Origin of the sequence: Streptomyces filipinensis (genome assembly GCF_014649495.1) — a bacterium.
Taxonomy (GTDB): domain Bacteria; phylum Actinomycetota; class Actinomycetes; order Streptomycetales; family Streptomycetaceae; genus Streptomyces; species Streptomyces filipinensis.
Window position 1 is genome coordinate 57,672 of sequence record NZ_BMTD01000009.1, and the last position, 230,686, is coordinate 288,357.

At 71.3% G+C, this 230,686-nt stretch carries 204 protein-coding genes, 12 tRNA genes, 1 other RNA gene and 1 pseudogene (1 of these 218 running past the window's edge); 122 read left to right on the forward strand and 96 right to left on the reverse strand.

Annotated features, from left to right (window positions below; translation table 11 throughout):
* The first annotated feature begins 2 nt into the window (after positions 1–2).
* The 8 genes from IE244_RS20730 (at position 3) to IE244_RS20765 (ending at position 4,726) form a co-directional block, all read left to right on the forward strand.
* The gene (locus IE244_RS20730; RefSeq protein ID WP_031164632.1) at positions 3–320 is read left to right on the forward strand and encodes a histone-like nucleoid-structuring protein Lsr2; all 318 of its coding nucleotides are present in this window, start codon (positions 3–5) and stop codon (positions 318–320) included.
* Between the two features lie 169 nt (positions 321–489).
* Positions 490–561 (forward strand) — tRNA-Gly (locus IE244_RS20735).
* A gap of 78 nt (positions 562–639) precedes the next feature.
* A tRNA-Gly gene (locus tag IE244_RS20740) sits at positions 640–715 on the forward strand.
* Between the two features lie 130 nt (positions 716–845).
* Positions 846–1,790, forward strand: a complete 945-nt coding sequence (locus tag IE244_RS20745; RefSeq protein WP_191875061.1) for an ABC transporter ATP-binding protein — start codon at positions 846–848, stop codon at positions 1,788–1,790.
* 146 nt (positions 1,791–1,936) lie between these two features.
* The gene (locus tag IE244_RS20750) at positions 1,937–2,752 is read left to right on the forward strand and encodes an ABC transporter permease (protein WP_373305758.1); all 816 of its coding nucleotides are present in this window, start codon (positions 1,937–1,939) and stop codon (positions 2,750–2,752) included.
* A gap of 19 nt (positions 2,753–2,771) precedes the next feature.
* On the forward strand, positions 2,772–4,016 hold the full coding sequence (locus IE244_RS20755) for a sensor histidine kinase (protein WP_191875063.1): 1,245 nt from the start codon (positions 2,772–2,774) through the stop codon (positions 4,014–4,016).
* Positions 4,013–4,627: a response regulator transcription factor gene (locus IE244_RS20760; RefSeq protein WP_031164624.1), complete on the forward strand. Its 615-nt coding sequence runs from the start codon at positions 4,013–4,015 to the stop codon at positions 4,625–4,627. The genes IE244_RS20755 and IE244_RS20760 overlap by 4 nt, the downstream gene beginning before the upstream one ends.
* Positions 4,628–4,650: 23 nt before the next feature.
* A tRNA-Gly gene (locus IE244_RS20765) sits at positions 4,651–4,726 on the forward strand.
* A gap of 47 nt (positions 4,727–4,773) precedes the next feature.
* Here IE244_RS20765 and IE244_RS20770 read toward each other — a convergent pair.
* The 6 genes from IE244_RS20770 to ffs all read right to left on the reverse strand — a co-directional run bounded on the left by IE244_RS20770 (position 4,774) and on the right by ffs (position 13,487).
* Positions 4,774–5,673: a phosphoribosylaminoimidazolesuccinocarboxamide synthase gene (locus IE244_RS20770; protein WP_191875064.1), complete on the reverse strand. Its 900-nt coding sequence runs from the start codon at positions 5,671–5,673 to the stop codon at positions 4,774–4,776.
* A 72-nt stretch (positions 5,674–5,745) separates the two neighbouring features.
* On the reverse strand, positions 5,746–7,242 hold the full coding sequence (locus IE244_RS20775; protein WP_191875065.1) for a N,N-dimethylformamidase beta subunit family domain-containing protein: 1,497 nt from the start codon (positions 7,240–7,242) through the stop codon (positions 5,746–5,748).
* A 215-nt stretch (positions 7,243–7,457) separates the two neighbouring features.
* A complete protein-coding gene (locus tag IE244_RS20780) occupies positions 7,458–9,305 on the reverse strand; it encodes a hypothetical protein (protein WP_191875066.1) in 1,848 nt (615 codons plus the stop codon).
* Between the two features lie 274 nt (positions 9,306–9,579).
* Positions 9,580–10,836 (reverse strand): phosphoribosylamine--glycine ligase, encoded by a 1,257-nt coding sequence (gene purD, locus IE244_RS20785; RefSeq protein WP_191875067.1) that lies wholly within the window; start codon positions 10,834–10,836, stop codon positions 9,580–9,582.
* Positions 10,837–10,967: 131 nt separating this feature from the next.
* On the reverse strand, positions 10,968–13,337 hold the full coding sequence (locus IE244_RS20790; protein ID WP_191875068.1) for a DNA polymerase III subunit gamma and tau: 2,370 nt from the start codon (positions 13,335–13,337) through the stop codon (positions 10,968–10,970).
* 55 nt (positions 13,338–13,392) lie between these two features.
* Positions 13,393–13,487: signal recognition particle sRNA small type (gene ffs, locus IE244_RS20795), an RNA gene on the reverse strand.
* A 97-nt stretch (positions 13,488–13,584) separates the two neighbouring features.
* Between ffs and IE244_RS20800 the strand changes: the two genes are divergently transcribed.
* Positions 13,585–13,672: transfer RNA gene (locus tag IE244_RS20800), tRNA-Ser, on the forward strand.
* A 115-nt stretch (positions 13,673–13,787) separates the two neighbouring features.
* Here IE244_RS20800 and IE244_RS20805 read toward each other — a convergent pair.
* Genes IE244_RS20805 through IE244_RS20825 form a run of 5 tightly spaced genes read right to left on the reverse strand, consistent with a single transcriptional unit; the run spans position 13,788 to position 19,823 of the window.
* Positions 13,788–15,566 carry a copper resistance CopC/CopD family protein gene (locus tag IE244_RS20805; RefSeq protein WP_229854249.1) on the reverse strand — a complete coding sequence of 593 codons (1,779 nt, stop codon included), beginning with the start codon at positions 15,564–15,566 and terminating at the stop codon, positions 13,788–13,790.
* Positions 15,567–15,624: 58 nt separating this feature from the next.
* Positions 15,625–16,386: an SDR family NAD(P)-dependent oxidoreductase gene (locus IE244_RS20810; protein WP_191875069.1), complete on the reverse strand. Its 762-nt coding sequence runs from the start codon at positions 16,384–16,386 to the stop codon at positions 15,625–15,627.
* Positions 16,383–16,862: a cupin domain-containing protein gene (locus IE244_RS20815; RefSeq protein WP_191875070.1), complete on the reverse strand. Its 480-nt coding sequence runs from the start codon at positions 16,860–16,862 to the stop codon at positions 16,383–16,385. Before IE244_RS20815 ends, IE244_RS20810 begins: the two co-directional genes overlap by 4 nt.
* Positions 16,859–17,491: a GNAT family N-acetyltransferase gene (locus IE244_RS20820; protein WP_191875071.1), complete on the reverse strand. Its 633-nt coding sequence runs from the start codon at positions 17,489–17,491 to the stop codon at positions 16,859–16,861. Before IE244_RS20820 ends, IE244_RS20815 begins: the two co-directional genes overlap by 4 nt.
* A complete protein-coding gene (locus IE244_RS20825) occupies positions 17,484–19,823 on the reverse strand; it encodes a penicillin acylase family protein (protein ID WP_191875072.1) in 2,340 nt (779 codons plus the stop codon). Before IE244_RS20825 ends, IE244_RS20820 begins: the two co-directional genes overlap by 8 nt.
* 166 nt (positions 19,824–19,989) lie before the next feature.
* Here IE244_RS20825 and IE244_RS20830 point away from each other — a divergent pair, with 166 nt between their 5' ends.
* The 7 genes from IE244_RS20830 (at position 19,990) to IE244_RS20855 (ending at position 24,902) form a co-directional block, all read left to right on the forward strand.
* The gene (locus IE244_RS20830) at positions 19,990–21,423 is read left to right on the forward strand and encodes an FG-GAP-like repeat-containing protein (protein ID WP_191875073.1); all 1,434 of its coding nucleotides are present in this window, start codon (positions 19,990–19,992) and stop codon (positions 21,421–21,423) included.
* Positions 21,424–21,581: 158 nt separating this feature from the next.
* Positions 21,582–22,184 carry an HhH-GPD-type base excision DNA repair protein gene (locus tag IE244_RS20835; protein WP_191875074.1) on the forward strand — a complete coding sequence of 201 codons (603 nt, stop codon included), beginning with the start codon at positions 21,582–21,584 and terminating at the stop codon, positions 22,182–22,184.
* Between the two features lie 87 nt (positions 22,185–22,271).
* Positions 22,272–22,949 (forward strand): HdeD family acid-resistance protein, encoded by a 678-nt coding sequence (locus IE244_RS20840; protein WP_191875075.1) that lies wholly within the window; start codon positions 22,272–22,274, stop codon positions 22,947–22,949.
* 97 nt (positions 22,950–23,046) lie between these two features.
* On the forward strand, positions 23,047–23,367 hold the full coding sequence (locus tag IE244_RS20845) for a hypothetical protein (protein WP_229854250.1): 321 nt from the start codon (positions 23,047–23,049) through the stop codon (positions 23,365–23,367).
* A 53-nt stretch (positions 23,368–23,420) separates the two neighbouring features.
* On the forward strand, positions 23,421–23,543 hold the full coding sequence (locus IE244_RS42820) for a hypothetical protein (protein ID WP_268252899.1): 123 nt from the start codon (positions 23,421–23,423) through the stop codon (positions 23,541–23,543).
* A gap of 326 nt (positions 23,544–23,869) precedes the next feature.
* Positions 23,870–24,166, forward strand: coding sequence for a type II toxin-antitoxin system VapB family antitoxin (locus tag IE244_RS20850; RefSeq protein ID WP_004943146.1), 297 nt, complete (start codon positions 23,870–23,872; stop codon positions 24,164–24,166).
* A 103-nt stretch (positions 24,167–24,269) separates the two neighbouring features.
* The gene (locus tag IE244_RS20855; protein WP_229854251.1) at positions 24,270–24,902 is read left to right on the forward strand and encodes a LytR C-terminal domain-containing protein; all 633 of its coding nucleotides are present in this window, start codon (positions 24,270–24,272) and stop codon (positions 24,900–24,902) included.
* Positions 24,903–25,020: 118 nt separating this feature from the next.
* Here IE244_RS20855 and upp read toward each other — a convergent pair whose 3' ends face one another.
* A complete protein-coding gene (gene upp, locus IE244_RS20860; RefSeq protein WP_031164597.1) occupies positions 25,021–25,656 on the reverse strand; it encodes a uracil phosphoribosyltransferase in 636 nt (211 codons plus the stop codon).
* Between the two features lie 112 nt (positions 25,657–25,768).
* Between upp and IE244_RS20865 the strand changes: the two genes are divergently transcribed.
* The 9 genes from IE244_RS20865 to IE244_RS20905 all read left to right on the forward strand — a co-directional run bounded on the left by IE244_RS20865 (position 25,769) and on the right by IE244_RS20905 (position 31,337).
* The gene (locus IE244_RS20865) at positions 25,769–25,966 is read left to right on the forward strand and encodes a hypothetical protein (RefSeq protein ID WP_373305766.1); all 198 of its coding nucleotides are present in this window, start codon (positions 25,769–25,771) and stop codon (positions 25,964–25,966) included.
* 299 nt (positions 25,967–26,265) lie between these two features.
* Complete coding sequence (locus IE244_RS20870; RefSeq protein ID WP_191875285.1) at positions 26,266–26,799, forward strand: tRNA adenosine deaminase-associated protein; 534 nt, start codon at positions 26,266–26,268, stop codon at positions 26,797–26,799.
* A gap of 59 nt (positions 26,800–26,858) precedes the next feature.
* Complete coding sequence (gene tadA, locus IE244_RS20875; RefSeq protein ID WP_229854264.1) at positions 26,859–27,290, forward strand: tRNA adenosine(34) deaminase TadA; 432 nt, start codon at positions 26,859–26,861, stop codon at positions 27,288–27,290.
* A 45-nt stretch (positions 27,291–27,335) separates the two neighbouring features.
* Positions 27,336–27,420, forward strand: a tRNA-Ser gene (locus IE244_RS20880).
* Between the two features lie 316 nt (positions 27,421–27,736).
* Positions 27,737–27,916, forward strand: coding sequence for a hypothetical protein (locus tag IE244_RS20885; RefSeq protein ID WP_031164587.1), 180 nt, complete (start codon positions 27,737–27,739; stop codon positions 27,914–27,916).
* Between the two features lie 10 nt (positions 27,917–27,926).
* Positions 27,927–28,220 carry a Dabb family protein gene (locus IE244_RS20890; protein WP_191875076.1) on the forward strand — a complete coding sequence of 98 codons (294 nt, stop codon included), beginning with the start codon at positions 27,927–27,929 and terminating at the stop codon, positions 28,218–28,220.
* A 132-nt stretch (positions 28,221–28,352) separates the two neighbouring features.
* Positions 28,353–29,231, forward strand: coding sequence for an RNA polymerase sigma factor SigF (locus tag IE244_RS20895; RefSeq protein WP_191875077.1), 879 nt, complete (start codon positions 28,353–28,355; stop codon positions 29,229–29,231).
* 325 nt (positions 29,232–29,556) lie between these two features.
* Positions 29,557–30,495 (forward strand): RNA polymerase sigma factor SigF, encoded by a 939-nt coding sequence (locus IE244_RS20900; protein ID WP_031164581.1) that lies wholly within the window; start codon positions 29,557–29,559, stop codon positions 30,493–30,495.
* Positions 30,496–30,599: 104 nt separating this feature from the next.
* Positions 30,600–31,337: a hypothetical protein gene (locus tag IE244_RS20905; RefSeq protein ID WP_229854252.1), complete on the forward strand. Its 738-nt coding sequence runs from the start codon at positions 30,600–30,602 to the stop codon at positions 31,335–31,337.
* 16 nt (positions 31,338–31,353) lie between these two features.
* On the opposite strand, the gene IE244_RS20910 is transcribed toward IE244_RS20905, so the two are convergent.
* A complete protein-coding gene (locus IE244_RS20910) occupies positions 31,354–31,551 on the reverse strand; it encodes a hypothetical protein (RefSeq protein WP_031164577.1) in 198 nt (65 codons plus the stop codon).
* A gap of 205 nt (positions 31,552–31,756) precedes the next feature.
* Here IE244_RS20910 and IE244_RS20915 point away from each other — a divergent pair, with 205 nt between their 5' ends.
* The 4 genes from IE244_RS20915 (at position 31,757) to IE244_RS20930 (ending at position 36,275) form a co-directional block, all read left to right on the forward strand.
* Positions 31,757–32,263 (forward strand): MarR family winged helix-turn-helix transcriptional regulator, encoded by a 507-nt coding sequence (locus IE244_RS20915; RefSeq protein ID WP_191875079.1) that lies wholly within the window; start codon positions 31,757–31,759, stop codon positions 32,261–32,263.
* An 85-nt stretch (positions 32,264–32,348) separates the two neighbouring features.
* Positions 32,349–34,832: an MFS transporter gene (locus tag IE244_RS20920; RefSeq protein ID WP_506005169.1), complete on the forward strand. Its 2,484-nt coding sequence runs from the start codon at positions 32,349–32,351 to the stop codon at positions 34,830–34,832.
* A gap of 101 nt (positions 34,833–34,933) precedes the next feature.
* Positions 34,934–35,755 carry a YceI family protein gene (locus tag IE244_RS20925; protein WP_191875081.1) on the forward strand — a complete coding sequence of 274 codons (822 nt, stop codon included), beginning with the start codon at positions 34,934–34,936 and terminating at the stop codon, positions 35,753–35,755.
* A gap of 49 nt (positions 35,756–35,804) precedes the next feature.
* A complete protein-coding gene (locus tag IE244_RS20930; RefSeq protein ID WP_191875082.1) occupies positions 35,805–36,275 on the forward strand; it encodes a PPOX class F420-dependent oxidoreductase in 471 nt (156 codons plus the stop codon).
* Positions 36,276–36,295: 20 nt separating this feature from the next.
* Here the strand turns inward: IE244_RS20930 and IE244_RS20935 are convergent, their stop codons facing one another.
* The 8 genes from IE244_RS20935 to IE244_RS20970 form a co-directional block, all read right to left on the reverse strand.
* A complete protein-coding gene (locus IE244_RS20935; RefSeq protein ID WP_191875083.1) occupies positions 36,296–37,057 on the reverse strand; it encodes a TetR/AcrR family transcriptional regulator in 762 nt (253 codons plus the stop codon).
* Between the two features lie 118 nt (positions 37,058–37,175).
* Positions 37,176–38,567 carry an MFS transporter gene (locus IE244_RS20940; RefSeq protein ID WP_191875084.1) on the reverse strand — a complete coding sequence of 464 codons (1,392 nt, stop codon included), beginning with the start codon at positions 38,565–38,567 and terminating at the stop codon, positions 37,176–37,178.
* Positions 38,568–38,616: 49 nt separating this feature from the next.
* Positions 38,617–40,797, reverse strand: a complete 2,181-nt coding sequence (locus tag IE244_RS20945) for a glycosyltransferase family 39 protein (RefSeq protein ID WP_191875085.1) — start codon at positions 40,795–40,797, stop codon at positions 38,617–38,619.
* Positions 40,794–42,230, reverse strand: a complete 1,437-nt coding sequence (locus IE244_RS20950; RefSeq protein ID WP_191875086.1) for a bifunctional glycosyltransferase family 2/GtrA family protein — start codon at positions 42,228–42,230, stop codon at positions 40,794–40,796. The genes IE244_RS20945 and IE244_RS20950 overlap by 4 nt, the downstream gene beginning before the upstream one ends.
* A 14-nt stretch (positions 42,231–42,244) precedes the next feature.
* Positions 42,245–43,843, reverse strand: coding sequence for a sensor histidine kinase (locus tag IE244_RS20955; RefSeq protein WP_191875087.1), 1,599 nt, complete (start codon positions 43,841–43,843; stop codon positions 42,245–42,247).
* Complete coding sequence (locus IE244_RS20960; protein ID WP_191875088.1) at positions 43,840–44,580, reverse strand: response regulator transcription factor; 741 nt, start codon at positions 44,578–44,580, stop codon at positions 43,840–43,842. The genes IE244_RS20955 and IE244_RS20960 overlap by 4 nt, the downstream gene beginning before the upstream one ends.
* Positions 44,581–44,734: 154 nt before the next feature.
* Positions 44,735–45,610, reverse strand: coding sequence for a DUF2797 domain-containing protein (locus IE244_RS20965; RefSeq protein ID WP_191875089.1), 876 nt, complete (start codon positions 45,608–45,610; stop codon positions 44,735–44,737).
* A gap of 160 nt (positions 45,611–45,770) precedes the next feature.
* Positions 45,771–46,133, reverse strand: coding sequence for an HGxxPAAW family protein (locus tag IE244_RS20970; RefSeq protein WP_191875090.1), 363 nt, complete (start codon positions 46,131–46,133; stop codon positions 45,771–45,773).
* A gap of 81 nt (positions 46,134–46,214) precedes the next feature.
* On the opposite strand from IE244_RS20970, the gene IE244_RS20975 reads away from it, so the two are divergent.
* Positions 46,215–46,706: a MarR family transcriptional regulator gene (locus IE244_RS20975; RefSeq protein WP_191875091.1), complete on the forward strand. Its 492-nt coding sequence runs from the start codon at positions 46,215–46,217 to the stop codon at positions 46,704–46,706.
* Between the two features lie 149 nt (positions 46,707–46,855).
* Positions 46,856–47,638, forward strand: coding sequence for a calcium-binding protein (locus IE244_RS20980; protein ID WP_191875092.1), 783 nt, complete (start codon positions 46,856–46,858; stop codon positions 47,636–47,638).
* Between the two features lie 98 nt (positions 47,639–47,736).
* Here IE244_RS20980 and IE244_RS20985 read toward each other — a convergent pair whose 3' ends face one another.
* On the reverse strand, positions 47,737–49,158 hold the full coding sequence (locus tag IE244_RS20985) for a hypothetical protein (protein ID WP_191875093.1): 1,422 nt from the start codon (positions 49,156–49,158) through the stop codon (positions 47,737–47,739).
* Positions 49,159–49,506: 348 nt separating this feature from the next.
* Here IE244_RS20985 and IE244_RS20990 point away from each other — a divergent pair, with 348 nt between their 5' ends.
* The gene (locus IE244_RS20990) at positions 49,507–49,701 is read left to right on the forward strand and encodes a DUF1918 domain-containing protein (RefSeq protein ID WP_191875094.1); all 195 of its coding nucleotides are present in this window, start codon (positions 49,507–49,509) and stop codon (positions 49,699–49,701) included.
* Positions 49,702–49,791: 90 nt separating this feature from the next.
* Here IE244_RS20990 and IE244_RS20995 read toward each other — a convergent pair.
* Positions 49,792–49,864: transfer RNA gene (locus IE244_RS20995), tRNA-Arg, on the reverse strand.
* Positions 49,865–50,079: 215 nt separating this feature from the next.
* Positions 50,080–50,170, reverse strand: a tRNA-Ser gene (locus tag IE244_RS21000).
* Positions 50,171–50,341: 171 nt separating this feature from the next.
* Between IE244_RS21000 and IE244_RS21005 the strand changes: the two genes are divergently transcribed.
* Both IE244_RS21005 and IE244_RS21010 read left to right on the forward strand, forming a co-directional pair.
* Positions 50,342–50,821: an SSI family serine proteinase inhibitor gene (locus IE244_RS21005; protein ID WP_191875095.1), complete on the forward strand. Its 480-nt coding sequence runs from the start codon at positions 50,342–50,344 to the stop codon at positions 50,819–50,821.
* A gap of 398 nt (positions 50,822–51,219) precedes the next feature.
* Positions 51,220–56,016: a PAS domain-containing protein gene (locus IE244_RS21010; RefSeq protein WP_191875096.1), complete on the forward strand. Its 4,797-nt coding sequence runs from the start codon at positions 51,220–51,222 to the stop codon at positions 56,014–56,016.
* Positions 56,017–56,146: 130 nt separating this feature from the next.
* Here IE244_RS21010 and IE244_RS21015 read toward each other — a convergent pair whose 3' ends face one another.
* A complete protein-coding gene (locus IE244_RS21015; RefSeq protein WP_191875097.1) occupies positions 56,147–56,728 on the reverse strand; it encodes a TetR/AcrR family transcriptional regulator in 582 nt (193 codons plus the stop codon).
* Positions 56,729–56,862: 134 nt separating this feature from the next.
* On the opposite strand from IE244_RS21015, the gene IE244_RS21020 reads away from it, so the two are divergent.
* Positions 56,863–58,125, forward strand: a complete 1,263-nt coding sequence (locus IE244_RS21020; RefSeq protein ID WP_191875098.1) for an MFS transporter — start codon at positions 56,863–56,865, stop codon at positions 58,123–58,125.
* 132 nt (positions 58,126–58,257) lie between these two features.
* Here IE244_RS21020 and IE244_RS21025 read toward each other — a convergent pair whose 3' ends face one another.
* From IE244_RS21025 to IE244_RS21050, 6 genes are all read right to left on the reverse strand, one after another.
* Positions 58,258–59,913, reverse strand: coding sequence for a long-chain fatty acid--CoA ligase (locus IE244_RS21025; protein WP_191875099.1), 1,656 nt, complete (start codon positions 59,911–59,913; stop codon positions 58,258–58,260).
* A 122-nt stretch (positions 59,914–60,035) separates the two neighbouring features.
* Positions 60,036–60,629 (reverse strand): SigE family RNA polymerase sigma factor, encoded by a 594-nt coding sequence (locus IE244_RS21030; protein WP_191875100.1) that lies wholly within the window; start codon positions 60,627–60,629, stop codon positions 60,036–60,038.
* A 230-nt stretch (positions 60,630–60,859) separates the two neighbouring features.
* Positions 60,860–62,026, reverse strand: a complete 1,167-nt coding sequence (locus IE244_RS21035; protein WP_191875101.1) for a lipid-transfer protein — start codon at positions 62,024–62,026, stop codon at positions 60,860–60,862.
* Positions 62,023–62,499, reverse strand: a complete 477-nt coding sequence (locus IE244_RS21040; protein WP_373305759.1) for a MaoC/PaaZ C-terminal domain-containing protein — start codon at positions 62,497–62,499, stop codon at positions 62,023–62,025. Before IE244_RS21040 ends, IE244_RS21035 begins: the two co-directional genes overlap by 4 nt.
* 3 nt (positions 62,500–62,502) lie before the next feature.
* Positions 62,503–63,453, reverse strand: coding sequence for a bifunctional MaoC family dehydratase N-terminal/OB-fold nucleic acid binding domain-containing protein (locus IE244_RS21045; RefSeq protein WP_229854253.1), 951 nt, complete (start codon positions 63,451–63,453; stop codon positions 62,503–62,505).
* 245 nt (positions 63,454–63,698) lie between these two features.
* Complete coding sequence (locus tag IE244_RS21050) at positions 63,699–64,010, reverse strand: hypothetical protein (protein ID WP_191875102.1); 312 nt, start codon at positions 64,008–64,010, stop codon at positions 63,699–63,701.
* A 369-nt stretch (positions 64,011–64,379) separates the two neighbouring features.
* On the opposite strand from IE244_RS21050, the gene IE244_RS21055 reads away from it, so the two are divergent.
* The gene (locus tag IE244_RS21055; RefSeq protein WP_191875103.1) at positions 64,380–65,252 is read left to right on the forward strand and encodes a bifunctional DNA primase/polymerase; all 873 of its coding nucleotides are present in this window, start codon (positions 64,380–64,382) and stop codon (positions 65,250–65,252) included.
* Between the two features lie 148 nt (positions 65,253–65,400).
* On the opposite strand, the gene IE244_RS21060 is transcribed toward IE244_RS21055, so the two are convergent.
* Positions 65,401–65,487: transfer RNA gene (locus IE244_RS21060), tRNA-Ser, on the reverse strand.
* 63 nt (positions 65,488–65,550) lie between these two features.
* Positions 65,551–67,068, reverse strand: coding sequence for a S1C family serine protease (locus IE244_RS21065; protein ID WP_191875104.1), 1,518 nt, complete (start codon positions 67,066–67,068; stop codon positions 65,551–65,553).
* A 220-nt stretch (positions 67,069–67,288) separates the two neighbouring features.
* Between IE244_RS21065 and IE244_RS21070 the strand changes: the two genes are divergently transcribed.
* The 3 genes from IE244_RS21070 (at position 67,289) to IE244_RS21080 (ending at position 70,155) form a co-directional block, all read left to right on the forward strand.
* Positions 67,289–68,119, forward strand: a complete 831-nt coding sequence (locus IE244_RS21070) for a glycerophosphodiester phosphodiesterase (RefSeq protein WP_191875105.1) — start codon at positions 67,289–67,291, stop codon at positions 68,117–68,119.
* A 257-nt stretch (positions 68,120–68,376) separates the two neighbouring features.
* Complete coding sequence (locus IE244_RS21075; protein ID WP_229854254.1) at positions 68,377–68,928, forward strand: ATP-binding protein; 552 nt, start codon at positions 68,377–68,379, stop codon at positions 68,926–68,928.
* Between the two features lie 237 nt (positions 68,929–69,165).
* Complete coding sequence (locus tag IE244_RS21080) at positions 69,166–70,155, forward strand: DUF5926 family protein (protein ID WP_191875106.1); 990 nt, start codon at positions 69,166–69,168, stop codon at positions 70,153–70,155.
* A 241-nt stretch (positions 70,156–70,396) separates the two neighbouring features.
* On the opposite strand, the gene IE244_RS21085 is transcribed toward IE244_RS21080, so the two are convergent.
* Both IE244_RS21085 and IE244_RS21090 read right to left on the reverse strand, forming a co-directional pair.
* Positions 70,397–71,014 carry a hypothetical protein gene (locus IE244_RS21085; protein WP_229854255.1) on the reverse strand — a complete coding sequence of 206 codons (618 nt, stop codon included), beginning with the start codon at positions 71,012–71,014 and terminating at the stop codon, positions 70,397–70,399.
* Positions 71,015–71,185: 171 nt separating this feature from the next.
* Positions 71,186–71,872: a bifunctional DNA primase/polymerase gene (locus IE244_RS21090; protein ID WP_191875108.1), complete on the reverse strand. Its 687-nt coding sequence runs from the start codon at positions 71,870–71,872 to the stop codon at positions 71,186–71,188.
* Positions 71,873–72,477: 605 nt separating this feature from the next.
* Here IE244_RS21090 and IE244_RS21095 point away from each other — a divergent pair.
* From IE244_RS21095 to pdxR, 3 genes are all read left to right on the forward strand, one after another.
* Positions 72,478–73,878, forward strand: coding sequence for a PP2C family protein-serine/threonine phosphatase (locus IE244_RS21095; RefSeq protein ID WP_191875109.1), 1,401 nt, complete (start codon positions 72,478–72,480; stop codon positions 73,876–73,878).
* Positions 73,879–74,025: 147 nt separating this feature from the next.
* On the forward strand, positions 74,026–75,510 hold the full coding sequence (locus IE244_RS21100; protein ID WP_191875110.1) for an aminopeptidase P family protein: 1,485 nt from the start codon (positions 74,026–74,028) through the stop codon (positions 75,508–75,510).
* Between the two features lie 122 nt (positions 75,511–75,632).
* Positions 75,633–77,000 carry a MocR-like pyridoxine biosynthesis transcription factor PdxR gene (gene pdxR, locus IE244_RS21105; RefSeq protein ID WP_031164487.1) on the forward strand — a complete coding sequence of 456 codons (1,368 nt, stop codon included), beginning with the start codon at positions 75,633–75,635 and terminating at the stop codon, positions 76,998–77,000.
* 8 nt (positions 77,001–77,008) lie between these two features.
* On the opposite strand, the gene IE244_RS21110 is transcribed toward pdxR, so the two are convergent.
* Positions 77,009–77,572: a GNAT family N-acetyltransferase gene (locus IE244_RS21110; RefSeq protein ID WP_191875111.1), complete on the reverse strand. Its 564-nt coding sequence runs from the start codon at positions 77,570–77,572 to the stop codon at positions 77,009–77,011.
* Positions 77,573–77,579: 7 nt separating this feature from the next.
* Positions 77,580–78,026 (reverse strand): ATP-binding protein, encoded by a 447-nt coding sequence (locus tag IE244_RS21115; protein WP_191875112.1) that lies wholly within the window; start codon positions 78,024–78,026, stop codon positions 77,580–77,582.
* A gap of 187 nt (positions 78,027–78,213) precedes the next feature.
* Between IE244_RS21115 and IE244_RS21120 the strand changes: the two genes are divergently transcribed.
* The 9 genes from IE244_RS21120 (at position 78,214) to IE244_RS21160 (ending at position 88,086) form a co-directional block, all read left to right on the forward strand.
* On the forward strand, positions 78,214–79,059 hold the full coding sequence (locus IE244_RS21120; RefSeq protein WP_191875113.1) for a hypothetical protein: 846 nt from the start codon (positions 78,214–78,216) through the stop codon (positions 79,057–79,059).
* Between the two features lie 144 nt (positions 79,060–79,203).
* Positions 79,204–79,968, forward strand: coding sequence for a YcnI family copper-binding membrane protein (locus IE244_RS21125; protein ID WP_191875114.1), 765 nt, complete (start codon positions 79,204–79,206; stop codon positions 79,966–79,968).
* A gap of 109 nt (positions 79,969–80,077) precedes the next feature.
* Positions 80,078–80,731, forward strand: coding sequence for an SCO family protein (locus tag IE244_RS21130; protein WP_191875115.1), 654 nt, complete (start codon positions 80,078–80,080; stop codon positions 80,729–80,731).
* Complete coding sequence (locus tag IE244_RS21135) at positions 80,728–81,213, forward strand: copper chaperone PCu(A)C (RefSeq protein ID WP_191875116.1); 486 nt, start codon at positions 80,728–80,730, stop codon at positions 81,211–81,213. The genes IE244_RS21130 and IE244_RS21135 overlap by 4 nt, the downstream gene beginning before the upstream one ends.
* A 17-nt stretch (positions 81,214–81,230) precedes the next feature.
* The gene (locus tag IE244_RS21140) at positions 81,231–83,159 is read left to right on the forward strand and encodes a copper resistance CopC/CopD family protein (RefSeq protein WP_191875117.1); all 1,929 of its coding nucleotides are present in this window, start codon (positions 81,231–81,233) and stop codon (positions 83,157–83,159) included.
* Between the two features lie 8 nt (positions 83,160–83,167).
* Positions 83,168–84,451 (forward strand): iron uptake transporter deferrochelatase/peroxidase subunit, encoded by a 1,284-nt coding sequence (efeB, locus tag IE244_RS21145; protein WP_191875118.1) that lies wholly within the window; start codon positions 83,168–83,170, stop codon positions 84,449–84,451.
* Positions 84,452–84,533: 82 nt separating this feature from the next.
* Complete coding sequence (gene pheA, locus IE244_RS21150) at positions 84,534–85,466, forward strand: prephenate dehydratase (protein ID WP_191875119.1); 933 nt, start codon at positions 84,534–84,536, stop codon at positions 85,464–85,466.
* Between the two features lie 530 nt (positions 85,467–85,996).
* Complete coding sequence (serS, locus tag IE244_RS21155; RefSeq protein ID WP_191875120.1) at positions 85,997–87,274, forward strand: serine--tRNA ligase; 1,278 nt, start codon at positions 85,997–85,999, stop codon at positions 87,272–87,274.
* Positions 87,271–88,086, forward strand: a complete 816-nt coding sequence (locus tag IE244_RS21160) for an HAD family hydrolase (protein WP_191875121.1) — start codon at positions 87,271–87,273, stop codon at positions 88,084–88,086. The genes serS and IE244_RS21160 overlap by 4 nt, the downstream gene beginning before the upstream one ends.
* Positions 88,087–88,254: 168 nt before the next feature.
* On the opposite strand, the gene IE244_RS21165 is transcribed toward IE244_RS21160, so the two are convergent.
* The 6 genes and pseudogenes from IE244_RS21165 to IE244_RS21190 form a co-directional block, all read right to left on the reverse strand.
* Positions 88,255–88,339, reverse strand: a tRNA-Ser gene (locus IE244_RS21165).
* Positions 88,340–88,577: 238 nt separating this feature from the next.
* Positions 88,578–88,787 (reverse strand): annotated as a pseudogene (locus IE244_RS21170) (SGM_3592 family protein); the annotation flags it as partial.
* Between the two features lie 28 nt (positions 88,788–88,815).
* The gene (locus IE244_RS21175; RefSeq protein ID WP_191875123.1) at positions 88,816–89,535 is read right to left on the reverse strand and encodes an ABC transporter permease subunit; all 720 of its coding nucleotides are present in this window, start codon (positions 89,533–89,535) and stop codon (positions 88,816–88,818) included.
* A gap of 10 nt (positions 89,536–89,545) precedes the next feature.
* Complete coding sequence (locus tag IE244_RS21180) at positions 89,546–90,457, reverse strand: ABC transporter ATP-binding protein (protein ID WP_191875124.1); 912 nt, start codon at positions 90,455–90,457, stop codon at positions 89,546–89,548.
* Positions 90,454–91,362 carry an ABC transporter permease subunit gene (locus tag IE244_RS21185; RefSeq protein WP_191875125.1) on the reverse strand — a complete coding sequence of 303 codons (909 nt, stop codon included), beginning with the start codon at positions 91,360–91,362 and terminating at the stop codon, positions 90,454–90,456. The genes IE244_RS21180 and IE244_RS21185 overlap by 4 nt, the downstream gene beginning before the upstream one ends.
* Positions 91,352–92,335, reverse strand: a complete 984-nt coding sequence (locus IE244_RS21190) for an ABC transporter ATP-binding protein (protein ID WP_191875290.1) — start codon at positions 92,333–92,335, stop codon at positions 91,352–91,354. The genes IE244_RS21185 and IE244_RS21190 overlap by 11 nt, the downstream gene beginning before the upstream one ends.
* Positions 92,336–92,606: 271 nt before the next feature.
* On the opposite strand from IE244_RS21190, the gene IE244_RS21195 reads away from it, so the two are divergent.
* From IE244_RS21195 to IE244_RS21225, 7 genes are all read left to right on the forward strand, one after another.
* Positions 92,607–93,449: a M24 family metallopeptidase gene (locus IE244_RS21195; RefSeq protein ID WP_191875126.1), complete on the forward strand. Its 843-nt coding sequence runs from the start codon at positions 92,607–92,609 to the stop codon at positions 93,447–93,449.
* Between the two features lie 32 nt (positions 93,450–93,481).
* A complete protein-coding gene (locus IE244_RS21200; RefSeq protein WP_191875291.1) occupies positions 93,482–95,236 on the forward strand; it encodes an SDR family oxidoreductase in 1,755 nt (584 codons plus the stop codon).
* A 1-nt stretch (position 95,237) separates the two neighbouring features.
* Positions 95,238–96,185 (forward strand): MerR family transcriptional regulator, encoded by a 948-nt coding sequence (locus IE244_RS21205; protein WP_191875127.1) that lies wholly within the window; start codon positions 95,238–95,240, stop codon positions 96,183–96,185.
* A 121-nt stretch (positions 96,186–96,306) separates the two neighbouring features.
* Entirely contained in the window at positions 96,307–96,891 is a 585-nt protein-coding gene (locus IE244_RS21210) for an RNA 2'-phosphotransferase (RefSeq protein WP_191875128.1), read from the forward strand.
* A gap of 23 nt (positions 96,892–96,914) precedes the next feature.
* Entirely contained in the window at positions 96,915–97,385 is a 471-nt protein-coding gene (locus IE244_RS21215) for a hypothetical protein (protein ID WP_191875129.1), read from the forward strand.
* 42 nt (positions 97,386–97,427) lie between these two features.
* On the forward strand, positions 97,428–98,339 hold the full coding sequence (locus IE244_RS21220) for an LLM class flavin-dependent oxidoreductase (RefSeq protein WP_191875130.1): 912 nt from the start codon (positions 97,428–97,430) through the stop codon (positions 98,337–98,339).
* Between the two features lie 139 nt (positions 98,340–98,478).
* Entirely contained in the window at positions 98,479–99,366 is an 888-nt protein-coding gene (locus tag IE244_RS21225) for a Cof-type HAD-IIB family hydrolase (protein ID WP_191875131.1), read from the forward strand.
* A 111-nt stretch (positions 99,367–99,477) separates the two neighbouring features.
* Here the strand turns inward: IE244_RS21225 and cydD are convergent, their stop codons facing one another.
* Genes cydD through IE244_RS21240 form a run of 3 tightly spaced genes read right to left on the reverse strand, consistent with a single transcriptional unit; the run spans position 99,478 to position 105,764 of the window.
* A complete protein-coding gene (gene cydD / locus IE244_RS21230) occupies positions 99,478–103,161 on the reverse strand; it encodes a thiol reductant ABC exporter subunit CydD (RefSeq protein ID WP_191875132.1) in 3,684 nt (1,227 codons plus the stop codon).
* A gap of 59 nt (positions 103,162–103,220) precedes the next feature.
* Entirely contained in the window at positions 103,221–104,240 is a 1,020-nt protein-coding gene (gene cydB / locus IE244_RS21235; RefSeq protein WP_191875133.1) for a cytochrome d ubiquinol oxidase subunit II, read from the reverse strand.
* A 15-nt stretch (positions 104,241–104,255) separates the two neighbouring features.
* Positions 104,256–105,764, reverse strand: coding sequence for a cytochrome ubiquinol oxidase subunit I (locus tag IE244_RS21240; RefSeq protein ID WP_191875134.1), 1,509 nt, complete (start codon positions 105,762–105,764; stop codon positions 104,256–104,258).
* Positions 105,765–105,971: 207 nt separating this feature from the next.
* On the opposite strand from IE244_RS21240, the gene IE244_RS21245 reads away from it, so the two are divergent.
* Positions 105,972–106,349, forward strand: coding sequence for a cyclophilin-like fold protein (locus IE244_RS21245; protein ID WP_191875135.1), 378 nt, complete (start codon positions 105,972–105,974; stop codon positions 106,347–106,349).
* 12 nt (positions 106,350–106,361) lie between these two features.
* On the opposite strand, the gene hisC is transcribed toward IE244_RS21245, so the two are convergent.
* Positions 106,362–107,441: a histidinol-phosphate transaminase gene (hisC, locus tag IE244_RS21250; RefSeq protein ID WP_191875136.1), complete on the reverse strand. Its 1,080-nt coding sequence runs from the start codon at positions 107,439–107,441 to the stop codon at positions 106,362–106,364.
* A gap of 429 nt (positions 107,442–107,870) precedes the next feature.
* Here hisC and IE244_RS21255 point away from each other — a divergent pair, with 429 nt between their 5' ends.
* From IE244_RS21255 to IE244_RS21265, 3 genes are all read left to right on the forward strand, one after another.
* Positions 107,871–108,983 carry a LacI family DNA-binding transcriptional regulator gene (locus IE244_RS21255; protein WP_191875137.1) on the forward strand — a complete coding sequence of 371 codons (1,113 nt, stop codon included), beginning with the start codon at positions 107,871–107,873 and terminating at the stop codon, positions 108,981–108,983.
* A gap of 281 nt (positions 108,984–109,264) precedes the next feature.
* Positions 109,265–110,344: a metallophosphoesterase gene (locus IE244_RS21260; protein ID WP_191875138.1), complete on the forward strand. Its 1,080-nt coding sequence runs from the start codon at positions 109,265–109,267 to the stop codon at positions 110,342–110,344.
* A gap of 178 nt (positions 110,345–110,522) precedes the next feature.
* Positions 110,523–111,383, forward strand: a complete 861-nt coding sequence (locus IE244_RS21265; protein ID WP_191875139.1) for a hypothetical protein — start codon at positions 110,523–110,525, stop codon at positions 111,381–111,383.
* A gap of 175 nt (positions 111,384–111,558) precedes the next feature.
* Here the strand turns inward: IE244_RS21265 and thiC are convergent, their stop codons facing one another.
* Positions 111,559–113,343 carry a phosphomethylpyrimidine synthase ThiC gene (gene thiC, locus IE244_RS21270; RefSeq protein ID WP_229854256.1) on the reverse strand — a complete coding sequence of 595 codons (1,785 nt, stop codon included), beginning with the start codon at positions 113,341–113,343 and terminating at the stop codon, positions 111,559–111,561.
* A gap of 241 nt (positions 113,344–113,584) precedes the next feature.
* Here thiC and IE244_RS21275 point away from each other — a divergent pair, with 241 nt between their 5' ends.
* Entirely contained in the window at positions 113,585–115,006 is a 1,422-nt protein-coding gene (locus IE244_RS21275) for a YibE/F family protein (protein ID WP_373305760.1), read from the forward strand.
* 145 nt (positions 115,007–115,151) lie between these two features.
* Here IE244_RS21275 and IE244_RS21280 read toward each other — a convergent pair whose 3' ends face one another.
* The 4 genes from IE244_RS21280 to IE244_RS21295 all read right to left on the reverse strand — a co-directional run bounded on the left by IE244_RS21280 (position 115,152) and on the right by IE244_RS21295 (position 117,529).
* Positions 115,152–115,589, reverse strand: coding sequence for an SsgA family sporulation/cell division regulator (locus IE244_RS21280; protein WP_191875140.1), 438 nt, complete (start codon positions 115,587–115,589; stop codon positions 115,152–115,154).
* 99 nt (positions 115,590–115,688) lie between these two features.
* Entirely contained in the window at positions 115,689–116,630 is a 942-nt protein-coding gene (locus IE244_RS21285) for an IclR family transcriptional regulator (RefSeq protein ID WP_373305761.1), read from the reverse strand.
* Positions 116,631–116,848: 218 nt separating this feature from the next.
* On the reverse strand, positions 116,849–117,061 hold the full coding sequence (locus IE244_RS21290; protein ID WP_031164411.1) for a DUF5326 family protein: 213 nt from the start codon (positions 117,059–117,061) through the stop codon (positions 116,849–116,851).
* Positions 117,062–117,211: 150 nt separating this feature from the next.
* Positions 117,212–117,529 carry a cupin domain-containing protein gene (locus IE244_RS21295; RefSeq protein WP_031164408.1) on the reverse strand — a complete coding sequence of 106 codons (318 nt, stop codon included), beginning with the start codon at positions 117,527–117,529 and terminating at the stop codon, positions 117,212–117,214.
* Positions 117,530–117,588: 59 nt separating this feature from the next.
* Between IE244_RS21295 and IE244_RS21300 the strand changes: the two genes are divergently transcribed.
* The 5 genes from IE244_RS21300 to IE244_RS21320 all read left to right on the forward strand — a co-directional run bounded on the left by IE244_RS21300 (position 117,589) and on the right by IE244_RS21320 (position 121,303).
* A complete protein-coding gene (locus IE244_RS21300; RefSeq protein WP_191875141.1) occupies positions 117,589–117,966 on the forward strand; it encodes a phage holin family protein in 378 nt (125 codons plus the stop codon).
* 7 nt (positions 117,967–117,973) lie between these two features.
* Positions 117,974–118,465 (forward strand): low molecular weight protein-tyrosine-phosphatase, encoded by a 492-nt coding sequence (locus IE244_RS21305; protein ID WP_191875142.1) that lies wholly within the window; start codon positions 117,974–117,976, stop codon positions 118,463–118,465.
* Complete coding sequence (locus IE244_RS21310; protein ID WP_191875143.1) at positions 118,462–119,610, forward strand: cystathionine gamma-lyase; 1,149 nt, start codon at positions 118,462–118,464, stop codon at positions 119,608–119,610. Before IE244_RS21305 ends, IE244_RS21310 begins: the two co-directional genes overlap by 4 nt.
* A 216-nt stretch (positions 119,611–119,826) precedes the next feature.
* Positions 119,827–120,732 (forward strand): LysR family transcriptional regulator, encoded by a 906-nt coding sequence (locus IE244_RS21315; protein WP_191875144.1) that lies wholly within the window; start codon positions 119,827–119,829, stop codon positions 120,730–120,732.
* 88 nt (positions 120,733–120,820) lie between these two features.
* A complete protein-coding gene (locus IE244_RS21320; protein ID WP_031164397.1) occupies positions 120,821–121,303 on the forward strand; it encodes an NUDIX domain-containing protein in 483 nt (160 codons plus the stop codon).
* 29 nt (positions 121,304–121,332) lie between these two features.
* Here the strand turns inward: IE244_RS21320 and IE244_RS21325 are convergent, their stop codons facing one another.
* The gene (locus IE244_RS21325; protein WP_191875145.1) at positions 121,333–121,968 is read right to left on the reverse strand and encodes an HAD family hydrolase; all 636 of its coding nucleotides are present in this window, start codon (positions 121,966–121,968) and stop codon (positions 121,333–121,335) included.
* Between the two features lie 151 nt (positions 121,969–122,119).
* Here IE244_RS21325 and IE244_RS21330 point away from each other — a divergent pair, with 151 nt between their 5' ends.
* Entirely contained in the window at positions 122,120–122,986 is an 867-nt protein-coding gene (locus IE244_RS21330; RefSeq protein ID WP_191875146.1) for a GNAT family N-acetyltransferase, read from the forward strand.
* 73 nt (positions 122,987–123,059) lie between these two features.
* Here the strand turns inward: IE244_RS21330 and IE244_RS21335 are convergent, their stop codons facing one another.
* Positions 123,060–123,479 (reverse strand): GlcG/HbpS family heme-binding protein, encoded by a 420-nt coding sequence (locus tag IE244_RS21335; protein WP_191875147.1) that lies wholly within the window; start codon positions 123,477–123,479, stop codon positions 123,060–123,062.
* 112 nt (positions 123,480–123,591) lie between these two features.
* A complete protein-coding gene (locus IE244_RS21340) occupies positions 123,592–124,800 on the reverse strand; it encodes an MFS transporter (RefSeq protein WP_191875148.1) in 1,209 nt (402 codons plus the stop codon).
* 143 nt (positions 124,801–124,943) lie between these two features.
* On the opposite strand from IE244_RS21340, the gene IE244_RS21345 reads away from it, so the two are divergent.
* Together IE244_RS21345 and IE244_RS21350 are read left to right on the forward strand one after the other, a co-directional pair.
* Positions 124,944–125,402, forward strand: coding sequence for a MarR family winged helix-turn-helix transcriptional regulator (locus tag IE244_RS21345; RefSeq protein WP_191875149.1), 459 nt, complete (start codon positions 124,944–124,946; stop codon positions 125,400–125,402).
* A gap of 10 nt (positions 125,403–125,412) precedes the next feature.
* Positions 125,413–125,865, forward strand: coding sequence for a GNAT family N-acetyltransferase (locus IE244_RS21350; RefSeq protein ID WP_191875150.1), 453 nt, complete (start codon positions 125,413–125,415; stop codon positions 125,863–125,865).
* A 61-nt stretch (positions 125,866–125,926) separates the two neighbouring features.
* Here IE244_RS21350 and IE244_RS21355 read toward each other — a convergent pair whose 3' ends face one another.
* Together IE244_RS21355 and dnaB are read right to left on the reverse strand one after the other, a co-directional pair.
* Entirely contained in the window at positions 125,927–127,312 is a 1,386-nt protein-coding gene (locus IE244_RS21355) for a serine hydrolase domain-containing protein (protein WP_191875151.1), read from the reverse strand.
* Between the two features lie 121 nt (positions 127,313–127,433).
* Positions 127,434–128,912 (reverse strand): replicative DNA helicase, encoded by a 1,479-nt coding sequence (gene dnaB / locus IE244_RS21360; RefSeq protein ID WP_031164385.1) that lies wholly within the window; start codon positions 128,910–128,912, stop codon positions 127,434–127,436.
* Positions 128,913–129,393: 481 nt separating this feature from the next.
* On the opposite strand from dnaB, the gene IE244_RS21365 reads away from it, so the two are divergent.
* The gene (locus IE244_RS21365; protein ID WP_191875152.1) at positions 129,394–130,731 is read left to right on the forward strand and encodes an MATE family efflux transporter; all 1,338 of its coding nucleotides are present in this window, start codon (positions 129,394–129,396) and stop codon (positions 130,729–130,731) included.
* 190 nt (positions 130,732–130,921) lie between these two features.
* Here the strand turns inward: IE244_RS21365 and rplI are convergent, their stop codons facing one another.
* From rplI to rpsF, 4 genes are all read right to left on the reverse strand, one after another.
* Positions 130,922–131,368, reverse strand: coding sequence for a 50S ribosomal protein L9 (rplI, locus tag IE244_RS21370; RefSeq protein WP_031164383.1), 447 nt, complete (start codon positions 131,366–131,368; stop codon positions 130,922–130,924).
* 18 nt (positions 131,369–131,386) lie between these two features.
* Positions 131,387–131,623: a 30S ribosomal protein S18 gene (rpsR, locus tag IE244_RS21375; protein WP_003949403.1), complete on the reverse strand. Its 237-nt coding sequence runs from the start codon at positions 131,621–131,623 to the stop codon at positions 131,387–131,389.
* A 57-nt stretch (positions 131,624–131,680) separates the two neighbouring features.
* Positions 131,681–132,259 (reverse strand): single-stranded DNA-binding protein, encoded by a 579-nt coding sequence (locus IE244_RS21380; RefSeq protein ID WP_191875153.1) that lies wholly within the window; start codon positions 132,257–132,259, stop codon positions 131,681–131,683.
* Between the two features lie 77 nt (positions 132,260–132,336).
* Positions 132,337–132,627: a 30S ribosomal protein S6 gene (gene rpsF / locus IE244_RS21385; RefSeq protein WP_014673750.1), complete on the reverse strand. Its 291-nt coding sequence runs from the start codon at positions 132,625–132,627 to the stop codon at positions 132,337–132,339.
* Positions 132,628–132,899: 272 nt separating this feature from the next.
* Between rpsF and IE244_RS21390 the strand changes: the two genes are divergently transcribed.
* The 3 genes from IE244_RS21390 (at position 132,900) to IE244_RS21400 (ending at position 135,633) form a co-directional block, all read left to right on the forward strand.
* A complete protein-coding gene (locus tag IE244_RS21390) occupies positions 132,900–133,217 on the forward strand; it encodes a hypothetical protein (RefSeq protein ID WP_191875154.1) in 318 nt (105 codons plus the stop codon).
* 179 nt (positions 133,218–133,396) lie between these two features.
* Positions 133,397–134,518, forward strand: coding sequence for a peptidoglycan bridge formation glycyltransferase FemX (gene femX, locus IE244_RS21395; RefSeq protein ID WP_031164375.1), 1,122 nt, complete (start codon positions 133,397–133,399; stop codon positions 134,516–134,518).
* A gap of 83 nt (positions 134,519–134,601) precedes the next feature.
* Entirely contained in the window at positions 134,602–135,633 is a 1,032-nt protein-coding gene (locus IE244_RS21400) for an alanine racemase (protein ID WP_191875155.1), read from the forward strand.
* A gap of 79 nt (positions 135,634–135,712) precedes the next feature.
* On the opposite strand, the gene IE244_RS21405 is transcribed toward IE244_RS21400, so the two are convergent.
* Entirely contained in the window at positions 135,713–137,248 is a 1,536-nt protein-coding gene (locus IE244_RS21405; RefSeq protein ID WP_191875156.1) for a glycosyltransferase family 87 protein, read from the reverse strand.
* Positions 137,249–137,377: 129 nt separating this feature from the next.
* On the reverse strand, positions 137,378–140,050 hold the full coding sequence (locus tag IE244_RS21410; RefSeq protein ID WP_373305762.1) for a transglycosylase domain-containing protein: 2,673 nt from the start codon (positions 140,048–140,050) through the stop codon (positions 137,378–137,380).
* 398 nt (positions 140,051–140,448) lie between these two features.
* On the opposite strand from IE244_RS21410, the gene IE244_RS21415 reads away from it, so the two are divergent.
* The 3 genes from IE244_RS21415 to IE244_RS21425 all read left to right on the forward strand — a co-directional run bounded on the left by IE244_RS21415 (position 140,449) and on the right by IE244_RS21425 (position 143,625).
* Positions 140,449–141,132: a PadR family transcriptional regulator gene (locus IE244_RS21415; protein WP_191875157.1), complete on the forward strand. Its 684-nt coding sequence runs from the start codon at positions 140,449–140,451 to the stop codon at positions 141,130–141,132.
* Between the two features lie 43 nt (positions 141,133–141,175).
* Positions 141,176–142,258 (forward strand): inositol-3-phosphate synthase, encoded by a 1,083-nt coding sequence (locus tag IE244_RS21420; RefSeq protein ID WP_031164364.1) that lies wholly within the window; start codon positions 141,176–141,178, stop codon positions 142,256–142,258.
* Between the two features lie 104 nt (positions 142,259–142,362).
* Positions 142,363–143,625: an MFS transporter gene (locus tag IE244_RS21425; protein ID WP_191875158.1), complete on the forward strand. Its 1,263-nt coding sequence runs from the start codon at positions 142,363–142,365 to the stop codon at positions 143,623–143,625.
* Between the two features lie 121 nt (positions 143,626–143,746).
* Here the strand turns inward: IE244_RS21425 and IE244_RS21430 are convergent, their stop codons facing one another.
* Positions 143,747–145,189, reverse strand: a complete 1,443-nt coding sequence (locus IE244_RS21430; protein WP_191875159.1) for a CCA tRNA nucleotidyltransferase — start codon at positions 145,187–145,189, stop codon at positions 143,747–143,749.
* 278 nt (positions 145,190–145,467) lie between these two features.
* On the opposite strand from IE244_RS21430, the gene IE244_RS21435 reads away from it, so the two are divergent.
* The 7 genes from IE244_RS21435 (at position 145,468) to trxA (ending at position 155,316) form a co-directional block, all read left to right on the forward strand.
* The gene (locus tag IE244_RS21435) at positions 145,468–147,849 is read left to right on the forward strand and encodes a DUF6049 family protein (RefSeq protein ID WP_191875160.1); all 2,382 of its coding nucleotides are present in this window, start codon (positions 145,468–145,470) and stop codon (positions 147,847–147,849) included.
* A gap of 45 nt (positions 147,850–147,894) precedes the next feature.
* The gene (gene murJ / locus IE244_RS21440; RefSeq protein WP_191875161.1) at positions 147,895–150,285 is read left to right on the forward strand and encodes a murein biosynthesis integral membrane protein MurJ; all 2,391 of its coding nucleotides are present in this window, start codon (positions 147,895–147,897) and stop codon (positions 150,283–150,285) included.
* A 118-nt stretch (positions 150,286–150,403) separates the two neighbouring features.
* Positions 150,404–152,122, forward strand: a complete 1,719-nt coding sequence (locus IE244_RS21445) for a protein kinase family protein (RefSeq protein ID WP_191875162.1) — start codon at positions 150,404–150,406, stop codon at positions 152,120–152,122.
* A gap of 26 nt (positions 152,123–152,148) precedes the next feature.
* A complete protein-coding gene (gene sigM, locus IE244_RS21450) occupies positions 152,149–152,874 on the forward strand; it encodes an RNA polymerase sigma factor SigM (RefSeq protein WP_191875163.1) in 726 nt (241 codons plus the stop codon).
* Positions 152,871–153,812 (forward strand): RsmA family anti-sigma factor, encoded by a 942-nt coding sequence (locus IE244_RS21455; RefSeq protein WP_191875164.1) that lies wholly within the window; start codon positions 152,871–152,873, stop codon positions 153,810–153,812. Before sigM ends, IE244_RS21455 begins: the two co-directional genes overlap by 4 nt.
* A 153-nt stretch (positions 153,813–153,965) precedes the next feature.
* Positions 153,966–154,937, forward strand: coding sequence for a thioredoxin-disulfide reductase (trxB, locus tag IE244_RS21460; RefSeq protein ID WP_031164347.1), 972 nt, complete (start codon positions 153,966–153,968; stop codon positions 154,935–154,937).
* Between the two features lie 49 nt (positions 154,938–154,986).
* Positions 154,987–155,316, forward strand: coding sequence for a thioredoxin (trxA, locus tag IE244_RS21465; protein WP_191875165.1), 330 nt, complete (start codon positions 154,987–154,989; stop codon positions 155,314–155,316).
* A gap of 52 nt (positions 155,317–155,368) precedes the next feature.
* Here the strand turns inward: trxA and IE244_RS21470 are convergent, their stop codons facing one another.
* The 9 genes from IE244_RS21470 to rpmH form a co-directional block, all read right to left on the reverse strand.
* The gene (locus tag IE244_RS21470) at positions 155,369–155,986 is read right to left on the reverse strand and encodes a GNAT family N-acetyltransferase (protein ID WP_191875166.1); all 618 of its coding nucleotides are present in this window, start codon (positions 155,984–155,986) and stop codon (positions 155,369–155,371) included.
* A 333-nt stretch (positions 155,987–156,319) separates the two neighbouring features.
* Positions 156,320–157,420: a ParB/RepB/Spo0J family partition protein gene (locus IE244_RS21475; protein ID WP_191875167.1), complete on the reverse strand. Its 1,101-nt coding sequence runs from the start codon at positions 157,418–157,420 to the stop codon at positions 156,320–156,322.
* A complete protein-coding gene (locus IE244_RS21480; protein WP_191875296.1) occupies positions 157,417–158,490 on the reverse strand; it encodes a ParA family protein in 1,074 nt (357 codons plus the stop codon). Before IE244_RS21480 ends, IE244_RS21475 begins: the two co-directional genes overlap by 4 nt.
* A gap of 340 nt (positions 158,491–158,830) precedes the next feature.
* Positions 158,831–159,547, reverse strand: coding sequence for a 16S rRNA (guanine(527)-N(7))-methyltransferase RsmG (gene rsmG / locus IE244_RS21485; RefSeq protein WP_031164338.1), 717 nt, complete (start codon positions 159,545–159,547; stop codon positions 158,831–158,833).
* A 117-nt stretch (positions 159,548–159,664) separates the two neighbouring features.
* Positions 159,665–160,177, reverse strand: a complete 513-nt coding sequence (locus IE244_RS21490) for a Jag family protein (RefSeq protein WP_031164336.1) — start codon at positions 160,175–160,177, stop codon at positions 159,665–159,667.
* Positions 160,178–160,192: 15 nt separating this feature from the next.
* On the reverse strand, positions 160,193–161,488 hold the full coding sequence (gene yidC, locus IE244_RS21495; protein ID WP_191875168.1) for a membrane protein insertase YidC: 1,296 nt from the start codon (positions 161,486–161,488) through the stop codon (positions 160,193–160,195).
* 3 nt (positions 161,489–161,491) lie between these two features.
* Positions 161,492–161,866, reverse strand: coding sequence for a membrane protein insertion efficiency factor YidD (gene yidD / locus IE244_RS21500; protein ID WP_191875169.1), 375 nt, complete (start codon positions 161,864–161,866; stop codon positions 161,492–161,494).
* Positions 161,863–162,234, reverse strand: a complete 372-nt coding sequence (rnpA, locus tag IE244_RS21505; protein WP_191875170.1) for a ribonuclease P protein component — start codon at positions 162,232–162,234, stop codon at positions 161,863–161,865. The genes yidD and rnpA overlap by 4 nt, the downstream gene beginning before the upstream one ends.
* A gap of 21 nt (positions 162,235–162,255) precedes the next feature.
* Entirely contained in the window at positions 162,256–162,393 is a 138-nt protein-coding gene (gene rpmH, locus IE244_RS21510; RefSeq protein ID WP_003956500.1) for a 50S ribosomal protein L34, read from the reverse strand.
* Between the two features lie 395 nt (positions 162,394–162,788).
* On the opposite strand from rpmH, the gene dnaA reads away from it, so the two are divergent.
* From dnaA to IE244_RS21555, 9 genes are all read left to right on the forward strand, one after another.
* The gene (dnaA, locus tag IE244_RS21515) at positions 162,789–164,738 is read left to right on the forward strand and encodes a chromosomal replication initiator protein DnaA (RefSeq protein ID WP_191875171.1); all 1,950 of its coding nucleotides are present in this window, start codon (positions 162,789–162,791) and stop codon (positions 164,736–164,738) included.
* A 1,063-nt stretch (positions 164,739–165,801) separates the two neighbouring features.
* Positions 165,802–166,932: a DNA polymerase III subunit beta gene (gene dnaN / locus IE244_RS21520; RefSeq protein ID WP_031164326.1), complete on the forward strand. Its 1,131-nt coding sequence runs from the start codon at positions 165,802–165,804 to the stop codon at positions 166,930–166,932.
* 266 nt (positions 166,933–167,198) lie between these two features.
* Entirely contained in the window at positions 167,199–168,080 is an 882-nt protein-coding gene (gnd, locus tag IE244_RS21525) for a phosphogluconate dehydrogenase (NAD(+)-dependent, decarboxylating) (protein WP_191875172.1), read from the forward strand.
* 101 nt (positions 168,081–168,181) lie between these two features.
* Positions 168,182–169,303: a DNA replication/repair protein RecF gene (gene recF / locus IE244_RS21530; protein ID WP_191875173.1), complete on the forward strand. Its 1,122-nt coding sequence runs from the start codon at positions 168,182–168,184 to the stop codon at positions 169,301–169,303.
* Complete coding sequence (locus tag IE244_RS21535) at positions 169,300–169,875, forward strand: DciA family protein (protein WP_191875174.1); 576 nt, start codon at positions 169,300–169,302, stop codon at positions 169,873–169,875. Before recF ends, IE244_RS21535 begins: the two co-directional genes overlap by 4 nt.
* Before the next feature lie 375 nt (positions 169,876–170,250).
* Entirely contained in the window at positions 170,251–172,359 is a 2,109-nt protein-coding gene (gene gyrB, locus IE244_RS21540; RefSeq protein WP_191875297.1) for a DNA topoisomerase (ATP-hydrolyzing) subunit B, read from the forward strand.
* A gap of 42 nt (positions 172,360–172,401) precedes the next feature.
* On the forward strand, positions 172,402–174,999 hold the full coding sequence (gene gyrA, locus IE244_RS21545) for a DNA gyrase subunit A (RefSeq protein WP_191875175.1): 2,598 nt from the start codon (positions 172,402–172,404) through the stop codon (positions 174,997–174,999).
* A gap of 19 nt (positions 175,000–175,018) precedes the next feature.
* Positions 175,019–175,756 (forward strand): DUF3566 domain-containing protein, encoded by a 738-nt coding sequence (locus tag IE244_RS21550; RefSeq protein WP_191875176.1) that lies wholly within the window; start codon positions 175,019–175,021, stop codon positions 175,754–175,756.
* Positions 175,757–175,866: 110 nt separating this feature from the next.
* A tRNA-Ile gene (locus IE244_RS21555) sits at positions 175,867–175,943 on the forward strand.
* Between the two features lie 206 nt (positions 175,944–176,149).
* Here the strand turns inward: IE244_RS21555 and IE244_RS21560 are convergent.
* On the reverse strand, positions 176,150–180,214 hold the full coding sequence (locus tag IE244_RS21560) for a WD40 repeat domain-containing protein (RefSeq protein WP_191875177.1): 4,065 nt from the start codon (positions 180,212–180,214) through the stop codon (positions 176,150–176,152).
* Positions 180,215–180,613: 399 nt separating this feature from the next.
* Complete coding sequence (locus IE244_RS21565; RefSeq protein WP_191875178.1) at positions 180,614–181,189, reverse strand: hypothetical protein; 576 nt, start codon at positions 181,187–181,189, stop codon at positions 180,614–180,616.
* A 175-nt stretch (positions 181,190–181,364) separates the two neighbouring features.
* On the opposite strand from IE244_RS21565, the gene IE244_RS21570 reads away from it, so the two are divergent.
* Both IE244_RS21570 and IE244_RS21575 read left to right on the forward strand, forming a co-directional pair.
* The gene (locus IE244_RS21570; protein ID WP_191875308.1) at positions 181,365–181,847 is read left to right on the forward strand and encodes a hypothetical protein; all 483 of its coding nucleotides are present in this window, start codon (positions 181,365–181,367) and stop codon (positions 181,845–181,847) included.
* Between the two features lie 128 nt (positions 181,848–181,975).
* On the forward strand, positions 181,976–182,164 hold the full coding sequence (locus tag IE244_RS21575) for a ferredoxin (RefSeq protein WP_191875179.1): 189 nt from the start codon (positions 181,976–181,978) through the stop codon (positions 182,162–182,164).
* A 21-nt stretch (positions 182,165–182,185) separates the two neighbouring features.
* Here IE244_RS21575 and IE244_RS21580 read toward each other — a convergent pair whose 3' ends face one another.
* The gene (locus IE244_RS21580) at positions 182,186–182,965 is read right to left on the reverse strand and encodes a glycosyltransferase family 2 protein (RefSeq protein ID WP_191875298.1); all 780 of its coding nucleotides are present in this window, start codon (positions 182,963–182,965) and stop codon (positions 182,186–182,188) included.
* A gap of 188 nt (positions 182,966–183,153) precedes the next feature.
* Positions 183,154–183,510, reverse strand: coding sequence for a DUF6344 domain-containing protein (locus tag IE244_RS21585; RefSeq protein ID WP_191875180.1), 357 nt, complete (start codon positions 183,508–183,510; stop codon positions 183,154–183,156).
* Positions 183,511–183,859: 349 nt separating this feature from the next.
* On the opposite strand from IE244_RS21585, the gene IE244_RS42095 reads away from it, so the two are divergent.
* Both IE244_RS42095 and IE244_RS21595 read left to right on the forward strand, forming a co-directional pair.
* Positions 183,860–183,988: a DLW-39 family protein gene (locus tag IE244_RS42095; protein ID WP_003999697.1), complete on the forward strand. Its 129-nt coding sequence runs from the start codon at positions 183,860–183,862 to the stop codon at positions 183,986–183,988.
* Between the two features lie 328 nt (positions 183,989–184,316).
* A complete protein-coding gene (locus IE244_RS21595) occupies positions 184,317–185,606 on the forward strand; it encodes a hypothetical protein (RefSeq protein ID WP_229854259.1) in 1,290 nt (429 codons plus the stop codon).
* Here the strand turns inward: IE244_RS21595 and IE244_RS21600 are convergent.
* Together IE244_RS21600 and IE244_RS21605 are read right to left on the reverse strand one after the other, a co-directional pair.
* Entirely contained in the window at positions 185,570–187,060 is a 1,491-nt protein-coding gene (locus tag IE244_RS21600; protein WP_191875181.1) for a serine/threonine-protein kinase, read from the reverse strand. The two genes, IE244_RS21595 and IE244_RS21600, sit on opposite strands and share 37 nt — an antisense overlap.
* A gap of 196 nt (positions 187,061–187,256) precedes the next feature.
* Positions 187,257–187,805, reverse strand: coding sequence for a helix-turn-helix domain-containing protein (locus tag IE244_RS21605; RefSeq protein ID WP_191875182.1), 549 nt, complete (start codon positions 187,803–187,805; stop codon positions 187,257–187,259).
* 182 nt (positions 187,806–187,987) lie between these two features.
* Between IE244_RS21605 and IE244_RS21610 the strand changes: the two genes are divergently transcribed.
* Positions 187,988–188,060 (forward strand) — tRNA-Ala (locus IE244_RS21610).
* A gap of 53 nt (positions 188,061–188,113) precedes the next feature.
* Here IE244_RS21610 and IE244_RS21615 read toward each other — a convergent pair.
* Together IE244_RS21615 and IE244_RS21620 are read right to left on the reverse strand one after the other, a co-directional pair.
* The gene (locus IE244_RS21615) at positions 188,114–189,739 is read right to left on the reverse strand and encodes an ABC-F family ATP-binding cassette domain-containing protein (RefSeq protein WP_191875183.1); all 1,626 of its coding nucleotides are present in this window, start codon (positions 189,737–189,739) and stop codon (positions 188,114–188,116) included.
* Positions 189,740–189,785: 46 nt separating this feature from the next.
* Positions 189,786–192,914: a class I adenylate-forming enzyme family protein gene (locus IE244_RS21620; RefSeq protein ID WP_191875184.1), complete on the reverse strand. Its 3,129-nt coding sequence runs from the start codon at positions 192,912–192,914 to the stop codon at positions 189,786–189,788.
* Positions 192,915–193,372: 458 nt separating this feature from the next.
* On the opposite strand from IE244_RS21620, the gene blsE reads away from it, so the two are divergent.
* The 8 genes from blsE to IE244_RS21660 all read left to right on the forward strand — a co-directional run bounded on the left by blsE (position 193,373) and on the right by IE244_RS21660 (position 202,234).
* Positions 193,373–194,359 (forward strand): cytosylglucuronate decarboxylase, encoded by a 987-nt coding sequence (gene blsE / locus IE244_RS21625; protein WP_191875185.1) that lies wholly within the window; start codon positions 193,373–193,375, stop codon positions 194,357–194,359.
* Between the two features lie 70 nt (positions 194,360–194,429).
* Positions 194,430–196,475, forward strand: coding sequence for a hypothetical protein (locus IE244_RS21630; RefSeq protein WP_191875186.1), 2,046 nt, complete (start codon positions 194,430–194,432; stop codon positions 196,473–196,475).
* Positions 196,466–197,707, forward strand: coding sequence for an aminotransferase class I/II-fold pyridoxal phosphate-dependent enzyme (locus IE244_RS21635; protein ID WP_191875187.1), 1,242 nt, complete (start codon positions 196,466–196,468; stop codon positions 197,705–197,707). Before IE244_RS21630 ends, IE244_RS21635 begins: the two co-directional genes overlap by 10 nt.
* A complete protein-coding gene (locus IE244_RS21640) occupies positions 197,704–198,753 on the forward strand; it encodes a GNAT family N-acetyltransferase (protein ID WP_191875188.1) in 1,050 nt (349 codons plus the stop codon). Before IE244_RS21635 ends, IE244_RS21640 begins: the two co-directional genes overlap by 4 nt.
* Positions 198,750–199,307 (forward strand): non-canonical purine NTP pyrophosphatase, encoded by a 558-nt coding sequence (locus IE244_RS21645; protein ID WP_191875189.1) that lies wholly within the window; start codon positions 198,750–198,752, stop codon positions 199,305–199,307. Before IE244_RS21640 ends, IE244_RS21645 begins: the two co-directional genes overlap by 4 nt.
* Positions 199,304–200,587 carry an MFS transporter gene (locus IE244_RS21650; RefSeq protein WP_191875190.1) on the forward strand — a complete coding sequence of 428 codons (1,284 nt, stop codon included), beginning with the start codon at positions 199,304–199,306 and terminating at the stop codon, positions 200,585–200,587. Before IE244_RS21645 ends, IE244_RS21650 begins: the two co-directional genes overlap by 4 nt.
* A gap of 1 nt (position 200,588) precedes the next feature.
* Positions 200,589–201,116, forward strand: coding sequence for a nucleoside 2-deoxyribosyltransferase (locus tag IE244_RS21655; protein WP_191875191.1), 528 nt, complete (start codon positions 200,589–200,591; stop codon positions 201,114–201,116).
* Positions 201,113–202,234 (forward strand): hypothetical protein, encoded by a 1,122-nt coding sequence (locus IE244_RS21660; protein WP_191875192.1) that lies wholly within the window; start codon positions 201,113–201,115, stop codon positions 202,232–202,234. The genes IE244_RS21655 and IE244_RS21660 overlap by 4 nt, the downstream gene beginning before the upstream one ends.
* Before the next feature lie 6 nt (positions 202,235–202,240).
* Here IE244_RS21660 and IE244_RS21665 read toward each other — a convergent pair whose 3' ends face one another.
* On the reverse strand, positions 202,241–203,284 hold the full coding sequence (locus IE244_RS21665) for a helix-turn-helix transcriptional regulator (RefSeq protein WP_191875193.1): 1,044 nt from the start codon (positions 203,282–203,284) through the stop codon (positions 202,241–202,243).
* Between the two features lie 158 nt (positions 203,285–203,442).
* Between IE244_RS21665 and IE244_RS21670 the strand changes: the two genes are divergently transcribed.
* Positions 203,443–203,601: a hypothetical protein gene (locus IE244_RS21670; protein WP_191875194.1), complete on the forward strand. Its 159-nt coding sequence runs from the start codon at positions 203,443–203,445 to the stop codon at positions 203,599–203,601.
* A gap of 110 nt (positions 203,602–203,711) precedes the next feature.
* Here IE244_RS21670 and IE244_RS21675 read toward each other — a convergent pair whose 3' ends face one another.
* Positions 203,712–204,413 carry a DUF5324 family protein gene (locus tag IE244_RS21675; RefSeq protein WP_191875195.1) on the reverse strand — a complete coding sequence of 234 codons (702 nt, stop codon included), beginning with the start codon at positions 204,411–204,413 and terminating at the stop codon, positions 203,712–203,714.
* Between the two features lie 280 nt (positions 204,414–204,693).
* Between IE244_RS21675 and IE244_RS21680 the strand changes: the two genes are divergently transcribed.
* Together IE244_RS21680 and IE244_RS21685 are read left to right on the forward strand one after the other, a co-directional pair.
* Complete coding sequence (locus IE244_RS21680) at positions 204,694–205,224, forward strand: peptidylprolyl isomerase (protein WP_191875196.1); 531 nt, start codon at positions 204,694–204,696, stop codon at positions 205,222–205,224.
* Between the two features lie 121 nt (positions 205,225–205,345).
* Positions 205,346–206,236: a rhomboid family intramembrane serine protease gene (locus IE244_RS21685; protein WP_191875197.1), complete on the forward strand. Its 891-nt coding sequence runs from the start codon at positions 205,346–205,348 to the stop codon at positions 206,234–206,236.
* 292 nt (positions 206,237–206,528) lie between these two features.
* Here the strand turns inward: IE244_RS21685 and crgA are convergent, their stop codons facing one another.
* Complete coding sequence (gene crgA / locus IE244_RS21690) at positions 206,529–206,783, reverse strand: cell division protein CrgA (protein ID WP_031164269.1); 255 nt, start codon at positions 206,781–206,783, stop codon at positions 206,529–206,531.
* 153 nt (positions 206,784–206,936) lie between these two features.
* Here crgA and IE244_RS21695 point away from each other — a divergent pair, with 153 nt between their 5' ends.
* The 6 genes from IE244_RS21695 to IE244_RS21720 are packed head-to-tail and all read left to right on the forward strand — an operon-like array spanning position 206,937 to position 211,185.
* The gene (locus IE244_RS21695; RefSeq protein WP_191875198.1) at positions 206,937–207,725 is read left to right on the forward strand and encodes a DUF881 domain-containing protein; all 789 of its coding nucleotides are present in this window, start codon (positions 206,937–206,939) and stop codon (positions 207,723–207,725) included.
* A gap of 21 nt (positions 207,726–207,746) precedes the next feature.
* A complete protein-coding gene (locus IE244_RS21700; protein WP_191875199.1) occupies positions 207,747–208,427 on the forward strand; it encodes a class E sortase in 681 nt (226 codons plus the stop codon).
* Between the two features lie 52 nt (positions 208,428–208,479).
* A complete protein-coding gene (locus tag IE244_RS21705; protein WP_191875200.1) occupies positions 208,480–208,641 on the forward strand; it encodes a hypothetical protein in 162 nt (53 codons plus the stop codon).
* Positions 208,638–209,276: an aminodeoxychorismate/anthranilate synthase component II gene (locus IE244_RS21710; protein WP_191875201.1), complete on the forward strand. Its 639-nt coding sequence runs from the start codon at positions 208,638–208,640 to the stop codon at positions 209,274–209,276. The genes IE244_RS21705 and IE244_RS21710 overlap by 4 nt, the downstream gene beginning before the upstream one ends.
* Positions 209,273–210,385 carry a class E sortase gene (locus IE244_RS21715; RefSeq protein WP_191875202.1) on the forward strand — a complete coding sequence of 371 codons (1,113 nt, stop codon included), beginning with the start codon at positions 209,273–209,275 and terminating at the stop codon, positions 210,383–210,385. The genes IE244_RS21710 and IE244_RS21715 overlap by 4 nt, the downstream gene beginning before the upstream one ends.
* 47 nt (positions 210,386–210,432) lie before the next feature.
* Complete coding sequence (locus IE244_RS21720; protein WP_191875203.1) at positions 210,433–211,185, forward strand: class E sortase; 753 nt, start codon at positions 210,433–210,435, stop codon at positions 211,183–211,185.
* A gap of 69 nt (positions 211,186–211,254) precedes the next feature.
* On the opposite strand, the gene pknB is transcribed toward IE244_RS21720, so the two are convergent.
* The 6 genes from pknB to IE244_RS21750 form a co-directional block, all read right to left on the reverse strand.
* A complete protein-coding gene (pknB, locus tag IE244_RS21725) occupies positions 211,255–213,246 on the reverse strand; it encodes a Stk1 family PASTA domain-containing Ser/Thr kinase (protein WP_191875204.1) in 1,992 nt (663 codons plus the stop codon).
* A 170-nt stretch (positions 213,247–213,416) separates the two neighbouring features.
* Entirely contained in the window at positions 213,417–214,892 is a 1,476-nt protein-coding gene (locus IE244_RS21730) for a peptidoglycan D,D-transpeptidase FtsI family protein (protein ID WP_191875205.1), read from the reverse strand.
* Positions 214,889–216,340, reverse strand: coding sequence for an FtsW/RodA/SpoVE family cell cycle protein (locus tag IE244_RS21735; RefSeq protein WP_191875206.1), 1,452 nt, complete (start codon positions 216,338–216,340; stop codon positions 214,889–214,891). The genes IE244_RS21730 and IE244_RS21735 overlap by 4 nt, the downstream gene beginning before the upstream one ends.
* Before the next feature lie 27 nt (positions 216,341–216,367).
* A complete protein-coding gene (locus IE244_RS21740; RefSeq protein ID WP_191875207.1) occupies positions 216,368–217,921 on the reverse strand; it encodes a Stp1/IreP family PP2C-type Ser/Thr phosphatase in 1,554 nt (517 codons plus the stop codon).
* Between the two features lie 140 nt (positions 217,922–218,061).
* Positions 218,062–218,592, reverse strand: a complete 531-nt coding sequence (locus IE244_RS21745) for an FHA domain-containing protein FhaB/FipA (protein ID WP_191875208.1) — start codon at positions 218,590–218,592, stop codon at positions 218,062–218,064.
* Positions 218,593–218,602: 10 nt separating this feature from the next.
* Entirely contained in the window at positions 218,603–219,484 is an 882-nt protein-coding gene (locus IE244_RS21750) for an FHA domain-containing protein (RefSeq protein WP_191875209.1), read from the reverse strand.
* A gap of 448 nt (positions 219,485–219,932) precedes the next feature.
* On the opposite strand from IE244_RS21750, the gene IE244_RS21755 reads away from it, so the two are divergent.
* From IE244_RS21755 to IE244_RS21770, 4 genes are all read left to right on the forward strand, one after another.
* Positions 219,933–220,016: transfer RNA gene (locus tag IE244_RS21755), tRNA-Leu, on the forward strand.
* A 524-nt stretch (positions 220,017–220,540) separates the two neighbouring features.
* Entirely contained in the window at positions 220,541–222,034 is a 1,494-nt protein-coding gene (locus IE244_RS21760) for a DUF2252 domain-containing protein (RefSeq protein WP_191875210.1), read from the forward strand.
* A 469-nt stretch (positions 222,035–222,503) separates the two neighbouring features.
* Positions 222,504–223,310 carry a hypothetical protein gene (locus IE244_RS21765; RefSeq protein WP_191875301.1) on the forward strand — a complete coding sequence of 269 codons (807 nt, stop codon included), beginning with the start codon at positions 222,504–222,506 and terminating at the stop codon, positions 223,308–223,310.
* 69 nt (positions 223,311–223,379) lie between these two features.
* Positions 223,380–223,709: a rhodanese-like domain-containing protein gene (locus tag IE244_RS21770; RefSeq protein WP_191875300.1), complete on the forward strand. Its 330-nt coding sequence runs from the start codon at positions 223,380–223,382 to the stop codon at positions 223,707–223,709.
* Positions 223,710–223,736: 27 nt separating this feature from the next.
* Here IE244_RS21770 and IE244_RS21775 read toward each other — a convergent pair whose 3' ends face one another.
* The 6 genes from IE244_RS21775 to paaA form a co-directional block, all read right to left on the reverse strand.
* Positions 223,737–224,879 carry an acyl-CoA dehydrogenase family protein gene (locus tag IE244_RS21775; RefSeq protein ID WP_191875302.1) on the reverse strand — a complete coding sequence of 381 codons (1,143 nt, stop codon included), beginning with the start codon at positions 224,877–224,879 and terminating at the stop codon, positions 223,737–223,739.
* A 168-nt stretch (positions 224,880–225,047) separates the two neighbouring features.
* Positions 225,048–226,112 carry a 2Fe-2S iron-sulfur cluster-binding protein gene (locus tag IE244_RS21780; RefSeq protein ID WP_191875211.1) on the reverse strand — a complete coding sequence of 355 codons (1,065 nt, stop codon included), beginning with the start codon at positions 226,110–226,112 and terminating at the stop codon, positions 225,048–225,050.
* Complete coding sequence (gene paaD / locus IE244_RS21785) at positions 226,112–226,645, reverse strand: 1,2-phenylacetyl-CoA epoxidase subunit PaaD (RefSeq protein ID WP_191875212.1); 534 nt, start codon at positions 226,643–226,645, stop codon at positions 226,112–226,114. Before paaD ends, IE244_RS21780 begins: the two co-directional genes overlap by 1 nt.
* On the reverse strand, positions 226,639–227,370 hold the full coding sequence (gene paaC / locus IE244_RS21790) for a 1,2-phenylacetyl-CoA epoxidase subunit PaaC (RefSeq protein ID WP_191875213.1): 732 nt from the start codon (positions 227,368–227,370) through the stop codon (positions 226,639–226,641). Before paaC ends, paaD begins: the two co-directional genes overlap by 7 nt.
* Positions 227,367–227,654, reverse strand: a complete 288-nt coding sequence (gene paaB, locus IE244_RS21795) for a 1,2-phenylacetyl-CoA epoxidase subunit PaaB (protein ID WP_014673816.1) — start codon at positions 227,652–227,654, stop codon at positions 227,367–227,369. The genes paaC and paaB overlap by 4 nt, the downstream gene beginning before the upstream one ends.
* Entirely contained in the window at positions 227,651–228,685 is a 1,035-nt protein-coding gene (gene paaA, locus IE244_RS21800) for a 1,2-phenylacetyl-CoA epoxidase subunit PaaA (protein ID WP_191875214.1), read from the reverse strand. The genes paaB and paaA overlap by 4 nt, the downstream gene beginning before the upstream one ends.
* A 642-nt stretch (positions 228,686–229,327) precedes the next feature.
* Between paaA and IE244_RS21805 the strand changes: the two genes are divergently transcribed.
* Entirely contained in the window at positions 229,328–230,080 is a 753-nt protein-coding gene (locus IE244_RS21805) for a DUF5819 family protein (RefSeq protein ID WP_308436276.1), read from the forward strand.
* Positions 230,077–230,686, forward strand: partial view of an HTTM domain-containing protein gene (locus tag IE244_RS21810; RefSeq protein WP_191875216.1) — the start only. 647 nt of this gene lie beyond the right edge of the window; only the first 610 of its 1,257 coding nucleotides appear in the window; it begins with the start codon at positions 230,077–230,079; the stop codon falls past the right edge of the window. Before IE244_RS21805 ends, IE244_RS21810 begins: the two co-directional genes overlap by 4 nt.

The following is a 230,686-nucleotide window of genomic DNA, read 5'->3' on the forward strand; positions in this document are numbered from 1 at the left end:
TCGTGGCGCAAAAGGTCGTGGTCACTCTCTTTGACGACATCGACGGCTCGGAAGCGGCGGAAACGATCGCCTTCGGACTCGACGGCAAGTCGTACGAGATCGACCTGAACGAAACCAACGCCAAGAAACTGCGCAAGGCGCTCGCGCCCTACGTGGAGGCCGGCCGCAAGCGCTCGCGGTCCGGCAAGGCGTACAAGCAGACGGAGGTCGCCCCCGACCCGGCGGCCGTCCGCGCCTGGGCCCAGGCCAACAAGATGGACGTACCGGCCCGCGGACGCATCCCCAAGAAGGTCTACGAGGCCTTCAGTGCCGCGCAGTGAAGCCCGCGAAGGGGCGGCCCTCAGGGTCCGTCAGCGGACCCTGAGGGCCGTGCACTTGGGCATAACGGGCAGCAGGGGGGAGCCGACTTGCGCGACCCCCCTGCTGATCAGCTAATGTCTGGAGCACGCCGAGGGGCGAGGCCGAAAGGCCGACAGCCCCGAGGACCGTGCGGGTGTAGTTCAGTAGCAGAACATCCCCCTTCCAGGGGGAAGGCACAGTGTGCGATTCCTGTCACCCGCTCCGACACCGGTCATGACCACCTTGTGGATCAGGTAGGCTGGTGTTCGCACCGATCGGTGGGAGCCGGTCGGGAGCAGTGCGGACGTAGCTCAGTTGGTAGAGCGCAACCTTGCCAAGGTTGAGGTCGCGAGTTCGAGCCTCGTCGTCCGCTCCAGGGAAAGCCCCGGTCATCACGACCGGGGTTTTTTCGTTCCCTCGACGCCCCCGCGCCTCTGACATTTGTCATGCCGGGCGATGACAGCGCGCACTGCCGACCCGGCCCGGGCGCCGGGACGCTGGGTCTCATGCACTACGACGAACACGAACACGTGATTGAGGTCACCGATCTCAGGCGCGTCTACGGGGGCGGGTTCGAGGCCGTACGCGGAATCAGCTTCTCCGTGGCCCGCGGGGAGATCTTCGCCCTGCTCGGCACCAACGGCGCGGGCAAGACGTCGACGGTCGAACTCCTGGAAGGGCTCGCCGCCCCCGCCGGGGGCCGGGTGCGGGTCCTCGGCCACGATCCCTGCCGGGAGCGCGCGGCCGTACGCCCCCGCACCGGTGTGATGCTCCAGGAGGGCGGATTCCCGGCCGAGCTGACCGTCGCCGAGACCGCCCGGATGTGGGCGGGCTGCATGAGCGGGGCACGGCCGGAGGCCGAAGTGCTGGAGCTGGTCGGGCTCGCGCAGCGGCACGGGGTACGGGTCAAGCAGTTGTCCGGCGGCGAACGGCGGCGGCTCGACCTGGCGCTCGCCCTGCTCGGCGATCCCGAAGTGCTGTTCCTGGACGAACCGACGACCGGGCTCGACGCGGAAGGCCGCCGGGACACCTGGGAGTTGGTGCGCAGCCTGCGCGACGCGGGCACGACCGTGCTGCTCACCACGCACTACCTGGAGGAGGCCGAGGGCCTCGCCGACCGGCTCGCCATCCTGCACGAGGGCCGGATCGCCGCCGCCGGGACCCCGGCCGAGGTCACCGCCGGCCGCCCCTCCCGGATGGCCTTCGAACTGCCCGACGGCTACTTCCTCGGCGATCTGCCCCCGCTGGCCGACCTCGGTGTCTGCGCCCACGAGAGCGACGGGAGGGTCGTACGGCTGCAGACCACCCAGCTGCAGCGGACCGCGACCGGCGTGCTGACCTGGGCCGCGCGGACCGGCGTCGAGCTGCGCGGGCTGGACGTGCGGTCGGCGTCGCTGGAGGAGGCGTTCCTGGGGATCGCACGCGAACAGGCACAGGGGGTGGCGGCATGAGCGGGGCCGGAGCGGGCGCGAGGGGACGCGGTGTGAGCGCAGTCGGACCGGGTGCCGGAGGCGGCAACGGCAGCGCGGCGCGCGGTGGAGGCGGAGTGCGTGCCGGGGACGGTGGCGAGGACGGGATCGCAGGGGAGGGGTGTGGCGTGAGCGGCGTCGAGACAGCGGGCCGGGACGGCGGCGTGCGGAGCGGCGACCGGGCGGCGGCGGGCCGGCGGCTGCGGGCGCTGGCCCGCGCCGAACTCACCCTGCTCGGACGCAACCGCGGGGTCGTGTTCACCGCGCTGGCCGTGCCGCTGCTGCTGCCGTTCAGCGTGCGGCCCGCCATCGACCAGCTGGACCTGAAGAAGCAGGGGCTGACCATCGGCACCACCCTGCTGACGGCCGCGGTCGGCTTCTCCTTCCTCTTCGCCGTCTACACCTCCCTGGTCAACGCCTACGTCGCCCGCCGTGAGGAACTCGTCCTCAAGCGGCTGCGCACCGGCGAACTCTCCGACGCCGAGATCCTCACCGGCACCGCCCTGCCCGCCCTCGGCATCGGCCTCGCCCAGGCGCTGGTGCTGTGTGCCGGGTGCGCGGCCCTGCTGCACACCGGCACACCCAGGGCGCCGTACCTGATCCTGCCCGGGCTGCTGGCCGGTTACCTGGTCAGTGCCGCGCTCGCCGCGTTCACCGCGTCCTTCACCCGCACCGTGGAGAGCAGCCAGGTCACCGCGATGCCGCTGATGATCCTGTCGATGCTCGGCTCCGGAATCACCGTCCCGACCGAGTTCCTCCCGGACAAGCTGGCCACCGTGTGCGAACTGCTGCCGCTGTCCCCGGCGGTCCGGCTCTTCCGCGGCGGCTGGACGGGCCAGTTGAGCACGGGCGAGACCCTGACCGCCCTGGTGACCGCGCTGGCCTGGTCGATCCTCGCGGTGTTTGCTGTACGACGGTGGTTCCGATGGGAGCCGCGGCGCTGAGGAACGGGGGGACGCGCGGATGCTGGGACGGGTACGCCGATGGCGGCAACGGCACTGGGGGGAGCTGAGCAAGGCCGAGCGGGTCGAACTGTTCAGCGTCCTCACCTGGTACGGCACGGTCTGGTTCATCATGGCCTGCTGGGTGCTGCTGCCCCTGCCCACCGGTCTCGCCCACCGGCCCGCGGCGATCGTCCTCGGCGCTCTCCTCGCCCTCGTGGCGATCGTGCAGTGCGTGCTCGCCAACCGGCTCACCAGGCCCGCGCTCGACCACTATCTGGGGCGCACGGACCTGCCGGCCGGCGCGCACCGCGCCCCTGCCGTCGTGCTGGCGCTGGCGCTGGCGCTGATCGTGGCCCTCACCGGGCTGGACGCGGCGACCCCCATGACGGTCCCCTTCCTGATCGCCGGCTATGTGCTGCCGTTCGCGCTGCTGTACGGACTCACGGTCCCGGTCCCGGTGTTCCTGCGCCGGTCGGCGGTGTGCGCGGCCCTGCTCACGACAGCCGTCGGGCTCGCCGATCACGACGGCGCCGCCCTGGCGGCGACCGCGATGATGACCGCCTTCCAGACGGTCTTCGCGCTGCTCGCCGGCCGCTGCGGCGCCTGGACCCTGGCCGTGCTGTGGGAGGCGGAACGGGCCCGCGAGGTGGAGAGCCGGCTCGCCGTGGCCGAGGAGCGGCTGCGGTTCGGGCGGGACCTGCACGACGTGCTGGGGCGCAACCTCTCCGTCATCTCGCTCAAGAGCGAGCTGGCCGTCCAACTCGCCCGGCGCGGGCGGCCGGAGGCCGTGGAGCAGATGATCGAGGTGCAGCGCATCGCCCAGGAGTCGCAGCGGGAGGTACGGGACGTCGTACGCGGCTACCGGGAGGCCGATCTCGGTGTGGAACTCGCGGGCGCCCAGGGCGTGTTGACGGCCGCCGGGATCGACTGCGAGGTCAGCGCGGAGACGGCGGGGCTGCCCGCCGACGTGCAGTCCGCGCTCGGCTGGGTGGTGCGCGAGGCGACCACCAATGTGCTGCGGCACGGGGACGCGGGCCGCTGCACGCTGCGCCTGCGGATACAGGAGGGGCGTGTGGTGCTGGCGGTGGAGAACGACGGACTGCCCGGAACCCCCGACGGGGGTGGGGGTTCCGGGCTCGCCGGGCTGCGGGAGCGGCTCGCGGCCGTCGGCGGAACCCTGGAGGCCGGCGCGGCCGCCGGGGGCCGGTTCCGGGTGGTGGCCGAGGTGCCCTTGGGAGAGAAAGTGAGTGAAGTCACGTCATGAGCACTCCGGTACGCCTGTTGCTCGCCGACGACGAGCATCTGATCCGGGGCGCGCTGGCCGCGCTGCTGTCGCTGGAGGAGGACCTTCTCGTCGTCGCGGAGGCTGCCAGCGGACCCGAGGCGCTGGCCATGGCGCGGGCCCATGAACCCGATGTCGCCGTGCTCGATCTCCAGATGCCGGGCGCCGACGGTGTGAAGGTCGCCACATCCCTGCGCACCGAACTGCCCGCCTGCCAGGTGCTGATCGTCACCGGACACGGGCGGCCCGGGCATCTGAAACGGGCGCTCGCGGCCGGTGTGCGCGGGTTCGTCCCGAAGACGGTCAGCGCCCAGCGGCTCGCCGAGATCATCCGGACCGTGCACGCCGGAAGCCGTTACGTCGACCCGGAGTTGGCCGCCGACGCGATCTCCGCCGGGGACTCCCCGCTGACCACGCGGGAGGCCGAGGTGCTGGAGCTGGCGGCCGAGGGAGCGCCGGTCGCGGAGATCGCCGAGCGTGCCGCGCTGTCCCCGGGGACCGTGCGGAACTACCTCTCCTCGGCCGTCACGAAGCTCGGCGCCGAGAACCGACATGCGGCAGTGCGTCTCGCACGGGAGCGAGGTTGGGTATAGTTGCTCTCGCGCCACGGCGCACTGCGGACGTAGCTCAGTTGGTAGAGCGCAACCTTGCCAAGGTTGAGGTCGCGAGTTCGAGCCTCGTCGTCCGCTCCAGTAAGGCCCCCGGTCCCCCGGGGGCCTTTTGCGTCACCGCTCGGGCGTCATGACCAGCTCATGCCCGTGAGGCGCTCGTACGCCTCCACGTATTTCTGCCGGGTCGCGGCCACGACCTGCTGCGGCAGCGGCGGCGGGGGCTGCTCGCTCCTGCGGTCCCAGCCGGACTCCGCCGAGGTCAGCCAGTTCCGCACGAACTGCTTGTCGTACGACGGCTGCGCACGGCCCGGCTGCCACTGGTCGGCCGGCCAGAACCGGGAGGAGTCCGGGGTGAGGACCTCGTCGGCGAGCACGAGGGTGTCCCCGTCGAAGCCGAACTCGAACTTGGTGTCGGCCAGGATGATCCCCCGCTCGCGGGCGATGTCCCGGGCGCGGGCGTACACGGCGAGCGTGGCCTGACGCAGCTGGGCGGCGGTATCGGCGCCGACCTGGCGGGCCACCTCCTCGTAGGAGACGTTCTCGTCGTGCTCGCCGACCTCGGCCTTGGTGGCCGGGGTGAAGATCGGGGCGGGCAGTTCGGAGCCGTCGACGAGGCCTTCGGGGAGGGCGAGGCCGCAGACCGTACGGGACTCGTCGTACTCCAGCAGGCCCGAGCCGGTGAGATAGCCGCGGGCCACGCACTCGACCGGGACCATCTTCAGGGACTTGCAGACCAGTGTGCGGCCCGCCCAGTCGGCCGGCGCGCCCTCGGGCAGCTCCGTGCTGATCACGTGGTGGGGTGCCAGGTCGCGCAACTGGTCGAACCACCACAGGGAGAGCTGGGTGAGGACGCGGCCCTTGTCGGGGATCTCCGTGGGCAGCACCCAGTCATAGGCGGACATGCGGTCGCTGGCGACCATCACGAGGTCGCCCGCCTCGTTCTGGTACAGCTCGCGCACCTTTCCGGTGTGGAGGTGCACCAGGCCCGGAACCTGGATCGGCTCGGGCTTTTCTACGAATCCGGACACGGTTCCTCCCCGTGGTTCTGTCCAAGTGCCTCGATTCTCCCGTATCCGCTGGTCCACTGCGCCGGGGGGTCGTCAGTCGCGTTTGCAGATGCGGTCCAGCAGGTTCGCCGTGGCGCGCTGGATGCGGGGCTCGACATGGCCGGGGCGGTCCAGGGCCGGGGACCAGGCGAAGGTGCCGGAGGCGAAGACCCAGGCGCCGGAGGGGGCGCGGTAGAGGGAGGTCTCCTGGTGGCGCAGGGCGCCCTCGCTGTCGCTGTACGGGGAGTGGGCGAGCAGGATGCGCTCGTCGTGCTCGGGCAGCGGGGTGCGCGGGAAGTACCGGTCGGCCTCGCCGGCGACCAGGCCCTTGATCTCGTCGCCCTCCTGCGCACCGGTCGCCTCCCACAGCCAGTGGCCGGCGTTGCGGACGATCAGCGGATGCGGCTCGGGGACCCGGCCCGCGTACTGGATGCCGACCAGCTGCTGCTCGGGCCGGTCGATCTCGCGCCACAGCACGGGCTTTCCGGGGCCCTTGCGCTTGCGGCAGGTCAGCAGCCGGTCCGGGACGCCGGACGGGGACGGGCCCAGCTCGATCTGCCAGTACATGGTGTTGGCGGAGAGGAACACCAGCGACGTGCCCCGGTCCCGGGCGTCCTCGACGGCCCGGCGCATCGGCACCGACCAGTACTCGTCGTGGCCGGGGAAGACCAGGCCCCGGTAGCGGGTGGGGTCGACGCGGCCGGCGTGCAGGTCGCGGGCGTCGGCGTAGGCGAGGTCGTAGCCGTAGCGCTCGGCCCAGCGGATGAAGTCGTAGGCGTGCCCGACGTGCAGGGGCAGGCCCGCGCCCGCGTAGGGGCGGTCGAAGGAGACGGTGGTCGCCGCGTCCGCCTCGCCGAGCAGCCGGCCCTTCTCGTCCCAGGCGTGGTAGAGGCTGGCGCCGGTGCGGCCGTCCTCGGGATACAGGTTGTACGCCTGCCAGGTGATGTCCGGCAGCAGCAGGAGCAGATCGGCTGGGTGGTCGTCGCGGACCGTGAACGGCACGTGGGAGCGGTAGCCGTCGGCGGTGGTCAGGACGGCCACGTAGGCGCCGATCCGCCAGTGGGAGGGCACCTGGAGGCGCCAGGACAGCCACCAGTGGTGGCAGGAGACCGTGCGGTCGGCGGCCAGTGGCGGGGGCTGGACGATGCCGGACAGCCGCGGGCTGGTGGTGATCTTGGAGGCTCCGTCGCCGCCGTAGTGGCCGATCCGGTAGACGTCGACGCTGAACTCCTGGGGCGGATCGACCGTGATGTGGAAGTCGATCGCCTCCCCGGGCGTGACCGCGCCGGTGGAGGTGAAGCCCTTGATCTGGCGGTGCACGTCGTCGGCCGAGCGGGGGCCGCTTCCGGCCGCGCGGGGCGCGGGCACCCGGCGCCTGCCGTCGGTGAGCTGCTGCGGGGCCGGGTCGACGTACCACGGCACGACATGACCGGTGTCGTCGAAGTACGTCTCGCTGCCGCGCAGCCAGGGCACGGGGCCCTGGCCGAAGGGATCCGTGACGGCGTGCGCGAGCGCTCCGGACTCCCAGCGGCGAATGTGATCCGAGGCCATGGTCGTCCCCTCCCTCATGCCCCCGTGTCGTCCTGTCTCGGTGGTGCTCGCTGTACTCGGTGCCACGCGCCCGGCTCGGCCGTGCTGTCGTATGTCGCACGCCTTTGCCAGGTGCGTGGTCGCTCCCAGCACATCACATAACGCACGGGCTCGGTCACTAGTCGTTGCGAATTGACCTGAAGTGGAAGACATGACTCCCGTTGAACGGGCTTCCGTCACACCAGCCGTACGGGCTTCTCGGGGCGTATCCCGGACGCGGCCAGCCAGTCGCGCAGCGGGCCCGGGTCTCCCTCCTCGATCAGGCTGAGCACCCTGGGCGCGAGGTCGGCGGCACGCTCGCCGTCCAGCAGCAGCGCGGGGCCGTCCAGCCAGTCCAGGGCGGGGACCGCGCCGGCGGTGTCGACGGCCGCACAGCACACCATCGCCGTGACGTGGTCGGTGAGCAGGTCACGGGCGGTGCGCGGGGGCTGCAGCGGGAACAGGGGCAGTCCGCCGTCGTCCCACAGCCCGTTCTCGGGGCTCTGGCCGGAAGCGCTCGCTCCCCTGGGCGCGGCCGACTCCTCACGGGCCAGCTGGGCGCTCAGGCCGGCGGCGAGGGTGGCGCTGCGCTCCGTGCCGGGGTGTTCGGCCGCATGGTCCGCCTCGGCTTCGCCTCCGGCGGGGATCTCGCTCCCGCCCGCGGCATCCGTGCGGCTCGCGTCGTCGGGTGCGGGCTCCTGGGGGGCGTCCGCTCCGTCGTTGGCCCGCGGGTGGGTCGTCGGCGGTTGCGGAGCCGCCTGTCCCGCGCCCGCCTCGGTCAGGTGGTCCAGGACCCGGGCCAGGGTGGGGCCGCCCGGGTCGGGGGCCGCGGGGTCGAGGCAGGCGCGGACGCCCAGGGCGTCCAGGACCCGGTGCAGGCGGGCCGCGTCGGCGCGCCAGGTGCGGTCCACGACCTCCTCCGGATACGCCTGCCAGTCCACCGGCGCCCAGTCCGGGCCCGGCTCCGCGGGGCCGCCGTGGAAGAGACGCGCGGCGAGCAGCGAGGCGGCCTCGTCCATCGCGCCGGGCTCCTCCAGCAGGTCGCAGGCCGGGCGCTCGCCGAGCCGGGAGGTGAAGCCCTCGGCCAGGCGGTCGCGCCGGGACAGCTCGGTGAGCGCCGCCACCACGCCCGCGTCCAGCCCGGAGGGCCAGCGGCCCATCCGCCAGGCGGGCAGCGCGACCCGGGTCAGCAGCCGGTCCCAGCCCGCGTAGGCGAGGCCGACCTGCTCCTGGGCGACGATCCTGAGGCCGTAGTCGACGGCCTGGGCCCGCTCGGACGCCGCCGCGGCGACCCCGCGCTCCATCTGCGTCGCGTGCTCCCGGCAGCCGCGCAGCAGCAGCCGGGCCACCCAGCCGAGGGCGGCGCACACACCGCGGGTGAGGGGACAGCGGCCCGGTGTCGAGGCGACCGCGACCGCCGCGTCCAGGCCGCGCACGAAGCGCCGGGCGGCCGCTATGTCCGGGTGCGCCGAAGGGCCCGTACCGGCGATCACCGGGGCGAGGACCGCGCGCAGCTCGCCGACGCGCATCCACCACAGGAACGGGGAGCCGATGACGAGCACCGGCGCGACGGGGACCCGGCGGCGGCCCGGGCCCGCTATCTCGTCGGGTCCGGGGCGCGGGGGCGGGCCGTGGGCCGTGTGCGTGCGGTCCTCCAGCCAGCTGTCGCAGTCCGGAGTGAGCGCTATGGCCGAGGGGACCGGCACGTCCAGGCGCTCGGCGAGGTCGCGCACCATGCGGTACAGATCCGGGGCGGACTTCTCCGGGATCGGGACCGTCGGGCTGACGGCGGGCCGGGCCCGGGCCACGACCAGGGCGATGCCGGCGGCGGCCAGCAGCACCAGCACGGCGAGCACGCCGAAGACCCAGCGTGCGGCGTCCCAGCCCCGGCCGACGAAGTGGCCGGCGGACGCGCCGGTCAGCAGGATCACCGCGACAGCCGCGGGCAGCAGGGCCACGGCCAGCGCCCGGCCCCGGACCCGCAGTACGGCGAGGGCCCGGGAACGCGCGGCCTGCGCGCCCGCCTCCGCACCGATTCCGGTCACGTGCCGACCTCACCCCCTCGCTGCCGTTGCCGTGCCGACCTGGTGGTGCTCACTCCCCCACTGTGGCATCCGCCACTGACATCGCAATGCCGGTGGGCCAAGTGCCGGAACGCTTGCGCGGCACCCTAGTTGGGGCCCCGGCCCTCGTCAGCCGTATGGGCGATTGCTCACTCGATGGAATGGCTTTGGTCAGAGCTGGGTGACAGACAGCAAAGATCAGGCCCCGGATTGGGAGTCCGGGGCCTGGGTGCCGTCCTGGCGGCGGGAGAACAGGTCAGGCGCCCGCCCGCGCCGCCTTCTCGGCGATGTCGGTGCGGTGCTGGGAGCCGTCCAGACGGATCCGGCCCACCGCCCGGTACGCCCGCTCGCGCGCCTCGGTCAGGTCCGTGCCGGTGGCGGTGACGGACAGCACGCGCCCGCCCGCGCTGACGACCGCGTCACCGTCCCGCTTCGTCCCGGCGTGCAGGACGTACGCGTGCGGGGCGTCCTGCGCGGCCACCTCGTCCAGACCGGTGATCGGGTCGCCGGTACGGGGGGTGTCCGGGTAGTTGTGCGAGGCGACGACGACGGTCACGGCCGCGTCCTCGCTCCAGCGCAGCGGCGGCAGATCAGCGAGGTTGCCGGTGGCGGAGGCCATCAGGAGCCCGGCCAGCGGGGTCCGCAGGCGGGCCAGCACCACCTGCGTCTCGGGGTCGCCGAAGCGGGCGTTGAACTCGATCACGCGCACGCCGCGGCTGGTGATCGCCAGGCCCGCGTAGAGCAGGCCGGAGAACGGGGTGCCGCGGCGGCGCAGCTCGTCCACGGTCGGCTGCAGGACCGTCTCCAGCACCTCCTCGACCAGCTTCGGCTCGGCCCAGGGCAGCGGCGAGTAGGCGCCCATGCCGCCGGTGTTCGGGCCCTCGTCGCCGTCCAGGGCGCGCTTGAAGTCCTGGGCGGGCTGGAGCGGTACGACGGTCTCGCCGTCGGTGACGGCGAAGAGGGACACCTCGGGACCGTCGAGGAACTCCTCGACGACCACGCGCTCACAGGCGGCGGCGTGGGCCTTGGCGGCGTCCAGGTCGTCGGTGACGACCACGCCCTTGCCCGCGGCGAGGCCGTCGTCCTTGACGACGTACGGGGCGCCGAAGGCGTCGAGTGCCTCGGCGGCCTCCTCGGCCGTCGTGCACACGTAGGAGCGGGCGGTCGGCACCCCGGCCGCCGCCATGACGTCCTTGGCGAAGGCCTTGGAGCCCTCCAGCCGCGCGGCCTCCGCGGACGGGCCGAACACCGGGGTGCCCGCGGCGCGGACGGCGTCGGCCACACCGGCGACCAGCGGGGCCTCCGGGCCGACGACGACCAGGTCGGCACCGAGGCGGGCCGCCAGCTCGGCGACCGCACGGCCGTCGAGCGCGTCGACCTGGTGCAGCTCGGCCACCTCGGCGATGCCGGCGTTGCCGGGGGCGCAGTGCAGCGCGGTGACGTCGGGGTCGAGGGACAGGGAGCGGCACAGGGCGTGTTCGCGGGCGCCGCTGCCGATGACGAGGACCTTCACGGGGTCAGCCTACTGGCAAGGTCACCGAAGACCGGGGGGCGGGTTTGTTGGGGTTTCCTACAAGCCTCCCCCCGATGGGCTCCGCCCGCCCGTCCGCGGCCGGCCACAGGTGACCACCGCGGCCCGGGCGGCTATTCGTTGGAGAACTCCTCGACCACCGTCGCCCCCAGTTCCCGGACGATCAGCTCGTGGCCGGAGAGGGCCGACTCGTCCAGGTCCGGGTCGTCGTCCTCGGGGATGTCGTCCTCGATGGAGACGGGCGGCGGTTCGGGCGCGGCCATGGGCTGCGGGGCGGGGGCGGCAGGCGCCGCCGCCCGGCCGGACGGCGCGGGCGCGGACGGCGGCGGGGCCGCCGGGGGAGCCGCCGGACGGGGTGCGGCGGGCGCGCCGTACCCACCGCCCGCGCCGCCGGTGGGAGCGCCGCCGTAACCGCCCCCGCCGCCGAAGCCCCCGGCGGGCGGGGGTACGGATCCCCCGCCGGACGGGTCGACGACCGCGTCGATCTTCCACTGCACGTTGAACTGCTCGGCCAGCGCCGCCCGCAGCACGTCCTCGCTGCCGCTGCTCGCGAAGTTGTCCCGGGCACCGGCGTTGACGAAGCCGACCTGCAGGGTCGTGCCGTCGAAGCCGGTCACCTGGGCGTTCTGGCTGAGCAGGATCCAGGTGAAGCGGCGGCGGTTCTTGACCGCCTCCAGGATGTTGTCCCACAGGGCCCGTGGGTCGACACCGCCGGCGGGGGCGGCCGCGAGCGGGGCCGGGGCCGCGGGGGCCGTCGGCGCGGGGCCGCCCGTCTGGTGCTGCGGCGGGGCGGAGGCCCGGCCGGGTGCCTGGCTCTGCTGGCCGCCCGCCGGCGCCGCGGCCGTGGGCCAGCCACCGGGCCGCCGGCCGCTTCCGGCGACAGCGGCGGTGGGCCAGGCGCCGGGAGCGGCGGAGGCACCGGAGGGGGCGCCGGGAGACGTGGCAGCCGGTGCCGGGGCCGGGGCCTCGGCGGTGGGGGCGATGGACGCGGCCGGGGTGGCCGCTGCCGGAGCAGGCGCGGGTGCCGTCGGGGAGGTGGGTGCGGGGACGGCCGGAGCCGGACCGCTGACGCCAGGGCCTCCGGCACCGGGACCCCCGACACCCGGATCACCCGCACCGGGGCCGCCGGCGCCCGGCCCACCCGCGCCCGGACCACCGGCACCGCCGGCGCCCGGAGCACCCGAGCCCGGGCCGCCGTTGGGGGCGCGCACGGCCGCGCGGGCCGCGGCCGGGCCGCCGCCGGCCGGCACGGGGGCGCCGCCGGTGTGGGCATCGGGTCCGGGGACGTACCCCATGGCGGGCGCGCCGGCCCCGCCCGAGAAGCTGACGCCGCGCTCCAGCCGGTCGAGACGGGCCATGACCGACCGCTCGTCCCCGTAGGCGGCGGGGAGCAGCACGCGCGCGCAGATCAGTTCCAGCTGCAGGCGGGGCGAGGTGGCGCCGCGCATCTCCGTCAGGCCGTCGTTGACGAGGTCGGCGGCGCGGCTCAGCTCGGCGGCGCCGAACGTGGCGGCCTGGGCCTGCATGCGCTCCAGGACGTCGGCCGGGGCGTCGAGGAGCCCCTTGTCCACGGCGTCCGGCACGGCCGCCAGGATCACCAGGTCCCGCAGCCTCTCCAGCAGGTCGGCGACGAACCGCCGCGGGTCGTTGCCGCCCTCGATGACATGGTCCACGACCTCGAAGGCGGCGGCGCCGTCACCGGTGGCGAAGGCCTCGACGACCGAGTCGAGGAGGGAGCCGTCGGTGTAGCCGAGGAGGGAGGTGGCCATGGCATACGTCACACCCTCCGCTCCGGCACCGGCGAGGAGCTGGTCCATCACGGACATGGAGTCACGCACCGAGCCCGCACCGGCGCGCACGACCAGGGGCAGCACGCCGTCCTCGACCGGGATGGTCTCCTTCTGGCACACCTCGGCGAGGTAGTCCCGCAGGGTGCCGGGCGGCACGAGCCGGAAGGGGTAGTGATGGGTCCGGGACCGGATGGTGCCGATGACCTTCTCGGGCTCGGTGGTGGCGAAGATGAACTTCAGATGCTCCGGCGGCTCCTCGACGACCTTCAGCAGCGCGTTGAAGCCGGCCGACGTGACCATGTGGGCCTCGTCGATGATGTAGATCTTGTACCGGCTGCCGGCGGGGCCGAAGAAGGCCTTCTCGCGCAGCTCACGGGCGTCGTCCACGCCACCGTGCGAGGCCGCGTCGATCTCGATGACATCGATCGAGCCCGGGCCGTTGCGCGCCAGGTCCCGGCACGACTGGCACTCCCCGCAGGGGGTCGGCGTGGGGCCCTGCTCGCAGTTCAGGCAGCGGGCGAGGATCCGCGCGCTGGTCGTCTTGCCGCAGCCGCGCGGACCGCTGAACAGGTACGCGTGATTGACCCGGTTGTTCCGCAGCGCCTGCTGCAGCGGGTCGGTGACATGCTCCTGCCCGATGACCTCGGCAAAGGTCTCCGGGCGATAGCGGCGGTACAGCGCGAGAGACGACACGTATACGAGGTTATAGGCGCCCACTGACATCCGGCCCCGGCCGCGGAGCGGGAACGCAAGGGCCCCCCACGCACCCGCCAGAGCCGACCTACCCTTGCTGCCTTCCGGCCCTGGGGGAGTTCAGTCAGATAGCGCCGCGTGAGGGGCTGCGCCCACAGTACCCGATCGCGGCCCGCGGGCCGTAACGGATGCGGGCCTGCGAGAACGGGTTCGCGAGCACTCCCCTCGGTCATGTAATGTTTCCGGCGGAGGATTCGCCTAGAGGCCTAGGGCGCACGCTTGGAAAGCGTGTTGGGGGCAACCCCTCACGAGTTCGAATCTCGTATCCTCCGCCAGCCCAGAGGGCCGGACCACGAAAGTGGTCCGGCCCTCTGGCGTTTACCCGCCCCGGCTTCCGTCCCGGCCCGCCGCGGAGCGTGACTCCCGTCACACACAGGGGCCTCGCGGCGCCTACCGCGTCACCCGCACCGGTGCCGACACCGTCACCTGGTCCACGTCCGACGCCCGTACGGTCACCTTCATCGTCCAGGTCCCCGGCAGGGGGAGGTCGAAGGCGTCGGCCGCCCAGTAGCCGCCCCGGTCGGTGACCCGGGTGTCCAGGGGGCCGATCCGCCGGGCGGACAGGGTGAAGGTGACCCGCAGTTCGGGGACCGTGGACAGGCCTCCGTCGGGGCCGTAGACCACCGCCTGGACGGAGCTGCGGCCCACCCGCCCCGGGTCCAGGGTGATCTGGACCTCGCCGTGGCCGCCGGGGGTGCCGAGGTCGAAGGGCACCGTGGTGACGGAGGCCGTCGGGATGCCGCTCGCCGGTGCCGCGGTCCGGGCCGCCTCGGTGGCCGTCCGGCCGGGCACCGTGCTCGTCAGGAGGGTCGTCAGGGCCAGGACCACCACGCCGACGGCCGCCTCCGCCAGCACCGAACGGCGCAGGAGGTGGAAGGAGAGCTGCGGGGGCGGGGCGGGCGGTTCCGGCGGCAGCGGGGGTCCCGCGGCCGGTTCGGGGACGCGGGCGCCAGGCGTCGGCTGCGTCGCCCGGGCCCGCGTCAGGCGGGTCGTCCAGGTGCGGGAGCAGGCCGCCGCCAGCAGGAGCGCGATGACCGCCGCCAGTTTGGCCAGCAGGGTGCGGCCGTACGTCGTGTCCGTGAGCGCCTGCCAGGAACCGAGGCCCCGCCAGGACTGGTAGACACCGGTCAGGACGAGCACCGTCACCGAGGCGGAGGCCAGCCGGGAGAAGCGGGCCGGGACCGACGCCGGCAGGGCGGGCGTGCGGCGCAGGACCCTCAGCAGCGCGGCCAGTCCGCCGAGCCAGGCCGCCATGGCCAGCAGATGGAGGGTGGCGGAGGTGATCGCCAGCGGGACCTGGAGGCCCGCCGAGGCGTGTTCGGCCGCCGACCAGGTCAGGGCGAGGGGCAGGGAGACGGCCGCTGCCACGGCGAGGGCGGCACGGCGCGGGAGCCTTCTGCGGCGGGCGCGCAGCAGCGCCACCGCGGCTGCCGCGAGGAGCAGCAGCGCCAGCCGGGTGAGCAGGAGGGCGCCGGGGCGGCTCTCCGCGGCGTGGGCGAGGGCGTGCGGGGAGAGCGCCCGCACGGGGGAGGTGCCCTCCTCGTAGGGGGTGCGCAGGACGAACAGGGCGGTCGTCGAGGCGAGCAGGGTCCAGGCGGCGGCGAGGGCCGGGGTACGCAGCGGGGCCGCGGCCGGCGGGCGGCAGTACGCCACGAACGCGGCGGTGCCGAGGAGCAGGGCCAGGCAGAGGTAGGCGAGCCAGCGGGCGATGTTGTACAGGGCCGCCGTGGCCGGGTTCTCCGTGGCGTCGGACACCGGGCGCACGGTCGTCGCCGTGCGCTTGCCGACCGAGAAGGTGAGCGCGCCGGACACCGGGTGGCTGTCCGCCGACACCACCCGCCAGGCGACCGTGTAAGTGCCGGTGGCGAGCTTGGCGGGCAGGGCGACGCGGGCCGTGTCCGAGCGGCCCGGGGCGTGGTCGGCGGGACCGGTGCGCAGCTGGTGGTTGCGGGGGTCGTAGACCCGGAAGGAGTCGGTGAGCAGGCCGACCGACTCGGTGAAGGTCAGGGTGACGTGCCGGGGAGCCGTGCGCACGACGCTGCCGTCGCCGGGGTCGGTCGTACGCAGGGCCGCGTGTGCCGACGCGGGGGCCGCCGCGCCGAGCAGCGCGGCCAGGAGGCCCGCGCAGAGCAGGGTCAGCCTGTGCCACCACCGGTGTTCCTCGCGCACCTCGCCCCTCCCTCGCCGCCTGCCCCGCGTAGGAGTACGCAGAGATCGCCCGGAGTGCTCACCACGTCGGGCGGGCCGAGACGCCGCCGTCCACGGTCAGGTCGTGGCCGGTGATCCAGCGAGCGAGCGGCGAGGCCAGGAACACGCACGCGTCGGCCACGTCCTCGGGCCGGCCGAGCCGGCCGGTGGGGGCGGCGGCCAGCCAGCGGCGCACGCCCTCCGGCCAGGCCTGCGCCAGGCCCTCCCGGTCGATCAGGCCGGGCGAGACGGTGTTGACGCGGATGCCGTCGGGCCCGTACTCCAGGGCCGCGGCGCGGGCGTGCACGACCACCGCCGCCTTGGCCGCGCTGTAGTGGGCGTGGCCGGGGGCGGGGCGGGCGGCCTCGATGGAGGCGATGTGGGTCACGGTGCCGCCGCCATGGGCGCGCATGTGCGCGGCGGCGGCCTGGGTGCAGGCGAAGACGCTGGTGAGGTCGGTGTCGACGACCGTGCGCCACTCGGCCGCCGTCATCCCGGGCAGCGGCTGCACGGGCTGGACGGCCGCGTTGTTGACGAGGGCGGTGAGCCGGCCGCCGGACCAGTGCGTGGTCTCCCGGACCAGCCGGTGGCAGGCGTCCTCGTCCGTCAGATCGGCCTGGAGCACGACGGCCGAGCCGCCCGACGCCCGGATCCGGGCGGCCACGTCCGCGGCCGCGTCCACCGCCGTACGGCAGTGCAGGGCCACCGCCGCGCCCTGCTGGGCGAAGCGCAGGGCGATGGCGCGGCCGATACCGCCGCCCGCGCCGGTCACCAGGGCGGTCTGTCCGTCGAGCAGGCTCATGGGCGGCACAGTTCCGCGATCCGGGCGGCCTCGGCCGGGTAACGCGCCGTGAGGCCGGCCGCGTCCCCGTGTTCGTAGTCCGCGTAGGTGAACCCGGGGGCCATCGTGCAGCCGAAGAACGACCACGCGCCGCCCGGCGCCACCCGCGCGCCCATCCAGGTGCGGGCCGGCACGGTCAGCTGGACGTGCTGGCCGGACAGCGGGGCGGGGCCGAGGACTTCGGTGCGGGTGGTGCCGTCGGGGGCGAGCAGCAGGAGCCGGAGCGGGTCACCGAGGTAGAAGTGCCAGATCTCGGCGGTGGGCAGGCGGTGCAGGGCGCAGTAGTCGTCCGCGGTGAGCAGGGCGACGATGGCCGACCCCTCGGGGCGGCCGTCGGCCCGTTCCGGCCCCTGCCAGGTGGGGCGGAACAGACCGCCCTCGCGGGGGATGGGTTCGAGGCCGTAGTGGGCGATCAGCTCTTCGGGCGTCGTCGTCACCCGGGGAAGGTTAGTCCTCCGCGAGGCTGGTCCTCCGGGAAGGCCACCGCCCTTTCCAGGAAGGCGAGTTGGGCGTGCTTCTCGGGCAGGTACACGTCGGGGACGTCCACCTCGGGCAGGACGACGGCGGGGCCGCGCACGAAGCCCTGGCGTTCGAAGCGGGCGATCGCCTTGGTGTTGCGTACGTCCGGGTCGACCACGAGCCGGCGCCGGTCCAGGCCGCGCAGCGCGTAGCACGTCATCGCTCCCAGCAGCGCGGAGGTCCAGCCGGGACGGCGGCCGTCGGGGCCCGCGGGGCCGAGGAGGACGTGGACGCCGAGGTCGCCCGGGAGGACGTCGTAGCACTCGCCGACCCGGTCCGCGGCCGGCTCGTACGTCTGCAGCAGGGCCACCGGTGTGCCGTCCCTGGTGACGAGGTGGGCGTGGTGGGTGTCGAGGCCGGCCATGTGGGCGTAGACGTCGGCGACCTGGTCCCGGGTCAGGCCGTTCATGCCCCAGAAGGCGGCGCGTTCCCCGCTCACCCAGCCGTGGACCACGTCCGCGTCGGACGCCGGGTCGAGGGGGCGGATGCGGACGGTGCCGAAGCCGTCGACGTGCTGTGCGAAGGCTTCCTCGTGGCGGTCAGTCATGGGTTTCCTCGGTGGGTTCCAGGGTGCGTTCCTGCAGGGTCAGCAGGGTCCAGTCGGTGACGACGGGGACGAGTTCCCCCGTGAGCCACAAGGGGAGTTGGTCACGGTGGTGGGCGGCGCCGGGGACGCCGTCGGCGCCGAGGGGGACCACCCAGCGGCTGTTCGCGCGGTCGGCCAGGTCCCAGACGTACCGGGCGGCCGGGCCGCGGGCGGCGCGGTCGGTGAGGCCGGGGACGGCGGAGGTGCACAGCACGCAGTCGTGGTCACCGGCGAGTCCGGGTTCCGGGGCCCCGGGGTCGTCCGGGAGGGCCCGCCAGGGGGCGAGGCGGTGGGTGTCGGACCAGGTGCCGGCCGGCCGCCCGGCGGCCACCTCCTCCAGGGCCGCGCGGACGGCGGCCGGGCGGTCGACGCCGTACGACTCCTCGGCGCGCAGCAGGTGTTCGAGGGCGTAGCCGACGCGCGGGACGAGGGCCAGCCAGGGGAGCAGGACCTCCGGGTAGGCCGGGGGTTCGGCGAGCGGCGCGAACACCGGGTGGGCGGCGAGCCGCCGTACGACCGCGGAGCGTACGGCCGCGTAGTCGGCCGCGTCGGCGCTGTCGGCGTCCATACGGCGGTTCCAGGCGAGCAGGCGGCTCCGCAGCCGGGCCGCTTCGGGGCTGAGGCCGTCGAGGGCGGCGAGATGGTCGAGGAGGGGCGCGGCGGAGGCGAGGTGGGTGTCGGTGTGGATGGCGGGCATGCCGTCGGCGGTCCAGGCGCGGCGCGTGTCGAGGAGGGCGCGGATGCGGTCGGCGCGGTGCGGCGGGGCGAACTCGACGCCGAGGGGTGCGGCGGGGCCGCGCTGGTTGGCCATCACCGCGATGCCGTCGGTCACGGGGGCGTACGGCGTCGGGTGCCAGCCGTGCCAGTCGTGGCCGGGGTGCCAGGCGGGGACCGGGTGGAGGCGGTTGGCCCGGGCGCGTACGGGGACGCGGCCGGCCACGCGGTGGAGGGTGCCGCCCCGGGTGTCGGCGGCCTGCACGACGTTGACGGGCTCGGCCCAGGCGTCCAGGGCGCGGTCGACGTCCTGGACCGTGCGGGCCCTCAGGAGGGGGAGGAGGGCGCTGAAGCCGAGGTCTTCCGTGACGCGGGGCGGGTAGCGCAGGGCGAGCGCCCCGGCTTCGCCGCCGCCGGCGATTCCGTTCCCACCCGCGCCCCCCGTACCGCTTTCGCCGTCGGCCGCGAGTGGCCCCCGTGGGCCGTCCCCGCCGTCGGCGGCCCGCGGGTCGTACGGCACTGCCGAGGTACCCCCCGCCCCTGAGCCGTCCGGCTCCCCGGCGCTCACCGGGCCCTGCTCCCCGCCGACGCCCCCCGCCTCCGGCCCCCCGGCCGCCACCGGTCCCCGGGACCCGCCGACAACCCCCGACGCCAGCCCCTCCGGCCCCCCGGCGATCACCGGGCCCCGGGGGGTCTCGATCAGTTCGATCTCGATGGGGGGCTCGCCGGCGATCTCCACCGTTTCCGTGTGCCGTGCGGCCCGGTGCCAGTGGCCGTCCGGGCCGAGGGCCTCGACCCCCGCGCCCGTGCGGCGCAGGCGTTCGCGGTACAGGTCCTGGTAGTCGGCCATGGCGTTGGTGATGGCCCAGGCGACCGTGCCGGTGTGGCCGAAGTGGGCGATGCCGGGGACGCCGGGCACGGCCAGGCCGATGACGTCGAACTCGGGGCAGGAGAGGTGGATCTGCTGGTAGACGCCGGGGTCCTCGATGAAGCGGTGCGGGTCGCCGGCGATCAGGGCGTGCCCGGACTCGGTGCGGGCGCCGGAGACGAGCCAGCCGTTGCTGCCGGCGGTGCCGGGACCGTCGGTGGCGAACAGGCCCACGGCGTCGGGGCCGAGGTGCCGTATCGCCTGCTCGCGCCAGAGCTTGGCCGGGAAGCCGGCGAAGAGGAGGTGGGTGGCGAGCCAGACGCCGAGCGGGGTCCAGGGCCGCCAGCGTCCGGGGCCGAGGCCGGTGCGGGTGAACTCGGGTGCGCGGCGGGCGCCTTCCGGCAGGCCCTCGTTGACGCCGTCCACGTACGCGCGGACCCATTCGGCCGTCTCGGCGTCGCGGTGTTCCAGCGCGGCGAAGCAGCGGCGGGCGGTGTCGTCGAGGCGGGCCCGGCGGGCGAGGACGTCCCACGAGAGGGCGTCCGCGCCCAGGAAGGAGGCCGAGGTGCCCTGGGAGCGGTGGCGTTCGACCTCCAGTTGCCAGGCGCGGTCGAGCGCGGTCACCCGGCCCTGGGCCCGGGCCAGTTCGCGGGCGCCGGAGGCGCGCAGGTGGGGGATGCCCCAGGTGTCGCGGTAGGTCTCGGTGGTCACCCGGGAACCCCTCAATTTTAGGTAAGCCTTGCCTAAGTATCCAGCGGTGGGGGAATCGTACGCGAGCCGTGCGGCCCACCGGGCCGGGGGCCGTACCGGCAGACGTACAACCATTCGAGTACGTCGTGGGTCGAGTGGGGCGTCCGTCACACGTGGGGGAGATTCCGTGCGCAGAGTTCTGACCGCGGGCGCCGTGCTCGCCGCCGTCGCCGCCGTTCCACTGGCGCCGCCGGCATCCGCCGCCGCGCCCTACAAGGGGGCCAACACCGCCACCGTCCAGGACGACTTCAACGGGGACGGGTACCGGGACGTCGTGATCGGCGCCCCGGACGCCAAGTACGGCAGCGTGACGAAGGCCGGCGCCGTCGTCGTGCTGTACGGCTCGGCCTCGGGCGTGAGCACGGCCCACCGCCAGGTCATCACCCAGGCCACGACCGGGATTCCGGGAACCCCGGGGAAGAACGACCGCTTCGGCCAGACCGTCACCACCGCCGACCTGGACCGCGACGGATACGCGGACCTGGTCGTCGGCACGCCGCGCAAGTACTTCGGTCTGCAGCAGGGCCTTCGCGGCAGCGTCACGGTGATCTGGGGCGGCCCCGGCGGCCTCAAGGGCGGCGCCGACATCGCACCGCCCGCCGGATACGGCCAGGGCAGCTTGTACTGCCTCTTCGGGCAGTCGCTCGCCACCGGCGACATGAACGGCGACGGCGCCCCCGAGCTGGCCGTCGGCAGCACCTGCCAGAGCGCCACCTACACCGGCCCCTTCACCCGCAGCGGGAAGCCGGCCTCCCAGTACCTCGGCACGGGCCGCAAGCGCAGTGTGGTCATGGGTGACGTGGACGGCGACGGCAAGGCCGAGCTGTTCTCGCTGCCCGGTCCCGTCTTGGCCGACAGCGGGCCCCTGAGCGTCGTCCAGGACGATCCGGCCGCGACCCCGGCCGCGCTCCCGCTCGCCCACGGCTGGTACGGGCAGGTCGGCGACGTCAACGGCGACGGCTACGGCGACCTCGTCACGGGCGTCCCGAGCGGCGGCCACAGCGGCGGCGAGATCCAGGTCCTGTACGGCGGCGCGCACGGCATCGCCACCGACCAGCAGCCCATGGCCATCCACCAGGACACGCCGGGCGTACCCGGTGCCGGCAAGGACGGCGGCCAGTTCGGCTCGTCGCTCAGCGTCGGCGACGTCGACGGCGACAAGTACGCCGACGTGCTCGTCGGCGTGCCGTACAAGACCGTCGGCTCGGCCAAGTGGGCCGGTGAGGCCGTGCTGCTGCGCGGTTCCGCCGCGGGGCTGACCGGCGCCAAGACCACCGCCTACACCCAGAACACGGCGGGCGTTGCCGGCACCGCCGAGTCGGAGGACTACTTCGGCTGGGCCGTCCACCTCGCCGACGTCGACAAGGACGGGAAGGCCGACGCCGTCGTCGGCGCGCCCGGCGAGAACACGGACGGCCTGGTGTGGGCCGCCCGCGGTTCGGCCGGCGGACCGGTGACGAACGGCTCGGCCGCCATCTCCGGCCAGAGCGCCGGCATCACCCCCGGCTCGGCCGCGCTCAGCTTCGGCGCCGCGCTGCCCAGCACCGCGGTGACCCGGTGACGCACCCGCGCCGCGGTGACCCAAGGAGCGGTCCTGCACGGCGGTGACCCGGTGGCGGACCCGCACCGCGGTGACCCAAGGAGCGGTCCTGCACGGCGGCGGGCGGACCCGGGTCCGGCCGGGCGGCGAGCGGGTCCCGGGCGAGGCATGATCGACGCATGGACGTCACCCTGCACCTCGCCCAGGACCCCGAGGCCGACGCGCTGCTCGGGCGCAGTCCGCTCGCCGCGCTGACCGGGATGCTGCTGGATCAGCAGGTCCCGATGGAGTGGGCGTTCAAGGGACCCCGGACCATCGCCGACCGGCTCGGCGTCGCGGCCGGCGGAGACCTCGACGCCCACGACATCGCCGCGCTGGACCCGGAGGCCTTCGCCGCGCTGCTCTCCGAGAAGCCGGCCGTCCACCGCTATCCGGGCTCGATGGCCAAGCGCATCCAGCAGCTGTGCCAGTACCTCGTCGAGCACTACGAAGGGGACGCGGAGGCGGTCTGGCGGGGCGTCGACAGCGGCGCCGAGCTGCTGAAGCGGCTGGAGGAACTGCCCGGGTTCGGCAAACAGAAGGCGCAGATCTTCCTCGCGCTGCTCGGCAAGCAGCTCGGCGTCACCCCCACGGGCTGGCGGGAGGCGGCGGGCGCGTACGGCGAGGCGACGTCCTTCCGGTCCGTCGCCGACATCACGGGGCCCGAGTCGCTGGCGAAGGTCCGCGCCCACAAGCAGGAGCTGAAGGCGGCGGCGAAGGCGGCGAAGGCCTCCCGCGCGTGAGGGCTCGGGGCGCGCGAACGCCCCGGGCGTCACCCGATCGGCCCCTTTCTGCTGGCCGCCCCCGCTCCGCCGGTCCAAGCATGGACCATGACCGAGGCACCGAACAGCGGTCCGGACTGGGGCCGTGAGTACGACGACCAACGCGCCCACGCGACACAGCCACCCGGCGCGGGGCACGCCCACCACGAGCCCGAGCCACCGCTCGAAGGCCCCCTGCACGCCCTGTCCCGGGCCGCCTGGCAGGCGGTCCTGGGCACCGGGATCGCCTCACTGATCCTCGGCGTCCTGGTCCTGGTGTGGCCCGGCCCCTCCCTGCTCGCCGCCGGCGTCCTCTTCGGCGTCTACCTCCTGGTCAGCGGCGTCTTCCAGCTGGTCTCCGCGTTCGGCACGCACAAGACGACCTCGCTGCGCGTGCTGGCTTTCATCAGCGGCGCCGTGTCCGTCCTGCTCGGCCTGTTCTGCTTCCGCGGGCCCATGCAGTCGATCCTGCTGCTCGCCCTGTGGATCGGCATCGGCTGGCTGATCCGCGGCATCACCCAGACCCTGGCCGCCCTGCACGATCGCCGGATGCCCGCCCGCGGCTGGCAGATCTTCCTCGGGATCGTCACCTTCGTCGCCGGGATCGTGCTGATCGACTCACCGTTCCGGTCCGTCGCCGTGCTGACCGTCGTCGCCGGCATCTGGCTGGTCGTGGTGGGGATCACCGAGATCGTCACCTCGTTCGGCATCCGCCGCCGGGCCAAGGCCGTCCCGCAGACCGTGTGACCCCGGGCGTCAACCGCGCGCCCCACTCCTCCGCCGAGCGGGCGAATCTCGCGCCCGGGATGCGGCATTCCACCTCCGCCCCGGGGAGACACCCGCTGTGAGCAGGACCCCGAGCCGTCCCCGCAGCCGAACCTGGCTGCGGGTGCTCGTGCTGCTCCTCGCCCTGTGGGTGCCCGGCGTCCACGCGCAGGCCCAGGCGGCCCCCGCGCTGGGCGTGTCCGACGAGGCCTTCGAACACGACACCTTCGACGCGCTCGTACGGCCGCCCGCCCGCGTCGTCCACCGGGCCGACGCGCCCGAGCGGCCGGCGCCCCTTCCCGACCCGGGACCCGCCCGGCCGGCGGTCCGGACGTGCCACACCACGCCACGGGTGCCCTACTCCCCTCCTCTGCTGCGCACGGTGGTCCTGCGCTGCTGACAGACCCGCGTCCCCCGCGACAGGTCGGTCGGCTCGACGCAAGGAGCACAGCCATGCCCATGGACCCCTACGCCGTCCTGCGCGCCCTGCTGCGCGCGGAGGCCAGACGTGCGACGGCACCCAGGCCGGAGCAGAAGGAGGAACCGCCGCGGCCGCCCGGACAACAGGGCCGCTGAACCGGTGCCGGCGGGGGCGGACCACCGCCTCCGCCGGCGGCTCCTGCCCGGCTCACGGTCCACAGCCTGTGCACAACGGCCGTGCACCCGAAACCACGGACCGCCCCGTCCGGTTCGGCCGGCAGCAGCGGCTCGCCCTCGGCCGAACGGAGGAATCCGAGGCCGCCGACGCCCTGAACGGCGGGGGACGGGGCGGTCCCGCCGTCGCTCACGCCCGGCGCCTCCTCCCGATAGCGGCACCTATGCCTGGTTTGCGGCATCTTTTCAAGCACCGCACTCCGCCGCCATGGCTGCGCCCGGAACGTCTTGACCGGTAGGCTTTCCGTGTGATCTTCAAGCGCATCGGAAACGGCCGGCCGTACCCCGACCACGGCCGGGAAAGCACCCGGCAGTGGGCGGACGTCGCGCCGCGCCCGGTCCGCCTCGATCAGCTCGTGACCACCAAGCAGCAGCTCGACCTGGAGACCCTGCTGGCGGAGGACTCGACGTTCTACGGCGACCTCTTCGCGCACGTCGTGAAGTGGCAGGGCGACCTCTACCTGGAGGACGGGCTGCACCGCGCCGTCCGCGCCGCCCTCCAGCAGCGCCAGGTACTGCACGCCCGCGTGCTCGAACTGGACTGACCGGCGCGACACGGCCGACACCCTTGACCCTTTCGGGTTCCGCTGAGCGGCATCGACTGATCATCTAATAGGCATCGCCGTCCAGGCGCACTACGCTGCGCCCATGAGCATGCTGACTCCCCCGGGCATGGGCGGCCAGTACCGGATCACGGGGGACAAATACCCTCGGATGCGTCCGCCGCGCCGACGCGGCAGGCTCGTGGCCGCGGTGGTGGCGTCCGTCGCCGTGCTCGGCCTGCTCGGCTGGGGCACCCTGCAGCTCATCGACGTCTTCACCGGCGGCAAGAAGGGCGCGGTGGCCTCCGCCAGGACCGGCTGCCGGACCAAGGCCGCACCGGCGGCCCAGGTCAGGACCCTGCCCAGGCCCGGCGACATCACCGTGAACGTCTACAACGCCACCCAGCGCACCGGGCTCGCCAAGGAGACCGCGGACGCGCTGAGGAAACGAGGCTTCAAGATCGGCGACGTGGGCAACGCGAGCGGGGAGTTCGACAAGAAGGTCAAGGGCACCGGGATACTCCTCGGCCCGCCCGACGCCCGGGACACCTCCCTGGCGGTGCTCGCGACGGAGGTCTCCGGCGCCGGACAGCGCACCGCCGCCGGCCGCAAGGGCGCCGCCGTGGACCTGATCATCGGCGACGCCTTCAAGGGCCTGACCCAGCCGGCGGCCGCTCAGCAGGCACTGACGGCGTTGAGCGCACCGACGCCGACAGCGTCTCCCAAGAAGAGCTGCTGACGACCTCCCCCGAGGGGGCGCGGGGCTGCATCGATGTACGGCTCCGCCGCGTGGGCGCGACAAGCCACGACGCACCCGCACCCGCGAACGGCGATCCGGCGGCACCCCGCCGGACGGACTACTCGGCCGCGCCGTACAGGCGGTCCCCCGCGTCCCCCAGCCCCGGCACGATGTACCCGTGCTCGTTGAGGTGGTCGTCCACCGCCGCCGTCACGACCGTCACCGGCGTCCCCGCCAGCTCCCGCTCCATGACCTCGACGCCCTCCGGAGCCGCCAGCAGGACGACCGCGGTCACATCGTCGGCACCCCGCTTGATCAGCTCCTGGATCGCCGCGACCAGCGTGCCCCCCGTGGCCAGCATCGGGTCCAGGACGTACACCTGGCGGCCCGAGAGGTCCTCCGGCATGCGCGAGGCGTACGTGGAGGCCTGCAGCGTCTCCTCGTTGCGGATCATGCCCAGGAAACCCACCTCCGCGGTCGGCAGCAGCCGGACCATGCCGTCGAGCATGCCGAGGCCGGCACGCAGGATCGGCACGACCAGCGGGCGCGGGCGGGCGAGCTTGACGCCGGTGGTCTGCGCGACCGGCGTCCGGATGTCGACGGCCTCGGTGCGCACGTCCCGTGTGGCCTCGTAGGCGAGCAGGGTGACCAGCTCGTCGGCCAGCCGGCGGAAGGTCGCGGAGTCGGTGCGCTGGTCGCGCAGCGTGGTGAGCTTGTGGGCGACCAGGGGGTGGTCGACGACGTGGAGACGCATGCCCCTAACGGTACCCGCGCCCGACACCCCGCCGACCCTGGCGTCGGACCCGCCGTCCGAGGGAAAGTGGGAGGGAGGACTGGGGTGGTGTGACGTGCCTGAACTGCCTGAGCTGCCCGACGACACGGGCGGCGATCCCGAGATAGCCGAACCCCCGGCACCGGAGACGGACGCCGAGCGGCGGCGCCGCCGGGCCCGGTTCCTGCGCGACCTCGCCGAGGCCCGCGCGCTGCGCGCCCGGGTCCAGCCGCGACGCGCCAAGGCCGCACGGCTGCGCCACGCGATGCGCATGCGGACGTTCCGCTGGTAGGGAGGAACCCCTGTGAGCCTTGTGAGCACGACACTGTAGGGAAGTTCTCGGTGAGGAAGTTCCGCGCGCGTCCCGTCGTTTGCGAGGTGGGCGTGCGTGAGTGCGCGGAAAAGCCGCGTACGATCCGCAGGTGGCGGCAACGAACGCTCAACACACAGGGAGCCGAAGACGTCCCCTGAAAGCCATGTTTCTGCCACGATTCCGAGTGGGTGGGGCTCGGAGCCCAGGCTCTCTCCGCCCAAGTACCTCCGCCGGGGGGACCCCCAACCGGCACGCCTATGACCAGTGGGAGAGTCACGGTGTACTTCGCCGCACTGCTCGCGCGCACCGAAGACGGGTGGGAAGCGAGCGACACAGAGCTCGACGATGTGGAGACCCTGTCGGATCTGGCCGACCTGGCCCGGGAAGCCTCTCCCGACGACGACACGGTGCTCGTCCTGATCGAGCAGGAGGACGCCTGGTTCGGCGTCGTCCGCGTGGACGGCGAGGACGACCCTCGCATCTACGTCTCGGACGCCGCCGCCGCCCAGCGCAGCGCGTACGGCGAGCTGCTGCTCACCGACGAGCTGCTCGGCCGGGAGCCGGGTGCCGACGACGGCCCCGACCTGGACTCCCTGGACCTCGACGGCACGGAGGACGGCGAGTCCGAGTCCGACGAGGACGACGAGGAGGGCGGCGCCGACGCGGTCCCGCACAGCCCCGTGGGCGACAGCCAGATCCTCGACGACCTGGGCATCAGCGAGAAGGAACTGCGCGCCCTGGACGCCGAGGACGCGCTCAGCTCGATCGCCGAGGCCCTGGGCGCCTCGGAGGTGCTGGAGACCGTCCGCTGACCGCACCACAGGACACGCAGGGCCCCGTGGACCCGGTACGCGACCGCTGGCGGGCCGCGATGCGGCTCGCCCTGGACGAGGCCGAACGGGCCGTCCAGGGCGGGGACGTCCCCGTCGGCGCCGTCGTACTGTCCCCGGACGGCACGACGGTGCTGGCCACCGGGCACAACGAGCGCGAGGCCACCGGTGATCCCACGGCCCACGCGGAGGTCCTCGCGATCCGGCGGGCCGCCGCCCGGCTCGGGGAGTGGCGGCTGGCCGGCTGCACCCTCGTGGTCACCCTGGAGCCGTGCACGATGTGCGCCGGCGCGATCGTCCAGTCCCGGATCGACCGCGTCGTCTACGGCGCACGGGACGACAAGGCGGGCGCGGCGGGCTCGCTCTGGGACGTGATCCGCGACCGGCGGCTCAATCACCGTCCGGAAGTCGTGGAGGGCGTTCTCGCGCCGGAGTGCGCACGGCTTCTCACCGGGTTTTTCCGGGACCGCTGAATTCCGATTTCAAACCACGCCCCACCGTGCTGTAAGGTCTCCCTCGGTAGCGTGTCCGAGCGGCCGAAGGAGCTCGCCTCGAAAGCGAGTGTGGCGCAAGTCACCGAGGGTTCAAATCCCTCCGCTACCGCTCTGAGAAGGGCCCCGTCGAAAGACGGGGCCCTTCGTGCGTCTTGAGGAGGCGACGCGGAGGCAGCGGGTCCTCAAGTGCGCGTCGCCGTCGGGGGGATGCGGCGGCCCGCGCCCCCGCGGTTCGGGCCCGCCCCGCCCCGCGGACTCCTGCCGGACCCGCCGGGTGCCGGCTCAGCCCCGCCCGGCGCCGCCACCGTGGGGGCCCGGCAAAAGACCTTCCGGCGGCGGGCCGTTGGTTCCCAAAAGGGGCGTGAAGGTTACACTCGCCGCCGGCAGCAGGGGGCCCACAGGGCACAAGTACAGGGGAGGCCGCGGTGGCGGTGAACGCCAAGAAGATCGCCGTGTACGTGCTCGTGGTCTTCGCGCTGTACGTGATCATCACGGACCCGGCCAAGGCGGCCGACTACGTCCAGATAGGCTTCGAGGGCATATCGGACGCGGCCAAGGCCATCGGCGACTTCATGACCTGGGTCGCCAACGGAGGAAAGAGCTGAGGTACACCCCATGATCCGCCACCTGGTCCTCTTCAAGCTCAACGAGGGCGTCGAGCGCGACGATCCGCGAGTCGTGGCGGGTGTGGAGGCCTTCCGGGCGCTCGGCGGCCAGATCGAGGAGCTGCGCTTCTGGGAGTGCGGCTGGAACACCAGCGACCGGCCGATCGCCTACGACTTCGCGATCAACTCGGCGGTCGAGGACACCGCCGCCCTCCAGCGCTACCTGGAGCACCCGGCCCATCAGGCGGGCGTCGCGCTGTGGCGCGAGTTCGCCACGTGGGTGATCGCCGACTACGAATTCTGAGTCCCCCGCGCTCCCAGCCCTCCGCCGGTACGGCGGGGGGCTTTCCTGTGTTTTATGCCCCAACTTGGCATTGTTTGAGCACAACACGGCGTTATGCGGTGCTTGCACACAGTGCACATCTCTTGTGATGCTATGACCACTTTTGACGGATGCTTGATCGATGAAGAGGTGGCGTTGACCGTGTCGGCCAGTACTGCGCCGCCCCAGGAGGAGGCGGCCGCCCCCGCCCCCGCGGCCCCCGAGAAGCGGCGCGGCGCCGACACCCGAGCCCTGACCCAGGTGCTCTTCGCGGAGCTGAAGGAGCTCACGCCGGGCACGCCGGAGCACAACCGGGTACGGGGGACGCTGATCGAGGCCAACCTCCCGCTGGTGCGCTACGCGGCCGCCCGCTTCCGCTCCCGCAACGAACCGATGGAGGACGTGATCCAGGTCGGCACCATCGGCCTGATCAACGCCATCGACCGCTTCGACCCGGACCGGGGCGTGCAGTTCCCCACCTTCGCGATGCCGACCGTGGTCGGCGAGATCAAGCGTTACTTCCGGGACAACGTCCGCACGGTCCACGTGCCCCGCCGGCTGCACGAGCTGTGGGTGCAGGTCAACAGCGCCACCGAGGACCTCACCACGCTCTTCGGCCGCTCGCCGAGCACGGCCGAGATCGCCGAGCGGCTGCGGATCAGCGAGGAGGAGGTGCTGGGCTGCATCGAGGCGGGGCGCTCCTACCACGCCACCTCGCTGGAGGCCGCGCAGGAGGGCGACGGGCTGCCCGGCCTGCTGGACCGGATCGGCTACGAGGACCCGGCCCTGGACGGCGTGGAACACCGCGACCTGGTCCGGCACCTGCTCGTACAACTCCCCGAACGCGAACAGAGAATCCTTCTCCTGCGCTACTACAGCAATCTCACCCAGTCACAGATCAGCGCCGAACTCGGCGTGTCCCAGATGCATGTCTCCCGGCTCCTCGCCCGAAGCTTCCAGCGGTTGCGCTCCGCGAATCGCATCGACGCATAGAAGGACGCAGGGGAAGCACAGCAGGCGCACGGGAGCACAGTCGGGAACACCCCCTGCATCGCAAACCCGCTCGATCCATCACCGCCACGAGCGAATCGCTCACCTGCGCAGATGCCGACAGTTGAGCCCCGAAAAAGCGTCAGACCCCTTCTTTCCAGGGCGGATTCGCAACTTGCATGTCGACATGTCACTACAGCGTGTTGCCGACATGTGACATTCTGCCGGAGACGCGTTTGCCGGGCCTTCGGCTCCGGTATTCAGGTGAAGGCTGCGTTGCTCGAAAGACGACGCCGCCCCGACCGTCCCGCGACCCAAAGGGGGTGGCATGTCCGCAGACCAGGGCAGCTCGAAGGTGCTGACGCCCGCGAAGAGCGAGGCTGCACCCAAGGAGCTCGACGCTTTCGACGTCCTCGACGGCATCGAGGGCGTCACGGCCCTCGATGCCGTGCCGGCCCCGCCCGCCCAGGCGGCCGCCGACGCTCCGGCCCCGCCGGCCTCGGGGGACATCGACACCCGCACCCTGTCCCGCTCCCTGTTCCTGCGGCTCGCCGCACTCGACGAGGACAGCCCCGAGCGGGCCTATGTGCGGGACACACTGATCGAGCTGAACCTGCCGCTGGTCCGCTACGCGGCCGCGCGCTTCCGCTCCCGCAACGAACCGATGGAGGACATCGTCCAGGTCGGCACCATCGGCCTGATCAAGGCGATCGACCGCTTCGACTGCGAACGGGGCGTGGAGTTCCCGACGTTCGCGATGCCGACGGTGGTCGGCGAGATCAAGCGCTTCTTCCGCGACACCTCCTGGTCGGTCCGCGTCCCGCGCCGCCTGCAGGAGCTGCGCCTGGCCCTGACCAAGGCCAGTGACGAGCTGTCCCAGAAGCTGGACCGCTCCCCGACGGTGACGGAGCTGGCCGCCGTGCTCGGCGTCTCCGAGGAGGACGTGGTCGACGGCCTCGCGGTCGGCAACGCCTACACCGCCTCCTCGCTGGACTCCCCCGCGCCCGAGGACGACGGAGGCGAGGGCTCCCTGGCCGACCGGCTCGGCTACGAGGACACGGCCCTGGAGGGCGTGGAGTACCGCGAGTCCCTGAAGCCCCTGCTGGCCAAGCTCCCGCCCCGGGAGCGCCGGATCATCATGCTGCGGTTCTTCGCCAACATGACCCAGTCGCAGATCGGCGAGGAGGTCGGCATCTCCCAGATGCACGTCTCCCGGCTGCTGACCCGGACCCTGGCCCAGCTGCGGGAGGGCCTGATCTCCGACTGACCCTTCATTTCTGATGACCCGTCAGCCACACTGGCCCGATGCTGCGAGCGACAGGGTCGGGCGGGGCGGCGGGCACGACATGGACACGTGGCCGCCGAGGCGCCGTGACGGCAGCGTCGGCGGCCGTCGTCGTCCTGGGCGGGGTACTGGCCGCGTGCGCGGGCCACGGCCCGGGAGGCGGTTATGTCGCGGTCGGCTCGGCGGGCGGTCCCCAGAAGCAGGGTGCGGCGAGCGCGCCGACGGGCTCGGTGTCGCTGGTGCCGCTCGACGGCGGACACGCAAAGGGCGCCGGCGGAGCCGGCAACTCACCGGCACGCGCGCCCGGTTCCACACCCTGGCCGAGCGGCGGGCCACCCACCGCCGACGGCTCGGAGCGGTCCACACCGTCACCGGACACGCCGACCCCGCCCACGCCGAATCCGTCCATGCCGGACCCCTCCGGCCACACCGGCGGCGAGCGCGGCGGCGCGGGCGGCCGTACGACGTCTCCCGGCCCCTCGCCCGCCCCAACTCCCGGCCGCAGCACGGCTCCCGCGCCCGGCGACCTCTCCTGGGGCAGGCCGGTGACCGAGGCCACGGATCAGCGCTGGTGCCAGAAGGTGACCGTCGCCTTCCACAACGTGGGCGGCGTGGCGGTGCGTTCGGGCTCGGTGAGTTTCGGGACGCACATCATCGGTGCGCTCGGTATCGACTGGGGGACGGTCACCTCGACGGTGGGCCTCCCGGCGCCGATCGCCCCGGGCGCGCGCGAGCACCCCGCCTGGACGGTGTGCGTCGACGCCTGGCGCGTGCCGCTCGGCATGCACATCGAGACGCGGGACGTGTCCGTCCGGTGGAGCTGAGCGCCGCGGGCGCGCGCTACTTCAGCGCCAGCCAGGCGACGCCGGCCACCACGGCCAGGGCCACGATGACGCCGATGATCACGCCGATGCGGGGACCGGAGGGAGCGGCCGCCTGCGGCTGGCGTCCCTGCGGAGCCTCGTCGACGAACGCGCGGAACATCTGGGTGCTGCCGGCGGGGTCGTAATTGCCCTGGGGGCCCTGGGTGTTAGCCATGGCCCGAGACACTAGCGAATCCACGTGACCGACCCAAGTGCGGGGCCACCGGGACAGACGGGGGCAGCTCACACGCACCCGCCTGCGTATTTACGGTAGCAACACTTGCCTTTGCCAAGTTTTTGCGTCTCGGGACCCCGATTTGTTTGCCTGCAGCAACCAAACGTCGTTATGGTTGCCCCAAGCAACGAATACGGGAGGTGTGATGGCCGAGCAGACGCAGTTCGAAGAGCTGGCGCGTCAGCTCAGTGCCGTCGGGGCCGTGAAACGGGACATGGGGCGGATCCTGCCGCCCGACTGCCCGGCCGGCTCGGCCGCCGTGCTGACCCTGCTCGGCCGCCACGGAGACATGCGCATGAGCAAGCTCGCCGAGCTGCTGGCCGTGGACATGTCGGTCACCAGCCGGCATGTGGCGCACGTCGCCGCGCGCGGCTGGATCGAGCGGCACCCGGACCCGGCGGACAAGCGCTCGCGCATCCTGCGCCTGACGCCGGCCGGCCTGGAGCAGCTCGACGAGCTGTCCCGGCGGACCACGCATCTGCTCGCCGAGCGGCTCGCCGACTGGACCGACGACGAGGTGGCCCAGCTGATCCGGCTGATGACCCGCCTGCGCGAGTCCTTCGGCGACTGCCGGTCCACCGCGTTCCGGCTCCCGGTCCCCGTGACCGCTCCCGTAGTCGAAGAGACCACCCGTACACCCGCAAGCACGTAGGAAAAGGAAGCCCATGGCAACGACCACACCAGCCGGTGTGCGGGCTCACGCCAAGCACGGGGGAGGCTCCGCGGAGCACGCCCCCATGACGCACCGGCAGATCATGGAGGCGCTGTCCGGCCTGCTGCTGGGCCTGTTCGCCGCCATCCTCTCCTCGACGATCGTCACCAACGCACTGCCGACGATCATCAAGGACCTGGGGGGCGGCCAGTCCGCCTACACCTGGGTCGTCACCGCGGCGCTGCTCGCCATGACGGCCTCCGTGCCGCTGTGGGGCAAGCTCGCCGACCTGGTCAGCAAGAAGGCGCTCGTCCAGATATCCCTGGTCATCTATGTCGCGGGCTCGGTCATCGCCGGCCTCGCGCAGAGCCCGGCGATGCTGATCAGCGCCCGTGTGGTGCAGGGCCTCGGCGCCGGCGGTCTGTCCGCCCTGGTGCAGGTCATCATGGCCGCGATGATCTCCCCGCGCGAGCGCGGCCGTTACTCCGGCTACACCGGTGCCACCTTCGCCGTGGCCACCGTCGGCGGTCCGCTGCTCGGCGGTGTCATCACCGACACCGACTGGCTCGGCTGGCGCTACTGCCTGTTCGTCGGAATCCCCTTCGCGCTGATCGCGCTCGTCGTGCTGCAGAAGACCCTGCACCTGCCGGTCGCCAAGCGTCAGGTCAAGGTGGACTGGCTCGGCGCGTTCTTCATCACCGCCGCCGCCTCGCTGCTGCTGATCTGGGTGACCTTCGCCAACGACAAGTACGACTGGCTGTCCTGGCAGACGTACACGATGGTGGGCGGCACGCTCGTGCTGACGCTGCTGTTCGTGTTCACCGAGACCAAGGCCTCCGAGCCGATCATCCCGCTGCGCCTGTTCCGCAACCGCACCATCTCGCTGGCCTCGCTGGCCTCGCTGTTCGTCGGTGTCGGCATGTACTCGGGCACCGTCTTCTTCTCGCAGTACTTCCAGCTGGCCCGCGACAAGTCGCCGACGATGTCCGGCGTCATGACCATTCCGATGATCGGCGGTCTGTTCGTCGCGTCCATGGTCTCCGGCCGGTTCATCACCAGCACCGGACGCTGGAAGGGCTGGCTCGTCGCCGGCGGTGTCTCCCTCACGGCGGGCCTGGCTCTGCTCGGCCTGATGCGCTACGACACCCCGTACTGGGAGTTGTCCGTCTACATGGCGCTGCTGGGCATCGGCGTCGGCATGATGATGCAGAACCTGGTGCTGTCCACGCAGAACCAGGTCGCCCCGGCGGACCTGGGCGCCGCCTCCTCCGTGGTGAGCTTCTTCCGCTCCCTCGGCGGTGCGGTCGGCGTCGGCGTGCTCGGCTCGGTGATGTCGGAGCGCATCACGCACTACGCCAAGGACTCCATCACGGACCTGAGCCCGAAGGCGCGGATGGCCGCGGCGAAGGCCGTGGGCGGCGGCGACCTGCCCGACATGAACGCGCTGCCCAAGCCGGTCCGCACCTGGCTGGAGGGCGCCTACGGCCACGGCATCGCGGACGTCTTCCTCTACGCCGCCCCCTTCGCCCTGATCGCGTTCTTCACGGTGCTGTTCATCAAGGAGGTCCCGCTGCGGACGACCGGCGCGCTGGCCCAGGCCGCGCAGGAGAAGGCCGGAGCCGTCGCGGAAGCCGCCACCCCCGTCGAGACCATGCCGGAGACCACCGTGCAGGAGCCCGTCCAGGAGAACGTGCCCAGCTGGGCCGAGCCCGTCGTCGCGGCGGACCGCTTCCAGGAGACGCCGGCCACCGCTACCGCCACCCGGCAGCTGACCGCCCTCGCCACGCTCGCCGAGCCCGGCACCGGCGGCGGCACCCCGGTGCACGGCTTCGTCCGCGGCGCCGAGAGCGCCCCGGTCCCGCGGGCCGCGGTCACCCTGATCTCGCTGTCCGGCCGCCAGCTGGGCCGCGCGGTCGCCCAGGCCGACGGCGCCTACCTCGTCGACGCCCCGGGCACCGGCAGTTACGTCCTGATCGCCTCCGCCGACGGCTACCAGCCACAGGCCTCCACCATCGTGGTCGGCGAGGAGCCGCTGCCGTACGACATCCTGCTCAGCGGCACCAGCGGGCTGACCGGTGTGGTCCGGGCCGCCGGGAGCGCGCTGCCGGTGAAGGACGCCATGGTGATCGTCACCGACGTCCGCGGTGATCTGCTGGCCACCGCCGCCACCGGCGAGCAGGGCGACTTCGCCTTCGGCGACCTGGTGCCGGGCGCGGTGACCGTAGCCGTCAACGCGAACGGGTTCCGGCCGCGTGCGCTGCCGGTCGAGGTCCGTGCCACCGGGGTCACCCGGATCGAGGTCGACCTGGACGCCGGCGCCCGTCTCCAGGGTGTCGTCAAGGCCCCGCACGGTCCGCTGGCCGACGCCCGCGTGACCCTCGTCGACCAGGCGGGCAACGTGGTCGGCACCGCCACCACCGGCGCGGACGGCGCGTACGCCTTCACCGACCTGGACGGCGGCGAGTACACCGTCATCGCGACCGGCTACCCGCCGGTGGCGACGGCCCTGACGGTCGTGGGCGCCGGAGCCGACGGCCACGACATCCAGCTCGCCCACCCCGGCGAGTAGTTCCACCCGGCCCGTGGCGGGGCACGCTCCGAGCGGAGGTGCCCTGGCCGCGGGCCGGTCTCATACGACCATTTTGTAAGGCTTTGCAGGGAGAAAACGGGATGGGACTGACCGCGAAGATCCGTACGCGGGACGGGTGGGCCGTGTCGCACGCGGTCGTCACGGTGACCGACATGACCGGTACGCAGGTGCTGCGGGCCGAGGCGGACACCGAGGGAGCCGTACGGGATGCCACCGAGCTGGCGCCGGGCGCCTACACGGTGATCGTGACGGCCGTCGGTTACGCGCCCGCCGCCTCCAGCGCCATCGTCACCGCGAGCGGCCGGGCCGAGGTCGGCGCGGTCACGCTGGCCCGGCAGGGCGGCACCGAACTGCCGCCGCCCGGGCCCTGGACCATCGACCCGGTGCACTCCTCCGTCGCCGCGGTCGCCCAGCACCTGGGGATCTCCAGCGTGCACGGCCGGTTCGCGGAGTTCGGCGGCACGATCGAGATCGCGCCCGACGACGTCACCAAGTCCCGTGTGGAAGCGGTGATCAGGGCCGCGTCCATCGACACGGGCAACGGCATGCGCGACGGGCATCTGAAGTCCGCGGACTTCCTCGATGTCGAGCAGCACCCGGAGATCACCTACCGCTCGACGGGCCTGACCCAGGCGGGCTCCGACCGCTGGACGGTCCACGGGGAGCTGTCCATGCACGGGGTCGTACGGCCGGTGGACCTGGACCTGGCCTACCTCGGCACAGGCGCCGACCCGTGGGGCGGCACGCGCGCCGCGTTCCGGGCCACGGCCGAACTGCACCGCGAGGACTTCGCGATGAACTACAACCAGGTCCTGCAGGCGGGTATCGCGGCGATCGGTACGACGCTGAAGGTCGAGCTGGACATCCAGGCGGTGCAGGGCGACGCGCTGCCCCAGGCGTAGGCACGGCAGGGTCAGCCACCGGGGCAGGCGCTGCCCCTAGGCTGCCCCCATGGCACCGAACATCGCGACCAACACACGCGTATCGCTGGACGAGTTGCTGGACTTCGTACGCCCCCGCCACCGTGCCCTGCTGATCACCCGCCGGGCCGACGGTGGCCCCCAGGCGTCCCCGCTGACCTGCGGCGTCGACGACTCGGGCCGGATCGTCGTGTCGACCTACCCCGAGCGCGCCAAGACCCGCAACGCCAAGCGCGACCCCCGGGTCAGCCTGGTCGTCCTGAGCGACGACTGGAACGGCCCCTGGGTCCAGATCGACGGCACCGCCGAGGTCGTCGACACCCCCGACGCGGTGGAACCGCTGGTCGAGTACTACCGCAACATCGCCGGCGAACACCCCGACTGGGACGAGTACCGCCAGGCGATGGCCAGGCAGGGCAAGTCGATCATCCGGGTGACCCCGCAGCGGTGGGGGCCGGTGGCCACCGGGGGATTCCCGGCCCGGCCGGCCCCGCAGGACTGACCCGGGCCGTCGGAAAGCGGTCAGCCGCGTTCGACCATCGCCTCGATACCGGCGATCAGCAGGTCCAGGGCGTAGGTGAAGTCCCGGTCCAGCATCTCGTCGACCGTGTCCCCGCCGCGGGCCGCCAGGAGGTCCTTCGACTCCTCGATGACCTCGGCGGTCCCCGGTGCCTCGGCCACCTGGGCCATGGCCTGTCGGTGGTACTCGTCGGCGCTCAGTCCGGTGTCCGCTATCCGGGCGGTGAAGTGGGCCTCGATCGTGCCGAAGCCGTACACGAACTGGAAGACGGCCGAGATCGCCCCCGTCACCCCGCGCGCGGGCAGCCCGGCCCGGCGGACGACCTGCTGGACGGCGCGGGAGAAGGCCAGCGAGTTCGGGCCGATGTTGAGATAGCGCCCGGCCAGCGGCGACAGCCAGGGGTGGCGCACGAGCAGCGCCCGGTACTCGGTGGCCAGCCCGCGCAGTTGCCGGCGCCAGTCCTCGCCGTCGGCATCCGGATCGGGCAGCCGCAGCTCGCCGAACGCCACGTCCAGAGCGAGTTCCAGCAGGTCGTCCTTGGTGTCGACGTACCAGTACAGGGACATCGCGGTGACGTTCAGCTCGCCGGCCAGCCGCCGCATGGAGAACTTGGCGAGCCCTTCGGCGTCCAGCAGCCGTACGGACACGGAGGTGATCCGCTCACGGTCGAGCCCGGAGGGCTGACCGCCGCTGCGGCCGCCCCGGCGGGTCTTCTCCTCCAGCCACACACTGGTCCGCGGAGACCGACCTGCTTCCTTCACCACCGGCCCACCTTTCTGATGTCCGCCCACGGGTCCAACTTAAGGGGCACGGGGCGGTATCCCTACGCGGCCACCGCCGTCCGGGCGCGACCAGCCGCGCCCTGCCCATCCCCCCGGACACTCAGGCGGCCACCCGCTCCGCCCGGCGCAGCAACACCGCCGCCAGGAGCCCCCCGAGCAGCACGGCGACGGCCCCCACCAACTGACCCGCGCCCAGCCCGGCGGACAGCGACCGCCCCGACGCGACGGAAGAGCTGAGCACAGCGCCCAGCACGGCGACACCGAGACCGTTGCCGAACTCGGCCAGCGTTCCGTTGAGCCCGGCCCCCACGCCCGCCCTCTCCGGAGGGATCGCGCTCATGATGGCGTGGGCCATCGCCGGGTTGGCGACGGCGCACCCCGCGCCGATCAGCAGCAGCCCCAGCAGGGTCCCCGCATAGCCCCCGGAGTCCACCTCGGCGATCGCCACCAGCCCCGCCGACATCAGCACCATCCCGAGTGCGATGGAAGCCGGTGCACCCAGCCGGCCGGAGCACTTCGCCGACAGGCCGGTGAAGTTCAGCAGCACCACCGTCAGGGCCAGCGGAGCGGTCCGCAGGCCCGCCTCCAGCGGCCCGTACCCGAGCACGGACTGCAGGTGCTGGGTCAGCAGGAACAGCGCCCCGCCCATGCCGAACATGAGGAGCACGACCCCGGCGACCGAACCGGTGGACCGCCGGTCCCGGAAGAAGTGCAGGTCGAGCATCGGCTCGGCGACCCTGCCCTCCCACCAGGCGAACAGGGACAGCACCACGACCGCCACGGCCGCCAGAGCGAGCACGCGCGGTGAGGTCCAGCCGTGGACGGGGCCGGAGATGATCGCGTACACGAGCGAGGCCATGCCGAGGGTGGACAGCAGCGCGCCGAGCAGGTCGGGCCGGTCGCCGCGCGGGTTCTTCGACTCCGGGACCAGGGCCACCACCGCGACGGTGCCCAGCACCGCCACCGGGATGTTGATCAGGAAGATCGCACCCCACCAGAAGTGGTTGAGCACGAATCCGCCGATCAGGGGGCCGCCCGCGAAGCCGAGGGCGTTGACCGCGCTCCAGATGGCGATCGACTTCGGCTGCTCCTCGGGCGTGAAGATCTGCATCGCCACGGCGAGCGTGGTGGTCATCAGCAGCGCGCCGCCGATGCCCATGCCCGCCCGCGCGGCGATCAACTGGCCGGTGGATCCGGCGAGTCCGGCCACCAGGGAGCCGGTGCCGAACAGGGCGAGGCCCGCGACCAGCATCTTCTTCCGGCCGTAGCGGTCGGCCGCGCTGCCCGCGGTGAGCAGCAGACCGGACTGCACCAGGGAGTAGGCGTTGATCATCCACTGGATGTCGGACGTGGCCGCGTGCAGCTCGCGGGTGAGCGAGGGGATGGCCACGTTCAGGACGGTGTTGTCGAGCAGCACGGTGAGCTGGGCGAGGCAGATGACGCCGAGGATCAGCCAGCGCTGGGGATGGCCTGAGGACGTGGACGCAGACATGTTGTACACCGTATAGGCCTAGCTATACGGTGTACAACACGGTTTCCCGTCAGCTCTTCTTCCGCGTGAGGTCGTAGAAGGTGGCCGAACCGGCCGTCACCTTCTCGAAGGTGTTCCGGACCCACGAGGTGATCTGCGAGGCCGTACCGCTGTCGCCTCCGCCCGCCCCGCCGAAGCCGCCGCCCGCGATGAAGTAGTGGATCCTGCCCTCGGCCACGTACTTCTTGAACCGCGCCAGGGTCGGGGACGGGTCGGTGCCGTTGAAGCCGCCGATCGCCATCACCGGGTCACCGGTGGCGAGCTGGTAGCTGGCCGCGTTCTGGGAGCCGATGGACGCGGCGACCCAGGTGTACTGCGAGGCGTCCTTCTCCAGCAGCTTCCCGGCGGCCGACGACACGTTCGCGCCGTTCAGCAGACCGCCGGCGCCACCGCCCATGCCGCCCCCGCCCATCCGGCCGCCGCCGGGGAAGCCGTTGCCGTTCTGCGGGTTGCGGCCCGGCAGGCCACCGCCGAAGCCGCCGCCCGGGAAGCCGTTGCCGTTCCGCCCGCCCGGCCTCCCCGGCCCGCCGTTCTGCCCCGGCCGGCCCTGGCCGTTCTGGCCCTGCCGGCCGGGCATGCCGCCGCCGAAGCCGCCGCGGGTACCGCCACCGCCGGGCCCCCCGGCGCCGAAGCCCCTCACGCTCGCGCCCGCCGGACCCGCCGTCGGGAGGGAGCCGGTGTGCGCGGAGCCGACCGTGCTGAGGGTGTACGCCGTCGGCCCGGCGAGCGCGGCCACCAGGCCCACGGCCGCCGCCCCGAGGGCCGGCCGGCGGGGGATCCGGCCGGCGAAGACCAGGCCCAGCGCGGCCGCCAGACCGCCGACCAGCACCAGCCACCTCAGCCAGGGGAGATAGCCGGAGGTGCGGTCGAGCAGGACGTACCCCCAGGCCGCCGCGGCCACGACGGACGCGGCGAGGGTGATCGACGCCCAGGTCTGCCCGCGCTTTTCCCACAGCAGCCCGGAGCCCATGCCGACGACGGCCGCCACGTAGGGCGCGAGGGCCACCGTGTAGTACTGGTGGAAGATGCCCGCCATGTAGCTGAAGACCACCATGGTGATCAGCAGCGAGCCGCCCCACACCAGGAACGAGGCCCGGGTGACCGACGTCCGCCTCAGCTTCCGGGTGGCCACCAGGCCCGCGACCAGCAGGATCAGCGCGGCCGGCAGCAGCCAGGAGATCTGGCTGCCGATCTCGGAGTTGAACATCCTGTCCCAGCCGGTCGCGCCCCAGCGCCCCGACCCGTTGCCCCCGCCCCCACCCCCGCCCCCGACGCTGCCGGTCTCGTCGCCGCTGATGCGGCCGAGGCCGTTGTAGCCGAAGGTCAGCTCAAGGAAGCTGTTGTTCTGCGAACCGCCGATGTAGGGGCGGGAGGAGGCCGGCCACAGCTCGACGACCACCACCCACCAGCCGCCGGAGACGACCAGCACGACGGTCGCCAGCCCCAGCTGGACCAGCCGCCTGCGCAGCCTCACCGGACCGCAGACGGCGTAGACGAGCGCCAGCGGTGGCAGGATCAGAAACGCCTGCAAGGTCTTGGCGAGGAACGCGAAACCGATCGCGGCCCCGGCCCACACGAGCCACCCGGTCCGGCCGTCCTCCACGGCCCGTATGACGAAGTAGCAGGCCAGCGCCATCAGCAGGGCCAGCATCGCGTCCGGGTTGTTGAACCGGAACATCAGCGCCGCGACCGGGGTGAGCGCGAGCACCGCACCCGCGACCAGCCCCGCCACCGGACCGAACCGGCGCCGGACGGCCGCGTAGACGACCGCCACCGTGCCGACGCCCATGAGGACTTCGGGCGCGAGGATCGCCCAGGAGTTCAGGCCGAAGATCCGGACCGACAGCTCCATCGGCCACAGGAAGGCCGAGGGCTTGTCGACGGTGATGGCGTTGCCCGCGTCCAGCGAACCGAAGAAGAACGCCTTCCAGGACCTGCTGCCCGCCTGTACGGCCGCCGAGTAGAAGGAGTTGGCGTAACCGGAGGCGCTGAGGTCGTACAGGTAGAGCAGGAGGGTGGCGGCCAGCTGGCCGAGGAGGGCCGGGCGCGCCCAGCGCGGGTCCTCGGGCCGGCCGCGCCACAGTCTGCGCGGGAACGGCCCCCCGGGCTCGCCGGCCCCTCTGGAGGGCGGGGGCGGTCCCCACACCGTGGGGTTGTCCTGCTGCGCCGGCGGGTCGTAGTGGGTGGTCATCGGGGATCCCCCGGGTCCGTGTCGTGAGGGCGTACCGGCTGCAGTCGCACGGTGGCGTCCCTCCAGCTGCCGTCCGCGGCTTCACCGGCGCGGACCTGGGTGGTCGGGTGCGGCTGGTACGGCCGCTGGTACGGCACCGGCCGCTGCGGCAGCGGTACGTGCGGAGCCGTCGTGCGGTGCGCGGCGGCGGTCTCCTCCCGGTCCGGGAAGACCCAGGCGCGGAAGAGCAGGAACCGCAGCACGGTCGCGGCGAGGTTGGCGGCGATGAGCACCGCCAGCTCGGTGGAGTGCGCCGGGTTGTCGCTGGCCGCGTTGAGGGCGGCCAGCGAGCCGCTGGTCAGCGCGAGACCGATACCGAAGACGACCAGGCCCTGCGCCTGGTGCCGTACGGCCCCGCCCCGTCCGCGCACCCCGAAGGTGAGCCGGCGGTTGGCGGCCGTGTTGGCGACCGCGGAGACCAGCAGCGCGAGGGCGTTGGCGACCTGGGAGCCGGAGAACTGCCGGAAGACGCCGTAGAGCAGGAGATAGAACAGGGTCGACAGACCGCCCACGACACAGAACCCGACGAGCTGCCGGGCCAGTCCCTTGGGGACGTTGGTCAGATCGCGGTCGCGCGGGTCGTCACCGAAGGGCCGGGTGAGCCGGTCCAGCGGCAGCGAACCGGTGGCCAGTGCCCTGCCGACCCGCCAGACGCCCCTGAGGTCGTCGGTCGCGGTCTTCACGATGTGCACGGTCGAGTCGGGGTCGTCGACCCAGTCGACCGGCACCTCGTGGATCCTGAGCCCCGCCCGCTCGGCGAGCACCAGCATCTCGGTGTCGAAGAACCAGCCGGTGTCCTCCACCAGCGGCAGCAGCACCTGCGCCACGTCCCGCCGGATGGCCTTGAAGCCGCACTGCGCGTCGGAGAAGCGGGCCTGCAGGGAGCCGCGCAGGATGAGGTTGTAGGCCCGGCTGATGAACTCCCGCTTGGGGCCGCGGACGACCCGGGAACTGCGGGTGAGCCGGGAGCCGATCGCGAGGTCCGAGTGGCCGGAGATCAGCGGTGCCACCAGCGGCAGCAGGGCGTTGAGGTCGGTGGACAGGTCGACGTCCATGTAGGCGAGGATCGGCGCCTCGGACGCGGACCACACGGTCCGCAGCGCCCGCCCCCGCCCCTTCTGTTCCAGGCGGAAGTTGACGACCTCGGGGATCTCCGCCTCCAGCCGCGCCGCCACCAGCGCGGTGGTGTCCGTGGACGCGTTGTCCGCGATCGTGATGCGGAAGGCGTACGGGAAGGTGCGCGTCAGGTGTGCGTGCAGTCTGCGGACGCACGGCTGGAGGTCCTTCTCCTCGTTGTAGACGGGGATCACTACGTCCAGGACAGGCGTACCGGCGTCTCCGGCCGGGAGGTGCTCCCGCGCCGGCAGGGTGCCGGGAGAAGAGTCGGTTCGCATGGACCCGACTCTCGTCAGACCCCCTGTCGCACCGATGTGGTGGCACTGTGCTGTGCCTGTGAGTACGACCGCCGGCCAGCCTGGGGCGCCGGGTACGGGACGGCCGGGGCGAGGGCGGGCAGATGCACGGTGAACACCGTCCGCCCCGGGACGCTGTCGACGGTCACGGCACCGCCGTGCGCGGTCGCGACGGCCTGCACGATGGCGAGCCCGAGGCCCGTGGACCCCGTCGCCCTGGACCGCGCGGAGTCGCCCCGGGCGAACCGCTCGAAGACGTGCGGCAGCAGCTGTGGCGGGATGCCCTGCCCGCTGTCCTCGACGTCGACGCACATCCACGGTCCGCGCCGCCGCACGCGCGCGGTGACGGTCGTCCCGGGCGGGGTGTGCTTGCGCGCGTTGCCCAGCAGATTGACGAGCACCTGCTGGAGGCGCGCGGCGTCCGCCGAGACCAGGGCGGGCTCGTCGGGCAGCTCCAGCCGCCAGTTGTGGTCCATGCCGGCCGCGCGGGAGTCGCTGACGGTGTCCACGACGAGCGGGACGAGGTCGGTCTGCTCGAACTGCAGCGGCCGGCCGGCGTCCAGCCGGGCGAGCAGCAGCAGATCCTCGACCAGCAGGGTCATCCGCCCGGCCTCGGACTCGATCCGCCCGAGCGCGTGCCGGGTGTCGGGCCCGACCTGCTCGCGCCCGCGCCGGGTCAGCTCGGCGTACCCCCGGATGGAGGCGAGGGGGGTGCGCAGCTCGTGGCTGGCGTCCGCGACGAACTGCCGTACCCGCGTCTCGCTCCGCTGCCGGGCGTGCAGCGCGCCGTGCACGTGGTCGAGCATCCGGTTGAGCGCGGCGCCGACCTGGCCGACCTCGGTGTGCGGATCGCACTCGGACTCCGGGACCCGCTCGCTGAGGTTCACCTCGCCGGTGTGCAGAGGGAGTTCGGAGACACGGGTGGCGGTCGCGGCCACCCTGCGCAGGGGGCGGGTGGCGACGCCGACGAGTACGTAGCCGGCGATACCGGCGGCGACGAGACCGGCTGCGGTGACGCTCACCTCGACCAGGATCAGGGTGTTGATCGTGTTGTCGACCGTATCGGTCGGCAGGGCGACGTAGTAGGTGCCGTCGGCCCCGGGGACGTACCGCACGAGGTACGTGCCGAGCCCCGGGATGTCGACGGTGTGCGTGCCCGTGGTGGGCACCTTGCCCAGGGCGGCCTTCTGCTCGTCGTCGAGGGGGACGGCATGGTTGCGCTGGAAGGGACCGTTGTCGCTGGAGGAGCGCCGGGCGATGACCGCCCGGGTGACCGTGCCGCCGGTGCCGACCTCGGCGGCGATGGTCTCCGGCTGCGTCGGCCCCTCGACGAAGCCTGTGAGCCTGTCCGTCAGCCTGGAGTCGTTCATGCGCCCGCCGGGCTTCATGGGCCCCGACAGGCGTTTGCCCACCTCCGCCAGCTGCCCGTCCAGCTGCTCGTACAGATGCGACCGCAGCGCCACGGTCGTCACCGTCCCGATCACCGCGCACACGACGGCGATCAGCACCACGGAAGCGACGACGAGCCGCGCCCGCAGGGTCCGCGGCTGTCCCACCCGGCGTGTACGCGGACCCGGCCGTCGTCGCCTGCTCATGACACGGCGGGCTTGATCAGGTAACCCGCCCCACGCCGGGTGTGGATCATCGGCTCACGGCCCGCGTCTATCTTCCGGCGCAGGTAGGAGATGTAGAGCTCGACGACATTGGCCTGGCCGCCGAAGTCGTACGACCAGACCCGGTCCAGGATCTGTGCCTTGCTCAGCACACGCCGCGGGTTGCGCATGAGAAAGCGCAGCAGCTCGAACTCGGTGGCCGTCAGATGGATGGACTCCCCGGCCCGCGCGACCTCGTGGCTGTCCTCGTCGAGCGTGAGGTCCCCGACGACGAGCACGGAGTCCGACCGCCGGTCGGCGGCCCCGGACCGCCGGATGAGCCCGCGCAGCCGCGCCACGACCTCCTCGAGGCTGAACGGCTTGGTGACGTAGTCGTCGCCGCCGGCGGTGAGCCCGGCGATACGGTCCTCGACGGCGTCCTTCGCGGTCAGGAACAGCACGGGCACGTCCGGCAGCTCGCGCCGCAGCCGCCCCAGCACGGTGAGCCCGTCCATGTCGGGCAGCATCATGTCCAGTACGACGGCGTCGGGCCGGAACTCCCGGGCGGTCTGGACGGCTCCCTGCCCGTCCCCCGCACTCCTGATCTGCCAGCCCTCGTAACGAAGAGCCATGCTCAGCAGTTCGGTGATCGACAGCTCGTCGTCCACCACAAGCACCCGGACGGGGCTCCCGTCCGGCCTCAGCAGTTCGGTGCGCCCCCGGGGCGAGGTCGTGGTCATGGCGCACACCCTGTCGGTGCCCTCTGAGAAGACGCTTTCCCCAGTCTGTGATTTCCCTGAGAAACGCACAGGCACCTCTCAGGAAGCTCCTGGGAAGCACACCGGGATCAGACCGTGCGGCCGGGGGCGGGGGATCCGGCTCCTTGCCCTCGCCTCAGAACAACCCCTCCGGCTCCTGTCTGAACTCCCGGAAGGGGAAGGTGAGTCCGGCCGCTCCCGTGGCGGCCGGCGACACCAGCTCCCAGCCCCTCATCAGCCGGGTGTCGAGCACGACGACTCCGCGCCCGCCCACCGCCAGATGCAGGTCGGGCCCGGCAGCCGCGACCAACTCCCCGCCCACACCGCCGCCCGGCACGAGCTCCGCCACCTCGCCGAGCGCCACCGGAACACCGGCGAGCCCGAACACGCCGACGTGGTCGGTCACTTCACACGGCGCCGGGCTCAGCGACTCCGGCCAGCCGCTGAGCGCCACGGCCCGCGCGTGCAGCTCCCGCACCTCCGCGGCGCGCTCCGCCGGTGTCCCCGGCAGCGCCGACCGGACCGCCCGCTTGTCGGCGTACGGAATCCGGTCCGGCACCTGGAGCGCGGCCCGCAGCAGCTCCTCGGTGCGCCGGGCGGCCATCAGCGGACCGGTGCCGAGCCAGCTGAAACAGACGGCCCCCTGCTCCAGCAGCCGGACCGGGCCTCGTTCGGCCGCGGTGATCCCCACCTTGACCATCCCGGGCCCGAACCACGCCAGATACACCCGGTACGGGCGCGGATCATCGGCGATCGTGTCGGCGGCCACGGAGTGCGCCCGGTCCAGCCGCGCGCACTCCTCGCACCGGGCCCCCGTACTCCGCCCCGGCACCACGGCCCGCACCGGACAGGCGTGCCCCCGCGCCCCCACACACGTCCGCACGCCCCCTTCCGGCACCGCGAACCCGATCCGCTTCCCCCGGGGCAGCGCACTGCGCCGCCCGCCGTCCCACTCCCACACGGGACCACCGGGCGCCCAGCGCAGCCCCGAGCACTTCCATCCGTGTTCCATCACCGGTGAGCGTAGGGGGCGGGTCCGACAACGGGCGGCGGACAGCGGGCGGCGGACAGCGGGCGGGGCCCGGCGCGCGGGGCCCGGCGCGCGGCGGCCCGAAGCCGCCCCCGTCGATCGCGGCTTCGGGCCTGTCCGGGGGGATCAGGTCACCGCACGTTCACTCGGCGGGCGACAGGTCCGCCGCCCCGGCGGCCGTCGCCTCGGCGGCCACCGCCGCCCCGCGCGCCCGCCCCCGCCCCGCCAGCCGGCAGCCGACGCACCCGGTGTGCCCCTCCCGGGCCTGTGTGTCCCGGACCCGCATCCCCCACTGCCCACGCGGCCGCACCCCCGGCGGCTTGCCCCAGCCCGCCAGGTGCAGGAACCAGGTCACCAGGACACTCGCGCCCGTGACGGCGAGCCCGGCCGCGACCACCGGCAGCGAGGCCGTGCACACCCCCACCCCGACCACCCCGCCTCCCACCGTCGCGACACCGAAGCCGGTCCAGCCGGCGATGGTGTGACCCTCGTCGTACAGACTCATAGCCGCCTCCGGGACGAGTTTCTCTCACGAGCTAAGAAGTTCGTTACTCCGAATATCTCACGAGCTAAGGGATTCCGAAAGATGCACGGCACGCCGCGACCGTCCGCCACTCCGGCCCAGGCGCTGTCGGCGATGGACCACCTCATCGCCGCCCACCTGATCGGACAGCAGGAGCTGGCCCGGCGGCTGGGGCTGAACGTCACCGACCTGACCTGCTTCGCCTTCGTCCTGGAGGCCGGCGACGAGCTGCTGACGGCGGGCGACCTCGCCGCCCGCGCCCACGTCACGACCGGCGCGGTGACCGGCATCCTCAACCGCCTCGAACGCGCCGGATACGTCACCCGCCGCCCCGATCCCGCGGACCGCCGCCGCGTCCGCGTGGCCGCCGTACCCGCCGCCGTCACCCGCGTCGAGGCCGTGTACGCGGGGCACTACCAGCGCCTGACGGCCCTGTTCTGCGACTACTCCCCCGAGCAACTGGCCGTCATCACGGACTGGTTCACCCGAGCCACGGCCCTGGCGCACGAATACCTGGAGAAACTGAACCGGAACGACCCCGCCGAGGAGTGCTGACCCGCGGCAGCCGGCCCCGCCCCGCCGGCCGCCAGGACGCGCCGCCCGGCGCCGAAGCCCCCTCCGGCACGCCGATCACCGCTACGTACACTGCCTGCACTTGTTCGGCGGCCTGCCCACCCGGGCGGGCCCGACCCTTCGGGGACTGCATGCGAAGAATCACCATCGGCTCCGCCCTGCTCGGCTCCGCGGCCATAGCCGCCCTGCTCGCTCCCGGCGCGCAGGCGAACGAGGTGGTGGGCGACGCCGATGTCGGCGGTTTCCGGATCACCGGCGGGGGCGGCGCGGGCAACGACGTCGTGCTGGGCACCACCGACGCGAGGACGATCACCGTGAAGGTGACGGCCAGCGACGACTCCGGCATCAGGTCCGCGGACTTCACGCTCTTCCACGGAAAGACCCTCAGCAGGGCGGACGCGATCCTGAAGGCGAAGGAAACGGCGGCGGTGTGCACGGCCGCCGGAACCACGTCCGTCTGCACCAAGCACTACACGATCGACCCGCGGCGCGATCTGCGGAACGCGCTGGCCGGCCTCTGGACGGTCTACGCGGAGGCACACGCCCACGACGGGGACTACGTGAAGGTGGAGGGTCTCACCGCCTTCGCCCTGAAGCGCTACGGCAAGCTGACCACCAACGCCTCTCCCGAGCCCGTCGCCAAGGGCGGCACCCTCACCGTCACGGGCAAACTCAGCCGGGCCAACTGGGACACCCACGACTACCACGGCTACACGAACCAGCGCGCCTACCTTGAGTTCCGCCGGCCGGGCGACGACTACTACGAGTCCTTGGGCTACACCCCCACCGACTCCACCGGGGTCGCCACCGCGAAGGTCACCGCGACCGCCGACCGCTACTGGCGCTACGAGTTCCGCGGCACCCTGACCACGAGCGCCGTCAAGGCGACGGGTGACTTCGTGGACGCCCGCTGACCCCACCGGGCCCGGCCGGCCGCCGGGCCCGCGAGAAGTCTCAACCCCGCCGTGCCACCCGCCTTCTCACGAATCGGCAAGCGCCGGCCGGACGGGCCTCAGTTCTTCAGGTCAAGGACGATCAGGTGCATGCTGTCCGTGCCGGCGTACGTGACGAACACGCCCGCGCCCCGGGTGAGGGCGTCCGGGGTGACGGTCGCTTCCGGCAGGGGCTTGGCGGCGCCCGTGGCGACGGACACGGAGACCGGGGTCCTCGGCGTGTCCTCGCCGGCCAGGCCGTAGGCGGTGCCGTCGTCGCCGACGGCCGCGAGGGTGATCTTCCTGGCGTCCTCCCCGCTGTCGGTGCACCTGCCCTTGCCCGTCTTCAGGTCGAAGACGCTGCCGCCCTTGACCAGATAGCGGCCGTCGGGGGACAGGGCCGGCCGCACGTCCGCGAGGTTCTTCGGGTCCGGGACGTCCGCGCCGTACTCGGTCTCCTTGGTCCGGCACGGGGCGGTGGCCTGGACGGCGCCGGTCGCCAGGTCGTGGACGGCGGAGACGTCGTCCGGCCCCTTGAGCCAGTTGGCGATCACGTGGTCGCCGACGGCACCGACGATGCGGCCGTTCGGCGTCTCGTCCGTACCGAAGCCCACGTTCTCCTCCTTGCGGACGGCTTCGACGCCGGGCGGGGCCACCTTCGTACTCCGCCAGCCTCCGTCGGCGCCGAAACCGCCGTCACCCCCGGCGCCCTCTTCGCCGTTGGTCACGAGCCCCGCCGGGCCCTGGAACGACATCAGGTAGTCGGGGTCGGCCGCCTTCCCGTTGAGCGTCACCTTCGCGTCGCTGGTGTCGGTGACCTTGCCGTCGGGAGCCACCAGGATGCTGTCGCCGCCGTAGGAGGTGACGACCAGGCCCCCGGGTCCGGGGAACACGCTGGGCCGGTCGAACTCGCCGTCCGGCGCCTCGGCGTTGCCCGCGCCGACCGGGGAGACGTCTTTGCCGGAGGCGTCGGCCGGGTAGAAGGCCACGGCGACGACCTCCTTGTACTCGTGGAGCTCGTCCTTGCGGGCCTCGCCACGCGCCCACACCGCGAAGTAGTCGCGCTGCGCCCCGGGGATCAGGGCGATCTGCGGGACCGCCAGCGCGCCGGACTGCTCGTCGCTCTGCTCCTTGGTGAGCTTGGGGCCCTGCCACGGCTTGCTCGTGGACAGCAGCCTGCCGGACGACGCGTCCCGGACGTCGAGGACATAACCCCGCGCGGTCTTGTCGAGGTACGCGACCGCATCGCCCTTCCCCGAGACCGCGTACGGCAAGGGCTGCCCCTGAGGAAGCCAGCCGGCCTCGACCTCCCAGCCCTTGGCGCTGTCGAAGGCGGCCGGTGCGGTGATCCTGCTCTTCAGCGGGACGCCGCCGGCACCCCCGGCACCGCCCCCGTGCGCACTCTGGCCGCCGGTGGCGCCGCCGCCGGATTCGCAGCCCGACACCATGCCCGCGAGCGCACCCGCCAGCAGCACGGACGCCGCCCCCTTGCCGATCCTCATCCTCGGTACCTCTGACGTCATGGGGCGATGAGGCGAAGTGCCATCTCCCCCGGTGGATGGTCTTCGAACGATCAAGCAGAGACGGAGGCTAGCAGCCGTGTGCGGGGCGGGCCGATCCACAGGTCGACCCCACCGACCGGACGAAACCTGCTCTCAGCGGGGGAACGGCCCGGACGGCCGCGCGCAAAGCTCCTGGGCCACAGCTCTGTCCGAGGAGCGGCCGGCGTCCACGTAGCCGTTTGATCGAACCCGCCCTCACCGGTTAGGTCGAACTGACTGCGCCCCGCGTTCCGACCCAGCGATGCGTGGGAAAGGCAGTGGAGGACAGCGCGACAGAAGGGTGGCAGCGTGCGGGCCAGCATTGGAGACAGGATTCTTGTCCATGGTCGGATCGTGGGGCAGCACGATCGCAGCGCAGAGATCATCGAGGTGCTCGGAGCGGATGGGGGCCCTCCCTACCGGGTCCGTTTCGAGGACGGCCACGAGACGCTGATGAGTCCAGGCCCGGACACCGTGGTCCGTCCCTTCGGATCCGACGACTAGGCAGCGCGACCCGGCGGTTGTTGTCAGAGCTGCCGTCAAGGCAAAAGCCAGAGGCCCTGTGGATCACTCCACAGGGCCTCTGAACTGTTGTGCACTCGGCAGGATTCGAACCTGCAACCTTCTGATCCGTAGTCAGATGCTCTATCCGTTAAGCTACGAGTGCTTGTTCTTTTGTTTTGCCCCCGCTCTCGGCCCTTTCGGCCCGCTCCCGGCGACAGGAAGAACATTACATGACTGCCGCCGTCATGTGAAATCCGATTCGCACACCCCTTGTGACCTGCGAAAACGTCGACTCAGGCCGATGAGAGGGTCCGGAGGGACAGCCGGGGCGGGAACGCCGAAGCCCCGGTCCTGGGGACCGGGGCTTCGGGATCGGTGCGGAGGCGGAGGGATTTGAACCCTCGATGGGCTTTAAGGCCCAAACCGCATTAGCAGTGCGGCGCCATAGACCGGACTAGGCGACGCCTCCAGCACAACCGCTCACGCGAGCGCGCGAGTGGTGCGTGCAGATGATGACACAGCCAAGCGGCTTGTCACCAATCGCCCCCCACGGTACTAGGCACTCGGGCCACAGAGCAAAGGGCGTCGGTCCGGCGAGGCGCGGCGCAACGTCCGGGGCGGCGGATCCGTTGGGCTGGGCATGGTCTTTCTTCTTCAGCGGGGCCGGGTGCGCGGTGGCGTCGGGCCGGTCCTCGCCGCCGTTTCCGGTCTCCTCGCCGTGTCCGCCGTACCCGCCGTCGCCGCGTCCGCCGTGCCGCCGCCCGTGCGGCCCGAGGACCGGGCCGGTGATCACCTCACCGTCGTCGTGCGGCAGGCCGGGTCCGGGCGGGACGGGACGTACGAGCTGTCCTGCCATCCGGCCGGCGGGAGTCACCCGGACGCGGCGGAGGCCTGCCGGGTGCTGGACGAGCACACGCGCTGGGGGAAGGACCTCTTCGCCCCGGTGGCGCCCGGGACGACCTGCACCATGCTCTACGGCGGGCCGGCCACCGCCCGGGTGACCGGCACCTGGGCCGGCCGCAGGGTCGCCGCGGGCTACGACCGCAGCAACGGGTGCGAGATCGGGCGGTGGGACGGGCTGGTGCCGCTGCTGCCGAGGCTGGGCTCGCTGGCGGCCTAGGGGGACCGCCCCGGGCGGCGCGCGCCCACGGGCGACTCACGTGGTCGGAGAAGCGGGACAGAGACGTGGGACAGAGACGTGGGACGGGCGCCCGGGGCGGAGGGGGCAGGGTGGGCGCGCGGGGCGGAGGGGGCGGGACGGAGGGGGTCAGGTGGTTCACGGGGGCTCTCGGCGGAATCACCTCTCCGGTAAAGGTCCCGCGAAGGTCTCGCGCAGCCGGAGGCCGTGGTCGGCGTGCGAGCACGCGTTCGGTGTCACTTCGTCGTGGGACCTCCCTCTCATCCGGCGTCGCGAGCGCAACGTGTGCGCTTAGACTCCCTCGCGTGACACGTCGCGGGCCGGTTGGCAAGATGGCCCGAGCGGTCGGCAAGGTGCGGTAACAGGGAGGAAGGCGTCTCGTGAGCAGCAGGCCATCCCGAGGCGCTGCTCGCCTCGCAGCCATACTCGACGCGCTGCCGGACGCGTTGGTCCTGGTCAACGCCAACGGAACCGTCGTCAACGCGAACACCATCGCGCTGGAGGCCTTCGAGGCGCCGGGCACGGCTCTCGTCGGGCGCGGGTTGCTCGATCTGCTGCCCGAGTTCGACTCGCGGCTGATCCCCGGCTCGATGCGCCGGCCCGACCACATGGATCCGCGGGGGCGCACCAAGCCGACGCGGATGATCGCGCGGCGGACCGACGGGACCGAGTTCCCGGTCGAGGTCACGAGCGCGAATCTGGAGAACGGCCAGCAGGCGTACGACGGTTACGGCTACACCGGCGACGAGCTGCTGATGGTCGTCGTACGGGACCTGTCCGGGACCGTCGACACCGAGGCCGAGCTGGCGCGCTCGCAGCGGCAGACCGAGATGATCCTGCGGGCCGCGTCCGAAGGCGTCGTGGGCACCGACACCGAGGGCCGGATCGTCCTCGTCAATCCGGCCGCCGCCCAGATACTGGGCTACCGGGCCGGAGAGCTGGGCGGCAAGGAGCTGCACACGCTCGTGCTGCACTCGCGCGCCGACGGCTCCCCCTTCCCGTACGACGAGTCCCCGCTCGCCGACACCCTGCGCTCCGGGCGCAAGCACCGGGTGCGCGGGCAGGTGCTGTGGTCCAAGGGCGACGAGAGGGTCTCCGTCGACCTCACCACCGCGCCGGTGCGCGACGGGGACCAGCTCGTCGGCGCCGTGATGACCTTCACCGACCGGCGGCCGCTCGAATCCATGGCCGAGGAGAAGGCGGCGCTGGAGAAGGCGCACGCGGAGGAGGTCGAACGGCTCTCCGAGGAGCACGCCTCCGACCTGACCGCACTGCGCCAGCAGCATGTCACCGAGCTCGAGGAGCTGCGCGAGAAGCACGCGGAGGAGCAGGCGGCCGGCGAGGAGCGGTACGCCGCGCTCGCCGAGCGGGAGAAGGACCGGTACGAGGCGCTGGCCGGGCGCCACGAGCAGCTGCTGACCCTGCTGGGGCAGTCGCTGCGCGGGCCCCTGGAGGAGCTGCGGCGCGAGCTGGCCGCGCTGGCCGCGGACGACGCCGGGCAGCTGTGGCCCGAGGCCAATCAGGTGCTCCATCACCTTTCCGCCGGGTACGCGCGGATCACGACGCTCATCGACAACGTCCTCGGGTACCAGCGGCTGGACGCCGGCGCCGAGGACATCACCCGCACGAAGGTGATGCTGGACGCCGTCGTCGCCGCCGGTGTGGACGGGGCCGTCGAGCTGATCGGACCCGGGCGGGTGCAGTTCGCCGTGCACGCGCCGCCCATCGAGGCCGAGGTCGACCCGCAGCGGCTCGCCACCGCGCTCGCGCACCTCGTGGCAGACGTGGCCGGCGTCGACGCGACCGGCAACTCGCCCGTCTCCGCGGGCGGTTACCTGGACAACACCGTCGTGGTCGCCGCCGCGCAGCGCGGTGAGGTCGCGCGGATCGAGGTGCGCGGGCCGTACACCGGGGGAGACGCGGTGCACGAGCCGATCGTGCGCGGGATCGTGCGGGCCCACGGCGGGGTGCTCCAGACGCACGAGGTGCCGGGCATGAGCGGCAGCGCGTATGTGCTGGAGGTGCCGCTCGGGGGTGGCGCGGGGACGGTCGACGGACGGCCGTCGGCCGTGGCGCTCCCGGCGGGGCAGGGTCCCGTCGGGCAGGGCCCGGTGGGGCAGGAGCCGGGCGGACTGGTGCTCGCCGGACAGGAGCCGGGCGGGCAGGAGCCGAGTGGGCTGGTGCCGGGCGGGCCGGCCACGCCGGTCTCGGGCGAGCAGGTCTCGGGCGAGCAGGCCTCCGGCCTCGGTGAAGGGGCCGCTGAGGAAGCGGCCGGTGGCGGACGGCGGCGGGCCCGGCGTGCCTCCACGGACGCCTTCCTGGAGAGTGATGTGCCGGGCGCGGGCCAGGCCGGTGAGGCGGAGGCGCCCGCACCGACCGGTCGGCGCCGCAGGCGGGCGGGTGCGCCCGCCGAGGAGCCGGCCGTGGTTCCGGCCGCGGGCCCGGAAGCCGCGTCCGGCGGTACCGGGCGACGCCGTGCCCGGCCCGCCGAGAACAACGCCGGTGACGGCGACGCCGGCGGGGCCGTGAGCGAGGGGGCGGTGGTGACGGCCGCCGAGCACGCCGCCGGGGCCGCCGCCTCGGGTACGGGACTCGGCGCCGCCGTTCCGCCCCAGGGCGTGCCCGTGCCCACGGGCCGGCGCGCTCCCCACGACTCCGGTGCCCCGCAGGCCGCCCTGCCGCCCGCCCTGCCCGCCGTGGGCAGCCGGCCGGCACCAGGCGGGCAGGCCGTTCCGGATGCGCAGGCTGCGCCGGGGGTTCCGGCCGCGGAGGTCGTCCCGGCCGAGGGTGGGCAGCCGACCGGGCGGCGCCGGCGTGCGCTGGCCGCCGCGGCGGAGCGTGCCGCCGCCCAGGAGGCGGGTGCGCGTACGGTCTTCGCCCTGCCGCCGGCCGAGGCCGACCGCTCACCGCAGTCCGCGGGCGGGCCGGACGGCACGGGTACGGTTCCGGCGCCCGGCCGCGTTCCGGGCGCGGGCACGCCTGTGGGTCCCGGGGGCGCCGTACCGGTGGGGCCGGGGGCGGTCGCGCCTGCCGGTCCTGGGACGGGTGCGCCTGCCGGATCGGGTACGGACGCCGGGGCGGGTGCCGTTCCGGGTGCCGCCGGCCAGCCGCAGGCGCCGGGGCAGGAACCGGCTCAGCTGCCGCTGTCCGTCGCGGGGGTGCCCGCTGACGACGGCCGGCACGACGCCGTACCGCTCGACCAGGCCTCGGACCACACCCCGCCGCAGCCGCATCCGACCAGCGCGCCGACCGGCCGCCGCCGCCGTGCCGTGACCCAGTCGGCGGAGCCCGCCCAGTCGATGGCACCTCAGGCTCCGGAGGGCGCTCACCCGGCCTCCGTACCGATGCCTCCCGCTCCGATGCCTCCCGTCCAGGCCGTTCCCGGCCAGGCGGTCCCGGCGCAGGTGACTCCCCCGCACGGCGTGCCGGTCGCGCCCGGGCAGGCCGGACCGCAGCCCGCGGGGGCGCCGACTCCCGGTCAGGGCACGCCGGTTCACGGCGTTCCGGCGCAGGGTACGGCCGGGCAGGGCATCCCCGTCCAGGCCGGTCCCGTACCGGCCGCGGGGCAGACGTCCGCTCCCGCGCAGGGGCTGCCGGGTCAGCAACCCGGCGTACCGCACCCCGCCGCGCCCAGGCACGACGCCGCCGGCCGGCCCGTACCGACGGCTCCCGGCTCCCCCGCGGCTGCGGGTCCGACGCCGCCGGGTGGTGCCCCGAACGGCCTGCCGCTGCCCGCGGAGGCCGGTGCCGGGCAGATGCCGACGGCCGGCCAGGCGCCTGGCGTGCCCCAGCAGTGGCCCGGCGCCGATGACACCTCCGGCGCGGGTGGCACGCCCGTACCGCAGACCGGCACGCCGGCCCCGGGCACCCCGCTCCCCGCGGAGCGGGCCGGTGTCCAGGCGCCGCGGGCCGCACAGCCGTTGCCCGCCGAGGAGGGCGACGTCGACCCGAACTCGACGCAGGGGCGGGCGATCAGCGTCCGTACGCTCGGACAGGGCGTGCCGTTCTCGCGGCAGGCCGCGCAGGTGCAGCAGCCCACGGCGACCCCGCCGCCGCACACGCCGGGCGGGTCCGGCCGGCGGCGCAAGCTGGGCACGCCGCCCGACCCGGCCCAGCGCGCGGACCAGCAGCCGGAGCAGACGGCCCGGCCGCGCCCGCCGGCCGAACCGGCGCCCGCGCAGCCCTCGCTCGGCGGACAGCCGTCCCTCGGTGGACAACCGTCGCCCGGTGGACAGCCGTCCCTCGGCGGTCAGCCGGTCCCCGCGCAGGCGCAGCCGTCGCTCGCCGGGCAGCCCCGGCTCGCCCCGGGCACCGAGGGCGCCGGACGCTCGTACGCCATAGGCGCGCCGGACGCCGATGCCGCCGAGGGGCCCGAGCCGCTGGACGGTCCCGGTGGGGCGGTCGAGGTCGCGGACGCGCCGCTGCCGCAGCCGCTCGACGACGAACTGCCTCCGGAGCCGCTGGACAACCCGCGCCGGCTGCTGGTGTGGCCCGCGCCGGACGCGACGACCCAGCAGGCGCTGAGCGACCGTGGCTACCGGCCGGTGATCGTGCACTCCCGTGAGGAGGTCGACGCGCAGATCGCGGCGTTCCCGGCCGCGCTGTTCGTGGATCCGCTGACCGGGCCCATCACGCGTACGGCCCTGCAGTCGCTGCGGCAGGCCGCGGTCGCCGCCGAGGTGCCGGTGCTGGTGACGGCCGGACTCGGTCAGGCGACGCGCGAGGCGGCGTACGGCGCCGATCCCGCCGTGCTGCTCAAGGCGCTGGCGCCGCGCGACAGCGAGCAGCATCCGCCGCGGGTGCTGCTCATCGAGGAGCACGCGGAGATCGCGCTGGCGCTGACCTCGACCCTGGAGCGGCGCGGGATGCAGGTGGCGCGGGCCGCGAACGACAACGACGCGGTGACGCTCGCCGGGCAGTTCCGGCCGAACCTCGTGGTGATGGACCTGATGCAGGTGCAGCGGCGCCAGGCCGGCTTCATCGGGATCATCGACTGGCTCCGTGCGAACGGGCAGCTCAACCGCACCCCGCTGGTCGTCTACACGGCGGCCGTCGACCAGGCCGACCTGCCCCGGCTGGCGTCGGGCGAGACGGTGCTGTTCCTCGCGGAGCGCTCCACCAGCGCCGAGGTGCAGAGCCGGATCGTGGACCTGCTGGCCAGCATCGGCACGAACTAGGGCTTCCGGAGCCGCCGGTCCTGCCTTCGGGGCCGCCGGTCTGCTTTCGGAGCCGCCGGCCTTGCCTTCGGGGCCGCCGGTCCCGTGGAGCTCGGGGAGCGGCTGTGCCGTCGGCCGCGCAGTGCTGCGGCTAGCGCGCGACCAGGCGGCGGGCCGCCTCCTTCACGGAGGCTCGCAGCCGGTCGCGGTCGGTGTCCTCCGCCCCGGTGAGGATGCGCCGCATCTGGGGGACCACGGCCATCCAGTTGGCCAGCGCGGTCAGCAGCAACAGGAGGTCGCCGGGCGGGAACGCGTCGGTGATCACCCCTCGGGCCTGGCCGTCGGCGAGGGCCGCCACCTTCCGGGCGTAGTGGTCCTGGCGGGTCGGTTCGTCGGGCAGCTCGGCCGTGCCGTACTCGATGCCCTCCCAGAACAGCAGGCGCAGCAGCTCGGGGTGGGCGGCGTGGTAGTCGAGCAGGCGGTCGACCCAGCCCTCGATGTCGTCGGGGTCGACGGGGACGGCGGCGGCCAGGTCGACCATGCAGGTGCCGAGCACCTGGGTGAACAGCTCCGCCTTGTTGCCGAAGTAGGCGTAGATGAGCTGCTTGTTGGCCTTGGCCTCGGTGGCGATGCGGTCGATGCGGGCGCCCGCGATGCCGTGCCGGGCGAACTCGGCGACCGCCGCCTCGAAGATGCGGGCCTTGGTGGCCTCGGGGTCCCTGACTGCTGCCATGGGGACAGGGTAGGGGTCGGACAGGCAAGTAACCAACTATTTGGTTGACGGGAATGCGATCACCCTGCACCCTGTTGAGTGCTACCAACCAACGAGTTAGTTACTAGAGTCGGCTCCAAGGAGTGTCCCCGCTCATGCCGTCAGCCACCAGCACCCGCCCGGCCCACCGGACCCGGACCCGGACCCGCGACCGTGTCCCCGCGCCCGACCGGTCCGCGGCGTCCACCGCGCCCGGCGAGTCCGCGGCCCCCGGAGCATCCGGCAATCTGTTCCTCCTGCTCATCGCCGTCTGCACGGCCGTCACCGCCGCCAACATCTACCTCGCGGCCCCGCTGCTCCCCCTGATCGCCCACGACTTCGGCACGGTCCCCTCGGCGGTGACCTGGATCGCGTCCGTCGCCCAGTTCGGCTACGCGGCCGGCCTGCTCTTCTTCGCCCCGCTCGGCGACCGCGTCAACCGCCGCCCGCTCGTCGCCGGCCTGTCCCTGGCCACCACGGGGGCGCTGGTCGCCGCCGCCGCGGCCCCGGGCACCGCCGCGCTCGCCGCCGCCGTGTTCCTCGCCGCCGCCGCGACCGTCATACCGCAGCTGCTGGTCCCGCTGGTCGCCGAGCGCGCCCCCGCGAACCGGCGTGCCCGGCATGTCGCGGCCGTCATCGCCGGGCTGTTCACCGGCATCGTGGCCGCCCGTGTCGTCGGCGGTCTGGCCGGGCAGGTCTTCGGCTGGCGCTGGGTGTTCGCCGGATCCGCCGTACTGACCCTGGCACTGGGCCTGGCCACCGCCGTGGCCCTGCCGTCGGAGCGCCGGGCACGGCAGGGCGGCCTGTTCTCGGGCCTGGCCGAGCTGCCGGGACTGCTGCGCCGCTCGCCCGACCTGTGCCGGGCGTGCCTCCGGCAGGCGGGCATGTTCGGCGCCTGGAGCGCGCTGTGGACCTCCCTGACGCTGCTGCTGACCGGCCCCTCCTACGGGCTGTCGACCGCGACCGCCGGGCTCTTCGGCCTCTTCGGACTGACCTCCAGCGCGGTGGCGCCGCTGGCCGGAGGCCTGGTGGACCGTTTCGGCGCGGCACGGGTCGTCGGTACCGCGTATCTGCTCGCGGCCGTGGCCGTACCGCTGTTCTGGCTGGGCGGGCATGTCCTGGTGGCGCTGTTCGCCGCCGCGATCGCCGTCCATGCCGCGCTCGTCGCCTCGCACGTCGCCAACCAGACCGTCGCCCTGACCACGACGTCCACCCCGGCCACCGCCAACACCGCCTACGTCGTCTCCGGCTTCGCCGGCGGCGCCCTCGCCTCAGCCGCCGCAGGCCCGGCCTTCGGCCACTGGGGCTGGGCCGGGGTGTGCGCGGTGGCGGCGGTAGGGCTGCTGCTGGGCTGGACGAGCACGCTGCGGCGGGGGTGAACGGGGGCGTGAGCAGCGCGGACCGGCGCCCTGGGCGAGCGGCCCGGGGCGGCGGGCCGGGCCGGCCGCCCCGGTGAGCAGCGCGGGGCAGCGGCCCGGGTCAGCAGCGCACCACAGGCCGCCCCGGGGCGGTCAGAGCCGTGTGACGTCCAGGTGGCCGTCCGCGTACTGCCTGCGCAGCACCTTCTTGTCGAACTTGCCCACACTCGTCTTCGGCACCGACGCGACGACCGTCCAGCGCTCGGGCAGCTGCCACCTGGCGATGCGGCCCTCCTCGGCGAGGAACGTGCGCAGGGTCTCGAAGTCGGCGGTGGCGCCCTCCCTGAGGACCACCGTGGCCAGCGGGCGCTCGCCCCACTTCTCGTCGGGCACGGCGACCACCGCGGCCTCGGCCACGTCCGGATGGGACATCAGCGCGTTCTCCAGCTCCACCGAGGAGATCCACTCGCCGCCTGACTTGATGACGTCCTTGGCGCGGTCGGTGAGGGTGAGGAAGCCGTCGGGGGAGATGGTTCCGACGTCGCCGGTCTTCAGCCAGCCGTCGTCGCTGAACTTGTCGGCGGGGCGGAGGGGTTCGGCGTCGGGGCCGTTGTAGTACGCGCCCGCGATCCACGGGCCGCGCACCTCCAGCTCGCCCGCCGACTCGCCGTCCCAGGGGAGGCGTACGCCGCCCGGGCCGGTGAGGCGGGCCTCGACGCCGGCCGGGAAGCGGCCCTGGGTGAGGCGGTAGGCGAACTCCTCCTCGGTGCCGGCCGCGTGGGCCGGCGGGCGGGCCACCGTGCCCAGCGGCGAGGTCTCCGTCATGCCCCAGGCGTGGCAGACGCGCATGCCGAGCGTGTCGAAGGCCTCCATGAGGGAGGGCGGACAGGCGGAGCCGCCGATGGTGACCTGGGTGAGGGACCGCACGTCCCGGGGGCGGGCGGTGAGTTCGGCGAGCAGACCCTGCCAGATGGTCGGGACGGCCGCCGCGTGGGTGGGCTTCTCGCGTTCGATCATCTCGGCGAGCGGCGCGGGCTGCAGGAAACGGTCCGGCATCAGCATGTTCACGCCGGTCATGAAGGTGGCGTGCGGCAGGCCCCAGGCGTTGACGTGGAACTGGGGCACCACGACCAGTGAGGTGTCCTGGTCGGTCAGGCCCATCGACTGGGTCATGTTGACCTGCATGGAGTGCAGGTAGATCGAACGGTGGCTGTACACCACGCCCTTGGGGTCCCCGGTCGTGCCGGAGGTGTAGCACATGGCGGCGGCCTGGCGTTCGTCGATCTCCGGCCAGTCGTACCGGGTCGGCCGGCCCGCGATCAGCTCCTCGTACTCGTGCACCCGCGCCGTGGCACCCGCGAGCGGCGTACGGTCGCCGGGGCCGGACACGACGATGTGCTCCACGGTCGGCAGCTTGGGCAGCAGCGGGGCGAGCAGCGGGATCAGCGAGCCGTTGACGATGATGACCTTGTCGGCCGCGTGGTTGACGATCCACACCAGCTGCTCGGCCGGCAGCCGCAGATTGAGCGTGTGCAGCACGGCACCCATGGACGGGATCGCGAAGTACGCCTCGACGTGCTCGGCGTTGTTCCACATCAGGGTCGCCACCCGGTCGTCGCCCCGGACGCCGAGTTCGTCGCGCAGGGCGTTCGCCAGCTGTACGGCCCGCAGGCCCGCGTCGGCGAAACTGCGCCGCTGCGGCTCGGCCTCGCCGGTCCAGGTGATGATCTGGGACCGTCCGTGCACCAGCGCCCCGTGCACGAGGATGCGGGTGACGGTCAGTGGTACGTCCTGCATGGTGCTCAGCACGGGGTCCTCCCGGGGCGGCGTTGCCTACGCGGTGGTAGAGGTCGCGCTGATTCTGCTCACATACCGCGCGGTATGTCACTAGGGGCGGGACACCGGGGGAGGAAATCTGGGGGAATTCCCGACTAGCGGACCAGTCCCAGCTCAGGGTCCTCACGCAGCTTGCCGAGCGCACGGGACACCGCCGACTTCACCGTCCCCACCGACACGCCCAGCACCTCGGCGGTCTGGGCCTCGCTGAGGTCCTCGTAGTAGCGCAGGACGACCATCGCCCGCTGGCGCGCCGGCAGCTTCATGACCGCCTGCCACATGGCGTCGTGCAGCGCCTGCCGCTCGGCCGGGTCGTCGCCGCCGGGGACCGGCTCGGGCTCGGGCAGCTCGTCGCAGCTGAACTCGTCCACCCTGCGCTTGCGCCACTGCGAGGTCCGGGTGTTCAGCAGCGCCCGGCGCACATAGCCGTCGAGCGCCCGCTGGTCCTCGATCCGCTCCCAGGCCACGTAGGTCTTGGCGAGCGCGGTCTGCAGCAGGTCCTCGGCGTCGCTCAGGTTCGCGGTCAGCGAGCGCGCGGTGCGCAGCAGGACCGGCTGGCGGGCGCGCACGTACGACGCGAACGACGGGTAGGCGGGTGCCTCTCCGCCTGGCCTGTGCCGTGCGTGGGGGAGGGTCTGCCGCCTTGGTGCGGCGGCGGCCGAGGCGCTGGTGCAGACGGGTGTGGTCATGGCTCCACGCTAGGAGCGGGCCCCCTGCCGGCGGATCGCCCGCAGGTCCCGAAGCGGGGTCCCCCTCAGGTTGTACGGGTGGGGCCGGCTCCACCTCCTGAAGGTGGACGGCGCGTGCGGTCCCTCTGCGGGTACGACCCTGACGCCCGCCCGTCCGCCCCGGCACCGCCGGCCGCCCCGCCCCCGGCTCCGGGGCCGGTCGAGGCGCCGGAGCGGGTGCGGCCCCCGGATCACCCGGGCGCCGTCAGGACCAGCCCCGACGTCGGTACCCCCGTGCCGGCCGTCACCAGGGTCCGGGCCGCTCCCGGTATCTGGTTCACCGCCGTGCCCCGCAGCTGGCGCACCGCCTCCGCTATGCCGTTCATCCCGTGCAGATACGCCTCCCCGAGCTGGCCCCCGTGGGTGTTCAGCGGCAGCCGCTCCTCGGCCACGAAGCCCGCCCCCTCCCCCTTCCCGCAGAACCCGAACTCCTCCAGCTGCATCAGCACGAACGGCGTGAAGTGGTCGTACAGGATCCCCACGTCGATGTCGCCCGGGCGCAGGCCGGAGTCGCGCCACAGCCGCCGCGCCACCACGCCCATCTCCGGCAGGCCGGTCAGGTCGTCCCGGTAGAAGCTGGTCATCTGCTCCTGCGCCCGCCCCGCGCCCTGGGCCGCGGCCGCGATCACGGCGGGGGGACGCGGCAGATCCCGGGCGCGCTCCAGGGACGTGACGACGATCGCCTGCCCGCCGTCGGTCTCCTGGCAGCAGTCCAGCAGCCGCAGCGGCTCCACGATCCAGCGGGACGCCGCGTGTTCGGCGAGGGTGATCGGGCGGCCGTGGAAGTACGCCGCCGGGTTCGTCGCCGCGTACCTGCGGTCCACCACGGCCACGTGCCCGAACACCTCCGGCGCCAGCCCGTACGCGTGCAGATACCGCTGGGCCGCCATCGCCACCCAGGAGGCCGGGGTGAGCAGCCCGAACGGCAGCACCCAGCCGAGCGCCACCCCCTCCGCCGAGGGCTCCCGGTGCTGCACGCCCGCGCCGAACCGGCGGCCCGACCGCTCGTTGAAGGCGCGGTAGCAGACCACCACCTCCGCCACGCCCGTCGCCACCGCGAGCGCCGCCTGCAGGACCGTCGCACAGGCCGCGCCGCCGCCGTAGTGGACCCGCGAGAAGAAGGACAGCTCGCCCATCCCACAGGCCTGGGCCACCGTGATCTCCGGGTTGGTGTCCATCGTGAACGTCACCATGCCGTCCACGTCCGCCGGTGCCAGCCCCGCGTCGTCCAGCGCGGCGCGTACCGCCTCCACGGCCAGCCGCAGCTCACTGCGCCCGGAGTCCTTGGAGAACTCGGTGGCCCCGATGCCGACGATCGCGGCCCGTCCGGCCAGGGTGTCGCGGGTGCGCACGCTCATGAGCGGTCCTTCGGGTCCGGGGCCGCCGCGACGGTCTCCCGCGTCCGGGCCGGGGCCGGCGGAGCCGGATCCGTCGGGACCGTGACCGTCACCGTGCCCGTCACATGACGGCCGAGCGCGTTGGCGCCGACGACCCGTACGGTGGCGGTGTCACCGTCGACCGCCTCGATCCTGCCGGTCAGCACCATGGTGTCGCCGGGGCGGTTGGGCGCCCCGAGCCGGATGGCGACCTTGCGGAGCACGGCCGTCGGGCCGAAGTGGTCCGTGACGTACCTGCCGACCAGGCCGTTCGTCGTCAGGATGTTCATGAAGACGTCCGGTGAGCCCTTCTGCCGGGCCAGTTCGGCGTCGTGGTGGACGTCCTGGTAGTCCCGTGAGGCGATCGCCCCCGCCACGATCAGCGTCCGCGTGACCGGGATCTCCAGCGGGGGCAGCTGGACACCCGCCGCCAGTACCCTCGTCGGTGCCGTCATCACTCACTCCCCGCCCTCGACGCCCCGGAAGACCGGCAGGACCAGCGCGCCCTCCGCGTCCTCGTAGGTGCGGAACTCCGCCCGGACCGGCAGACCGATGCGCACCTTGTCGTACGGCACCCCGACCACGTTGCTCACCATCCGCACACCCTCGGCGAGTTCGACGAGCGCGACCGCGTAGGGACCGGCCGCGTCAGTGGCGTGCCCGGACTCGGTGAAGGCGGGGAAGGGCGGGTGGTGCATCACCACGTACGAGTAGACGGTCCCCGCGCCGCTCGCCTCGACCGTGTCCCAGTCGAGGCAGCCGCACGCGTTGCAGCCCGGCAGCCAGGGGTGGCGCACCGTGCCGCAGTCCGCGCAGCGCTGGATGAGGAGCCGGTGCTCGGACACGCCCTGCCAGAAGCCGGCGTTGTCCCGGTCGACCACCGGGCGCGGACGTGCGGCCCTGGGTGGGCGGCGGGCCGGGGCGTACTTGAGGATGCGGAAGCGGTGCGTGCCCACGAGCTCGCCCTCGACCCGGACGTCCGTGCGGGTCGTGACGAAGTACCCGGTACCCAGCTTGGTCGTCTTGCGGCCGGAGACCGACTCGATCACGGAGTCGAACGTGACCCGGTCGCCCGGGCGCAGGGGCCGCAGGTACTCCTGCTCGCAGTCGGTGGCCACCACCGCCGTGCAGCCCGAGGTGTCGAGGAGGGACAGCAGCTCGTCGTAGGCGCCGGTGCGGCCCTCGTGTCCGGACAGGCCGCCCATCGTCCAGGCCTGGAGCATGGTGGGCGGGGCGATGGCGTCCGGGCCGGAGTAGGCCGGGTTGGTGTCGCCCATGGCCTCGCACCAGTGCCGGATCATCGGGGCGTTCACCGGGTCCTTGCCCACCCCGGCGACAGCGGCCGGCGCACCCTCGTACGCCTTGAGCCGCGCGCCGAGGGGGTCGGACACCACGTCTGCCGTGCTCACCGCAGCTCCCTCGTCATCCCGAGCCACCCGGACAATTTCTGACTGTCCGTCAGATACGGTCGGCTGTCAAGGACGGTCGCCCGCATCCCGGTTCGGACACCACGGCGGAGACCACGGCCGGAGGCCGCGCACGGCGCCGCCGGAAAACGCCTGCGCGGCGGCACCGAAGTACCGCCGCGCAGACGTGTCACGACCCCGAAGCACACCCCACGAGGACCCTCACCGGGAGGGACCTCGCCCGAGGCTCACCACAGCTGGGTGAAGTGGACGGTGACGTTCTCGTTGCCCTGCCGGATGGCTGTGAACGGGGAATGATCGACCTGGGCGGTATTGCTCTGGTTCGACGCGCCGGTACCAACCGCGTTCTGCAGCGTGGTGGACGAGTTGCCGTTGTTGTTGTGACCGACTCCGCTGCCGATGATGGACGACACACCCGCGTTCGATCCGTTGTCCGCGAAGGCACCGTTGTCCGCTGCCGCCACGCCGCCGAAGAGAGCGGCTGCGAGCGGGAGCGCGGCGACGGTGGCGAGAACGCGGGCGGTACGGATGCTTGCCATGTTGTTCCTCCAGAACCAAGCACTCGGCGGCCCTAGGGCCGGCAGTACGTGAACTACGGCTTGTGTCAGTGCGGTTGGCCGACCGCTCTGACGTTCGTGGACGACGTCGCGAGACCAGAGTTGCCCACCGAATCCCCGGCGAACCACCCCGGAAGCCGCTATTCGCACGCAAGCGTGATGACAAGTCGATAAACCCCTCACGTCACCTTTCGCCCCCCACCCTCCCCAGGAGGGCTCAGAAGACATCACCCGCCCTCAAGCGACACAAGGAGCGAATCGTTCCTTCGAACATCCGGCCAATTTCTCCTCATCCGGCGCGCCGCGGCGATCCCCCTTCCCTTTTTCGAACGTACGTACGAACATAGAAGTATGGCCACCACCGACCGGCAGGCCACGACGCTGGCCCTCGCACACGCCCTGTCAGCCGCCGAACGCGGCCTGGCCGTCCTCCCCCTGTCCCGGACGAAGCTCCCGGCCCTGCGCTCCCCCCACCGCGACGACCCCGCCCCGGCCGGAGCGCGCTGCCACGGCGCGTGCGGGCGCTTCGGCCACGGTGTGTACGACGCCTCGACCGACCCGGTCCGCATCCGCGAGCTGTTCGCCGCCGCGCCCTGGGCCACCGGCTACGGCATCGCCTGCGGGCTGCCGCCGTACCGCCTGATCGGCGTCGACCTGGACACCAAGACCGGCACCGACTCCTCGGCGGCCCTGCGCGAACTGGCCCTGCGCCACCTGTTCACGATCCCCGAGACGGTCGTCGTCCTCACCCCGAGCGGCGGCCGCCACCTGTGGCTGACCGGCCCGCCGGACACCGTCGTACCCAACTCGGCCGGACGCCTCGCCCCCGGCATCGACATCCGCGGGGCCGGCGGCTACCTCGTCGGCCCCGGCTCCCGTACCGACCACGGCCTCTACACCGCCGCCCCCGGCACCGCCCACCTGACCCCCGCCCCCTGCCCGCCGGCCCTGCTCCGGCTCCTCCTGCCGCCGCCCCGCACGGCCCATCCGGGGCCCGCGCCCGCCGGCGACCACGGCCGCGGCCTGGTCCACTTCGTCCTGACCGCCCACGAGGGCCAGCGCAACACCCGCCTCTTCTGGGCGGCCTGCCGCGCCTACGAGAACGGCATCGGCCCCGCCCTGCTCGCCCCGCTGATCGAGGCGGCCCTCGGCACCGGCCTGACCGAACACGAGGCCCGCGCGACGATCGCGTCGGCGGCCCGGATGACGGGCCACCGGCCTTGAGGGCCACCGGCCGTGAGGGCCACCTCCGCACACCGAACGGCCCTGAGCGCGGGGCGAGTACGGTCCGGCCGGAGACCCACTTTTCCGGACACGGCAACGGCCCCTGACCAAGTACCCAGGTCAGGGGCCGTTCTCAGCGCTGTCAGCGCGGAGGCGGTGGGATTTGAACCCACGGTGACATCGCTGCCACGACGGTTTTCAAGACCGTTCCCTTAGGCCGCTCGGGCACACCTCCCCGCGCCGGCCGAGATCGGCGGCGCGGGGACAAGGGTAACGGGTCGGCGCGCGCGAGTGCCGGTCAGTTGTCGCCGACGCGGGAGCCCAGGGTGAGTTCGGCGGTGTGTTCCTTGCCGGAGCGCTCGTAGGTGAGGGTGACCTTGTCGCCGGGCTTGTGGGTCCAGATCTCGCCGATCAGGGTGGGACCGCTGTCGATCACCATGTCGTCCAGCTTGGTGATCACGTCGCCGGGCTTGAGGCCCGCCTTGTCGGCCGGGCCGCCCGACTCGACCGGGGCGGAACCGCCCGTGCCCTGGTCGGTGATCTTCGCGCCGTCGGAGGAGTCCTCCAGCGAGACGGACGCACCGATCTTGGCGTACACCGGCTTGCCGTTCTTGATCAGCTGCTGGGCCACGTACTTGGCCTGGTTGATCGGGATGGCGAAGCCCAGGCCGATCGAGCCGGACTGGCCGGAGCCGCCGAATCCACCGCTGCTGCTGGACTGGATCGCGGAGTTGATGCCGATCACCGCGCCCGAGGCGTCCAGCAGCGGGCCACCGGAGTTGCCCGGGTTGATGGACGCGTCGGTCTGCAGGGCGCTCATGTAGGACGCCTTGCTGGTGGAGCTGCCGTCGCTGGAGGCCACCGGGCGGTCCTTGGCGCTGATGATGCCCGTGGTGACCGTGTTGGACAGGCCGAAGGGGGCGCCGATGGCGATCGTCTCGTCGCCGACGGCCACCTTGTCGGAGTCGCCGAGCGCGAGCGGGTTGAGGTCCGACGGGGCGTTCTTGAGCTTGATGACGGCGACGTCGTAGCCCTGCGCGTGGCCGACGATCTCCGCGTCGTACTTCTTGCCGTTCGGGAAGGTGGCCGTGAGCTTGCCGCCGTCCACCGCGTCCGCCACCACGTGGTTGTTGGTGACGATGTGACCCTGCTTGTCGAAGACGAAGCCGGTGCCGGTGCCGCCCTCGCCGCTGGTGCTCTCCGCCTCGATGGTGACCGTGCTGGGCAGCGCCCGGGCCGCCACGTTGGCGATCGTGCCGGGGGCACGCTTGACCTGCGCCGCGCTGCTGTCGGAGGCGGAGACGGTGGTGGAGCCGGTGCTGTCGTTGTCCTTGGCCAGGGTGTAGCCGAGACCACCGCCCAGGCCGCCCGCGACCAGCGCGGCCACCAGGACCGCGGCGACCAGGCCGCCGCGCCCGCTGCGCGGCCTGGGGGCGGGCTGCTGGTACGACGCTCCCCAGCCACCCCCACCGCCGGCGCCACCGAAGCCCCCCGCGCCGCCGAAGCCGCCCGCGCCACCCGCGCCGCCGAAGCCGCCCGCGCCGCCGTCGCCGTAGGCCGGGCCGTCGCCGTACGGCGGGGTGGCCGGCGGCGGGGGCGGCCAGGAGCCGTCGGGGGCCGGGCCCGAGGCGTGCGGTGCGCCGGCCGGGCCGGCCTGCGCGGCCGAGGCCGGAGCGCCCTGGGGCACCGGCGGGAGGGGAGCCGTCGGCGCGTTCCCCTCGGGCGCGGGGCCCTGTGGGGAGGGGGGAGAGGCCACCGGCACGGGAGGTGCGGACGGGGCCGGGGGTACCTCGTTGCCCTCGTTCTCGGTGCTCACAGCTCTTCTCCTCGATCCACGGCTGTTGTCCCGTTGTATGCAGTCAGCTTTTCCCACGGGCCGTCAGAGCACGATAAGCGGTGGCTGTGGGTCCGGGGGTTCTCTTTATATAAGACTTTTCAGGCAAAAGTTATATAAATGAACAGCGCGCACGCTGCCGTTCGCCGCACGGACGCCTCCACGCCGCCACGCCCGCCCGCGACGGTGGCACCATGACGCGGTGACCCACGCACCACAGCGCTCCATCCAGGTCGTAGCCCACCGAGGCGCATCCGAGGACGCACCCGAGCACACGCTGGCCGCCTACAAGAAGGCGATCGAGGACGGCGCCGACGCCCTTGAGTGCGACGTACGGCTGACCGCCGACGGCCATCTGGTCTGCGTCCACGACCGGCGGGTGAACCGTACATCCAACGGCCGCGGCGCCGTCTCCGCGCTGGAACTGGCCGATCTCGCCGCCCTCGACTTCGGCTCCTGGAAGACGCGCGACGCCTGGCGCGGACGGGACGAGGAGCCCGACTGGGTGCACCGTCCGGAGGACCCCGCGGACACCGCGGTGCTCACCCTGGAGCGGCTGCTGGAGCTGGTCGCGGACGCCGGGCGGCGGGTGGAACTGGCCATCGAGACCAAGCACCCCACGCGCTGGGCGGGCCAGGTCGAGGAGCGGCTGCTGACGCTGCTGAAGCGCTTCGGCCTGGACGCACCGGCCTCCGCCGCCGAGTCCCCGGTCCGGATCATGAGCTTCTCGGCGCGTTCGCTGCACCGCGTGCGTGCCGCCGCGCCCACGCTGCCGACGGTCTACCTGGTGCAGTTCCTCACCCCGCGGCTGCGCGACGGACGCCTGCCCGCGGGCGTGCGCATCGCGGGGCCCTCGATCCGCATCCTGCGCAACCACCCCGGCTATGTGGAACGGCTGAAAGCCGCCGGCCACCAGGTGCACGTGTGGACCGTGAACGAGCCCGAGGACGTCGATCTCTGCGTGGACCTGGGCATCGACGCCATCATCACCAACCGGCCGCGCGCCGTCCTGCGACAGCTGGGGCGCGTGTGACCTCAAGAGACCGGTAAAGAGCTGTGCGCATCCCTTGACCCGGCTGTACGGCTGCTGAATCCTCCCTTCTCGGCCACACCATTGAAATCCAGCCATGCGACGACCACAGGAACAGCGCCTTCGTCACAGGGAGTGCTCCGGCGCGTTCGCTCCGTACAGACCCGTTGCGAACGCGTCAGCGGAAGGGGATTGGCCGGTTTCCGGTACAGGCCAATGGGGCATCCACACCGTGGCGTGGGGCAAAGGAGGTCTCGGGGGTGGCGTTGGTGGTGGCACAGGAGGTGCCCACGTCGTCGAGCATGGCCGTACCCCATGGCCCTGCGGGCGTGGGGAAGGCAAGGCACCGGATGCGTTCACAGTTGCGCAGCGGGGGCGTGGCCGAATCGGTCGTCGACGATGCCGTACTGATCCTTTCCGAATTGTTGAGCAACGCCTGCAAACACGGGCGGCCCTTGGGCGACGCGCTGTCGGGCGACGGGGACGTGCGCGCCGCGTGGCGGGTCGACCTGCGCGGCCGGCTCATCGTCGAGGTGACGGACGGCGGCGGTCCGACCCGCCCGGCGCCGGCCACCCCGTCGGTGACCGCGCACGGCGGCCGTGGGCTGAACATCATCACGGCCCTCGCCGACGACTGGGGTGTCCGGGACGGGGTCCACGGCGAGGTGACGGTCTGGGTGGTGGTCCACGAGGACGTCCACGATCCCGATGCCGGGGCACGCCCGGACGGTTTCGCTACGCGCGTCACCTCCCCCGCGCTGGCGGACATGGCCCACCTGGACTTCGCGGACGCCTTCGAGGACCTGGACTGAACGGCCCGGTCCCGGCCGCGCGTCCGGCGGGGCCCGGACCGACAGGCCCAGGGGCCGACCGACAGGCCCGAGGGCCGGGAGGCCCGGAGCGGGCCGCGGTGGCACCCCGGGGTTGTCCACAGGTTCACTCCCCTGGCGTCCAACAGGCCTGCGTTGTCCACAGGTTCCCGCCGGTGATGGCCCGAACGGCTAGGCTCGCGACCGTACGAGAAGAGCCGCAACCGGGAGACACCCACGATGGCCAAGAAGCGACCCCAGACGAAGGCCGGGCGGTCACAGCAGAGCGGCGGCGCCCCCGCCGCAGGCGCTGATGGACAGATTCCGGTGGTCGGCGCCCGCGAGCCCTGCCCCTGCGGCAGCGGCCGGCGCTACAAGGCGTGCCACGGCCGGGCCGCGGCACATGCGGCGACGGAGCTGGTGCAGCGCCCGTTCGAGGGGCTGCCCGGCGAGTGCGACTGGGTGGCGCTGCGCGAGCTGGTGCCGGCCGCGACGGTCGAGCTGACCCTCAAGGACGGCCTGCCCGAGGACGTTCCGTCCGTCACGCTCGCCACCGTGCTGCCGATGGCCTGGCCCGCGCTGCGGCGCGACGACGGCTCGGTCCTGCTCGGCCTGCAGAACGACACGGCGTCCGGTGATCTCAGCCGCGACCTCGCCGACACCCTCCAGCGCGCGCTCCGGACCGACCCCGGCACCCCGGTACAGGGCCGTCGCGCCCCGGCCGGCGGTCCGCGGCTGCAGGACCTGCTCGCCCCCGAGGCGCCGTTCGCTCCGGTCGTGCACAGCGGCTTCGAGTTCTGGGTGCCGGACGCGGAGAACGCCGCGCCGGAGGTGACCGCCTCCCTGGAGCGGGCCAACGCCGCCGCCATCCCGACGGCGAAGCTCACCGGCGTGGACGCCGCGTACTGGTGCCAGACCCCGGAGAAGAACCACCTGCGCTGGGTGATGCCGCATCCCGAGGAGCAGCTTCTGGACGCTCTCGCGCGGCTGCACGCGGCGGGCCGCTCCAGCCTGGGCGAGGGCACCCGGCTCGTGGGCTCCTTCCGTGCTCACGGCCTCACCGTGCCGGTCTGGGACCTGCCGAGCGGGGTCACCGCGGACGACGTGGAGAAGCCTGCCGCCGAGTTCGCCGAGCGTCTGGCCGCGGCCCTGGCCGCCACCGGGCCGCTCACGGCGGACGAGCGCCGGGCGCGCGGCGGACTGACCAACCGGCAGGTCACGCTCAGCTGACGGCACGCGCGCGGGTCGCAACTGAACGGTCGGTAAGGCGTGGTCGCGGCCCGCGCAGCAGGTGACTCCTGTCACAACTCCCCGTGGTGACAGGGAAATCGGTGGCTGAATGACCGAGGCGGAATTTGCGAACCGCCGATCTCTTGTTACCGTTCCAGTAGCCCGGTTGCTGGTGCATCCCCCGTCGCCAGCAACCGGGTCTTTCCGTCTTCGCGTGCGGTGCACAGCGCGCCGCGGGCCGTCAACTGCCCTTCTGCGTGACGGAGTTGCCGTCGAAGTGCGTCGAGTCGCTGCCCGAGCGCAGCAGCAGGGTGCCGTCGGCTCCGCGTGAGGCGAACTCGGTGACGGCCGTGTAGGCGTCCGGTCCGCCCTTGGTGTGCTCGCGCGGTGTCTCGCAGGTGGCGGGCTCGTCGTCGGTGCTCGTGACACAGCGCATCTGCAACGTGTGGCCGCCCGGACCCATCAGGCTCAGCACGGAGTCCAGCGGCTTGCCGGTGGCGTTGCGGTAGTAGGTGCGGGCCCAGGTGTCCTTGCCCTGGGTCAGCACACAGGTCTGCGCCTCGATGCCGTCCGGGGAGGTGAGCTGGGGACCGCACCGCGCGGCCGTCGCCAGGCCGAGCCCGAGCAGCCGGTGCGCCTCGCCGGGCAGGGGGAGCTTGCCGTCCGCGGACCCGGCGCCGTCCCCCCGGGAGCCGGGGCCGTCCCCGTGGGGACCGGGCTCGTCGTGGCGAGAGCCGGCGCCGTCCTTGCTCCCCGCGGTCGGGGTGCCGTGCGGCTTGCCGGCCATCGCGTGCCGGGCCGCCTCGCCCACCTGCCCCGCGGACGCCACGGCCAGCGGCAGCACGACCGCGGCCGTCACGACACCGAGGAGCGCGAGCAGCCGCAACCTTGGGGATTCCGGTCCGCCGCGCTGTGGCGATCTACGGCCGTGCCGCCCGGAGTGTCGACGGGCATGTCCCCCAGAAATTCGCAGCATGTGCGGAAGATAACGATCCAGGGGGGTTTGCTCCCTTGGCCGCGCCCGACACTCCTACAACTCGGGCGCGCTCACACCCGTACGAGTGAGGGCGTCGATCACTGCGTCGACGACGGCCTCCACATCGGGCACCCAGGGCGCCGCCGAACCGGCCAGCGGAGCGCGCTCCCAGCGGACGGCGCCCTGGCCCGTCTCGGACGGGGGCAGGGCGAGATAGCCGCCCTCCCCGTGGAAGCGCAGGGAGCCGGGGACGAAGTCCTTGGCGTAGAGCAGTTCGCCCAACTGCTCCATGGAGTACGGCTTGACGAGCAGCGACCAGCGGTTCGGCGCGGCGACCACCGGGCCGAGGCGCATGCCCCGCCGGTCGAGCAGGGCGAGGGCGCGCGCGGCGGCGAGCGCCGGCAGGCTGACCGCGCAGGGCGCCCTGCCGCCGGTGGCCAGGACGATCGGCGCGTTCGGCCGATTGGTCCACCACCAGCGCACCATCCGCGCGTCGGTCGTGGCCGCGAGCAGGCCGGGATCGAAGGGGTGCGCACCGGGCACCGTGCACTCCGGGTCGGGGCAGGCGCAGCGGGTCCGTCCCTGCGGGTCCGGGGCCACCCCCGGGAGGACGGGCCAGTGCCACTCGGTCGCGAAGGTCAGGGCCGAGCCGATCAGCTCAGGCCTTTTGTCGTCCCGCCTGCGCCTCCCGTCGTTCCACCTGGACAGGAGCCTGCGTCGCCTTCCGAGGATCTCGCGCATGAGCGCTCGTTCCTTTCCGTTGCACCGCTGGCAACACCGTGGTCCACATCACGTCATGTGTCGATCACTTCACTGTGCGTACCTGTTGGCGCATCACGCCCCTGCTCACGGCAGGGGGAACCCCAGGGGGTCGAGCACGGGCCGCGTCCCTAGTGCGTCTGTCACTAGCACGGTTGCGGCGTGGGGGTGGCGAAGTATGGCGTTTTGCCGTCGCGCGTGGTTCTCTCCGCCTCCGCCAGGGAGGATGGGGCTCGGCCGTCGGTGGCTATGACGCCCGGGTCCGTCGCCAGGTTCCGGGTGGCCCCCAACCACCCCTGGCCTTCTCCGAGTACGTACCCATCACGACCGCTGTGACGCTCCGTGGAGCAAGGCCAGTCGACCGCAATGAACCATTACCCGAGGCAGTTTTCAGCCAACTTGGCAGTAAGGCAAGGGGTTCGGAAGAAACCCTCACCAACCCCATGGACACCAGGAATCCCAGCAGGACAATGCTGGACATCCCCTCACGAGTGCGTGTACATGTGGAGACACTGCTAGCGGCGCAGAATGACATGGGGGTTTGCGATGCTTTTCAGCAATACGCACCGGTCTGAAGGCCGGACGCCATGAGCGCCCCGCACCCTCCGAAAGTGGCCGGAATCGATTCAGCGGTTCCCACGCCCGCACACACTGTCGCGCCCACGCCTCCCGCCCCCGGCGTCGGCCCGTCCCCGGACGCGCCCGCCGTCCCCGCGCCGCACGGCCCCGCCCCCAGTGCCCTGCTCCAGGACCGGCTGGCCGGCTGGGTCTCGGACCTCACCACCCTCCACGAACTCACCGAGCGCCTGTCCCGCACCAACGCCCTGGAGCCCGCCCTCCACGAGCTGCTGCGCGCCGGAGCCGCCCTCGTCGGCGCCCGCCGCGGCCTCGTCGCCCTGGAGCCCGGCGACGGACTCGGGCCCCCCACCACGCTCGGCCTCGGCCTCGGCCGCGCCGACCTCGGCCACATCGAGACCGTCCCGCGCGGCGCGCTGCCGTACGACACCGGCACGGCCACCGAGATCGTCCACCCCGACCTCCTCGCCGAGGACGGCCTCGATCCCCGGCACCGCGAGGTCGCCGCCCGCCTCGGCTACGCCGCCAGTTACGCCCTGCTCCTGGCCACCGAATCCGCCGGCCGCCTCGGCGCCGTGGTCTGGCTCTACGACGAACCGGCCGAGCCCGACGAGCGCCGGCGCCACCTCGCCGGCCTCTACGTCCGCCATGCCACCGAACACCTGGCCCGGCTGCTGGAAGTGGCACGCGCACGCGCGCGCGTGGCGACCATCACCGAGGAGCTGCTGCCCACCCGGCTGCCCCGCCTCCCCGGTGTCCAGCTGGCCGCCCGGCACCGCACCGGCCCGCGCGGCGGAGGCGACTGGTACGACGCGCTGCCGCTGCCGGACGCCGCGCTCGGCCTCTCCGTCGGCTCGGTCACCGGCTCGGGGCCGAGCGCCGTGGCCGCCATGGGCCGGCTGCGCGCCTCGCTGCGCGCCTACGCCGTGATGGAGGGCGAGGATCCGGTCGCGGTCCTGTCCGACCTGGAACTGCTGCTGCGGCTGACCGAGCCCGCCCGCTCGGCCACCGCCCTGTTCGCCTACTGCGAGCCCGCCCTGCGCAAGATCACCCTGGCCGGCGCCGGCCACAGCCCGCCGCTGCTGATCGGCGAGCGGCGCACCGAGTTCGCCGAGACCTCCGTCTCCGCGCCGCTCGGCATGCTCGCCTGCTGGGAGGCGCCCAGCGTGGAGATCCAGGCCGAGGCCGGGGAGACGGTTCTGCTGTACACCGACGGGCTGCTGCACCGTACCGGCGACTCGATGGACCGTGCCTTCGCCCGGCTGCACGCGGCCGCCGCGAGCATCCCGCGCACGGTGCGCCACGACCCCGGTGCCATCGCCGACCACGTCCTGCGCGTGGTCCTGCCGGACGGCGTGGACGCGGCCGACAGCGAGGAGGACGTGGTGCTGCTGGCGGCCCGCTTCGACTGAGCCCACCTGTAATGACCGGGCATAACAGGGCATCCGCCCCTGACCCGCCCACGGTACGACCGTACGATGATGGAGGTCCCCGCTCGGCCACAAGCAGGAGCGTCGCGGGCCCCGGGGGAGATCACAAGGCGTATCGAGGAGGATCACGTGTCCGACGAGCTCAACCCGGCTGTGCCCGACTCCGCTACCGCGGAGGGCCCCGAGACCGAGTCCGAGGAGCCCATCAAGCAGCGGAAGAACGGCCTGTACCCGGGCGTCTCCGACGAGCTGGCCGAGAACATGAAGTCCGGCTGGGCCGACACGGAACTGCGTGACCTGAAGCCCGTCCCGCAGGCCGCCGAGACCGCGCGCCGCCGTGCCGCGCTCTCCGCCCGCTTCCCGGGTGAGCGGCTGGTGGTCCCCGCGGGCAACCTGAAGACCCGCTCGAACGACACCGAGTACCCCTTCCGGTCCTCCGTCGAGTACGCGTACCTCACCGGCGACCAGACCGAGGACGGCGTCCTGGTCCTGGAGCCCACGGGCGACGGCCACCAGGAGACGATCTACCTCCTGCCCCGCTCCGACCGTGAGAACGGCGAGTTCTGGCTCTCCGGTCAGGGCGAGCTGTGGGTCGGCCGCCGCCACTCGCTCACCGAGTCCGAGGCGCTGTACGGCATCCCGGCCGCCGACGTGCGCGAGCTGGCGGACAAGCTGCGCGAGGCCACCGGCCCGGTGCGCGTGGTCCGCGGCTACGACGCCGGCATCGAGGCCGCCCTGACCGACAAGGTCACCGCCGAGCGCGACGAGGAGCTGCGTGTCTTCCTCTCCGAGGCCCGGCTGGTCAAGGACGCGTTCGAGATCGGCGAGCTGCAGAAGGCCGTCGACTCCACGGTCCGCGGTTTCGAGGACGTCGTGAAGGTCCTCGACAGGGCCGAGGCGACCAGCGAGCGCTACATCGAGGGCACCTTCTTCCTCCGCGCGCGCGTGGAGGGCAACGACGTCGGCTACGGCTCCATCTGCGCGGCCGGCCCGCACGCCTGCACGCTGCACTGGGTGCGCAACGACGGCCCGGTCCGCTCCGGCGACCTGCTCCTGCTCGACGCCGGGGTGGAGACCCACACCCTCTACACCGCCGACGTCACGCGCACGCTGCCGGTCAACGGCACGTACAGCGAGCTGCAGAAGAAGATCTACGACGCCGTGTACGAGGCCCAGGAGGCCGGCATCGCGGCGGTCAAGCCGGGCGCCAAGTACCGCGACTTCCACGACGCCGCCCAGCGCGTGCTCACCGAGAAGCTCGTCGAGTGGGGCCTGGTCGAGGGTCCGGTCGAGCGCGTCCTGGAACTGGGCCTGCAGCGCCGCTGGACCCTGCACGGCACCGGCCACATGCTCGGCATGGACGTCCACGACTGCGCCGCCGCGCGGACCGAGACGTACGTGGAGGGGGTCCTGGAGCCCGGGATGGTGCTGACCGTCGAGCCGGGGCTGTACTTCCAGGCCGACGACCTGACCGTGCCCGAGGAGTACCGGGGCATCGGCGTCCGCATCGAGGACGACATCCTCGTCACGGAGGACGGCAACCGGAACCTGTCGGCCGCTCTGCCGCGTCGTTCCGACGAGGTCGAGACCTGGATGGCGTCGCTGAAGGGCTGATCTGAGATTCAATGGCCGGGTACCGAGGGAGGTGCCCGGCCGTTGTCGTCCGCGGGTCTGTCCGTGGCTGGTCGCGCAGTTCCCCGCGCCCCTGGCGGCGCTGCACTCACGGGGGTGGACACATGGACGAATTCTGGGCCGGGTTCGGTGTGGACCTGCATCTTGAACCCGATGCGGCGGACGGGCGCCGGATCGGGCTGGAGCGGGCTCTGCGGGACGCCGTGCGGGACGGGCGGCTCGTGCCCGGGACCCGGCTGCCGGCCACCCGGCGGCTCGCCGCCGAACTCGGCATCTCACGCGGCACCGCCAAGGCCGCCTACGACCAGCTCGTCGCCGAGGGGTACCTGACCGCACGCCAGGGCTCGGGTACCCGGGTCGCCGCGCTGCCGACCGTCGAGTCCGCCGAACCCGGCACGGCGACACGCACGCGTGCCCCGCGTTTCGATCTGCGCCCCGGCAGCCCGGACGTCGGCGCGTTCCCGGCGGCCGCCTGGCTGCGCGCACTGCGCCGGGCCATAGCGACGGCACCCTCACTGGCGTACGACTACGGTGACCCGCGCGGCCGGATCGAGCTGCGCACGGCGCTCTCCGGCTATCTGGGGCGGGCGCGGGGAGTGCTCGCGCCGCCGGAGCGGATCGTCGTCACCTCCGGGTACGTCCAGGGCCTCGCGCTCCTCACGCGCGTGCTGGACGGCGCCGTCGTCGCCATGGAGGACCCCGGGCTGCCGTTCCACCGGGAGGTCGTGCGGCGCAACGGAGGAACGGTCCTGCCGGTGCCGGTCGACGCGCGCGGGGTGCGCCCCGAGGAGCTGGGCCAGGCGGCGGCGGTGGTGGTCACCCCGGCGCACCAGTACCCGACCGGGGTGACGCTGCATCCCGAGCGGCGGCGGGCGCTCGGCGACTGGGCACGCGCGCGGGGCGGGCTGATCGTCGAGGACGACTACGACGGGGAGTTCCGCTACGACCGCCAGCCGGTGGGCGCGCTGCAGGGCATGGCGCCCGGCCAGGTGGTGTACCTCGGCACGGCCTCCAAGACGCTCGGCCCGGCACTGCGGCTCGGCTGGATGGTGCTGCCGCCGCAGCTGGTCGACGCGGTCGCCGACGCCAAGCTGCACAGCGACCACCACACCGAGACCATCGGCCAGCTGGCCCTCGCCGAGCTGATCGACAGCCACGCCTACGACCGGCACGTCCGCGCGTGCCGGCTGCGCTACCGGCGCCGCCGCGACCAGCTGCTGGACCGCCTGGGCGCGGGCCGCAGCGTGCACGGCATCGCCGCCGGCCTGCACGCGCTGATCGACGTGCCCGACGAGGCCGGGGTGCTGGCCCGCGCGGAGGCGGAGGGTCTCGCCCTCGGCGCCCTCGGCGACCACTGGCACACCCCCGGCCCCGGCCGCCCCCAGGGCCTGGTCGTCGGCTACGGCACGCCCCGCGAGCGGGCGTACGGCGAGGCGCTGGAGGTGCTGGCGAAGGTGCTGGAGAGGGGCTGAGCGTGCCCTCACACGGCCGGATCGCGGTCGTGCAGGATCCGCTGGAAGAGCCGGCAGTCCCGCCACTGCCCGTCGATGTGCAGGTATTTCGGGGCCAGTCCGATCGCCTCGAAGCCGCTCTTCGTCAGCACCCGCTGTGAGCCGGTGTTCGCGAGCAGCGTGGACGCCTCGATCCGGTGCAGCCCCACCGTGTCCCGCGCGATCCGGCAGACCCGCTCCACCGCGGCCGTGGCCAGGCCGCGGTTCTGCTGGTCGGCGGCCACCCAGTAGCCGAGGGAGGAGCTGTGGAAGGGCCCTCGGACGATCCCGGTCAGGGTGACGGCCCCGGCGATCCGCCCGTCCGCGGCCTGGAACACCAGGGGCACCGCGGCGCCCTCGGAGTACAGCCGCAGCAGCCCGGTGATCCGCTCGCGCTGTCCCGCCACGGTGAAGAACGACTCCGGCCGGCGCGGCTCCCACGGCCGCAGATGCTCGCGGTTGTCCAGGTAGGCCGCGCACAGCGCGTCCGCGTCGGCGGGCGTCAGAAGCCGCAGGGTCACACCGGGCGCTATGTCGCCGCTCTCGATCTCCATGGCCTCACTATGCCGTCAGCAGTGAGGGATCCTTCTTCCACTTGAGGATCTTGTCGAAACTGACCACCGTGCCGCCCCGGCCGGGCTTGGGGCCGATGTGGACGTGGTCGGCGAGTTCGCGGATGAGACAGAGCCCGCGGCCGTGCTCGGCGTCCGGGCGGGCGGGCCGGATCTCCTGGGTGCGGGGCAGTCCCGGTCCGGAATCGGCCACTTCGATGCGGCACTTCTCTCCGTCGAGGTACGCCGTCACCCGGTACGCCTCCGAGGAGCCGCCGTTCGGGGTCTCCCCGCCGTGCTCGACGGCGTTCGCGCAGGCCTCGCTCAGGGCGACGGAGAGGTCGTAGGAGATCTCGGGGTCGACCCCCGCCGTCTCCATGGTGCCGATCAGGAGCCGCCGGGCGAGCGGCACGCTCGCGGCCTCGCGGCGCAAATGGAGTGACCACCAGATGCTCATGCTCCAGCCTCCTGGCCGCGGCTCGACATACCGTTACGTATTGCCGCCCGTAGGGGGCCGTAAGCACACAGTTGACGTGACTCCGCCCATACAGCCGATGCGCCGCGGGAGGAATCGGTGTATGAGGGGCGTTCCCCGCGGCCCTGCGGTAGGACGGCGACAAGCGCAGTGCGATGATGAGGCCGCCATGACTGCCCCCCACCCGCGCACGGCGCGTCCCGGAGCGGGCCTCCGGATCCTGCGGGCCGCGGTGTTCGCCGCGGTCTGCGTCGCGCTGGCCGCGTGCGGGCACACCCTCGCCTCCTGCGCGGGCGTGCCGCTGTGGGCGCTGGGGGCGGGCTTTCTCGGCTGTCTGCTGCTCGTGGTGCCGCTCGCCGGGCGGGCCCGCTCGCTGCCGGGCATCGCCGTGCTCCTCGCCCTCGGCCAGACCGCCCTGCACACGCTGTTCGGGCTGGGCCAGCACGGGGCCGCCATGGCCGCGGGCGGGATGGCGACGGGAGCACCGGGCGGGCGCGGCTCCGCCCTGAACGACACCGCGCTGGTCGAGCAGGCCACGCGCTTCCTGTGCGGGGCGAGCCCCACCGCCCTGACCCCCGGGCGCGCCTTCCACGTCCTGCTCGCCGCGCACCTCATCGACCGCTCGGGCCGGCCCGCGACCGTCATGGGCGACATGCACCCCGCGCAGGACGCCACCGGTGCCTCGGCGGGTCTGCTGCCCTCGCTGCCGATGCTGCTGGGGCACGTCCTCGCCGCCGTCGCCGCCGGCTGGCTGCTGCGCCGCGGCGATCTGGCCCTGCTGCGGCTGATCGAGCTGTCGGCGCATGGAGTCGCGGAGGGGGCGCTCGTACGGTCCCTGCGCTCGGCGCTCGCACTGGCGGGCGTCCTGTGCGCCGGTCCGCTGCCCGCCTCCGCGCCCGGCCCGCGCGGCCGTCGTACCGACCGGGACGGCGCGCCCGGCCCGCACACCACCGCACTCCAGCACACGGTGATCCGGCGCGGCCCGCCCGCCGCCGGTTTCCTCCTCGCCGCCTGACGCGACGCGCGCGCCACTCCACGGGAGAGGCTGCCGCCGTCGCGCGGCACGCGCGCGTGCGCACCCTGCCCCACCAAGGGGCACGGCCGAGCACCCGCGTACCTCTCTTCGCCACCGGAACTCTCAGAGTGGAGTGCTCCTGCCATGCAGGTTTCTCGTACCGCGACCCGTCGCGCCGTCTCCCGCCGTATCGCCGCGCGTGTCGCCGCCGCCGGCGCCGCCACGGGCACGGCCGTACTGGCCCTGTCCGTCCCCGCCTTCGCGCACGTCACCGTGCAGCCGGAGACCCCCGCGGCCAAGGGCGGCTACGCGGTCGTCGACTTCAAGGTCCCCAACGAGCGCGACAACGCCTCGACCACCAAGGTCGAGGTCAGCCTCCCGGCCGACCACCCCATCGCCTCGGTCATGGCCCAGCCCGTGCCCGGCTGGAACGTCCAGGTCACCAAGTCCAAGCTGGCCAAGCCGCTGACCGTGCACGACGAGAAGATCGACGAGGCCGTCACCAAGGTCACCTGGACCGCAGCCGACGGCAAGGGCATCCAGCCCGGCTACTTCCAGAAGTTCCCGCTCTCCCTCGGCGCCCTGCCCGAGAACACCGACGAACTCGCGTTCAAGGCGATCCAGACGTACTCCGACAAGGAGGTCGTGCGCTGGATCGAGATCCCGAAGGCGGGCCAGGACGAGCCGGAGAACCCGGCGCCGGTGCTGGAACTGTCCGCCGCGACCGACGACCACCACGGCGCCGCGAGCGCCAAGGACGCCTCCGGCCAGAACGAGAACGCGGCCGCCGCCACCGACTCCGGCTCCCACACCGACACCACCGCCCGCGTGCTCGGCGTGGTCGGCATCGTCGTCGGCGTCGCGGGCGTCGCCTACGGCGTCCTCGCCGGCCGCCGCCGCACCGCCTGAGCCGCACCCCTTCCGGACCGCGCAGGGGTCGTACGGCGCATGCGACGCTGTCATGGCTGTCGTACGACCCCGGTGCGCACCGGAGCACTCACATCTGGGACATTTTTCTATGCGCAAGAAGACGTTCGCCGCGGCCGCGCTGCTCGCCGCCGCCACCCTGACCCTCTCCGCCTGCGGCAGCGGGAACGACGGCAAGTCGCCGATCGCCGTGGTCTCGGAGGAGTCCGACTCGGGCAAGGCCGCCACCGTCCTCGACAAGCCCTTCGAGAAGCCGGACCTGGTCCTCACCGACACGCACGGCAAGAAGTACGACCTCCGCGAACAGACCAAGGGCCATCCGACCCTGGTCTACTTCGGCTACACCCACTGCCCCGACATCTGCCCGACGACGATGAGCAACATCGCCGTCGCCAAGAAGGCGCTGCCCAAGGCCGAGCAGAACGACCTGCGGGTCGTCTTCGTCACCACCGACCCCGGCCGTGACACCCCCGCCGGGCTGGGCAAGTGGCTCAAGGGCATCGACCCGCAGTTCATCGGCCTGACCGGGGACTTCGCCACCATCCAGGCCGGCGCCCGTTCCCTCGGCATCTCCGTGGAGCCGACCACGAAGGACAAGAGCGGCAAGCTCGTCTCCGTCCACGGCACCCAGGTCATGGCCTTCTCGCCGAAGACGGACGGCGGTTACGTCCTCTACGGCGAGACCGCCACGGTCGACGACTACACCAGGGACCTGCCCAAGCTCGTCAAGGGGGAGAACCCGTGAGGCGCCGCCCCGCCGTCCTGACCACCGCCGCCGCACTCGCCGGCGCGCTGACCCTCGCCGGCTGCTCGGGCCCGGACTCCGGGTCGGGCTCCGGCTCGGGCTCCACGCGGGCCGAGCTGTCGGTGAACGGGCCGTACATGCCGCAGCCGGTCTCCTCCGACATGGCCGCCGGCTTTCTGACGATCACCAACAAGGGCGGCGCCGAGGACGAGCTGACCGCGGTGAGCAGCGACGTCGCCGGCCAGGTCACCATGCACAGCACCATGGGCGGCGCCATGCGGGAGAAGACCTCCTTCGCGATACCCGCCCACGGTCAACTCGTGTTCAAAAGCGGCGGCAGCCATCTGATGTTCGAGAAGCTGAGGCGCACGCCGAAGCAGGGCCAGACGGTCACCGTGAAGCTCACCTTCGCCAAGTCCGGGCCCCTCACCGTCGAGATGCCGGTGAAGTCCGCCACGTACAACCCGTCGACCGGCCACTGAGGGAGGGACCCACCACCGTGACACGGACCATCACCCCCCAGGCACGAAGGGGCGGCCTGCGCACCCTGGTGCTGCTGCTTCTCGCCGTCACCGGCGCACTGCTCGCGGGTGCCGGACCGGCCTCCGCCCACGCGGCGCTGACCGGCAGCGACCCCGCGCAGGGGGTGGTGGTCAAGCAGGCACCCAGCCAGGTGGCACTCACCTTCTCCGAGAAGGTGGCGATGAACGACGACTCCCTGCGCGTCCTCGACCCCAAGGGCAAGCCGGTCCAGACCGGCAAACCCGCCAACCTGAGCGGCACGACATACGCCGTACGGCTCAAGGACGGCCTGGCCAAGGGCACCTACACGGTCACCTACCAGGTCGTCTCGGCCGACAGCCATCCCGTCTCCGGCGCCTACACCTTCTCCATCGGAGCGCCCTCGCTGACCGTGGTCTCCGGCACCGGACCGGCCGCGGGCGGCGGAGTCGTCGGCGGCCTCTACGCGTTCGGACGGTACGCGTCGTACGCCGGCTTCATCGTGCTTGCCGGCGGTGCGGCCTTCGTGCTCGCCTGCTGGCAGCGCGGCGCGGGCGTACGGGCCCTGCAGCGGCTGGTCGTCGGCGGCTGGCTCACGCTCACCGCGGCCACCCTGTGGCTGCTGCTCCTGCGCGGCGCGTACACCACCTCCGGGAAGGTCGCCGACATCTTCGACCTCGGCCTGCTCGGCCAGGTGCTGCAGACCAAGACCGGTGCGGCGCTCGTCTCCCGGCTGCTGCTGCTCGCCGCCGCCGCGCTGTTCATCGCCGTCCTCTTCGGCGCCTACACCAAGCGCGAGGAGGGGGAGGACAAACGCGATCTGACGTTCGGGCTCGCGGTCGGCGGTGTGGTCGTCGCGGCGGGGCTCGCGACCAGCTGGGCCATGGCCGAGCACGCCTCGGTCGGGCTCCAGCCGGCCATCGCCATGCCCGTCGACGTCGTCCATCTGCTCGCGGTCGCCGCCTGGCTGGGCGGGCTCACCGCCCTGCTGGTCGCCCTCTACCGGGCGCCCGCCGAGACACCGGTGGAGGCCGCCGCGGTCCGCCGGTTCTCCCGTGTGGCCTTCGGCTCCGTCATCGCGCTCGTCGCGACCGGCACCTACCAGGCCTGGCGCCAGCTCGGCTCCTGGACGGCGTTCACCGACACCCGGTACGGACAGCTGCTGCTGGTCAAGATCGCTCTGGTGGCGCTGCTGGTCGGCGTCGCCTCGGTGTCGCGGCGGTGGACGGGGCGGCTGGCCGGCGGCGCCGGCACGGTCGCCGTCTCGGCCGAGAACCCCGAGCGGGAGCGGGTCGCCTCCGGTGCGGCCAAGCAGTCCGGCAAGGGCAGGACCAGCGGAGATCCCCGGCGCGCCGAGCAGCTCGCCCGGCAGCGGGCCGCCATGGACGCCGCCCGGCAGAAGCGGCTGCGGGACGGCGACCCGAACCGCTTCGGACTGCGCCGCTCGGTGCTGGCCGAGGCGGGCGTCGCGGTCGTCCTGCTCGCCGTCACCACCTGGCTGACCCAGACCGAGCCGGGCCGCACCGAGCTGGACGCGAAGGCCGCCTCCTCGTCCTCCTCCGGTACGGCCACCGCGCCCTCGAACGGCGCGCTGACCCTGGACATGCCCTTCGACACCGGCGGCACCGACGGCAAGGGCGTCGTCAGCATCGACCTCGACCCCGCGCGGGTGGGCGGCAACGAGATGCATGTCTACGTCCAGCGGCCCAACGGGCGCGCCTTCGACATCCCGGAGGTGAAGGTCTCCTTCACCCTTGAGGCGAAGAAGATCGGCCCCCTTCCCGTGACCCCCGACCACATCACCACCGGCCACTGGTCGGCGAGCGGAGTGCAGATCCCCCTGGCCGGCGACTGGAAGATCGCCGTCACCGTGCGGACCTCCGACATCGACCAGGCGACCGTCTCCAAGAACGCGCAGATCGGCTGAACGACACCATGCCCGACCAGTCCATCCCCGAGGCCCGTACGCCCGAGTCCGCGGTACCGGAGCCCGCGGCCGGCAGCGGCGCGGGCATCTCCCGACGCGTGCTGCTCGGCACCGCGGGCGCCACCGGTCTCGTGCTCGGCGCGGCCGGCGGGGCCGTGGGGTACGCCGCCGCCCCCGCCCAGACCACCCCGCTGGCCTCGGTGGGCTCCGACCGGGCGATGTTTCACGGGAAACATCAGCCCGGCATCACCGAGGGGCTCCAGGCGCGCGGCCACCTCGCCGCCTTCGACCTCGTGCCGGGCGCGGGCCGCAAGGAGGCGGCGGCCCTGCTGCGCCGCTGGTCGACGACGGCCGAGCGGCTGATGGCGGGCGAGCCCGCGCCGCACGACGACACCGACGTGGCCCGCGACGCCGGCCCCTCCTCACTGACGATCACCTTCGGCTTCGGGCACGGCTTCTTCGGCAGGACCGGCCTGGACAAGCAGCGGCCTGCCGCGCTGGACCCGCTGCCGGACTTCTCCTCCGACCATCTCGACAGGGCACGCAGCGACGGGGACCTGTGGGTGCAGATCGGCGCGAACGACGCCCTGGTCGCCTTCCACGCCCTGCGCGCGATCCAGAAGGAGGCGGGCGGTGCGGCCCGGCTGCGCTGGCAGATGAACGGCTTCAACCGCACCCCGGGTGCCACCGCGCATCCCCTGACGGCCCGCAACCTCATGGGCCAGCTCGACGGCACCCGCAACCCGAAGCCGGCCGACTCCGACTTCGACCGGCGGATCTTCGTGCCCGCCACGGGCGAGCCCGCCTGGATGGCGAACGGCTCCTACGCCGTCGTACGCCGCATCCGCATGCTCCTGGACGACTGGGAGAAGCTGTCGGTGCCTGCGCAGGAGGCGGTCATCGGACGCCGGAAGTCCAACGGGGCGCCGCTGTCCGGGGGCGATGAGACGACCCCGATGGACCTGGAGAAGGCCGACGCCAAGGGCGAGTACGTCGTCCCGCTCAACGCGCACGCGCGGATCACCCGGCCCGACAAGAACGGCGGCGCGGCCATGCTGCGGCGCCCCTTCTCCTACCACGACGGCTTCGACGCGGACGGCACACCGGACGCCGGTCTGCTGTTCGTCTGCTGGCAGGCGGATCCGCTGCGCGGTTTCGTACCGGTGCAGCGCAAGCTCGACCGGGGCGACGCGCTCTCGCAGTACATCCGGCACGAGGCGAGCGGGCTGTTCGCGGTGCCGGGCGGGGCGGCGAAGGGCGATTATGTGGGGCAGCAGCTGCTGGAAGGGTGAATTTCCGGTTCCAAACCCCCCGGTCGTGTGGTGTTCCTGAGATGCGCAAGCCGCTTGGCCCTGCGCCCATTAGGGTGAGGACATGCCAGCGAGCTATGCGTATCTCGGCCCCGAGGGCACCTTCACCGAGGTGGCCCTGCGCACGCTCCCGGAAGCGGCCACCCGGGAACTCGTCCCGTATGTCTCGGTGCAGTCCGCGCTGGACGCGGTACGGACCGGTGAGGCGGAGGCGGCGTTCGTGCCGATCGAGAACTCCGTCGAGGGCGGCATCACCACCACCCTGGACGAGCTGGTCGCGGGCGAACCGCTGATGATCTACCGCGAGGTGCTGCTGTCGATCACCTTCGCGCTGCTGGTCCGGCCCGGCACGAACCTCGCGGACATCAAGACGGTCTCCGCCCACCCGGCGGCCCAGCCGCAGGTGCGTAACTGGCTGCGCACACATCTCCCGGACGCGATCTGGGAGTCGGCCGCCTCCAACGCGGACGCGGCCCGTCTGGTCCAGGAGGGCCGCTACGACGCCGCCTTCGCGGGCGAGTTCGCCGCGGCCCGCTACGGCCTTGAGGCCCTGGAGACCGGGATCCACGACGCGGAGAACGCGCAGACCCGGTTCGTCCTGGTCGGCCGTCCGGCCCGGCCCGCCGCACCGACCGGCGCCGACAAGACCTCGGTGGTCCTGTGGCAGCGCGACGACCACCCCGGTGCCCTGCGCGACCTGCTGGGCGAGTTCGCCTCGCGCGGGATCAACCTGATGCTGCTGCAGTCCCGCCCGACCGGCGCCGGCATCGGCAACTACTGCTTCTGCATCGACGCCGAGGGCCATATCTCCGACCGGCGGATGGCGGAGGCGCTGATGGGGCTGAAGCGGATCTGTCTGCAGGTGCGCTTCCTCGGCTCCTATCCGCGCGCGGACATCGCGCCGGACGAGGCTCCGGCGACCCGGCCGGGAACCTCGGACGAGGAGTTCATGGCGGCTGCGGACTGGGTGACCCGCTGCCAGGACGGCCGCTTCTAGCCGGTCCTACCTGCATCTCATCGTTATCCACAGAGGTTATCCACAGGTGCCCTTCTCGACCTGGGGACAAGTCGACAAGCAAAGGCGACCAGGTCGACAAATCACCCTGTGGCCCCCAGATCGGGTCACGGTCACCTGGTTCACCCTTCGCCCACCCGTTTCCTTTGGTTCATCTTTCAGGGGGGCCGTTTTCCACCCGATAGCAGGTGTCGAGGCGGTTTGACCCGGGAATTCTTCCCTCCGTTCCTCACTTCCGGAATGATCAATTCCGAAGTCCACAGACCTTCCACACAGCCTGTGGATAACTCTTCGAGGGGTGTGGATTTCTGTGGACAACCAGTCCGCCAAGTCCCGTTCTCCACAAGGGAATCCGGTCAACACGACGCCTGGGACCTGCCCCGTCCCAGGGAGTGAGACACTTTTCCTTGACACGCTCGGCAATTACCCCATAACGGAACGTACGCCGCGAATCAGAACACGTCGGAATAGAGATTCGTGAGCGGCAACCCGGCACCGGTAGCCTTGGGCTCGTGATTGACCTTCGCCTGCTTCGTGAGGACCCCGACCGTGTGCGCGCGTCCCAGCGCGCCCGTGGAGAGGACGTCGCGCTCGTCGACGCTCTCCTGTCTGCCGACGAGCGGCGCAGGTCCTCCGGCGTCCGCTTCGACGAGCTGCGAGCCGAGCAGAAGCAGCTCGGCAAGCTGATCCCCAAGGCCTCCGGCGACGAGAAGGCCGAGCTGCTCAAGCGCGCCGAACAGCTCAAGGCCGACGTCAAGGCCGCCGACGCCGAGCGCGACGCGGCCGACGCCGAGACCCAGGAGCTGCTGCTCCGGCTCGGCAACCTCGTCCACCCCGACGTGCCGGTCGGCGGCGAGGAGGACTTCGTCACGCTGGAGACGCACGGCACGATCCGCGACTTCGGCGCCGAGGGCTTCGCGCCCAAGGACCACCTGGAGCTCGGCCAGCTGCTCGGCGCCATCGACGTCGAGCGCGGCGCGAAGGTCTCCGGCTCCCGCTTCTACTTCCTCACCGGTGTCGGCGCCCTGCTGGAGCTGGCCCTGGTGAACGCCGCGATCGCCCAGGCCACCGCGGCCGGCTTCACCCCGATGCTCACCCCGGCGCTGGTCCGTCCGCATTCCATGGGCGGCACCGGCTTCCTCGGCCAGGCGGCCCAGGACGTCTACCACCTCGACAAGGACGACCTGTACCTGGTCGGCACCTCCGAGGTCCCGCTGGCGGCCTACCACATGGACGAGATCATCGACGCCGACAAGCTGCCGCTGCGGTACGCGGGCTTCTCGCCCTGCTTCCGCCGCGAGGCCGGCTCGCACGGCAAGGACACCCGGGGCATCTTCCGTGTGCACCAGTTCGACAAGGTCGAGATGTTCTCCTACGTCGCGCCGGAGGACTCCCGGGCGGAACACCAGCGGCTGCTGGAATGGGAGAAGCAGTGGCTGACGTCGCTGGAGCTGCCGTTCCGCGTCATCGACGTCGCCAGCGCCGACCTCGGCTCCTCGGCCGCCCGTAAGTACGACTGCGAGGCGTGGATCCCGACCCAGGGCAAGTACCGCGAGCTGACCTCGACCTCGGACTGCACGGAGTTCCAGTCCCGGCGCCTGTCGATCCGCGTCCGCGACGGCAAGCAGGTCAAGCCGCTCGCCACGCTCAACGGCACGCTGTGCGCCGTCCCGCGCACCATCGTGGCGATCCTGGAGAACCACCAGCTGGCCGACGGGTCCGTCCGGGTTCCCGAGGTGCTGCGCCCGTACCTGGGCGGCCGGGAGGTCCTGGAGCCGGTCGCCAGGTGACCGGCTTCCCCTACCGACTGATCGCCACCGACCTCGACGGGACGCTCCTGCGCTCCGACGAGTCGGTGTCCGGGCGCACCCGTGACGCGCTCGCCGCGGCCACCGCGGCGGGCGCCGCCCACATCGTCGTCACCGGCCGCTCGGTCCCCTGGACCCGGCACATCCTGGACGACCTCGGCTACGACGGCCTCGCCGTCTGCGGCCAGGGCGCACAGGTCTACGACGCCGGTGCGCACCGCCTGCTGACGTCCGTGACCCTGGACCGGCAGCTGGCGGGCGTGGCCCTGGCCAAGATAGAGGCCGAGGTGGGTCCGCTGTATCTGGCGGCCAGCCGCGACGGCCTGGACGGCGAGGTGCTGGTGGGCCCCGGTTACGCGGTCACCGGCACGCTCCCGGCGACCCCCTTCACGGATGCCTCCGACCTCTGGGCGGCCCCGCTCAACAAGATCTACGTCCAGCACCCGACGATGGGCGACGACGAGTTGGCTCAGGCCGCCCGGCAGGCCGCCGGAGGCTTCGTCACGGTCGCCATGGCGGGCGCGGGCATCGTGGAACTGCTCCCGCTGGGCCTGTCCAAGGCCACGGGCCTGTCCCTCGCCGCCCGCCGTCTCGGCCTGAAGGCCGCGGACACGATCGCCTTCGGCGACATGCCCAACGACATCCCGATGTTCGCCTGGGCCGCCCACGGGGTGGCCATGGGGGACGCCCACGAGGAACTGAAGGCGGTGGCCGACGAGGTGACCTCCTCCCACGAGGAGGACGGCATCGCGGTGGTGCTGGAGCGGTTGCTGGCTCAGGGGCTGCGCCCTTAGGGGTCGCAGTACCGTCACCAACCGCCGTGGGCGGTCGTCCCGCTGGGGCTGAACGGGTGGGCACGGCCTGCGACACCGGGCGCGGTCGGTGGGGCCGCGGGTGCGCTCCGGGCCGACTGCACGCCCTGCGAGCCGACAGCCCGGCCAGGACCCGGTGACAACGTCTCGCGGAGGATGCACGAATCGAACGTGCGCGGGGTCGCCCCCGACCATGGCTTAGCAAGCCAGTGCCTTACCACTCGGCCAATCCTCCGGGTGGGCGGCCCACGCGAGAGTGACATCGCGTGCTCGAAGCGGCCGCCCCGGGCAGCTCCTGGAGCTCCTCGGTGGGGTAACTACACCGGAGCCGGCCTCGGGCTGCCCTGTCGGGAGCTGGGCGTACTGCCGTGCATGGACATCGCCCACCTCCTCTCCCAGAGCGTGGCGCCGGGACACTCCCGGCGGATGGGGTACAACCACTCTGGCCTGCCGCCGAGTCGGGTGCCACCGAATTACCGGCGGCGCCACCTGCGGCGCCTCGCCGTGCCGAAGAACCAGCCCGCCGGCGGCTCGTCGGAGCGCCACGGCCGGGGCTCGGGCTCCTCGGCGCGCCAGCGGGCGGCGAGCATACGGGCCCGCGCGGATGGTTCGGAGGTCTCGGCGCTCCGTATGAAGGCCTCGTCCAGGACCAGTTCGTCCCAGACGCCGCCCTCCAAGCGTCCGTACCCGTCGTTGAGGGGGCGGCGGGGGCTACTCCTCGCCCGCCAGCTTCAGCGTCCGCAGCTTCTGCCCGGCGTACCAGGTGGCCAGCACGGTGACCGCCACCAGCAGCACGGTGGCCGTCGTCAGGCCCACCTCCGAGGTCACCAGGTCACCGCCGGCGATCTTGTGTGCGACGGCCAGCGACCACTGCTGGACGCTCAGCGTGCGCGCACCGGGCACCAGGGAGCCGAACAGGGCCTCCCAGACGAGGGCGTAGACCAGCCCGAAGACCACCGCGTGCCGGGACACCGTGCCGAGGAGCAGGAAGAGCGCGGAGTACGCAATGGAGGACACCAGCGCGGCCACGGTGTAGGCGACGGCGATCTGCTGTCCGTTGCCGTTGAGGATCAGTCCCGCGATCAGGGTCGGCACCGCCGAGAAGACCATGGTCACGGCGATGGCGACGATCAGCTTGGTGAAGATGATCGTGGGCCGCTTCAGTGGCTTGGACAGCAGGTAGACCACGGAGCCGTCGTCGATCTCCGGGCCGATCGCGCCGGTGCCCGCGATGACACCGATGATCGGCACCATCGTGGCGATCGCGAAGCCGCCGAGCACGTCCGCGGCGGTCTGGTCGTCGGCTCCCGTCAGGCCGCGCACGGCGACGGAGAGCACGATCAGCAGCAGCGGCAGCGCGCCAAGGATGAGGGCCCGGCGACGGCCGAGCAGGGCCCGGTAGGTGAGCCGGGCGACGGTGGGGTCGTACATCTTCGGCCTCCTACGCCGCGACCAGATACGAGAAGACGGACTCCAGGGACTCGTCGGACGGCGAGACCGTGAGAAGCCGGATGCCGTGGTCCCGGGCGACCTTCGGCAGCAGGGCGGTGAACCGGCCGAAGTCGACGGCCTGGATGCGCAGCGCTCCCTCGGTCACGTCGACCTCGATGCCGGCCGTCGAGGGGTCTGCGATCAGCGCGGCCGCGAGGGCACGGTCGTCGCTGGAGCGGACCAGATAGCGGTGCGGGCGGTCGGTCATCAGCCGGCGGATCTTGCGGAAGTCGCCGCTGGCCGCGTGCCGTCCGGCGACGACGACCTCGATGTGCCGGGCGAGTTGCTCGACCTCCTCCAGGATGTGCGAGGAGAACAGCACGGTGCGGCCCTCGTCGCCCATCTTGCGCAGCAGGTCCATCAGTTGCATGCGCTGGCGCGGGTCCATGCCGTTGAACGGCTCGTCGAGCAGCAGCAGCGACGGGTCGTGCACCAGCGCGCTCGCCATCTTCACGCGCTGCCGCATGCCCTTGGAGTACGTGGAGATCTTCCGGTCCTGCGCGTACTCCATCTCGACCGTGGCGAGCGCCCGTTGGGCCGCCTTGGCGCCCAGGCCGTGCAGCTCGGCGTTGGCGAGGACGAACTCGCGGCCGGTGAGGAAGTCGTACATCGCCTCGCGTTCGGGGACGATGCCGATGTGGCGGTAGATCTGCTCGTTGCGCCACACGGGCTGTCCGTCGAGGGTGACGGTGCCGGTGGACGGGGCGAGGAAGCCGCCCATCATGTTGATCAGGGTGGACTTTCCGGCGCCGTTGGGACCGAGCAGGCCGGTGACGCCGGGGCCGATGGTCATGGTGATGTCGTTGACGGCGACCACGTTGCCGAACCAGCGGGAGACGTGGTCGATGCTGAGGGTCGTCACAGTCCCACCTTCTTGTAGCGGCGCACCAGCAGGCCGTAGCTGCCGGCGATCAGGGCGAGCACGACCAGGACGTACACCACGCCCTGCGCGGTCGACGGGTCGACCGCTCCGGGGTTGCGGGCGGTCGCGCCCAGGAAGGCGGACTGGACGCCGTCGATGAGCGTGACGGGCGAGAACAGGCCGATCCACGGGATGACGCCGGAGTGGTTCTGCACATCGGCGATGGCCTGGAGCGTACTGACCGCGCCGTAGGAGATGATCATCACGGCGATCACCGCGGCGATGCCGAAGCCCCGGCGCGGGGTGACGGCGGCGATGACCAGGCCGATGCCGGCGAAGAGCAGGGAGAGCAGGGCCACGGAGACCAGTCCCTCGGCGAATTGCTTCGTCTGGTGGGCGAAGCCCAGCTTGGACAGCAGCGCGCCCACGTACATCACCAGCAGGGGGGCGGCGGTCAGGATGAAGATCGCCGAGGCGAGCGAGGCGAACTTGGCGCGGACGTAGTCGGCGGTCTCGATGGGCCGCGAGAAGTACAGCGGCACGGTCTTGAAGCGCAGGTCGCGGGAGACGGACTGGGGTGCCTGCGCGGCGACGTACAGGCTGATCACGGCCTGCATCATGATCGCGTAGCGGGTGTAGGCCACCGGCAGTTCGTGCGCCTTGGTGGCGACCGCGACGGCCACCATGATGGCGGCGGGCACGCACATCACCGCGAACAGCAGCATCGGCAGCACCTTGGACTTGGCCGAGCGGCCCAGGCCGTAGGCGCCGCGCAGGGACTGCGAGTACAGCGAGCGGCGGGCGTAGGCGCGTCCGAGGCGGGGGCCGTCGTAGCCGCGGTAGCCGATGTCGTGGATGCGGGTCTGGTCGCCCGCGGGCGAGGTCAGGGGCTGCTCAACCGCCATGGCCGACGGCCTCCTTCCGCTGCTCGTCGTTGCTGTTCTGCTCGTCTGTCCCGGTGAACACCTCGGAGATGTGGTGCCGGCGCTGCTCCATGCGCACCAGGCCGAGCCCGAGGTCGGCGACGACGTCCCGGACCAGGTCGTAGGTCTCCTCGCCCTGGGCGGTCAGCAGCAGGATGTGTCCGGCGCCCGGCAGGCCCGCGCCCTCGGCGTGGGTGTCCACCCCGCGCGCGTGGAGCGCGTCGCGGACGGCGCGGGTGCCGTCGGGGTGGGCGTCGCTGTCGGTGACCTCGATCGCGAGCGTGGTCGTGGTCTGTGTGAAGTCGGTGGTGGAGCTGGAGCGCAGCAGCTTGCCGCCGTCGATGACGACGACGTGGTCGCAGGTCCGTTCCAGTTCGCCCAGCAGGTGGGAGGTGACCAGGACCGAGATGCCGAAGTCGGTGTGGATACGGCGGATCAGGCCCAGCATCTCGTCGCGGCCGACCGGGTCGAGGCCGTTGGTCGGCTCGTCCAGGAACACCAGCTGCGGGTCGTGCACCAGCGCCTGGGCGAGCTTCACCCGCTGCTTCATGCCGGTCGAGTAGCCGCCGATGGGGCGGTAGCGCTCCTCGTACAGGCCGACGTGGCGCAGGGTGTCCGCGGTGCGCTCACGCGCGGCGGTGGGCGGCAGGCCGGACATGCGTGCCATGTGGACGACGAACTCGGTGGCCGAGACGTCGGGCGGCAGGCAGTCGTGCTCCGGCATGTAGCCGACGCGCTCGCGGATGGCGCCGCCCTGGGTGGCGACGTCGAGGCCGAGCACCTCGGCGCGGCCCTCGCTGGCGGGGGACAGACCCAGCAGGATCTTGATCAGGGTGGACTTGCCGGCGCCGTTGGCTCCGACGAGTCCGGTCACACCGGGTCCGATGTCCACGGACAGCCGGTCGAGCGCGGTCACCCGGGGGAACCGCTTGCTCAGGCTTTCGGTCGCGATCACAGTCACGTCTACGACGGTAGTGATCCGGGCCCCGGCGGTCGTCAGACCTCAGAGCCGTCTTCGCGTCAGCCCCAGGTATTACGGGGCCCTAGGGGACACCCTGCCCAAGGGTCACCGCGCGTTGTCCACAGGCCGCGGACCCGCCTATTGACGCCGCCTCTAACAACTGTCACATTCACCAGTGTCAAGTTACGGACACGTACGGCGGTCGACGCGACCCCGCGCCGAGTGGACGCGTGGGCGAGTCGGCGGCACGACGGGACGGGGCGGCATGACGACGGCAGTGAGCGGCGAACTCTCCGTGGAGCTCGAAGGGTTCAGGCGGGTGCAGCGCCTCGCCTACGCGTGCGCGGAGGCGGTCGCGGCGCGGCTGCGGCCGGGTGTGACCGAGCGTGAGGCGGCGCGGATGCAGCGGGAGTGGCTGCGCGAGCGCGGGGTGCGGGACTGGTTCCATCTGCCCTTCGCCTGGTTCGGCGACCGCACGGCGTTCGCGGGCTTCCGCATACCCCTGCAGTTCTTCCCCACCGACCGCGCCCTGGCACCCGGGATGCCGTTCATCCTGGACATGGCCCCGGTCTACGAGGGATACACGGCGGACATCGGCTACTCGGGCTCACTCGGCGTGAACCCGGTGCAGGACCGGCTGACGGCCGACCTGGAGGCGCACCGGGAGCTGATCCTGCGGGAGGTGCGCGAGCGGCGCCCGCTGCGCGAGATCTACGAGGACGTGGACCGGCTGATGGTCCGCCAGGGCTACGCCAACCGGCATCGCGCGTATCCCTTCGGGGTGATCGCCCACAAGGTGGACCGGGTGAAGCAGCGCCGCTTCTCCCCCCGCCTCTTCGGCTTCGGCACGCAGTCCCTGAAGGGGCTGGCCGCCGACGCGCTGCACGGCCACCGCGAGGGCTGGTCCCCGCTGTGGTCGCCGTACCGCTTCTCGGACCACCCGCCGCAGCCGGGCCTGTGGGCGGTCGAACCGCACCTCGGCTTCCGGGGCACGGGCGCGAAGTTCGAGGAGATCCTCGTGGTCACCGACTCGAAGGACCCCGGGGAGAGCGCCTTCTGGCTGGACGACGATCTGCCGCACGTGCGGCGCTGGGCGGAGGAGAAGTGACGGCGGACGGGACGGGAGAGGTGACGGCGGACGTGACGCTGAAGGGGGCGCGGGAGCGCCGGGTGGCGACCGGCGGGGTGGAGCTGTGCGTGGCCGAGCTGGGTGACCCCGGGCAGCCCACGGTGGTGCTGGTGCACGGCTACCCGGACAGCAAGGAGGTCTGGTCGGAGGTCGCCGTCCGCCTGGCCGACCGCTTCCACGTGGTCCTGTACGACGTCCGGGGCCACGGCCGCTCCACGGCGCCCGAGCCGCTGCGCGGCGGCTTCACCCTCGCCAAGCTCACGGACGACTTCCTCGCCGTCGTGGACGCGGTCAGCCCGGACCGCCCGGTGCACCTGGTGGGGCACGACTGGGGCTCCGTGCAGTCCTGGGAGTTCGTGACGGTCGGCCGTACCGAGGGCCGTATCGCCTCCTTCACGTCGATGTCCGGGCCGTCCCTGGACCACTTCGGGCACTGGATCAACGCGCGCGTGAAGCGTCCGACACCCCGCCGGGTGGGCCAGCTCCTCGGCCAGGGCGCCAAGTCCTGGTACGTGTACCTGCTGCACACACCGGTCCTGCCCGAGCTGGCCTGGCGGGGCCCGCTCGGCAGGCGCTGGCCGAAGATCCTCCAGCGGGTGGAGAAGGTCCCCGCCGGCGGCTATCCGACCGCCTCGCTGCCCTCCGACGCGGCACACGGCGCCTGGCTGTACCGCGACAACGTCCGCGCCCGACTGAGGCGGCCGCGCCCCGACGCCTACGCGCACGCGCCCGTGCAGCTCATCACGCCCCAGGGCGACGCGTTCCTCTCCGAGCGCCTCTACGACGACCTGGAGCAGTGGGTGCCGCAGCTGACCCGGCGCACGCTTCCGGCCAAGCACTGGATCCCGCGCACCCGGCCCGATCAGCTGGCCTCCTGGATCGAGGAGTTCGTCATGTCCGTGGAGGGCGGCCGTCCCGGGCCGAGGGCCACCGGCCGCCACGCCGACCGGTTCGGCGGCCAGTTGGTGCTGATCACCGGCGCGGGCAGCGGCATCGGCCGGGCCACGGCGTTCGCGTTCGCGGAGGCGGGCGCGCGCGTGGTGGCCGTCGACCGCGACGCCGAGGCCGCGCTCCGCACCGCCGAGCTGTCCCGGCTCGTCGGCGCCCGAGAGGCATGGGCGGAGACGGCCGACGTCTCCGACGAGCAGGCGATGGAGAAGCTCGCCGAGAAGGTGCACCGCGCGTACGGCGTGCTGGACGTGCTGGTCAACAACGCGGGCATCGGTCTGTCGGGATCGTTCTTCGCCACCACGTCCGACGACTGGCGCAGGGTCCTCGACGTGAACCTGTGGGGCGTGATCCACGGCTGCCGGCTCTTCGGCGGGCGGATGGCCGACCGCGGCCAGGGCGGCCACATCGTCAACATCGCCTCGGCGGCGGCCTTCCAGCCTTCCCGGGCCCTGCCCGCCTACAGCACGTCCAAGGCGGCGGTGCTGATGCTCTCCGAGTGCCTGCGCGCGGAACTCGCCGGTCAGGGCATCGGTGTGACGGCGATCTGTCCCGGCATCGTCAACACCGGCATCACCTCCACGGCCCGCTTCGCCGGTGTGGACGAGGCGGAGGAGCGCCGCCGCCGGAAGAGCTCGGCCCGCCTGTACGGCATGCGCAACTACCCGCCGGAGAAGGTGGCCGAGGCGATCCTGGACGCCGTGGTCCGGAACCGGGCGGTCGTCCCGGTGACCCCCGAGGCGCGCGGCGCGCACCTCATGTCCCGTTTCCTGCCAGGGGCGTTGCGACGGATCGCGCGGGTGGAGCCGAGGCTGTGACATGACCGATCCGCCACCACCGCGGACCTACCGCATCGAGGACCTCGCCCACCACACCGCCACCACGGTCCGGACCATCCGCGCCTACCAGGACCGCGGTCTGCTGCCCCGGCCCGAGCGCCGGGGGCGGGCCAACGTCTACTCCGAGGCGCATGTCACCCGGCTCCACCAGATCGCCCTTCTCCTCGACCGCGGGTACACGCTGGCCTCGATCAAGGAGTTGCTGGACGCCTGGGACACCGGCCGTGGCCTGGGCGGGGTGCTCGGTCTGGTCACCGAGGTGGACGGGCCGTGGACGGACGAGCGCCCCGACCGCGTCACCCGCGCCGAACTGGACGCCCGCTTCGGCGGCACGTCCGACGACGACGCCGTGGGCGAGGCGGTCGAACTCGGTGTGCTGGAGCGGGTCGACGGTGACCCCGACACGTTCCTCGTACCGAGCCCCCAAGAGCTCTCCGTGGCCGTGGAGTTGCACGCCGCCGGGGTTCCGCTGTCCGCGATCTCGGACCATCTGCGGGAGTTGAGAGGACAGGTCGAGCACATCGCCGCCCGCTTCCTGGAGTTCACCACCGAGTACGTCTTCGGGCGCTACCTGGACGATCCCGGACGACGCACGGACGCGCACGCGGCGGAGGCCGCCTCGCTCGTGCGCCGGCTGCGTCCGCTGGCCCAGCAGACGGTGGACGCCGAACTGGCGCGTGCCATGCGCTCCTTGGCGACCCGGCAGCTGCGCACGCGCCTGGGGGCGGAGCGGTCCGTGGAAGCACGATCCGGCGTACGATCCGTCTCGTTGCCCGCCCGGACGATCGACGCCGTGGAAGGGCTCGTTGGGCGCGCACATGTCTCCGAGTTCGTCGCACTGGCGGCCGAACGGGAGGTCATGGCCCGCGCGTTGAACGAGCTGGCCGCAGACGCCGTACTGGGGAACGAAGTTCGTGAATCACCTTAAAGCGTGCACCACTTGTCCACAGATTCACCAATTCCCCTGTGGATAACTCTTGTTGGTTGTGGATCAAACCTACGAACAAAAACAACCTGCGTGATCCGCGTCTCTCCCTCACGCTGGGCGTATGGACGGACGATACGCCAGACGGCACGACGGACGATACGACGAAAGACGCACCGTGAAGGTGTCGAAGTACCTCTCCAAACACCTGCGTCACCAGCCGGAACGGATCGGTCTCCGCCTGGACCCGGGCGGCTGGGTGGAGATCGACACGCTGATCGCCGCGGCCGCCGCCCACGGCTTCCGGTTCACCCGCGAGGAACTCGACCACGTGGTGGCCACCAACGACAAGCAGCGCTTCGCGATCGAGGGCACCAGGATCCGGGCCAGCCAGGGCCACAGCGTCGAGGTCGACCTCGGCCTGCCCCCGGCGACCCCGCCGGCGTACCTCTACCACGGGACCGTCGCCCGGAACCTGGACGCGATCCGTGCCGGCGGCCTCAGACCCATGAGCCGGCACGACGTCCACCTCTCGGCCGACCGGGAGACAGCCGGCCGGGTCGGCGCCCGCCGCGGCCGCCCCGTGGTGCTCACCGTCGACGCCGGCGCCATGCACCGCGACGGCCATGTGTTCCACGTCAGCGCCAACGGAGTCTGGCTGACGAAAGCCGTACCACCGCGCTACCTGCGCTTTCCAGGGCCCCGCTGAGACGGGGAGCCGGTCCACGGGCCATGATCAGTGGTATGGACCACTGGGACGAGCACCTGCCGACCACCGAGGCCGCCGTCACCGCGCTGCGCGCCCTCGCCGCCCACTACGCGCGCGAGATCGAGGTGACCCATGACATCGGCGCCGACCAGACCTCCCGCCGCAGCTCCGCGGCCATCGGCGCGACCACGGACCCCGACGGCTCCCTGCCCCATGAGGCGTACGTCGAGTTCGGCGGCGTACCGCGGGTGAGCGTGCGGCTCTACCCCGAGGACGACGCGCTGATCACGGTCGAGGGCGTCGAGTGCCCCGACATCCCGCGCGACGACGTGCCCGCCTTCCTCCGCTCCGTCTTCGGGGACCTCGCCCATGTCAGGGCGCGCCGCTTCCCGCCCGGCTACCGCCTCGTCGTCCCGCTGCCCGGCGACCGCACACACAAGGAGCACCTCCCGATGATCCTGCTCAGTCCGTGGCTGAGCAGCCGCGTTCGGTGACCGTTTGCTCCGTTCCCGACGGGCCCGCTTACCCTCGAACGCATGAGTCTGCGTCTGAGCACCGTGATCCTGCCCTACCGCCGCTGGAACGAAGGCGGTCGTTCGGCCTGGGTACGGGCCGAGCAGCTCGGCTTCCACACCGCGTACACCTACGACCACCTGTCCTGGCGCAGCTTCCGTGACGGGCCCTGGTTCGGCGCGGTCCCGACGCTGACCGCCGCCGCCGGTGTCACCGAGCGGCTGCGCCTCGGCACGCTGGTGACCTCACCGAACTTCCGGCACCCGGTGACCCTCGCCAAGGAGCTGATCTCCCTCGACGACATCTCCGGCGGCCGGATCACCCTGGGCATCGGCGCCGGCGGCACCGGTTTCGACGCGACGGCCCTGTTGAACAGCAGCGAGGAGCCGTGGAGTGCACGCGAGCGCGCGGACCGGCTCGCCGAGTTCGTGCCGCTGCTGGACCGGTTGCTCACCGAGGACGCGGTGACCCAGGAGGGACGCTTCTACTCGGCGCACGAGGCGCGGAACATCCCCGGCTGTGTGCAGCGGCCCCGGCTGCCGTTCGCGGTGGCGGCCACCGGCCCGCGCGGCCTCCGGCTCGCCGCACGGCACGGGCAGGCCTGGGTGACCACCGGCGACCCCAAGCTGTACGAGTCCGGCACCCCGGAGCAGTCCGTGGCGGCCCTGCGCGGGCAGATCGCCAAGCTGTCCGACGCCTGCGCGGACGCCGGGCGGGACATGGCCGGCCTGGACAAGATCCTGCTCACGGGCTTCACCCCGGACCGTGCCCGGCCGCTTCAGTCCCTGGACGCCTTCGTGGACTTCGCCGGCCGCCACCAGGAGCTGGGTTTCACCGAGCTCGTGATCCACTGGCCCATCCCCGACTCCGACTTCGCCGCGGACGAGAAGGTCTTCGAGCAGATCGCGATGGAGGGCCTGGCCCAGCTGGGCTGACGAGCGCCCGAACTGACGGACGAGGGAGCTGCCGGGTGTCTCGGCCGAGGTTTCCTGTGCTGACCAGCGCCCGCGCCGACGGGCGTTGAGCGTCATCTGTGTCTCATCTGTGCGCAGTCCCGCACGACCGTGCTGGCATATGCGCGAGAATGGCCGGGTGACCTCAGCGACCAGACAGCCCGGGACCCCGTCCGCCGCCGTACGGCCGCGGCTGATCGCCACCGACCTCGACGGAACGCTGCTGCGGGACGACAAGTCCGTCTCACCGCGCACGGTCGCCGCGTTGGCCGCCGCGGAGGAGGCGGGCATCGAGGTCTTCTTCGTCACCGGCCGCCCCGCCCGCTGGATGAACGTCGTCAGCGACCACGTTCACGGCCACGGCCTGGCGATCTGCGGCAACGGCGCCGCCGTGGTCGACCTGCACGGCGGCCCCGGCGCCCACCGCTTCGTGAAGGTGCGTGAACTGGCCCGCGAGAACGCCCTGGACGCCGTAGGGCTGCTGCGCGAGGCGGCACCCGGCACGGTGTTCGCGGTCGAGCAGACGTACGGCTTCCACCAGGAGCCGAACTACCCCAAGCTGCACCTGGAGATACCGGACAACCTCCTGCCGGCCGAGCAACTCCTCGCCCCCGACGGCCCGGACGCCGACCAGCCCGTCCTCAAGATCCTGGCCTACCACCCGGACCTCGACCCGGACGCCTTCCTCACCCTCGCCCGGCTCGCGATCGGCGACCGTGCCAACGTCACCCGGTCCAGCCCCAGCGCCCTGCTGGAACTGAGCGGCCCCGACGTCTCCAAGGCCAGCACGCTCGCGCTGTGCTGCGCCGAGCGCGGTATCTCGCACGAGGAGGTCGTCGCCTTCGGTGACATGCCCAACGACGTCGAGATGCTGACCTGGGCCGGCCACTCCTACGCGATGGGCAACGCCCACCCGGACGTCATCGCCGCCGCGTCGGGCCGTACGGTCGCCAACAACGAGGACGGCGTCGCGATCGTCATCGAGCAACTGCTGGCGGAAGGCTCCTGACCGCAGCGGCCACCGGCACGGTGGGAGCGACGGTGCGCCCGAGCCTGAGGGCCGGGGCGAGCGGCCACGCGCCGGTACCGGGCCGGAGTGCCGGTCACCCCACCGGGCCGGTCACCTCGCCCCGACCAGCGACTCCGCCTCCTTCTCCCGCCGGGCCAGCTCCCGCAGCGGCCCCTCCGCCGCGAGGAGCTCCGCGTACGTGCCCCGCTGCACCACCCGGCCCGCGTCGAGGACGATCACCTCGTCCACCGCTTCCAGCCCGGCGAGCCGGTGCGTGATCAGCAACGTCGTACGGCCCTGTGTGGCGGCCAGCAGATCGGCGGTCAGCGCGTCGGCCGTCGGCAGGTCCAGATGCTCGGCGGGCTCGTCGAGGACCAGGAGGGGGAAGTCGGCCAGCAGGACGCGGGCCAGCGCCAGCCGCTGCCGCTGACCGCCGGACAGCCGCGCTCCGTGCTCGCCGACGAGCGTGTCCAGTCCGTCGGGCAGCCCGTCCACCCAGTCCAGCAGCCGGGCCCGGTCCAGCGCCCGGCGCAGGTCGGCCTCGGTGGCGTCCTTCCTGGCCAGCAGCAGGTTCTCGCGTACCGAGCTGTCGAAGAGATGCGCGTCCTGCGCACACAGTCCGACGAGCCGCCGTACGTCGTCTCCCGCCAGCGCGTAGGCGTCCACGCCGGCGAGCGTGTACGAACCCTCCCGCGGGTCGAGGAAGCGCAGCAGCGCCTGGGCGAGAGTCGTCTTGCCGGAACCGGACGCCCCGACCACCGCGATCCGCCGCCCCCTTTCGAGGGTGAGGTCGAAGCGGTCCAGCGCTTCTTGCCGCTGCCCCTCGTACCGCGCGACCAGTCCCTTGACGACCAGCGGGAACGGCGACGCGGGCGCCTGCCGGGGCCGCTCGGGCTCGCAGACGGGCTCGGGGGCATCGAGCACCTCGTGCACACGCTCCGCGCTCCGGCACACCCGCTGTCGGTGGCGCACGGCGAGCGGCAGCCCCAGTACGGCCTCGAAGGCGGCCAGCGGCGTCAGGACGAGCACGGCCATCGCCACGCCGTGGAGCCGGTCCGCGGCCACCGCCTGGGCGCCGAGCAGCGCGGTCGCCGTGACGGTCAGGCCGGAGACCAGCGCGGTCAGTCCGTCGCCGAGCGCCGTCACCGCGGCGGCGCGCGAGGCGATCCGGGTGAGGGTGCCGTCGGCTCGCCGGGCCGCGTCCGTACGGGCGGGCAGCGCACCGGCGACGGTCAGCTCCGCGGTGCCGGTGAGCAGGTCGGTGACGCGGGTGGCGAGGGCGCCCCGGGCGGGGGCCAGCCGCCGCTCGCTCCGCCGGGCCACGGTCGCGGTGACGAGCGGGACGCCGACACCGGCCGCCGCGAGGCCCGCCGCGAGGGCGGCGCCGGCCTCGGGCAGCAGCCAGGCCGTGAAGCCGACGGAAGCAGCGGAGACGGCCAAGGCCACCGACACGGGCAGCAGCCAGCGCAGCCAGTAGTCCTGGAGCTCGTCCACGTCCGCGACCAGCCGGGTGAGCAGATCGCCCCGCCGGGCGGTGCGCAGGCCCGCGGGTGCGAGCCGCTCCAGCCGCCGGTACACGGCGACCCGGGTGTCGGCGAGCATCCGCAGCACGGCGTCGTGCGACACCAGCCGCTCGGCGTACCGGAAGACGGCCCGCCCGATCCCGAAGGCCCGCGTGGCCGTCACGGCCACCATCAGATACAGCACCGGCGGCTGCTGCGAGGCCCGCGAGATGAGCCACCCGGAGGTCGCCATCAACCCCACGGCGCTGCCGAGCGCCAGGCTCCCCAGCACGAGGGCGAGCCCCAGCCGTCCCCGCTGGAGTCCGGCAAACCCCCGCACCCGCGCGAGCACGCGCCGGGACCGCGCCACCGAGCTGTCCGCCACCCGACCGGCCCGAGACCCGGAGAACCCACTCCCCACCCCACCGAGTCCGGAGACCGACGGCGAACTTCCCAGCCCACCGGGTCCGGAGACCGACGGCGAACTTCCCAGCCCACCGGGTCCGGAGACCGAGGGCTCACTTTCCAGCCCGCCGAGCCGCGCTCCGGCCGATTCCTCCTCTGCCAGGCTCAGCCCCGTGCGGCCACCATCAAGCTCGACGCGGGGGTCCAGGGGGCGAAGGTCCGTGAAATCCTCAGCGCCGCACGGCCGCGGCACAGCCTCCGCGCCCTCCAGCCGCACCACCCGATCCGCCACCGACAGCAACGCCGGCCGATGCACGACAAGCAGCACCGTCCGCCCAGCGGCCAGCCTCCGCACGGCCGCCACGACGTCCGCCTCGGTCCGCCCGTCCAGCGCGGCCGTCGGCTCATCCAGCAACAGCACGGGACGGTCCGCGAGAAAGGCCCGCGCAAGGGCCAACCGCTGCCGCTGCCCCGCCGAAAGCCCGGCCCCGTCCTCCCCGAGCACGGTCTCCACCCCGTCGGGCAGCGCGTCCACGAACTCGAGCGCACCCGCGTCCCGCAGCGCCCGGCGCACGGCACGGTCGTCCGCGTCGGGCCGGGCCAACCGCACGTTCTCCGCGATGCTCCCGGCATACAGATGCGGCCGCTGCGGCACCCACGCGATCCGCGACCGCCACTCCTCCAGGTCGAGGTCCGCGAGATCCGCCCGCCCGATCCGCACCCGCCCCTCGCTGGGCCGGACGAACCCGAGCAGCACATTCAGCAGCGTCGACTTGCCCGCCCCGCTCGGTCCCACCAACGCGACCGTCTCACCGGGCTCTACGGAGAACGACGCGTCCGTCACCGCGGCCACGGAACGACCTGGGTAGCGGACGGTGACCCCCTCGAAGGCCACCGCACCCGCAGGCACCGCGCCGGCACCCGACGCCGGCACCGGCGTCTCCAGCACGCTGAAGATCTCCTCCGCCGCGGCAAGTCCCTCGGCCGCCGCGTGGTACTGCGCGCCGACCTGACGCAACGGAAGGTACGCCTCGGGCGCCAGCACCAGGATCACCAGGCCGACGTACAGATCCATGTCGCCGTGCACGAGCCGCATCCCGATCGTCACCGCGACCAGCGCCACCGACAGCGTGGCGAGCAACTCCAGCGCGAAGGAGGAGAGAAAGGCGATCCGCAGCGTCCGCAGGGTGGCCTGGCGGTACTCGCCGGTGATCCGCCGGATGGACTCGGCCTGCGCCTTGGCCCGCCCGAAGACCTTCAGCGTGGGCAGCCCGGCGACCACATCCAGGAAGTGCCCGGACAGCCGCGACAGCAGCCGCCACTGGCGGTCCATCCGGGACTGGGTGGCCCAGCCGATCAACATCATGAAGAGCGGGATGAGCGGCAGGGTGCCGACGATGATGGCCGCCGACACCCAGTCCTCGGTGACGATCCGCGCCAGTACCGCCACCGGCACGACCACGGCGAGCCCCAACTGCGGCAGATAGCGAGAGAAATAGTCGTCGAGGGCGTCGACCCCACGCGTGGCCAGCGTGACCAGCGAACCGGTGCGCTGCCCGGCCAGCCACCCGGGACCGAGTGCCGCCGCCCGGTCGAGAAGCCGTCCCCGCAGTTCGGACTTCACCGCCGCGCTCGCCCGGTGGGCGGCGAGTTCGGTGAGCCACGCGACGATCGACCGCCCCACAGCCACGGCCGCCAACAGCAGCAGGGGAGTACGCAGTCCGGCGACGGACTCCCCCTGCTGGAACGCTCCGACGACGACCTCGGCGATGAGCATCGCCTGGGCGATGACCAGCCCCGCGCCCACGGCTCCCAGGCCGACGACTGCCCCCAGGAAGAGCCGGGTGGCGCGGGCGTAGCGCAGTAGACGGGGATCGATTGGTTTCACGTGAAACGTGCCCTTCGGTCCAGAGGGTGTGTTTCACGTGAAACACACCCTCGGCGGACTCAGTGTGCGGCGCCGGCCGCAGCGTCGGGAGCGAGGTGCTGCGTGCCGATGCGCTTGCGGAACACCCAGTAGGTCCATCCCTGGTAGAGCAGCACCAGGGGGGTGGCGATGGCTGCCAGCCACGTCATGATCTTCAGGGTGTACCGGCTCGACGAGGCGTTGGTGACCGTCAGACTCCAGTCCCCGTCGAGCGTGGACGGCATGACATTCGGGAAGAGCGACAGGAACAGCATCGCCACGGCAGCCACGATGGTGACGCCGGACAGCGCGAACGCCCATCCCTCACGCCCGAACTGGTTGGCCACCAGCGCGGCCATGAGCGCGGCGACGGCCACGACAAGGGCCACCATGCTCTTGCCGTTCCCGCTGTGGGCCTGTGTCCACAGCAGGAAGCCGAGTGCCACGACGGTCGTGACGAGACCGACCCACAGGGCCAGCTTCCGTGCCCGCCCGCGGATGTCCCCGACGGTCTTGAGCGCGGTGAAGACCGCTCCATGGAAGGTGAACAGCGTGAGCGTCACCAGACCGCCGAGCAGCGCGTAGGGGGTGAACAGGTCCCAGACGCTGCCGACGTACTCGAAGTGCTGGTCGATCTTCACGCCCCACACGATGTTCCCGAAGGCCACGCCCCACAGGAACGCCGGGATCAGCGAGGTCCAGAAGATCGCGGTCTCCCAGTTGCGCTGCCAGTTCTCCTCGGGGCGCTTCGCCCGGTACTCGAAGGCGACGCCCCGGACGATGAGGCAGACGAGGATGACCAGCATCGGCAGGTAGAAGCCGGAGAAGAGGGTGGCGTACCACTCCGGGAACGCCGCGAAGGTGGCACCGCCGGCCGTGAGCAGCCACACCTCGTTGCCGTCCCAGACGGGCCCGATGGTGTTGATCAGCACCCGGCGCTCGGGCCGGTTGCGGGCCAGCAGTTTGGTGAGGACGCCGACTCCGAAGTCGAAGCCCTCCAGGAAGAAGTAGCCGGTCCACAGGACGGCGATCAGGACGAACCAGACGTCGTGAAGTTCCATGACGGTTCCCTCCGCCTAGTACGAGAAGGCCATCGGCTTGTCGGCGTCACGGGTGTCGCCGCCGATCTTCGTGGGCGGGTTGAGGTCGGCCTCGGTGAGCTCGGGCGGGCCGGCCTTGACGTACTTGGCGAGCAGTTTGACCTCGACCACGGCGAGGATCGCGTACAGCGTCGTGAAGACGATCATCGAGGTGAGGACCTCGCCCTGGGAGACACCGGGGGAGACCGCGTGCCGGGTCTGCAGGACGCCGTAGACGACCCACGGTTGTCGGCCCATCTCGGTGAAGATCCAGCCCCAGGAGTTGGCGATCAGCGGGAAGGCCAGGGTCCAGGTCGCGATGCGCCAGTACCAGGGCGTCAGCTTCGGGCTGAGCGCCTGGTTCTTGAACAGCACCAGATGCGGCACCTCGTCCTCGCCGACCCGCAGATGCTGCGGCAGCATGAACTTCTTGCGGGTCAGCCACAGACCGGCCAGGCCGATCGCGAAGGACGCCATGCCGAAGCCGATCATCCAGCGGAAGCCCCAGAAGGCGACCGGGATGTTGGGCCGGTAGTCGCCGGGGCCGAACTTCTGCTGCTCGGCTTTGTTGACGTCGTTGATACCGGGGACGTACGAGGTGAAGTCGTCGTTGGCGAGGAAGGACAGCAGGCCCGGGATCTCGATCGCGACGGTGTTGTGGCTCTTCTCCACATCGCCGTAGGCGAAGATCGAGAACGGCGCCGGCTTCTGACCGTCCCACAGCGCCTCAGCGGCCGCCATCTTCATCGGCTGCTGCTTGAACATGACCTTGCCGAGGGTGTCCCCGCTGATCGCGGTGAGCAGACCGGCGATGACCACCGTGATCAGGCCCAGCCGCAGCGAGGTCTTCATCTCGCGGATGTGCTTCTTGCGGGCCAGGTGGTAGGCGGCGATACCCACCATGAAGGCGCCGCCGGTCAGGAAGGCCGCGGACAGGGTGTGGAAGGCCTGGCTGAGCGCGGTGTTCTGGGTCAGCACGGCCCAGAAGTCGGTCAGCTCGGCGCGCCCCTTCGCCTTGTCGATCTTGTAGCCGACCGGGTGCTGCATCCAGGAGTTGGCGGCGAGGATGAAGTACGCCGACAGGATCGTGCCGATCGAGACCATCCATATGCAGGCCAGATGGATCTTCTTGGGGAGCTTGTCCCAGCCGAAGATCCACAGGCCGATGAAGGTGGACTCGAAGAAGAACGCGATCAGCGCCTCGAAGGCGAGCGGCGCTCCGAAGATGTCCCCGACGAAGCGCGAGTAGTCGGACCAGTTCATGCCGAACTGGAACTCCTGCACGATGCCGGTGACCACGCCCATGGCGATGTTGATCAGGAAGAGCTTGCCCCAGAACTTCGTCGCCCTGAGGTACTTCTCCTTCTCCGTGCGCACCCAGGCCGTCTGCAGCCCGGCCGTGAGGGCGGCCAGGGAGATGGTCAGCGGGACGAACAGGAAGTGGTAGACGGTGGTGATGCCGAACTGCCAGCGCGCCAGTGTCTCCGGCGCCAGAGCCAGGTCCACGTCGTCACTCTCCTTACTACGCCGTGTAAAGCGGCGGTTTGCCCTGCTTGTCGCGCACATACAGGACAATCGGGACGCGCTTGTGAACGCGTTCACATTCACAAGCCATTATGACGCACTGATTTTCGGCAACCAACGGGGGGTCCCCCCTTCGCCTTCACGTCAAGCCCTTGGCAGCGACTTCAACATCTTGTTGAATTGCGCGCCATGCAGATACGCATTTCATGGCCCGCGGGGAACGTCACCGCGAGCCTCGACGCAGACTCACCCACCGCGCAGGCCCTCGCCAAGGCACTACCGCTCACCTCCAGCGCCTGCACATGGGGCGAGGAGGTCTATTTCGACACAGGAGTCGCTGTTTCACGTGAAACGGACGCCCGGCAGGTCGTGGAGCCGGGCACCGTGGCCTTCTGGACGGACGGCGACGCGCTCGCCCTCCCCTACGGGCCCACGCCGATCTCGCGAGGCGACGAGTGCCGCCTCGCGAGCCCGTGCAATGTCCTCGGCAGCCTGGACGGGGACGCCGGCGTTCTGGCGACCGTACGAGACGGCGACCCCGTCCGTGTGGAACTGATCGACGACTGAGCCGACGCCGGACTACAGCTCCTTGCGGAACCCCTCCGCCGCCTTCAGGAAGATGTCGTTCGCCTCGGTCTCTCCGATCGTCACCCGCACACCCTCGCCCGGGAACGGCCGGATGACCACACCGTGCTGCTCACAGGCCTGCGCGAACGCGACCGTACGCTCCCCCAGCCGCAGCCAGACGAAGTTCGCCTGCGTCTCCGGCACCGTCCAGCCCTGGGCCCGCAGCGCGTCGACCACGCGCGTGCGCTCGCACACCAGCGAGCCGACCCGGCCGAGCAACTCGTCCTCGGCCCGCAGCGAGGCGATCGCCGCCTCCTGGGCGAGCTGGCTGACACCGAAGGGCACCGCCGTCTTGCGCAGCGCCGCTGCCACCGGCTCATGGGCGATCGCGAAACCGACGCGCAGCCCGGCGAGGCCGTAGGCCTTGGAGAAGGTGCGCAGCACACAGACGTTGGGACGGTTCCGGTACAGCTCGACGCCGTCGGGCACCTCGGGGTCCCGGATGAACTCCCGGTAGGCCTCGTCCAGCACCACCAGGACATCGCTGGGCACCCGGTCGAGGAACCGCTCCAGCTCGGCCCGCCGCACCACCGTGCCGGTCGGGTTGTTGGGGTTGCAGACGAAGATCAGACGCGTCCGGTCGGTGATGGCGTCCGCCATCGCGTCCAGGTCGTGCACCTCGTCGGGCGTGAGCGGCACCCGCACCGATCGGGCACCGCTGATCTGCGTGATGATCGGGTACGCCTCGAAGGAGCGCCAGGCGTAGATCACCTCGTCGCCGGGACCGCTGGTGGCCTGGATGAGTTGCTGGGCGACGCCCACCGAACCGGTGCCGGTGGCCAGGTGGGAGAGCGGCACACCGAACCGGTCCGACAGCTCGTCCATCAGCCCCGTGCACGCCATGTCCGGATAGCGGTTGAAGTTGCAGGCGGCGGCCGTCACGCTCTCCATCACACCCGGCAGCGGCGGATAGGGGTTCTCGTTGGAGGACAGCTTGTAGGCGACCTGCCCGCCGGCCGCGGCGGGCTTGCCCGGCTTGTAGGTGGGAATCCCCTCCAGCTCGGCGCGCAGCTTGGGGCTCGTCTCGCTCACCGCAGTCCTCCTCGCGATCACCGGCGGACCGTCGACGCCGCCGGCTTCCAATACTCCTCACCTTATGAGGATTCGGCCTCGGTGCGTACAGGTGCGGGCCGCCAATACGCGAACCACATCCGCCCCGCCGCCCTCACCGGCATCACCGTACGAAGGCGTACGTTTCAGGGGGCGCGCCATACATATATCTATGCGCCGGTGGCTCGCGCCGTGGCGCGCATCCCCCGTGCAGGTGAGTTGAGACCTCTTCGAGACATCGGGCACTTGGCAGGCCCATGCGCGTCAACACGTCACGTCCTACCGCTGTATCGTTTAACTGCCTTTGTTTTCAAGGCAGTTGAGTACTGTTGACCATGCAGAAACGTGCCTGTCAATGCGTGCATATGCGTCCGCACTACCCCACCGTATGAGCCCTACTATCGGCTCGCCATGACAGCAGCAGGGAAGCACCAGGTGAGCCGCGCGGAAACCTCACGTCGAGGCAATCGGCCGGGCCGGGCGGGCATCAGAGACGTGGCCGCCGCCGCCGGGGTCTCCATCACGACCGTCTCCGACGCCCTCAACGGCAAGGGGCGGCTCCCGGATGCCACCCGGCGCCATGTCCGCGAGGTCGCAGACCGGCTGGGGTACCGGCCCTCGGCCGCCGCCCGCACCCTCCGTACCGGCAAGTCGGGTCTGATCGGCCTGACCGTGACGACGTACGGGGATGAACCTTTCACCTTCACCGAGTTCGCCTACTTCGCCGAGATGGCCCGGGCCGCCACCTCGGCCGCGCTCGCCCGCGGTTACGCCCTCGTCATCCTGCCCGCGACCTCCCGCCACGACGTGTGGTCCAACGTCGCTCTGGACGGCACGGTCGTCATCGACCCCTCCGACCAGGATCCGGTGGTCAGCGAGCTGGTCCGGCAAGGCCTGCCCGTCGTCTCCGACGGGCGCCCGGCCGGATCGCTCCCGGTCACGGCCTGGGTGGACAACGACCACGAGGCCGCCGTCCTCGGCATCCTCGACCACCTCGCCGACGCGGGCGCCCGCCGCATCGGCCTGCTCACCGGCACGACGACGGACACGTACACCCACCTGTCGACCACCGCGTACCTGCGCTGGTGCGAGCGCGTCGGCCAGGACCCGGTGTACGAGGCCTACCCGGCCCACGACCCGTGCGCGGGTGCCGTCGCCGCCGACCGGCTGCTCGCCCGCCCCGACCGGCCCGACGCGGTCTACGGACTGTTCGACCCCAACGGCACGGACCTGCTGGCCGCCGCCCGCCGCTACGGGCTCCGCGTCCCCGACGACCTGCTCCTCGTGTGCTGCAGCGAGTCCATGGGGTACGCCGGCACCGAGCCGCCCATCACCACGCTCTCCCTGAAACCCCGCCGCATCGGCACCGCGGTGGTCCAGCTCCTCATCGACGCCATCGAGGGCGTGGACTCCGACCAGCCGGTCGAGCAGGTCATACCGACCGAGCTGATCGTGCGCACCTCCTCCCAGCGGCGCCCACCGCGCACGACGGTCAGCCCGCCGCGGTCACCGGACGGCAAATAGCCCCGGAAAGCGGGGTGCTCACCCCGCACGATCCTCAGCCGGTGGAGGGGGCAGGACGGCTCGGCGACCGGCGAGCCGCGGGTTCGGTCGGCGCGGAGTCGGCCGAACACCTGCCCAAACGGGGCGAAAGCCGCAGTGAACTGGAGTCTTGTTCCGATTCACCACCCCTGGGTCATCACACGGCGCGACGCGCATTCCTATGATGGGCCCACGACACCGTGGACCGCTGCGACCAGGCAGTCCGAAGCGGTGCAGATGCGGCGCGATGGTGGAGGGGTCTGATGACTCAGGGGGCCGGTCAGGGACCCGAAGTGGAGCGGACGGCGACGCTGCGCGACTTCCGGGTGCCTGCGTACGTCCACGAGACCGGTCCGTACGTCCGCACCGCCCATCCGGGCGACACCGTGCCCCCCGCCGACGAGGCGTACCCCGACGGCTACACGCCCACGCAGCGCGATCTTCCCGTCATCAACCGGTCGGAGACACTCCAGGTCCCCGTCGAGCCGGCACCCGCGGCCCCCGCGCCGCAGCCCGCGACCGGGCCCGGACCGCTGTTCGTCGTCGGAGACGTCCACGGGTACCTCGACGAACTGGTGACCGCCCTGCAGGAGCAGGGGCTGATCGACGCCTCAGGCCAGTGGTGCGCCGGCACCGCCCGGCTGTGGTTCCTCGGCGACTTCACCGACCGCGGTCCCGACGGCATCGGCGTCATCGACCTCGTGATGCGGCTGTCCGCCGAGGCCGCGGCGGCCGGCGGCTACTGCAAGGCCCTCATGGGCAACCACGAACTGCTGCTGCTCGGCGCCAAGCGGTTCGGCGACACGCCCGTCAACTCGGGCGCGGGCACCGCCACCTTCCAGGCGGCCTGGCTGCTCAACGGTGGTCAGAAGACCGACATGGACCGCCTCCAGGACCACCATCTGCAGTGGATGGCCCGCCTCGACGCCGTCGAGGAGGTCGACGGCTATCTGCTCGTGCACTCGGACACCACCGCCTACCTCGACTACGGCGACTCCATCGAGGCGGTCAACGACACCGTCCGCGAGACCCTCACCCGTAATGACGCGGACGAGTGCTGGGACCTGTTCCGCAAGTTCACCAAGCGCTTCTCCTTCCGCGACGAGGGCGGCGCCGACGCCGTACGCTCCCTCCTCGATACGTACGGCGGCACCCGCATCGTTCACGGCCACAGTCCGATTCCCTACCTCCTCGGCGAGGTCGGCTCCGAGGACGACGACGAGGGCACCGGGCCGGCGGTGGAGGGACCGCACGTCTACGCCGACGGGCTCGCCATCGCGATGGACGGCGGCGTGACCATGGCCGGAAAGCTACTGGTCCGGCAACTGCCCCTGACTACCTGACCCTTCCACGGGAAGGCGTGCCCCGGTGGAGTACGCACCCGAAGGGCAATTTCTGGCAACCCCCTGTCACCGTGCGCCGTCACGGCTCTACCATCGGCTTATCCGTAGCAGGCTCCCCTCCGTTTCTGCCCGACGGCTCGCCGGCGTGCGAGCCCCAAGCCCTACGGAGCATCGGGGGATGCACATGAACAGCGTTCCGCAGCACCTGCAGAGCGAGGACCGCCAGGAATTCGAGCGGCTCCTCGATGAGGCGCTGCGTTCCGCACCACACCGCCCGGAACTGGCCGCAGTCGGCCAGCGCCTCAATCCCGAACAACTGCGCACCATGGCACTCAACGCCAGTGCCCTGATCACGGCCGCCGCCACGGCCGAATACCAGCACTACGTGAAGGTCCGCCAGGAACTGCGCCACCCGGCGATGACCCCGGCGGCCACCGGGGACTCCGCTCCGCTGGACCACGGTTCGGCCACGACGGGGCTCGTCACCGCCTTCGGTGAGACCGCCGAGAGCACCGGTGCGGGTGCCGTCGCGGTCATCGCCGTACTGGCTCCCGTCCTTTCCGGAACCGCCGCGGCGATCTTCCTTCTCGTCGGCTACATCCTGAAGACGCTCAGCCCCGGGCAGGCCTTCGGCCAGACCATGCTCACCGCGGGCTGGGTGTTCGGCGCGGTGACCGCGGCCGCGATCCTCGTCGCCGCCGTCGGACTGCTCCTCACCGCCCTGCGCAACGGCAGTTCGCCACAGGCCCAGGCGCTGGACGCGGCGCACCGGGAGCTGGACAGGGCCAGAGAGGCCTGGCGGGACGCCCTGCTGGAGCGCGGCATCGTGCCGTTCCTGCGCGAGGCGCTCGCCGAGCCGGGCCCTACGGCACTGCAGCGCACGACGCCGCCCGCCCCGAGCGGCCGTATGCCCCGCCTGGGGTACGACCGCCCCGGCTTCAGCAGCCCCGACGACGGCACCGAGTCCGGCCGCCCGAGCTTCAGCAGCCCGGACTACACGAGCCCGGACTTCGGCGGCCCCGAGCACCAGCCCGACTGACCCCCACCCGCACCCGAAGAACCCGGCTCGCGCCCCCGGACCACAGGGGCCGACCGGGCGGACCGAGCGGCCAACCGGCGTGGCGTCACCACCCCGGTCAGCCGCGTCCCCGGCGTCTGCCGACCGCACCGGCCGCCCCCGGGGGCATACCGGCGCGGCGAGTCACGCTCTCGTCTCAGTCGGCGATCGGCAGGTACACCCGGTTGCCGCTGGCCGCGAACTCCTTCGACTTCTGGGCCATGCCCTCCTCGACCTCGGCCCGACTGCCGCCGTGTTCCCGGCGGATGTCCTGCGAGATCTTCATGCTGCAGAACTTCGGCCCGCACATGGAGCAGAAGTGGGCCGTCTTGGCGGGCTCGGCCGGCAGGGTCTCGTCGTGGAACTCCCGTGCCGTGTCCGGATCCAGCGCGAGGTTGAACTGGTCCTCCCACCGGAACTCGAAGCGGGCGTCGGACAACGCGTCGTCCCACTCCTGGGCGCCCGGGTGCCCCTTGGCGAGATCGGCCGCGTGCGCGGCGATCTTGTAGGTGATGACGCCGGTCTTCACATCGTCCCGGTTGGGCAGGCCGAGGTGCTCCTTGGGCGTGACGTAGCAGAGCATCGCCGTGCCCCACCAGGCGATCATCGCGGCACCGATGCCGGAGGTGATGTGGTCGTACGCCGGCGCGATGTCCGTGGTCAGCGGGCCGAGCGTATAGAACGGGGCTTCCTCACAGATCTCCTGCTGAAGGTCGATGTTCTCCTTGATCTTGTGCATCGGGACATGTCCCGGGCCCTCGATCATGGTCTGAACATGGAAACGCTTGGCGATCTGGTTGAGTTCCCCAAGAGTTCGCAATTCCGCGAACTGTGCCTCGTCGTTGGCGTCCGCGATCGAACCCGGCCTGAGACCGTCGCCCAGCGAGTACGTGACGTCGTAGGCGGCGAGGATCTCGCACAGTTCCTCGAAGTTCTCGTACAGGAACGACTCCTTGTGGTGCGCCAGGCACCACGCCGCCATGATCGAGCCGCCGCGCGAGACGATTCCGGTCTTGCGGTTGGCGGTGAGCGGGACGTACGGCAGCCGCACGCCCGCGTGGACGGTCATGTAGTCCACGCCCTGCTCGGCCTGCTCGATGACGGTGTCCTTGTAGATCTCCCAGGTCAGTTCCTCGGCCTTGCCGTCGACCTTCTCCAGGGCCTGGTAGAGCGGCACGGTACCGATGGGCACGGGGGAGTTGCGCAGCACCCACTCGCGCGTCGTGTGGATGTTGCGGCCCGTGGAGAGGTCCATGACCGTGTCGGCGCCCCAGCGGGTCGCCCAGGTCATCTTCTCCACCTCCTCCTCGATGGAGGAGGTCACCGCGGAGTTGCCGATGTTGGCGTTGACCTTCACCAGGAAGCGCTTGCCGATGATCATCGGCTCGATCTCCGGGTGGTTGACGTTGGCCGGCAGCACCGCCCGGCCCGCCGCGATCTCCTCACGGACCACTTCAGGGGAAACGTTCTCCCGGACGGCCACGTACTCCATCTCGGGCGTGATCTCACCGCGGCGCGCGTAGGCGAGCTGCGTCACCGGCTGCCCGTCCCGTCCGCGGCGTGGCTGACGCGGGCGGCCGGGGAAGACCGCATCCAGGTTGCGCAGCCCGCCGCGCGGCGAGGTGTGCTTGATCCCGTCGTCCTCGGGACGGACGGGACGGCCCGCGTACTCCTCGGTGTCACCGCGAGCGATGATCCAGTTCTCCCGCAACGGCGGCAGGCCCCTGCGGACATCGGTATCGACGAGTGGATCGGTGTACGGGCCCGACGTGTCGTACAGCGTGACCGACTGCCCGTTGGTGAGGTGCACCTGGCGGACCGGCACGCGCAGGTCGGGGCGCGAACCCTCGACGTACGCCTTGTGCCAGCCGATGGACTTCCCGGCCTCCGGGGACGTGTCGTCCTGAACGGAGGCAGGCGTGCGTGCGTCCTTGTTGGTCATGAGACCTACTCCCTACGCCGGCATTACCCGGTAACAGGTTCGGCGGTCGACGCAGCGGTTTCCGTCTGCCGACATTTCCCGAGGAACATCGCCTGTTCCACGTGAAACATCGCCTGTACGGAGATCAGCGCCCTCTCAGCCCGGTGCTCCGAGCTCCCGCGTGTGCAAAGGTGCCTCCACGCTAGCGTCATATGTGGCGCGGTGAACAGTGGGCCCCCACCGTTCTTGCGATGATCCGGCGGTGACCAAGATGGAGCAGTACCCGTATCAGCCCCGCGAGCCTCGCCATCGAGAGGACTCCGGCCAGGGCCCCGAGCGGGCATCCGGCGCGGACGACGGCCATGACCACGGCCGCGGTCACCGTCACGCGCACGGTCATAGCCACAGCCACGGTCCCGCTGCTCCCGTCTCCCGGCACCTGCGCAAGGTCATCGCCGCGATCCTGGTTCCGTTCACCGCGGCGGTCGTCGTGGGCCTGCTGGTGCTCTGGCCCGGAGGAGCCCCGCCCCACAAGCGCACCGGCGTCGGCTTCGACCGGGAGACTCAACAGGCCACGGTCAGCAGGGTCGTCGAGGTGAGCTGCACGTCGGTGAACGCCTCCGGTGGCTCATCGGCCGGCAACGCCTCCACCGCCGAGGGCACGTCGACGCAGCAGGGGGCGAAGGGAACCTGCAAGAAGGCGACCGTGCGGGTCGACACCGGCAAGGACACGGGCCGCACCTTCACCGAGATCGTGCAGCCGGACCAGACGCGGCAGCTGCACCAGGGCGAGAAGGTCGTGGTCGCCTACGAGCCCTCGGCGCCCAAGGACCTGCAGTACTCGGTCGCCGACGTGAACCGGCAGTTTCCCATGGCGCTGCTCGCGGGGATCTTCGCGCTCGCCGTGGTGGTGGTCGGCAGGCTGCGCGGTGTCATGGCGCTCGTCGCACTGGCCGTGAGCTTCCTGGTGCTGACCCTGTTCATCCTGCCCGCGATCCTCCAGGGTTCGAACCCACTGCTCGTGGCAGTGGTCGGATCGAGCGCCATCATGCTGATCGCCCTGTACATGTGCCACGGCCTGTCGGCGCGGACGTCCGTGGCGGTGCTCGGCACGCTGATCTCCCTGTCGCTGATCGGTGCGCTCGGCTCCCTCTTCATCGGCTGGGCCGCCCTGACCGGCAACACGGACGACAACACCGGCCTGATCCACGGCCTGTATCCGTCGATCGACATGAGCGGTCTGCTGCTGGCCGGTGTCATCATCGGCTCGCTCGGTGTCCTCGACGATGTGACCGTGACGCAGACGTCGGCCGTCTGGGAGCTGCACGAGGCCAATCCGTCGATGGGCTGGCGCGGGCTGTACCGGGCCGGGATCCGCATCGGCCGCGACCACATCGCCTCCGTGGTCAACACCCTCGTCCTCGCCTATGCCGGTGCCGCACTGCCGTTGCTGCTGCTGTTCTCCATCGCGCAGAGCAGTGTCGGGACCGTGGCCAACAGCGAGTTGGTGGCCGAGGAGATCGTGCGCACGCTGGTGGGCTCGATCGGCCTCGTCGCCTCGGTACCGGTCACCACCGCGCTCGCCGCCCTGGTGGTCTCGGCCGACCGCACCGGCCCGGCCGTCCCGGCAGGGACACAGCCCGTCCCGGCGCGCGGCGGCCGAGGCCGGCGCCGGAAGCGGTGAGCCCGGCCGGAGCGGGCACCGTGAACGGCGAACCGGCCGGACTTCGCCTCAGGCCATGGACCGCCCCCCAACGCAGAAGCGTTCCTGCATGAGTTCACGCGGTCGAGCGGCACGGTGGAGCGCTCGGCGCCCCGTGCCGTAACGCTCAGCCCGCGCTCTGCTCCTCGGCCAGGATGCGGTCCAGGGCCTCGTCCAGATGGGCGTCGAACTCGGCCAGGGCACCCTCCTGCCCCAGGGGCACGAGCTTGTCCGTACGGTCCAGGAAGGCCACGAGCGGAGGCGCGGAGGAGCGGAACAGCGCCTGGTCACATCCGACCTGAAGCCGGATCAGCACCTCGCCCAGCACCTCCGCGTTGATGGGGGCGATATGCACATCGCCCTCCCCGCACGGCCGGCCCACGCCATCGATCAGCAGTTCGCGTCCGAACGCCCATGTCACCGGAGCATCACCGGGCAGATGAAAGGTGAGCCGCACGGCATAGGGATCGCAGGTCTCGTAGCGCAACTCCACCGGGATGCGGAAGGAGAGTTCCTCCGACACGAGAAAGCTCATCATGACCTCTGCCTGTACGGACTCGCGCATCGCCTATCCCGTCATATGACATCGACTGGCCGGGTTTGATCCCTGTAACCGTGGTCAAATCTTGCTGAACGTACACGAGAGATCACAAGGAGTAAGTTTTCAGATACTGATAGAGAGGGTGAGTGTCCCCAGGTGCCGCCCGATCTCCGCCTGCAGCTGACGGGCCGCGGGCAACAGCCGGTCGGCCTGGTCGACCGGCAGCGACATCGCCATCGTGGCCACGGTCGTGCCGACCGTGATCGGGACCGCCGCGCAGACTGTCCCGAGCGCGTACTCCTGACGCTCCACCACCGGCTCCATGCGCGGCATGCGCGCCAGCCGCCGCAACAGGGCATCGTTGTCACGCACGGTGTACGGCGTGAGGGACTGCACGGGATAGCGGGCGAGATGGTCGCGGCGGGCGTCCTCGTCCAGCTGGGAGAGCAGACACTGCCCGATGGCGTGCGCATGGCCGGTCTCGCGGAAGTCCGCCCACTCCTCGACCGCCGGCGCCCCGGGCGAGTCGGAGACGCACATGACGTCGATCTCGCCGTCCCGGTACATCGCGTAGTACACCGGCACACCGATGGAATCGCGCCAGTGCGCGAGCGTGTCGGCCACCGCGCTGCGACGTTTCTGCTGCGCTCCGCTGCTGCCCAGCCGCTCCGCCGCCTCCCCGAGGAAGAACAGCCCCTTCTCACGGCGCAGATAGCCCTCGTGCACCAGGGTGCGCAGCAGGTGGTACGTCGTCGGGAGGGCGAGGCCGGTCTCGCGGGCGAGTTGTTTGGCGGGGGCGCCGTAGGCGTGTGTGGCGACGGACTCCAGCAGGCGCATGGCGCGCTGGACGGAGCCGATGAGCGTCGCGGCGGCCGGTGGGCCGGAGGCGTCGGCGCAGCGGGGCGGGCCGGAGGCATCGGGGCGATGCGGCGGGCCCGGGGCGTCGGCAGGGTGCGGTTGTTCGGGGACCACGACGGCCGGCGGCCGCTGGGCGGGGGGTACACAGCTGTGCGGTGGGGTGGGGGGTGCGTGCGGTTCTGCCGGTGCGGTGTCAACCGTGGCCAAGGGGTCACTCCCGGAGCGCGAGGCGCAGCCCGTGCGGAGGTGGAGCACGGAGGGGATCTGCGCCGCCCGCGGGGCACGTCCCCGCGGGAGTTCCGGACTTTAACCGTCCGCCACCGCGGACAGACGGTCTCCCGGGCAAACTTCCCTCCCCCGAGGGAAACCGGTGAGCGCCTTGCCGGGAACCGGTGATCCCGTGCGGACACCAGTTCCCGCGTGCGTCACCAGTCGCTGCGGGACGAGGAGCTCGACATGAACTTGCGCACGATGTAGATGAGTCCGCCGACCAGGGCCACGAAGACCAGGGCCTTGAACAGCAGGCCGATCACGAACCCGACCACGGTCGCTATCAGACCGCCGAACACGACCAGGGCGATGATCGGCACCGCGACCCACTTCACCCACCACGGCAGTCCCGCGAAGATCTCTCGCATCGCCCTCGTCCTTTGCATCTCGTACGTCTGTGGTCTCGGTACAGCGTTGTTGTCCTGCACTCGATGCTAGGGCCGGCAAGGGGTCGCGCGGGGGCGTGGCGTCCCTTGTCCTCCCCTGACCTGTCCCCTAGGGAACCCCGAGGTCCGGGCTCACGCCTCGGGCGGAGAGAAGACGACGAGAACCCTCAGGTCCTCGCTGATGTGGTGGAACTTGTGGGCGACCCCGGCCGGCACGTACACCACGCTGCCGCGCGCGACCTCGGTCGTCTCCAGCCCGACCGTGATCGACGCCCGGCCGCTCACGACGAAGTACACCTCGTCCTGGCTGTGCGGCTTCTGCGGGTCGTGCTCGCCCGCGTTGAGGGCGTACAGGCCGACGGACATGTTCCGCTCCCGCAGGAACTGAAGGTAGGCCCCCTCGTTGGCGGCGCGCTCCGCCTCCAGTTCGTCCAGCCGGAATGCCTTCATCGCCGCTGTCGCCCTCGCCTCACTGCTCGGATCCGATCTGGTCTGCCACGATCAGACACATGAAGAATTTCGTAGTCAAGACAATCGCGAACGCGGGCGCCCTCGCCGTCGCCGTGTGGCTGCTGGACAAGATCACTCTCACCGGTCACAGCACGGCGGCGAAGGCCGGCACGCTGATCGTCGTCGCACTGATCTTCGGCCTGGTGAACTGGCTGGTCAAGCCGGTCGTGAAGGTGCTCACCTTCCCGTTGTTCATCCTGACCCTGGGCCTGATCACCCTGGTGGTCAACGCGTTGATGCTGCTGTTGACCTCCTGGGTGTGCGGCAAGCTCGACCTGAGCTTCCACGTGGAAGGCTTCTGGACGGCCGTGCTCGGCGGCCTGATCATCTCGGTCGTCTCCTGGGCCCTGCACGTGATCCTCCCCGACGAGGACTGAGCGAGCCGTGACCTACCGCGTCTGCTTCGTGTGCACCGGCAACATCTGCCGCTCCCCGATGGCCGCGTCCGTCTTCCGCGCGCGTGTGGCGGAGTCGGGCCTCGAGGACCGGGTGGAGGTCGACAGCGCCGGCACCGGCGGCTGGCACGAGGGCGAACCGGCCGACCCGCGGACCGTCTCGGTCCTGGAGGAGCACGGCTACGACAGCGCCCACACAGCCCGCCAGTTCCAGCCGTCCTGGTTCTCCCGCCTCGATCTCGTGATCGCCCTCGACGCCGGTCATCTCAAGGCCCTGCGCCGGCTCGCGCCGACCGAGGAGGACGCGCGCAAGGTCCGCCTTCTGCGCTCGTACGACGCCGCCGCGGGGGACGATCTCGACGTGCCGGATCCGTACTACGGACACCGGGACGGCTTCGAGGAGTGTCTTGAGATGGTGGAGACGGCGAGTGCCGGTCTGCTCGCCGCCGTACACGAGCAGCTGGAAGGACGGGCCGCATGAGCGACACCACCGAGGACCAGGGGCGCGCCGGCGACGGCACGCGCGCGGTGCGCGCCGGCCTGCCCGAGCCGGTCAAGCACGAGCCGACCCTGCCCGGACCGGTGTTCGCCGCACACTTCCACCTGCCCGGCGAGGTGACGGGCCCCTACGCCTACGGCCGTGACGACAACCCGACCTGGACGCTGCTGGAGCGAGCCGTCGGCGAGCTGGAGGCACCCGGGCGGGACGACGTGGAGACGCTGGTCTTCGCCTCCGGCATGGCCGCGATCTCCTCCGTGCTGTTCTCCCAGCTGCGCGCCGGCGACGCGGTCGTGCTGCCCTCCGACGGCTACCAGGTGCTGCCGTTGGTCCGTGCCCAGCTGGAGGCGTACGGCATCGAGGTGCGCACCGCCCCCACCGGCGGCGACGCCCAGCTGGAGGTCCTCGACGGAGCCCGGCTGCTGTGGATCGAGTCCCCGTCGAACCCGGGTCTCGACGTGTGCGACATCCGGCGGCTGGTGGAGGCGGCCCACGCGCAGGGCACCCTGGTGGCCGTCGACAACACCCTCGCCACCCCCCTCGGGCAGCGCCCGCTGGAGCTGGGCGCCGACTTCTCCGTGGCCAGCGGCACCAAGCAGCTCACCGGCCATGGCGACGTGCTGCTGGGCTACGTCGCCGGCCGCGACGCCGAGGCGATGGCCGCCGTACGGCGCTGGCGCAAGATCGTCGGGGCGATCTCCGGCCCCATGGAGGCCTGGCTCGCGCACCGGTCCATCGCCACGCTCCAGCTGCGCGTCGACCGGCAGAACGCCACCGCCCGCGCGGTCGCCGAGGCCCTCAGACAGCGGCCCGAGGTGGCGGACCTGCGCTATCCCGGACTGCCGGACGACCCCTCCCACAAGATCGCCTCGCAGCAGATGCGCCGCTACGGCTGCGTGGTCTCCTTCACCCTGCCCACGCGCGCGCGTGCCGAGCGGTTCCTGGAGGCCCTGCGCCTGGTGGAGGACGCGACGAGCTTCGGCGGCGTGCGCTCCACAGCCGAGCGCCGCCGCCGCTGGGGCGGGGACGCGGTCCCGGAGGGCTTCATCCGCATGTCCGTGGGCGCCGAGGACCCCGAGGACCTGATCGCCGACGTGTTGCGCGCCCTGGACGAGTCCGCTGAGTGAGCCCGCCCCGTCCGGCCCCTGATGTCGCTGGGCGGTCCGAGCCTCCCCCCTCGTGGCTCGGACCGCCATCGGTTCTGCGCGCGAAGAACCGCGCGAACAAGGCTAGTTGACTCTGTGTCAGTGTCCAATCACGCTAGCGACAGAGACCTATCGACTTATTTATAGTTGGGACCTGCCTGGGGGCCGGAGGAGGGCAGGGATAGGGGAGGGCACACCATGGACCTGGCCTTGCTGCGCACCTTCGTCACCGTGCACCGGGCCGGTTCCTTCACCCGCGCCGCCGCTCTGCTCGGCCTCTCCCAGCCCGCAGTCACTTCACAGATCCGCACGCTCGAACGACAGCTCGGCAGGCCTCTCTTCCTCCGCCAGGCGCGCGGGGTGACCCCGACGACCATCGGCGACGAACTCGCGCACAAGGCCGCTCCCCATCTCGATGCCCTGGTGGAGATAGCCGAGAGAGGCCTGGACGACGAGTCCTCGCTCAGAACCCTGCACCTCGCCGGCCCTCCCGAGTTCACCGCCGAACGCGCCCTGCCGGCCCTGACGGAGCTGACCGGCGAGGACGGCCAGGGATTCGCACTCCGCGCCTCCTTCGGCACGGCGGAGGAGACGCTGGAGGGACTGGCCTCCGGTCACCATGATCTCGCCATCAGCACGGCACGACCCCGTGGTGCTCTGCTCACCGCGACTCCGCTCTGCGACGAGGAACACGTGCTGGTCGCCGCTCCCCGCTGGGTCGAGCGGATCGATACGGAAGCGCTGCGCCTGAAGGGGGCGCCCGCGCTGGAGAACCTGCCCGTCGTCGAGATCCACGAGTCGCTGCCGTTCGTCTCGCGCTACTGGGCCTCCGTCTTCGACTCCCGCCCCGCCGCCTCGGGCGCGGTCATCGTCCCGGACCTCCGGGCCGTGCTCGCCTGTGCGGTCGCTGGTGCCGGACTCGCCGTGCTGCCCCGCTATCTGTGCGGTTCGGCCCTCAACGACGGAACGATCGCCGCCCTGCACGACCCGGTGGTGCCGCCGCTGCGCACCTACTTCCTGGTGGTGCGGACCGGAACCCTCGCCATGCCCCACGTGGCGCGGGCACACGAGTGGCTTCTGCGGGCGGCTACGGCCTGGTGTTGAGTCCCTCCGACCCCGCGTCCACGCAAAGCGGTCGTACGGTGACGCTTTGCGATGTTTCACGTGGAACCAGCCGGGCCACATTTCTCCCATGACCGTCCGACCCGTGGTCAAGCGCACCGCCCGTGCTGTCCTGCTGGACGGTGACGACCTGATCTTGATCAAGCGCACCAAGCCCGGTGTCGATCCCTACTGGGTTACTCCCGGGGGCGGGGTCGAGCCCGGAGATCCGACCGTCGTGGACGCCCTGCACCGGGAAGTGTCCGAGGAACTAGGCGCCAAGATCACCGATGTGGTTCCGTGCTTCGTGGACACCGTGGAACACATCGGCGAGGACGGCGGCGCGACCGGCGTAAAGGTGCAGCACTTCTTCGTCTGCCGACTGGAGTCCATGGACCCGGCGCTGCGGCACGGGCCCGAAGTGGAGGAACCAGCCGGCGAGTACGAGATCGTCCGCATCCCCTTCACCCGGGTCGGCATCGCCTCCGTCCACCTGGTCCCGCTGTCGCTACGCCACTATCTGGACGGCAACATCGAGGGCGTACGCGCCATGCACGCTCCCGACCTCGGTTGAGGCTCTCAGGCCGCCTCTGAAGAGGCCCGTCACCCGGCAGGCAGGGCGACCAGTTCATAGGCGTCCCACAGATCCCGGCCCGCATAGGAGTGCGTCGCGAGCCCGGTCAGGTGGGCGTCCGCATTGACCGCCACGGAAACCGGTACGGCCGCGAACAGATCCTTGTCGGACAACGAGTCGCCGTACGCCACGCAGTCCGCCCGTGCGACTCCGAACTCCACGCAGAGCCGGTCCGCGATGGTCACCTTGGCCGCAGCGCTGAGTACTCCGGACGGATCGACGGGTTCGGTGAACGGCACGGCCGGGAAACGAGATCCATGCGCCGCATGGGCACCCCAGTCGAGAAGGCGTTCCACGAAGAAGGACGGTGAGAGTGACACCACCGCGCAGTATTCGCCCGCCTTTCCGATCTCCGCCCAGACCTCGCGGATGCGGGCCAGCCAAGGAGCCGCGTCGAATGCGGCGCTGACATGCGCCTCGGTCAGATCGGCCCACAGGTCGTACACCTGTGCCGCGTACTCCGGCGGACCGATCCGTCCCTCCGCGATCGCCCGATCCAGTGCCACGGTCTCCGCTTCCAGCCCCAACTGACGGGAAATCTCCACCGGCGCCGTGCTTCCGTGCAGCAACGTGCCGTCAAGATCGAAGAGATGAAGTCTCGCCATGGCCTGGAGGCTAACCGGCCGCCCGGTGTTTCACGTGAAACACGTCCTGCTGTCCACCGTCTGCGCATATGGCCACGGCATGGCCAAAAGCACGTGTGTCTCCGCCGAAACGGGTGGACGCCGAGGGTACCGGTCGGACAGCCTGACCTGCGTGTCGACTCCTTCCCTCGCCGCTCTGCCCATCCGTCGTCTGACGCATCGCGATCTCACCGCCTGCGCCGACTTGTCCGAAGACCGGGGGTGGCCACGCGAGGAACACAAGTGGGGGTTCCTCCTCGCGGCCGGAAAGGGTTACGGCATCGACGACCCCCAGGGTGGTCTCGTCGCCGCGTGTGTCACCACGGAGTACGGCCCATGGGGGAACCCGGATCTCGGCGCCATCGGCATGGTCCTGGTGGCTGAACGCCATGCCCGTCAGGGCGTCGGACGCCGCTTGATGCGCCATGTCGTGTCGATCATGGGGACTACCCCGCTCACCCTGCACGCCACACCCAACGGCCGTCCCCTGTATGAGGAACTTGGCTTCAAGGTGACGGGCCGGGCGGAGATGCTGAGGGGCCGTTTCACCCCCGGCGGGTCGGAAACCGGCGTGCTCACCCGCGCGGCCACCGCCGAGGACCTCCCCGCCATCCTGCGACTCGACGAAGAGGTGTTCGGCGCCGACCGCACTCCCCTGATCACCCGGCTTCCCGCCTTCGCCGACCAGCTGCGGGTAGCCGAGGAGAGCGGCCGGATCATCGGCTACACGGCCGCGTGGCCCAACATGGACACCCATGTCGTCGGTCCCCTCGTGGCCCGGGACACGGCGACCGCCCAGGCCCTCATCACCTCGCTGGCCGCCCACACCGACCGTCCGCTGCGCACCGACATCGATGTACGTCATGAGGAGCTGCTGGCCTGGGCGAAGGCGCGGGGGCTCGCTTCCGTGGCCTTCAACGCGGTCATGACGTACGGCATCACGGACCTACCGGGGGACTGGACCCGACGGTTCGCTCCCCTGACCGTGGCCGCCGGCTGAGCCGTCCCACGACGAACGCCGGCCCCTCCGCGTCGTGCGGCGGGGGCGGCGTCGTCCGTCCGGGGTGGCGTGCTCAGGCGAGCGCCCGCACAGCCGCCGTGGCGAAGGCGTGATCCTGCTCCGGCGCACCGCCGCCGACACCGATCGCGCCGATCAGCTGGCCGTCCCGATGGACGGGCACGCCGCCCGCGATGAACAGCAGGGGCCGGTCGAGGGCCGTGGGCAGCGTGTGGAACGGGCCGCCGGGCTGAACGGCGTCGACCAGGTCGGCGGTCGGGGCGTTGAGCTGGAGCGCGGTGTAGGCCTTGCGGCTGCTGGTCTCACCGGAGATCAGCACGGCCCGGTCGTCGCGACGGAAGGCGAGCAGATGGCCGCCGGCGTCCAGGACGGTGACGCTGACGGTGACTCCGGCCTCCTCAGCCGCGTGGCGTGCCGTGGCGACGAGCAGTTCGGCCTCCTCGATGGACAGGGGGGCGACGGCAATGGTGCTCATGAGGTCTCTCCTCGGGTGTTGCTGAGATGGAGTGCTTGCCGCACCCGGGAACGCCCCGGGTACGGAGGTCTGTGCGCCAGGGGTCGATGAGGCGCCCTGTGGTTCCAGGGGCTCAGTGGTGGACCGGCGTCTGCTGCGCAGCGGGCGTGCCGGAGGCGACCACGGTGCTGCGGGCGCCGTGGCGCCGTTCCAGCGCCGCCGAGAGGACGGCGAGGACCAGGGCGCCCGCCGCGAGGGCGGCACCGACCCAGTTGGGGGACGTGTAGCCGAAGCCGGCCGCGATCACGATGCCACCGAGCCAGGCGGACAACGCGTTGCCCAGGTTGAAGGCACCGATGTTCACGGCCGACGCGAGCGTCGGGGCACCGTGCGCCTGGTCGAGTACGCGCTTCTGCAGCGGCGGTACGGTCGCGAAACCCAGGGCGCCGATCAGGAAGATCGTCACGGCCGCGGCGATCTTGTTGTGGGCGGTGACCGTGAAAAGGGCCAGGACGAGGGCCAGCGCGCCGAGGGAGACGTACAGCATCGGCATCAGGGCGCGGTCGGCGAACCTGCCGCCGATGAGGTTGCCGCCGACCATGCCGAGACCGAACAGAACCAGCAGCCAGGTGACCGAGCCCTCGGCGAAGCCGGCGGTGTGGGTCATCATCGGCGCGATGTAGGTGACGGCCGCGAAGACGCCGCCGAAGCCGAGGACGGTCATCGCCATGGCGAGCAGGACCTGGGCGTTCTTGAAGGCGGCGAGCTCGTGTCGCAGGTGCACCCCCTCGGACCGTGGCATCTCGGGCACCAGCTTGGCCACGCCGGCAAGACCGATGACGCCGAGGGCGGCGACGAGGCCGAAGGTGACGCGCCAGCCGACGTGCTGACCGATGAGCGTGCCCAGCGGGACGCCGACGACATTCGCGACGGTCAGACCGGTGAACATCATGGCGATGGCGCCTGCCTTCTTGTGGGGCGCCACCAGCTCGGCCGCGACGACCGAGCCGATACCGAAGAAGGCACCGTGCGCGAGCGAGGCGACCACACGTCCGATCAGCATGACGGCGAAGGCGGGGGCCACCGCGGAAAGCAGATTCCCGGCGATGAAGAGGCCCATCAGCAGCATCAGCATGCGCTTGCGCGGGACCTTGGTGCCGAGCACGGTCATCACCGGGGCTCCGATGACCACGCCGAGCGCGTAGCCCGTCACCAGCAGGCCCGCGGTGGGGATGGAGACTCCGAAGTCGCCCGCGACCTGCGGCAGCAAGCCCATGATCACGAACTCGGTCGTTCCGATTCCGAAGGCCCCGATCGCGAGGGCCAGAAGCGCGAGAGGCATGGAGGGGTACACCTTCCCAGGAGATTGCAGGAGCGCTTTACGTGCGTCCACAATAGTTGCAGACGCGGACTACTTGCAAGCGCGCACTATTGCATACTTGCTCTACCCTTGAGGCAGCCGCTCCGGGACGGAGGAAAACGCCAATGACAGCGACGGACCCCGCGCTCACCGCCCTCGCACAGGGCTGGTGCGCCCTCTCTGCGCTGCACGGAAGGATCGAGGCGCACATCGAGCGCGCCCTGCAGGCGAAACACGACCTGAGCGTGCGCGAGTACTCCCTGCTCGATGTGCTGAGCCGCCAGCACGACGGCGAGGGCGGCCATCTGCAGATGAAGCAGGTCGCCGACGCGGTCGTCCTCAGCCAGAGCGCCACCACGCGCCTGGTGACCCGGCTGGAGGACCGTGGCCTGCTGGAGCGCTACCTCTGTCCCACCGACCGGCGCGGCATCTACACCAACGTCACCGAAGCGGGCCTGCGCCTGCTGGAGGAGGCGCGGCCGACCAACGACGCCGCCCTGCGTGAAGCCCTGGACGAGGCCTCCAGGAACGCCGAACTGGCCCCGCTCGTACGGGTCGTGGAGTCTCTGAACGTACCGGCATAGGGTGCGCGCCATGGGAGATCTTGAAATACGGCGTGCGACGGCCGAGGACCTTCCGGCGATCGTCTCGATGCTCGCCGACGATCCACTGGGCGCCCAGCGCGAGTCCCCCGATGACCTATCCGTCTACCGGGCCGCACTGGAACGCCTGGACGCCGATCCGAACCAGCATCTCGTCGTCGCCGTCCGCGAAGACCGTGTGATCGGAACCCTTCAGCTCACGGTCATCCCGGGGCTCTCGCACCAGGGGGCGACCCGCGCGCTCATCGAGGCCGTACGCATCCACGCCGATGAACGGGGCAGCGGGCTCGGCAGCCTGCTGATCGAGTGGGCGATCGACACTTCTCGGCAGCTCGACTGCCGGATGGTGCAGCTGACGTCCGACAAGTCGCGCACCGACGCCCACCGCTTCTACGAACGGCTCGGCTTCAGCGCCACGCACGAGGGCTTCAAGCTGCGGCTCTGACGATCACCGGCCACAAGGGCGGGGCGTGTTTCACGTGAAACACGCCCCCATCACTCAGGGCCTAGAGGACGCCGCGCCAACCCTCCGGGTCCACTCCGCCGGGGACCGGCGCCTCGGGGTCGTACGGCTGCCGCGTGAACACGAACGAGCCGAGGTCGAGGTGACTCACGGCCCCGTCCGGCCGTCGTACCGGCCACAGCGTTTCTCCGGCGAAGTAGCCTTCCAGGCCCGTCCAGGTGCCGTCACCGTTCGAGCGGAAGCGAGCACGTCGACCGATGCCGGTCAGGGGGCCGAGCGCGAGAAGGCCGTCGGCGGTCACTCGCAGGCCGAAGGCATGGGTCCCCCAGTACCACTGCCCCGCCAGCTCCAGTACCGCCGGGTCGGCCTCGCGCAGCGGCCGCCAGGGTTCAGGGATCCGCGGCTCCGCTTCGGCGACGATCCTCACGAGGTCGGCGCTCACCGCTCCGAGCAGGGGTCCACTCGTACAGTTGGCGAGCACCACGGCCGCCACATCGTCCTCCACGCTGATGACGAGGTTCGCCAGGAAGCCCGGCAGCGAACCGGAGTGCCCGACCAGAAGCCGGCCGTCACGGCGCTGGATCTGCAGACCGAGGCCGTAGGTAGCCCCGTCCAGCACGTCCGCAGCCTCGGCGGGCGCCGCCGGCGTACGCATCTCCCGCACCGACTCCGCACCCAGTACCCGGTCGTCCCCCACGGCCAGGAACGCGGCGAACCGCGCCAGATCCCCGGTGGTCGACCACAGCTGACCGGCCGGCGCCATCCTGCCCAGGTCCTCCAGCGGCTCGGGAAGCATCGCGTCCGCCCACGGATGCACGGCCCATCCGCCGGCGTGCGGGGCCTCAGGCTGCGTGCTCGTGCGGTGCAGACCGAGCGGCTGGAGGATCTCGCTGCGCAGCACTTCCTCCCAGGACGCCCCGCGCAGCTGCTCCACCAGCGCGCCGAGCACCGTATAGCCGGGGTTGGAGTAGTGGTGCCGTCGGCCGACAGGGTGCAGGAAGGGCTGTTCCCCGAGCACGTCCCTCAGCTCCGGGCGCAGGGTGCCAGGGGTCCGCTCCCACCAGGGCCCGGGGGACTCGGCCGCCAGACCCGCGGTGTGCGCGAGCAGCTCGGCGATCGTGGCCTCGCCCGCGCCCGTACCCGGCAGATGCTTCTCCAGGGGATCTCCGAGGTCGAGCAGGCCCTCGTCGCGCAGCCGCATCACCAGGACCGCTGTGAAGGTCTTCGTGATGGACCCGATCCGGTACTGCACGTTCTCGTCCGGACCGTGGCCGTCGACCGAGGTCCGTGCCCCGTGCCACACGGTCCGACCGCCCCGCACGACGGCCGCGACCAGCGACGGCGACCGCCCTTCGGCCTGTGCGACCGCGATCCGGTGCAGCAGGGCCCGGCGAGTCGTAGGGAGCAGATCTTCCTGAGGTGTCGTCATGGGCCCAGTCCACCGGGTCGCGCAGCGGCCGTCGAGTTCATTTCACGGAACGGCGTCCGAGGGAAGGCAACACGCTCGGACAGGCTGTTCGGCCGAGCGCCCCGATCACCTGGTTGAGCGATCAGGTCTGGGCCATGTCCACGAAGCGGGAGTAGTGGCCCTGGAAGGCGACCGTGATGGTGGCGGTGGGGCCGTTTCGGTGCTTGGCCACGATCAGGTCGGCCTCGCCCGCGCGCGGGGACTCCTTCTCGTACGCGTCCTCGCGGTGCAACAGGATGACCATGTCGGCGTCCTGCTCGATGGAGCCCGACTCACGCAGGTCGGAGACCATCGGCTTCTTGTCGGTGCGCTGCTCCGGGCCACGGTTGAGCTGGGAGAGCGCGATGACCGGGATCTCCAGCTCCTTGGCCAGCAGCTTGAGGTTACGGGACATGTCCGAGACCTCCTGCTGGCGGCTCTCGGCGCGCTTGGAGCCGCCGGACTGCATCAGCTGGAGATAGTCGATGACGACCAGCTTCAGGTCGTTGCGCTGCTTCAGGCGGCGGCACTTGGCGCGGATCTCCATCATCGACAGGTTGGGAGAGTCGTCGATGTAGAGCGGCGCGGCCGAGACGTCCGGCATACGGCGGGCGAGCCTGGTCCAGTCCTCGTCGGTCATCGTGCCGGACCGCATGTGGTGCAGGGCGACCCGCGCCTCGGCGGACAGCAGACGCATCGCGATCTCGTTGCGGCCCATTTCGAGCGAGAAGATGACGCTCGGCAGGTTGTTCTTGATCGACGCGGCCCGCGCGAAGTCCAGCGCGAGCGTCGACTTACCCATGGCGGGGCGGGCCGCGATGACGATCATCTGACCCGGGTGCAGACCGTTCGTCAGCGAATCGAAGTCGGTGAAGCCGGTCGGCACACCGGTCATCTCGCCGCTGCGCGAGCCGATCGCCTCGATCTCGTCGAGGGCGCCTTCCATGATGTCGCCGAGCGGCAGATAGTCCTCGCTGGTGCGCTGCTCGGTGACGGCGTAGATCTCGGCCTGGGCGCTGTTGACGATCTCGTCGACGTCGCCGTCGGCCGCGTATCCCATCTGCGTGATGCGCGTACCGGCTTCGACCAGGCGGCGCAGCACGGCCCGCTCGTGGACGATCTCCGCGTAGTACTCGGCGTTGGCCGCCGTCGGCACGGTCTGGACGAGAGTGTGCAGATACGCCGCTCCGCCGACCTTGTTGATCTCGCCGCGCTTGGTGAGTTCAGCCGCGATGGTGATGGGGTCGGCCGGCTCGCCCTTGGCGTAGACGTCCAGGATCGCCTGGTAGATCGTCTCGTGCGCGGGCTTGTAGAAGTCGTGGCCCTTGAGGATCTCGACGACGTCGGCGATGGCGTCCTTCGACAGCAGCATGCCGCCCAGCACCGACTGTTCGGCGTCCAGGTCCTGCGGCGGCACACGCTCGAAGGAGGAGCCCCCGCCGTCCCAGGAGGCGTTCTCCCGACCTCGGTCGTGCTGTTCCTCACGACCCCGGCCGCTGTCACCGCGTCGGCGGGAGGCGGGCAGACGATCACTGGGTCCGGCGTCGGCCCACGGATCGTCCAAGGGCTCGGAAATGCTCACCGAGCCACCTCCTCCCGTCCGCAGGGCGGACCTCGCCGTGACCTCTGTTGTACGGCACGGCACTGACAAATGAGACGCCCAACTCCGGTTCCGGCGCGTCGGGTTTGTGACGATTCCAGGGCCGGAGGAAGGACGCTTCCCAGGCCTGGGGAAGGAGCGGGCGCCGGACCACGGTAGGCCTGTCGGCACCGTCAGCCAATCTGGTTATCCACAGGCCATGTGGACGACGGCCCGGATGCTGTGGAGAACTCACCGAAACCTGTGCACGACACGGTGGACAGCCCTGTGAACAAGCCCTCCATCCCGCCCCCCACGCCGAGCTGACCTGCACCTTTGCCGTCCACCGGCTGTGCAGAAGAAAAACTTTCCCAGTCGGACCAAGATCGCGTCGAACGGTGCGCGAAAGGACACGCCCACAGAACGTAAGTAAGGGTCACTCATCAGTTGCATCGCTTACCTGTGGACGATTAGATTAGTGTGCATGACACAGGCCCCCGCGCTCCCCGAGGCCACACCCCGGCGGCATGACAGAGAGATCGTCGCGCTGGCCGTCCCGGCCTTCGGCGCGCTCGTCGCCGAGCCCCTCTTCGTCATGGCGGACAGTGCGATCGTCGGCCATCTCGGGACCACCCAGCTCGCCGGTCTCGGCGTAGCCTCGGCCCTCCTCATCACCGCGGTGAGCGTTTTCGTCTTCCTCGCTTACTCGACCACCGCCGCCGTGGCCCGGCGCGTCGGCGCCGGCGATCTACCGGCGGCCATCCGCCAGGGCATGGACGGCATCTGGCTGGCACTGCTGCTCGGGATCGCCGTCATCGCCGTCGTCCTTCCGCTGGCACCCGGCATCGTGGACCTCTTCGGCGCCTCCACGACGGCGGCTCCCTACGCCACGACCTATCTGCGTATCTCCTCGCTGGGCATCCCGGCCATGCTCATCGTCCTCGCCGCCACCGGAGTGCTCCGCGGACTGCAGGACACCAGGACTCCGCTCTATGTAGCTGTCGCAGGCTTCGTCGCCAACGGCGCACTCAATGCAGGGCTCGTCTACGGCGCCGGACTCGGCATCGCCGGTTCTGCCTGGGGCACGGTCATAGCTCAGTGCGGCATGGCAGCCGTGTATCTGACCGTGGTCGTCCGCGGGGCCCGTCGGCACGGGGCCTCCCTGCGTCCCGATGCCGACGGCATCAAGGCCTCGGCCCAGGCAGGCGTTCCCCTCCTGGTCCGTACGCTGTCACTGCGGGCGATCCTGATGATCGCGACGGCGGTCGCAGCACATCTGGGCGACGCCGACATCGCCGCCCATCAGATCATCCTGTCCCTGTGGAGTCTGCTGGCCTTCGCTCTGGACGCGATAGCGATCGCGGGACAGGCCATCATCGGCCGCTACCTCGGCGCGAACGATGCCCAAGGAGCACGTGAGGCCTGCCGTCGCATGGTCCAGTGGGGCATCGCGACCGGAGTGGTTCTCGGCCTGCTCGTGGTGGCCGCCCGGCCGCTCTTCCTGCCCCTGTTCACCAGCGACTCCGTCGTCAAGGACGTGGCGCTGCCCGCGCTGCTGATGGTCGCGCTCTCGCAACCCGTCTGCGGGATGGTCTTCGTGCTGGACGGAGTGCTGATGGGCGCGGGCGACGGTCCCTATCTGGCATGGGCCATGGTCGTCACCCTCGCGGTGTTCGCTCCGGTCGCTCTGCTCGTCCCCACATTCGGCGGGGGTCTCACCGCGCTGTGGGCTGCGATGACCCTCATGATGACCATCCGCATGCTGACCCTGTGGCTGCGCACCCGTTCGGGTCGCTGGATCGTCACGGGCGCAACCCGGTGACGGACGCCAACCCCGTGGCGGGGCGCAACCCGGTGACCGTTTCACGTGGAACAGGCCAGCTGTCATGTTTCACGTGAAACACACGCTCTTCTCCGCGCCGCGCCTTGGCCCGCCCACCGGGTCGACGTAAAAGAGGCCGCACCTTCACAGGTGCGGCCCCTTTCAGAGCTGCTCAAGCAGAACGCGGCAGTCAGCCCGCGACAACCTCGATGTTGACCTTGGCGGCAACCTCGGGGTGCAGACGCACGGACGTCTCGTGGCCGCCCAGGGTCTTGATCGGGGCGGACAGCTCGATGCGGCGCTTGTCGACCTCGGGACCGCCGGAAGCCTTGATCGCGGACGCGATGTCGGCCGGGGTGACGGAACCGAAGAGACGGCCGGAGTCGCCGGAGCGGACGGCCAGACGGACCTTCACGCCCTCAAGCTGGGCCTTGACCTGGTTGGCCTGCTCGATGGTCTGGATCTCGTGGATCTTGCGAGCACGACGGATCTGCTCGACGTCCTTCTCGCCACCCTTGGTCCAGCGGATAGCGAACTTCCGCGGGATGAGGTAGTTGCGAGCGTAACCGTCCTTGACGTCGACGACATCGCCGGCGGCACCGAGGCCAGTGACCTCGTGGGTGAGGATGATCTTCATGTGTCGGTCACCCTTCCCTTAGCGCGCGGTGGACGTGTAGGGCAGCAGCGCCATCTCACGGCTGTTCTTCACGGCCGTGGCGACGTCACGCTGGTGCTGCGTGCAGTTGCCGGTCACGCGGCGGGCACGGATCTTGCCGCGGTCGGAAATGAACTTCCGCAGCATGTTCGTGTCCTTGTAGTCCACGTACGTGACCTTGTCCTTGCAGAAAGCGCAGACCTTCTTCTTCGGCTTGCGCACAGGCGGCTTCGCCATGGTGTTTCTCCTGTGTGATCAAGAAGTTGGGGTACGACCCACCCTTGGTCCGGGGACCTAGAAGGGGGGCTCGTCCGAGTAGCCGCCACCGCCGCCGGAGCCTCCGCCCCAGCCGCCGCCGCCCTGCTGGCCACCGGCAGGAGCGCCGGTCGCCCACGGGTCGTCGGCCGGGGCGCCGCCGCCCTGCTGGCCGCCGCCGGAGCCTCCGCCCCAGCCGCCGCCCTGCTGGCCGCCACCGCCGCCGTAACCACCCTGGCCACCGCGAGCGCCACCGGCGGTCTTGGTGACCTTGGCCGTGGCGTTGCGCAGGCTGGGGCCGACTTCCTCGACGTCCAGCTCGTAGACCGTGCGCTTGACGCCCTCACGGTCCTCGTAGGACCGCTGCTTCAGCCGGCCCTGCACGATGACGCGCATGCCTCGCTGGAGCGACTCGGCGACGTTCTCCGCCGCCTGACGCCAGACCGAGCAGGTCAGGAACAGGCTCTCGCCGTCCTTCCACTCGTTCGTCTGACGGTCGAAGGTGCGGGGGGTGGACGCGACGCGGAACTTCGCGACCGCCGCACCGGACGGGGTGAAGCGCAGCTCGGGGTCGTCGACAAGATTGCCGATGACCGTGATGACGGTCTCGCCTGCCATGGGGAACCTCTCGGCGGGTTTGCTGCTCTGGCTGCTTGCTGGCTACTCGAATCCCGAGATCAGCTGAGCGGGAGAGCTCAGTGGGTCTCGGGGCGGAGGACCTTGGTCCGGAGGACCGACTCGTTCAGGTTCATCTGGCGGTCGAGCTCCTTGACGACCGCAGGCTCGGCCTGCAGGTCGATGACCGAGTAGATGCCCTCGGGCTTCTTCTTGATCTCGTAGGCGAGACGACGACGGCCCCAGGTGTCGACCTTCTCAACCTTGCCGCCACCGTCACGGACGACGGACAGGAAGTTCTCGATCAGCGGGGAGACAGCACGCTCCTCGAGATCGGGGTCGAGGATGACCATCACCTCGTAGTGACGCATGTGGAACCCACCTCCTTTGGACTCAGCGGCCACGGTCGTTCCGTGGCAGGAGGGTTGTGATGCGTACGCAACGGTATCGGCCACCACTGACAATCGGGGTCCTGAGACGGATCCCGCAGTGTTACCTGGGCAGGCGTGGGCAGACACCAATGCAGACGGTACAGACTACCCGCACACCCGCTTCCGGTTGAAATCCGGGCGTGAAGCCCCTCACCCTGTACACGTCGGGTGTGTACGGCGCTACTATGCGCCGCCTTCCGCAGGAGGTGCCCATGGCACAGACATTGCATCCCAACGTCGCCGGATCCCTCTTCGCCACGGACGGCAAGGCCCGTCCGCTGCAGGACACGCTGATGGCGGTGACCTTCGTCCTCGGCGTGCTGTCCTTCATCACGTCCTTCTTCCACGGCCTCCACCTGCTCAGCTCGTGGGCGGGTCTGGTGGGTCTTGCCGTCGGCATCTACGGACAGTGGATCTCGGTGACGACTCGGGAGCGCTTCGTTCTGATCCTGGGTCTCGGCGCTGCGGGAGTCGGTTTCCTGATCAGCATGGCGAACGGCGGACTGTTCGGCGGACTCATCGGCAGCTGACCGCCGGACGGCATCGTCCACGCCGTCTTTTCGAACACCGCGGACCGTCCTGGTCGCCCGTCCGGCCGGGTTAAGGCCCGTACGCCCAGTCGGGGCGCTCGCACGGCGCAGTAGGCTTCGGCGCGAGAGCCGGAGCCCCTGAACCCATGGGGACACACCAGCCCGAGGAGCGCCCCGACATGAGCCTGACCCTGAGGACCATCAGCCGCGAGCAACATCTGGCGTACATCCAGAGCCTGCCGTCGGCGAGCCACATGCAGGTCCCGGCCTGGGCCGACGTCAAGGCGGAGTGGCGCTCCGAGAACCTGGGCTGGTTCGACGAACGCACCGGCGAGATGGTCGGCGCGGGCCTGGTCCTCTACCGCCAGCTGCCCAAGATCAAGCGCTACCTCGCGTACCTCCCCGAGGGCCCGGTCATCAACTGGTTCGCGCCGAATCTCGACGACTGGATCCAGCCGATGCTGGCGCACCTGAAGCAGCAGGGCGCCTTCTCGGTGAAGATGGGCCCGCCGGTGATCATCCGGCGCTGGAACGCCGAGACCATCAAGAAGGGCATCCAGGACCAGGACGTGAAGCGGCTGCGCGACATGGAGGCCGACTTCATCGAGCCGCGTGCCTTCGAGGTCGCCGACAAGCTGCGCCGCATGGGCTGGCAGCAGGGTGAGGACGGCGGCGCCGGCTTCGGCGACGTGCAGCCTCGCTATGTCTTCCAGGTGCCGCTGGCCAACCGCTCCCTGGAAGAGGTCCACAAGAACTTCAACCAGCTGTGGCGCCGCAACATCAAGAAGGCCGAGAAGGCCGGCGTCGAGGTCGTCCAGGGCGGTTACCAGGACCTGGCCGAGTGGCAGCGGCTGTACGAGATCACCGCGGTGCGCGACCACTTCCGGCCCCGCCCGCTGTCGTACTTCCAGCGCATGTGGACGGCCCTCAACACCGAGGACCCGAACCGGATGCGGCTGTACTTCGCCCGCCACAACGGCGTGAACCTGTCCGCGGCGACGATGCTGATCGTGGGCGGGCACGTCTGGTACTCCTACGGCGCCTCCGACAACATCGGCCGTGAGGTCCGGCCCTCGAACGCGATGCAGTGGCGGATGCTGCGCGACGCCTACGCGCTCGGCGGCACCGTCTACGACCTGCGCGGCATCTCCGACTCGCTGGACGAGACGGACCACCTCTTCGGTCTGATCCAGTTCAAGGTCGGCACCGGCGGGCAGGCTGCCGAGTACCTCGGCGAGTGGGACTTCCCGCTGAACAAGCTGCTCCACAAGGCACTCGACATCTACATGTCGCGCCGCTGAGCCGCGGACGTTTGATTCCATAGGCTTCACAGCGTTCACACCTCTGATACACCGCAGCCACGAGAAAGGGCCAGGGTCCGGCCATGGCGCTCACGCTCTACGTCGACACCGCGCGCTGGCGGGCGCACCACAAGCACGTGCACGAGCAGTTCCCGGGGCTTGTCCCGGTCTGCAAGGGCAACGGCTACGGCTTCGGGCACGAACGGCTGGCCGAGGAGGCCACGCGGCTGGGCGCGGACCTGCTCGCGGTCGGCACGACGTACGAGGCCGCGCGCATCAAGGACTTCTTCGGCGGTGATCTGCTGGTGCTGACGCCGTACCGGCGCGGCGAGGAGCCCGTGCCGCTGCCCGACCGGGTGGTGCGCTCGGTGTCGTCGGTCGACGGCGTCTACGGCCTCGTCGGCGCGCGGGTCGTCATCGAGGTGATGTCCTCGATGAAGCGCCACGGCATCAGCGAGCAGGACCTGCCGCAGCTGCACCAGGCGATCGAGAACGTCCGGCTGGAGGGCTTCGCCATCCATCTGCCGCTGGACCGCACCGACGGTTCGGACGCCGTCGAGGAGGTCATCGGCTGGATGGACCGGCTGCGCGCGGCCCGGCTGCCGCTGCACACGATGTTCGTCAGCCACCTCAAGGCCGATGAACTCGCCCGTCTCCAGCAGCAGTTCCCGCAGACCCGGTTCCGCGCCCGCATCGGCACGCGGCTGTGGCTGGGGGACCACGAGGCGACCGAGTACCACGGCGCCGTCCTGGACGTCACGCGTGTGGCCAAGGGCGACCGGTTCGGCTACCGGCAGCAGAAGGCGGCCTCCGACGGCTACCTGGTGGTCGTGGCGGGCGGTACGTCGCACGGGGTGGGCCTGGAGGCACCGAAGGCCCTGCACGGCGTCATGCCGCGCGCCAAGGGCGTCGCCCGGGCCGGCCTCGCCACGGTGAACCGGAACCTTTCTCCGTTCGTCTGGGGCGGCAAGCAGCGCTGGTTCGCCGAGCCGCCGCACATGCAGGTGTCGATCCTGTTCGTCCCCGCGGACGCCCCGGAACCGCAGGTCGGCGACGAGCTGGTGGCCCACCTTCGGCACACCACCACGCAGTTCGACCGGCTCGTGGACCGCTGAGCCAGCCGGGGACAGCGCGAAGGCCGTACACGCGGCGTGCGTGTACGGCCTCTTTTCATGCCTTCCGCCCGGCGTTCGCTCAGAGCGAACGGTCCTCGGGGGAGGGTGGGGCGACCGGCCTGCCCCAGTCCACCTGAGGGCCGTCGAAGTGGGCGGCGTGCCGCGGCGGATGGGCTGCGGCGCCGAGCACGAAGACGTCCTCCGCGCCGTCGAGCACCCCGCCCGACGGATCGTCGTCCCCCGACCGGCGCACCACGTCCCGCTCCGGCATGAGGATGTCCCGTACGACGACGGCGCACAGGTACAGCGTGCCCACCAGGTGCAGCACGATCGACCATTGATAGCCGTGCGTAGGCAGGCCCTTATGGGCGTCTCCGCTGGTCGTGTACGCGAGATACATCCAGATGCCCAGGAAGTACGCCACCTCGCAGGCCTGCCAGATGAGGAAGTCACGCCACTTGGGCCGGGCGAGGACGGCCAGCGGCACCAGCCACAGGACGTACTGCGGTGAGTAGACCTTGTTGGTGAGGATGAAGGCCGCCACCATCAGGAAGGCCAGCTGGGCGAAGCGCGGCCGGCGCGGGGCGGTGAACGCCAGCGCGGCGATGCCGAGGAAGCACAGCACCACCAGGACCAGGGCAGCGGTGTTCACAAAACCGGTGCCGGGTGGGTTGCTGGAGTTCTGCGCCCAGATCAGCCAGAACGAGCCGAAGTCGACGCCCCGTTCCTGGCTGAACGTGTAGAACTTCGACCAGCCCTGGAAGGCGAAGAGCATCACCGGCAGGTTCACCACGAGCCAGGCGATCGCCGTGGCGCCCACGGCCTGGGCGTACTCGCGCCACTTGCCGGCTCGCCAGCACAGCACGAGCAGCGGGGCGAGCAGGAACACGGGGTAGAGCTTGGCGGCCGTGGCGAGGCCCAGGAGGAGGCCGAAGGCGACGGGACGGCTGCGGGACCACATCAGCATCGCCGCGGCCGTGAGCGCCACCGCCAGCAGATCCCAGTTGATGGTCGCGGTGAGCGCCAAAGCGGGCGCCAGGGCCACCAGCAGGCCGTCCCAGGGGCGCCGGCGGTGGGTGCGGACCACGCACACGGCGATGACCGCCGCGCACACCATCAGCATCCCGGCGTTGACGAACCAGTACCACTGCTCCTGGTGCTGGAGGGTGCCGCTGTGCGGGGTCAGCCAGGACGCCACCTCCATGAACACTCCGGTGAGCACCGGGTACTCGAGGTAGTCCATGTCACCCGAGAGCTTGTCGAAGTACGGCACGAGATGATCGGCGAACCCGCGTCCCTGATAGAGGTGCGGGATGTCCGAGTAGCAGGCGTGCGTGTACTGACTGCTCGCGCCGAAGAACCAGGCGCTGTGGTAGCAGGGCGCCTTCTGCACCAGGCCGAGGGCGAACATACCGATCGCCACCAGCGCGACAACCCGTACGGGGGTCCACCAGGAGGTCGCGAGCAGGGCACGACGGCCCAGGGGTCCGCCGATCAGCTCGCTGCCGGCCCGGGCGATCTCGTCCTCACTGGTCGGTCGCACGGGTTCCGCCGTGGCGGGCCGCACGGGCTCGGGCTCGTGCCTGCTCGCGGGCGTCATCTCTGCACTGGGCATGGGGCACATCCTGCCGTACCTGCCTGGGAAAGCGCCGAGGGCCGCCGCACCTGGCGGGTGCGGCGGCCCATGTTTCACGTGAAACGGTCGCGGCGGGCGAAAGAGGCGCCAACCGGTCAGGCTCGGCGGCTAACCGTTCTGACCTCCGAAGATGCCTCCGTTGCCGTTGCCATTGCCTCGGGTGGTGCCGGCGGTGCCGGTCGTATCCGTGGGGGTGGGGGTCGGAACGGTCCCCCCGTCGGTCCCACCCGTGTCCGTGCCACCGGTGCCGTTGCTGTTGCCGTTGCCGTTGCAGTCGTTGCCCCAGCTCCACTGGCAGGTGTCGCTCGCTGACGGGGACGGAGACGTGGCCGTGACGCTGGGCGTCGGGCTCGGTGAGGTGCTCGGCGTCGGGCTCGGGGTGATGGTGACGCTCGGGGTCGGGGACGGGGCGCCCGCCTCGTCCTCCACATTGCCGATCGGGGTGGCGTCCGGGAAGGGGAGGTCGTTCTGCCCCCTCAGGGCGGCCCTCATGTACTCGGTCCACACCGACGTCGGGATGTCACCACCGTGGATCGACGGGACGCCCGCTGTGCCGTTCATGGACAGCAGCTCGTGGTCCTTCGGGTTCTCACGGAACATCGCCACCGAGGTGGACAGCTGCCGGGTGTAGCCGACGAACCAGGCTGACTTGTTGCTGTCGGTGGTACCGGTCTTGCCCGCCGCCGTGCGACCCAGCGCCTTGGCGTTCTGACCCGTACCGTTCTGGATCACGTTCTGCAGCACGTCCGTGACGTTGTTCGCCACGTTGGCCGGGATCGCCGGGGTGACCTGCGGCTTGCTGAAGCCCTGCAGGTCCACCCCGTCCTTCTTCACCTCGGTCACCGAATACGGGTCCGCGTGCTTGCCGGACGCCGCGAAGGTCGCGTACGCGTCGGCCATGCGGATCGCGCTCGGGGTCGAGGTACCGATGGCGAAGGACGGGTTGAGCGTGGAGAAGCTGTCCTTGAGGATGCCAGACCTCTGGGCGACGTCCCGCACATGCGTCAGCCCCACATCTACACCGAGCTGCACGAACGGCGTGTTGACGGACTGCTCCATCGCCTTACGCAGGCTGATATAGCCCCACTTGTAGTGGCTTTCGTTGTTCTGGAAGAAGACCGAGTTGTCCTTGTTGAGGAAGGGCGACCCATCGGGCCTGGTCACCTTGAGGTGATCGTTGCCGTTGTACTTGCTCAGCGGCGAGATGCCCTGTCCGTCGGACTTGTAGGTCCCGTACTCCATGGCCGCGGCCAGCACGAACGGCTTCCATGTCGAACCGACCGGCACGCCGGAGGTGTCGGCGTTGTTCGTGAAGTGGCCGTTCTCGTAGCCGTCACCGCCGTAGAGGGCGACGATCGCGCCGTTTTCGGGCTTCACCGACGCCGCACCGAACTGGACGTACTTGTCCAGGTCACGGCGTTTTGGATCGATCCGCTGCTTCTGGATCTTCTTCACGGCCGCGGTCAGCTCGTTGACCTTCTTCTTGTCGAAGGTCGTCTTGATCTGGTAGCCGCCCTGGTCGAACTGTGCCTCCGTGATGTCGGAGTGCGCGAGGACGTACTTCTTCGCCGTGTCGACCAGGTAGCTGATCTGTCCGGTCATGCCCTTGGTCGCCTTGCGGCCCTGGGGGACGGGGTACTTCTTGGTGGCCGTCACGTACTGGGCGTCGGTCAAGTGGTGATCGTTGTGCATCTGCTCGAGGATCCACTTCCAGCGTTCCTGTGAGCGCTGGGTGTTGGCCTTCTGCGTGGCCGTGGGGTCGAGGTCGGCGTTGCCTGCCGGGTCGAAGTACGTCGGGCCCTTGAGCAGCGCCGCGAGCACCGCGCACTGGCTCGGCGTGAGGTCCACCGCGTTCTTGCCGTAGTACGTCTGCGCGGCCGCCTGGATGCCGTACGCACCTCGTCCGAAGTACGAGGTGTTCAGATAGCCCTGGAGGATCTGCTTCTTCTTGAGCTTCGTCCCCACCTTGATGGAGATGAACATCTCCTTGAACTTACGGGTGAGGGTCTGCTGCTGGCTCAGGTAGGTGTTCTTGACGTACTGCTGGGTGATCGTCGAGCCACCCTGGGTCTGCCCACCCCGCGCCATGTTGACCACGGCTCGCGCGATGCCCATGGGGTCGACGCCCGAGTCCTGGTAGAAGCTCTTGTTCTCGGCCGAGATCACGGCCCACTGCATGGCCTCGGGAATCTGGTCGATGCTGACGTTCTGCCGGTTGACGCCCGTGCCCGTCGCCACCATCTGTTTGCCGTCGGCCCAGTAGTAGACGTTGTTCTGGGACTTGGCCGCGTCGTTCTCGTTGGGGATCGAGACCATCGCGTAGCCCACGCCCACCATGGCCACCAGGCTGCCGACGAAGCCGATGAACAGCCCGGAGGTGAGCTTCCAGGAGGGCACCCAGCGGCGCCATCCGTACTTTTCGGCCCGGGGGTAGTCGATCAACCGCTTCTTGCCGGGTGCGGTCGACGCACGGCCCCTGCCGCGTGCGGGCCCGGCCGGGCCACCGCGCCGGCCGCCCGGTCCCTCGGTGTCGGGGCCTCTGCGGCGGCCGCCTCTCTGCGCGGCCCGGCGCGCCTCGGCACGGCCGCCGTAGGCGCGCTCTTCACCTCCTGGACCATTGGGACCCGACCCATAGGAACTGGACCCATAGGAGTCGGTTGGGGACTCGGTGGCGCCCCGCGGTGCCGCACGGCGACCGGAGGGTGAGCCGGACTGACCGCGTCGGGCCGCGGCACGTCCGCCTCCCTGCGGCTGCGGCGGTTTGCGACGGTGCTCGCTCATCGAACGATTACTCCTCGGGCAGGCGCACCCGTGCGCGCCTGGAACGGCGGCTGGTTTCCGGTCCCCCCGGAGTACGGATGTGGTCGGTTCGGCATTCACCCGTACTGCACCAGGGACGACGACGCTCCCCGGGCGTCACTTGGTTCCCGGTGGTATGCATGCCGCACAGACTACGCATCGCCAAAACCCGCCGAGTCCTGATGTTCACCCCAAACCGTGCAACTTGCCTCGTATGAATCGGTGATGTGATCCCGTTCACGACCGTCCCTCTTGTCGCCCGTGGAAGGCCGTTCTATCGTCGTGATGTATCGAGTCGATACATCAGCGCGAGATAAAGAAACGCTGAGAGGCACAGCGAGACCCGCGGGAGCGATCAGCGGGACCGAGAGGAGGCGACGATGAGCCGACGTTCCGGCATCCTCGAGTTCGCTGTGCTCGGTCTGCTGCGCGAGTCCCCGATGCACGGCTATGAGCTGCGCAAACGACTCAACACGTCCCTGGGTGTGTTCCGGGCGTTCAGCTACGGGACCCTGTATCCCTGCCTCAAGACGCTGGTCACCAACGGCTGGCTGATCGAGGAACCGGGCAGCACCCACGAGGACGCCCTCGCCGCTCCGCTCGCCGGCCGCCGGGCCAAGATCGTCTACCGGCTGACGGCGGAAGGGAAGGAGCACTTCGAGGACCTGCTCTCGCAGACCGGCCCCGACGCGTATGAGGACGAACATTTCGCCGCACGTTTCGCCTTCTTCGGGCAGACGTCACGCGATGTGCGCATGCGCGTTCTGGAGGGCCGTCGCAGCCGTCTGGAGGAGCGCCTGGAGAAGATGCGCTCCTCTCTGGCGCGCACGCGGGAGCGCCTCGACGACTACACACTTGAGCTCCAGCGCCACGGAATGGAGTCCGTGGAGCGCGAAGTGCGCTGGCTGAACGAGCTCATCGAGAGCGAGCGGGCCGGGCGGGACCTGAGGGGTTCCGCGTCCGGGGGGTCCGCTCAGCAGGACACCACCACTGGATCGACGGGCGGCCTGCCCCGTCCCGGGGAGAACCCCCGGACGGATCCGCCCGGCGACACCGCCACGTGAGACCCAGTCAGGGCCTCACTCGTACACACAGGGAGCAACCGGAATGGGTTCGGTTCGCGTAGCCATCGTCGGCGTGGGCAACTGCGCTGCGTCGCTGGTGCAGGGAGTCGAGTACTACAAGGACGCCGACCCGGCGTCCAAGGTCCCCGGCCTGATGCACGTGCAGTTCGGTGACTACCACGTCAAGGACGTCGAGTTCGTCGCCGCCTTCGACGTGGACGCCAAGAAGGTCGGCCTCGACCTCGCGGACGCGATCGGCGCCTCCGAGAACAACACCATCAAGATCTGCGACGTGCCCAGCACCGGTGTCACCGTCCAGCGCGGTCACACCCTCGACGGCCTCGGCAAGTACTACCGCCAGACCATCGAGGAGTCCGACGCCGCGCCGGTCGACGTCGTCCAGATCCTGAAGGACAAGCAGGTCGACGTCCTGGTCTGCTACCTGCCGGTCGGCTCCGAGGACGCGGCGAAGTTCTACGCCCAGTGCGCCATCGACGCCAAGGTCGCCTTCGTCAACGCCCTCCCGGTCTTCATCGCCGGCACCAAGGAGTGGGCCGACAAGTTCACCGAGGCCGGTGTGCCGATCGTCGGTGACGACATCAAGTCCCAGGTCGGCGCCACCATCACGCACCGCGTCATGGCGAAGCTGTTCGAGGACCGCGGTGTCATCCTCGACCGCACGATGCAGCTGAACGTCGGCGGCAACATGGACTTCAAGAACATGCTCGAGCGCGAGCGCCTGGAGTCCAAGAAGATCTCCAAGACGCAGGCCGTCACCTCGCAGATCCCCGACCGGGACCTCGGCGAGAAGAACGTCCACATCGGCCCGTCCGACTACGTGGCCTGGCTGGACGACCGCAAGTGGGCCTACGTCCGCCTTGAGGGCCGTGCCTTCGGTGACGTCCCGCTGAACCTGGAGTACAAGCTCGAGGTCTGGGACTCCCCGAACTCCGCGGGTGTCATCATCGACGCCCTGCGCGCCGCGAAGATCGCCAAGGACCGCGGCATCGGCGGCCCGATCCTGTCGGCGTCCTCGTACTTCATGAAGTCCCCGCCGGTCCAGTACTTCGACGACGAGGCCCGCGAGAACGTCGAGAAGTTCATCCGCGGCGAGGTCGAGCGCTAAGTCGCCCCACGGCGACCGCTCGCGCCAGAACGCTCCTGCCAGGGCTGTGAAGGTCCCCGGGTTCACGGACCTGGGGACCTTCCGCATGTGTGAGGCTGTGCCCCATGCCCGTCGTCCGTGACCTGCGCGTCCTGTTGCGCCTGCGGTACTTCCGACGTCTGCTGTACATCCGCCTCCTGTCCCAGGGCGCCGACGGCGTCTACCAGGTCGCGCTCGCCGCGTACGTCGTCTTCTCCCCGGAGAAGCAGACCTCGGCCACCGCCATCGCCTCCGCGATGGCGGTCCTGCTGCTCCCCTATTCACTGGTCGGCCCGTTCGCCGGCGTCCTGCTGGACCGCTGGAGGCGCCGACAGGTCTTCGTGTACGGCAATCTCCTGCGCGCCCTGCTGGCCGCGCTCACCGCCGTGCTGATCATCGGCCGGGTACCGGACTGGCTGTTCTACGCCTCCGCGCTGTGCATCACGGCGGTCAACCGCTTCGTCCTCGCCGGACTGTCCGCGTCCCTGCCCCGAGTGGTGGACACCGAGCGTCTGGTGCTCGCCAATTCCCTGTCCCCGACGGCCGGAACACTCGCCGCGACCGCAGGCGGCGGTCTGGCCTTTGCCGTCCGGCTCGTGGCATCGGGCTCCGACGCCGCGGTGGTACTTCTCGGCGCGTTCCTCTATCTGTGCGCCGGCCTCACCGCTCTCACCGTGGCGCCCGCGCTCCTCGGCCCCGACCGGCAGCCGAAACGGCCGCGCATGGCCACCGCCCTCGCCGACACGGCACGCGACCTCATCGCGGCTGTCCGCCATCTGGCCGCACCACAGCGCAGGGAGGCCGCTTGGGCGCTGGCCGCGATGACCCTGATGCGCTTCTGCTACGGCGCGCTGCTCGTCCTCCTGCTCATGCTGTGCCGGTACGCCCTCTCCACGACGCCGGAGGAGGGACTACGGCTGCTCGGGCTCGCACTGGCGCTCTCCGGGGCGGGGTTCTTCGCGGCGGCCGTGGTGACGCCGTGGGCAGCGGGCCACCTCGGCCCACGACGCTGGATCGCGGTGTGCTCCGGTGCCGCCGCCGTCCTGGAGCCCGCCCTCGGCCTCCCCTTCGCCGCAGGTCCCCTCCTGATCGCCGCCTTCGTCCTGGGCCTGATCACCCAGGGAGCCAAGATCGCCACGGACACCGTCGTCCAGTCCTGCGTCGACGACGCATTCCGCGGGCGGATCTTCTCCATGTACGACGTGCTCTTCAACGTGGCCTTCGTGGGTGCGGCCGGAGTGGCGGCCCTGATGCTGCCGCCAGACGGTCGCTCGACACTTCTGGTGGCCTTGGTCGCCGTGCTCTACGCCGGGGTGGCGGCGGCCTTGACGCGCTTCGGGCGCCGCTGAGGCGGAGGCCCGGGAAACGGTGAGGGGCGATGTTTCACGTGAAACACCGCCCCTTGCGGTTGCTCTCCGTCCGGGGCGGGCTGTTTCACGTGAAACATCACCGAGCCCGGCCGAGCAGAGATCAGCTCTTCTCGGCCCACCAGTCCTTGAGAGCCGCCACAGCCGCGTCGTGCTCCATCGGGCCGTTCTCCAGACGCAGCTCCAGCAGGTGCTTGTACGCCTCGCCGATGACCGGGCCGGGACCGACACCCAGGATCTCCATGATCTGGTTGCCGTCGAGATCCGGGCGGATGGCGTCCAGTTCCTCCTGCTCCTGCAGCTGGGCGATGCGCTCCTCCAGGCCGTCGTAGGCCCGGGACAGCGCGGCTGCCTTCCGCTTGTTGCGGGTGGTGCAGTCCGAGCGGGTCAGCTTGTGCAGGCGATCCAGCAGCGGGCCCGCATCACGGACGTAACGCCGCACCGCCGAGTCCGTCCACTCTCCGGTGCCGTAGCCGTGGAAACGCAGATGAAGTTCGACCAGCCGGGAGACGTCCTTCACCAGCTCGTTGGAGTACTTCAAGGCGAGCATGCGCTTCTTGGTCATCTTCGCGCCGACCACCTCGTGGTGGTGGAACGAGACCCGGCCGTCCTTCTCGAAGCGGCGCGTGCGCGGTTTGCCGATGTCGTGCAGCAGTGCGGCCAGCCGGAGGGTGAGATCGGGACCGTCCTGCTCCAGGGCGATCGCCTGCTCCAGGACGATCAGTGTGTGGTCGTAGACGTCCTTGTGCCGGTGGTGCTCGTCCCGCTCCAGGCGCAGCGCCGGCAGCTCCGGCAGCACATGGGCCGCCAGCCCCGTGTCCACGAGCAGGGACAGCCCCTTGCGCGGGTACGCGGAGAGGATCAGCTTGTTCAGCTCGTCCCGGACCCGCTCCGCGGAGACGATCTCAAGACGTCCGGCCATCTCGGTCATCGCGGTGACGACCTCGGGGGCGACCGTGAAGTCCAGCTGGGCGGCGAACCGCGCGGCACGCATCATCCGCAGGGGGTCGTCCGAGAAGGAATCCTCCGGCGTACCCGGCGTCCGCAGCACCCGATCCGCGAGGTCCTCCAGGCCGCCGTGCGGGTCGATGAACTCCTTCTCGGGCAGCGCGACGGCCATCGCGTTGACCGTGAAGTCCCGGCGAACCAGATCCTCCTCGATGGAGTCGCCGTACGACACCTCGGGCTTGCGTGAGGTGCGGTCGTAGGCCTCCGACCGGTAGGTGGTGACCTCGATCTGGTAGCCGTCCTTGTGCGCGCCGACGGTGCCGAAGGCGATGCCGACCTCCCAGACCGCGTCCGCCCAGGGACGGACGATCTTCAGGACGTCCTCGGGGCGGGCGTCGGTCGTGAAGTCCAGGTCGTTGCCGAGCCGGCCGAGCAGCGCATCGCGCACCGATCCACCGACCAGGGCGAGCGAGAAGCCGGCCTCCTGGAATCGGCGGGCGAGATCGTCGGCGACGGGCGCCACCCGCAGCAGCTCGGCGACCGCGCGCTGCTGCGCCTGACTCAGGGCAGAGGGAGTGTCTTCGTTGGGGTTCGGCACAACAGAAGAGGGTACGTGCCCCGGCGACCAGGGGCGCCCTCCATTTCCTCCGGGGACGGCCCCGACAGGGGCTGCGATCGGCTCCCGGCATACCCACCGCAAGCACGGCTCTCGCGACGTTCGGGAGCTCTGCCCTCGATACTGGATATAGGGGACGGGCCACGGGAGTTCTTCGATCTTGTGAAGGAGACCGCGGCACTTCCCCTCAGCGCGCATCGTTACCATGCGTGGACGCACATTCCGACGACCACTGACGACGACGAGGGACGGGCGAGCGCGTGGCCGAGGCGGCAGACTTCCAGGGGACCAGTGCCTCACCTGCCCGCCGGTGGCTGCGGCGCACCGGCGCGCTGCTCGCGGGGGCGCCCCTGCTGGCCGGGCTGCTGCAGCTGCCCGCCGCGGCGCCCGCCCAGGCCGCCTCCTCGGACACCGTGTCCGTCTCCCTGGACTCGCTCACCCCGAACGCCCCCACGGACGGGGACACGCTGACCGTGTCGGGCACGGTGACCAACAACGGCAAGCAGCCGGTCAGCGGCGCCCACGTGGGTCTGCGGGTGGGCCCGCTGCTGAACACCCGCTCGGCGATCGACGCCGTCGCCCAGCACCCCGACGAGGTGCAGGGCGGCACCGGTTCCGAGGTCGGCGGCAAGTACGAGGAGAAGTTCGCCACGCTGTCCCCGGGCATCGCCGAGCACTTCAGCATCTCGGTCCCCGTGAACAAGCTCGACCTCGGCGACGACGGTGTCTACGAGTTCGGTGTCCTGCTCTCCGGCCAGACCGCTGCGCAGCCCTGGGACCGGGTGCTCGGCGCCCAGCGGACGTTCCTGCCGTGGCAGCCGTCCGAGGCTGACACCAAGACCAGGACGACGTTCCTGTGGCCGCTGCTCTCGACGGTCCACATGACGGCCAAGACGGGCGCCGGCGAGCTGCAGACGCCGGTGTTCCTCAACGACGACTTGGCCAAGGAGCTGGCGCCCGGCGGCCGGCTGGCCCAGATGGTGGACCTGGGCAAGGACCTCGACGTCACCTGGGTGATCGACCCGGACCTGCTGGCCTCGGTGGACGCCATGGCGACCGGAAACTACCGGCTGCCGGGCGACGGGGACGCCACCACGCCCGGCCCGCGCGATCACCAGGCGATCGCCAAGCAGTGGCTGGCGAACCTGCAGAAGGCGGTGGCGGGCAAGGAGGTCGTCGCGCTCCCCTTCGGTGATCCGGACCTGGCGTCCCTCGCGCACAACGGCACCAGCGTCACCGGCTCGCTCAGCCACCTCAAGGACGCCACCGACGTCGCCGCCATCACCGTGAACACCGTGCTCCATGTCACACCGAGCACCGACTTCGCCTGGCCGGTGGAGGGTGCCGTGGACCCGGCGATCATGAAGGTCGCGACGTCCGCCGGGGCCGACCGCGTGCTCGCCCGCAGCGACAGCCTCCAGGAGACGGCCGGGCTGTCGTACACCCCTTCCGCCGCCCGGCCGGTCGGCGGTGGCACCACCGCGGTGGTGGCCGACGCCCGGCTGTCCACGGCCTTCGAGGGGGATCTGACGAAGGCGGATTCCGCCACCCTCGCCGTGCAGGCGTTCCTGGCCCAGAGCCTTGAGCTGAACGCGCAGACGGACAAGCAGCGCAGCATCGTCGTCACTCCGCAGCGCATGCCCACAGCGAGCCAGGCCCAGGCGATGGCGGCGGCGCTCAAGGCGCTCCAGGGCGGGAACTGGTCCCAGTCCCAGGACCTCGGCACGGCGGCCAAGGACAAGCCCGACGCGAATGCCACCACGCGCATCCCGTCGGAATCCGCCTATCCCTCTTCGCTGCGCTCGCGGGAGCTGCCGCGGGCGGCCTTCGAGCAGGTCGCGCGCACCCAGGACAAGCTCGACAGCTTCCAGGTGATCCTCTCCCACCAGTCCCGCGTCGTGACCCCGTTCGGGCGGGCCATAAACCGTGAGATGGCCACGTCGTGGCAGGGCAGGGGCGCGGAGGCGGAGAGCTTCCGGAACGGCGTCGAGGGCTGGCTCGACCACCTGAGCGACCAGGTCAAGCTGATCCAGAAGTCGGAGACCAAGCTCTCCGGCCGCAGCGCCACCATCCCCGTGACCGTCCAGAACAACCTGGTGCAGCCCGTCGGGCATCTGGTCCTGCGTCTCACCTCGAGCATGCCGACCCGCTTGAAGATCGGCGGGAAGGCCTACTCCGAGCAGCGGGTCGAGATCTCCGGCGGGCACAGCCAGTCCGTGAAGTTCACCACCTCGGCCAATGCGAACGGCCGCGTCACGGTGGTCGCCCAGCTGTACACCGAGGACGGCGTGAAGTACGGCGACGCCGTCAGCTTCGACGTGAAGGTCACCGAGATCACGCCCACCGTGATGCTGGTCATCGGCGGCGGTGTGCTCCTCCTCGTCCTCGCCGGCTTCCGGATGTACACCCAGCGCAAGCGCGCCGCGGCCCGCCAGGCGGAGGAGGACGGCCCCGGGACGGCGGAGGAGCCCACCGACGCCCCCGGGAACCCCGACGCGCCGGCGGATCGTCTCCCGCAGAAGCCGGAGGAATCCGGGTCCTCCGGCGGGGCAGACGACCCGGAGCACCCGAGTGACCCTGCGCCGGACACCGCACCGGAAAGCACCGACCCGTCCGGGACGGGTGAGAGAGTGGACCGTTGAGCGATGTCGTGGCCGGTGAGCCAGGGACGATGAGGTGGGGTAAGCATGAACGCGCCGTATGACGGTGATCGCGGCCAGGCCGCGGCCGGCTCGGGCTACCCCGGGACGCCGCCCGAGCCCGGTCAGGTACCCCCGCAGCAAGCGGCGGACATGTACCTCCAGGACGCCTACGACCAGGACCCCTACCGGGCGCACGACCTGGCTGCCCAGGACCCGGTCGCCGAGGCGCTCTACGACCGCGCCGCGCACCCGCCGCCCCCACCGGGCAGCTATGACCAGCAGCAGCCGCTGTACGGCCCGCCCGCCCAGTCGCCGTACGCGCCCGACCCGCGGGTATGGGCGCAGACGCCGGCACCGGAGCCGGACCGCCCGGCCCCGCACATGCCCTACGGCGACGATCCGCGCACGACCCAGTTCGTGGGCGTCGACGACCTGGTCACCCACTCGGGCGAGGAGTACCACGAGCCGGACGTCTTCGCGCACCTCTTCAAGGACCAGCAGCACAGCGGCGGCGGACAGGCACCCACGGGCCCACCGGGCTTCTCCGCCCCGGTCCCCGCTCCGGGCGCCGGGTACGGCCCCACCGGCCCGCATCCGGCGGCGCACGCCCAGGGCGCCCAGCAGGGCAACCTCTACCCCGAGGCGTCCTACCCGGCCGCCCCGGTGGACCCCGCGCAGCCGCCCGTACCCGCCCCGGCCCCGGCCCCCGGCCCCGCCGGTCCCCCCCAGGACGCGGCGCCCGTGGCGGCAGCGGCTTCCACGGCTTCCACGACCACCGCGGCTCCCGCCGCGCCCGCGAAGAAGGGCGGCAAGGCCGCCGGGCTGCTGAAGTCCAGTGCCGTGATGGCGGCGGGCACGATGGTCTCCCGCCTCACCGGTTTCGTCCGCTCGGCACTGATCGTCTCGGCGCTCGGCCTCGGCTTCCTCGGAGACTCCTTCCAGGTCGCCTACCAGCTGCCGACGATGATCTACATCCTCACCGTCGGCGGTGGCCTCAACTCCGTCTTCGTACCGCAGCTGGTACGGGCGATGAAGGAGGACGACGACGGTGGCGAGGCCTTCGCCAACCGTCTGCTGACCCTGGTGATGGTGGCCCTGGCCGCGCTGACCGGTCTGGCGATGTTCGCGGCACCGCTGCTGGTGCGCATGCTGTCCAACCCGGTCGCCACCAACCCCGCGGCCAACGACGTGGCGGTCACCTTCACCCGCTACTTCCTGCCCTCGATCTTCTTCATGGGCATCCATGTGGTGATGGGCCAGATCCTCAACGCGCGCGGGAAGTTCGGCGCGATGATGTGGACACCGGTCCTGAACAACATCGTCATCATCGTGACGCTCGGCATGTTCATCTGGGTCTACGGCTCCGCCGCGAACTCCCACATGACGGTCACGAACATCCCGGCGGAGGGCCAGCGCCTGCTCGGCGTCGGGGTGCTGCTGGGCCTGGTCGTCCAGGCCCTGGCGATGATCCCCTACCTGCGCGAGACGGGCTTCCGGATCCGGCTGCGGTTCGACTGGAGGGGCCACGGCCTGGGCAAGGCCGCGATGCTCGCCAAGTGGACGGTCCTGTTCGTGCTCGCCAACCAGGCCGGCGCCATGATCGTCACCCAGCTGTCCACAGCGGCCGGCAAGGACGCCGGCGTCGCCGGCACCGGCTTCGCCGCCTACGCCAACGCGCAGCTGATCTGGGGCCTGCCGCAGGCCATCATCACGGTGTCGCTGATGGCCGCTCTGCTGCCGCGCATCTCGCGCTCGGCCGCCGAGGGCGACGGCGGCGCGGTGCGCGACGACATCTCCCAGGGCCTGCGGACCACGGCCGTCGCCATCGTCCCGATCGCCTTCGGGTTCCTCGCGCTCGGCATCCCGATGTGCACGCTGATCTTCGGTTCCTCGGGCACCGGCGAGGCCACCAACATGGGCTACATGCTGATGGCCTTCGGCCTCGGCCTGATCCCGTACTCGGTGCAGTACGTCGTCCTGCGCGCCTTCTACGCGTACGAGGACACCCGCACCCCCTTCTACAACACCGTCATCGTCGCTGTGGTGAACGCGGGCGCGTCGGCGCTCTGCTACTTCCTGCTGCCGCCCCGCTGGGCGGTCGCCGGCATGGCCGCCGCGTACGGCCTCGCCTACGCGATCGGCGTGGGCGTCGCCTGGCGACGGCTGCGCAAGCGGCTGGACGGCGATCTGGACGGTGCCCGGGTGCTGCGGACGTACGCGCGTCTGTGCATCGCCTCCGTGCCTGCGGCCCTGCTCAGCGGCGCGGCCTGCTACGGCATCGGGCACACTCTCGGGCAGGGTGTCATCGGGTCCTTCGCCGCGCTGATCGCCGGCGGCGCCGTCCTGCTCGGCGTCTTCTTCGTCGCCGCACGCCGGATGCGGATCGAGGAACTGAACTCGCTCGTGGGCATGGTCCGCGGACGTCTGGGCCGTTGAGGCGGGGGTAGGTGCACAACCATCGTCCGCCGCCGTGTGTCGTGCATAGCGGCGGACTGTGGGCACAATTGGTTTCGGCGTCGGACAGCGTGCAACGGATGGGGAGGCAGGGACGACGGTGGCGGAACGGAGCACGGCTGCCGTCGACGTGGCAGACAACAGCGGTGAGCAGCCGCTGACCGCCAAGGCGGACCAGTCCACGGCCGACGGGGTGGCCAAGAACCCGGAGCGGGACACGGAGAGCGACGAGGCACAGGGGGGCGGCGGGACCGAGGGCCCCGGAAAGAAGGCATCGGCTCCCGAACTGCACAGCGGACACAAGCTCGCCAGACGCTACCGGCTGGAGGAGTGCGTCACCCGTCTGGACGGATTCAGCAGTTGGCGTGCGGTCGACGAGAAACTCCGTCGTGCCGTCGGCGTGCACGTACTTCCCGCGGACCACGCGCGGGCCCGTTCCGTCCTGGCTGCTTCCCGTTCCTCGGCGCTGCTCGGTGATCCGCGCTTCGTCCAGGTCCTGGACGCCGTCGAGGAGAACGATCTCGTCTATGTCGTGCACGAGTGGCTGCCCGACGCCACCGAGCTGACCACGCTCCTCGCGACCGGCCCGATGGAGCCGCACGACGCCTACCAGATGGTCAGTCAGGTCGCCTCCGCCATGGCCGCCGCGCATCGCGAGGGCCTCGCCCATCTGCGGCTGAACCCGAACGCCGTGCTGCGCGCATCGACCGGCCAGTGGCGTATCCGGGGCCTCGCCGTGAACGCCGCACTGCGCGGCGTCAGCTCCGACACCCCGCAGCGCACGGACACCGAGGCGATCGGCGCCCTGCTGTACGCCGCGCTGACCCAGCGCTGGCCGTACGAGAGCGATGCATACGGTCTGTCCGGCCTCCCCAAGGGCGTCGGCCTGATCGCACCGGACCAGGTGCGGGCCGGTATCCACCGGGGCCTGTCGGAACTGGCCATGCGCGCACTCGCCAACGACGGGGCCACCGCATCCCGCCACGAATCCCCGTGCACCACGCCCGAAGAGCTGGTGAAGGCGATCGGCGAGATGCCGCGCATCCGCCCGCCGGAGCCGGCGTTCACGGCCCCGCCCGAGTACCAGCGCACGACCTACCAGCAGGGCACCTACGGCCGCCCGGCGCCCCTGGGCGCCACCCAGCCGATCGCGCCCCCGCCGCCCCCGCTGCAGAGCCGCACCGGTAAGGCCCTGAAGTGGGCCGTGTCGGCCCTCCTCATCGCCGCCCTCGGCCTGGGCAGCTGGCAGCTGGCGGACGCCCTGATGGGCCAGGGCGGCAAGTCCGACGACACCAAGAAGAACCAGACGACGGACGACGGTGACAAGGGCGCCGCGAAGCCGAAGCCACAACCCATAAAGATCCAGAACAGCCAGGAGTTCTCCGCCTCGGGCCCCACGCAGAACGCCGGCGCCGAACCCAAGACCTACGACGGCAACCCGTCGACGTACTGGAAGACCAAGAGCTTCGACGAGGGTCCGACGATCGCGCCGTACAAGCCGGGCGTCGGCATCGTGTACGACCTCGGCTCGGCGAAGAAGCTCAGCACCGCCATCCTCGACCTGCGCTACGGGGGCGACCACACGACGGTCGAGCTGTACGCTGCGGACTCGCTGACGCCGGTGTCGCTGGATTCCATGACGAAGATCGGCACCGTCACGACCAGGGGCACCACCGCTACGGTGAACGTCACCAAGTCGGTCAAGACGCAGTACGTTCTCGTCTGGCTGACGGCCGTGCCGAACTCGGGGTATGACTCCACCCTGTACGCCAGCCCCGGCTGGAAGCAGGCAATCGGCGAAGTGAAGTTCACGGGCTGACGTCTCACCCGGACCGGAGGGGGCAGATGGCGGAGGGCGCCGGATACGACGGAGTGAGCGACAAGGAGTTGCTCGCCCGCCATGTGAAAGGTGATCCCGACGCCTTCGGCGAGATCGTTCGGCGACATCGGGATCGGCTCTGGGCGGTCGCTCTGCGCACGCTGGGGGAGCGTGAGGAGGCTGCCGACGCTGTCCAGGACGCCCTGGTGTCGGCCTACCGGGCCGCCCATACCTTCCGGGGCCAGTCGGCTGTCACAACGTGGCTGCACCGGATCACGGTGAACGCCTGCCTGGACCGCGCCCGTAAGGCGGCTTCACGGAAGACCTCACCGGTCGACGACACCGAGCGGCTGGAGCACCTGCTGGAGCCGCACGAGTCGGCCTCGGCTCCGGCCGAGCGCAGCGATGTGCAGCGCCAGCTTTTCGAAGCGCTCGGCACTCTCCCGCACGACCAGCGGGCCGCCCTGGTCCTCGTGGACATGCAGGGCTATCCCGTGGCCGAGGCCGCCCGCATCCTTGATGTGCCGACGGGCACCGTGAAGAGCCGGTGCGCCCGGGGGAGAGCGCGGCTGCTGCCGCTGCTGGCTCATCTACGGCCCGAGGGTTTCGCAAGCGGAAAAGAACCCGGTGCGGGACGGAACCGGGTGGAGGGGACATCCGTCCCACCTGCAACGGGGTCTGCGAGCCAGAGCCCCGAGAACGCGGGACCGAGCGATTCAGCCGTAGTGAAGGGCGGAGGTGGGCGAGCGTGACTTCCACGACAGACACGGCCGGGCACCCGGACGTCGCGGAGATCTCGGACCTCACCGAGGGCCTTCTCCCCCTGGACCGCAGCGCAGACGTGCGGCGTCATCTGGAGGCCTGTGAGCTGTGCGCGGACGTGCATGCCTCGCTGGAGGAGATCCGGGGACTCCTGGGATCGGTATCGGAAGCGGAGCGCATGCCGGCCGACGTGGCTGGCCGGATCGATGCCGCTCTCGCCGCCGAAGCACTGCTCAGCGCCTCCGCTCCTGGCCCGCTCAACGCCTGGGTCCCCCGGGAGACCGGACCGGACCACGAGAGCGGTGGGGACGTCGAGGGGCATGTTTCACGTGAAACGTCGCCTCCCTCGGACCGGCCCGCGGGACGCCCGCAAGCGGCGACCGGCCCGGGACGCAAGGGACGTACGCGAGGTCGGCGCCGGACCCGCGTGGTCCTCGGGGCTGTTCTCACCGCAGCCGTCCTCGGAGCCGGTTCGCTGGTGCTGGGGTCGCTCGGCGATCATTCCTCCGACAACCCCACCGCCCACGGACAGCCGACGCCTTCCGTCGAGTCCTTCTCCGGTGCGAGTGTCCAGAGCCAGGTGAAGGACCTGCTGGCCACCAAGAAGTCACAGCAGGGTTCCGAGAGCGGCCATCCTCGTCCAGGCCTCAAGTCCGGGCAGAACACTCCCGACTCGACCCAGAGTGCGAACACCCTCCTCCAGCCGGACGTCGCCGTCCCGGACTGCGTCCGGGCCGCGCTCCACCGGGGTGAGGAGGTCCTGGCCGCCAAGACCGGAACGTATGAGGGGAAGTCCGCCTATCTCGTCGTGGTGCCCGACGCCGACGGTGCTCACGTCACGGCCTACATCGTCGATCAGGCCTGCATCCGGCAGCAGCCCGGCACCGTCGGCACGGTGCTGCTGCAACACTCCTTCTCCCGCTCCTGAGTCTGCTGGACCGTTCCGTCCGTTGCCCCGACGCATGCGTGTGCCCCGACACAGCGGGAATGCGCGCCCCGTAGGATCCGTTGGGTGGGGTGAGAGCTCCGAAAGGCGCTCCCACCGGTCGACTGACGCAGACCAGAGACGAGGAAACAAGCCGTGAGCGACGTCCGTAACGTGATCATCATCGGCTCCGGGCCCGCAGGCTACACGGCGGCGCTCTACACCGCGCGTGCATCGCTGAAGCCCCTGGTGTTCGAGGGCGCCGTCACCGCCGGTGGCGCGTTGATGAACACCACCGAGGTCGAGAACTTCCCGGGCTTCCGCGACGGCATCATGGGCCCCGACCTCATGGACAACATGCGGGCGCAGGCCGAGCGCTTCGGTGCCGAGCTGGTCCCGGACGACATCGTCTCGGTCGACCTGAGCGGTGAGATCAAGACCGTCACCGACACCGCCGGCACGGTCCACCAGGCGAAGGCCGTCATCGTCACCACCGGCTCCCAGCACCGCAAGCTGGGCCTGCCGAACGAGGACGCCCTCTCCGGACGCGGCGTCTCCTGGTGTGCGACCTGTGACGGGTTCTTCTTCAAGGACCAGGACATCGCCGTGATCGGCGGTGGCGACACCGCGATGGAGGAGGCCACCTTCCTCTCGCGTTTCGCCAAGTCCGTGACGATCGTGCACCGCCGGGACACCCTGCGCGCCTCCAAGGCGATGCAGGAGCGTGCCTTCGGCGACCCGAAGATCAAGTTCGTGTGGGACAGCGAGGTCGCCGAGATCCAGGGCGAACAGAAGCTCTCCGGCCTGAAGCTGCGCAACGTCAAGACCGGCGAGCTGTCGGAGCTGCCCGTGACCGGTCTGTTCATCGCGATCGGTCACGACCCGCGTACCGAGCTGTTCAAGGGCCAGCTGGACCTGGACGAGGAGGGCTACCTGAAGGTCGCCTCTCCGTCCACCCGCACCAATGTGACCGGTGTCTTCGCCGCCGGTGACGTGGTCGACCACACCTACCGTCAGGCGATCACCGCGGCCGGCACCGGCTGCTCCGCCGCTCTCGACGCCGAGCGCTTCCTCTCCGCCCTCGCGGACGAGGACAAGGCGGAGCCCGAGAAGAGCGCGGCCGTCTGACCTTCCCCTCCCCCTGCCCCCACCGCACGATCAAGTGAAGGAGCCCGCCGTGGCCGACCTGAAGAACGTGACCGACGACACCTTCGAGCAGGACGTCCTCAAGAACGACAAGCCCGTCCTGGTGGACTTCTGGGCCGCCTGGTGCGGTCCGTGCCGCCAGATCGCCCCGTCCCTGGAAGCGATCGCCACCGAGTACGGTGACAAGATCGAGGTCGTCAAGCTGAACATCGACGAGAACCCGGGTACGGCCGCCAAGTACGGCGTCATGTCCATCCCGACGCTGAACGTCTACCAGGGTGGCGAGGTCGCCAAGACGATCGTCGGCGCGAAGCCGAAGGCCGCGATCGTGCGCGACCTCGAAGAGTTCATCGCCGAGTGACGTTTCACGTGAAACACGAATGGGCCAACCCGATCGGGTTGGCCCATTCGCTTTAGAGCGGTCGCAGCGCCGGCTCCTTCTGTACCGCTCCGAGAAGCCTGTCGAGCGCCATCTCCACGTCTTCCTTCCAGGAGAGCGTCGAGCGCAGTTCCAGTCGCAGCCGGGGGTGTGCGGGGTGCTGTCGCACCGTCTTGAAACCCACGGCCAGAAGATGGTCCGCCGGCAGCAGACAGGCGGGTTCCTTCCAGCGGGCGTCACCGAAGGCCTCGATGGCCTTGAAGCCTCGGCGCAGCAGATCCTTGGCCACCGTCTGCACCAGGACCCGGCCCAGTCCCTGCCCCTGATATCCGGGCATGACGAACGCCGTGATCAACTGCACGGCGTCCGGCGAGACGGGACTCGTGGGGAAGGCCGTCGAGCGCGGGACATAAGCAGGAGGGGCGTAGAGCACAAACCCCACCGGCACGTCGTCGACGTACACCACGCGGCCGCACGACCCCCAGTCCAGCAGGACGGCGGAGATCCAGGCCTCCTTCTCCGACGCGGAGGTGCCCGCCTTTATCGCCGCTTCACCGCTGACGGGGTCCAGCTCCCAGAAGACACACGAGCGACAGCGGGAGGGAAGGTCCTGAAGGTTGTCCAGCGTGAGCGGCACGAGCCGACGCCCCATGAAGGCTGTTCCTCGCTTCCTTCGCCCGCCGCATCACGAGCGGCTGTCAGAGCGCTCCGTTCCTTGAGCAGGCTGCCGACGAACCCGCCGACCGCTCCAAGGCCCAGGCCCGCGCTCACCAGTCCGGTGCGGCTCATCGATCGCATGGCCCCTGTCTCCCCACTCAGAGATGCAGATGCTGCCCCCGTGGATGTGCCATACCCGATCGCATCGTATCCACGATGTGATTCGCTCGATACCGTCTCAAAGCAAAGAGCGAGCCGTGTTCCGGTACACACCGGACACGACCCGCTCCCTGTACGACCGAGTCAGGCTGGACCGCCTGGCTGCCGATCAGTCGTCCTGGTCTTCCGTCTCGTTCTCCTGCAGATCCTGCTGCAACACCGGCCGCTCGCCCGGTGCGAGGGTGCTCAGGATCCGCTGCAGATCGTCCACTGAGGCGAACTCGACAGTGATCTTGCCCTTCTTCTGACCGAGGTCGACCTTCACCCGGGTCTCGAACCGGTCCGACAGACGGGTCGCCAGCTCATTCAGTGCCGGGGACAGCCGGGAGCCGGCACGCGGGCCCTTGGGGCGCTGAGGCTTCTGGGGCCGCGAGCCCATGAGGGTCACGATCTCCTCGACGGCTCGCACGGACAGCCCCTCGGCCACGATCCGGTGAGCCAGCCGGTCCTGCTCCTCGGGGTCTGTCACGGACAGCAGGGCCCTGGCATGACCGGCGGAGAGGACTCCGGCGGCGACCCGCTTCTGGACCGTCGGCGAGAGCTTCAGCAGACGCAGGGTGTTGGAGACCTGCGGTCGGGAACGCCCGATCCGGTCGGCCAGCTGGTCGTGCGTGCAGTTGAAGTCCTTCAGCAGCTGGTCATAGGCAGCCGCCTCCTCCAGCGGGTTCAGCTGCGCGCGGTGCAGGTTCTCCAGCAGCGCGTCCAGGAGGAGCTTCTCGTCCTCGGTGGCTCGGACGATCGCCGGAATGGCCTCCAGGCCGGCCTCGCGGCAGGCACGCCAGCGGCGCTCACCCATGATCAGCTCATAGCGAGCGGGCCCCAGCTGCCGTACCACGACGGGCTGCAGGAGACCGACCTCCTTGATGGAGGTGACCAGCTCGTGGAGCGCGTCCTCGTCGAAGATGTCACGCGGCTGGCGGGGGTTGGGCGAGATCGCGTCGAGAGGGATCTCGGCGAAGTGCGCGCCCACCGGAGGGGCCGGCATCTCGGTGACCGGGCTCGCCGGTGACGCCTCGGTTTCATGTGAAACAGGCGCCAGCGTGGCCACCTTTGCCGCGGCCACCCCGCGGTCGGTCGTCAGGACCGGAACCGCTGCCGGGGAGGTGGAGGCTCCGCCTCCCAGCGCGCCCGGTGCCGGGTTCTTCTCGGTCGGGGCTGCGGGGATCAGTGCGCCGAGCCCACGGCCCAGCCCCCTCCGTCGCTCACTCACTGGATCCCCTCCACCATGCTCGGGTCGTTCTGGGCGCCGACGTGGGCCTGGCTCGCGTCGTAGCCGACGCCAACGCCCTTCAGCGCGATTTCTCGGGCCGCCTCAAGATACGAGAGGGCACCGCTCGATCCAGGATCGTAAGTCAGCACCGTCTGCCCGTAACTCGGCGCCTCGGAGATACGGACCGAGCGGGGAATGCTCGTCCGCAGCACCTCGTCGCCGAAGTGGGTGCGCACCTCTTCCGCGACCTGGGAGGCGAGACGCGTCCGGCCGTCGTACATGGTGAGCAGGATGGTCGACACATGCAGCGTGGGGTTGAGGTGCCCCCGCACCAGGTCGACATTGCGCAGCAGCTGACCCAGTCCCTCAAGTGCGTAGTACTCGCACTGGATCGGGATGAGGACCTCCTGGCCTGCCACCAACGCGTTGACCGTCAACAGGCCGAGCGAGGGCGGGCAGTCGATGAGGACGTAGTCCAGCGGCTGTTCGTACGCCTGGATCGCGCGCTGCAGCCGGCTCTCCCGGGCCACCAGGGAGACCAACTCGATCTCGGCACCGGCCAGGTCGATGGTGGCCGGAGCGCAGAAGAGACCCTCCACGTCGGGGACCGGCTGGACGACCTCGGCGAGCGGCTTGCTCTCCACCAACACGTCGTAGATGGAAGGCACGTCCGCGTGGTGGTCGATCCCCAGGGCGGTGGACGCGTTGCCCTGCGGGTCGAGGTCGATCACCAGGACGCGACCGCCGTGCAGAGCCAGCGAAGCGGCAAGGTTGACGGTTGTCGTCGTCTTGCCCACGCCGCCCTTCTGGTTGGCGACCACGATGACTCGGGTCTGCTCCGGTCGCGGCAGACCTTCGCCGGCGCGGCCGAGAGCCTCTACCGCCAGTTGGGCCGCACGACCGATGGGAGTGTCGTCCATCGGAGGCGGTGTTTCACGTGAAACATCCGCCCCCATCGACTCGGTACGGGGACCGGGGACCGGATCGGTCATCGGTCCCGCGATGTTGGCGTCGGACCGCAAGGATTCACTCTCCTCGACTTCAGGCTCGCAATGAACAGAGCCTCCCATGTCTTCGGGGTCGTGAACCAGTGAGGCCTGGTGTTCTGTGGAGAAATCCACCTCTGTGGACAACTCCGTACCTCTGGAGAGGGGTGGAGCGCCCCGGGAGACAGATTCCTCCTCCAGGGAACCGAGGGGCTTGCGGTCGCGAGGTTCGGCCGCAGCCCGGCCGCGACTGATGATGCCGTGCAACAGTGAGCGACGTTTCACGTGAAACACGATGCACAGCCGCGACGACCGAATCTTCGCGACACTCCGGCCTGCGTAGGTTTGGCAGCTTGTGTGGAGTACGTCTCGTCGTCAGGACGGATCAGGGGTGCCCACGCTCGTCCGCATGGGCGCCCCCATATCAGCGGCGCCGACGGACGCGGCCGGCACGGGCCGCCTTCGCCCGCTTCGCCGCGAACCGCACACCACCGGGGCTCTCACCGACCTCGACCCGGACGACCGTGGACAGCGGGTCCACCACTCCCTCGCCCACATGCAGGATGGATGTCTCCACCGCGCCGAGCTTGCTGAGTGCCGTGGCCGCGGCCTTCAGCTCCTCCTCGGCGGTGTCCCCCTTGAGCGCGAGCATCTCGCCGTAGGGACGCAGCAGCGGGATACCCCAGGTAGCCAGACGGTCCAGCGGGGCGACGGCACGGGCGGTCACCACATGGACCGGTGGCAACTTCCCCAGCACCTCCTCGGCGCGACCCCGCACCACCGTGACGTGGTTCAGACCGAGCAGCTCGACGACCTCGGTGAGGAAGTTGGTGCGTCGCAGCAGCGGCTCCAGCAGGGTGATGTTCAGGTCCTCCCGGACCAGGGCAAGCGGGATGCCGGGCAGTCCGGCGCCGGAGCCGACATCACAGACCGTCACTCCCTCGGGAACGGCCTCGGAGAGCACCGCGCAGTTCAGCAGATGCCGCTCCCACAGGCGGGGCACTTCCCGCGGGCCGATCAGGCCGCGCTGCACGCCCGCCTCGGCGAGCAGCTCCGCGTAGCGGACCGCATCGGCGAAGCGATCACCAAACACTTCCCGCGCCTGTTCGGGCGCGGGGGGAAGCTCCGCTGCCTCCGTCACGGGGACCGTCCTTCCGTACAGCGCCGGCGCTTCGCGCACCGGCCACCAGAACTACCAGGCTGACAAAGTTCGGCCCCGTCTGCTCAACAGACGGGGCCGGTGGAACGTGGGGGCCGATCAGGCGGGCAGCACGACGACGAACCGCTGAGGCTCCTCGCCCTCGGACTCGCTGCGCAGCCCCGCGGCCTTGACCGCGTCATGCACGACCTTGCGCTCGAACGGGGACATCGGCTTGAGCTTCACGGGCTCGCCGGTGCTCTTGACCTCGGCGGCGGCCTTGGCGCCGATCTCGGAGAGCTCGGCCCGCTTCTTCGCCCGGTAACCCGCGATGTCCAGCATCAGCCGACTGCGGTCGCCGGTCTCCCGGTGCACCGCCAGGCGCGTCAGCTCCTGCAGCGCCTCCAGCACCTCGCCGTCCCGGCCGACCAGCTTCTGCAGATCACGGCCGCCGGTGTCGCTGATGATCGACACGGAGGCGCGGTCGGCCTCGACGTCCATGTCGATGTCGCCGTCGAGGTCGGCGATGTCCAGCAGACCCTCCAGGTAGTCCGCCGCGATCTCGCCCTCCTGCTCCAGGCGGGTGAGGGTGTCTGCACCCTCGGCAGCGGCGGAGGTGGTGCCTTCCGTCACGGGATGGGCTCCTTCTTACTTCTTGGACGGGGACTTGGGCCGCTGCGGGCCACCCTTGCGCTGGCCGGACTGGGCCTTGCTGCGGGTGCCGGAGCCGGGCTTCGAGGCCTGCTGGGCAGCGGCAGGCTTGGCGTCCTCGGGCTCGTCGGACTTCTCCAGCGAGGTGGACGAGGTGGTCCCGCCCGCCTGCTTGGGCCCACCGGACTGACGCTGCGACTTGGACTGGCGCTTGGGCTGCTGGCGCCGCGCCGCGGCGCCAGCAGCGGTGCCGGCCTCCGAGGTGGTCTCCACACCGTCCGCGGTCTGCGCCTCGGCCTGGGCCACACTCTTCAGCACGCTGCCGTCGGCCTGGGCGGCGAGACCGGCCTTGTTCAGGGCGTTGATGAACTTGCGCTCGAACTCGTTACGGTCACGGCCCTTGGCGACGATCGCCTTGACGATGGTCTTCTCGCTCCGCCGGCGGACCTTGCCGTGGTGCGTGACGTGCTTGGTCAGGCGCTCCAGGTAGGCGGCCTGGGCCTTGGAACCCGGAGTCGGGTTGTTGCGGATGACGTACATCTGCTGGCCCATGGTCCACACGTTGGTGGTCAGCCAGTAGACGAGGACACCGACCGGGAAGTTGATACCGAAGACGGCGAACATGACCGGGAAGACGTACATCAGCATCTTCTGCTGCTGCATGAACGGCGTCTTGACCGTCGTGTCGACGTTCTTCGTCATCAGCTGGCGCTGCGTGTAGAACTGCGAGAACGACATCAGGACGATCATGACCGCGGTCACGACCCGGACGTCGGTCAGCGAGGCGCCGAGCGCCGCGACCTTGTCCGAGCTGTCCATGAACTTCGCAGCGAGCGGGGCGCCAAAGATGTGCGCCTTACGGGCGCTGTCGAGCAGCTGCTCGTTGATGACGCCGATCGTCTTGCCCGTCGCGATGCCGTTGAGCACGTGATACAGGGCGAAGAAGAACGGGGACTGCGCCAGGATGGGAAGGCACGAGGAGAGCGGGTTGGTACCCGTCTCCTTGTACAGCTTCATCATCTCTTCGGACTGACGCTGCCGGTCGTTCTTGTAGCGCTCCTGGATCTTCTTCATCTCCGGCTGGAGCGTCTGCATCGCGCGTGTCGACTTGATCTGCTTCACGAAGAGCGGGATCAGGCAGATGCGGATCAGGATCACCAGAGACACGATGGACAGGCCCCAGGCCCATCCGGTGTTAGGGCCGAAGATCGCGCCGTACACCTTGTGGAACTGGACGATGACCCAGGAGACGGGCCAGGTGATGAAACTGAAGAGGCTGGCAATCGTGTCCACTAATCATGCTCCTTGGGCATGGGACGAGGTCTCTGCGGCCGGGCTCGGAGCAAGCTCGGAAGGAGACTTCTCAAGCTTCACTTCGGTGGCCGGTTCGGCGGCGGAGGGCCCGCCCTTGCGTGCGCGCCAAGCGTTGCGCAGCATTTCGTGCCACCGCGGACGCTTGCGCGGCGGAACATGGTCCACACCGCCCAGCGACCACGGATTGCACCGGAGGATGCGCCAGGCGGTGAGTGCCGTTCCCTTGATCGCACCGTGCCGGTCGATGGCCGTGTAGCCATAGTGGGAGCACGACGGGTAGTACTTGCACACCGGCCCCAGCAGTGGACTGATCGTCCACTGGTACAGCTTGATCAGAGCCAGCAGCGGGTACTTCATCGCGCGCCCCTTCCCAGCAGCCGCTGAAGGGCGGCATCCAGGTCTCGGGCCAGCTGTGCGTGGTCTGCGTCGCCCGATCCCGGCAGCGCTCGTACGACTACCAGGCTACCGGGGGGAAACAGGGCGACTCGGTCACGCATCAGATGGCGCAGTCTGCGCTTCACTTTGTTGCGCACGACCGCGCCACCCACGGCCTTGCTCACGACGAAACCCGCACGCGTCGGGGGAGCGCTCTCCCCAGGCGCGTGCGGGTCCGTGGCACCGCTACGAAGGTGGACGACGAGGCTCGGGCGTCCTGCCCGGCGTCCTCGTCGGACCGCGGTCGCGAAGTCCTCGCGCCGCCTCAGCCGGTTGTCGGTAGGCAGCACGATGTCATGACCTGATCGGGATCAGGCGGACAGGCGGGCGCGACCCTTGCTACGGCGGGACGCGAGAATCGCGCGGCCGGCACGGGTGCGCATACGCAGCCGGAAGCCGTGGGTCTTCGCGCGACGACGGTTGTTCGGCTGGAAGGTGCGCTTGCTCACTCGGGGGCTCCAGAAAGAATCGGTAGTGGCGGGGTGCCGTCTTGGCTGTCACCGTGCGCCCACGAGTAGCTCGCTTCACGCCCGAGTGCACCGCTTCCCGATCACCTGACGTGACCTGTGCCCATCGGAGGCAGGCGGCAGCAGCCATCGACAACTCGACCTGGTTACGGTACGCGGGGCTACGCCATCCGGTCAAACCGAGGGTCACGGAGAGACACTATCCACAGGCTGGGGACAACAACTTGAACCGCACCCGCCGCGCTGACTACCGTGGCTGGACTCCGATTCGTTCTTTTGTCCCCCGCCCCGGCGGGTTTGACCCACCGACCACCCGATCTACCCCCCGACCCGTCCCGCGATCACACGTTCGTGGGACCTGTGAGAGAGCGTGCCCTGTGGCTGACGTACCTGCCGATCTTGCCGCAGTGTGGCCACGCGTACTGGAGCAGCTCCTCGGCGAAGGCCGCGGGCAGGGTGTCGAGGTAAAGGATGAGCACTGGATCCGGCGCTGCCAGCCGCTCGCGCTGGTCGCGGACACCGCTCTGCTCGCCGTACCGAACGAATTCGCGAAGGGCGTACTGGAGGGCCGGCTCGCGCCGATCGTCAGCGAGACGCTGAGCCGCGAGTGCGGCCGCCCCATCCGCATCGCGATCACCGTGGACGACTCCGCGGGCGAGCCGCCCGCTCCCGCCGCACCGGTGCAGCAGACGCCGCCCAAGCCGCGCTACGAGGAGCCGGAACTGCCGTCCGCGCCGTACGAGGGCTACGGCCGCCACCGCGCCTCCGAGCAGCCGCCGGCCGAGCAGCAGTCCCGCGCCGACCAGCCCCCCGTCGTGCGCCCGGCGTATCCCTCCGAGTACCAGCGCCGCGAACCCGGCGCCTGGCCGCGCCCCCCGCAGGACGAGTACAGCTGGCAGCAGCCCCGGCTCGGTTTCCCCGAGCGCGACCCGTACGCCTCGCCGTCGTCCCAGGACCCCTACGGCTCCGGCCCGGACACCTACGGCCCGCCGTCTTCGGACTACCGCTCGCCGGGCAGGGACCGGCCGTCGTACGAGCAGCAGCGTGGCGAGTACGACAGCCCGCGCGCGGACTACGACACGGGGCGCCCTGACTACGACTCCGCACGCCCCGAGTACGAGCCGTCGCGCACCGAGTACGACCAGCGCGACCCCGTCCGCCGTGAGCTGCCCGAGCAGCCGCCGGCCGGCGGCCCGGCACACCGCGGCGGCACCGGCCGGCCGGACCTGCCCGCGACCGGTGCCCCCGGTCCGCTGGCCGCACAGCCGGCACCGGCGAGCGGTCCCGGCGAGCCGACCGCGCGGCTGAACCCGAAGTACCTCTTCGACACGTTCGTCATCGGCGCCTCCAACCGGTTCGCGCACGCCGCCGCGGTCGCCGTCGCCGAGGCTCCGGCGAAGGCCTACAACCCCCTGTTCATCTACGGGGAGTCGGGACTCGGCAAGACGCACCTGCTGCACGCGATCGGGCACTACGCGCGCAGCCTCTACCCGGGCACGCGCGTGCGCTACGTCAGCTCGGAGGAGTTCACCAACGAGTTCATCAACTCCATCCGCGACGGCAAGGGCGACAGCTTCCGCAAGCGCTACCGCGAGATGGACATCCTGCTCGTCGACGACATCCAGTTCCTCGCGGACAAGGAGTCGACGCAGGAGGAGTTCTTCCACACCTTCAACACGCTCCACAACGCCAACAAGCAGATCGTGCTCTCCTCCGACCGGCCGCCCAAGCAGCTGGTCACGCTGGAGGACCGGCTGCGGAACCGTTTCGAGTGGGGTCTGATCACCGACGTCCAGCCGCCCGAGCTGGAGACGCGCATCGCGATTCTGCGCAAGAAGGCGGTGCAGGAGCAGCTGAACGCCCCGCCGGAGGTGCTGGAGTTCATCGCGTCCCGGATCTCGCGGAACATCCGTGAGCTGGAGGGCGCGCTGATCCGGGTGACGGCGTTCGCCTCGCTCAACCGGCAGCCGGTCGACCTCGGCCTGACCGAGATCGTCCTGAAGGACCTGATCCCCGGCGGCGAGGACAGCGCTCCCGAGATCACGGCCACGGCGATCATGGGAGCGACCGCGGACTACTTCGGGCTGACCGTGGAGGACCTGTGCGGCACCTCGCGCGGGCGGGCGCTGGTCACGGCCCGGCAGATCGCGATGTACCTGTGCCGTGAGCTGACGGATCTGTCGCTGCCGAAGATCGGGGCGCAGTTCGGTGGGCGGGACCACACGACCGTGATGCACGCCGACCGCAAGATCCGGGCGCTGATGGCGGAGCGGCGGTCGATCTACAACCAGGTGACCGAGCTGACCAACCGGATCAAGAACGGCTGACGTACGGCTGACGCCGGTCCTGCGCCGGCGCCGAGGGCGCCCTGGGAAAACGCATCCCGGGGCGCCCTTCGGCATGACCGCCGTGGCTTGGTGAGCCCCCGCGGGTACGACCGCCGCTGCCGTGCGGACGTCGCCCAGCGCCCTCGGTTTCGCCCCAGCACCCTCGGCCGAGTGCCCTCGGATTCGCCCTAGCACCCTCGCCTCAGCGCCCCAGGCCTCGCCTCAGCGCCTCGCCGCACCGCCCTCCGCACCGTGAGCGAGGGGCTCGCGGGCGGTGAGGGCGTTCCTCGTCCGCCACCGGTTGTTCGATTTTCTGCCGGGTTACGGCCACTCTCCACAGATTCGGTGACTTTCTTCCGTCCACACGTTGGGGACTGCGAAGTTGTCCCGAACCGCATCCACAGGGAGCCTGTTCATCCAGCGTTCGCCCAGCTCAGCACCCTGTGGAATCGTGGATGAACGATCTCCACAGACTGTGGACAAGGAAAAGATCCACAGGCTGTGCACGAAGTTGTCCACCGACGACCCACAGGCTCGCGCCGGTTGTCCCCAGCGATCCCCAGCTTCTCCACATGGCTGTCCACTGTTCGGCAACGCGACGCACCCGCTCACCGCGTCGAGTGAAAGCCGTCACACGAAGGTGCCGGATTGGGGTGTGGGAAACGTGGGTAAACCTGGGGACGCAGCTGGGGAGAACTGCCCTCAGGCTGTGGGCGGTGTGTGCAGAACTTTCTGTTCTCCACAGACGCCCCCGGTTGTCCACCGCCTCCACCCACAGGCCCGGTGGACAAAATTCCTGCCCTGAGCTGGGCAAACGTGGTTATCCACGGTATCCACAGGCCCTACTACTACTCCCAACTAGAGAGAGCTCGGGAATCGTTTGGAAGCGGGGCCTGTGCACAACTCGCTGTCTCGCGCCCGGCTGCCCCTCGGAGCGACTTGACCCCGACAGGCACCTACTGTCAGTGCGGTGCGTCAGACTGGTCCCCGGTGTCCTGCCCTCCGCAGTGGGCGGTGACACCGAGTCGGAGGACTCAGTAGCAACAGCAGGAGGCGGCTTACGGTGAAGATCCGGGTGGAACGCGACGTACTCGCGGAGGCAGTGGCGTGGGCGGCACGCAGCCTCCCGGCCCGTCCGCCGGCGCCTGTCCTCGCCGGCCTCCTCCTCAAGGCCGAGGACGGCCAGCTGAGCCTGTCGAGCTTCGACTACGAGGTCTCCGCACGCGTCTCCGTGGACGCCGAGGTCGAGGAGGACGGCACCGTCCTCGTCTCCGGCCGGCTGCTCGCCGACATCTCCCGCGCGCTCCCCAACCGGCCGGTGGAGATTTCCACAGACGGTGTACGGGCGACCGTGGTCTGTGGATCCTCCCGGTTCACCCTGCACACCCTGCCTGTGGAGGAGTACCCGGCGCTGCCGCAGATGCCGAACGCCACCGGCACCGTCCCCGGCGAGGTCTTCGCGGCCGCCGTCTCCCAGGTGGCCATCGCCGCCGGCCGTGACGACACGCTCCCCGTCCTCACCGGCGTGCGCATCGAGATCGAGGGCGACACGGTCACCCTGGCCTCGACCGACCGCTACCGCTTCGCCGTCCGCGAGTTCCTGTGGAAGCCGGAGAACCCGGACGCCTCCGCGGTCGCCCTGGTCCCGGCCAAGACGCTGCTGGACACCGCCAAGTCGCTCGGCGCCGGTGACAGCGTGACGCTGGCGCTGTCCGGGTCGGGTGCGGGCGAGGGGCTGATCGGTTTCGAGGGCGCGGGGCGCCGTACGACCACCCGGCTGCTCGAGGGCGACCTGCCGAAGTACCGCACGCTGTTCCCGACCGAGTTCAACTCCGTCGCCGTGATCGAGACCGCGCCCTTCGTGGAGGCCGTCAAGCGTGTGGCGCTGGTGGCCGAGCGGAACACCCCGGTGCGGCTGAGCTTCGAGCAGGGCGTGCTGATCCTGGAGGCCGGCTCCAGCGACGACGCACAGGCTGTGGAAAGGGTCGACGCCCAGCTGGAGGGCGACGACATCTCGATCGCCTTCAACCCGACGTTCCTGCTGGACGGCCTGAGCGCGATCGACTCGCCGGTGGCCCAGCTGTCGTTCACGACGTCCACGAAGCCGGCGCTGCTCAGCGGGAAGCCGGCGGTGGACGCCGAGGCCGACGACGCGTACAAGTACCTGATCATGCCGGTGCGGCTCAGCGGCTGATTGTTTTCCACAGCTGTGCACGGTGCCGGGCGCCTCATGTGGATGCCCGGCGCTGTCCGGCACCCGTGTCGGCACCCGTGTCGGGCGCGGGCCGGGGCGCTTGCCGCACGACTGTCCGCAGCCGCGTCAGCGTATCGAGAAGCCGCAGGTCAGAGGCCTAACGCATGAGCGCGTAGGCCCACAGCTGTGCAGGCGAGGGCGGGTTTAGGCTCGCCTTCGGCACCTCGTGCCTCTCCCGCCACACAGCGACCTAAGGAACACAACTGATGGAGCTCGGTCTCGTCGGCCTCGGCAAGATGGGCGGCAACATGCGCGAGCGGATCCGCCGCGCGGGCCACACCGTCCTCGGATACGACCGCAACGCGGACCTCGCGGATGTCCACAGCCTGGAAGAACTTGTGGGCAAGCTCAGCGGTCCGCGCGTGGTCTGGGTGATGGTCCCGGCCGGCGAGCCCACCCAGTCGACCATCGACCAGCTCGCCGAGCTGCTGGAGCCCGGCGACGTGGTCGTGGACGGCGGCAACTCCCGCTGGACGGACGACGAGAGGCACGCCGAGGAGCTGGCGGCCAGGGGCATAGGCTTCGTCGACTGCGGTGTCTCCGGCGGCGTCTGGGGCCTGGAGAACGGGTACGCGCTGATGTACGGCGGCGACGCCGAGAACGTCGCCAAGGTGCAGCCGGTCTTCGACGCGCTGAAGCCGGAGGGCGACTTCGGCGCGGTGCACGCCGGCAAGGTCGGTGCGGGCCACTTCGCGAAGATGGTCCACAACGGCATCGAGTACGCGATGATGCAGGCCTACGCCGAGGGCTGGGAGCTGCTGGAGAAGGTCGACTCCGTGGAGAACGTCCGCGAGGTCTTCCGGTCCTGGCAGGAGGGCACGGTCATCCGCTCCTGGCTGCTCGACCTCGCGGTCAACGCGCTGGACGACGACGAGCACCTGGAGGGCCTGCGCGGTTATGCACAGGACTCCGGTGAGGGACGCTGGACTGTGGAGGCCGCGATCGACAACGCGGTACCGCTGCCGGCGATCACCGCGTCGCTGTTCGCGCGGTTCGCCTCCCGGCAGGAGGACTCGCCGCAGATGAAGATGATCGCCGCGCTGCGCAACCAGTTCGGCGGCCACGCCGTGGAGAAGAAGCAGCCGTAGCGAAGACGTAGTCCACACCTCCGCGGGGGACCGGCCCGTCCACAGGCCGCCCCCGTGGTCCACAGCCCATCAGCACTCTGGGGAAGGCCGGCGAAACGACCATGCACGTCACGCATCTCTCGCTGGCCGACTTCCGCTCGTACACCCGGGCCGAGGTGCCGCTCGACCCGGGCGTCACCGCCTTCGTCGGCCCCAACGGGCAGGGCAAGACCAATCTGGTGGAGGCGGTCGGATACCTCGCCACCCTCGGCAGCCACCGGGTCGCCTCCGACGCTCCTCTCGTCCGCATGGGCGCCGAGCGGGCCGTCATCCGGGCGCAGGTCCGGCAGGGGGACCGGCAGCAGCTGGTCGAGCTGGAGCTGAACCCCGGCCGGGCCAACCGCGCCCGCATCAACCGGTCCTCGCAGGTCAGGCCGAGGGACGTGCTGGGCATCGTACGGACCGTGCTGTTCGCGCCCGAGGATCTCGCGCTGGTCAAGGGGGATCCCGGGGAGCGGCGGCGGTTCCTCGACGAGCTGGTCACGGCCCGGTCGCCGCGCATGGCCGGTGTGCGTTCCGACTACGAGCGCGTCCTCAAGCAGCGCAACACGCTCCTCAAGACGGCGGCTCTGGCGCGCCGGCACGGCGGGCGGTCCATGGATCTGTCCACGCTCGACGTGTGGGACCAGCACCTCGCGCGCGCGGGCGCCGAGCTGCTCGCGCAGCGGCTGGACCTGATCGCCGCGCTGCAGCCGCTGGCCGACAAGGCGTACGAGCAGCTGGCCCCCGGCGGGGGGCCGCTGGCGCTGGAGTACAAGCCGTCCGCGCCGGGCGAGGCCCACGGGCGTGAGGATCTCTGCGCCCAGCTGATGGCGGCTCTGGCGGAGGCGCGCAAGCAGGAGATCGAGCGCGGGATCACCCTCGTGGGGCCGCACCGGGACGACGTGGTCCTCAAGCTCGGTCAGCTGCCGGCCAAGGGGTACGCCTCGCACGGCGAGTCGTGGTCCTACGCGCTCGCCCTGCGGCTGGCCTCCTACGACCTGCTGCGGGCCGAGGGCAACGAGCCGGTGCTGGTCCTGGACGACGTCTTCGCCGAGCTGGACGCGCGCCGCCGCGAGCGGCTGGCCGAGCTGGTCGCGCCCGGCGAGCAGGTGCTGGTCACCGCCGCCGTGGACGACGACGTACCGCACGTGCTGGCCGGCGCGCGGTACACCGTGTCCGGTGGGACGGTGGAGCGCGTATGAGCACCGACGAACCCGTCCCCGGGAAAGCTGCCGGGGAACCAGCCCCCGGGAAGGCTTCCGGGAAGGCTCCGGAGCCCTCCGGTGTCGACCTCGCGCGCGTGGCGTTGCGCGCGGCGAAGGAGCAGGCACGCGCGCGTGGCGACGTGGCCCGGCAGAAGAAGCAGGCGCGGCGGGGCGGTGGTCTGCGCTCCGGTGCGCGCGCCGACGGGCGTGATCCCATGGCGCTGGGCGCCGCGATCAACCGGCTGCTGACCGAGCGCGGCTGGGAGACCCCGGCGGCGGTGGGCGGCGTGATGGGCCGCTGGCCGCAGATCGTCGGCGAGGACCTGGCCAAGCACTGCGTGCCGCAGCGGTACGACGAGGACGAGCGTGTGCTGGTCGTCCAGTGCGACTCGACGGCCTGGGCCACCCAGCTGCGCCACCTCGCGCCCGCGCTGGTCGCCCGCCTGAACGAGGATCTGGGGCACGGCACCGTACGGATGATCAAGGTGCTCAATCCGGGCGGTCCGGCCCGGCGCTTCGGCCCGCTGCGGGCTCCGGGGAGCTCTGGACCCGGCGATACGTACGGGTGACGTACCTCACGTCGAAGGGTGGGCCCGTGCCGTCGGCAGGGTGCCGTGTCGCAGGTGTGGAGAGCCGCCGTGGCACTGGTGGATCGCCTTCTGACCCCCGAGTAGCCAAGGGTTGACGGCTCGAAGCGCTGAGTGCCGCTGTGAGCCCCTTGGAGCCCCCATCCGTATATCGGGACCCGGCAGAGGCCGGTTCAGGGCGGCACATGGGGACTCAGGTACCGGCAAACCCCCATCGATGTCAGAGCTACCGGTAGACTGGAAGACAATCCCGCCCCACTGTGGGGACCGCCCGGGAAAAGCTGAGCAACGCTGATCAAGGCTTACCAACGCAACATGCCGCAGCCGCTCCGGCAACCCCGCCGACGAGCCCGGCTCGTGCTGTGCCAGAAAGGGCGCTTCGTGGCCGATTCCGGCAACCCCAACGAGAACATCCCGTCCACCGACGCCGGCGTGAACGGCGAGCCCGCCGAGGCTCCCGTGTCCGGCGAGGCCGCAGATTCTGGCGCAGCCTCCGCCTCCTACGACGCCAGCGCCATCACCGTGCTCGAAGGGCTGGACGCGGTCCGCAAGCGGCCCGGCATGTACATCGGTTCCACGGGCGAGCGCGGTCTGCACCACCTGGTGTACGAGGTCGTCGACAACTCGGTCGACGAGGCGCTGGCCGGGTACGCCGACACGATCGACGTCACGATCCTCGCCGACGGCGGTGTCCGGGTCGTCGACAACGGCCGTGGCATCCCGGTGGGCATCGTGCCCTCCGAGGGCAAGCCGGCCGTGGAGGTCGTGCTGACCGTGCTCCACGCGGGCGGCAAGTTCGGCGGCGGCGGTTACGCCGTCTCCGGCGGTCTGCACGGTGTGGGTGTGTCCGTCGTGAACGCGCTGTCCACGAAGGTCGCCGTCGAGATCAGGACCGACGGCCACCGCTGGACGCAGGACTACAAGCTCGGCGTCCCGACGGCCCCGCTCGTCCAGCACGAGGCCACGGAGGAGACCGGCACCTCGGTCACCTTCTGGGCCGACCCCGACATCTTCGAGACCACCGAGTACTCCTTCGAGACGCTGTCGCGGCGTTTCCAGGAGATGGCGTTCCTCAACAAGGGTTTGACGATCAAACTCACCGACGAGCGCGAGTCGGCGAAGGCCACCAGCGGTGCGGACGAGGCGGGCGCGGACGAGAAGGCCGAGGTCAAGTCGGTCGCGTACCACTACGAGGGCGGCATCGTCGACTTCGTGAAGTACCTCAACTCCCGCAAGGGAGAGGTCGTTCACCCGACGGTGATCGACCTGGACGCCGAGGACAAGGACAAGAGCCTGTCCCTTGAGGTCGCCATGCAGTGGAACAGCGGCTACAGCGAGGGTGTGTACTCGTTCGCCAACATCATCCACACCCATGAGGGCGGCACGCACGAGGAGGGCTTCCGCGCGGCCCTCACCAGCCTGATCAACAAGTACGCGCGCGACAAGAAGCTGCTGCGCGAGAAGGACGACAACCTCACCGGTGACGACATCCGTGAGGGTCTGACCGCGATCATCTCGGTCAAGCTCAGCGAGCCGCAGTTCGAGGGCCAGACGAAGACCAAGCTGGGCAACACGGAGGCCAAGACCTTCGTGCAGAAGGCGGTCTACGAGCACCTCAACGACTGGCTGGACCGCAACCCGGTCGAGGCCGCGGACATCATCCGCAAGGGCATCCAGGCGGCCACCGCGCGCGTCGCGGCCCGCAAGGCCCGTGATCTGACCCGTCGCAAGGGCCTGCTGGAGTCGGCCTCCCTGCCGGGCAAGCTGTCCGACTGCCAGTCGAACGACCCCACCAAGTGCGAGATCTTCATCGTCGAGGGTGACTCCGCCGGCGGCTCGGCCAAGTCGGGCCGTAACCCGCAGTACCAGGCGATCCTCCCGATCCGCGGCAAGATCCTCAACGTCGAGAAGGCCAGGATCGACAAGATCCTGCAGAACCAGGAGATCCAGGCGCTGATCTCCGCCTTCGGTACGGGTGTGCACGAGGACTTCGACATCGAGAAGCTCCGCTATCACAAGATCATCCTGATGGCGGACGCCGACGTCGACGGCCAGCACATCAGCACCCTGCTGCTGACCTTCCTGTTCCGCTTCATGCGGCCGCTGGTCGAGGCCGGGCACGTGTACCTGTCGCGTCCTCCGCTGTACAAGATCAAGTGGGGCCGGGACGACATCGAGTACGCGTACTCCGACCGCGAGCGCGACGCCCTGATCGAGATGGGCCGCCAGCGCGGCAAGCGCGTCCGCGAGGACTCGATCCAGCGCTTCAAGGGCCTCGGCGAGATGAACGCCGAGGAGCTGCGCGTGACCACGATGGACCAGGAGCACCGGGTCCTCGGCCAGGTCACCCTGGACGACGCGGCCCAGGCCGACGACCTGTTCTCGGTCCTGATGGGCGAGGACGTCGAGGCCCGTCGCCAGTTCATCCAGCGCAACGCCAAGGACGTCCGGTTCCTCGACATCTGAGTCGGTCTCAGCTGACCGCACCAGGAAGGATCTTCACCAGCAATGGCCGACGAGAACACTCCGCAGAACCCCGAGACCGAGGGTGGCGAGATCACCCTGCGTGTCGAGCCCGTCGGGCTTGAGACGGAGATGCAGCGCTCGTACCTGGACTACGCGATGTCCGTCATCGTGTCCCGCGCGCTGCCCGACGTCCGGGACGGCCTCAAGCCCGTCCACCGGCGCGTGCTGTACGCGATGTACGACGGCGGCTACCGCCCCGAGCGCGGCTTCTACAAGTGCGCCCGTGTCGTCGGTGACGTCATGGGCAACTACCACCCGCACGGCGACTCCTCGATCTACGACGCCCTGGTGCGCCTCGCGCAGCCGTGGTCGATGCGGATGCCGCTGGTGGACTCCAACGGCAACTTCGGCTCCCCGGGCAACGACCCGGCGGCCGCCATGCGGTACACCGAGTGCAAGATGGCGCCGCTGTCGATGGAGATGGTCCGCGACATCGACGAGGAGACCGTCGACTTCACGGACAACTACGACGGCCGCTCCCAGGAGCCGACCGTCCTGCCGGCCCGCTTCCCGAACCTGCTGATCAACGGCTCGGCCGGTATCGCGGTCGGCATGGCGACCAACATCCCGCCGCACAACCTGCGCGAGGTCGCGGCCGGCGCCCAGTGGTACCTGGAGAACCCGGACGTCTCGCACGAGGAGCTGCTGGACGCGCTCATGGAGCGCATCAAGGGCCCCGACTTCCCGACCGGTGCCCTGGTGGTGGGCCGCAAGGGCATCGAGGAGGCGTACCGCACCGGGCGCGGCTCCATCACGATGCGCGCGGTGGTCGAGGTGGAGGAGATCCAGGGCCGGCAGTGCCTGGTGGTCACCGAGCTGCCGTACCAGGTGAACCCGGACAACCTGGCGCAGAAGATCGCCGACCTGGTGAAGGACGGCAAGATCGGCGGCATCGCGGACGTCCGCGACGAGACGTCGTCCCGCACCGGCCAGCGCCTCGTCATCGTCCTGAAGCGGGACGCGGTCGCCAAGGTCGTGCTGAACAACCTGTACAAGCACACCGACCTGCAGACGAACTTCGGCGCCAACATGCTGGCGCTGGTCGACGGCGTGCCGCGCACGCTCTCCCTGGACGCGTTCATCCGCCACTGGGTGACGCACCAGATCGAGGTCGTCGTCCGCCGTACGCGCTTCCGGCTGCGCAAGGCCGAGGAGCGCGCGCACATCCTGCGCGGCCTGCTGAAGGCCCTGGACGCGATCGACGAGGTCATCGCGCTGATCCGGCGCAGCGAGACCGTCGAGGTCGCGCGCACCGGCCTGATGGGGCTGCTGGAGATCGACGAGATCCAGGCCAACGCGATCCTGGAGATGCAGCTGCGGCGCCTGGCGGCCCTGGAGCGGCAGAAGATCGTCCAGGAGCACGACGAACTCCAGGCGAAGATCAGCGAGTACAACGCGATCCTCGCCTCCCCGGTCCGCCAGCGCGGGATCGTCAGCGAGGAGCTGGCCGCGATCGTCGAGAAGTACGGCGACGACCGCCAGACCAAGCTGATCCCGTACGAGGGCGACATGTCCATCGAGGACCTGATCGCCGAGGAGGACATCGTCGTCACGGTCACGCGCGGCGGTTACGTCAAGCGGACCAAGACGGACGACTACCGGGCGCAGAAGCGCGGCGGCAAGGGCGTGCGCGGCACGAAGCTGAAGGAAGACGACATCGTCGACCACTTCTTCGTCTCCACGACCCACCACTGGCTGCTGTTCTTCACCAACAAGGGCCGGGTGTACCGGGCGAAGGCGTACGAGCTGCCCGAGGCCGGCCGGGACGCGCGCGGCCAGCACGTGGCCAACCTGCTGGCCTTCCAGCCGGACGAGGCGATCGCCGAGATCCTGGCGATCCGCGACTACGAGGCGACGCCGTACCTGGTGCTGGCCACCAAGTCCGGTCTGGTCAAGAAGACGCCTCTGAAGGATTACGATTCGCCTCGCTCCGGCGGTGTGATCGCGATCAATCTGCGCGAGCGCGAGGACGGAACGGACGACGAACTGATCGGTGCCGAACTGGTCTCGGCCGACGACGATCTGCTTCTGATCAGCAAGAAGGCACAGTCGATCAGGTTCACCGCCTCGGACGACACCCTGCGCCCGATGGGCCGCGCCACCTCCGGCGTGAAGGGGATGAGTTTCCGCGAAGGCGATGAACTTCTGTCGATGAATGTTGTTCGACCCGGTACGTTCGTGTTCACTGCCACCGACGGTGGGTACGCGAAGCGGACCGCCGTCGACGAGTACCGCGTCCAGGGCCGCGGCGGCCTCGGCATCAAGGCCGCCAAGATCGTGGAGGACCGCGGTTCGCTCGTCGGCGCGCTGATCGTCGAGGAGAGTGACGAGATCCTCGCGATCACCCTCTCCGGCGGTGTGATTCGCACGCGAGTCAGCGGGGTCAGGGAGACGGGCCGTGACACCATGGGCGTCCAACTGATCAACCTGGGCAAGCGCGATGCCGTGGTCGGTATCGCACGTAACGCCGAGGCGGGGCGCGAGGCGGAGGAGGTCGACGGCGGGGACGTCGTCGACGAGACCGCCGAGGACGCCGCGACCACCGGCACGGACGAGGGTGAGGTGCCCTCGGCCGAGTAGGCACGAGGAGTGAGTCATCGTGAGCGGAGCCACGGGCGCCGGATCGGCCGGTACCCCCACGGGTACGGAGACGGACGGCGGCGGCCGTGGCTCCGCCGCGAACGGGTCGGGTGCGGGGAGCGTGACCGACCCGCACACGACCAACCTGAAGCCGGTGAAGGTGTCCGGGACGGACTCCTCCGGTACGTCTGGACCCCAGGGGGGCACTGTGACGGACACCCGAGGCCCGGCCGCGGCCGGCGCGGCCCAGCAGCCGCCCTCCCCGCTCCCCGGTGAGCGGCGCCCGGAGCAGCCCGCCGGTCCGTACCACCCGCCGCAGGCCTACCCGGCGCAGGCGCCCGCCGGTGCCGTACGCCGTCCCCGCACCGGTGCGCGCACGGCGCCGCGGACCCGCAAGGCCCGGCTGCGGGTGGCCAAGGCCGACCCGTGGTCGGTGATGAAGGTCAGCTTCCTGCTCTCCATCGCGCTCGGCATCTGCACGATCGTCGCGTCGGCGGTGCTGTGGATGGTCATGGACGCGATGGGCGTGTTCTCGACGGTGGGCGGCACGATCTCGGAGGCGACCGGCTCGAACGAGGCGAACGGCTTCGACCTGCAGGCGTTCCTGTCGCTCCCCCACGTCCTGACGTTCACGACGATCATCGCGGTCATCGACGTGGTGCTGGCCACGGCGCTCGCGACGCTCGGCGCGTTCATCTACAACCTCTCCGCGGGCTTCGTGGGCGGCGTCGAGCTGACCCTGGCGGAGGACGAGTGACGGCCTGCGGGTCCCTGACCTGACAGTCCCCGGACAACCGATTTTGGGACTGACGTGGTCGTGCGCTAATCTTCAGGAGTCAGCGCGCGGGACACACCGCAAAGCGCGGCGGGGCTATAGCTCAGTTGGTTAGAGCGCATCCCTGATAAGGATGAGGCCACAGGTTCAAATCCTGTTAGCCCCACCAGTTCGAAAGACCCCCAGCCGGTATCGGCTGGGGGTCTTCGGCGTTCAGGGGGCATGACTGCCGCCGCCTTGGGGGGCGGTGAACGGGCAGAAAAAGGCCCGACCGCTGGCGACGGGGGATGCACCAGCGATCGGGCTGTGGCCAAGGGTAACAAGAGCGGGCGCCTTGTGGGGCGAAGTCGGGCAGGAACGAGTCAGGTTGGCCGATCACCGACCGCACGGAGGGTCGTAGGAGAGGCGGGGGAGGTACTCGTGCCACTTCTGCGGGGTCAGTACGCCCCGGGTGACGGAGCAGATGTGCCCGATCGCCGCGTCGGCGTCCAGCCGCCACAGCCGGACCGTGTCGGTGCCGCTGGAGAGCCCCAGGACATTGCCCCTGCGGCTGAACGACAGGAAGGTGCCCGACCTGGCGTTGGGGTTCATCGACTGGCCGATGGGGCTCGCCGAGGCGGGGTCGGTGACGTTCCACAGCCGGACCGTGTTGTCGTTGCCGCCGCTGGCCAGAACATGCCCGTCCGGGCTGAACGTCAGCAGTTTGACCGCCTCGGTGTGGCCGATGAGCGGCTTTCCCAGCGCGGTCGCCGAGGCGGGGTGGCCGAGATTCCACAGCCGGACCGTGTCGTCGTCACTGCCGCTGGCCAGAACACGCCCGTCCGGGCTGAAGGCGATCGCGTTGACGGGGCCCGAGTGGTCCGTGAGCCGGCCGAGTGCGGTCGGCCGGGCCGGGTCGGTGACGTTCCAGAGGCGGACCGTGCTGTCCGCGCTGCCCGAGGCGAGGGTGCGGCCGTCGGCGCTGAAGGAGATCGCGTTGACATAGCCCCGGTGGCCCCTCAGCGGCTTGCCGAGCGCGGCGGGGTGCGCGGGGTCGGTGATGTCCCACAGCTGGACGGTGGTGTCGTCGTAGGCGGTGGCCAGGGTGCGGCCGTCCGGGCTGAAGGCGAGGGTGCCCGGCCCCGCGAAGCGCGTGCGCAGGGCGATGGGCGCGCCGGCGGCGACCGGGTGGGACGGATCGCGGACGTTCCACAGGTACACGGCGTGGTCGTAGGTGAGGACGGCGAGGGCGCGGCCGTCGGGGGAGAACCGCAGCGCACGGTGCCCGGCGTCGCCCCGCATGAACGGCTTGCTCAGCAGCACCGGCCGGTCGGGACGCGTCACGTCCCACAACCGGAGCCTGCCGTCCCGCGCCGCCGTGCCCAGCACCCGCCCGTCCGGCCGGAACGCGCCGCTGCGGCCGATGATGTCCGAGGTCGGCAGCGACCACAGACGTACCTTGCTGTCGCCGCTGCCGGTGGCCAGGGTCCGCCCGTCGGGGCTGAACCCCAGGGCGTACATCTCCCCGCTGCTGCCCGCCAGCGGCTCACCCACCTGTGAGGGGGACGCCGGGTCGCTCACGTCCCACAGGCTCGCCGTGCTGTCCGCGCTCGCGGCGGCCAGCCTGTGGCCGTCCGGGCTGAAGGCCACCGACCAGATCGGGGCGGAGTGGCCGGTCAGCGGCGGGCCCAGCGAGGACGGCCGGGCCGGGTCGGTGACGTTCCACAGGCGGATGGTGTCGTCCGCGCTGCCGCTGGCCAAGGTGTGGCCGTCGGGGCTGAACGCCACGGAGTGCACGAGGTCGGTATGGCCCTTCAGCGCCGTGGGGTACGGCTTCGGCCGGAGCGGATCGGCCATGTTCCACAGCAGGATCGTGTCGTCGTCCCCGCCCGCCGCGAGGGTGTGGCCGTCGGGGCTGAACGCCAGGCTGCGCACCGCGGCGGTGTGCCCGCGCAGCACCTGCCGCTGCGTCGCCCGGCGCGGGTCCGCCGTGTTCCACAGCCGTACCGTGTGGTCCTCGCCGGCCGAGGCCAGTGTGCGCCCGTCCGGGCTGAAGGCGACCAGGTAGATGGTGCCGCGGTGGCCGGTGAGCGGCTTGCCGAGCGGCTTGGGGTGGCCGGGGTCGGTCACGTCCCACAGCCGGACCGTGCCGTCGTCGCCGGCGCTCGCGAGGGTGTGCCCGTCCGGGCTGAAGACGGCGCTGCTGACCCAGCTGCGGTGGCCGGTGAGCGGCCTGCCGAGCGGCTTGGGGTGGCTGGGGTCGGCCACGTCCCACAGCCGGACGGTCCGGTCGTAGCTGGCCGTGGCGAGGGTCTTGCCGTCGGGGCTGAACGAGGTGAGGTAGACGGCACCGGTGTGGCCGGACAGCGGGGTGGCCAGGGGCGCGTTCACGATCGAGACCAGCCTGCTGTACGTGCCCTCGTCGTCCGGGCGCAGCCGGTGGGCGACCAGGTCGAGCTGGGCGGCCAGGGACGGATCCGTGTGCTGGACCCGGTCGGCCTCGGCGAGCACCTGCTCGAACACGGCGTCGTCGCGCTGCTGCCAGGCGATCACCGCCGTACCGCCCGCGACCAGGGCCAGCGCCACCAGTGCCGCCACCGCGGCGCGGCTGAGCCACACCGAACGCCTGCGCAGCCGGACGGCCGCGGCCAGGAACTCCACCGCGGTACGGGTCAGATACGTGTCCCCGGCCGATTTCGCCCAGGTGCGCGCCTGCTCCAGCCGGGAGCCCCGGTAGAGCAGCGAGCTGTCCCGGTCCGATTCCTCCCAGGACCGGCCGTCCTCCTCCAGCCGCTGGCGCAGCAGCTGGTCGCCCCGGTCGTCGACGATCCAGTGCCGCAGCCGCGGCCAGGCGTGCAGCAGCGCCTCGTGGGTGATCTCCACGGTGTCCGCGTCCAGCGTCACCAGCCGGGCCCGCACGAGGGCCTCCAGGGACTCCTCCGTCTTGCCGGGGTCCGCCGACTCCTGCGCCAGCTGCCGCCGGGTCCCGCGCCGACGGGTGGCCTGGGTGTCCTCGCCCAGCCTCACCAGCCGCAGCAGGAGCAGCCGGGCGGCCGTGCGGGCCGCGGGGTCGAGCCCCGACCAGGCACGCTCGGCGGTCGCCGCGACGGCCCCCTGGATCCCGCCCGCCGCGCGATAGCCCGCCAGCGTCAGCCGTCCGGCCTTGCGGCGCTGCCAGGTGGCGAGCAGGGCGTGCGACAGCAGTGGCAGCACGCCCGCGTCGTGCGCCCCGCGCGGGCCGTCGGCGCTCACCTCGCGCAGGATCAGCTCGGCGAGCCCCGCCTCCAGTTCCAGGCCCACGGCCTTGGCCGGTCCGGTCACCGCGTCGCGCAGTTCCGCGCTGGTCAGCGGGCCGAGCACCATGTGCCGGTGCTGCAGCGCGTCGGCGAGTTCGGGGTAGCGCAGGCACTGCTCGTAGAAGTCGGCGCGGATACCGAGGACGACGAGCACCGGGGCGGGGTCGTCCGTGCCGAGGGGCGCGGTGCAGGCGGCGTGCAGGAGCTGGATGAACGTACGCCGGTCCGCCTCGTCCGGGCAGAGGGTGAACGCCTCCTCGAACTGGTCCACGATGACGACCGGCCGCATCCCGGCGGGTGCCGTGCGGCGCGCCCACGCCGCCACGGCCTCCCGCGCCGCCCGCGCCACGCGCGGGGAGTCGGACCCGGGAGCCGCCGGATTCTCCGTGGCCTCCTGCTCGGCCCGGCGCGCGTCGGCGGCGACGGCGCTGAGGTCGGGGATGCGGCGCACCAGCTCACCCAGGGGGTCGGCACCGGGGACGAGGTGCAGCACGCAGTCGGCGGTGCCCTCCCCGGCGGCCTGGGACGGTATGCCCACGCCCTGGCCGTCGCGCAGGGCGCCTCCGCGGACGGCGGGCACCAGGCCGGCGTTGAGCAGGGACGACTTCCCCGCTCCCGAGGCGCCCACGAGTATCACCAGGCCGCCGGTGCGTTCCGCGGCGCGCAGCTGGGCGACGAGCGCGCTCGTGCTCCGTTCCCGGCCGAAGAACCAGCGGGCGTCCTCCTGCCGGTAGGGGGCGAGGCCGCGGTACGGGCACACGCCGCCGGCGACGGGCGGGGCCTGGGCGGACGGCCGCCGGTCCTCCTCGGCGGGCGGTGCGGGCCGGTCGCCGACCGGGTCGGCCAGCGCGCGCTCCCACAGCCGCTGCCAGTGCGCGAGGTCGTACAGGCCCGTGGACACCGGCGCGGGCCGCAGCCGCCGCGCCTCCGGGATCAGGATGTGCAGCACCGCCGCGAGGGCGGTGAACTGGGCCGGTACGTTCCTGGCCCGGCGCCAGTCGCTGATCCGCTGCGCGGACACCCGCACGGGCCGCCCGCGCTCGTCGACCCGCTGCAGCCGCACGACCGCCTCGGCGACGCTTTTGAGCGGAGGGTTTCCAGCCTCCTTGTACAGCAGCGCGAGCCGCTCGGCGAAAGCTGTGCGTGTCCCTGAGTCGGAACTCAAGGTCCCACCCCTTTACTTCCCCCCGAGTCTGGACGTCCGGACCGGAAAACCCACCCTATATGCCTGACCTGCGACTAAGCACGGGACGGCAGGTCCGAGGTCTCCTCCGCGGGGGCCGCAGATGGCAGGATCCGGACCCGGTAGCGGAGCCTTCACAACCGTCCGGACAGGCCACGGCCCTGCGCTCGGAGAGCCAGCCCGTGACGCCGACGCATCTCGGCCAAGTTCCACCCCCAGGGTGGCCCGGGGTGCCTTCCGAACGGCTCGCTGCTTCGACCCGTGCCGAGCCGACGTGGCACGAGTCGACGCTCCGCACCGCTCGGCACCGGTCCCCACGAGGGGAGGGACCGGTGCCGGGCGGGCGGGGGCGGTGCGGTTTCCCCCTGCCCGTCGTGTGCGTCAGCGCGTGTCCGTGTGTACGCCCGTGGGGATGTCGAGCCAGCCGGCCGCGCGGGCCGTGGCGACGGCGTGCCGCTCGGCCTCCCGGGCGGAGGCGTTCAGTGCCGCGTTCCGCCCCAGGGCACTGCCGCCGGCCGCGACCGCGGCGGCCCGGGACGCCGCGAGCGCCGCGCGCAGGGCCGCGGCGGAGGCGGCTGCGCCTTCTGTGCCTTCCGTACCTTCTGTGCTGTATGTGCCGTCCGTGCCGTCTGTGGTGTCCCTGCCGTCCCGTGCCGCGGCCACCTGGGCGGCCAGCGCGGCGGTCGCGGCGGCGTTGCGGGCACAGCGGGCGTCCGCCGCCGGGTCCGGGGCGCCCGCGTTCAGCGCGGCGAGCGACTCGGCCGACAGGCGCAGCGCGTTGGCGGCCCGGCCCACGGGATCCCTCGGTACGGCCACGGCGGCGTCCTGCCCGACACCGGCGTACCGGCACGCGGCGACCGCGCGGTCGTAGGCGCTGCGCGCGCGGGCCCCGTGGAGCCTGCGCAGCGCCTCGGCGTCGGTGACCGCTCGGGCCGCCGTTCCTTCCTGTCCGCTCATCCTCGGCCTCCTCGTCCAGGACGACACCGCATCCCCGCTCCGGGGTGCGGGCAGGGTGCCACGCCGGCCGTGAGGAGACCAGAAGCGCGCAGCGGGCCCGGCTCACCCTGGCTATCTGACGCACCGTCAGATATCGTCCCCTTCGCCCGCGTTCCCGAAGGGGAGAGTGACCGACATGCAGAAGCGTCCCTCGTGTCCGCGACCGCCCGGTGCTCCGCGCTGGGTCGCGATGTTCCACCGGCCCGCGCAGGACTCCTGGACGGTGGGCGCCGAGTCGCCCGACCGGGATCCGGTGCTGTACGCCGTCGGAGACATGACCCAGACCGTACGGGCGCGCGGCGAGGAGATGACGGTCGTGCTCTGGGGGCCCGAGGACGGTGGCTGGCGCCGCTACGACGCCGCGCCCGGCAGGGAACCCGCCCCCGCTCCCGCCGCCCCGGCCCGTGGGCCCGCGCCCGGCTCCGCAGGCTCGGCCAAGCTCGCGGAACGCATGACGGACCGCCGGCACCAGGTGCTCATGGCCGGGCTGAGCAAGGCGGGCCTGTACGACCTCGGTGCCGAGGACGGCGAGGCGGTGCGGGCGATGGCCGACCTGCTCGACGAGCCCACGGTCCGCCGGGTGGCCCACTGGCTCTCGGTCGCGGGCGGAGGGCGATAGACGGCAGGCGGCTGGCGGGCGCGGGCGCCGGTTCGGGGGGTGTTCTGGCGGGCAGTGACGTTCTGGAGGTCACCGAGTCGGCCCGCGGCCGGAGGCGTCGGCCGGGGTCGTTGACGACTGGAGGACGTATGAAGGTGTCCGTCGACCGCGCCCTGTGCTACGGGTCCGCCGAGTGCGCGCACCGGGCGCCGGCGGTGTTCGCGTTCGAGGGCGGCTACGGGGTCGTACGGCCCGGCCGGGAGGGCTGGGGCGACGACCCGCAGGTGCGGGAAGCGGCCGAGAGGTGCCCCTCGCAGGCGATCGTGCTCGGCGAGTAGCGCGGCGGGCGGACGCCCGGCTCAGGAACCGGACCGAGGGCTGCCCGCACCGGCCGGATAGGCCCAGGTCAGCGCGGCCAGCGCGCGGGCCCGGGCCTCCGCGACCGCCATGCGGGCCTCGCGCTCGACGGGGTCGACGTGCGACGCCTGGCCCGTGACCTGGCCCTCCCACTTGCGGTACAGCAGACCGACCTCCGCGCAGAACCAGCCGCGGCTCACCGCGTCCAGCGCCAGCAGCAGGCCCGTGTCCTCGGAAGCCGGCAGGGCCATCCAGCCGCCGAGCGCGAGGAGCAGCTCCCGTCGGACGCACAGGCTCGCCGGATGGACCGGTGCGCGGAAGCCGTTGCGCTTCCAGTGGCCGAGCACGGCACCGCGTTCGAGGGGGCCGTCGCCGGGGTCGCCGGGGAAGCCCGCCGTCGAGCCGTCGGGCAGCAGGTCGAGGACCCGGGACGTCGTCCAGCCGACGGTGGGGTCCGCCTCCAGCACGGCCACATCGCGGGCCAGCGCGCCGGGCGTGAGCTGGTCGTCGGCGTCCAGGACCTTCACATACGCGCCCTCCGCGCGCGCCAGCGCGATCGTACGGGCGACGCCGGGCCCGCCCGGCCGTCCCTGGCGGAAGCTCACGCGCGCGTCGTCCGGGACGCGGGGCCGGACCTGGTCCGACGTGCCGTCCTCCTGGATCACCCACTCCCACCCCCAGCCCTCGGGAAGCCGCTGCCCGCACAGGGAGGCGTAGGCGTCCGGCAGGAACCGTGCCGAGGGGGCGTGGACAGCGGTGACGACGGTGACGAGCCGGGTCATGGCGGCGCGCGCCACCTGATGCGGAGGCGTGCTGGGGGTGTCGGTCATGGTCCCAGGTAACTACAGCTCACCGGGGGGAACAGCGCGAGACCCCCGGCCGATCCCGGCCGGGGGTCTTTCCGTTTCGACTGGTGCGTACGCAAGTCGCCTTGGTGTCGAGACGTTGCGGTACTGCGGAGGCGGGAGCCTCAGCAGTCGAGTCTGGCCGCCGAGGCCTGTTCGGGGATGGTCACGGTCTCCGCCTGTCCGTCGGCGAGGGGCCGGTGCCGGCAGCTCGGGGACTTTCCGTGGGCCTCGGCCCGGATGCGTTGCTTCATCGTGGGGGGCAGGGCCCTGCCGTGGGACCAGGCCCAGTGATGTGTCGCCGGAATCGTGGGGGCCGCCGGGATGGTCCGGTGCGCGGTGCCGGTGCGGGGGTTCTCGTTGCGGGGTGCGGCCGCCGCGGTGGTGGCGGACGAGGCGGCGACGAGTCCGAGCGCCGAGCAGAGCGCGAAGAAGGCGGTGACGATGGCGGTCCACAGCTTCATGACCTTGTTCTCGGCCATGGCCCCTCACTTTCGGGTTGGGCGATTTGCGTACTTTCCTCATGATGTGTATGCGCGCTGCGAAGTGGTGGACCGACGCCCGTGACGCGGCGATGTTCCGATGAACACCACTCGGATGGACGCAAGGCGGTCGGAAAACCCGCAAAGCCTCGTGAGGGCGTGCGAAAAGGGGGCAAAGTAACCGTCCGTGGAGGTGTGATCACCCTCCGATCGGAACGGTGCCGGACCTGCCCTAATGCGCTGCCGGAGGCGGGAGTTGAGGCCCGGCGCAGGTCACCGATCGATATCGGTCGGTGTGTATAGTCGGGCGCCAGAGGTCCCCTACGTCAAGGAAAGACGAGGTCGCGCGGTGAAGAAGCTGCTCCTGGTCGCACTGGCCGCCATCGGCGGGCTCCTCGTGTACCGCCAGATCCAGGCGGATCGCGCCGAGCAGGATCTGTGGACGGAGGCGACTGACTCCGTGCCCACGGGTTCGTGAGTGCCGACAACAGAGTCTGAACAGACCCCGACCGCCCTCGCGGTCGGGGTTTTGTGTCTTACCCCTCGTGTTGCGGGAGCCGGTGGGGTGCGGTAGGCGTTCCGGGGAGCGCCCGGCCGGCGCGCGGACGCCCCGGGGGCGTTGCCGGGCGTTTCGGACGGCCGCACGCGTTGCCCGGATGGCGCGGGCACGCTCGGGGCAGGATGGGACGCGATCCGGCACGGCGAGCGCGCCGGCCGCACGGTGACGACGGGGAGGGCGGCAGGTGCGGGGGCGAGGGCGGCGTACGGCGTGGTGGCGGCGGTACGGTCGCGGGGCGGTCCCCGGCGTGCCACGAAGGGCCCTGGTGCCGGGGCTGTGCGCACTGCTCGCCCTGCCGGTGGGCACCGCGGCCGCGGCCCCCTACACGGGGACGCCGTCGTACGCCTTCGCGCCCGGCGCCCGTACCGTCGCGGGCGCGGCGGGCACCGCCACGGCCGAACGGCTGGACCCCGGCCGTACCTACCGCAGCTCCCTGGCGAGGAACGGCAGCCTCTATTACCGGCTCGACCTCACGGCCGCCGACACGGCGTACGTCCCCGTCACCGCCGTACCCCCGCCGCACAGCACCGTCTCCGCCACCGACGGCATCAGGGTGTCCGTCCGGGACGCGCGCGGCACCCCCTGCTCCTTCGCCTCCGCCCGCTTCGGCGCCGGGCTCAGCGCGCGCCCGGTCACCGCGCTGGGGCAGCGGGAGGCCGGCAAGGGGCTGTGCCGGGGCGGCGGGACGTACTACGTGCTCGTCCAGCGTCTGGACGCCGAGGGCTCCGGCACGGCCGCCCCGGCCCGGCGCTGGGCCCTGGAGATCGCGCCCGTCACGGAACCGCGCCCGGCCCGGGCCGGTACCGGCTCACCGCCGCCGGCCTGGGACTCCGCCACGCCCGAGCCGCTCGCCGGCGCGGCCCGCGACCGCCCCGGCGGCACCGGGTTCGCCGCGGCCCGCCCGCTGGGCCAAGGGGTCTGGCGCACCGCGCTCGTGCCCGGCGAGACGCGGTTCTACAAGGTGCCGGTCGACTGGGGCCGGGACCTGAACGCCTCCGCCGAACTGAGCGACGCCCAGGGCCACGGTTATGTCGGCGGGGCCCTGAACCTGTCCCTCTACAACCCCGTCCGCGGCTATGTCGAGGACGTCGCGCTCGGCTACACCGGCACCCGGAAGTCCGCCGTGCTCGCCCCGCTGCCGCCGGTGGAGTACGCCAACCGCGACGCCGCGCCCGCCGCCGTGAACTCCGTCCGTTTCGCCGGCGACTACTACCTGGTCCTGCACCTCAGCGAGCAGCTGACCGGGACGTTCGGGCAGGGTCCGTTCGGTGTGACGCTGCGGGTCCGGGTGGCCGGGCGGGCCCACGCGGGGCCGGAGTACGCCGGGCGGCCCGTACCGGGTGACGTGTTCAGGGTCACCGAGCAGGACCGGGCGGCGGTGCTCACCGGCACCGCGGGGGGCACGGACCGTGTGATGAGGCTGGTCGCGGTCGGCGGGATCGGCCTGGGGACCGTGCTGCTGGCGGTGCTCGCCGGCTGGACGGTGGCGGCCCGGCGGGCTCAGAGGCGGGTCAGCGCCCAGAAGCCCACGGCGTAGCAGGCGAGCGCCAGCAGCAGCAGCGGGATCGCGGCCCTGGCCGGTGGCCCGGCCCAGCGCCGCCGGCTCGCACGGCGTGCCCGGTGTCTTGGGGCGGGGGCGGGCGGCGCGAGTACGTCCGAGGCGGGGGCGGTCGAGGCAGGGGCGCCGTGGAGCGGTGGGGCCGAAGGCGGGAGCTGCGCGTCCTGAGCGGTGTACGAAGCGGTGGAGGTGTCGGCCCGGTGCCCGGGCGCCTGGCCCCGGGAGGGGGCGCCGGGGAAGAAGTACGGCTGGTGGAGCGGAGGTTGAGCGGGCGGCGGGGGCTGCTGGACGAACGGCGGGCGGGGGGAGGGAGCGGCGGTCCGGGACGGGGGGTACGGCTCGGGGGCCGAGGGAGCGCTGGTCCGGGACGCGGGGTACGGCTCGGGGGCCGAGGGTTCCCGGGGCGGCGGCAGACGGAAACTGCCGGTGTCCGAGAGGGAGCCGGTGCTGTCGGCGTCCGCCCGCCCGCCGGCCGCGTCCCCGGCGTCGGTACCCGTGCCGGCACCGGGATCCGCGTCCTCGGCCAGTCCCAGCGCCACGCCGGACGCTCTCCTGAGGGGGCCCTCGGCGGCGAACCCGGGCGGGATCGGCGGGAGTTGGTCGAAGATCTCGATGGACTCGTCGTCCGGTTCCGGCTCCGGCAGGAGTTCCGCCGCGGAGGCGAGGGCCTTGCGCGCACCCGTCGCGGTGCGGAAACGGGCGGCCGGGTCGGGCTGGAGCAGCGTGGCGACGACCTGCCAGAGCGGTTCCGGTATGCCCTGGGGCGGGCCGGGCGTCCCCTTCTCCACGAAGTACTGCACGAGCGCCTTGACGTCGGGTTTGGCGCCTTCGAGGAGATACAGCGCGACCAGGCCCACGGCGAACAGGTCGGCCGGGAAGTCGGGTTCGGCGCCGAGCATCTGCTCCGGCGCCAGATAACCGGGCGTGCCCACCACGAGGTTGGTCTCCGTCAGCCGGGGTTCGCCGAGCCGCATGGCGATGCCGAAGTCGGACAGCCGCAGCCGCGGTCTGCCGGTTCCGGTGGCTTCGAGGAGGATGTTGGCGGGCTTGATGTCCCGGTGGATGACGCCCTCGGCGTGGACGGCGGCGAGGCCGGACAGAAGCTGGTCGAGCAGGGTGCAGACGAACGCCGGCGGCAGCGGGCCGTAGTCGCCGACGAGGTGGACCAGTGAGCCGCCGGCGACCAGGTCCATGGTGAACAGCACCTTGTCGTCGTCCGCGGCCCAGCTGGCCGGGGCGAGGACGTGCGGGTGATCGATCCGCAGGGCCTGCTCCCGCACGAAACGCAGCAGGGAATGGGCGTCGCGCTGCTGGAGCACCTTCGCGGCCACGTAACGCCGCCGGCGGTGGTCCCAGGCACGCCATACGGCGCCCACGCCGCCGCGTCCGATCGGATCGGCCAGCTCGTAGCGTCCGGCGAACACCTCACCCATGGCAGCCCCTCGCTCCTCCCCCTGAACCCGCGGCTCGCCTCCGGCCCCCTGCTTCCCCCTACCCCGCCGTTCCCCCCTGTCACGCCGGTCCCACGCGGTCCGGGCACCGGCGCCGCGCGGCCGGGAGCCCCTCCCCCTCGTGGTGCGGCACCCCGGCCCGGCGCCCGCACCCCTTCGGTGCGCCGGGCCGGGGGCCTCAGCTCTGGTGGGACTGGTAGTGCGCGACGGCGTCGGAGGTGCGGCCGGCGCCGTAGACCCGGAGGAACTCCGCCAGTTCGGGGTGGCTCGGGGCGAGGCTGTCCGCGGCGTCGATGATGTCGCCCGCGGCGGCCACCGAGCGCAGCAGCGACTGGATCTCGCGGACCACCCGCTTGACCGTCGGCGCGCCCGAACCGCTCGTGGTCTGGGTGGTGTTGCTGAGCACGGAGCCCCCCTGTGACTTCTTGATCTCGTCCATGCGCTCGGTCGCCTCGGCGGCGCTGACACTGCCGTCCGCGACCTGGGCCGCCAGCTCCTGCAGCAGCTGCACCCGCTGCACCACAGCGGGATTGCCGATCTTCGCACGCTGGCCGCTCATCAGCTGCGAGAGCATCGGAGCGGACAGCCCCAGGACCGCAGCGAGCCGGGCCTGGTTCAGCCCGAGATCGTCGATGAGCTTACGGAAGAGCGCCCCCAGCGGCTCCCCGTACCAGTTCCGCTGCAGCTCCCGCGCTCTCGCGGTGGCTTCCTGCTGTGCGGCGTCCATTGCGTCTCCCCATCGCTTCCCCTGAAAAACCGCGGTTCGCTGTAGCGAACCACGCCGAGCATCTTACGGAGAGTGGTCATCCGCGGGGACCCCCAATCTTTTTGCGGGATACCGGGGGTGACCCGGTACTCTGGTCTGCGGCGCCGCCGGAAGACGATTCCTCCGGCCGGCCGCTGCTTTCCGGGGCCTTAGCTCAGTTGGTAGAGCGCCGTCTTTGCATGGCGGATGTCAGGGGTTCGACTCCCCTAGGCTCCACCGCCCGGACCCCGCCTGTCCTGCGAAAACGCAGGACAGGCGGGGTCTTTTCCTCAGCCCACCGGGCGCAGCTGTCTCCGCGCGCGGGCGCCCTGGCCGGTCCAGACCGGTTCCGTGGACTCGTACACGGTCCCTTCGGAACCGAAGACCAGGAAGCGGTCGAACTGTCTGGCGAACCAGCGGTCGTGGGTGACCGCGAGTACCGTCCCCTGGAACTTCGACAGCGCCTCCTCCAGGGCCTCGGCGCTGTCCACGTCCAGGTTGTCGGTGGGCTCGTCCAGGAGCAGCAGGGTGGCACCGCTCAGTTCCAGGCACAGGATCTGGAAGCGTGCCCGCTGCCCGCCGGAGAGCACGCCGAAGGCGTCGTCGGCCCGTTTGTGCAGGCCGTAGCGGCGCAGCGCGGACAGGGCCTGGCCGCGCTGGCACGAGTGCTCCGCCCAGAGGATCTCCGCGAGGGTGCGCGCGGCGAGGTGCGGGTGTTCCTGCGTCTGCACGAACAGGCCGGGCGCGACCCGGGCGCCGAGCCGCCAGTCGCCGCCGTGCGCCACCTCCGCGCCGCCCAGCAGACGCAGGAAGTGTGACTTGCCGGAGCCGTTGGCGCCGAGGACGGCGACCCGCTCGCCGTAGTGGATCTCGCAGTCGAAGGGCCGGGTGAGGCCGGTGAGTTCCAGGCCCTCGCAGACGACCGCCCGGACCCCGGTGCGCCCGCCCGCCAGCCGGATGGACAGGCTCTCGCGCACCGGGGGCGCCTCGGGCGGTCCCGCGGCCTCGAACTTGTGCAGGCGGGTCTGCGCGGCCCGGTAGCGCGAGGCCATGTCGTCGGAGATGCGGGCCTGCTCGCGCAGCGTGTGCACCAGGGTCCTCAGCTGCTTGTGCTCCTCCTGCCAGCGCCGCAGGAGCTCCTCCATGCGTTCGTGGCGCCGGCGGCGGGCCTCGTGGTACCCCTCGAACCCTCCTCCGTGGGACCAGACGGAACCGCCTTCGACGGTGACGATGCGGTCCGCGGTCCGGGTCAGCAGCTCCCGGTCGTGGGAGATGAACAGCACGGTCTTCGGCGTCTCGCGCAGGGCCTGCTCCAGCCACTGCTTGGCGGGGACGTCCAGGTAGTTGTCGGGCTCGTCCAGCAGCAGCACCTCGTCGCGGCCCCGCAGCAGCGCCTCCAGGGCCAGGCGTTTCTGCTCACCGCCGGAGAGTGTGGTCACCGAGCGGTGGCGCACCTCCTGGAAGGACCTGCCGAGTGCGGCACGGGTGCAGACGTCCCAGTGCACCTCCGCCTCGTACCCCCCGATGTCCCCCCAGTCGGACAGGGCCTGCGCGTAGCGCAGCTGGGCGCTCTCCGTGTCCTCCAGGATCATCGCGTCCTCGGCGTCCGCGAGGCTGCGGGCGGCCTGCGCGACGGCCGGCGCGGAGACGGAGACCAGCAGGTCCCCGACCGTCACGTCGTCGCCGAGCGCGCCGATCATCTGGGGCATGTAGCCCAGTGCGCCGCTGCGCACGACCGTCCCCTCGTGGGCCTGCAGTTCACCGGCCATGATGCGCAGCAACGTGGTCTTCCCGGATCCGTTCGATCCGACGAGCGCCACTTTGGCGCCCTCGCCGACCCGGAAGGAGGCCTCCGACAGCAGGGGCGTGCCGTCCGGCAGGAGATGGGCGATGCGCGAGGCTTCGAGATGTCCCACGTGTTCCTCGTATGCAGACAGAAGTGGTTGGTGCGGGGCAGGGAGGTCAGGCGCTGGTGGCGTGCCAGGCGTCGACGGCCGCCGCCCGGGCCTCGGACAGCTTGCCGAGCGGGGAGCGGGTGACGAAGGCCAGGACCGCGTCGAGGGCGCGCAGGAACGCGGGGCCGTCGGGCAGGACCCGGCTGTCGTGGCACAGGTCGAACAGGTGGCTCTCGCGGCCGTCGGCGTCGGTCCGCTGTCCCAGGTGCGCGGCGAGCGCGCAGCCGGGCCAGCCGTCCTCGGGCAGTTCCCCGCCGGGCCGGGACCCGTCCGGGGCCGGGAGCACCCGGCGGTCCCCGAAGTCGGGGTCCGACACGTCCTCGGCCAGGCTGACGAACTGCATCGTGCCGAGCTGGTCGATCTCCACACCGGCCGCGCCGCGCAGGGTCGGCAGCAGGTTGTGCTGCATCTCGACCAGGCGGTCGCGCACGTTGCCGACGAGGCCCTCGACCGAGTCGTCGGCCCCCGGTGCGAACCGGAGCGCGCTCTGTGCCGCACAGGGCCCCGCCACCTCGTCGGATCCGTTCCACGGGCGGCCGAGGACCGGCACGAAGAACGAGACGGGGGCGGCCGGTGTCCAGGCGGTGAGGACCACCGCGTAGGCGGCGACCCAGACGGCGTACGGCGTGGCTCCCAGGAATCGGGCCAGTGCCTTGACCTCGTTGACGCGGGACGGCTCCAGTTCGAACGCGCTGCTGCGGTCCATGAGCAGGGGCGCGTCGGTGCTGCCGCCGGGGAAGGCGGGCAGTGCGACGGCGTCGGCGAGCGTCCGCGACCAGTGGGTGCGGCGCCGCTCGCCCTCGGGCGAGGCGAGCAGCCGTTCCCACGCGGTGATGTGGGCGCCGAAGGACGGCGCGGGCACGGGGTCCCGTTCGGGGTCCCGGTAGAGCTCGGCCAGGTCCCGGGTCAGCAGGCCGGTGGTCCATCCGTCGGCGACGCTCGCGCTGAACACCCAGCGCAGCAGGGCGGTTCCGTCGCCGAGGAGGAACACGGCGAGCAGGGCGGTGGGGCCGGCGGTCAGGTCGAAGGCGGTGGCGTCCGCCTCGGCCACGGCCGCGGCCAGCGCGGGGTGGCGGGCGTCCGCGGCCTGCGGCAGCGCGGTCGTGCGCAGGGCCAGCCGCGCGGTGCCGGTGACCTGCTGCCGCACCCGGCCGTCGCGCTCGGTGAACACGGTGCGCAGGATCGCGTGCCGGGCGCACAGGCGGTGCACGGCGGCCTGGAGCCGGGCCGGGTCGAGGGGGCCGTCCAGGAGCACGGAGTGGTGGACGTTGGTCGCGGGCGGTGCGACGCGCCCGCCCGCACCGGTGATCTCGGCGACCTCCCAGACCTTGGTCTGAAGCGGTGAGCAGGGCAGGTCCGTCTCGTCCGGCTCCGCGGCCGGGGCGTCCCCGGGGTGCGGCGTCCGGCCGGCGGCCTCGAGGGCGGCGACGGCCAGGGCCTCGGGCGTACGGCTGTCGTAGAGAGCCGACAGGGCGAGCTCCACCCCGAGGCGCTCCGCCAGCAGGGCGGTGGCGCGGACGGCGGTGATCGAGTCGCCGCCGATCTCGAAGAAGTCGTCCTTGCGTCCGACGCGGTCGACCGGCAGCACCTGCTGCCAGACGGCGCAGACGGCCTGCTCCGTGGGGCCCACCGGGGGTTCGTACAGCGGACGCAGCTCCTCGTAGCGGGCCCGCAGCGCGCGGACGTCGACCTTGTCGCCCGCGGTCAGCGGCAGCCGGTCGAAGGTGAGGAACCGGTGCGGCACCTTCACCGGGGACAGCCAGGCGGCCACGTGGTCGCGCAGCTCCCGCTCGCCGGGCGGTGCCGTGAAGCCCGCCGCCGGGTCGGGTACGACGGCGGCGACGAGCAGCGCGCCGAGCACCGGGTGGGGGATGCCGAAGACCGCCGCGTCGGCGAGCGCGGGGTGCCGCAGCAGGACCTCCTCCACCTCCTGCGGGGCGATCTTGAAGCCTCCGGAGCTGATGATCCTGGAGGAGCGGTCGACGAGGTACAGATACCCCTCCTCGTCCAGGCGGCCGAGGTCTCCGGTGTGCACCCAGCCGTCGTCCTCGGCGAAGCCGTCGCCCTGCCCCAGGTAGCCGCGGCCGGCCCCGGCGCCCCCGCGCAGCATGACCTCGCCGGTCTGTCCCGTGGCCGCCGCGGTCCCGTCCGGCAGCCGGACGAGCAGGGTGTCCGCGTCGCCCGGCCGGCCCACGGAGTGCGGGCGCGCCGGGTCGTACTCGGTGTTGACGCCGACCGGCCAGGCCTCGGTCGAGGTGTAGAAGTTCTTGATCGTGGCCTCGGGGCAGAGCGCGGCCAGCCGGGCCAGGGTCGGGGGCGGGGTGGCCGCACCGGTCAGCCCGAGGACCCGCAGGGATGCCAGGTCGTCGCTGTGCGGGCCGGTGAAGGACAGCAGGGCGTGGGCCATGGCCGGCACCATCAGGGTCCCGGTGGCCCGGTGGGTGCGTACGGCCGTGCAGAAGGCCTCCGGTTCGAAACCGTCGAGGACCACCGTGACGTCGGGTTCGGTGAGGCAGGTCAGGAGCATCGACTGGGCCGCGTTGGTGCCGAGGGGCAGCGCGTGCACGAACACCTCGCCCCGCGCCAGCTCCGCCGGGTCGTCCACGACCCGGTCCCGGAAGGCGTCCACCAGGTTGCGGTGGGTCGCGGCGACCGCTTTGGCGCGGCCCGTCGTCGCGGAGGTGAACAGGATCTGTGCCAGGTCGTCGGGTCCGGCCGCGTCCGGCGGTTCCGTGCGGCGGCCCTGGGTGATCAGCTCCGGCGTGGTGCAGTGCCAGGCGTTCGGCAGTTCCGGCCGGGGCAGTCCGGCCGAGGTGATCGCGCCGGTGGCGTGCGCCTCCCGCAGCAGGCCGGCGAGTTCATGGGCGGACCAGCGCGCGGACGCGATCACCGGGACCCCGCCGGCCAGCTGGACGGCCAGGTAGGCGACGGCGAAGTCGAGGATGTCCCGGTCCCTGATCACCAGGGCGACGCGCCGGCCCGGGGTCAGGCCGCGGGCCAGCAGGGCGTCGGCCGCGCGCAGGGTGCGGTCGTACCAGTCGGCGTAGGTGAGCTTTTCGCCGTCCGGCGTGACGAGCGCGGTCCGGTCCGGGGCGGCCGCGGTACGCCGGGCGAGCAGATCAGGGACGACACGCATGGGAATTACCTCGATGACGTGGGCAAGAGCGGTGAAAAGGGGGCCGGAGCACCGCTGGTCCCGCCGCTGATGCGCGGCGGGACCGGCGAAAAATGTCGCTTCCGTGGAAGCGATGTCGGGACGGTGAGTCCTCAGGTGTTCATCTTGGTCATGGTGCTTCATCTCCTTTCTCTGCCGTCGTTTCCCGGGTGGTCGTTTCCGGGTTTCTCAGCTGTTCACCTTGGTCATGTCACGCTCCTTACTTCTCGCTGCCACCGGCGTTTCCGGCGATGTCCCAGACGCTACGAGAGCCCGTGCCCGCCGGTCCAGAGCCGGCCGGTGGCAACAAATGACCTGGCCACTCCTGCGCAGTGTCCATGCGGTCAGGCAACTACTGGCCACCGTGCGGGCATGGCATTGCGGGAAAGGACTCGCCTAGCGTTCAGGAATTCCCAGCCGAATCCACAGGACAGTTCGTAATGACGACGCTTCCCGAACGACCCAGATACCTGTTCATCCGCATACTGGAGGCCTGTAACGCGGGCTGTTTCATGTGCGATTTCGCCCACTCCCGGGATACCTACCGGTTCACGAACGAGGACCTTTCCGAGCTGGTTCCGAAGGCTCTCGAAGAGGGGGTCCGCTACCTTCGCTTCACCGGCGGCGAGCCGCTGATGCACCGGGAGATCCTGCCCATGGTGCGCACCGCCGCCGAGGCCGGCCTGCAGGTCAGCCTCATCACCAACGGCATGCTGCTGCCCCGGATGGCCGACGCGCTCGCCGAGGCCGGCCTGTCGCTGGTCGTCGTCAGCATCGACGGCATGGACGCGAAGAGCCACGACCTCTTCCGGGACGCCAGGAACTGCTTCGACCGGGCCGTGGAGGGCCTGAAGCTGGCCAAGTCCCTGGGAATCATGTGCCGCGTCAACAGCGTGGTCGGGCCGCACAACTACCGCGAGATGCCCGAACTGCAGGAGTTCCTGGCGGACCTGGGCGTCGACCAGTGGGACCTGTCCGCGCTCAAGCTGTCCCAGATGCCCACCTATCCCGACGAGGACGACGTACGCCGCGTCGGGGAGCGCATCTACGCACACGAGCGGCTGCGGCCCATGGGAAAGCGGTGGTACGGGGAGACCGCCGAGGAGCAGCACCGCTACTTCGCGCAGGGCGTGACGCCCCGGGTCTCCCAGGACCGCTGCTTCGCCGCCGAGGACGTCGTCTACCTGGACGCCAAGGACGGCAGCGCCTTCGTGTGCGCGTGCCTTCCGCACCGCACGGACGGCGGCAGCAACAGCGCGCGGTTCCGTACCGGCGGTGTCGTCGACCTCGGCACACCGCGGCTGCGCGAGATGCAGCAGCACTTCGCGGCGCACGGCCCCGCCTCGTGCACCGGCTGCAACGCGGCGTCCGCCCGCTACAGCGATGTCGTGGCGGCCGGTTCCGACGTGCCCGCCTGGGCCTACTGACGCCCACCGACCGGTCCACCCGGCCCCTTCCCCGGTTCACGACTCATTCCCGGTTCAAAGGAGACACGCAATGTCCGTCATGACGGCCGCCCCCCGCGCCGCTCTCTCAGCCGCCGCGGTGTCGGCGCTGCTCGGCAACTTCACCCCCGTCGACGCCGGCGTCCTCGCCGAACTTCCCGCGGAGACGGTCGAGGAACACGCGAGGGACCTGCTCAAGCGCCTCCACGTGGCCGCCGAGATCACCGCCCCGGGCCGCGGAGCCGCCCTGATCGAGGAGGTCCTCGCCGCGGACCCCGACGAGGAGCGGCTCCTCAACTGCCTCGACGCGATCCTGGAGTTCGGCCGTCTGCCGGAGGACCTGAGCGCCGACGAGGCCGAGAAGGCGGCACGCGCGGAGATCCGCCAGGAGGTGCTGCACTTCGACCGGATCATGGACCTGGAGTCGCTGCGCGAGGGCCGGATCACCATCAAGGCCCGGCGCGACCTGCTGCACGGCGGCACGCTGGGCGCCGCCGAGCGCCTGCTCGTCCTGCTCCAGGAACGGCTCATGATGCGCGGGGCGCGCCCGCTGCACTGGCAGGACCTGTCCTCCGTGGAGCAGAAGCTCGTCTCGGCCAGCGGTGACGGCGCCCGCCTGGAGCGCAGTCAGTACCCGGTCGCGGTCGCCTGTGCCGCCGGCGCCGACAGCGCGCAGGCCGCCGACGTCCTGGCGGCGCTGGAGCGCAACCTGGTGCGCCACCCCATGCCGGTGTCGCTGGGCCTGCTGGACTACGCCGCCTTCGTCGAGGGCGCCGCCCCGGCGTCCGTGATCGCCTCGACGCTCCATCTGACCGAGGACGGCGAGGTGCTCGCCGACATCTGGGCGGCCGGCAGCGGCTCGTGGGCCGTCCTGACCCGGGACGGATTCCGGCAGCGGGTGGTCGACCAGGGCACCCTCCAGGCGCAGTCCCTGGGGCAGGACCGGACCCGCCTGGCGCACGCCACGGTCACGATGCCGGAAGGCGCCTGGCTGCTGCTCACCACCGAGCCCGGCATCGGTGCGCTGGCGAACCTCGCCGACGAGCTGAACCGGCCCGGCCGCACCGGCCGCGTCGACCTCGGCTCCAGCCTGGGCCGGCTGTGCGGCGACGCCCCGTACGCCCTGGGCAAGAGCGGGGCGCTGACCCGCCTGGCCCAGCCCACCTCGCGCGACTACGACGACACGCTGCGGGAGTTCGCCGGCTCGCTCCTCGACGGCGCGAGCGGCCTGCACCTGTCCATCGAGTGCGGCCATGTGCACGCCGACCGCGAGATGGGGCCCGCGCAGCTGCGCGGCCTCGACCTCGGCGCCCGGTTCGTCGAGCTCCTCGGCGACGCGGCCGAGCGCGGCGCCACGCCGCTGTCCGTCGACGTGGCCGCGATGGTCGACGACGACCACGTCCTCAACCGCTTCGCCTTCGGCCGCTACCGAGAGCTGTTCGCCGAGCGGAACATCCCCGTGGACGACCTCATCCTGGAGTCCAGCCCGCTGCCCCGCGCCGTCGCGCACGACGTGCTGCGGCGCGCGCTCCAGCGGGACGGCCAGGGCTACCGGCTGAACCAGGTGGGCGGCAACCTCTACCTGGAGGCACCGGACCTGCGCCTGGAGCTGATCGAGGACCTGCACGGCGAGATGCGCAACGGCTGCGTCCTCTTCGAGGTCGGACTCGTCATGTACCGCGCGGCCCGCGAGCAGCTGACCGACGTGTTCTGGCAGGAGACCGGCGCCGAGCGGGACGACCTGCACGGACGCATGGCAGCGGCGTACGACGCCGCCCCGGACCCCCTCACACGTGAGCAGCTGCGCACCGGGTTCGAGCGGATGTACGACGACCCGTGGACCAAGGTGGTCGACGAGCCCGGCCGCACCCCCTTCCTCGACGCCTACACGGAGGTCCTCACCGCACGCTTCCACCGGGGCGAGACCACCGCGGTCTTCAACGTCATCGAGGACTACTACCGCCCGCAGCAGGAGAAGGTGGTCCGGCTCGCCGAGCTGCTCGACATCCCGCTTCCGCTGCACGCCCTCTTCTTCGGCCCCTACAGCCGCGGTGTGGAGCGCCTGGCCGCCGGGACGGGGTGCGCGCCGTGCAACTGACCGCCACCCCCCGGGCGCGCACCCCCGAGGCCGCCCTCGCCGACCCGGCGCTGGCCGTCAACGGCGGACCCCGCGCCGTCACCGCGACACCGGCCCCGCCGCTGGTGGACCGGGCCGCGCTGGCCGACGACATCGGCCGGATCATGCGGGAGGACCGGGCCTTCGTCTGGTACGGCGGGCCCCGCCAGAAGGCCTTCGAGGGCGCCTTCGCCGAACTGGTCGGAGCCCGGCACGGGGTGATGTGCTCCTCGGGCACCGCGGCGCTGCAGCTCCTGCTGCACGCGGCGGGGGTCCGGCGCGGCAGCGTCGTCGCCGTACCGGACTTCACCTTCCACTCGGTCCTCAGCTGCGTGCTGTCCATGGGAGCCGTACCGTTCCTGATGGCGGTCGACGCGCAGACCCTGATGACCGACGTGGACCGGGCGGTGGCCGAGGTCCCCCGGGGCGCGGTCCTGGTCGCCGTGCACGCCACCGGGCGCGCCCTCGACGTGCCGCGCCTCCTCGCCGAGCGGCCGGACCTCACCGTGGTGGAGGACACCGCCGACGCCCAGGCCACGCTGCTGCGGGGCAGGCAGGTCGGCACGGACGGGCTCGGCGCCTGCTGGTCGTTCACCACCTCGCACAACGAGGTGCACACCGCCGGCGTGGCCGGGATGGTCACCACCGACGACCGGCAGCTCGCCGACCGGCTGCGCCGCCTCGCCCACTACGGCAAGGAGCACCGCAGCGTCCACCCCGGCACCCCGCTCAACCCGATGCCCGCGGAACCCGGCTACAACTTCATGACCACCGAGGTGGAGGCCGCGGCCGGACTCGCGGCGGCCCGGGTGGCCCCGCAGGCCTGGGAGCGCCGCCGTACGGCGGGACGCGACCTGGCCGGGCACCTGGCGGCGCTGGACCTGAGCCCCGTGCCCGAACCCGCGGACAGCACCCAGAACTTCTACGACGTGCTGTTCCGGCCCGGCCCGCAGTGGACCGCGCACGAGGAACGCCTGCTGGACGCCCTCGTGGCCGAGGGCTGCCCGGCCTGGTCGTACCACACGCTCTCCCAGTTCCCCTGGGTCGCCGCCGAGTTGGGCGCGCTCGGGGTGTGGGGCGAGCGGGAACGCCGTATCGCCGAGGACGCCGACGCCCTCGGCCCGGTCCTCGGCATCCGCCCCGCGCCCGGCGAGGCCAGGACGCGAGCCGTCGCCGAAGGCGCGGCGAAGATCTTCAGGGAGGGGAACACGTGACGACCGCACCGTACGAAACCACCTCGGTTCAGGGCCAGTTGACGATCAGTGAGCGGATACGGCCCGATGAGGCGGAGCTCTTCCGATCGCTGCTGCTCGACTCGCTGCCGACCCACTACGACGAGGTCGACGCCTCCTTCCCCGACTCGATCGTGGACACCGCGACGGCCGGGACCGACCGCCACGGCTACTTCACCCGGACCAAGCGGCTGTTCGTCGGCCGCGTGGACGGACGCACCCAGGCCTTCACCGTCGCCTCCTACAAGCGGGGCGGCGCGGTGAAGATGGGCCCCACGGTGGTCCTTCCGGAACTCAGGCGCACCGGCCTCGGCACCGCCTTCCGACGGCTGGTGGAGGACCGCATCCTCGACGACCAGCACATCCGCAAGCTCTACCTCACCGTGACCTCGGGCAACACCCGGACCCTGCTGTTCAACCTCGGACTGGGCTACCAGGTCGAGGGCGTCCTGGCCGGCCAGTACCGCAAGGGTTCGTCCGAGCTGGTCCTCGGCAAGGTCGTACGCGGCGGACGGCTGAGCGACCTGCCGTACGGGCGGCGGCTGGCCCCGGCGCCCGCGGGCGGCGTGGAGGTCAGCGAGACCCCGCCCGGCGCCCAGGAGCTGGAGGCCTATCTGACCCCCCGGATGCGGGAGGGGTTCGCCGGCATCGACGGCACCTTCGTGCACTCGATCCTCGACGCGCTGTCCGAGGACCGGCAGACCTACGCCTGCAAGGGCAAACGCCTGCTCGTGGCCCGGCAGCCGGACGGCGCGCTGTGCGGCGCGGCCGTCCTGGTGCCCAAGCGGGGCGGCGCGGCGAAGATCTCCCCGCTGGTCGCGGACCACCAGGGTGCCCTCCTGGAACTCGTCGAGCACGCCGTGCACGCGGCCCGGCAGATGGGACGGCACCGGCTGTACGCGATCGTCCCCGAGCTGGAGCGCGACACCGTGGAGCGGCTCACCGCGCACGGCTTCCACCTGGAGGCACAGCTGCGGGAGGCGTACAAGGCCGGGGTGGACTCCTTCGTGCTGGGGAGGACCCTGTGACCAGCGGCCCCGCCCCCGAGCTGCCGTTCGCGTCCGGGAACGCCACCAAGGTGGCCAGGATCCAGTCGCTGGCGGGTCCCGGCTGGCGCGTCACGGGCTACGACCCCGGCGATGCCGAGGAACGCGCCGAGCCCGGATACCGCAGTGCCGCCGTGGCCAAGGCCACCGCCGTCGGTCTGCGCCACGGCCTGCCGTTCGCCCTGGCCCACGACTGCGGCTACGAGTTCGGCTGCCTGGACGGCGCACCCGGCGCGCTCACCCGGCGCTGGCTCGCCGCCGGCGACCCCGCGCGCCAGGTGGCCCGGCTGACGCCCGGCTCCTCGGTCACCGTGGTGCACTGCCTGGCCCTGTGGACCCCCGACGGCACCACCACCGTGCTGCGCACCGACCGGCGCACCGTCGTCGACGACCCGCTCGGCGCGCTGTGCTCCGACGGCCTGCCCCTCACGAACCTCGCCGCCGGCGAGCAGACGGCCCTGCGGCGGTGCCTGCACGACCTCCTGCCACTGGCCGCGGACCGGGTGACCGACCTGCTCCAGGAGGCCGTGGCGTGATCAGGACCCTGTGGAAACTACGGGACTTCCGGCGGCTGTTCTCCGCCTACACGATCACCTCCGTGGGCGACGGACTGCAGCCCGTCGCGCTGGTCTTCGTGGTGCTGGAAGCCGGCGGCACGGCCGCCGACCTCGGTCTCGTCCTCGCCGCCGGCACCATCCCGACCGTGGCGCTGAGCCTGCTGGGCGGCGTGTGGGCCGACCGGTTCGAACGACGGCGCCTGCTCGCCGTCTCCGACCTGGCCCGGGGCCTGTGCCAGGCACTGCTCGCCGTGCTCCTGCTCACCGGACACGCCACGCTGTGGGAACTGGTCCTGCTCAACGTCCTGTACGGCGTCTTCCGGTCGGTGTTCGTGCCCTCGGTGTCCGCGCTGGTTCCGCAGACCGTCGGCGACGGCGACCTCCAGGCGGCCAACTCCGTCATGGGCACCGTACGCAACGCCTGCTACCTCGCGGGTGCCCCGCTCGCCGGCATCATCGTGGCCCTGCTCGACGCCGGCGTGGTCGTCGCCCTGGACGGAGTCTCGTTCTTCCTCAGCGCCGCCTGCGTGCTGCGCATGACCGTCCGCTCGCGGCCGGACTCCGGTGCGGGGCGCGGCTCGATGCTGCGCGACCTGCGCGGCGGCTGGCAGGAAGTGCGCTCCCGGCGCTGGCTGCTCGCGGAGCTGCTGCGCTCCGCGCTCGAACTCCCGCTGGCCGTCGCCCCGTTCTTCCTGCTCGGCCCGGTCGTCGCACAGGACCGCCTCGGCGGTGCTCCCGCGTGGGCCGCCATCAGCACCGCGTTCCTCGTGGGCACCCTGCTCGGCCCGGCGATCGCCGCCCGGTACCGGCCCCGCCGGCCGATGCTGGTGTGCACCGCGATCATGTACACGGGCGTGCTGCCGCCCCTTCTGCTCGGCCTGACCGACTGGACCGCGGCGATCGTGGCGGCCGAACTCGTCAAGGGCTGCGCCGTCGGCTTCTTCGGCACGGTGTGGTCCACCCTGCTGCAACGCCATGTCCCCGACGAGGCCCGCGGCCGGGTCAGCGCCTGGGACTTCACCCTGACCAGCGGACTGACGCCGGTCGGCTATCTGCTGGCCGCCCCCCTGACGGCCATGTTCGGAACGGAGGCTCTTCTGGTGTTCGGTGCGGCATGGGTGGCCCTGGGGGTGACCGGTCAGCTCTGCGTGCGCCAGGTGCGCACCCTGCGCGACGGCGCGGACGAGCCGGCCACGGCGTCCGCGCCCGAGACCCCCGTCGGCGAACCCGTCCTCGTGGCCCAGGCAACGGAGAACTGACATGACCGTACTCGCCCCGGCACACCCCGCCGGCCCCGCACGGCCGCTCGCGTCCCTGACGGTCTTCGTCGGAGGCCCGATCAAGGCCGGCTTCACCGACGGCACCTTCGATCCCGTGCTGCGCCACCGCGTGGACAGCGTCGTGGGCCATCTGACGGCCGCCGGCGCCCGCGTCATCAGCGCCCACCAGGAGGAAGGGTTCGCGCCGCTGCCGCCCGGGGCCCAGCAGGGCATCGTGGGACGGGACTTCGGCTGGCTGCGCCAGTGTGACATCTACGTCCCGCTGCTCCCGCTCGACCCGCAGGGCACCCTCGTGCCGTCCCTCGGGACCGGGGTCGAGGTCGGCTGGGCCACCGCCCTCGGCACCCCGGCCGTCCTCCTCGTGGAGACGGCGCGGATCGACCGCTACAGCCCGTTCCTCAGAGGACTCCCGGACGCCTTCCCCGTCCAGCTCATGGACCTCACGGAGGCGGTGGAGTCCCCCACGGCCCTCGCCGAGTGCCTGGCGGCGCTGAGGAGGACGGCATGACCGCGTCGCGGCAACGCCCCGGCCCCCGCGTGCGCATCGCACCCGTGGCCTACGGCTTCGGCCCGGTCGGCAAGGCACTGCACATCGCCCGGGCGATCCGCGCCGCCGCACCCGGCGGCCTCCACCTGGAACTGACCGCACCGGCGCACTTCGCCGCCACGGCCGAACCCGGCCTGTTCGACGCCGTCCACGACAGCGCCCCCGAGGACCGGGCCGACCTCGTCGTCTGCGTCATGAACCGGGCGGCCGCCGCCACCGCCGCGGACCGCGGCGAACGGGTCGTCTTCGTGGACTCCCTCGCCTGGCTGTGGGACGAGCCCCTGCCCGTCGGCGCCTTCTGCGACTGCTACCTCTACCAGGACCTGCCCGTCCTGCCGGTACCGGAACGCAACATCGCCCCCATGCGCGAGGCGATACCGGTCGGCGCCATCGCCGACGCGCCCGCCGCCCCGGCGCGGCCCGCCCGCCCGCCGGCCGCTCCTGCCCCGGACACCACGGTGGTCTCCATCGCCGGGGTGGAGAACTTCGAGGTCAGCGTCGCGGCCGGAAACGCCTGGTACGCCCGCCTGGTCGTCGACGCGCTTGGCGACTTCGCCCGGCGCAGGCCCGGGCAGGCACGGCAGGTGGAGGTCTTCGGCAACACCGAGGCGATCGCCTGGGCCGGCGGTCTTCCCGCCCCCCTGCGCATCGGTTCCGGCGCGCAACGGGACTTCCTGGCCGCCACCGCGGCCTCCGGCCGGACCCTCGCCTCGCCCGGCCTCACCACGATCATCGAGCTGCTCTCCACCGGGGTCCCGCTCGCTTTCCTGCCCCCGCAGAACTACTCGCAGGTGCGCATCGCCCGCGCCTTCGCCGAGACCGGGATCCCGGGGCTGAACTGGGACTCGGAGGCGCTCGACTGGCTCGCCGGGCACGACGTGCCCGAACGCGTCGGCTCCCAGATCGTCCGCAACACCGTCGCGGAGTCCTATGCCTCCGGGCGGACCCCGGACCCCGACGCCTTCGACGCGCTGCTCCTGGAGCGCACCGCGCCCCTGCCACAGGACCGGGTCACGCGGCTGCTCGGGGCACTGGACGGTGCCGCGGACGTGGCGAAGGCGGTCCTGGCACGGCTGTAGCCCGGCTCAGAGGGCGAACGCGTCCCGGTCGTCACCGTCGTCGAGGAAGCGCGAGCGCATCGCGAGGGCACCGGCCTGGAACCGGCTCTCGGCCCCCATGTCCCGCATGATGTTGCTGATGTGCCGACGGCAGGTCCGCAGCGACATCCCCAGCTTCCGGGCGACCACCTCGTCCTTCGCGCCGGTGGCCATCAGCCGCAGGATGGACAGCCGCAGCTGGTCGGACACGCCGTCGTACCCCTCCGCCTCGACCTCGAAGGGAGTGGCACCGCTCCACATCTGCTCGAAGACGCCGTAGAGGAACGCCACGAGGTTCGGCTCGCGCACGATGGCCGCCGGGGGCACGCCCTCCGCCTGACGAGGCCCCGGCACGAAGGCGACCTTGCGATCGAAGATCAGCAGACGCTGCGAGATCTCGTCGACGGTACGCACCTCGGCCCCGGCCTCGCTGATGGCACGCACGTACGACCGGGTGTGCAGATTGGCCCGCGCCGGATGCTGGTACAGCACGCGCATGTGCACCCCGCTGCCCAGGATCGCGAGATCCCGGGGCAGCGCCTCGGCGAGCGTCTCCGCCGGCCGGGCACCGCCGGGCTGCACGGTGACCAGGTCCTCGCGGCAGTCCCGGGCCGCCGCGTCCAGCATCCGCCCGATGTCGGAGGGATCGTTGACGACGTCGATCACCGACTCCGTCCCCTGGGCGCGCCGCCCCTCCAGGTACAAGGGCATCAGGGACACCAGCTGGCTGCGCAGCTGGGAGATCAGCCGCTGCTGGCGCTGCACCATCGCCTCCGCGGGGCCGGTCAGCTGGGCCGCGGCGACCTGCGGATTCGAGGGACGAAGGCGCGCCGGGTCCGCGGTGTCGGCATGCAGCAGCCTGAGCCGGACCAGCGTGTCGCGCGCCGCGACCAGCTGGTCGCGGCGCAGCGCGCACTGGTCGATGAGCGCGTCCTCGTCGAACGAGCCCAGGACCAGCGTCTGCTGATACACGCGAGCAGAGGTCTCGTCGAGGGTGAACGCTTCCAGTTCATCCGGATCGTTCTGTTCCATCTGTCCGTAAATATTCATGTGCCCTTGTGGTCAGGCAACTTTAAGCCACCGGTAAACGATGGATTCCAGTCCCCCTCGGCAGCAAAGTGACGTCTGTCGCCGTAACCGGCCGCTCCGCACCGACGGCCCACGGCGCACGGACCACTGGAGGGGAAACCATGAAGAAGCTTCTGACGACCGTTCTCACCGCGGTGACCTGCGCGCTCGCCCTGCTCGGCGCGGCGGGCCACGGCGCGGTCCCGAGCCGGTCCGCCGCGCACACCGTCGCGTCGGACACCGGCTGGAACGCGGTCGCGCGGACCTCCGTGGGCCACTGACCGAGAACAGACCGGCGTCGCGCCTGTCCGAAACCCACAAGGCCCCTCCTGCCACCGAGAGGTGACGGGAGGGGCCTTGGGCTGGTCCTGGGCGCGCACGGGCCGGTCCGCTACTGGTCGTCCCGGTCCGCCGACTCCTCTTCCGCCTGCTTCGCCTGGACCTCGGGGTCCAGGACCGAGGTGCCGCTGCCGTCCACCGAGCCGAGCCGGCCACCCGACTCGGGCACCTCCGTCGCGGCCGGCGGTTCGACCAGCCAGTCGGGGTTGGCCTGCTTGTCCCACCACTTCCAGGCCGCGAAGGCACCACCGGTCAGCACGGTCAGCAGCGCCAGCGCCTTCACCGCCCGGCCGGCCCTGGAGCGGCGCTCGTTCCTGCGGGCCAGCTTCTGGATCTCCTCCGCCGAGACATGGCCGCGCAGCGCGGCCAGGGCGGCGGCGCCGCGCGCGGCCGCCTCGTCGCGGACCGGACCGGCCGCGGCCACGGCCTGCTCGATCTTGGGACGCGAGTACTCGGCGGCGTGCCGGGCCGCCTTACGGGCGCGCACGGCGGCCTTCTGAGCCGCCAGGTCCACCTTCGGCGGCACATGCGCGAGAGCCTGTTCGAGACGCGGGGCGAGCCGGGCGTCGTACTGCACGCGGGCCTGTTCGGCGGCCTGCGAGACCACGGGCGCCAGCCGTACGCGTGCCTCCTGCGCGTAGAGCGCGGCACGCTCCTTGGCCGTGTCGGCATAGGGCGCCACCACTTCCGCGGCGTGCAGCACGCTGTCCTTTGCCGAGCCGGTCGCGGCGCGCACGCTGTCGATGCGGGTCACGGGTTCCTCCTCCTCGGTGGCGTACGGTATTTCGACTTTCCACCCTTTTACGGATCATGCCTGTCCGCGGTCCGCGCGGCATGCGAGGGCGGGCATATGGGTGCCGATCGCTCCCTTCGGCTCGATCCAGGTGATTACCGGGCAACCCGAGCCTGTCTCGACCCTGCCACGAATCACCGCCCGGCGCCGCGTTCCGGGCGGAACTCGTGGCTGTCGGACGACGTACGAGCCGGGTCGTGCGAGGATCGGGGCATCACAGGAAGACAACGGAAGGCAGATCGTGGCCGAGCAGCTTTACGCCACCCTGAAGACCAACCACGGTGACATCGTGGTCCAGCTTTTCCCGAACCACGCGCCCGAGACGGTCAAGAACTTCGTCGAGCTGGCCCAGGGCGAGCGCGAGTGGACGCACCCCGGCACGGGTGAGAAGAGCAAGACCCCGCTCTACGACGGCACGATCTTCCACCGTGTCATCAGCGGCTTCATGATCCAGGGCGGCGACCCGCTGGGCAGCGGCATCGGCGGCCCCGGCTACAAGTTCGGGGACGAGTTCCACCCCGACCTGTCCTTCAACAAGCCCTACCTGCTCGCCATGGCCAACGCCGGCCCGGGCACCAACGGCTCGCAGTTCTTCATCACCGTCGCCCCGACGACGTGGCTGAACCGCAAGCACACCATCTTCGGCGAGGTCACCGACGCGGCCAGCCAGAAGGTCGTCGACGCCATCGCCGGCCTGCCCACCGGCCGCAACGACCGCCCGGCCAAGGACGTCGTCATCGAGTCGGTCGTCGTCGAGAAGCGCGAGGGCTGAGCCCCCCACCGCACCCTGGCCGGTACATCCCGCAGGGAACCAATCGCCCCGCTCGTCCGTACCAAGGATGAGCGGGGCGGGGCATTGCCGGGGGCAGCACCACGACGAGCAAGGGGATCAGATGGAAGAGGCCGCACCCGGCACGCACGAGGCCCACGACGTGCCCGTGTGCTACCGCCACCCGGACCGCGAGACCGGCGTGCGCTGCACCCGCTGTGAGCGCCCCATCTGTCCCGCCTGCATGGTCAGCGCCTCCGTCGGCTTCCAGTGCCCCGAGTGCGTACGCGGCGGCAGCGGCACCGGACACCCGCCGGCCGCCTCCCGGCCGCGCACGGTCGCCGGCGGCACGGTCACGGCCGACCCCCGGCTGCTCACCAAGATGCTGATCGGCGTCAACCTCGCGGTGTTCCTGGTGCAGATCGCCGTCGGCGACCGCTTCACCAACCGCTTCGAGCTGATCGGGCAGGCCTACACCCCCCTGCTCCCCGGGGTGCAGGGCATCGCCGAGGGCCAGTACTACCGCCTGCTGACCGCGATGTTCCTGCACGGCGGCTACGCCCACATCCTCTTCAACATGCTCAGCCTGTGGTGGATCGGCGGCCCCCTGGAAGCGGCCCTCGGCCGCGCCCGCTATCTCACCCTCTACTTCCTCTCGGGCCTCGCCGGCAGCGCGCTCACCTATCTGCTCGCCGCGCCCAACCAGCCCTCCCTCGGCGCCTCCGGGGCGATCTTCGGCCTCTTCGGCGCGACCGGCGTGCTGATGCGCCGGCTCAACTACGACCTGCGCCCGCTCGTCGCCCTGCTGGTGATCAACCTGATCATCACCTTCAGCCCGGGCTTCAACATCGCCTGGCAGGCCCACATCGGCGGCCTCGTCGCCGGAGTCGCCGTCGGCTACGCGATGATCCACGCCCCGCGCGAGAGACGGACCCTGGTGCAGTACGGCGCCTGTGCGGTCGTCCTCGCGGTCGTGGTGGTTCTCACGCTGGTCAGGACCGCACAGCTCACCTGATACCGAACCGTTGTCCACAGCGCGTGGCGGATCTTGTGCACCCCGTGCGGACACAGCTGCGCCCCCTGTCGCTCGGATGCGTTTCCGCAGCTCAGGCAGGGGGCGAACAGATGTATGGGGGACGGTGGGCCAGTCACACCGGCGTCAACGCCCGAGGAGTTATCCACAGATGGTCGTTCTTTTTCCCCATGTGGAAAACGGCTGTGGATAACTCAGTGGATAGCCCTGGGCAGAGGTGTCCGCAGGGGCCGCAGCGGTGCCGCGGCGGCGCCGACGAGGGCTACTACGAGGGCTACTTCCACTGCGTGGAGACACCGAAGCCGGCGGCGATGAAGCCGAACCCGATCACGATGTTCCAGTTGTCCAGCGCGTCGATGGGCAAGGAGCCGTCGGTCACGTAGAAGACGACGATCCAGGCCAGGCCGATGACGAACATGGCCAGCATGACAGGGGCGACCCAGCCACGGCTGTTCAGCTTGATCGCCTGCGCCTGCCTCGCCGGCGGCGGCGTGTAGTCGGCCTTCTTGCGGATACGTGACTTCGGCACGAGGGTCTCTCCTGTCGATGCGCTGCGTGGCCGCGCAGGGAACTGGGTCAGGGCTCGGGGCAGCGTACAAGGGGCCAACATGACGACTCTGTGTGCTCCCCCGGGCGTCCGTTAGCGTAGTGCTTCCGCGGCGCCGAAGGAGATAAGGGTACGTTGAGCAATTCTGCCGACTCCTCCAGCACAGAGGCAACGGGCTCCGGCCCCGGCCGCCGCCGGCGTTTCCGCCCGGTGCGGGTCCTCACCGCGGCCGTCTTCGCCCTGGCGGGCCTCATCTTCTTCACCAGCTTCAACACGGCCAAGGGCACCGACATCCGGCAGGACGGCTCCCTGCTGAAGCTGTCCGACCTGATCCAGCAGCGCAGCCGTAAGAACAAGGAGCTGGACGAGTCCAACGCGGCCCTGCGCGGCAGCGTGGAGTCCCTCGCCGAGAGCGACGACGGCAGCACCAAGGCGCAGGACAAGAAGCTGAACGGGCTGGAGAGGAACGCCGGGACCCAGCAGCTCACCGGCCGGGCCGTCACCGTCACCCTCAACGACGCCCCGCCCAACGCCACGGCCAAGCTCCCCGGCTATCCCGAGCCGCAGCCCGACTATCTGGTCATCCACCAGCAGGATCTGCAGGCCGTGGTGAACGCGCTCTGGCAGGGCGGCGCCCAGGGCATCAAGGTCATGGACCAGCGGCTGATCTCCACCAGCGCCGTGCGCTGCGTCGGCAACACGCTGATCCTCCAGGGCCGCGTCTACTCCCCGCCGTACAAGATCACCGCGGTCGGGGACCCGGACAGGCTGCAGCAGGCGCTCGCGGCGAGCAAGGCGATCCAGACCTACATGGTGTACGTCAATGTCTACGGCCTCGGCTGGAAAGTCACCGACGACGGGACGGTGACTCTTCCCGGCTACTCCGGCACAGTGGATCTGCACTACGCGAAGCCCGTGCAGTAGGTCCCTTCCCAGGAGCCGCCGGTGCGCGTGATCGTCCGGACCGTCAGCGAGCTGTGCATCACCGTCGGCACCCTGATCGTGCTCTTCGTCGCCTACGTACTGTTCTGGACGGGCGTGCGGGCCGAGGGCGCCATGAACGACCAGATCGACCAGCTGCACCGGCAGTGGTCGAACGGGAACGTCCGGGCCGCGGCCGGTGCCCCGGCGGCGGCGCCGAAGCCGGCGGCGTACCACTACGGCAGACCCTTCGCGATCATGTACATCCCGCGGCTCGGTTTCACGTGGAACAAGCCGGTCCTGGAGGGCACCGGACGGGACGTGTTGGCGAAGGGGCTCGCCCACTATCAGGGCACCGCTCGGCTCGGCGAGGAGGGCAACTTCGCGGTGGCCGGTCACCGGCGGACGTACGGCGATCCGTTCGAGGACTTCCCACGGCTGCGGCCCGGGGACGCGGTCGTGCTCACGGACGGGACGACCTGGTTCACGTATCGGATCGACAAAGGGCCCTACAAAACCGTGCCGACGGACGTTGAGGTGATCGACCCTGTGCCACGTAAGTCCGGGTACACGCGTCCGGGCCGGTATCTGACGCTGACCACCTGCGATCCGGAATGGGGGCACAGTCACCGTCTGATCGTCTGGGCGCACCTGGACTCCACACAGTCCGTGGAGGCAGGCGAACCGAGGGCTCTGCGCCGTTAGTCTGGTGGCGTACGGCGTGAGTCCGGTGCCGTGGGGAGATGGAAGGAACGGCATGTACGGCTGGATCTGGCGGCATCTGCCGGGGAACGTGTGGGCGAAGGCGCTCCTCTCGCTCGCACTGGTCCTGGCCGTGATCTACATCCTCTTCCAGTACGTCTTCCCGTGGGCTGAACCGCTGCTGCCCTTCAACGATGTGACGGTGGACAACCAGTGAGTGCGCGGATTCTCGTCGTCGACAACTACGACAGCTTCGTCTTCAACCTCGTCCAGTACCTGTACCAGCTGGGTGCCGAGTGCGAGGTGCTGCGCAACGACGAGGTGTCGACGGCGCACGCCCAGGACGGCTTCGACGGCGTGCTGCTCTCGCCCGGACCGGGGACGCCGGAGCAGGCGGGCGTGTGCGTGGACATGGTCCGCCACTGCGCCTCGACCGGGGTGCCGGTCTTCGGGGTCTGCCTCGGCATGCAGTCGATGCAGGTGGCGTACGGCGGCGTGGTGGACCGGGCCCCCGAGCTGCTGCACGGCAAGACCTCCCCGGTGGAGCACGAGGGCAAGGGCGTCTTCGCGGGCCTGCCCTCCCCCTTCACGGCGACCCGCTACCACTCCCTGGCCGCCGAGCCGGCGACGGTCCCGGCCGAGCTGGAGGTGACGGCCCGCACGCACGACGGCATCATCATGGGTCTGCGGCACCGGGAACTCCTGGTCGAGGGCGTGCAGTTCCACCCGGAGTCGGTGCTGACCGAGCACGGTCACCGGATGCTGGCCAACTGGCTGGTCGAGTGCGGCGATCAGGGTGCCGTGGCGAGGTCGACGGGGCTCGCCCCGGTGGTGGGCAGGGCCACGGCGTGACCGCGCTGCGCCCGGAGCGCGAGACCGATGCCTCGTACGGGGATCAGTCGTACGAGGCTTCCGGTGCGCTGGCGGACTGGGGCGCGGGGGGCGCGGCGTACCAGGAGCCTTACGGGCGGCAGCACGGGCAGCCGTACGAGGAGCGGCGCGGGCAGCCGTACGGTCCTCCCCTGGACGACGAGACGATGGCGCTGCGGATCCCGGATCCGCCGCCAGGCCCGGAGAACGGGCCCATACGCGCCTCTGCGGCCTCTGCAGGCCCTTCCGGCTCCTCCGTCACCGGATCCCCGGCCGGCGGACGTGCAGCCCGCAGGAAGGCCGCCAAACGGCGTGGCGGACGTCATGGCGGCGGCCGGGAGACGGCGCCCCCGGGAGCGCCGGAGTCCGGCAGGCCGCTGTCCCGGATGGAGGCGCGGCGCCAGGCGCGACGGCGCAAACCGAGCCCGGCCGTCATCGCGAGCCGGGCGATCGGAGAGGTGTTCATCACCACCGGCGTCCTGATGCTGCTGTTCGTCACCTACCAGCTGTGGTGGACCAACGTCCGCGCCCATGCGCAGGCGGGCAGCGAGACGCACCAGCTGCAGGACGACTGGGCCAGCGGCAAACGCAACCCGGGTGTCTTCGCGCCGGGGCAGGGCTTCGCCATCCTGCACATCCCCAAGCTGGACGTGGTCGCGCCGATAGCCGAGGGCGTCAGCAACGCGAAGGTGCTCGACAAGGGCATGGTGGGGCACTACGGCGAGCCCCCGCTGAAGACGGCGATGCCCGGTGACAAGACCGGCAACTTCGGCCTCGCCGCCCACCGCAACACGCACGGTGAGCCGTTCCGGTACATCAACAAGCTCACACCCGGCGACCCGGTCGTGGTGGAGACGCAGGACACGTACTTCGTGTACAAGGTGACCTCGACGCTGCCGGTGACACCGCCGGACAACACCAGCGTGCTGAATCCCGTCCCGAAGGGATCGGGTTTCACCGGACCCGGCCGCTACATCACCCTCACCACCTGCACGCCGGAGTTCACGAGCAAGTACCGGCTGATCGTCTGGGGCAAGATGGTCGAGGAACGCCCGCGTAGCAAGGGCAAGCCGGACGCGCTCATCGAGTAGGGCATCGAGCAGGGCTGAAGCGAGTAAGGGCAAAGGCAGAGGAAACTGTGGCAGCGACCGCCGACGACACCGAAGAACACACGGACGCGTCCGACTCGAACCCCGCCCCGCCCGGCCGGCGCCCCGGCCGTATCGCCACGGCGGTCAGCGTGTTCGGTGAACTCCTCATCACCGCAGGCCTGTTGCTCGCCCTGTTCGTCGTCTACTCACTCTGGTGGACGAACGTGATAGCGGATCGCAAGGCCGACAAGCAGGCCCACCAGGTGCGCGACCACTGGGCGCACTCGACGGATGCCGGGCCGGGCGCGCTGGACACCAAGGACGGCATCGGCTTCCTGCACGTCCCGTCGATGAGGAACGGCGAGGTGCTGGTCGAGAAGGGCACGGGTACGGACGTCCTCAACGACGGCGTGGCCGGCTACTACACGGACCCGGTCAAGGCGGCCCTCCCCATGACCGGCAAGACGGGCAACTTCACCCTCGCCGCCCACCGCGACGGGCACGGCGCGAAGTTCCACAACATCGACAAGGTGCGGATGGGCGACCCGATCGTCTTCGAGACCCGGGACGACTGGTACGTCTACAAGGTCTACTCGATCCTGCCGGAGACCTCGAAGTACAACGTCAAGGTTCTCTCCCAGGTCCCGAAGGAGTCCGGCAAGAAGAGACCGGGCCACTACATCACCCTGACGACCTGCACGCCCGTCTACACCTCGGAATACCGCTACGTGGTCTGGGGCGAACTGGTCCGGGTCGAGAAGGTCGACAGCAAGCGGACACCGCCGAGGGAACTGCGCTGATCTGACCGCGAACGTGAGGGGGCCCCTGCCGGTGCGTTCCGGCAGGGGCCCCCTCGTGTGCACGGGGCGTCAGCCGTTGTTGCCGCCGAGGAAGCCGCCGTTGTCGTTGTTGCCGCCGCCGAGGTCCAGGGTGGTCAGAACGATCTGGGTGCTGCCCGGATCGGCCTGGGTTCCTGCCGGCGGGGTCTGCTGGAGGACCCGCGCCTTGTCGTCGTTCGGTCCGTTGACCTGGATGTTCGTGTAGCCGCTCTGCTGCAGGATCTGCTGGGCCTGCTTCAGCGTCTGGCCCGTCACGCTCGGCACCTGGCCCTGCGTCTGCTGGCCCTGCTGGAACTGGCCGACGGTGAGGGTGATGGGCGTGTTCTTGTTGACCTGCTCGCCCGGCTGCGGGTTGCTCCCGGTGACCTTGCCGTCCTCGTCCTGGTTGGTCGTGGGCGTGTTGCTGCAGGTCGGGGAGAGGCCCAGCTGGGCCAGCTCGGTCTTGGCGTCGTCACAGGACTTGCCGACGAGGTCGTTGGGAACGGTGACCTTGTCCGCGGGCTTGGCGACCGTCAGGGTGATCGTGGTGCCCTTCTGCCTGCTCGCGCCGCCCTTCGGGTCCTGGTCGATGACCACGTCGGGCGTCCGGTCCGACACCTGCGTCTGCTTCTCGACGTTGAACCCCTTCTCCTTCAGCTGGGACTCGGCGTCGGAGAACGGGGCGCCGCGGACGTCCGGGACGGTGACCCTGGGCGCGCCGGTCGACACGGTCAGGTCGACCGTGGTGCCCTTGGCCACATCCGTCTTGGCCGCCGGGTTCTGGTCGCAGACGTTGCCCTTGGCCTGGTCGTCGCAGGGCTTCCGGGTGATCGACACCTTCAGGCCGACGTTCTCGGCCATCTTCCTGGCCGTCTTCTCGGGCTGGCTGACGAACGACGGCACCGGCACCTTGTCGTCCCCGGTGTTGTGGTCGCTCGCCACCCACTTCCCGATCAGGATGGCGCCGATCAGGACCAGGATGCCCGCGACCACCAGCAGGATCGTGGAGGTGTTGGACTTCTTCTGCTGACGCCCACGGCGGCCGGGGCCGTCGTCGTAGCCGTAGCCGCCGTCGTCCGGGTTCATCGGCGGCAGCATGCTCGTGGCGCCCGCGCCGGCATCGGGGCGCAGGGCCGTCGTCGGCTGGTCGTCGGGGTAGCCGCCGTAGCCCACCGCGCCCATCGCGGCCGTCGCGGCGACCGGCTGGCCGTCCAGGCAGGCCTCGATGTCGGCGCGCATCTCGTCGGCCGACTGGTAGCGGTAGTTCGGGTCCTTGACCAGCGCCTTCAGGACGATCGCGTCCATCTCCGGAGTGATTTCCGGGTCGAAGACGGACGGCGGCTGGGGCTCCTCGCGGACGTGCTGGTAGGCCACTGCCACCGGGGAGTCGCCGACGAAGGGGGGTCGTACCGTCAGCAGCTCGTACAGGAGGCAACCCGTCGAGTACAGGTCCGAGCGGGCGTCCACCTGCTCGCCCTTCGCCTGTTCCGGCGACAGGTACTGGGCCGTGCCGATGACCGCCGCCGTCTGGGTCATGGTCATGCCGGCGTCGCCCATGGCACGGGCGATGCCGAAGTCCATCACCTTGACCTGACCGTTGCGGGTCAGCATGACGTTGGCCGGCTTGATGTCGCGGTGGACGATGCCGTTGCGGTGGGCGTACTCCAGGCCCTGGAGGATGCCGATGGTCATCTCCATCGCGCGCTCGGGCAGGAGTTTGCGGCCGGAGTGAAGAAGCTCACGGAGCGTGGAGCCGTCGACGTACTCCATGACGATGTACGGGATCGAGACCCCGTCGATGTAGTCCTCGCCCGTGTCGTAGACCGCGACGATCGCGGGGTGGTTGAGCGAGGCGGCCGACTGGGCCTCCCGGCGGAACCGGGCCTGGAAGGAAGGGTCGCGTGCCAGGTCGGCGCGCAGGGTCTTCACTGCCACGGTGCGGCCGAGGCGGGTGTCATGCGCGAGGTAGACCTCGGCCATGCCACCACGGCCGAGCACCTGGCCCAGCTCGTACCGGCCGCCGAGGCGACGCGGCTCTTCCATAGCTACCTACCAGCCCTCTCCGTCGGTCCCGGCCGCACAGGCATGTGCGGCCGGAGGCTGCCGTCCGGGCCTACCGTACCCGGCTCGCTTTGTGTGACCTGGCCAAGCCCGTAACCCGATACAGGACCGGTATCGCAACGTGCAGCGATGTGAAGGGGACGTGATGGGGGTCACTTTTTGGAGTTGATGACCGCGTTCATGACGTTCTTCGCGATCGGTGCGGCCAGGCCGCCACCGGAGATGTCGTCGCGGTTGGCGCTCTCGTCCTCGATCACCACGGCCACGGCGACCGGCGAGCTGCCGTCGGGCAGCTTGGCGTAGGAGATGAACCACGCGTACGGGTTGGCGCTGTTCGCCACACCGTGCTGCGCGGTACCCGTCTTGCCGCCCACGACGACGTTCGGGATCTGCGCCTTCGTGCCCGTACCCGACTTGACGACCGTCTCCATCATGCCCTGCAGGATCTGCGCGTTCGCCGGCGACAGCGGTCGGCTGAGCTCCTTCGGCTGGGTCTTCTCGACCGGGTCGACGTTGGGGGACTGCAGCTCGTCGACCATGTACGGCTGCATCAGCTTGCCGTCGTTGGCGACCGCCGAGGCGACCATGGCCATCTGCAGCGGGGTGGCGGCGGTGTTGTACTGGCCGATGGAGGACAGCGCGGTCTGGGACTTGTTCATGTTGTCGGAGAACACCGACGCGTTGGAGCGGACCGGGGTGAACTGCTCGGCGTCGAAGCCGAACTTCTTGGCCTCCTCCAGCATCTTGTCGTTGCCGAGGTCGGAGCCGACCTTGCCGAAGACGCTGTTGCAGGACAGCCGCAGCGCCTCACGCAGGCTCACGTCGCGGCACTGGATGTTGCCCTCGTTCTTCAGCGGGGTCGTGGTGCCCGGCATGATCCACGGCAGCGGCGAGTTGGTCTTCTCGTCGGCCGACTTGTACAGCCCGTTCTCCAGCGCCGCCGCCGCGGTGACCACCTTGAAGGTGGAGCCCGGCGGGTAGGTCTCGCGCAGCGCCCGGTTCAGCGTCGGGTCGGCGGGGTCGTTCTTCTTCTGGACCTTGTTCCAGTTCTTGGCGTCGGTGTTGGTGTTCCCCGAGAACGACGAGGGGTCGTACGACGGGTAGGAGGCCAGCGCCAGGATCTTGCCGGTGGACGGCTCCAGGGCGACGACCGCGCCCTTGCCGCCCCGCGACTTCAGCCCGTCGTACGCCGCCTTCTGCGCGGCCGCGTTCAGCGTGGTGACGACGTTGCCGCCCTGCCGCGGCTTGCCGGTGATCATGTCCAGGGTGTTGCGGAAGAAGAGCCGGTCGTCGTTGCCGGTGAGGATGCCGTCCTCGATCTTCTCCAGCTGGTTGGCGTCGAAGGCCTGCGAGGAGTAGCCGGTGACCGGGGCCCACATGGGCCCGTCCTTGTAGGTCCGCCTGTACTTGAAGTCGCCGCTCTTGGACTCGACGGAACCGGTTATCGGGTTGCCGTCGACGATGATGTCGCCGCGCGGGTGGGCGTAGCGCTCGATGGCGACCCGGCGGTTGTCCTTCTGGCCCGCCAGCTCGTCGGCCTTGACGTACTGGAGGTAGTTGTCACGGATCAACAGGGCCAGCACGAGAAGGCCACAGAAGATCGCGATCCGGCGCAGGGGCTTGTTCATGACGGGCGGACCACCTGGGTCATCTCGGCGTCGGGGTTGGTCGCGGGGGTGGGTGCGGGGCGCCGGGCGGTGTCGCTGATCCGGATGAGGATGCCGATCAGCGCCCAGTTGGCCAGCACGGAGGAGCCGCCGTAGGCGAGGAACGGCATGGTCATACCGGTCAGCGGGATGAGGCCCATCACACCACCGGCCACGACGAACACCTGCAGGGCGAACGCGCCGGACAGGCCGACGGCGAGCAGCTTGCCGAACGGGTCGCGGGCGGCGAGGGCGGTACGCAGGCCGCGCTCCACGATCAGGCCGTAGATCAGCAGCATCGCCATGATGCCCGCCAGGCCCAGCTCCTCACCGAAGGTCGCGAAGACGAAGTCGGAGTTCGCGGCGAACTTGATCAGGTCCGAGTGGCCCTGGCCCCAGCCGGTGCCCAGGGTGCCGCCGGAGCCGAACGCCCACAGGGACTGCTGCAGCTGGTCGGAGTGGAGGACGCCGTCGTGGGTGATCTGGCGGCTGAGCTGGTACTCGCGCATCGGGTTGAGCCAGGCGTTCACACGCGTCTGGATGTGCGACTCGAAGCTCGCCACGCCGACGGCGCCGACCGCGGACATCAGCAGACCGAAGACGATCCAGCTGGTCCGCTCGGTGGCGACGTACAGCATGATGACGAACATTCCGAAGAACAGCAGCGAGGTGCCCAGGTCGGTCTCGAAGACGAGGATGAGGATCGAGATCGCCCAGACGACCAGGATCGGACCGAGGTCACGCCCGCGCGGCAGGTACAGGCCCATGAAACGGCGGCTGGCCAGGGCCAGGGCGTCGCGCTTCACCATCAGGTACCCGGCGAAGAAGATCGCGAGGACGATCTTGGCGAACTCACCGGGCTGCAGGGAGCCCAGGCCGGGGACCCGGATCCAGATCTTGGCGCCGTAGATGTCGGCCCCGAGGCCCGGCACCAGCGGCAGGATGAGCAGGACCAGGGCACAGAACATCGAGATGTACGTGTAGCGCTGCAGGACCCGGTGGTCCTTGAGGAAGATCAGCACCGCCGAGAACATGGCGATGCCCAGCGCGGTGTACAGCAGCTGCCGGGGCGCGGACGGGGCGAAGTGGGGCAGTGACTGCAGCAGTCTCGACTGGTCCAGCCGCCAGATCACGACGAGCCCGAGCCCGTTGAGCAGGGTGGCCAGCGGCAGCAGCAGCGGGTCGGCGTAGGGCGCGAACTTCCGTACGGCGAGATGGGCGACGCCGGCCAGCAGACCGAGGCCGAGGCCGTACTCCAGCAGCCCGGCGGGCACGTGGCTGTTGATGGCCAGGCCCACGTTGGCGTAGGCGAACACCGGGATGGCCACGGCGAAGACCAGCAGGGCCAGCTCGGTGTTGCGGCGGCTCGGTGCGCCGATCGCGCCGATCGTGGACGTGTGGTGCGTCGGCGAGTTACTCGTACTGCTCATCGTGTGATGGGGCCTCTCGCGGCTCGGCTACTGCTTGCCGCACTGATCGACGACCTTCTGCTCATTCTCGGAGAGGCTCGGGCCGGGGTTCGGAGTGGGGGACGTGGACGGGGGCTTCGTCGGCGATGTCGGCGGCGTCTTGGACGACGTACCCGTCGACGGGTTCGGCGTCGGTGATGCCTTGGACGTGAAGGCCGTACGGGTGGTTCCCGTGGTGCCTCCCGCCTCGCCCTGGCCCGTCTTCGCGTTCCGCTCGGACTCGGCGGCCTGGCGCTCCGCCTGCTTCTTGCACGCGGAGGCCTGCACGGACAGTGCCTTGATCTTCGCCTGCGCCTGCGGCAGACCACCCGCGGTGATCGTGGCCTTCACCTGCTTCTGCTGGTAGGGCGGCAGGTACTTGAGTTCGATCTCGGGGTGGTCCTTCTCCACCTTGGACAGCGACACCCAGGCAAGGTCCTGGCTGATCCCCCGGTACAGCGCCACGTGCTCGTCCTTGGTGCCGACGTAGTACTGCGTCTGCGTCCAGCGGTAGCCGCCGTAGAGGCCGCCGCCGATGACGGCGAGGGCGAGGACGGAGTAGAAGGATCTCTTCAGCCACCTGCCCCGACCGCGCGGCTTGGTCAGCTCGCCGTCGGCGTAGTCGCCGAAGCTGCCGGCCGGGACGTAGCCCGTGGTGTCGCCGGAGCCGGGCGGGCCGAACTCGCCGCCGCCGTGCCCATGGCCCTGCCGGCCCAGGTGCGAGGCGCGGCCGGCCGGCGTCTGCATGATGCCGTTGTCGTGCAGGTGGAGCTGGTTCTCCGCGACGGCACCGACCACCAGCGGCTGGTCCGACAGCTGCCCGGCCATGGTGTCACCGGTGTCCAGGTCGAGGACGTCGGCGACGATGACCGTGATGTTGTCGGGGCCGCCGCCGCGCAGCGCGAGCTGGATCAGCTCCTGCACGGTCTCCTGCGGACCCTGGTAGCTGGCGAGGGTCTCCTCGATCGTCTGGTGGGAGACGACGGCGGACAGACCGTCCGAGCAGATCAGATAGCGGTCGCCGGCCCGGACCTCGCGGATGGACAGGTCGGGCTCGACATGGTCACCGCTGCCGAGGGCGCGCATCAGCAGCGACCGCTGCGGATGCGTCGTGGCCTCCTCCTCGGTGATCCGGCCCTCGTCCACCAGCCGCTGCACCCAGGTGTGGTCCTGGGTGATCTGGGTGAGGACGCCGTCACGCAGCAGATAGGCGCGCGAGTCGCCGACGTGCACCAGGCCGAGCCGCTGCCCGGTCCACAGCAGCGCGGTGAGGGTGGTGCCCATGCCCTCCAGCTGGGGGTCCTCCTCGACCATGGCGCGCAGCTGGTCGTTGGCGCGCTGCACGGCCTGGCCCAGCGAGGTGAGGATGTCGGAGCCGGGCACGTCGTCGTCGAGCGTGACCAGGGTGGAGATCACCTCGGAGGAGGCGACCTCGCCGGCGGCCTGGCCGCCCATGCCGTCCGCGATCGCGAGCAGCCGGGGACCGGCGTAACCGGAGTCCTCGTTGCCCTCGCGGATCATGCCTTTGTGCGATCCGGCGGCAAAGCGCAGTGACAGACTCATGCGCACCTCGCCCGTCGGCTCCGAATGCAGCCGGTCGTGTCGAGCCACACTGCCCACCCTCCGGTCGGGAGCGCGCCGGCGGCCGGGTGGCGGCCTGCCGCTGCGTGCTCGCTCCGCTCGCGCTCACTCATGATGTAGCACTACTTCCGCAGCTCGATGACGGTCTTGCCGATGCGGATCGGCGCGCCCAGCGGGATCGGCGTGGGAGTCGTCAGCCGGGACCGGTCCAAGTAGGTGCCGTTGGTGGAACCCAGGTCCTCGACGATCCACTGGCCGTCGCGGTCCGGGTAGATCCTGGCATGCCGGCTGGAGGCGTAGTCGTCGTCCAGCACGATCGTGGAGTCGTGCGCCCGGCCCAGAGTGATGGTCTGGCCCTGCAGCGCGACCGTGGTGCCGGTCAGTGTGCCTTCGCTCACGACCAGCTTGGTGGGGGCGTTGCGGCCGCGTCGGCCGCCGCCCTGCTGGCCGCGCTGCTGGCCCCGCTGCTGCGGGGGCGCGGCGGCCTGCTGCCGGGGCGCCTGCTGCTGGCGTCCGGCCTCCCTACGCGATCCGCGCTGGGTGACGCGCGTACCGAACAGGTCGCTCCGGATGACCTGCACGGCCACGATCACGAACAGCCACAGTACGGCCAGGAAACCCAGCCGCATGACCGTGAGGGTCAGCTCTGACATTGCCCCCGCTTCACCCTTCGGCTTGCCTATAGATAACGGTGGTACTGCCCACGACGATCCGCGAGCCGTCGCGGAGCGTAGCGCGGGTGGTGTGCTGCCCGTCCACCACGATGCCGTTGGTGGAGCCGAGATCCTGGATCGTCGAGGGCGTTCCGGTCCGGATCTCGCAGTGCCTGCGGGAGACGCCGGGGTCGTCGATCCGCACGTCGGCGTCGGTGCTGCGACCCAGCACCAGCGTCGGGCGGGAGATCTGGTGGCGGGTGCCGTTGATCTCGATCCAGTAGCGGGTGCGCCCGCCGCTCATCGGAGCGGCCGCGGGCCGCTGGGTGGCGGGCTGCGGGTAGCCGTAACCGCCGGGGCGGGCGCCCGGCGGCGGCGCGGACGGCATCGGGGGTGCGCCGGCGGGCGCGCTGGGCGCATAGCCCGGGCCGCCGCCCGGGGCGCCACCCTGTCCGCCGCCCGGGGCGCCCTGCGCGGGGCGGCCCGGAGCCGGGGCCCCGGGGGCCTGCTGGCTGCTGGAGGAGGCGAGGGTGCGCGAGCGCACCCGGTACAGGCCGGTGTCCAGGTCGTCGGCCTTCTCCAGGTTGACCTTGATGGGGCCCATGAACGTGTAGCGCTGCTGCTTGGCGTAGTCGCGCACCATGCCGGCCAGCTCGTCGCCGAGCTGTCCCGAGTAGGGGCTGAGGCGCTCGTGGTCCGGCGCGCTCAGCTCCACGATGAAGTCGTTCGGTACGACGGTCCGGTCGCGGTTCCAGATCGTGGCGTTGTTGTCGCACTCGCGCTGGAGTGCGCCGGCGATCTCCACGGGCTGGACCTCGGACTTGAAGACCTTGGCGAAGGTGCCGTTCACCAGACCTTCGAGACGCTGCTCGAACTTCTTCAGGACTCCCATGGGGCACCTCCTCCGTCCCTGCCGTTGACTTGCCCTGTTGTGTGCGCTGCCTTGCCCGGTGGTGCTGGTACTGCTTACTGATCGTATCTACGCGCCGGGCAAACAGCCGGTTCCCCCAGCGACTCCCCTTCGAACTCCCGGCGGGCACTCCTGCTGCCATGGATCGTAGAGGCGGGCGAAGACCAGTGTCCCGCACCCGGCTGTGGACCCGGCCCGCCTCCGGGGGAGATGCCCGGGACCGGTACGAGGTTGATACGCGAAGCGGGTCTCCCTGATACCTGGGAGGCGGATGCGGTGGTCCGGGGCCGGGCGCGGCGGGCGCGGGGCCGCCCGGTGGCGGGCGGTGGCGGGCGGGAAGGGATGTGAACCCACCCCGTACGACGTGCTAATGTTCTGGGTGTCGGAAGGGGCCAGCCCGAAAGGGCCGGAAACGGAAGACACACCCAATGCGCGGGTGGCGGAATAGGCAGACGCGCTGGATTCAGGTTCCAGTGCCCGCAAGGGCGTGGGGGTTCAACTCCCCCCTCGCGCACAGAGAAACCGATGAACGGGTCTCTGCGGTGACGGAAGTCACCGCAGGGGCCCGTTTCTCGTTGTGCGCGGTTTTGTGGTTGTGTATGGGTTTTGTGGTTGTGTACGGGTTTGTGATGGATCGCACAGCGTGGACAGCCTCGCGGACACCTGACCCGTGACGTATGTCACGGGCGGGGCCAGGGGGTTTGCCCCCGGCGCTGCCGTGCCGACCGCTTCCTCCCCAACCCGCCACCGCACCATGGCGAGGGTGCTTCAGGGACCACCAGCCGGACCTGACCCGGCGTCGGCCCGGCGTCGCGCATCGTTTTCACGGCGTCGACCCCTCGCTTTCCCGGCGTCGGTCCAGCGTCTTCCCGGCGTCGACCCATCGCTTTCCCGGCGTCGACCCGGGGGCGAGGGCGGTGCGGTGAGGGCCGTGCGGCGAAAGCGCCACGACGAGGCGCCGCGGGCTTTCCCCAGGCGGCGAGTTGTCCACAGGGTCTGACACGTCTTCGTGACCAGCTGTACGGTCTCCACGAGTTGATGTTCGAGCCGGGCTGCGGACCGGCGTGGGGTTCGGGGGAGGCGGTCACGGTGACCGAAGCCGGTGCGCACGTACGAGTGGCCGAGGCGGAGGACGACGGCGCGGTGGCACGCCGGCTGCCCCGGATGCGCGGATTCGCCGCATGGCCCGCACACGGCACACCCAAGGACGAGGGCAAGGCACTCCGTCAGAGCGTGCCGCGCAGCGCCCACCACACCCTCGACCTCGACGCCTCCCGCCCCGACGCGGTGACCGCGGTCGAGGAGTCCAACGCCGGCCGCATCCCCGAACTGACACCGATCCGGGTGGGCCGGATGGCGGCCACCCCCTTCGCCTTCCTCCGCGGCTCGGCCGGACTCATGGCCTACGACCTGGCCCGCACCCCCATGACCCGGATCGCCGCCCAGATATGCGGAGACGCCCACGCGGCCAACTTCGGCCTCTACGGCGACGCCCGCGGCGACCTCGTCATCGACCTCAACGACTTCGACGAGACCGTCCACGGCCCCTGGGAATGGGACCTGAAGCGGCTCGCGACCTCCCTGGTGCTCGCCGGACGGGAGGCCGGCGCCGACGAGGACACCTGCCGCGCGGCAGCACACGACACGGTCGGTGCCTACCGTCGCACCATGCGCCTGCTGGCCAAGCTCCCCGTGCTCGACGCCTGGAACGCCATCACGGACGAGGAACTCGTCTCCCACACCGACGCCCACGACCTCCTCGGCACCCTGCAGCGGGTCTCGGAGAAGGCCCGCGCCAACACCAGCGGCCGGTTCGCGGCGAAATCGACCGAAGTGGTCCAGGACGGCGGACGCCGCTTCGTGGACGCGGCGCCGGTACTCCGCCGCATACCGGACGCCGAGGCCCACACGGTCGCCGCGTCCCTGGAGTCGTACGTCCACACCCTCAGCGAGGACCGGCACCCCCTGCTCGCCCGCCACGCCGTGCACGACGTGGCCTTCCGGGTCGTCGGCACCGGCAGCGTCGGCACCCGCTCCTACGTCGTGCTGCTCCTCGACCACCGCGAGCAGCCGCTGGTGCTCCAGGTGAAGGAGGCCCGGCCCTCCGCCCTCGTCCCGCACCTGGCCACGGCAGGGTTCGAGACACCACCGGTGGAGCACGAGGGCCGCCGCGTGGTCCTCGGACAGAAGCGCATGCAGGTCGTCAGCGACATCCTGCTCGGCTGGACGACCGTCGACGGGCGCCCCTTCCAGGTCCGCCAGTTCCGCAACCGCAAGGGCAGCGTCGACCCCGCCGCCCTCGCCGCCGACCAGATCGACGACTACGGCCGCATGACCGGCGCCCTGCTGGCCCGCGCCCACTCCCACAGCGCCGACCCGCGGCTGATCGCCGGCTACTGCGGAAAGAACGAGGAGCTGGACGAGGCGATCGCCACATTCGCCGTCGCCTACGCCGACCGCACGGAAGCGGACCACAACGAGCTGGTCACGGCGATCCGGGCGGGCCGGATCGAGGCGGAGCACGGCGTGTGAGATACCGCCACGTATGTGGGGTGGCGCCCGGCGCGTGAGGGGCCGTCCGGCGTGTGAGGTGGCGGTCGGCGTGTGAGGTGACGCCCGGTATGTGAGAGGCCGCCCGACGCTGTGCGGGGCCGGAACCGCAGGCCCGAGGGGTGCGGAACCGGACGCGACGTGCGGAACCGGACCCGATGCGGAGCCGGACCAGACGTGGGGAGCCGCAGCGCGGCGGAACCGGACGCGACGTGCAGAACCGGACCCGATGCGAAGCCGGAGCCGACGCGTGGAGCCGGACCAGACGTGGGGAGCCGGATCCGACGTCCGGCTCTGCCGCGCGGCGGAACGGGACCGGGCTACGGCTCTGCCGCGCGGCCGCCGGCCACCACCACCGCCCCGCCCCCCGGGCGGACGGCCGGCCCCCGGTTCCGCGGTGACCCACCGCACCCCCGGACCGGGCCGGCGCAGCGGCTACGCTGGGCGCGTGGTGAGCACTCCGGAAGCCGAACAGGCCCCGCGGCCCGAGGAACGGCTCGAGCAGGCCGTCCGGGCTGCCGAGCAGGCATTGATCGAGTACGAGATCGCCGTCGAGACGTTCCGAGTCGAGGTCGAGAACTTCTCCCGGCTGCACGAGCAGAGACTCGGCCCGCTCTACCTCCGCATCGAGGAGCTCGACGCCGAGATCGCCGAGGCGAAGGCCGCACGCACCGGCGACCCGGAGGACATCCGCCGGGCCGAGGAGGCCCGCGCCCGGGTGCTGCCGATCCCCGGCGTGGAGGACGTGCTGCACGGCTGGATGGACGGTCACGGCCTGTTCCCGGAAGCCGCCGCCATGCTGACCGACCAGGCCGTACGACCCCCCGAGCGGGTCCGGCCCAGCGAGGAGGCCCGCAAGCTCTACCGCGAGCTGGCCCGCAAGTCCCACCCCGACCTCGCCCAGGACGAGGACGAGCGCCGGCGCCGTGAGGAATTCCTCACCCGCGTCAACGCCGCCTACGCCCGCGGTGACGAGACCCTCCTGACGGAACTGGCCGAGGAGTGGGCGGCCGGCCCGGTACCACCCGAGCGGCATCCCAGCCCCGCCGAGGAGCTGTACGCCCGCCTCGAATGGCTCGCCCAGCGCAAGGAACTGCTCACCCTCGTCGCCCGCGAACTGGAGGAGGGCGCGATCGCCGGCCTGCTCCGGCTCGCCCCGGACGACCCCGACGGGCTGCTCGACGAGATCGGCGCCAGGCTGCGCGCCGACATCGCCCAGCGGGAGGCGGAACTGGCGGCCCTGTCGGCGCAGGACTGAGCAGCACGGCGCCTCCGGTCACGCCCAGGGCCTTCAGGTAGCGTCGGAGACATGAACTTCGCAGCTCGTGTGCCCACGGTCGAGATCACGGATCTCAAGGACGGCGACTTCCTGCTGGACGTCCGCGAGGACGACGAGTGGCAGGCAGGCCACGCCGAGGGAGCCCTGCACATCCCCATGAGCGAGTTCGTGGCCCGCTACGGCGAGCTGACCGAAGCCGCCCCGCAGGACGGCCGCGTCCATGTCATCTGCCGCTCCGGGGGCCGCTCGGCGCAGGTCACCATGTATCTGGTCCAGCAGGGCATCGACGCGGCGAACGTCGACGGCGGCATGCAGGTCTGGCAGGCCGCCGGCCGCCCGGTGATCACGGAAGACGGTCAGCCCGGCTTCGTGCTGTAAGCCACCCGGCGACCCGGGACCACGCGGTCAGCCCAGGGGATGGGCGGCCAGCAGATCCCCGAGCCTCTCCTCATGCGCCGCCGCCGGGCCGAGCGCCAGCTCCAGGTGCTTGGCCCAGGCGTGATAACGGTGCAGCGGATAGTCGGTGTCGGCACCGAACCCGCCATGCAGATGCTGCGCCGTCTGCACCACCCGGCGCACCCCCTCCGCCGCCCAGATCTTCGCCACCGCCACATCCCCGGCCGCGGGCAGCGCCCCCGGCACCCCCGAGGAGATCCGCCAGGCGGCCTGCCACAGGGTCGCCTCCATGGCGCGCAGATCGATGTACCGGTCCGCGGCCTGCACGGCCACCCCCTGGAAGGTCGCGATCGGAAACCCGAACTGCTCCCGCTTGCCGGTGTACTCAGCGGTCATCCGCAGCACCCGCTCGCCCAGACCGAGCGCCAGAGCGCAGACACCCGTGGTGAGCACCGCGTGCAGCCACTCCCAGGCACCCTCGGCCTCGATGACCTCGTCCGCCCCGACCCGGACCGACGCGAGCCGCACTTCGGCCAGCCGCTCCCCGCTGGTGGACACCTGCTCGGCGAGGACCACCCCGTCCCGCTCGCGCGGTACCAGCGCGAGCACGGCCCGCGCCGCGGCCGTTCCCCCTACATGGGCCGGCACGACGACGAGATCCGCGTCGTACGCCCAGGGCACCGCCGTCTGCACCCCGTCCAGCACCCAGGCCGAGCCGTCCCGACGTGCGCCGACGGCCAGTTCGGCCGGATCGTGGCCGGTACGGCCGTGCGCCGCGACGGTCAGCACCAGCTCGCCCCGTCCGGCCCGGGCCAGCACACGCCCCGCCAGCTCCGCGCCACCGTAGGCCTGTACGGCCGCTGCCGCCGCGCTGTGCTCCAGCAACGGCACCCGGGCGAGGACCTTGGCGGACTCACGCAGCACCAGGCACAGCGCGACCGCGTCCAGTCCGGAACCGCCGTGCGCCTCGTCGAGCAGCAGACTCAGCAGGTCCGCCTCGGCCAGCCGGGACCACAGCTCCCGGTCGAAACCCTCGGCCACGGCACCGGTGGTGAGCGCCGGGCTGGGCACCGCGTCCGGCACCACGCCCGCGAACACCCCGCGCGCCGCCTCGGCCGCCGCCCGCTGCTCCTCGCTGAAGGTGAAGTCCACGGCCTGTCCCTCCGACGGTGCGGTCATCCATCTGACGGGGCGTCAAGATAGAACAGGTTCTAGGAGAAGGGAACGGGTCGGGCGGTGGTGTTCCTGGGGGCCCTCCCTCCCCCTCCCCCCTCCCTCCCCTCCCCCTCACCCCCACGCCGAGGCGCCCCCGTGCAGGCCTCAGCGGTCGAAGTCCAGCTCCACCTGCTCCGTCAGCGGATGCGACTGGCAAGCCAGTACGTATCCGGCTTCCGTCTCCTCCGCCTCCAGGGCGAAATTGCGGTCCATGCGGACCTCGCCGGAGACCAGGAAGGCGCGGCACGTCCCGCACACTCCGCCCTTGCAGGCGTAGGGCGCGTCGGGGCGGTTGCGCAGGACCGTCTCCAGCAGGGACTCGCTCTCCCGCACCGGCCAGGTGCCGCCGCGTCCGTCGAGCCGGGCCGTCACCGTGCTGTGCGCGGGCGTCCGCGTGGTGGCGGCCGGTGCCGAGCCCGCGTCCACATGGAAGATCTCCTGGTGGATGCGGGACCGGTCCACGCCGAGCTCGCGCAGCGCCTTCTCCGCGCCCTGCACCAGTCCGTACGGCCCGCACAGGAACCAGCCCGCCACGTCCCCGACCGGCAGCAGCGCGGGCAGCAGCCCGGCGATCCGCTCACGGTCGAGCCGGCCGGACGGCAGGCCCGCCTGCTGTTCCTCGCGGGAGAGCACCGTCACCAGCTGAAGGCGCTCGGGGTAGCGGTCCTTCAGGTCGGCGACCTCCTCCAGGAACATCGTCGAGGCGGCCGTGCGGTCGCTGCGTATCAGGCAGAACCGGGCCGCCGGTTCGCGGGCCAGCAGGGTGGCGACGATGGACAGCACCGGGGTGATGCCGCTGCCGCCGACGACCGCCGCGTACAGTCCCGGCGCCGGTTCCAGGGTGAAGCGGCCGGCCGGGGTCATCACCTCCAGCTCGTCGCCGGCGTTGATCTCCTTCAGCGCGTAGGGGGAGAAGGCCCCTCCTTCCACCAGCCGCACGCCCACTCTCAGCGTGTCCGGGCCGGCGCCGGCCGGATCGGGTGCGGGGGAGCAGATCGAGTACGTGCGGCGGACCTCGGTGCCGTCGACCTGCCGGCGCAGTGCCAGGTGCTGGCCGGCCGTGTGCCGGTACTCCTCGCGCAGGCCGGGCGGGACGGTGAAGGTGAGGGCGACGGAGTCGTCGGTGATCCGGTCGACCGCGGCCACCGGGAGCGGGTGGAAGCGCGCCATCACAACTCCTTGAAGTGGTCGAACGGTTCACGGCAGGCGAGGCAGCGGCGCAGGGCCTTGCACGCGGTGGAGGAGAACCTGCTCAGCAGTTCGGTGTCGGGCGAGCCGCAGTGCGGGCAGCGGACCGGTTGGGTCTCCGTCGTGTGCGTGTGGGTGCGCGTCGGGCCGAGGGACAGTGGCACCGGGCCGGAGGCGCTGTGCACGCGCGGGGGAGCGATGCCGAACTCCCGTAGTTTGCGTCGCCCTTCGGGGCTGATGTCGTCGGTCGTCCAGGCGGGCGCGAGCACCGTGCGGACCGTGACCTGGCGCATGCCGTGGGCGCGCAGCACCCGTTCGATGTCCACGCTCATCGCCTCGATGGCGGGGCAGCCGGTGTAGGTGGGGGTGAGGTCGACCTCGACGGTGTCGCTGCCGTGCAGACGTGCCGCGCGCACCACACCCAGCTCCTGGAGTGTGAGCACCGGCAGTTCGGGGTCGGGCACCGAGCCGGCCAGCTCCAGCAGTTCCTTCTCCAGGGCGGTGGCGGTCACCATGACGCCCCCGGGTGGCTGCGGTGCAGGTGCTGCATCTCGGCGAGCATCCGTCCGAACGGTTCGGTGTGCAGGCCCTGCCGGCCCGCGCCGGCCGACCAGGCGCCGGTGCGGGGGCCCTCGGGGAGGGGGATGGTGGCACGGTCGAGGACGTCTGTGACGGACTCCTGCCAGTGCGCCTCCAGGCGTGCCCAGTCGGCCTCGAGTCCTTCCACCGGCTGGAACATCTCACCGGTGAACTTCCACAGTGCCTCGCAGGCGCTGCGCATCCGCTCGTGGCTGGTCTCCGTGCCGTCGCCGAGGCGGAGCGTCCACTGCTCGGCGTGGTCGCGGTGGTAGAGGACCTCCTTGACCGCTTTCGCGGCGAGGGGGGCGAACGGGCCGTCGCCTGCGGCCAGTTCGGCGTAGAGCAGCTGCTGGTAGGTGGAGAAGTAGAGCTGGCGGGCGATCGTGTGGGCGAAGTCGCCGTTCGGCTGTTCGACCAGCTGGAGGTTGCGGAAGGCCCGCTCTTCGCGCAGGTAGGCCAGTTCGTCCTCGTCGCCGGCCAGGGACAGCAGTATCCGGGCCTGCCCGAGCAGGTCGAGGGCGATGTTGGCGAGGGCGACCTCCTCCTCCAGGACGGGGGCGTGCCCGGCCCACTCGCCCAGCCGGTGGGAGAGCACCAGGGCGTCGTCGCCGAGGGCGAGCGCGGCGGTCACCGGGACGGTGGCGGGGCCGGTGGCGGTCACAGGTGCTTCACCCCTTCCGGGATCTCGTAGAAGGTCGGGTGCCGGTAGGGCTTGTCGGCGGCCGGTTCGAAGAAGGGGTCCTTCTCGTCCGGCGAGGACGCGGTGATCGCGGCGGCCGGGACGACCCAGATCGACACGCCCTCGCCGCGGCGGGTGTACAGATCGCGGGCGTTGCGCAGGGCCAGCTCCGCGTCGGGGGCGTGCAGGCTGCCGGCGTGGGTGTGGGAGAGGCCGCGCCGGGAGCGCACGAAGACCTCCCACAGGGGCCAGTCGGTGGTGCTCATGCTCGCTGCGCTCCTGTCTCGTGTCCTGCCTCACCGGTGCCGCCTGTGCCACCGGTGTGTTTGGCCGCGTAGGCGGCGGCCGCTTCCCGCACCCATGCGCCCTCGGCGTGGGCGCGGCGGCGCTGGGTGATCCGCTGTTCGTTGCAGGGGCCGTTGCCCTTGAGGACGTCCCAGAACTCCGTCCAGTCGATCGGGCCGAATTCGTGGTGTCCGCTCTCCTCGTTCCACCGCAGGTCGGGGTCCGGGAGGGTGAGGCCGAGGGACTCGGCCTGGGGGACGCAGATGTCGACGAAGCGCTGGCGCAGTTCGTCGTTGGAGTGGCGCTTGATCTTCCACTCCATGGACTGTGCCGAGTGCTGGGACTCGTCGTCGGGCGGGCCGAACATCATCAGTGACGGCCACCACCAGCGGTCGACGGCGTCCTGTGCCATCGCGTGCTGTTGCGGGGTGCCCTTGCTCAGGGCCAGCAGCAGTTCGTAGCCCTGGCGCTGGTGGAAGGACTCCTCCTTGCAGACCCGCACCATCGCCCGGGCGTAGGGGCCGTAGGAGCAGCGGCACAGTGGCACCTGGTTGGTGATCGCGGCGCCGTCGACCAGCCAGCCGATCGCGCCGACGTCGGCCCAGGTCAGCGTCGGGTAGTTGAAGATCGAGGAGTACTTCTGGCGGCCGCTGTGCAGCTTGTCGAGGAGCTCGTCGCGGCTGGTGCCGAGGGTTTCGGCCGCGCTGTACAGGTACAGGCCGTGGCCGGCCTCGTCCTGGACCTTGGCCATCAGGATCGCCTTGCGGCGCAGGGAGGGCGCGCGAGTGATCCAGTTGGCTTCGGGCTGCATGCCGATGATCTCGGAGTGTGCGTGCTGGGCGATCTGCCGGACCAGTGTCGCCCGGTAGGCGTCGGGCATCCAGTCGCGGGGTTCGATGCGTTCGTCGGCGGCCACGGCCGCGTCGAAGGCGTGCTGGTAGGCCGCCGTGTCGACGGTGTCCGGTGCGCTGTCCGCGGTGCGGGTCGTGCGCTGCGCGGCTGCTGTGGCCATGCGGTCCCCCTGACCTCGGGCTCTTCGGTGAACCTGTCCCGACCGATCGTTCGGTCCGTGCGCATCAATGGTGTGCCGGGCCGCGGTGGGGTGTCAACCGCTGTGGAAAACTCCGCCGGGCGGCCTGTGGACAAGGGGGTCGAAAGGCGGGTACGGCCGGTGCCGCAGCCGTACCGCGTGGCGAGGACCACGGCACCTGCCCGTACCCGGGGCTGCGCCCGGCGGCCGGGGCTGAGTACCGTTCCGTGCGGACGCCGAGAGCGGCGTACGTGAAGCATGGGGCGCTCGTGGCGGCGCCGCATCACGGAGCTGAACCGCTGAGCCGAACGACTGAGCCGAAACGGGGGACGGGGCGGAATGGACGCGTACGACGAGGACCCGGAGGCGCGACCCGGCGCCGGCGGGCCGGCGGGGGCGCGTCTCCCGGAGGGCGCCCCGGTCGACAAGGACCCCCCGGTGGGTGCGCCGGCTGTGGATGCGCCCGTGAGTGCCGATACGCGGGCGACTGCGGATGCGGCCGGCCGTGAGGGTACGGTCGCGGGCGAGGACTCCCGCGACGCGAACGGTGGGCAGCCGGCCCAGCCGGCCCCGTCGACCTCGTCAGCCCTGCCGGCCCGGTCGGCGTGGGGTGGCCGAGAGGATGTGGCGGCCCTGCCTTCTCAGGCACGTCAGGGGGCGGACAGCGCGCCGGGCGCCTCCGCACCGCGGGTCGCCCCGGCCGAGGCCACCGCGCCGCACCCCGCCCCCCGCACCGGCGTAGCCGCCCTCTCCCCCCGCTACCAGGTCGCCGCCGCGCTGGCGCTGGCGGTGGTGGGTGTGGCCGCCTGTGTGCATCTGCTGATGGTGTTCCTCAGCCTCGCCCCGGCGAACACGGTGACCAAGCAGCACGGCAGGGCCGTCGAGCAGTGGGTGTACCCGGAGTTCGAGCAGAACTGGAAGCTGTTCGCCCCGAATCCGCTGCAGCAGAACATCGCCGTCCAGGTGCGGGCCGAGGTGCGGATGAAGGACGGCACCCTGCGCACCACCGGCTGGACGGACCTGTCCGCCCAGGACGGCGCCGCCATCGACGGCAACCTGGTGCCCAGTCACACCCAGCAGAACGAGCTGCGCCGCGCCTGGGACTTCTTCGTGGCGACGCACACCGCCGACAACCGTCCCGTCGGCATGCGCGGTTCCCTCTCCGAGCAGTACGTGAGCCGGATCGTGGTGATGCGCCTGTACCGGACCGATCCGATCAGCCGGGACGGCGTCATCCGGCGGGTCCAGGTCCGTGCCAGCACCACCAATGTGCAGCCGCCCGCGTGGAGCCGTGAGCGGGTGTCCGACAAGCCGGTCTACCGGGTGATGCCCTGGTGGACGGTGACCGCCGACGAGGCCGCCGGAGGTGTGCGGTGAACGGGTTCTCCCTGCCCCTCTCGCGCGGGATCGCCCGCGTCACCGGTGCGGCCCTGGGGCCGTACCAGAGCGCCGTGGTCCGCATCGGCTTCGCCGGGACCTGGCTGCTGTTCCTGCTGCGCGAGTTCCCCCACCGCCAGGAGCTGTACGGCCCGGCCGGCCCGTGGGGCTGGAACCTGGCCAAGGAGCTGACCGCCGACAACCACGCCTTCACGGTCCTGCTGTGGTCCGACGGGCAGCTGTGGTTCGAGTGCTTCTACGCGCTGGCGATCCTCGCCAGCGCCGCGCTGCTGCTCGGCTGGCGTACCCGTACGGCGTCCGTGCTGTTCATGGTCGGCGTGCTGTCGCTGCAGAACCGCAGCGTCTTCGTCGGCGACGGCGGTGACAACGTCCTGCACCTGATGTCCTTGTACCTCGTGTTCACACGGTGTGGACAGGTGTGGTCGCTGGACGCGCGGCGGGCGGCGCACGCGGAGGCGGCACGCGCGCGTGGTGAGCGGGATTCCGCCGACCGGATGGGGCCGTCGCTGTGGGCGGTGTCCGGCCTGGCGCTGGTCCTGGCGACGTTCACCGGCCGGTTCGACAACGGCTGGCTGATCCCCGCGC

Excerpts from the sequence above, each read along its gene's own strand:
- IE244_RS20745 (WP_191875061.1), top strand. The coding sequence starts at position 846 with ATGCACTACGACGAACACGAACACGTGATTGAGGTCACCGATCTCAGG.
- IE244_RS20755 (WP_191875063.1), top strand. The coding sequence starts at position 2,772 with ATGCTGGGACGGGTACGCCGATGGCGGCAACGGCACTGGGGGGAGCTG.
- IE244_RS20760 (WP_031164624.1), top strand. The coding sequence starts at position 4,013 with ATGAGCACTCCGGTACGCCTGTTGCTCGCCGACGACGAGCATCTGATC.
- IE244_RS20775 (WP_191875065.1), bottom strand. The coding sequence starts at position 7,242 with ATGGCCTCGGATCACATTCGCCGCTGGGAGTCCGGAGCGCTCGCGCAC.
- IE244_RS20810 (WP_191875069.1), bottom strand. The coding sequence starts at position 16,386 with ATGAGCCTGCTCGACGGACAGACCGCCCTGGTGACCGGCGCGGGCGGC.
- IE244_RS20820 (WP_191875071.1), bottom strand. The coding sequence starts at position 17,491 with ATGACTGACCGCCACGAGGAAGCCTTCGCACAGCACGTCGACGGCTTC.
- IE244_RS20835 (WP_191875074.1), top strand. The coding sequence starts at position 21,582 with ATGGACGTCACCCTGCACCTCGCCCAGGACCCCGAGGCCGACGCGCTG.
- IE244_RS20840 (WP_191875075.1), top strand. The coding sequence starts at position 22,272 with ATGACCGAGGCACCGAACAGCGGTCCGGACTGGGGCCGTGAGTACGAC.
- IE244_RS42820 (WP_268252899.1), top strand. The coding sequence starts at position 23,421 with ATGCCCATGGACCCCTACGCCGTCCTGCGCGCCCTGCTGCGCGCGGAG.
- IE244_RS20855 (WP_229854251.1), top strand. The coding sequence starts at position 24,270 with ATGAGCATGCTGACTCCCCCGGGCATGGGCGGCCAGTACCGGATCACG.
- upp (WP_031164597.1), bottom strand. The coding sequence starts at position 25,656 with ATGCGTCTCCACGTCGTCGACCACCCCCTGGTCGCCCACAAGCTCACC.
- tadA (WP_229854264.1), top strand. The coding sequence starts at position 26,859 with ATGCGGCTCGCCCTGGACGAGGCCGAACGGGCCGTCCAGGGCGGGGAC.
- IE244_RS20890 (WP_191875076.1), top strand. The coding sequence starts at position 27,927 with ATGATCCGCCACCTGGTCCTCTTCAAGCTCAACGAGGGCGTCGAGCGC.
- IE244_RS20895 (WP_191875077.1), top strand. The coding sequence starts at position 28,353 with ATGACCACTTTTGACGGATGCTTGATCGATGAAGAGGTGGCGTTGACC.
- IE244_RS20900 (WP_031164581.1), top strand. The coding sequence starts at position 29,557 with ATGTCCGCAGACCAGGGCAGCTCGAAGGTGCTGACGCCCGCGAAGAGC.
- IE244_RS20910 (WP_031164577.1), bottom strand. The coding sequence starts at position 31,551 with ATGGCTAACACCCAGGGCCCCCAGGGCAATTACGACCCCGCCGGCAGC.
- IE244_RS20915 (WP_191875079.1), top strand. The coding sequence starts at position 31,757 with ATGGCCGAGCAGACGCAGTTCGAAGAGCTGGCGCGTCAGCTCAGTGCC.
- IE244_RS20920 (WP_506005169.1), top strand. The coding sequence starts at position 32,349 with ATGACGCACCGGCAGATCATGGAGGCGCTGTCCGGCCTGCTGCTGGGC.
- IE244_RS20925 (WP_191875081.1), top strand. The coding sequence starts at position 34,934 with ATGGGACTGACCGCGAAGATCCGTACGCGGGACGGGTGGGCCGTGTCG.
- IE244_RS20930 (WP_191875082.1), top strand. The coding sequence starts at position 35,805 with ATGGCACCGAACATCGCGACCAACACACGCGTATCGCTGGACGAGTTG.
- IE244_RS20940 (WP_191875084.1), bottom strand. The coding sequence starts at position 38,567 with ATGTCTGCGTCCACGTCCTCAGGCCATCCCCAGCGCTGGCTGATCCTC.
- IE244_RS20945 (WP_191875085.1), bottom strand. The coding sequence starts at position 40,797 with ATGACCACCCACTACGACCCGCCGGCGCAGCAGGACAACCCCACGGTG.
- IE244_RS20950 (WP_191875086.1), bottom strand. The coding sequence starts at position 42,230 with ATGCGAACCGACTCTTCTCCCGGCACCCTGCCGGCGCGGGAGCACCTC.
- IE244_RS20955 (WP_191875087.1), bottom strand. The coding sequence starts at position 43,843 with ATGAGCAGGCGACGACGGCCGGGTCCGCGTACACGCCGGGTGGGACAG.
- IE244_RS20960 (WP_191875088.1), bottom strand. The coding sequence starts at position 44,580 with ATGACCACGACCTCGCCCCGGGGGCGCACCGAACTGCTGAGGCCGGAC.
- IE244_RS20965 (WP_191875089.1), bottom strand. The coding sequence starts at position 45,610 with ATGGAACACGGATGGAAGTGCTCGGGGCTGCGCTGGGCGCCCGGTGGT.
- IE244_RS20970 (WP_191875090.1), bottom strand. The coding sequence starts at position 46,133 with ATGAGTCTGTACGACGAGGGTCACACCATCGCCGGCTGGACCGGCTTC.
- IE244_RS20975 (WP_191875091.1), top strand. The coding sequence starts at position 46,215 with ATGCACGGCACGCCGCGACCGTCCGCCACTCCGGCCCAGGCGCTGTCG.
- IE244_RS20980 (WP_191875092.1), top strand. The coding sequence starts at position 46,856 with ATGCGAAGAATCACCATCGGCTCCGCCCTGCTCGGCTCCGCGGCCATA.
- IE244_RS20985 (WP_191875093.1), bottom strand. The coding sequence starts at position 49,158 with ATGAGGATCGGCAAGGGGGCGGCGTCCGTGCTGCTGGCGGGTGCGCTC.
- IE244_RS21005 (WP_191875095.1), top strand. The coding sequence starts at position 50,342 with ATGGTCTTTCTTCTTCAGCGGGGCCGGGTGCGCGGTGGCGTCGGGCCG.
- IE244_RS21015 (WP_191875097.1), bottom strand. The coding sequence starts at position 56,728 with ATGGCAGCAGTCAGGGACCCCGAGGCCACCAAGGCCCGCATCTTCGAG.
- IE244_RS21020 (WP_191875098.1), top strand. The coding sequence starts at position 56,863 with ATGCCGTCAGCCACCAGCACCCGCCCGGCCCACCGGACCCGGACCCGG.
- IE244_RS21030 (WP_191875100.1), bottom strand. The coding sequence starts at position 60,629 with ATGACCACACCCGTCTGCACCAGCGCCTCGGCCGCCGCCGCACCAAGG.
- IE244_RS21035 (WP_191875101.1), bottom strand. The coding sequence starts at position 62,026 with ATGAGCGTGCGCACCCGCGACACCCTGGCCGGACGGGCCGCGATCGTC.
- IE244_RS21040 (WP_373305759.1), bottom strand. The coding sequence starts at position 62,499 with ATGACGGCACCGACGAGGGTACTGGCGGCGGGTGTCCAGCTGCCCCCG.
- IE244_RS21050 (WP_191875102.1), bottom strand. The coding sequence starts at position 64,010 with ATGGCAAGCATCCGTACCGCCCGCGTTCTCGCCACCGTCGCCGCGCTC.
- IE244_RS21055 (WP_191875103.1), top strand. The coding sequence starts at position 64,380 with ATGGCCACCACCGACCGGCAGGCCACGACGCTGGCCCTCGCACACGCC.
- IE244_RS21080 (WP_191875106.1), top strand. The coding sequence starts at position 69,166 with ATGGCCAAGAAGCGACCCCAGACGAAGGCCGGGCGGTCACAGCAGAGC.
- IE244_RS21090 (WP_191875108.1), bottom strand. The coding sequence starts at position 71,872 with ATGCGCGAGATCCTCGGAAGGCGACGCAGGCTCCTGTCCAGGTGGAAC.
- IE244_RS21095 (WP_191875109.1), top strand. The coding sequence starts at position 72,478 with ATGAGCGCCCCGCACCCTCCGAAAGTGGCCGGAATCGATTCAGCGGTT.
- pdxR (WP_031164487.1), top strand. The coding sequence starts at position 75,633 with ATGGACGAATTCTGGGCCGGGTTCGGTGTGGACCTGCATCTTGAACCC.
- IE244_RS21110 (WP_191875111.1), bottom strand. The coding sequence starts at position 77,572 with ATGGAGATCGAGAGCGGCGACATAGCGCCCGGTGTGACCCTGCGGCTT.
- IE244_RS21115 (WP_191875112.1), bottom strand. The coding sequence starts at position 78,026 with ATGAGCATCTGGTGGTCACTCCATTTGCGCCGCGAGGCCGCGAGCGTG.
- IE244_RS21120 (WP_191875113.1), top strand. The coding sequence starts at position 78,214 with ATGACTGCCCCCCACCCGCGCACGGCGCGTCCCGGAGCGGGCCTCCGG.
- IE244_RS21125 (WP_191875114.1), top strand. The coding sequence starts at position 79,204 with ATGCAGGTTTCTCGTACCGCGACCCGTCGCGCCGTCTCCCGCCGTATC.
- IE244_RS21130 (WP_191875115.1), top strand. The coding sequence starts at position 80,078 with ATGCGCAAGAAGACGTTCGCCGCGGCCGCGCTGCTCGCCGCCGCCACC.
- efeB (WP_191875118.1), top strand. The coding sequence starts at position 83,168 with ATGCCCGACCAGTCCATCCCCGAGGCCCGTACGCCCGAGTCCGCGGTA.
- pheA (WP_191875119.1), top strand. The coding sequence starts at position 84,534 with ATGCCAGCGAGCTATGCGTATCTCGGCCCCGAGGGCACCTTCACCGAG.
- IE244_RS21175 (WP_191875123.1), bottom strand. The coding sequence starts at position 89,535 with ATGTACGACCCCACCGTCGCCCGGCTCACCTACCGGGCCCTGCTCGGC.
- IE244_RS21185 (WP_191875125.1), bottom strand. The coding sequence starts at position 91,362 with ATGGCGGTTGAGCAGCCCCTGACCTCGCCCGCGGGCGACCAGACCCGC.
- IE244_RS21195 (WP_191875126.1), top strand. The coding sequence starts at position 92,607 with ATGACGACGGCAGTGAGCGGCGAACTCTCCGTGGAGCTCGAAGGGTTC.
- IE244_RS21205 (WP_191875127.1), top strand. The coding sequence starts at position 95,238 with ATGACCGATCCGCCACCACCGCGGACCTACCGCATCGAGGACCTCGCC.
- IE244_RS21210 (WP_191875128.1), top strand. The coding sequence starts at position 96,307 with ATGGACGGACGATACGCCAGACGGCACGACGGACGATACGACGAAAGA.
- IE244_RS21215 (WP_191875129.1), top strand. The coding sequence starts at position 96,915 with ATGATCAGTGGTATGGACCACTGGGACGAGCACCTGCCGACCACCGAG.
- IE244_RS21220 (WP_191875130.1), top strand. The coding sequence starts at position 97,428 with ATGAGTCTGCGTCTGAGCACCGTGATCCTGCCCTACCGCCGCTGGAAC.
- IE244_RS21225 (WP_191875131.1), top strand. The coding sequence starts at position 98,479 with ATGCGCGAGAATGGCCGGGTGACCTCAGCGACCAGACAGCCCGGGACC.
- cydB (WP_191875133.1), bottom strand. The coding sequence starts at position 104,240 with ATGGAACTTCACGACGTCTGGTTCGTCCTGATCGCCGTCCTGTGGACC.
- IE244_RS21245 (WP_191875135.1), top strand. The coding sequence starts at position 105,972 with ATGCAGATACGCATTTCATGGCCCGCGGGGAACGTCACCGCGAGCCTC.
- IE244_RS21255 (WP_191875137.1), top strand. The coding sequence starts at position 107,871 with ATGACAGCAGCAGGGAAGCACCAGGTGAGCCGCGCGGAAACCTCACGT.
- IE244_RS21260 (WP_191875138.1), top strand. The coding sequence starts at position 109,265 with ATGACTCAGGGGGCCGGTCAGGGACCCGAAGTGGAGCGGACGGCGACG.
- IE244_RS21265 (WP_191875139.1), top strand. The coding sequence starts at position 110,523 with ATGCACATGAACAGCGTTCCGCAGCACCTGCAGAGCGAGGACCGCCAG.
- thiC (WP_229854256.1), bottom strand. The coding sequence starts at position 113,343 with ATGACCAACAAGGACGCACGCACGCCTGCCTCCGTTCAGGACGACACG.
- IE244_RS21280 (WP_191875140.1), bottom strand. The coding sequence starts at position 115,589 with ATGCGCGAGTCCGTACAGGCAGAGGTCATGATGAGCTTTCTCGTGTCG.
- IE244_RS21290 (WP_031164411.1), bottom strand. The coding sequence starts at position 117,061 with ATGCGAGAGATCTTCGCGGGACTGCCGTGGTGGGTGAAGTGGGTCGCG.
- IE244_RS21295 (WP_031164408.1), bottom strand. The coding sequence starts at position 117,529 with ATGAAGGCATTCCGGCTGGACGAACTGGAGGCGGAGCGCGCCGCCAAC.
- IE244_RS21300 (WP_191875141.1), top strand. The coding sequence starts at position 117,589 with ATGAAGAATTTCGTAGTCAAGACAATCGCGAACGCGGGCGCCCTCGCC.
- IE244_RS21310 (WP_191875143.1), top strand. The coding sequence starts at position 118,462 with ATGAGCGACACCACCGAGGACCAGGGGCGCGCCGGCGACGGCACGCGC.
- IE244_RS21315 (WP_191875144.1), top strand. The coding sequence starts at position 119,827 with ATGGACCTGGCCTTGCTGCGCACCTTCGTCACCGTGCACCGGGCCGGT.
- IE244_RS21320 (WP_031164397.1), top strand. The coding sequence starts at position 120,821 with ATGACCGTCCGACCCGTGGTCAAGCGCACCGCCCGTGCTGTCCTGCTG.
- IE244_RS21325 (WP_191875145.1), bottom strand. The coding sequence starts at position 121,968 with ATGGCGAGACTTCATCTCTTCGATCTTGACGGCACGTTGCTGCACGGA.
- IE244_RS21335 (WP_191875147.1), bottom strand. The coding sequence starts at position 123,479 with ATGAGCACCATTGCCGTCGCCCCCCTGTCCATCGAGGAGGCCGAACTG.
- IE244_RS21340 (WP_191875148.1), bottom strand. The coding sequence starts at position 124,800 with ATGCCTCTCGCGCTTCTGGCCCTCGCGATCGGGGCCTTCGGAATCGGA.
- IE244_RS21345 (WP_191875149.1), top strand. The coding sequence starts at position 124,944 with ATGACAGCGACGGACCCCGCGCTCACCGCCCTCGCACAGGGCTGGTGC.
- IE244_RS21350 (WP_191875150.1), top strand. The coding sequence starts at position 125,413 with ATGGGAGATCTTGAAATACGGCGTGCGACGGCCGAGGACCTTCCGGCG.
- IE244_RS21355 (WP_191875151.1), bottom strand. The coding sequence starts at position 127,312 with ATGACGACACCTCAGGAAGATCTGCTCCCTACGACTCGCCGGGCCCTG.
- IE244_RS21365 (WP_191875152.1), top strand. The coding sequence starts at position 129,394 with ATGACACAGGCCCCCGCGCTCCCCGAGGCCACACCCCGGCGGCATGAC.
- rplI (WP_031164383.1), bottom strand. The coding sequence starts at position 131,368 with ATGAAGATCATCCTCACCCACGAGGTCACTGGCCTCGGTGCCGCCGGC.
- rpsR (WP_003949403.1), bottom strand. The coding sequence starts at position 131,623 with ATGGCGAAGCCGCCTGTGCGCAAGCCGAAGAAGAAGGTCTGCGCTTTC.
- IE244_RS21380 (WP_191875153.1), bottom strand. The coding sequence starts at position 132,259 with ATGGCAGGCGAGACCGTCATCACGGTCATCGGCAATCTTGTCGACGAC.
- rpsF (WP_014673750.1), bottom strand. The coding sequence starts at position 132,627 with ATGCGTCACTACGAGGTGATGGTCATCCTCGACCCCGATCTCGAGGAG.
- IE244_RS21390 (WP_191875154.1), top strand. The coding sequence starts at position 132,900 with ATGGCACAGACATTGCATCCCAACGTCGCCGGATCCCTCTTCGCCACG.
- femX (WP_031164375.1), top strand. The coding sequence starts at position 133,397 with ATGAGCCTGACCCTGAGGACCATCAGCCGCGAGCAACATCTGGCGTAC.
- IE244_RS21400 (WP_191875155.1), top strand. The coding sequence starts at position 134,602 with ATGGCGCTCACGCTCTACGTCGACACCGCGCGCTGGCGGGCGCACCAC.
- IE244_RS21405 (WP_191875156.1), bottom strand. The coding sequence starts at position 137,248 with ATGCCCAGTGCAGAGATGACGCCCGCGAGCAGGCACGAGCCCGAGCCC.
- IE244_RS21410 (WP_373305762.1), bottom strand. The coding sequence starts at position 140,050 with ATGAGCGAGCACCGTCGCAAACCGCCGCAGCCGCAGGGAGGCGGACGT.
- IE244_RS21415 (WP_191875157.1), top strand. The coding sequence starts at position 140,449 with ATGAGCCGACGTTCCGGCATCCTCGAGTTCGCTGTGCTCGGTCTGCTG.
- IE244_RS21420 (WP_031164364.1), top strand. The coding sequence starts at position 141,176 with ATGGGTTCGGTTCGCGTAGCCATCGTCGGCGTGGGCAACTGCGCTGCG.
- IE244_RS21425 (WP_191875158.1), top strand. The coding sequence starts at position 142,363 with ATGCCCGTCGTCCGTGACCTGCGCGTCCTGTTGCGCCTGCGGTACTTC.
- murJ (WP_191875161.1), top strand. The coding sequence starts at position 147,895 with ATGAACGCGCCGTATGACGGTGATCGCGGCCAGGCCGCGGCCGGCTCG.
- sigM (WP_191875163.1), top strand. The coding sequence starts at position 152,149 with ATGGCGGAGGGCGCCGGATACGACGGAGTGAGCGACAAGGAGTTGCTC.
- IE244_RS21470 (WP_191875166.1), bottom strand. The coding sequence starts at position 155,986 with ATGGGGCGTCGGCTCGTGCCGCTCACGCTGGACAACCTTCAGGACCTT.
- IE244_RS21480 (WP_191875296.1), bottom strand. The coding sequence starts at position 158,490 with ATGGGAGGCTCTGTTCATTGCGAGCCTGAAGTCGAGGAGAGTGAATCC.
- yidD (WP_191875169.1), bottom strand. The coding sequence starts at position 161,866 with ATGAAGTACCCGCTGCTGGCTCTGATCAAGCTGTACCAGTGGACGATC.
- gnd (WP_191875172.1), top strand. The coding sequence starts at position 167,199 with ATGGAGCTCGGTCTCGTCGGCCTCGGCAAGATGGGCGGCAACATGCGC.
- recF (WP_191875173.1), top strand. The coding sequence starts at position 168,182 with ATGCACGTCACGCATCTCTCGCTGGCCGACTTCCGCTCGTACACCCGG.
- IE244_RS21535 (WP_191875174.1), top strand. The coding sequence starts at position 169,300 with ATGAGCACCGACGAACCCGTCCCCGGGAAAGCTGCCGGGGAACCAGCC.
- gyrA (WP_191875175.1), top strand. The coding sequence starts at position 172,402 with ATGGCCGACGAGAACACTCCGCAGAACCCCGAGACCGAGGGTGGCGAG.
- IE244_RS21565 (WP_191875178.1), bottom strand. The coding sequence starts at position 181,189 with ATGAGCGGACAGGAAGGAACGGCGGCCCGAGCGGTCACCGACGCCGAG.
- IE244_RS21570 (WP_191875308.1), top strand. The coding sequence starts at position 181,365 with ATGCAGAAGCGTCCCTCGTGTCCGCGACCGCCCGGTGCTCCGCGCTGG.
- IE244_RS21575 (WP_191875179.1), top strand. The coding sequence starts at position 181,976 with ATGAAGGTGTCCGTCGACCGCGCCCTGTGCTACGGGTCCGCCGAGTGC.
- IE244_RS21580 (WP_191875298.1), bottom strand. The coding sequence starts at position 182,965 with ATGACCCGGCTCGTCACCGTCGTCACCGCTGTCCACGCCCCCTCGGCA.
- IE244_RS21585 (WP_191875180.1), bottom strand. The coding sequence starts at position 183,510 with ATGGCCGAGAACAAGGTCATGAAGCTGTGGACCGCCATCGTCACCGCC.
- IE244_RS21600 (WP_191875181.1), bottom strand. The coding sequence starts at position 187,060 with ATGGGTGAGGTGTTCGCCGGACGCTACGAGCTGGCCGATCCGATCGGA.
- IE244_RS21605 (WP_191875182.1), bottom strand. The coding sequence starts at position 187,805 with ATGGACGCCGCACAGCAGGAAGCCACCGCGAGAGCGCGGGAGCTGCAG.
- IE244_RS21620 (WP_191875184.1), bottom strand. The coding sequence starts at position 192,914 with ATGCGTGTCGTCCCTGATCTGCTCGCCCGGCGTACCGCGGCCGCCCCG.
- blsE (WP_191875185.1), top strand. The coding sequence starts at position 193,373 with ATGACGACGCTTCCCGAACGACCCAGATACCTGTTCATCCGCATACTG.
- IE244_RS21630 (WP_191875186.1), top strand. The coding sequence starts at position 194,430 with ATGTCCGTCATGACGGCCGCCCCCCGCGCCGCTCTCTCAGCCGCCGCG.
- IE244_RS21655 (WP_191875191.1), top strand. The coding sequence starts at position 200,589 with ATGACCGTACTCGCCCCGGCACACCCCGCCGGCCCCGCACGGCCGCTC.
- IE244_RS21660 (WP_191875192.1), top strand. The coding sequence starts at position 201,113 with ATGACCGCGTCGCGGCAACGCCCCGGCCCCCGCGTGCGCATCGCACCC.
- IE244_RS21665 (WP_191875193.1), bottom strand. The coding sequence starts at position 203,284 with ATGGAACAGAACGATCCGGATGAACTGGAAGCGTTCACCCTCGACGAG.
- IE244_RS21670 (WP_191875194.1), top strand. The coding sequence starts at position 203,443 with ATGAAGAAGCTTCTGACGACCGTTCTCACCGCGGTGACCTGCGCGCTC.
- IE244_RS21685 (WP_191875197.1), top strand. The coding sequence starts at position 205,346 with ATGGAAGAGGCCGCACCCGGCACGCACGAGGCCCACGACGTGCCCGTG.
- IE244_RS21705 (WP_191875200.1), top strand. The coding sequence starts at position 208,480 with ATGTACGGCTGGATCTGGCGGCATCTGCCGGGGAACGTGTGGGCGAAG.
- pknB (WP_191875204.1), bottom strand. The coding sequence starts at position 213,246 with ATGGAAGAGCCGCGTCGCCTCGGCGGCCGGTACGAGCTGGGCCAGGTG.
- IE244_RS21730 (WP_191875205.1), bottom strand. The coding sequence starts at position 214,892 with ATGAACAAGCCCCTGCGCCGGATCGCGATCTTCTGTGGCCTTCTCGTG.
- IE244_RS21735 (WP_191875206.1), bottom strand. The coding sequence starts at position 216,340 with ATGAGCAGTACGAGTAACTCGCCGACGCACCACACGTCCACGATCGGC.
- IE244_RS21740 (WP_191875207.1), bottom strand. The coding sequence starts at position 217,921 with ATGAGTCTGTCACTGCGCTTTGCCGCCGGATCGCACAAAGGCATGATC.
- IE244_RS21745 (WP_191875208.1), bottom strand. The coding sequence starts at position 218,592 with ATGTCAGAGCTGACCCTCACGGTCATGCGGCTGGGTTTCCTGGCCGTA.
- IE244_RS21750 (WP_191875209.1), bottom strand. The coding sequence starts at position 219,484 with ATGGGAGTCCTGAAGAAGTTCGAGCAGCGTCTCGAAGGTCTGGTGAAC.
- IE244_RS21760 (WP_191875210.1), top strand. The coding sequence starts at position 220,541 with ATGTTCGAGCCGGGCTGCGGACCGGCGTGGGGTTCGGGGGAGGCGGTC.
- IE244_RS21780 (WP_191875211.1), bottom strand. The coding sequence starts at position 226,112 with ATGGCGCGCTTCCACCCGCTCCCGGTGGCCGCGGTCGACCGGATCACC.
- paaD (WP_191875212.1), bottom strand. The coding sequence starts at position 226,645 with ATGGTGACCGCCACCGCCCTGGAGAAGGAACTGCTGGAGCTGGCCGGC.
- paaB (WP_014673816.1), bottom strand. The coding sequence starts at position 227,654 with ATGAGCACCACCGACTGGCCCCTGTGGGAGGTCTTCGTGCGCTCCCGG.
- paaA (WP_191875214.1), bottom strand. The coding sequence starts at position 228,685 with ATGGCCACAGCAGCCGCGCAGCGCACGACCCGCACCGCGGACAGCGCA.